This is a genomic window from Moraxella sp. K1664 (assembly GCF_039693965.1).
GTDB lineage: Bacteria > Pseudomonadota > Gammaproteobacteria > Pseudomonadales > Moraxellaceae > Moraxella.
On sequence record NZ_CP155576.1, the window covers coordinates 690022 to 920707 of the forward strand.

Annotated in this window: 221 protein-coding genes, 4 tRNA genes, 3 rRNA genes, 1 other RNA gene, 4 pseudogenes and 1 other annotated feature (2 of these 234 running past the window's edge); of the genes and pseudogenes, 109 read left to right on the forward strand and 124 right to left on the reverse strand. The window is 44.1% G+C overall.

Features of this window, described 5'->3' with window-relative positions; all coding sequences use genetic code 11:
* The 15 genes from AAHK14_RS03625 to AAHK14_RS03695 form a co-directional block, all read right to left on the reverse strand.
* A protein-coding gene (locus AAHK14_RS03625; RefSeq protein ID WP_065255192.1) for a site-specific DNA-methyltransferase crosses the window boundary here: on the reverse strand, window positions 1-923 show its 5' portion. The gene continues 628 nt to the left of window position 1, outside the view; only the first 923 of its 1551 coding nucleotides appear in the window; it begins with the start codon at window positions 921-923; its stop codon lies off the left edge, out of view.
* Window positions 924-1165: 242 nt separating this feature from the next.
* Window positions 1166-1600, reverse strand: coding sequence for a hypothetical protein (locus tag AAHK14_RS03630; RefSeq protein ID WP_065255190.1), 435 nt, complete (start codon window positions 1598-1600; stop codon window positions 1166-1168).
* 159 nt (window positions 1601-1759) lie between these two features.
* On the reverse strand, window positions 1760-2200 hold the full coding sequence (locus tag AAHK14_RS03635) for a regulatory protein GemA (RefSeq protein WP_065255189.1): 441 nt from the start codon (window positions 2198-2200) through the stop codon (window positions 1760-1762).
* A 3-nt stretch (window positions 2201-2203) separates the two neighbouring features.
* On the reverse strand, window positions 2204-2458 hold the full coding sequence (locus AAHK14_RS03640) for a hypothetical protein (protein WP_065255188.1): 255 nt from the start codon (window positions 2456-2458) through the stop codon (window positions 2204-2206).
* A gap of 85 nt (window positions 2459-2543) precedes the next feature.
* Window positions 2544-2819, reverse strand: coding sequence for an HU family DNA-binding protein (locus AAHK14_RS03645; RefSeq protein ID WP_065255187.1), 276 nt, complete (start codon window positions 2817-2819; stop codon window positions 2544-2546).
* A 28-nt stretch (window positions 2820-2847) separates the two neighbouring features.
* Window positions 2848-2925, reverse strand: an RNA gene (locus AAHK14_RS03650) — hammerhead ribozyme type II.
* Window positions 2924-3130, reverse strand: coding sequence for a hypothetical protein (locus tag AAHK14_RS03655; RefSeq protein WP_065255186.1), 207 nt, complete (start codon window positions 3128-3130; stop codon window positions 2924-2926). The genes AAHK14_RS03650 and AAHK14_RS03655 overlap by 2 nt, the downstream gene beginning before the upstream one ends.
* Entirely contained in the window at window positions 3117-3392 is a 276-nt protein-coding gene (locus AAHK14_RS03660; protein WP_065255185.1) for an ANR family transcriptional regulator, read from the reverse strand. The genes AAHK14_RS03655 and AAHK14_RS03660 overlap by 14 nt, the downstream gene beginning before the upstream one ends.
* Before the next feature lie 9 nt (window positions 3393-3401).
* Complete coding sequence (locus AAHK14_RS03665) at window positions 3402-3899, reverse strand: host-nuclease inhibitor Gam family protein (RefSeq protein ID WP_065255184.1); 498 nt, start codon at window positions 3897-3899, stop codon at window positions 3402-3404.
* A gap of 13 nt (window positions 3900-3912) precedes the next feature.
* Complete coding sequence (locus AAHK14_RS03670; RefSeq protein WP_065255183.1) at window positions 3913-4134, reverse strand: hypothetical protein; 222 nt, start codon at window positions 4132-4134, stop codon at window positions 3913-3915.
* 10 nt (window positions 4135-4144) lie between these two features.
* Window positions 4145-5287, reverse strand: coding sequence for an AAA family ATPase (locus AAHK14_RS03675; protein WP_065255182.1), 1143 nt, complete (start codon window positions 5285-5287; stop codon window positions 4145-4147).
* The gene (locus tag AAHK14_RS03680; RefSeq protein ID WP_065255181.1) at window positions 5262-7016 is read right to left on the reverse strand and encodes a DDE-type integrase/transposase/recombinase; all 1755 of its coding nucleotides are present in this window, start codon (window positions 7014-7016) and stop codon (window positions 5262-5264) included. Before AAHK14_RS03680 ends, AAHK14_RS03675 begins: the two co-directional genes overlap by 26 nt.
* An 11-nt stretch (window positions 7017-7027) precedes the next feature.
* Window positions 7028-7900: a hypothetical protein gene (locus AAHK14_RS03685; protein ID WP_065255215.1), complete on the reverse strand. Its 873-nt coding sequence runs from the start codon at window positions 7898-7900 to the stop codon at window positions 7028-7030.
* A 27-nt stretch (window positions 7901-7927) separates the two neighbouring features.
* Window positions 7928-8209, reverse strand: coding sequence for a helix-turn-helix domain-containing protein (locus AAHK14_RS03690; RefSeq protein ID WP_065255180.1), 282 nt, complete (start codon window positions 8207-8209; stop codon window positions 7928-7930).
* A 51-nt stretch (window positions 8210-8260) separates the two neighbouring features.
* The gene (locus AAHK14_RS03695; protein ID WP_065255179.1) at window positions 8261-8452 is read right to left on the reverse strand and encodes a DNA-binding protein; all 192 of its coding nucleotides are present in this window, start codon (window positions 8450-8452) and stop codon (window positions 8261-8263) included.
* 104 nt (window positions 8453-8556) lie between these two features.
* Between AAHK14_RS03695 and AAHK14_RS03700 the strand changes: the two genes are divergently transcribed.
* The 30 genes from AAHK14_RS03700 (at window position 8557) to AAHK14_RS03845 (ending at window position 35419) form a co-directional block, all read left to right on the forward strand.
* On the forward strand, window positions 8557-9348 hold the full coding sequence (locus AAHK14_RS03700; protein ID WP_065255178.1) for a transcriptional regulator: 792 nt from the start codon (window positions 8557-8559) through the stop codon (window positions 9346-9348).
* A 9-nt stretch (window positions 9349-9357) separates the two neighbouring features.
* Window positions 9358-9567, forward strand: coding sequence for a hypothetical protein (locus AAHK14_RS03705; protein WP_065255177.1), 210 nt, complete (start codon window positions 9358-9360; stop codon window positions 9565-9567).
* A 370-nt stretch (window positions 9568-9937) separates the two neighbouring features.
* Window positions 9938-10297, forward strand: a complete 360-nt coding sequence (locus AAHK14_RS03710) for a Mor transcription activator family protein (RefSeq protein WP_065255176.1) — start codon at window positions 9938-9940, stop codon at window positions 10295-10297.
* A 76-nt stretch (window positions 10298-10373) separates the two neighbouring features.
* Window positions 10374-10922, forward strand: coding sequence for a glycosyl hydrolase 108 family protein (locus AAHK14_RS03715; protein ID WP_065255175.1), 549 nt, complete (start codon window positions 10374-10376; stop codon window positions 10920-10922).
* An 8-nt stretch (window positions 10923-10930) separates the two neighbouring features.
* Window positions 10931-11179: a hypothetical protein gene (locus AAHK14_RS03720; RefSeq protein ID WP_065255174.1), complete on the forward strand. Its 249-nt coding sequence runs from the start codon at window positions 10931-10933 to the stop codon at window positions 11177-11179.
* Window positions 11163-11375, forward strand: a complete 213-nt coding sequence (locus AAHK14_RS03725; protein ID WP_065255173.1) for a TraR/DksA C4-type zinc finger protein — start codon at window positions 11163-11165, stop codon at window positions 11373-11375. The genes AAHK14_RS03720 and AAHK14_RS03725 overlap by 17 nt, the downstream gene beginning before the upstream one ends.
* Window positions 11372-11704 (forward strand): hypothetical protein, encoded by a 333-nt coding sequence (locus tag AAHK14_RS03730; protein WP_065255172.1) that lies wholly within the window; start codon window positions 11372-11374, stop codon window positions 11702-11704. Before AAHK14_RS03725 ends, AAHK14_RS03730 begins: the two co-directional genes overlap by 4 nt.
* Window positions 11704-12015 carry a hypothetical protein gene (locus tag AAHK14_RS03735; protein ID WP_065255171.1) on the forward strand — a complete coding sequence of 104 codons (312 nt, stop codon included), beginning with the start codon at window positions 11704-11706 and terminating at the stop codon, window positions 12013-12015. The genes AAHK14_RS03730 and AAHK14_RS03735 overlap by 1 nt, the downstream gene beginning before the upstream one ends.
* 8 nt (window positions 12016-12023) lie before the next feature.
* On the forward strand, window positions 12024-12572 hold the full coding sequence (locus AAHK14_RS03740; protein ID WP_065255170.1) for a DUF3486 family protein: 549 nt from the start codon (window positions 12024-12026) through the stop codon (window positions 12570-12572).
* Window positions 12569-14083: a hypothetical protein gene (locus AAHK14_RS03745; protein WP_065255169.1), complete on the forward strand. Its 1515-nt coding sequence runs from the start codon at window positions 12569-12571 to the stop codon at window positions 14081-14083. Before AAHK14_RS03740 ends, AAHK14_RS03745 begins: the two co-directional genes overlap by 4 nt.
* Entirely contained in the window at window positions 14080-15537 is a 1458-nt protein-coding gene (locus AAHK14_RS03750) for a DUF935 family protein (protein WP_065255168.1), read from the forward strand. Before AAHK14_RS03745 ends, AAHK14_RS03750 begins: the two co-directional genes overlap by 4 nt.
* Window positions 15538-15638: 101 nt before the next feature.
* Complete coding sequence (locus AAHK14_RS03755; protein WP_065255167.1) at window positions 15639-16865, forward strand: phage minor head protein; 1227 nt, start codon at window positions 15639-15641, stop codon at window positions 16863-16865.
* Between the two features lie 148 nt (window positions 16866-17013).
* The gene (locus AAHK14_RS03760; protein ID WP_065255166.1) at window positions 17014-17526 is read left to right on the forward strand and encodes a phage virion morphogenesis protein; all 513 of its coding nucleotides are present in this window, start codon (window positions 17014-17016) and stop codon (window positions 17524-17526) included.
* A gap of 246 nt (window positions 17527-17772) precedes the next feature.
* Complete coding sequence (locus AAHK14_RS03765) at window positions 17773-18729, forward strand: hypothetical protein (protein WP_065255165.1); 957 nt, start codon at window positions 17773-17775, stop codon at window positions 18727-18729.
* 27 nt (window positions 18730-18756) lie between these two features.
* Window positions 18757-19155 (forward strand): head decoration protein, encoded by a 399-nt coding sequence (locus AAHK14_RS03770; protein ID WP_065255164.1) that lies wholly within the window; start codon window positions 18757-18759, stop codon window positions 19153-19155.
* Window positions 19156-19189: 34 nt separating this feature from the next.
* Entirely contained in the window at window positions 19190-20191 is a 1002-nt protein-coding gene (locus AAHK14_RS03775; RefSeq protein WP_083108189.1) for a major capsid protein, read from the forward strand.
* A 9-nt stretch (window positions 20192-20200) separates the two neighbouring features.
* Window positions 20201-20614, forward strand: coding sequence for a DUF1320 domain-containing protein (locus tag AAHK14_RS03780; RefSeq protein ID WP_065255163.1), 414 nt, complete (start codon window positions 20201-20203; stop codon window positions 20612-20614).
* 7 nt (window positions 20615-20621) lie between these two features.
* Window positions 20622-21056 (forward strand): Gp37 family protein, encoded by a 435-nt coding sequence (locus tag AAHK14_RS03785; RefSeq protein ID WP_065255162.1) that lies wholly within the window; start codon window positions 20622-20624, stop codon window positions 21054-21056.
* A 1-nt stretch (window position 21057) separates the two neighbouring features.
* The gene (locus AAHK14_RS03790; protein WP_065255161.1) at window positions 21058-21306 is read left to right on the forward strand and encodes a hypothetical protein; all 249 of its coding nucleotides are present in this window, start codon (window positions 21058-21060) and stop codon (window positions 21304-21306) included.
* On the forward strand, window positions 21290-22042 hold the full coding sequence (locus AAHK14_RS03795; protein ID WP_065255160.1) for a hypothetical protein: 753 nt from the start codon (window positions 21290-21292) through the stop codon (window positions 22040-22042). The genes AAHK14_RS03790 and AAHK14_RS03795 overlap by 17 nt, the downstream gene beginning before the upstream one ends.
* Window positions 22043-22175: 133 nt before the next feature.
* Window positions 22176-22652, forward strand: a complete 477-nt coding sequence (locus AAHK14_RS03800) for a DUF6631 family protein (protein WP_065255159.1) — start codon at window positions 22176-22178, stop codon at window positions 22650-22652.
* Between the two features lie 14 nt (window positions 22653-22666).
* A complete protein-coding gene (locus AAHK14_RS03805) occupies window positions 22667-22855 on the forward strand; it encodes a hypothetical protein (protein ID WP_065255213.1) in 189 nt (62 codons plus the stop codon).
* Between the two features lie 24 nt (window positions 22856-22879).
* Window positions 22880-24124, forward strand: a complete 1245-nt coding sequence (locus AAHK14_RS03810) for a hypothetical protein (RefSeq protein ID WP_065255158.1) — start codon at window positions 22880-22882, stop codon at window positions 24122-24124.
* 26 nt (window positions 24125-24150) lie between these two features.
* On the forward strand, window positions 24151-27255 hold the full coding sequence (locus AAHK14_RS03815) for a transglycosylase SLT domain-containing protein (protein ID WP_065255157.1): 3105 nt from the start codon (window positions 24151-24153) through the stop codon (window positions 27253-27255).
* 215 nt (window positions 27256-27470) lie between these two features.
* Window positions 27471-28304 carry a hypothetical protein gene (locus AAHK14_RS03820; protein ID WP_065255156.1) on the forward strand — a complete coding sequence of 278 codons (834 nt, stop codon included), beginning with the start codon at window positions 27471-27473 and terminating at the stop codon, window positions 28302-28304.
* Window positions 28305-28313: 9 nt separating this feature from the next.
* Window positions 28314-29210 carry a hypothetical protein gene (locus AAHK14_RS03825; protein ID WP_065255155.1) on the forward strand — a complete coding sequence of 299 codons (897 nt, stop codon included), beginning with the start codon at window positions 28314-28316 and terminating at the stop codon, window positions 29208-29210.
* Window positions 29211-30932, forward strand: coding sequence for a hypothetical protein (locus AAHK14_RS03830; RefSeq protein WP_065255154.1), 1722 nt, complete (start codon window positions 29211-29213; stop codon window positions 30930-30932). It abuts the gene before it with no gap.
* 1 nt (window position 30933) lies between these two features.
* The gene (locus AAHK14_RS03835) at window positions 30934-31773 is read left to right on the forward strand and encodes a phage BR0599 family protein (protein WP_065255153.1); all 840 of its coding nucleotides are present in this window, start codon (window positions 30934-30936) and stop codon (window positions 31771-31773) included.
* A 10-nt stretch (window positions 31774-31783) separates the two neighbouring features.
* Window positions 31784-34192, forward strand: a complete 2409-nt coding sequence (locus AAHK14_RS03840; RefSeq protein WP_065255152.1) for a hypothetical protein — start codon at window positions 31784-31786, stop codon at window positions 34190-34192.
* 372 nt (window positions 34193-34564) lie between these two features.
* The gene (locus tag AAHK14_RS03845; RefSeq protein WP_197035874.1) at window positions 34565-35419 is read left to right on the forward strand and encodes a DNA adenine methylase; all 855 of its coding nucleotides are present in this window, start codon (window positions 34565-34567) and stop codon (window positions 35417-35419) included.
* Window positions 35420-35482: 63 nt separating this feature from the next.
* Here the strand turns inward: AAHK14_RS03845 and AAHK14_RS03850 are convergent, their stop codons facing one another.
* The 9 genes from AAHK14_RS03850 to rdgB form a co-directional block, all read right to left on the reverse strand.
* Window positions 35483-35869 carry a hypothetical protein gene (locus tag AAHK14_RS03850; RefSeq protein WP_065255150.1) on the reverse strand — a complete coding sequence of 129 codons (387 nt, stop codon included), beginning with the start codon at window positions 35867-35869 and terminating at the stop codon, window positions 35483-35485.
* 280 nt (window positions 35870-36149) lie between these two features.
* Window positions 36150-37322, reverse strand: a complete 1173-nt coding sequence (gene fadA, locus AAHK14_RS03855) for an acetyl-CoA C-acyltransferase FadA (protein WP_065255149.1) — start codon at window positions 37320-37322, stop codon at window positions 36150-36152.
* A gap of 25 nt (window positions 37323-37347) precedes the next feature.
* Window positions 37348-37737: a type II toxin-antitoxin system VapC family toxin gene (locus tag AAHK14_RS03860; RefSeq protein ID WP_065255148.1), complete on the reverse strand. Its 390-nt coding sequence runs from the start codon at window positions 37735-37737 to the stop codon at window positions 37348-37350.
* Window positions 37738-37968 carry a hypothetical protein gene (locus AAHK14_RS03865; protein WP_062498744.1) on the reverse strand — a complete coding sequence of 77 codons (231 nt, stop codon included), beginning with the start codon at window positions 37966-37968 and terminating at the stop codon, window positions 37738-37740.
* A 9-nt stretch (window positions 37969-37977) separates the two neighbouring features.
* Window positions 37978-40128 (reverse strand): fatty acid oxidation complex subunit alpha FadB, encoded by a 2151-nt coding sequence (gene fadB, locus AAHK14_RS03870; RefSeq protein WP_065255147.1) that lies wholly within the window; start codon window positions 40126-40128, stop codon window positions 37978-37980.
* Between the two features lie 239 nt (window positions 40129-40367).
* Window positions 40368-41651: an ATP-dependent protease ATP-binding subunit ClpX gene (gene clpX / locus AAHK14_RS03875; RefSeq protein ID WP_065255146.1), complete on the reverse strand. Its 1284-nt coding sequence runs from the start codon at window positions 41649-41651 to the stop codon at window positions 40368-40370.
* A gap of 59 nt (window positions 41652-41710) precedes the next feature.
* Entirely contained in the window at window positions 41711-42364 is a 654-nt protein-coding gene (gene clpP, locus AAHK14_RS03880) for an ATP-dependent Clp endopeptidase proteolytic subunit ClpP (RefSeq protein ID WP_065255145.1), read from the reverse strand.
* A gap of 373 nt (window positions 42365-42737) precedes the next feature.
* Entirely contained in the window at window positions 42738-44072 is a 1335-nt protein-coding gene (gene tig, locus AAHK14_RS03885; protein WP_065255144.1) for a trigger factor, read from the reverse strand.
* 132 nt (window positions 44073-44204) lie between these two features.
* Window positions 44205-44822 carry an RdgB/HAM1 family non-canonical purine NTP pyrophosphatase gene (gene rdgB / locus AAHK14_RS03890; RefSeq protein ID WP_065255143.1) on the reverse strand — a complete coding sequence of 206 codons (618 nt, stop codon included), beginning with the start codon at window positions 44820-44822 and terminating at the stop codon, window positions 44205-44207.
* Between the two features lie 150 nt (window positions 44823-44972).
* Between rdgB and AAHK14_RS03895 the strand changes: the two genes are divergently transcribed.
* Both AAHK14_RS03895 and AAHK14_RS03900 read left to right on the forward strand, forming a co-directional pair.
* Complete coding sequence (locus tag AAHK14_RS03895; protein ID WP_065255142.1) at window positions 44973-46145, forward strand: YjgN family protein; 1173 nt, start codon at window positions 44973-44975, stop codon at window positions 46143-46145.
* Between the two features lie 6 nt (window positions 46146-46151).
* Window positions 46152-47150, forward strand: coding sequence for a M48 family metallopeptidase (locus AAHK14_RS03900; RefSeq protein WP_065255141.1), 999 nt, complete (start codon window positions 46152-46154; stop codon window positions 47148-47150).
* 48 nt (window positions 47151-47198) lie between these two features.
* On the opposite strand, the gene galE is transcribed toward AAHK14_RS03900, so the two are convergent.
* The 14 genes from galE to AAHK14_RS03970 all read right to left on the reverse strand — a co-directional run bounded on the left by galE (window position 47199) and on the right by AAHK14_RS03970 (window position 64324).
* Window positions 47199-48233, reverse strand: coding sequence for a UDP-glucose 4-epimerase GalE (gene galE, locus AAHK14_RS03905; RefSeq protein ID WP_065255140.1), 1035 nt, complete (start codon window positions 48231-48233; stop codon window positions 47199-47201).
* Window positions 48234-48256: 23 nt separating this feature from the next.
* Window positions 48257-49537, reverse strand: a complete 1281-nt coding sequence (locus AAHK14_RS03910) for a UDP-glucose 6-dehydrogenase (protein ID WP_156064983.1) — start codon at window positions 49535-49537, stop codon at window positions 48257-48259.
* A gap of 34 nt (window positions 49538-49571) precedes the next feature.
* Window positions 49572-51194: a glucose-6-phosphate isomerase gene (pgi, locus tag AAHK14_RS03915; protein ID WP_194092515.1), complete on the reverse strand. Its 1623-nt coding sequence runs from the start codon at window positions 51192-51194 to the stop codon at window positions 49572-49574.
* A gap of 9 nt (window positions 51195-51203) precedes the next feature.
* Window positions 51204-52067: a UTP--glucose-1-phosphate uridylyltransferase gene (locus tag AAHK14_RS03920; protein ID WP_065255137.1), complete on the reverse strand. Its 864-nt coding sequence runs from the start codon at window positions 52065-52067 to the stop codon at window positions 51204-51206.
* A gap of 2 nt (window positions 52068-52069) precedes the next feature.
* The gene (locus AAHK14_RS03925; protein ID WP_065255136.1) at window positions 52070-53374 is read right to left on the reverse strand and encodes an alpha-2,8-polysialyltransferase family protein; all 1305 of its coding nucleotides are present in this window, start codon (window positions 53372-53374) and stop codon (window positions 52070-52072) included.
* 421 nt (window positions 53375-53795) lie between these two features.
* Window positions 53796-54869, reverse strand: coding sequence for a hypothetical protein (locus tag AAHK14_RS03930; RefSeq protein ID WP_065255135.1), 1074 nt, complete (start codon window positions 54867-54869; stop codon window positions 53796-53798).
* Window positions 54869-55909 (reverse strand): N-acetylneuraminate synthase family protein, encoded by a 1041-nt coding sequence (locus tag AAHK14_RS03935; protein ID WP_065255134.1) that lies wholly within the window; start codon window positions 55907-55909, stop codon window positions 54869-54871. The genes AAHK14_RS03930 and AAHK14_RS03935 overlap by 1 nt, the downstream gene beginning before the upstream one ends.
* A complete protein-coding gene (locus AAHK14_RS03940; RefSeq protein ID WP_065255133.1) occupies window positions 55906-56583 on the reverse strand; it encodes an acylneuraminate cytidylyltransferase family protein in 678 nt (225 codons plus the stop codon). The genes AAHK14_RS03935 and AAHK14_RS03940 overlap by 4 nt, the downstream gene beginning before the upstream one ends.
* Entirely contained in the window at window positions 56580-57704 is a 1125-nt protein-coding gene (neuC, locus tag AAHK14_RS03945) for a UDP-N-acetylglucosamine 2-epimerase (protein ID WP_065255132.1), read from the reverse strand. Before neuC ends, AAHK14_RS03940 begins: the two co-directional genes overlap by 4 nt.
* Before the next feature lie 131 nt (window positions 57705-57835).
* A complete protein-coding gene (gene lpdA / locus AAHK14_RS03950) occupies window positions 57836-59281 on the reverse strand; it encodes a dihydrolipoyl dehydrogenase (RefSeq protein WP_065255131.1) in 1446 nt (481 codons plus the stop codon).
* Window positions 59282-59313: 32 nt separating this feature from the next.
* A complete protein-coding gene (locus tag AAHK14_RS03955; RefSeq protein WP_172823630.1) occupies window positions 59314-59742 on the reverse strand; it encodes a PIN domain-containing protein in 429 nt (142 codons plus the stop codon).
* 3 nt (window positions 59743-59745) lie between these two features.
* Window positions 59746-59976 carry a hypothetical protein gene (locus tag AAHK14_RS03960; RefSeq protein ID WP_062499036.1) on the reverse strand — a complete coding sequence of 77 codons (231 nt, stop codon included), beginning with the start codon at window positions 59974-59976 and terminating at the stop codon, window positions 59746-59748.
* Window positions 59977-60036: 60 nt separating this feature from the next.
* The gene (gene odhB / locus AAHK14_RS03965; protein WP_065255129.1) at window positions 60037-61257 is read right to left on the reverse strand and encodes a 2-oxoglutarate dehydrogenase complex dihydrolipoyllysine-residue succinyltransferase; all 1221 of its coding nucleotides are present in this window, start codon (window positions 61255-61257) and stop codon (window positions 60037-60039) included.
* A gap of 220 nt (window positions 61258-61477) precedes the next feature.
* Window positions 61478-64324 (reverse strand): 2-oxoglutarate dehydrogenase E1 component, encoded by a 2847-nt coding sequence (locus AAHK14_RS03970; protein WP_065255128.1) that lies wholly within the window; start codon window positions 64322-64324, stop codon window positions 61478-61480.
* Window positions 64325-65411: 1087 nt separating this feature from the next.
* On the opposite strand from AAHK14_RS03970, the gene AAHK14_RS03975 reads away from it, so the two are divergent.
* Window positions 65412-65948 (forward strand): helix-turn-helix domain-containing protein, encoded by a 537-nt coding sequence (locus tag AAHK14_RS03975; protein ID WP_065256690.1) that lies wholly within the window; start codon window positions 65412-65414, stop codon window positions 65946-65948.
* A gap of 2 nt (window positions 65949-65950) precedes the next feature.
* A complete protein-coding gene (locus AAHK14_RS03980) occupies window positions 65951-66871 on the forward strand; it encodes an IS3 family transposase (RefSeq protein WP_346818244.1) in 921 nt (306 codons plus the stop codon).
* A gap of 63 nt (window positions 66872-66934) precedes the next feature.
* On the opposite strand, the gene AAHK14_RS03985 is transcribed toward AAHK14_RS03980, so the two are convergent.
* From AAHK14_RS03985 to sdhC, 17 genes are all read right to left on the reverse strand, one after another.
* On the reverse strand, window positions 66935-72145 hold the full coding sequence (locus AAHK14_RS03985) for a calcium-binding protein (RefSeq protein WP_346818225.1): 5211 nt from the start codon (window positions 72143-72145) through the stop codon (window positions 66935-66937).
* Window positions 72129-72470: a hypothetical protein gene (locus AAHK14_RS03990; RefSeq protein WP_194092768.1), complete on the reverse strand. Its 342-nt coding sequence runs from the start codon at window positions 72468-72470 to the stop codon at window positions 72129-72131. Before AAHK14_RS03990 ends, AAHK14_RS03985 begins: the two co-directional genes overlap by 17 nt.
* Before the next feature lie 216 nt (window positions 72471-72686).
* Window positions 72687-73754 (reverse strand): hypothetical protein, encoded by a 1068-nt coding sequence (locus AAHK14_RS03995; protein ID WP_194092769.1) that lies wholly within the window; start codon window positions 73752-73754, stop codon window positions 72687-72689.
* A gap of 3 nt (window positions 73755-73757) precedes the next feature.
* Window positions 73758-74291, reverse strand: coding sequence for a hypothetical protein (locus AAHK14_RS04000; protein ID WP_281133759.1), 534 nt, complete (start codon window positions 74289-74291; stop codon window positions 73758-73760).
* A 332-nt stretch (window positions 74292-74623) separates the two neighbouring features.
* The gene (locus AAHK14_RS04005; RefSeq protein WP_346818226.1) at window positions 74624-75784 is read right to left on the reverse strand and encodes a hypothetical protein; all 1161 of its coding nucleotides are present in this window, start codon (window positions 75782-75784) and stop codon (window positions 74624-74626) included.
* A gap of 2 nt (window positions 75785-75786) precedes the next feature.
* Entirely contained in the window at window positions 75787-76245 is a 459-nt protein-coding gene (locus tag AAHK14_RS04010; protein WP_065256981.1) for a hypothetical protein, read from the reverse strand.
* A 132-nt stretch (window positions 76246-76377) separates the two neighbouring features.
* Complete coding sequence (locus AAHK14_RS04015) at window positions 76378-76941, reverse strand: hypothetical protein (RefSeq protein WP_065256980.1); 564 nt, start codon at window positions 76939-76941, stop codon at window positions 76378-76380.
* Between the two features lie 300 nt (window positions 76942-77241).
* The gene (locus AAHK14_RS04020; RefSeq protein ID WP_065256979.1) at window positions 77242-77718 is read right to left on the reverse strand and encodes a hypothetical protein; all 477 of its coding nucleotides are present in this window, start codon (window positions 77716-77718) and stop codon (window positions 77242-77244) included.
* A gap of 124 nt (window positions 77719-77842) precedes the next feature.
* On the reverse strand, window positions 77843-78205 hold the full coding sequence (locus AAHK14_RS04025) for a hypothetical protein (RefSeq protein WP_065256978.1): 363 nt from the start codon (window positions 78203-78205) through the stop codon (window positions 77843-77845).
* 171 nt (window positions 78206-78376) lie between these two features.
* Entirely contained in the window at window positions 78377-79621 is a 1245-nt protein-coding gene (locus AAHK14_RS04030) for a hypothetical protein (RefSeq protein ID WP_346818227.1), read from the reverse strand.
* Between the two features lie 2 nt (window positions 79622-79623).
* Complete coding sequence (locus AAHK14_RS04035; protein ID WP_065256937.1) at window positions 79624-80049, reverse strand: hypothetical protein; 426 nt, start codon at window positions 80047-80049, stop codon at window positions 79624-79626.
* Between the two features lie 61 nt (window positions 80050-80110).
* Window positions 80111-80353, reverse strand: coding sequence for a hypothetical protein (locus AAHK14_RS04040; protein ID WP_065256938.1), 243 nt, complete (start codon window positions 80351-80353; stop codon window positions 80111-80113).
* Window positions 80350-80637 carry a hypothetical protein gene (locus AAHK14_RS04045; RefSeq protein ID WP_065256939.1) on the reverse strand — a complete coding sequence of 96 codons (288 nt, stop codon included), beginning with the start codon at window positions 80635-80637 and terminating at the stop codon, window positions 80350-80352. Before AAHK14_RS04045 ends, AAHK14_RS04040 begins: the two co-directional genes overlap by 4 nt.
* A gap of 347 nt (window positions 80638-80984) precedes the next feature.
* Complete coding sequence (locus tag AAHK14_RS04050) at window positions 80985-81695, reverse strand: succinate dehydrogenase iron-sulfur subunit (RefSeq protein WP_029103417.1); 711 nt, start codon at window positions 81693-81695, stop codon at window positions 80985-80987.
* A gap of 134 nt (window positions 81696-81829) precedes the next feature.
* Window positions 81830-83683: a succinate dehydrogenase flavoprotein subunit gene (gene sdhA, locus AAHK14_RS04055; protein ID WP_156065261.1), complete on the reverse strand. Its 1854-nt coding sequence runs from the start codon at window positions 83681-83683 to the stop codon at window positions 81830-81832.
* A 41-nt stretch (window positions 83684-83724) separates the two neighbouring features.
* Window positions 83725-84081 carry a succinate dehydrogenase, hydrophobic membrane anchor protein gene (gene sdhD / locus AAHK14_RS04060; protein WP_029103419.1) on the reverse strand — a complete coding sequence of 119 codons (357 nt, stop codon included), beginning with the start codon at window positions 84079-84081 and terminating at the stop codon, window positions 83725-83727.
* Window positions 84081-84461 (reverse strand): succinate dehydrogenase, cytochrome b556 subunit, encoded by a 381-nt coding sequence (gene sdhC / locus AAHK14_RS04065; RefSeq protein ID WP_029103420.1) that lies wholly within the window; start codon window positions 84459-84461, stop codon window positions 84081-84083. The genes sdhD and sdhC overlap by 1 nt, the downstream gene beginning before the upstream one ends.
* 896 nt (window positions 84462-85357) lie before the next feature.
* Here sdhC and AAHK14_RS04070 point away from each other — a divergent pair.
* From AAHK14_RS04070 to fabF, 15 genes are all read left to right on the forward strand, one after another.
* Window positions 85358-85528 (forward strand): hypothetical protein, encoded by a 171-nt coding sequence (locus AAHK14_RS04070; RefSeq protein ID WP_156065264.1) that lies wholly within the window; start codon window positions 85358-85360, stop codon window positions 85526-85528.
* 14 nt (window positions 85529-85542) lie between these two features.
* Window positions 85543-86820, forward strand: coding sequence for a citrate synthase (gene gltA, locus AAHK14_RS04075; RefSeq protein WP_065256941.1), 1278 nt, complete (start codon window positions 85543-85545; stop codon window positions 86818-86820).
* 69 nt (window positions 86821-86889) lie between these two features.
* Window positions 86890-87903 (forward strand): PTS sugar transporter subunit IIC, encoded by a 1014-nt coding sequence (locus AAHK14_RS04080; protein WP_194092751.1) that lies wholly within the window; start codon window positions 86890-86892, stop codon window positions 87901-87903.
* A gap of 149 nt (window positions 87904-88052) precedes the next feature.
* Window positions 88053-88175: a sequence feature (His leader region), on the forward strand.
* Between the two features lie 165 nt (window positions 88176-88340).
* Window positions 88341-89231, forward strand: a complete 891-nt coding sequence (gene hisG, locus AAHK14_RS04085; RefSeq protein WP_194092750.1) for an ATP phosphoribosyltransferase — start codon at window positions 88341-88343, stop codon at window positions 89229-89231.
* 179 nt (window positions 89232-89410) lie between these two features.
* Window positions 89411-90439 carry an IS110 family transposase gene (locus tag AAHK14_RS04090; RefSeq protein ID WP_346818200.1) on the forward strand — a complete coding sequence of 343 codons (1029 nt, stop codon included), beginning with the start codon at window positions 89411-89413 and terminating at the stop codon, window positions 90437-90439.
* A gap of 241 nt (window positions 90440-90680) precedes the next feature.
* Complete coding sequence (gene hisD / locus AAHK14_RS04095; protein WP_065256947.1) at window positions 90681-91964, forward strand: histidinol dehydrogenase; 1284 nt, start codon at window positions 90681-90683, stop codon at window positions 91962-91964.
* Between the two features lie 166 nt (window positions 91965-92130).
* The gene (gene hisC, locus AAHK14_RS04100; RefSeq protein ID WP_065256946.1) at window positions 92131-93189 is read left to right on the forward strand and encodes a histidinol-phosphate transaminase; all 1059 of its coding nucleotides are present in this window, start codon (window positions 92131-92133) and stop codon (window positions 93187-93189) included.
* A gap of 101 nt (window positions 93190-93290) precedes the next feature.
* Window positions 93291-94379, forward strand: coding sequence for a bifunctional histidinol-phosphatase/imidazoleglycerol-phosphate dehydratase HisB (hisB, locus tag AAHK14_RS04105; protein WP_065256945.1), 1089 nt, complete (start codon window positions 93291-93293; stop codon window positions 94377-94379).
* 162 nt (window positions 94380-94541) lie between these two features.
* Window positions 94542-95144, forward strand: a complete 603-nt coding sequence (gene hisH, locus AAHK14_RS04110; RefSeq protein ID WP_065256944.1) for an imidazole glycerol phosphate synthase subunit HisH — start codon at window positions 94542-94544, stop codon at window positions 95142-95144.
* A 208-nt stretch (window positions 95145-95352) separates the two neighbouring features.
* The gene (locus AAHK14_RS04115) at window positions 95353-96381 is read left to right on the forward strand and encodes an IS110 family transposase (protein WP_083108321.1); all 1029 of its coding nucleotides are present in this window, start codon (window positions 95353-95355) and stop codon (window positions 96379-96381) included.
* A 182-nt stretch (window positions 96382-96563) separates the two neighbouring features.
* Window positions 96564-97298, forward strand: coding sequence for a 1-(5-phosphoribosyl)-5-[(5-phosphoribosylamino)methylideneamino]imidazole-4-carboxamide isomerase (hisA, locus tag AAHK14_RS04120; RefSeq protein ID WP_065254938.1), 735 nt, complete (start codon window positions 96564-96566; stop codon window positions 97296-97298).
* Window positions 97292-98074, forward strand: coding sequence for an imidazole glycerol phosphate synthase subunit HisF (gene hisF, locus AAHK14_RS04125; protein WP_065254939.1), 783 nt, complete (start codon window positions 97292-97294; stop codon window positions 98072-98074). Before hisA ends, hisF begins: the two co-directional genes overlap by 7 nt.
* 70 nt (window positions 98075-98144) lie before the next feature.
* On the forward strand, window positions 98145-98681 hold the full coding sequence (locus AAHK14_RS04130) for a helix-turn-helix domain-containing protein (protein ID WP_065256690.1): 537 nt from the start codon (window positions 98145-98147) through the stop codon (window positions 98679-98681).
* A 2-nt stretch (window positions 98682-98683) separates the two neighbouring features.
* The gene (locus tag AAHK14_RS04135; RefSeq protein ID WP_346818244.1) at window positions 98684-99604 is read left to right on the forward strand and encodes an IS3 family transposase; all 921 of its coding nucleotides are present in this window, start codon (window positions 98684-98686) and stop codon (window positions 99602-99604) included.
* Window positions 99605-100019: 415 nt separating this feature from the next.
* A complete protein-coding gene (fabF, locus tag AAHK14_RS04140; protein ID WP_065256848.1) occupies window positions 100020-101333 on the forward strand; it encodes a beta-ketoacyl-ACP synthase II in 1314 nt (437 codons plus the stop codon).
* Between the two features lie 54 nt (window positions 101334-101387).
* Here fabF and AAHK14_RS04145 read toward each other — a convergent pair whose 3' ends face one another.
* On the reverse strand, window positions 101388-101744 hold the full coding sequence (locus AAHK14_RS04145) for a hypothetical protein (RefSeq protein WP_065256847.1): 357 nt from the start codon (window positions 101742-101744) through the stop codon (window positions 101388-101390).
* Window positions 101745-101913: 169 nt separating this feature from the next.
* On the opposite strand from AAHK14_RS04145, the gene AAHK14_RS04150 reads away from it, so the two are divergent.
* From AAHK14_RS04150 to AAHK14_RS04170, 5 genes are all read left to right on the forward strand, one after another.
* Window positions 101914-102297, forward strand: coding sequence for a helix-turn-helix transcriptional regulator (locus tag AAHK14_RS04150; RefSeq protein WP_064602132.1), 384 nt, complete (start codon window positions 101914-101916; stop codon window positions 102295-102297).
* 137 nt (window positions 102298-102434) lie between these two features.
* The gene (gene ykgO, locus AAHK14_RS04155) at window positions 102435-102575 is read left to right on the forward strand and encodes a type B 50S ribosomal protein L36 (protein WP_194092731.1); all 141 of its coding nucleotides are present in this window, start codon (window positions 102435-102437) and stop codon (window positions 102573-102575) included.
* Between the two features lie 167 nt (window positions 102576-102742).
* A complete protein-coding gene (locus tag AAHK14_RS04160; RefSeq protein ID WP_065256846.1) occupies window positions 102743-103201 on the forward strand; it encodes a hypothetical protein in 459 nt (152 codons plus the stop codon).
* A gap of 117 nt (window positions 103202-103318) precedes the next feature.
* Window positions 103319-103783 (forward strand): hemerythrin domain-containing protein, encoded by a 465-nt coding sequence (locus AAHK14_RS04165; RefSeq protein ID WP_065256845.1) that lies wholly within the window; start codon window positions 103319-103321, stop codon window positions 103781-103783.
* 414 nt (window positions 103784-104197) lie between these two features.
* Window positions 104198-104410, forward strand: coding sequence for a hypothetical protein (locus tag AAHK14_RS04170; RefSeq protein ID WP_065256844.1), 213 nt, complete (start codon window positions 104198-104200; stop codon window positions 104408-104410).
* Between the two features lie 39 nt (window positions 104411-104449).
* Here AAHK14_RS04170 and AAHK14_RS04175 read toward each other — a convergent pair whose 3' ends face one another.
* The 5 genes from AAHK14_RS04175 to ubiG all read right to left on the reverse strand — a co-directional run bounded on the left by AAHK14_RS04175 (window position 104450) and on the right by ubiG (window position 109309).
* Window positions 104450-105172: a nitroreductase family protein gene (locus tag AAHK14_RS04175; protein WP_065256843.1), complete on the reverse strand. Its 723-nt coding sequence runs from the start codon at window positions 105170-105172 to the stop codon at window positions 104450-104452.
* A gap of 133 nt (window positions 105173-105305) precedes the next feature.
* Window positions 105306-106631 carry a hemolysin family protein gene (locus AAHK14_RS04180; protein ID WP_065256842.1) on the reverse strand — a complete coding sequence of 442 codons (1326 nt, stop codon included), beginning with the start codon at window positions 106629-106631 and terminating at the stop codon, window positions 105306-105308.
* A 256-nt stretch (window positions 106632-106887) separates the two neighbouring features.
* The gene (locus tag AAHK14_RS04185; protein ID WP_065256841.1) at window positions 106888-107646 is read right to left on the reverse strand and encodes a YciK family oxidoreductase; all 759 of its coding nucleotides are present in this window, start codon (window positions 107644-107646) and stop codon (window positions 106888-106890) included.
* Window positions 107647-107856: 210 nt separating this feature from the next.
* On the reverse strand, window positions 107857-108537 hold the full coding sequence (locus AAHK14_RS04190; protein ID WP_065256840.1) for an HAD-IA family hydrolase: 681 nt from the start codon (window positions 108535-108537) through the stop codon (window positions 107857-107859).
* Window position 108538: 1 nt separating this feature from the next.
* Window positions 108539-109309, reverse strand: a complete 771-nt coding sequence (gene ubiG, locus AAHK14_RS04195; RefSeq protein WP_065256839.1) for a bifunctional 2-polyprenyl-6-hydroxyphenol methylase/3-demethylubiquinol 3-O-methyltransferase UbiG — start codon at window positions 109307-109309, stop codon at window positions 108539-108541.
* A gap of 282 nt (window positions 109310-109591) precedes the next feature.
* Between ubiG and AAHK14_RS04200 the strand changes: the two genes are divergently transcribed.
* Window positions 109592-110209: a thiol:disulfide interchange protein DsbA/DsbL gene (locus AAHK14_RS04200; protein ID WP_065256838.1), complete on the forward strand. Its 618-nt coding sequence runs from the start codon at window positions 109592-109594 to the stop codon at window positions 110207-110209.
* Between the two features lie 57 nt (window positions 110210-110266).
* Here the strand turns inward: AAHK14_RS04200 and AAHK14_RS04205 are convergent, their stop codons facing one another.
* Window positions 110267-110863 (reverse strand): YigZ family protein, encoded by a 597-nt coding sequence (locus AAHK14_RS04205; RefSeq protein ID WP_065256837.1) that lies wholly within the window; start codon window positions 110861-110863, stop codon window positions 110267-110269.
* A 79-nt stretch (window positions 110864-110942) separates the two neighbouring features.
* Between AAHK14_RS04205 and AAHK14_RS04210 the strand changes: the two genes are divergently transcribed.
* The 3 genes from AAHK14_RS04210 (at window position 110943) to rraA (ending at window position 113396) form a co-directional block, all read left to right on the forward strand.
* Complete coding sequence (locus AAHK14_RS04210; RefSeq protein ID WP_065256836.1) at window positions 110943-111644, forward strand: pseudouridine synthase; 702 nt, start codon at window positions 110943-110945, stop codon at window positions 111642-111644.
* A gap of 180 nt (window positions 111645-111824) precedes the next feature.
* Complete coding sequence (locus AAHK14_RS04215; RefSeq protein ID WP_065256835.1) at window positions 111825-112829, forward strand: DsbC family protein; 1005 nt, start codon at window positions 111825-111827, stop codon at window positions 112827-112829.
* 66 nt (window positions 112830-112895) lie between these two features.
* On the forward strand, window positions 112896-113396 hold the full coding sequence (gene rraA / locus AAHK14_RS04220; protein ID WP_065256834.1) for a ribonuclease E activity regulator RraA: 501 nt from the start codon (window positions 112896-112898) through the stop codon (window positions 113394-113396).
* 127 nt (window positions 113397-113523) lie between these two features.
* Here rraA and asd read toward each other — a convergent pair whose 3' ends face one another.
* On the reverse strand, window positions 113524-114372 hold the full coding sequence (asd, locus tag AAHK14_RS04225) for an archaetidylserine decarboxylase (protein WP_065256833.1): 849 nt from the start codon (window positions 114370-114372) through the stop codon (window positions 113524-113526).
* Between the two features lie 79 nt (window positions 114373-114451).
* On the opposite strand from asd, the gene AAHK14_RS04230 reads away from it, so the two are divergent.
* Together AAHK14_RS04230 and dtd are read left to right on the forward strand one after the other, a co-directional pair.
* Window positions 114452-114889, forward strand: coding sequence for a PACE efflux transporter (locus AAHK14_RS04230; RefSeq protein ID WP_197035917.1), 438 nt, complete (start codon window positions 114452-114454; stop codon window positions 114887-114889).
* A 155-nt stretch (window positions 114890-115044) separates the two neighbouring features.
* A complete protein-coding gene (gene dtd, locus AAHK14_RS04235) occupies window positions 115045-115497 on the forward strand; it encodes a D-aminoacyl-tRNA deacylase (RefSeq protein ID WP_065256832.1) in 453 nt (150 codons plus the stop codon).
* Window positions 115498-115638: 141 nt separating this feature from the next.
* Here dtd and AAHK14_RS04240 read toward each other — a convergent pair whose 3' ends face one another.
* Window positions 115639-116349 carry an aminomethyltransferase gene (locus tag AAHK14_RS04240; protein ID WP_065256831.1) on the reverse strand — a complete coding sequence of 237 codons (711 nt, stop codon included), beginning with the start codon at window positions 116347-116349 and terminating at the stop codon, window positions 115639-115641.
* A 117-nt stretch (window positions 116350-116466) separates the two neighbouring features.
* On the opposite strand from AAHK14_RS04240, the gene AAHK14_RS04245 reads away from it, so the two are divergent.
* A complete protein-coding gene (locus AAHK14_RS04245; protein ID WP_065256830.1) occupies window positions 116467-116805 on the forward strand; it encodes a zinc ribbon domain-containing protein YjdM in 339 nt (112 codons plus the stop codon).
* Between the two features lie 62 nt (window positions 116806-116867).
* Here the strand turns inward: AAHK14_RS04245 and AAHK14_RS04250 are convergent, their stop codons facing one another.
* From AAHK14_RS04250 to cysK, 15 genes are all read right to left on the reverse strand, one after another.
* Window positions 116868-117818: an IS3 family transposase gene (locus AAHK14_RS04250; protein ID WP_115246899.1), complete on the reverse strand. Its 951-nt coding sequence runs from the start codon at window positions 117816-117818 to the stop codon at window positions 116868-116870.
* Window positions 117791-118327 (reverse strand): helix-turn-helix domain-containing protein, encoded by a 537-nt coding sequence (locus tag AAHK14_RS04255; RefSeq protein WP_065256690.1) that lies wholly within the window; start codon window positions 118325-118327, stop codon window positions 117791-117793. The genes AAHK14_RS04250 and AAHK14_RS04255 overlap by 28 nt, the downstream gene beginning before the upstream one ends.
* Before the next feature lie 221 nt (window positions 118328-118548).
* A complete protein-coding gene (locus AAHK14_RS04260) occupies window positions 118549-119139 on the reverse strand; it encodes a hypothetical protein (RefSeq protein WP_065256492.1) in 591 nt (196 codons plus the stop codon).
* A gap of 166 nt (window positions 119140-119305) precedes the next feature.
* Window positions 119306-120865 (reverse strand): glutamine-hydrolyzing GMP synthase, encoded by a 1560-nt coding sequence (gene guaA / locus AAHK14_RS04265; protein WP_065256491.1) that lies wholly within the window; start codon window positions 120863-120865, stop codon window positions 119306-119308.
* Between the two features lie 45 nt (window positions 120866-120910).
* Window positions 120911-121417, reverse strand: coding sequence for a ribosome biogenesis factor YjgA (yjgA, locus tag AAHK14_RS04270; RefSeq protein WP_065256490.1), 507 nt, complete (start codon window positions 121415-121417; stop codon window positions 120911-120913).
* A 155-nt stretch (window positions 121418-121572) separates the two neighbouring features.
* A complete protein-coding gene (gene rapZ / locus AAHK14_RS04275) occupies window positions 121573-122442 on the reverse strand; it encodes an RNase adapter RapZ (RefSeq protein ID WP_065256489.1) in 870 nt (289 codons plus the stop codon).
* A gap of 137 nt (window positions 122443-122579) precedes the next feature.
* Window positions 122580-123437 (reverse strand): pantoate--beta-alanine ligase, encoded by an 858-nt coding sequence (gene panC, locus AAHK14_RS04280; protein ID WP_065256488.1) that lies wholly within the window; start codon window positions 123435-123437, stop codon window positions 122580-122582.
* Between the two features lie 15 nt (window positions 123438-123452).
* A complete protein-coding gene (panB, locus tag AAHK14_RS04285) occupies window positions 123453-124274 on the reverse strand; it encodes a 3-methyl-2-oxobutanoate hydroxymethyltransferase (RefSeq protein ID WP_065256487.1) in 822 nt (273 codons plus the stop codon).
* Between the two features lie 72 nt (window positions 124275-124346).
* Window positions 124347-124856 carry a 2-amino-4-hydroxy-6-hydroxymethyldihydropteridine diphosphokinase gene (gene folK / locus AAHK14_RS04290; RefSeq protein ID WP_065256486.1) on the reverse strand — a complete coding sequence of 170 codons (510 nt, stop codon included), beginning with the start codon at window positions 124854-124856 and terminating at the stop codon, window positions 124347-124349.
* Window positions 124846-126639, reverse strand: a complete 1794-nt coding sequence (pcnB, locus tag AAHK14_RS04295; protein ID WP_065256493.1) for a polynucleotide adenylyltransferase PcnB — start codon at window positions 126637-126639, stop codon at window positions 124846-124848. The genes folK and pcnB overlap by 11 nt, the downstream gene beginning before the upstream one ends.
* Window positions 126640-127301: 662 nt before the next feature.
* Window positions 127302-127655 carry a ComEA family DNA-binding protein gene (locus AAHK14_RS04300; protein ID WP_227514747.1) on the reverse strand — a complete coding sequence of 118 codons (354 nt, stop codon included), beginning with the start codon at window positions 127653-127655 and terminating at the stop codon, window positions 127302-127304.
* Window positions 127627-128469: a nucleoside triphosphate pyrophosphohydrolase gene (gene mazG, locus AAHK14_RS04305; protein ID WP_065256484.1), complete on the reverse strand. Its 843-nt coding sequence runs from the start codon at window positions 128467-128469 to the stop codon at window positions 127627-127629. The genes AAHK14_RS04300 and mazG overlap by 29 nt, the downstream gene beginning before the upstream one ends.
* A gap of 104 nt (window positions 128470-128573) precedes the next feature.
* Entirely contained in the window at window positions 128574-129524 is a 951-nt protein-coding gene (locus AAHK14_RS04310) for an IS3 family transposase (protein ID WP_115246899.1), read from the reverse strand.
* Window positions 129497-130033, reverse strand: coding sequence for a helix-turn-helix domain-containing protein (locus tag AAHK14_RS04315; protein WP_065256690.1), 537 nt, complete (start codon window positions 130031-130033; stop codon window positions 129497-129499). The genes AAHK14_RS04310 and AAHK14_RS04315 overlap by 28 nt, the downstream gene beginning before the upstream one ends.
* A gap of 85 nt (window positions 130034-130118) precedes the next feature.
* Entirely contained in the window at window positions 130119-131048 is a 930-nt protein-coding gene (gene cysK, locus AAHK14_RS04320) for a cysteine synthase A (RefSeq protein WP_065256483.1), read from the reverse strand.
* A 185-nt stretch (window positions 131049-131233) separates the two neighbouring features.
* Between cysK and AAHK14_RS04325 the strand changes: the two genes are divergently transcribed.
* The 3 genes from AAHK14_RS04325 (at window position 131234) to AAHK14_RS04335 (ending at window position 134202) form a co-directional block, all read left to right on the forward strand.
* Window positions 131234-132643 (forward strand): phosphomannomutase/phosphoglucomutase, encoded by a 1410-nt coding sequence (locus tag AAHK14_RS04325; RefSeq protein ID WP_065256482.1) that lies wholly within the window; start codon window positions 131234-131236, stop codon window positions 132641-132643.
* Between the two features lie 99 nt (window positions 132644-132742).
* On the forward strand, window positions 132743-133279 hold the full coding sequence (locus tag AAHK14_RS04330) for a helix-turn-helix domain-containing protein (RefSeq protein ID WP_065256690.1): 537 nt from the start codon (window positions 132743-132745) through the stop codon (window positions 133277-133279).
* A 2-nt stretch (window positions 133280-133281) separates the two neighbouring features.
* Entirely contained in the window at window positions 133282-134202 is a 921-nt protein-coding gene (locus AAHK14_RS04335; RefSeq protein WP_264753555.1) for an IS3 family transposase, read from the forward strand.
* A gap of 299 nt (window positions 134203-134501) precedes the next feature.
* On the opposite strand, the gene AAHK14_RS04340 is transcribed toward AAHK14_RS04335, so the two are convergent.
* The 7 genes from AAHK14_RS04340 to AAHK14_RS04370 form a co-directional block, all read right to left on the reverse strand.
* Window positions 134502-135029 carry a GspH/FimT family protein gene (locus AAHK14_RS04340; protein WP_281133761.1) on the reverse strand — a complete coding sequence of 176 codons (528 nt, stop codon included), beginning with the start codon at window positions 135027-135029 and terminating at the stop codon, window positions 134502-134504.
* 91 nt (window positions 135030-135120) lie between these two features.
* A 5S ribosomal RNA gene (gene rrf / locus AAHK14_RS04345) occupies window positions 135121-135234 on the reverse strand.
* Between the two features lie 179 nt (window positions 135235-135413).
* Window positions 135414-138571, reverse strand: a 23S ribosomal RNA gene (locus AAHK14_RS04350).
* Between the two features lie 315 nt (window positions 138572-138886).
* Window positions 138887-138962 (reverse strand) — tRNA-Ala (locus AAHK14_RS04355).
* A 5-nt stretch (window positions 138963-138967) separates the two neighbouring features.
* Window positions 138968-139044, reverse strand: a tRNA-Ile gene (locus AAHK14_RS04360).
* Between the two features lie 61 nt (window positions 139045-139105).
* Window positions 139106-140632, reverse strand: a 16S ribosomal RNA gene (locus tag AAHK14_RS04365).
* Together the 16S, 23S and 5S rRNA genes with 2 tRNA genes alongside form the textbook arrangement of a ribosomal RNA operon.
* Window positions 140633-141308: 676 nt before the next feature.
* On the reverse strand, window positions 141309-141728 hold the full coding sequence (locus AAHK14_RS04370) for an adhesin (RefSeq protein ID WP_227713187.1): 420 nt from the start codon (window positions 141726-141728) through the stop codon (window positions 141309-141311).
* A 357-nt stretch (window positions 141729-142085) separates the two neighbouring features.
* On the opposite strand from AAHK14_RS04370, the gene upp reads away from it, so the two are divergent.
* Window positions 142086-142715, forward strand: coding sequence for a uracil phosphoribosyltransferase (gene upp / locus AAHK14_RS04375; protein WP_194092660.1), 630 nt, complete (start codon window positions 142086-142088; stop codon window positions 142713-142715).
* A gap of 6 nt (window positions 142716-142721) precedes the next feature.
* Here upp and AAHK14_RS04380 read toward each other — a convergent pair whose 3' ends face one another.
* From AAHK14_RS04380 to AAHK14_RS04460, 17 genes are all read right to left on the reverse strand, one after another.
* Window positions 142722-143519 (reverse strand): metal ABC transporter permease, encoded by a 798-nt coding sequence (locus AAHK14_RS04380; protein WP_346818228.1) that lies wholly within the window; start codon window positions 143517-143519, stop codon window positions 142722-142724.
* 65 nt (window positions 143520-143584) lie between these two features.
* Window positions 143585-144721 (reverse strand): Fic family protein, encoded by a 1137-nt coding sequence (locus AAHK14_RS04385; RefSeq protein WP_065254902.1) that lies wholly within the window; start codon window positions 144719-144721, stop codon window positions 143585-143587.
* Between the two features lie 113 nt (window positions 144722-144834).
* Complete coding sequence (locus AAHK14_RS04390; RefSeq protein ID WP_281133654.1) at window positions 144835-145680, reverse strand: metal ABC transporter permease; 846 nt, start codon at window positions 145678-145680, stop codon at window positions 144835-144837.
* Window positions 145677-146696, reverse strand: coding sequence for an ATP-binding cassette domain-containing protein (locus tag AAHK14_RS04395; protein WP_083108317.1), 1020 nt, complete (start codon window positions 146694-146696; stop codon window positions 145677-145679). The genes AAHK14_RS04390 and AAHK14_RS04395 overlap by 4 nt, the downstream gene beginning before the upstream one ends.
* Before the next feature lie 189 nt (window positions 146697-146885).
* The gene (locus AAHK14_RS04400) at window positions 146886-147851 is read right to left on the reverse strand and encodes a metal ABC transporter substrate-binding protein (RefSeq protein ID WP_227514640.1); all 966 of its coding nucleotides are present in this window, start codon (window positions 147849-147851) and stop codon (window positions 146886-146888) included.
* Between the two features lie 259 nt (window positions 147852-148110).
* Complete coding sequence (locus AAHK14_RS04405; protein ID WP_065254903.1) at window positions 148111-148368, reverse strand: GlsB/YeaQ/YmgE family stress response membrane protein; 258 nt, start codon at window positions 148366-148368, stop codon at window positions 148111-148113.
* Window positions 148369-148666: 298 nt separating this feature from the next.
* Window positions 148667-150064 (reverse strand): UDP-N-acetylmuramate:L-alanyl-gamma-D-glutamyl-meso-diaminopimelate ligase, encoded by a 1398-nt coding sequence (gene mpl / locus AAHK14_RS04410; RefSeq protein WP_065254904.1) that lies wholly within the window; start codon window positions 150062-150064, stop codon window positions 148667-148669.
* 100 nt (window positions 150065-150164) lie between these two features.
* Entirely contained in the window at window positions 150165-150707 is a 543-nt protein-coding gene (locus AAHK14_RS04415; protein WP_346818229.1) for a disulfide bond formation protein B, read from the reverse strand.
* On the reverse strand, window positions 150682-152247 hold the full coding sequence (gene gshA / locus AAHK14_RS04420) for a glutamate--cysteine ligase (RefSeq protein ID WP_194092657.1): 1566 nt from the start codon (window positions 152245-152247) through the stop codon (window positions 150682-150684). Before gshA ends, AAHK14_RS04415 begins: the two co-directional genes overlap by 26 nt.
* Before the next feature lie 212 nt (window positions 152248-152459).
* Complete coding sequence (locus AAHK14_RS04425) at window positions 152460-152909, reverse strand: type IV pilin protein (protein ID WP_227712994.1); 450 nt, start codon at window positions 152907-152909, stop codon at window positions 152460-152462.
* Window positions 152909-153496, reverse strand: a complete 588-nt coding sequence (locus tag AAHK14_RS04430) for a prepilin-type N-terminal cleavage/methylation domain-containing protein (protein ID WP_194092656.1) — start codon at window positions 153494-153496, stop codon at window positions 152909-152911. The genes AAHK14_RS04425 and AAHK14_RS04430 overlap by 1 nt, the downstream gene beginning before the upstream one ends.
* Window position 153497: 1 nt before the next feature.
* Entirely contained in the window at window positions 153498-157229 is a 3732-nt protein-coding gene (locus tag AAHK14_RS04435; RefSeq protein WP_194092655.1) for a PilC/PilY family type IV pilus protein, read from the reverse strand.
* 36 nt (window positions 157230-157265) lie between these two features.
* Window positions 157266-157637 (reverse strand): hypothetical protein, encoded by a 372-nt coding sequence (locus AAHK14_RS04440; protein WP_194092654.1) that lies wholly within the window; start codon window positions 157635-157637, stop codon window positions 157266-157268.
* An 80-nt stretch (window positions 157638-157717) separates the two neighbouring features.
* On the reverse strand, window positions 157718-158491 hold the full coding sequence (locus tag AAHK14_RS04445; protein ID WP_227713186.1) for a hypothetical protein: 774 nt from the start codon (window positions 158489-158491) through the stop codon (window positions 157718-157720).
* A 134-nt stretch (window positions 158492-158625) separates the two neighbouring features.
* Window positions 158626-159588 carry a PilW family protein gene (locus tag AAHK14_RS04450; RefSeq protein WP_194092652.1) on the reverse strand — a complete coding sequence of 321 codons (963 nt, stop codon included), beginning with the start codon at window positions 159586-159588 and terminating at the stop codon, window positions 158626-158628.
* Entirely contained in the window at window positions 159588-160148 is a 561-nt protein-coding gene (gene pilV / locus AAHK14_RS04455; protein WP_194092651.1) for a type IV pilus modification protein PilV, read from the reverse strand. Before pilV ends, AAHK14_RS04450 begins: the two co-directional genes overlap by 1 nt.
* The gene (locus AAHK14_RS04460) at window positions 160142-160639 is read right to left on the reverse strand and encodes a GspH/FimT family pseudopilin (RefSeq protein WP_194092650.1); all 498 of its coding nucleotides are present in this window, start codon (window positions 160637-160639) and stop codon (window positions 160142-160144) included. The genes pilV and AAHK14_RS04460 overlap by 7 nt, the downstream gene beginning before the upstream one ends.
* Window positions 160640-161209: 570 nt before the next feature.
* On the opposite strand from AAHK14_RS04460, the gene AAHK14_RS04465 reads away from it, so the two are divergent.
* Window positions 161210-162376, forward strand: coding sequence for an RNA-guided endonuclease TnpB family protein (locus AAHK14_RS04465; protein WP_194092649.1), 1167 nt, complete (start codon window positions 161210-161212; stop codon window positions 162374-162376).
* Window positions 162377-162705: 329 nt separating this feature from the next.
* On the opposite strand, the gene AAHK14_RS04470 is transcribed toward AAHK14_RS04465, so the two are convergent.
* The 3 genes from AAHK14_RS04470 to dapB all read right to left on the reverse strand — a co-directional run bounded on the left by AAHK14_RS04470 (window position 162706) and on the right by dapB (window position 165138).
* Window positions 162706-163062, reverse strand: coding sequence for a hypothetical protein (locus AAHK14_RS04470; RefSeq protein WP_065254914.1), 357 nt, complete (start codon window positions 163060-163062; stop codon window positions 162706-162708).
* A gap of 423 nt (window positions 163063-163485) precedes the next feature.
* The gene (locus tag AAHK14_RS04475; protein ID WP_194092648.1) at window positions 163486-164163 is read right to left on the reverse strand and encodes a hypothetical protein; all 678 of its coding nucleotides are present in this window, start codon (window positions 164161-164163) and stop codon (window positions 163486-163488) included.
* 177 nt (window positions 164164-164340) lie between these two features.
* Window positions 164341-165138, reverse strand: coding sequence for a 4-hydroxy-tetrahydrodipicolinate reductase (gene dapB, locus AAHK14_RS04480; protein ID WP_194092661.1), 798 nt, complete (start codon window positions 165136-165138; stop codon window positions 164341-164343).
* 154 nt (window positions 165139-165292) lie between these two features.
* Here dapB and AAHK14_RS04485 point away from each other — a divergent pair, with 154 nt between their 5' ends.
* Window positions 165293-165907, forward strand: coding sequence for an IS607 family transposase (locus AAHK14_RS04485; protein WP_065254877.1), 615 nt, complete (start codon window positions 165293-165295; stop codon window positions 165905-165907).
* Between the two features lie 9 nt (window positions 165908-165916).
* On the forward strand, window positions 165917-167116 hold the full coding sequence (locus AAHK14_RS04490) for an RNA-guided endonuclease TnpB family protein (RefSeq protein ID WP_346818230.1): 1200 nt from the start codon (window positions 165917-165919) through the stop codon (window positions 167114-167116).
* Between the two features lie 300 nt (window positions 167117-167416).
* Here the strand turns inward: AAHK14_RS04490 and dnaJ are convergent, their stop codons facing one another.
* Window positions 167417-168607 carry a molecular chaperone DnaJ gene (gene dnaJ, locus AAHK14_RS04495; RefSeq protein ID WP_065254876.1) on the reverse strand — a complete coding sequence of 397 codons (1191 nt, stop codon included), beginning with the start codon at window positions 168605-168607 and terminating at the stop codon, window positions 167417-167419.
* Between the two features lie 186 nt (window positions 168608-168793).
* Here dnaJ and AAHK14_RS04500 point away from each other — a divergent pair, with 186 nt between their 5' ends.
* A complete protein-coding gene (locus tag AAHK14_RS04500; protein WP_194092647.1) occupies window positions 168794-169447 on the forward strand; it encodes a DUF2939 domain-containing protein in 654 nt (217 codons plus the stop codon).
* Window positions 169448-169549: 102 nt separating this feature from the next.
* Here the strand turns inward: AAHK14_RS04500 and erpA are convergent, their stop codons facing one another.
* Complete coding sequence (gene erpA, locus AAHK14_RS04505) at window positions 169550-169882, reverse strand: iron-sulfur cluster insertion protein ErpA (protein WP_062500809.1); 333 nt, start codon at window positions 169880-169882, stop codon at window positions 169550-169552.
* A gap of 120 nt (window positions 169883-170002) precedes the next feature.
* On the opposite strand from erpA, the gene AAHK14_RS04510 reads away from it, so the two are divergent.
* From AAHK14_RS04510 to AAHK14_RS04525, 4 genes are all read left to right on the forward strand, one after another.
* Window positions 170003-171928 (forward strand): ATP-binding cassette domain-containing protein, encoded by a 1926-nt coding sequence (locus AAHK14_RS04510; protein WP_065254874.1) that lies wholly within the window; start codon window positions 170003-170005, stop codon window positions 171926-171928.
* A 190-nt stretch (window positions 171929-172118) separates the two neighbouring features.
* Complete coding sequence (locus AAHK14_RS04515; protein WP_065254873.1) at window positions 172119-172784, forward strand: DnaJ domain-containing protein; 666 nt, start codon at window positions 172119-172121, stop codon at window positions 172782-172784.
* Window positions 172785-173075: 291 nt separating this feature from the next.
* Window positions 173076-173896, forward strand: a protein-coding gene (locus tag AAHK14_RS04520) for an IS5 family transposase (protein ID WP_115247578.1) whose coding sequence is annotated in 2 segments (ribosomal slippage) — window positions 173076-173460 and window positions 173460-173896 — 822 coding nt in all. Because the reading frame shifts where the segments join, the coding sequence is not laid out codon by codon here.
* A 35-nt stretch (window positions 173897-173931) separates the two neighbouring features.
* Complete coding sequence (locus AAHK14_RS04525) at window positions 173932-174906, forward strand: alpha/beta fold hydrolase (RefSeq protein ID WP_065256088.1); 975 nt, start codon at window positions 173932-173934, stop codon at window positions 174904-174906.
* A gap of 75 nt (window positions 174907-174981) precedes the next feature.
* Here AAHK14_RS04525 and AAHK14_RS04530 read toward each other — a convergent pair whose 3' ends face one another.
* Window positions 174982-175104, reverse strand: a complete 123-nt coding sequence (locus AAHK14_RS04530) for a hypothetical protein (protein WP_255518750.1) — start codon at window positions 175102-175104, stop codon at window positions 174982-174984.
* 81 nt (window positions 175105-175185) lie between these two features.
* Window positions 175186-177475, reverse strand: a pseudogene (locus AAHK14_RS04535) (FepA family TonB-dependent siderophore receptor).
* A gap of 357 nt (window positions 177476-177832) precedes the next feature.
* Here AAHK14_RS04535 and AAHK14_RS04540 point away from each other — a divergent pair.
* Complete coding sequence (locus AAHK14_RS04540) at window positions 177833-178942, forward strand: metallophosphoesterase (protein ID WP_065256089.1); 1110 nt, start codon at window positions 177833-177835, stop codon at window positions 178940-178942.
* A gap of 60 nt (window positions 178943-179002) precedes the next feature.
* Here AAHK14_RS04540 and secA read toward each other — a convergent pair whose 3' ends face one another.
* Both secA and hemL read right to left on the reverse strand, forming a co-directional pair.
* The gene (gene secA, locus AAHK14_RS04545) at window positions 179003-181882 is read right to left on the reverse strand and encodes a preprotein translocase subunit SecA (RefSeq protein ID WP_065256090.1); all 2880 of its coding nucleotides are present in this window, start codon (window positions 181880-181882) and stop codon (window positions 179003-179005) included.
* A gap of 93 nt (window positions 181883-181975) precedes the next feature.
* Window positions 181976-183268 carry a glutamate-1-semialdehyde 2,1-aminomutase gene (gene hemL / locus AAHK14_RS04550; protein ID WP_065256091.1) on the reverse strand — a complete coding sequence of 431 codons (1293 nt, stop codon included), beginning with the start codon at window positions 183266-183268 and terminating at the stop codon, window positions 181976-181978.
* Between the two features lie 319 nt (window positions 183269-183587).
* On the opposite strand from hemL, the gene AAHK14_RS04555 reads away from it, so the two are divergent.
* Window positions 183588-183809 carry a hypothetical protein gene (locus tag AAHK14_RS04555; protein WP_156065113.1) on the forward strand — a complete coding sequence of 74 codons (222 nt, stop codon included), beginning with the start codon at window positions 183588-183590 and terminating at the stop codon, window positions 183807-183809.
* A 46-nt stretch (window positions 183810-183855) separates the two neighbouring features.
* On the opposite strand, the gene AAHK14_RS04560 is transcribed toward AAHK14_RS04555, so the two are convergent.
* Window positions 183856-184797 (reverse strand): pseudouridine synthase, encoded by a 942-nt coding sequence (locus tag AAHK14_RS04560; RefSeq protein ID WP_227514706.1) that lies wholly within the window; start codon window positions 184795-184797, stop codon window positions 183856-183858.
* 134 nt (window positions 184798-184931) lie between these two features.
* Between AAHK14_RS04560 and AAHK14_RS04565 the strand changes: the two genes are divergently transcribed.
* The 4 genes from AAHK14_RS04565 (at window position 184932) to AAHK14_RS04580 (ending at window position 187948) form a co-directional block, all read left to right on the forward strand.
* Complete coding sequence (locus tag AAHK14_RS04565; protein WP_065256093.1) at window positions 184932-185258, forward strand: helix-turn-helix transcriptional regulator; 327 nt, start codon at window positions 184932-184934, stop codon at window positions 185256-185258.
* Window positions 185259-185393: 135 nt separating this feature from the next.
* Window positions 185394-186377, forward strand: a complete 984-nt coding sequence (locus AAHK14_RS04570; protein WP_065256094.1) for an LLM class flavin-dependent oxidoreductase — start codon at window positions 185394-185396, stop codon at window positions 186375-186377.
* A 206-nt stretch (window positions 186378-186583) separates the two neighbouring features.
* Window positions 186584-187717 (forward strand): NADH-dependent flavin oxidoreductase, encoded by a 1134-nt coding sequence (locus tag AAHK14_RS04575; RefSeq protein ID WP_065256095.1) that lies wholly within the window; start codon window positions 186584-186586, stop codon window positions 187715-187717.
* 78 nt (window positions 187718-187795) lie between these two features.
* On the forward strand, window positions 187796-187948 hold the full coding sequence (locus tag AAHK14_RS04580; RefSeq protein ID WP_156065115.1) for a hypothetical protein: 153 nt from the start codon (window positions 187796-187798) through the stop codon (window positions 187946-187948).
* A gap of 97 nt (window positions 187949-188045) precedes the next feature.
* On the opposite strand, the pseudogene AAHK14_RS04585 reads toward AAHK14_RS04580, so the two are convergent.
* Window positions 188046-188621, reverse strand: a pseudogene (locus AAHK14_RS04585) (ISAs1 family transposase); the annotation flags it as partial.
* A 36-nt stretch (window positions 188622-188657) separates the two neighbouring features.
* On the opposite strand from AAHK14_RS04585, the pseudogene AAHK14_RS04590 reads away from it, so the two are divergent.
* Window positions 188658-189334 (forward strand): annotated as a pseudogene (locus AAHK14_RS04590) (IS1 family transposase).
* A gap of 96 nt (window positions 189335-189430) precedes the next feature.
* Here AAHK14_RS04590 and AAHK14_RS04595 read toward each other — a convergent pair.
* Window positions 189431-193405 (reverse strand): S6 family peptidase, encoded by a 3975-nt coding sequence (locus tag AAHK14_RS04595; protein WP_083108335.1) that lies wholly within the window; start codon window positions 193403-193405, stop codon window positions 189431-189433.
* A 169-nt stretch (window positions 193406-193574) separates the two neighbouring features.
* Here AAHK14_RS04595 and AAHK14_RS04600 point away from each other — a divergent pair.
* Window positions 193575-194358, forward strand: a pseudogene (locus AAHK14_RS04600) (transposase family protein); the annotation flags it as partial.
* Here AAHK14_RS04600 and AAHK14_RS04605 read toward each other — a convergent pair.
* Window positions 194301-194777 carry an ISAs1 family transposase gene (locus AAHK14_RS04605; protein ID WP_065256099.1) on the reverse strand — a complete coding sequence of 159 codons (477 nt, stop codon included), beginning with the start codon at window positions 194775-194777 and terminating at the stop codon, window positions 194301-194303. The pseudogene AAHK14_RS04600 and the gene AAHK14_RS04605 sit on opposite strands and share 58 nt — an antisense overlap.
* Before the next feature lie 150 nt (window positions 194778-194927).
* Between AAHK14_RS04605 and AAHK14_RS04610 the strand changes: the two genes are divergently transcribed.
* A complete protein-coding gene (locus AAHK14_RS04610) occupies window positions 194928-195332 on the forward strand; it encodes a hypothetical protein (protein WP_065256100.1) in 405 nt (134 codons plus the stop codon).
* Window positions 195333-195464: 132 nt separating this feature from the next.
* Complete coding sequence (locus AAHK14_RS04615; RefSeq protein WP_062500800.1) at window positions 195465-195959, forward strand: Rrf2 family transcriptional regulator; 495 nt, start codon at window positions 195465-195467, stop codon at window positions 195957-195959.
* Between the two features lie 424 nt (window positions 195960-196383).
* On the opposite strand, the gene AAHK14_RS04620 is transcribed toward AAHK14_RS04615, so the two are convergent.
* Window positions 196384-198744, reverse strand: coding sequence for a Tex family protein (locus AAHK14_RS04620; protein WP_065256102.1), 2361 nt, complete (start codon window positions 198742-198744; stop codon window positions 196384-196386).
* A gap of 140 nt (window positions 198745-198884) precedes the next feature.
* Between AAHK14_RS04620 and AAHK14_RS04625 the strand changes: the two genes are divergently transcribed.
* Together AAHK14_RS04625 and AAHK14_RS04630 are read left to right on the forward strand one after the other, a co-directional pair.
* Complete coding sequence (locus AAHK14_RS04625) at window positions 198885-199454, forward strand: sulfite exporter TauE/SafE family protein (protein ID WP_156065117.1); 570 nt, start codon at window positions 198885-198887, stop codon at window positions 199452-199454.
* Between the two features lie 699 nt (window positions 199455-200153).
* The gene (locus AAHK14_RS04630) at window positions 200154-202082 is read left to right on the forward strand and encodes an NAD(P)-binding protein (protein WP_065256104.1); all 1929 of its coding nucleotides are present in this window, start codon (window positions 200154-200156) and stop codon (window positions 202080-202082) included.
* Window positions 202083-202162: 80 nt separating this feature from the next.
* On the opposite strand, the gene recF is transcribed toward AAHK14_RS04630, so the two are convergent.
* The 4 genes from recF to AAHK14_RS04650 all read right to left on the reverse strand — a co-directional run bounded on the left by recF (window position 202163) and on the right by AAHK14_RS04650 (window position 206889).
* Window positions 202163-203362 (reverse strand): DNA replication and repair protein RecF, encoded by a 1200-nt coding sequence (gene recF, locus AAHK14_RS04635; RefSeq protein ID WP_227514707.1) that lies wholly within the window; start codon window positions 203360-203362, stop codon window positions 202163-202165.
* Complete coding sequence (gene dnaN / locus AAHK14_RS04640) at window positions 203319-204461, reverse strand: DNA polymerase III subunit beta (RefSeq protein ID WP_065256106.1); 1143 nt, start codon at window positions 204459-204461, stop codon at window positions 203319-203321. The genes recF and dnaN overlap by 44 nt, the downstream gene beginning before the upstream one ends.
* A gap of 80 nt (window positions 204462-204541) precedes the next feature.
* Window positions 204542-206113, reverse strand: coding sequence for a chromosomal replication initiator protein DnaA (gene dnaA / locus AAHK14_RS04645; RefSeq protein WP_227514708.1), 1572 nt, complete (start codon window positions 206111-206113; stop codon window positions 204542-204544).
* Window positions 206114-206628: 515 nt separating this feature from the next.
* Entirely contained in the window at window positions 206629-206889 is a 261-nt protein-coding gene (locus tag AAHK14_RS04650) for a hypothetical protein (protein WP_065256107.1), read from the reverse strand.
* A gap of 58 nt (window positions 206890-206947) precedes the next feature.
* Here AAHK14_RS04650 and rpmH point away from each other — a divergent pair, with 58 nt between their 5' ends.
* The 19 genes from rpmH (at window position 206948) to AAHK14_RS04745 (ending at window position 224216) form a co-directional block, all read left to right on the forward strand.
* Window positions 206948-207082, forward strand: a complete 135-nt coding sequence (gene rpmH / locus AAHK14_RS04655) for a 50S ribosomal protein L34 (protein ID WP_062500206.1) — start codon at window positions 206948-206950, stop codon at window positions 207080-207082.
* 77 nt (window positions 207083-207159) lie between these two features.
* On the forward strand, window positions 207160-207696 hold the full coding sequence (locus AAHK14_RS04660; protein ID WP_065256690.1) for a helix-turn-helix domain-containing protein: 537 nt from the start codon (window positions 207160-207162) through the stop codon (window positions 207694-207696).
* 2 nt (window positions 207697-207698) lie between these two features.
* Window positions 207699-208619: an IS3 family transposase gene (locus tag AAHK14_RS04665; protein WP_264753555.1), complete on the forward strand. Its 921-nt coding sequence runs from the start codon at window positions 207699-207701 to the stop codon at window positions 208617-208619.
* A 162-nt stretch (window positions 208620-208781) separates the two neighbouring features.
* Window positions 208782-209195: a ribonuclease P protein component gene (gene rnpA, locus AAHK14_RS04670; RefSeq protein ID WP_065255921.1), complete on the forward strand. Its 414-nt coding sequence runs from the start codon at window positions 208782-208784 to the stop codon at window positions 209193-209195.
* Window positions 209189-209503: a membrane protein insertion efficiency factor YidD gene (yidD, locus tag AAHK14_RS04675; RefSeq protein WP_065255922.1), complete on the forward strand. Its 315-nt coding sequence runs from the start codon at window positions 209189-209191 to the stop codon at window positions 209501-209503. Before rnpA ends, yidD begins: the two co-directional genes overlap by 7 nt.
* A 159-nt stretch (window positions 209504-209662) precedes the next feature.
* The gene (yidC, locus tag AAHK14_RS04680) at window positions 209663-211321 is read left to right on the forward strand and encodes a membrane protein insertase YidC (RefSeq protein ID WP_065255923.1); all 1659 of its coding nucleotides are present in this window, start codon (window positions 209663-209665) and stop codon (window positions 211319-211321) included.
* 101 nt (window positions 211322-211422) lie between these two features.
* Window positions 211423-212928, forward strand: a complete 1506-nt coding sequence (gene mnmE / locus AAHK14_RS04685; RefSeq protein WP_065255941.1) for a tRNA uridine-5-carboxymethylaminomethyl(34) synthesis GTPase MnmE — start codon at window positions 211423-211425, stop codon at window positions 212926-212928.
* Between the two features lie 9 nt (window positions 212929-212937).
* Window positions 212938-213426, forward strand: a complete 489-nt coding sequence (gene nrdR, locus AAHK14_RS04690) for a transcriptional regulator NrdR (protein ID WP_065255924.1) — start codon at window positions 212938-212940, stop codon at window positions 213424-213426.
* Between the two features lie 28 nt (window positions 213427-213454).
* Window positions 213455-214549 (forward strand): bifunctional diaminohydroxyphosphoribosylaminopyrimidine deaminase/5-amino-6-(5-phosphoribosylamino)uracil reductase RibD, encoded by a 1095-nt coding sequence (gene ribD, locus AAHK14_RS04695; RefSeq protein ID WP_194092696.1) that lies wholly within the window; start codon window positions 213455-213457, stop codon window positions 214547-214549.
* Between the two features lie 681 nt (window positions 214550-215230).
* On the forward strand, window positions 215231-215893 hold the full coding sequence (locus AAHK14_RS04700) for a riboflavin synthase (protein ID WP_065255925.1): 663 nt from the start codon (window positions 215231-215233) through the stop codon (window positions 215891-215893).
* A gap of 90 nt (window positions 215894-215983) precedes the next feature.
* Window positions 215984-216985 carry a methionyl-tRNA formyltransferase gene (gene fmt, locus AAHK14_RS04705; RefSeq protein WP_065255926.1) on the forward strand — a complete coding sequence of 334 codons (1002 nt, stop codon included), beginning with the start codon at window positions 215984-215986 and terminating at the stop codon, window positions 216983-216985.
* Between the two features lies 1 nt (window position 216986).
* On the forward strand, window positions 216987-218315 hold the full coding sequence (gene rsmB / locus AAHK14_RS04710) for a 16S rRNA (cytosine(967)-C(5))-methyltransferase RsmB (protein ID WP_227514695.1): 1329 nt from the start codon (window positions 216987-216989) through the stop codon (window positions 218313-218315).
* A 152-nt stretch (window positions 218316-218467) separates the two neighbouring features.
* Window positions 218468-218698, forward strand: coding sequence for a hypothetical protein (locus tag AAHK14_RS04715; protein WP_065255928.1), 231 nt, complete (start codon window positions 218468-218470; stop codon window positions 218696-218698).
* A 1-nt stretch (window position 218699) separates the two neighbouring features.
* The gene (locus AAHK14_RS04720) at window positions 218700-219104 is read left to right on the forward strand and encodes a type II toxin-antitoxin system VapC family toxin (protein ID WP_065255929.1); all 405 of its coding nucleotides are present in this window, start codon (window positions 218700-218702) and stop codon (window positions 219102-219104) included.
* A gap of 24 nt (window positions 219105-219128) precedes the next feature.
* On the forward strand, window positions 219129-220541 hold the full coding sequence (gene thrC / locus AAHK14_RS04725; RefSeq protein ID WP_065255930.1) for a threonine synthase: 1413 nt from the start codon (window positions 219129-219131) through the stop codon (window positions 220539-220541).
* A 153-nt stretch (window positions 220542-220694) separates the two neighbouring features.
* The gene (locus AAHK14_RS04730) at window positions 220695-220931 is read left to right on the forward strand and encodes a hypothetical protein (protein ID WP_346818231.1); all 237 of its coding nucleotides are present in this window, start codon (window positions 220695-220697) and stop codon (window positions 220929-220931) included.
* Between the two features lie 322 nt (window positions 220932-221253).
* Window positions 221254-222345 (forward strand): LysM peptidoglycan-binding domain-containing protein, encoded by a 1092-nt coding sequence (locus tag AAHK14_RS04735; RefSeq protein ID WP_083108435.1) that lies wholly within the window; start codon window positions 221254-221256, stop codon window positions 222343-222345.
* A 115-nt stretch (window positions 222346-222460) separates the two neighbouring features.
* Window positions 222461-223618 (forward strand): DNA-processing protein DprA, encoded by a 1158-nt coding sequence (dprA, locus tag AAHK14_RS04740; RefSeq protein WP_065255933.1) that lies wholly within the window; start codon window positions 222461-222463, stop codon window positions 223616-223618.
* Window positions 223605-224216 (forward strand): Sua5/YciO/YrdC/YwlC family protein, encoded by a 612-nt coding sequence (locus tag AAHK14_RS04745; RefSeq protein ID WP_065255934.1) that lies wholly within the window; start codon window positions 223605-223607, stop codon window positions 224214-224216. Before dprA ends, AAHK14_RS04745 begins: the two co-directional genes overlap by 14 nt.
* A gap of 71 nt (window positions 224217-224287) precedes the next feature.
* Here AAHK14_RS04745 and AAHK14_RS04750 read toward each other — a convergent pair whose 3' ends face one another.
* Window positions 224288-224470 carry a hypothetical protein gene (locus AAHK14_RS04750; protein WP_065255935.1) on the reverse strand — a complete coding sequence of 61 codons (183 nt, stop codon included), beginning with the start codon at window positions 224468-224470 and terminating at the stop codon, window positions 224288-224290.
* Window positions 224471-225060: 590 nt separating this feature from the next.
* Here AAHK14_RS04750 and AAHK14_RS04755 point away from each other — a divergent pair.
* The 4 genes from AAHK14_RS04755 (at window position 225061) to AAHK14_RS04770 (ending at window position 228290) form a co-directional block, all read left to right on the forward strand.
* Complete coding sequence (locus AAHK14_RS04755; RefSeq protein WP_065255936.1) at window positions 225061-226632, forward strand: AbgT family antimetabolite efflux transporter; 1572 nt, start codon at window positions 225061-225063, stop codon at window positions 226630-226632.
* Between the two features lie 275 nt (window positions 226633-226907).
* Window positions 226908-226997: transfer RNA gene (locus AAHK14_RS04760), tRNA-Ser, on the forward strand.
* A 104-nt stretch (window positions 226998-227101) separates the two neighbouring features.
* Window positions 227102-227178: transfer RNA gene (locus AAHK14_RS04765), tRNA-Arg, on the forward strand.
* Between the two features lie 512 nt (window positions 227179-227690).
* A complete protein-coding gene (locus AAHK14_RS04770) occupies window positions 227691-228290 on the forward strand; it encodes an RDD family protein (protein ID WP_227713189.1) in 600 nt (199 codons plus the stop codon).
* Window positions 228291-228463: 173 nt separating this feature from the next.
* Here AAHK14_RS04770 and AAHK14_RS04775 read toward each other — a convergent pair whose 3' ends face one another.
* A complete protein-coding gene (locus AAHK14_RS04775) occupies window positions 228464-228871 on the reverse strand; it encodes a hypothetical protein (RefSeq protein WP_062498789.1) in 408 nt (135 codons plus the stop codon).
* Between the two features lie 192 nt (window positions 228872-229063).
* The gene (gene mutM / locus AAHK14_RS04780; protein WP_065255937.1) at window positions 229064-229918 is read right to left on the reverse strand and encodes a bifunctional DNA-formamidopyrimidine glycosylase/DNA-(apurinic or apyrimidinic site) lyase; all 855 of its coding nucleotides are present in this window, start codon (window positions 229916-229918) and stop codon (window positions 229064-229066) included.
* 223 nt (window positions 229919-230141) lie between these two features.
* On the opposite strand from mutM, the gene AAHK14_RS04785 reads away from it, so the two are divergent.
* On the forward strand, window positions 230142-230686 hold the start of the coding sequence (locus AAHK14_RS04785) for an ATP-binding protein (protein ID WP_065255939.1). The gene runs 637 nt beyond the window's last position; 545 of the gene's 1182 nt are visible here — the first part of the coding sequence; the start codon lies at window positions 230142-230144; the stop codon falls past the right edge of the window.

The following is a 230686-nucleotide window of genomic DNA, read 5'->3' on the forward strand; positions in this document are numbered from 1 at the left end:
GTACCCGAACCTGCAAAAAAGTCTAGGATTAAGGCATTTTTATCAAAGATAATTTGAGCAAAATAACTAATAAGATTGGTGGGTTTTGGAAAATCAAACAACTTACCATTAAAAAGTTCTGTAATTTCTTTTGTACCATTTAGCGACATACCAATATTATCAGGAAGTTTTGTACTAACAGCAATTCTTCCAAAATTATCTCCCGCCTTTGCCATGTCATCATCTTTAAAATAACGCATAACAGGGCGACTAATCTTTAAAAAATCATAATCATCAGGAAAGACAATTTTGCCTTTATCGTAGTATTCTTGAAGGGTATCTTTTGTAACTCGCCAAGTTGCATTAGGATTGGCTGGATATTCTTTTCCTGATTTTGGGTCTATCATTGTAAAAAAGCTGTTAGGACGCTCGCTTGCCGTTCGTTGTGTTGTGCAATCATGAATTCGCCAAGGTCTATTAGGAAAATCGTCTGTTTCGTAATATTTACGTTCTTTACCTTCTACACTTGCAACAAATTTATCACTTTTTGCATAAACCAAAATCCACTCGTAATCTTGCGACACACCAAATGGAACATCAGATTTAGCTGTTCTTTTTCGCCATGGGATTAATCCAACAAAATTCTCCTCCCCAAATATTTCATCACATAATAATTTTAATTGGGCTTGTTCATTATCATCGATACTAATAAATATCACGCCGTCATCTTTTAATAATTCACGGGCGATATAAAGACGGGGATACATAAAGGTTAGCCACGCACTGTGCGAATTGGATTTTTTGGCAGTAAAATCAAGCACTCGCTTAGCTTCGTCCAATGACATATCGGCAAGCTGTGCCAGTTGCTCGGGCGTGAATTTGCGGTCATCTTGATAAACAAAACCGTCCGACCCTGTATTATAGGGTGGGTCTATGTATATCATTTAATCCCTAATGATATAATTCAATCAGATTTTAGAGATAAATGGGAAGAATGGGGAATATGGTGGAGAAAGTGGGAAGGGGTTATTGCAATGATGTTGCAGAATATGCAATGAAATTTGAGCCAGTTGGCAAGATGAAAAATCATGGCAAAAGCGACTTCGTTGTCGCATTTTACCATAATATACCTAGCCCACACAATAAAGCCCCAGATTTTTGTCTGGGGCTTTTGCTTTGAGTTGAATTATTGTAAAAATTGAATGATTTCAGCCAGTTTGTTTTCAATATGTCTGACCACCAACCGCTCGGTAGGGCTTTGATTTTCAAAATCAAGGGCTATTTGTTGTTCGGCTAATTTTTCTTTGATGATGTTGATGTAAATATCAATCATGCTTGTGTCTTTTGTTTGGGTTTGAGTTTGGTTGTCGCTCGTAACTCTGGCGTGTTCGTCTAAATAAGCGTGCAGGGTTTCAATGCTGGGTAGGCTTGTACTGTCTAGTACTTCTTGGCAATCATCACCACCCCAAACGGTCAATACGGGTTTATTTTTCATCATTTTAATGATGATGTGCGTCCCAAATTCTTTGCCACGCACCCAAAGCTCATCATCATCTGTCATTTCGTATTCTGCTACACCAAAATTTTGTGTATATTGAAAAATTTGTTGAATGTCTAACATAAAAAACACCTTTAAAATCATTGGGTTAAATTGTTTGTGTGTGGACAGTATCGCTCTTGTCGGCACACATAGCAAGTCTTATTTGCCAAGATTTTAAAGATTTTTTTTGCAAAAACTGGCATAAAAAAACCACCCATATAGAGCGGTTTTTTTAAAGGCTTATTGCTGGGCTTGGCGAATACGAGCGAGCCATTGTTTTAGGCTTTCTATGAGTTGTGATTTTTCACGAGTGTTAAGATTGGGTAGGTTTGCTCCCAGTTGGTTTGTCGCATAGTTGTTCATGGCGGTTTCGCTCCTGTCATTGACCGCTCCCAAGCCGTTCAGGGTTAGCCACAAATGGCGAATAAGCCTGTCTTGGGGGCTGTTGGTGGTGGTTTTGGGTTTGGTGGATGTGGTGGTTTTAAAGCCTTTGCGTTTAAGCTCGGTTAAAACGATATTTAGTTCGGCAACACTCATCTCTTTGGTGGAATTTTTACCAATCGTATAAGCCAAAATGTCTCGGTAGGTCTCATCGTCAAGATGTAGCTCGGATTTGCCGACGTGAATAAGCTGGATAAGTTTTTTCTTTTTGTCGTAGGGTTTGGGTTGGTTTTGGGTCATTTTTTACTCCAAGCCTAGTAATTGGGCAGCTGATACCGCTAATTTTGGCGGTTCTGGCATTTCAGCCCAATGGGTTATTTTATCATTGCCAGTAACAAAACACTTTTTGTCAAAATCATAAAACTGTTTGTCTATGGTTTGGTAAACAAAGCCACCATCTTTATGTAGTGATACACATAAAAACTCACAAAACATTCTTGATTTGCGTTTTTTATTAAATCGTGGCTTGGTTTTTGGATATTCGTGCCAAGCTGTCATTTTTTACTCCAAATTTCTCTTATAAAAAAGCGTTTAAAGCGATTTTAAGCCCACCTTAAACGCTTTTGTTTTGCCTAAAAATGGGTTAATTGACGGCTTCTTTTAGCCCTTTACCAGCCTTAAAGGTCGGCACGTTTTTGGCAGGGACGTGAACGGTTTCGCCCGTGCGTGGGTTACGAGCAGTTTTGGCTTGGTGTGGCTTGACATAGAATGAGCCAAAGCCTACCAGATTGACTTCGCCACCCTTTGCCAGTTCGTCTGTGATGCTGTTTAGTACAGCATTGACAGCATTCTCGCATTGTTTGAGTGGTAAGCCGTCCATTTTGTCATAGACGGATTTGATAAGTTCTTTCTTGTTCATAAGATTTACCTTTTAAAGTTAAACTAAATTTGGTCAGCTCATCAGTGGTGGGCGACCAACCCCACCAGACCTTACCCCAATCTCTTGACTGGGGTAGGTTTCGCCTATACTTTATCGCCAGCAAAGACAATCGTAACAACCGCCAATACCGCCAAAAGCGTCATGATAATACAAGCCACGCACGCAAGAAAAACGCCGACAAGGCTTGAAAGCAATACGCCACCACTGGCAATGGCAAAGACAACCAAAGCAGTCAAAAATAACACGGCTGGTAGTAGCTGATGATTGGTTTTTTGTTTATGCTTTAACATGGTTTGCCTCCAAATTTTTAAGTTCTGGACGTTTGTAGTTGTGCATGACGGCTGACTGACAAAAGTTGTGGCGGATTTGGGCATACTTTTGTGTCAAACTGTCTTTTTCGGCAGACTTGGCAACCGTCTCCCATAGGCGTTTGGCTGTGCGATAGTCGCCCAACTTTTCGGCTTGGCTTGCCTTGATATCGGCTGGTAGTTCGGCATGAAGCAGTTCTTGACGAGCTTGTTCAAGTTCAAGCAAGGTTGTGATGTTGTTCATGATAGTTCCTTATTTGACACGGATTTCAAAGGGTGTGATTTTAAACTCTTCTACGCCCTGCATGACAGTAATACCTTCAATATCAGCAACCGCTGTTGGCTCTTCGCCAATGGCTTCTTTGTTCACTGTCTTTTTGACACGCACAAAACGGTCAAGCCCAAAACGTTCAAGACGTGCAATGACATCATCAGCCCCACGCACTCTGATAGACGGTGGGCATTGTCGCCACGACACTTCGCCAGTAATCAAATTGGCGGTTTTGCTACCGTCTTTGAGCAAGATGGCACGGTTAGCTTCACACCAAATTTGAATTTTGGCACTCAGCTCATCAATGGACAACTTTAAGGGGCTGATTTGGCTGGCATACTTCTCGGTAATCAGGGCAATCTCGTCATTCATTGCGGTAGAAAGACGTGTGATTTCACGCTCGTGTTCGCCAATCAAAGCAATTACGCTTTGGACTTCATCTAGGTTTTGGCAGGATTTGAGTTGGGGTTTGGTAGTCATGGATTTTCTCCGCTTAGTTGATGTTAAATTGCTGTCTTAGGCTCTGCTTGGTTATGGTAAAACCTGCCAGTATCCCAAGTTTGAATGATGACTTTTGCAAGTCATCGCTGATAACGACTTGCTCAGGGTCATCAGGATTGATGATGATTTCGTTTGGGCAGTCAAGCAGTTCGCTAAGTTCGCCAAACGTCTTATGCAAGGCGGTGTTGAGTTTGTGTTTTGTCATGGTTCTCATCGGTTATCTCCTACACTTCTTTAACCAAATCGCCTGTTACCACAGGCATTCCTAGTTCTGATGCGATGTTTAACGCCCCAGTCAGTAAGTTGCCAACTGCCAAAGGATAAAGCAGACTGTCTGCCCCTTTGTTTTTGTGTGAACCGCCAAGACGGTGGGCAATGGCATTTAATCCACTTTCATCAATAAACTCGTCAAGCTCACGCCCTGCCGACTGAGAGCGGTGTTGTAAGTATTCTTCTAAGCTGTTGCGGTCAAAAGGCATAAGCTCAAAAATCTCGCAACGCTGAACCACTTCTCGCACTTGTTCGTTGTTTTCGGACAACTTATTTTTAAGTTCGTTTTGACCGATTAACACGATAGACAAAAGCGGTGTAAAGCCATTTTCTAATTCCAAAAATCTTTTAAGATGTTTTAAGGTTGGAATGGGCAAGCTGTGGGCTTCTTCAATAATCAGTACATGATGATTGCCAGCCTTTGAGCTTTCTTTTAAAAGGTTATGTACTTGGCGGAAACGAGCTTCTGGACTGCGTTTGGCGTTTACACTTGGGGCAAGCGTGGCAAGAATGCTTTCGGCAATATGCACCGACTTTAAAGTTTTGCCTTTGATGTCGTTGTCTTCGGTGGCTAGGACATACGGCTCTATCACAATCACATTCTCTTTTTGACGCTCTAAGCGGTCAATCAGCTCACGGCGGAGCGTGCTTTTGCCAGCACCCGACTGTCCGATGACTGCTACAAAACTCATGTTGCCTTTGGCGGTTTGCCACAGAGCTTCACGCACGTCTTTAATGTCAGCATTTTGATAAACTTGATTGGCTTCACGCACATTGTCGGTAAAGATGTTGGTAAACAGCTTAAACTGGCGTTTTGCTGGGTGGCTTAGGGTTTGTTTTCTGAGTAGCATGGTCTGCTCCTGTTTGCTTGGTTTGTTTGATTTGTTTTGGGGTTTGTTGATTGTGTCAATGTCGGCTTGGGCGACTTTTTGACCGTTTAAATATTCACACAATCGCCTGTATAATTCGTTCGCCCCTGCTTTTGGGTATTTGCCATGATTAAAAATTAGGTTAATCGTGGCAGGGCTGACTTTTAATGCTTTGGCGATTTTGGCTTGGGTCAAGTCGTATTTATCCAGCCAATGCTTGTTGCTCATGGTGTTCTACCTTTGGTTCTAAGATGCCTTTGATAATCTCGCCGATGACTTCCTGAGGTACTTCGCCAGTTGGAAAGCTCTCTTGCAAGGCAAGGTAATGCTCCGCTGTCCACAAATCGCCAATCTCAGCTCGGATTGTTTTGGCGGTTTGCACCCAGTTAAGTGGGGCAAGTTTGCGAGTCTGTGGTGTGTTGTCAATGGCTGGCGTGCTAAGTTTCTCACCGCCCAACGGCATATAGTCTTTTTGTTCGTGGCTATCGATGTCTGCCATGATGTTGAGCTTGCCATCATACGCCACTGCTCGCTTGGCAATCGCTTGCTCGGCTTTTTCTAGTGTGTCCACACCATAGGCGGCTTTCATGACCTTGTTTCTTTGATTGTCAATCTCGCTGTTTGGCATGGCTCGCATTTCTTGTCCGATGACTGGGGCATTAACATCAAAGCCTACCCAGTCTGTCTGCATTGGTTCAACCGTATAAGTTACGCTCTCGCCTCCTGCGGTCGGCACAATCACATCAACGCACGGGGTGCGGTAAGGATTAACCACCACAGACACTTTGGCTTTGGGATAAATGCCGTCAATGTGGCGTAGGTCATAATCGTGCTGACCGTAACCTTTGACACTATGACTAATCGTCAAATTACCACGAACGGTACGCTCTACAGGCACGGTACTGACAAGCTCTTTGCATAGCTCCATTGGCGGGGCTTTCCTAAGTTGGTTAATAGCAATCGTCCGCCAAACTTCGTTTCGGGTGCGTTTGGTGCGAGAGTGTTTTTTGTGTTCATTCCAATCCACACGCCAGCGTTTTGCCAACGCATTCAAATGCTCAATGCTTTCAATGTTTAAAAACTTGAAGCGACCTTCAAACTGTGTTTCCACGATGTTGTTGGCGTTTTCCACCTGCCCCTTTGCACGACTGTTACCTGTGGCGTGGGCGATGAATGTGATGTCTAGTCGCTCCATCAAGTTTTTAAAAAGCCCAGATGTGTTGGCACAGCCTTTGTCAGCATAAAGAATAAACGGCACACCGTGCATTGGCTCTTCAAAGCCACGAATTTGTATGGCATTTAAAAACACTTGGGTTAAGTTCTCCGAGCTTTCGCTCCCCGCCACATATTCTACATACACCCAGCCCGAGTAGTGGTCGGTAATGACATAACGAATGACCCGTTCGTTCTCAATCTTTTTAAGGTTGTGCGGTTTATTTTTGTAAAACTTTTTCTCGTCCATTACTTGCATACCGCCTTTGGGCAAGTAAAAAATCACACAAACAGACGCATCAATCTGCCACACATGGTTGGGGTGTAAACTGCGTTGCTGAATATGAGCCGTTGGCGTAGCAAGCTGGCTTGGGTGGCAAAATTTTTGCTTCATTATTCGGCTAATGGTCGCAGGGCTAACTTTTGGAGCTTTACCGTCTGCCTGTAAAATTTCTAGGGCGGTACTGATTGGCAAGGTCTTTTTACCGTTGGCACGAGTGGCAAGGTGTACCATTGCCCCTACTTGTTCAGCGACTTCTGTTGGCACAACGGTTTTGCCTTTGTCTGAGCGTGTTTTTCGCTCGGTGGTAAAGCCAACCGCTTCAAGCTCACGATAAAGCTGTGGACGGCTGATTTGCAAGGTGTCGCACGCTTTGGCGATGATGTTGCCTTTCTCGCCATGCTTGGCATGAGTGAGCTTTTGGGCGGTCTCTCGCAAATAGTCGGTGCGTGCAATGTCTTTCATGACTTCGCTCCTTAGTTGCCCTGTTCGGCTTGAAGCCACGCTGGTGTTACCATATTTTCAAAATCAATCTGTACGCCAAGCGTGGTGCTAAGTTCGGCAATCTGCTGAAAACTTGCCACGATGCTCGTTTCATATTGTTCTTGTAAATGGTATAAGCCATGCTCTTCAATAGTTTCTGCAACTGCTTGGCAACGGTTGGTAAAGCGAGCAATGTCATTAAATAAAGTCAGTGTTGCAGACTGTATTTCTGATAACGCACTTTGTGATAGTTGCTGTTTTGCAGTTTCAGCTTTTTCTTTGACTTTGGCGGGGGCTTGCAGTTTGGTCAGCTCGGCATCCAGTTCGTTCAATTTTTCATCTTTTTTCTTGATGATGTTGTCTTTGGCGGTTTCGTTGGAGCGTGCGTCTCGTAGGGCTTTTCTAAGCTCACTGGCAGTCATGCGGTCAATGTCATCAAGATTGATGTCGCCGATACTACCGCCTTGTTCAAGGGCTTTTACTTCGTCATCATCAAGCACAAGCAATTCAAGCAGTTTTGATTGATTGCCCACTGCCTTTAAAAACGACAAATTGTCGGATTTGCTAAATTTTAAGGACGCAGACATAAAGCGTTGGGCGGTGCGTTCATGAATATTGAGCATTGCAATGCGTTGCTTAAACTCACCGTGTGGAGTCATTTCTTTAAGCAAAAGCAAACGTTTACCAAGCTCCAAACAGGCTTCTACGGTGCGTTGCTGATAAAAGCGTATTTCATCTTCCAATGCCCCAACGGTTAAAGTTCCGTCATAACCAAGTTGAGTGGCAAGCACCCCTAGCTTTTGGGCGTGTTGAGTTACATTCTTTTCAGAAATAACTGTAACACCGTCTTGTGTTACTTCTACCATTTGGCTCATAAGTTTCTCCAAATTACATTAAAGGGTTAATTGGCGGATTTCGTGAATACGAGCTTCGGCAAGCTCTATTTCTTTTTTGTGTGCGGTGGCAATCTGTACGAAAGCGACCGATAGATAATACAGCCCATTGTCATCTTGGCGAACAAAACCTTGACTAACCAACGTGGCAAGATAACGGCATACTTGCGAGGGTGTTTCGCCTGTTTGTTTGACAAGCTCAGAAACTGACACGCCTGTTAGCGTATGCCCACGCATGGCTTTTAGGGTGCTTAGGACTTTTTCGGCGGATTTTAGGGTCATTTGGGTGTTTCCTTGTGCATTGAAAACAGGGTAAAAATAGGGTAAAATTGCCTAAACATTTAAACCAAGTGCTTTGGCAATCTCACCTGCACGACCATACAAGCCTTTGCGTTCGCCATTTAGCACTTTGTAAACTTCTGGGACTGGGTATTGGTGTTTTTCAGCCCATTGTTTGACGGTCAGACCTTGCTCATAGATGCGTTTTTTGGCTTGGTCTTTGGGGGTTTGGGTTGGTTTGGTCATAAAAATACTCCGTAGTGGGTGGGGTAATTACAAGGTAAAAACCTTGTAATGGATTTTATTATATACCACCATTTGGTGGTATTCAATATTTTTTTGGGATTTTTATGGACACATTGCGTGAAGACATTGCGATACGCTTGATTGAAGAGCGGACTCGTTTGGGGTATAGCCAGTCAGATATGGCAAGGCTTTTGGACATAAGCACTGAGACTCTACGCCGTTATGAAGTGGGGGCAAGAGAGGCAGGCGTGGAATTTTTGGCAAAGTCGGCAGGGCTTGGTGTTGATGTGCAATATATTTTGACTGGGGTCAAATCCGCCAACGCACAAATGGCAGAAAAATCCAATCAGCCCCTTGTCCACATTGCCAGCGGTGGTTCAGCAAATGTCATCAATGAAGTTAGTGGAGGGGTGGTCAATATCGCCACACGCAATGTAACGCAGGTCAAAGCCGAAGTTAAGCCCAATGAGGAGCATATCAGTCAAGCCCAAGCATCTGTTTTGAAAAAACTCGTTGATGACATTGTCAAACTAGAACAAGCCGTCAAGCAAAAACCAAAATCACACCAAGCAGTCTGGTCGGCTTTGAATGCTCATTGCAAGGTAACTCGTTATTTGTTGATTCCATTTGGCGATTTTGAAAAAGCTGAAAAATACCTAAGAATGTGGATTGGTCGGTTAAATTCTGCCAAAAAAGCCAGCAAAACCGACAACAGTTCGTGGCGAAACCGCAAATATGCCTATATCAAAATCAACACCAAAGACACTCCAGAATGGCTTGATGAGTATATGAATAAGCATTTTGATACAGACAGCTTGACCGAACTGGATGATGAGCAATTAAGTAAGGTGTATTCAGCCGTTGCCAGTCGTAAAAAACGCACCAAACAATCTTAGGAAAATATGATGAAAAAGTTGTTACTTATCCCCCTAATGCTTGCCCTAAGCACCACCGCTTTTGCCCACAGCTACGATGTCAATAAAGCAGTCAATGCCGTTGTTCAAGCCGACCGACAAGCCAAACTGCACCAAGCGATATGCGATTTTCGGGAAAATTATCTACGCAATATGATAGAAGCACGCAGGGCAAACATATCAGAAGATGTGGTCAAATAGAGCTTTACTCCTTATTTGCAAAAGATGAGATAGACACAGAAACCCTAAAAGAAGCCAACAACATACGCAAAAAAGCCTATGAACTGCCCCAATTGGTCATTGACGACCCAGCAATGTCTGAGATTATGATTGAAAATACTTATTTATCGTGTTTCAAAGAATGAAAAAAGCCCCATAGAAATTATGGGGCTTTTGGTATTCTGATGCTCTAAGGCGTTCTGATACGGTTGGTACTCGTGGCACTTTGCTCATGTTAGCATACCTGCTTTGCCTGTCAAGAAAAATCTTGTAAAATAAGCGATTTTTTGGCATAATTTCATATAAATAACAGATTTTTTAGTGATTTTTACTACAAAATAGGTAAATTTGAGTGAAAAAACAAGGCAAAAGCAGTCAGCAAGGCAGGGCGTTGTTGCAAGATTTAAAGACGCATACCGAACACTTGCTAAGTGAAGTTAATCTAAGTCCAGACCAAGCTCGCCAAGTCGCCAATGAGCTGATGTTTCAAATTAGTCAGCAGTGGGGTGGTCAGCTTATCTATATCATCAAGGGCGAAAAGTATCTTGCTGACAAGCGAGATATAGAGATTTATCGTGCATTTAACGGACATAATCATGCCGAACTCGCCCAAAAATACGGCTTATCTCTGCCGTACATTTACCGAATTTTAAAAAGAATGAACGAATTAGAACGCACCCAAAATCAATTTGAGCTATTTGATGCCATATAAACTTTAAAACAGGTTAAAAGACAGCAAAGTACCATTTATCGCATAATCTCCCAAGTATTTTCTTGGGAGATTTTTTATGTCAAATTTTAAAGTCGCATTAAAGCGTGTGCTAAAACACGAAGGCGGTTATGTCAATGACCCCAAAGACAAAGGCGGTGAGACCAATTATGGTGTTACGATTGGCACGGCTCGCCAGTTTGGTTATACAGGGTCAATGCGACACATTCCAATGAGCGTGGTAGAAAAAATCTACAAGGCAAGATTTTGGGACGCATTAAACTGTGATGAATATGCCACAAAATATGGTTTTGCTTTTGCATTTCAATTATTTGATGCAGGGGTTAATCATGGTGTAGGTAACGCCAAACGTATACTCCAACGAGCCGTAGGCGTGGTTGATGATGGTGTTGTTGGCAAGATTACCAAGCAAGCGATGAATGATAAAGCTCATGCTCTGACCGACTTATTTAACGCCGAGCGTATTCATTTTTATACCAAAATTTCTAGCTTTAATCATTTTGGACGTGGCTGGATGAGACGAATGAGCGATAACCTTAAATTTGTCGCCCAAGATAGCCAACCCAACCTAACCAGTCAAGCTGACCAAGTTACTGAGCTAACCTAAGGGGCAACATGGCAAAGAAAAAGCAAATCACGATGGTGGATAACTGGCAGACTGGTTATAAGTGGTTTAGCACATGGGCGTTTGCAATCATTGTCTTTTTAGCGACTGTACCACTACCACCTGAAATCGTGCAATTATTACCACCTGTCATTCAAGACAAACTTACCGCCATTGTGGCGGTGTGTGGATTGATTTTGCGGTTTGTCAAACAAGCCAATTCTCATGCGGTTAGGGGGCATCATGACGGACATGATTGATAAAGCCAATGCCGACTACGAACGCTGGCTAAACAGCAAAATCAAACAAGCTCAAGTACCGCCAAATGACACTACCCTTTGCGTGGACTGTGGCAATCCGATTGGCGACAAACGCAAACAAGCCATCCCCCATGCGGTGCGGTGTGTTGGTTGTCAATGGCAGTTTGAACGCACGCACGACAGGAGCGGACGATGATTTTTAAATTGGAACTGTATCAGCTTATCACACTTGTGATAACCATTGGTGGTACGTTGTGGGGCGTGGGCAAGGCTTTTTTTAGCCGAGTGGAAAGCTCAATCAAAGAAAAAGATGAAACTCTTGCTAAGGCTTTATCTGGTCTGGGTAATAAGCTGGATAAAGAATCCGAAGCCATTCGCCAGCTTGACCGTGAGATTTTAAAATTAAAGGCAGAGTTGCCCCGTGAATATGTCTCAAAAGATGACTTTATTCGCTCGTTTACAGTCGCCCAAGCCAAGATTGATGCGGTGCAAACCACGCTTACCCATTTGAATAAGGAAAAATGATGAGTGTTGATGTTTTAAAAGTTCGCCGTGAGGGTATGCGGTGGTACTTGTTATTAGCCTTGCATAATGCTCGCCCATTGGGGGCGTTAGACGTGCTTTTGCTTGATGTGGTGCGTAGCATCTATGCAGACGGCACAAGCACAGAGTTACACGCTCAGCTTGATTATCTGCATAGTCATCACTTTGTGGAGCTGAATAAACGCCCAGACGGTCATTGGCACGCCAAGCTGACCCACATTGGCATTGATGTCGTGGAATATGTGGCGGATTGTCCTGTGGGCGTGGCTCGTCCGTCAAAATATTGGGTTTAGGGGGTGTTATGGCTCGTGCCAATGCAGTGAGTAAATTAAGCCCAGAGCATAAAAAACAGCTTGATGACCGTTTGTTTTCAAACGGTTTTAACGGCTATGTGGAGCTTGAAACATGGCTTAGAGAGTTGGGCTATGAAATCAGCAAATCGGCTATCCATAGATATGGGCAAAAGTTGGAGCGTAAATTATCAGCAATCCAAGCCAGCACCCAAGCGTCCTTGATGATTGCCGAAGCCGTGCCTGATGACGGCGATGCACGCTCGCAAGCCGTTTTGTCATTGGTTCAGACAGAGATTTTTAATGCGTTGGTTGCCCTACAAGACTTGGACGATGATGAAAGCATTGACCCTGTCAAGCGTTTGTCAATGATTACCAAAGCAGGGAAAGGCATTAGCGAGATTGTCAAAGCGTCTGTATTACAAAAACAGCACGCCCTAGATGTGAAAGAAAAAGCCGAAAAAACCGCCAAAGAAGTGCAAGAAATTGTGAAAACAGGCGGACTGTCTGACGAAACTGCTGACCTTATCCGTGCCAAAATTCTGGGGATTGCACCATGACCGCCCCTAGCGTGCTTTTGCCCTATCAACAAAAATGGGTTGCCGACCAATCCGAAGTGAAAATCTTTGTCAAATCACGGCGTATCGGTGGTTCGTGGGCAGAAGCTGGCGAGTCCGCCCTTGAAGCCAGTCGTACCAACGGACAGGATACTTGGTACATTGGCTATACCAAAGACATGGCGATTGAGTTTATCCGAGATGTGGCGGACTGGGCGAAGTTTTATAGCCTTGTGGCAAGCGAAGTAGAAGAGCATGAAGAGATTTTTGAAAATGGTGATGAGAAAAAGGCAATCCTTGCCTTTACCATTAAATTTGCCAGTGGCTACCGTGTTACCGCCTTATCGTCATCGCCCAGAAACTTGCGTGGTAAGCAGGGGCGTGTCGTTATTGACGAAGCAGGGTTTCACGATGACCTAGAAGAGCTGTTAAAGTCTGCCCTTGCCTTGCTGATTTGGGGTGGTTGCGTGCGAGTTATTTCAACGCACAATGGCGTGGATAACCCCTTTAATCAGCTTGTAGAAGAGGTCAAGGCAGGTAAATTACCATACAGTTTACACCATTGTACCTTTGATGAAGCCCTAGAACAAGGCTTGTATCAGCGTGTCTGTTTAAAGCGTGGTATTGAATGGACGGTGGACGGAGAAACCGAATGGGCAGACAAAATCCGTGCGATGTATGCTGACAATGTTGATGAAGAGTTAAATTGTATTCCTAAAAATAGCGGTGGGCGGTGGCTATCTCGCCCACTCATTGAGCAAGTCATGTCAGCTGATACACCGATTTTTGTCTATAAACGAGATAATGAGTTTAACTTGCAAGACGATTTTTATCGTGAAAATGACTGCGTGGACTGGTGCGATGAGCAGTTGGCGGACTTCTTGGCAGAAATCCCCAAAGGCAAAATCTTTATTGGGGGCGACTATGGACGAAATGGCGACTTAACCGATTATGCGATTGCGGTGCAAACGCCCGATTTAAACCTGCAATGCGTGGGCATGGTGGAGCTTGAAAATATCCCCTTTACCCAACAAGAACAGGTACTCAACTACATTTGCGACCGTGTAGAAAAACAGCTTGCAGGCGTGGCTTTGGATGCTCGTGGCATTGGGGCAAGCAATGCCGAAAAAGCCCAACATCGTTATGGCGTGGACACGGTGGAATGTGTCAAATTTAGCCAAAAATGGTATAGCCTAAATATGCCCCCATTCAAGGCAGGGCTTGAAGATAAGATGCTATTTAACCTACCCAAGCACGAAAATACGCTTTCGGATTTATTGGCATTTGAAATCATTGACGGCATTCCAAAATTGCCCAATCGTAAAAACAAAGGGGCAAATGAGCAAGCACGACATGGCGATATGGGTATTGCATTGGTGCTTGCCTATTATGCTTTTAAAAATATTGACAATGGTGGGGCGGACATACGCATTCACACCGCCAAACCACGAGTCTCTACCAAGCTATTAAAGGGCTTTGGGATTGGTGGCTTATTTAGGGGATTTAGACGATGAACGGCTTATATATCGGTAACGAATTTGTGTCATTTAGTGAGTTAAAAAGCAGTACACCGCACTTACGGCAAATCGCCAGTCGTGGCACGGTGTCGGGGTTTAGTTCGTTAAATAGCGTTCTGCCCAACCCCGACCCTATTTTAAAGAAAATGGGTAAAGACATTCAAGTCTATAAAGAAATTAAAGCCGAAGCAGGGGTGAAGGGCTGTTTAAGAAGACGAAAAAGTGCGGTTAAGTCTAAGGCGTGGCGGATTGTGCAAGACAAAGCAACGCCAGAGACAACCGAACGCATCAATACTATTTTTAAAAATTTGCCCCTATCTCGGATTATTGGGGCAATGGCGGACGCATCGTTTTATGGTTATCAGCCGTGCGAAATTTCTTGGGCGTATCAGGACGGTGCGTGGTTGCCTGTTGATGTACAAGCCATGCCCCCTGATTGGTTCTTTTTTGACAGTGATAACCGCCTACGCTTTAAAGATAAGGACGCAGGGCAGGACGGCTTAATCGTGCCTGAACGCAAATATCTGTTGCCACGCCAAGACCCCACTTATGAAAATCCTTATGGCGAGCCTGATGCGTCTAGTGTGTTTTGGGCGACAGTATTTAAACAAGGCGGTCTGGACTTTTGGGTACGGTTTACCGAAAAATACGGTTCGCCGTGGGTCATTGGCAAATACGGCAAAAACTATGACATTGAACAACAGCAAATCCTATTGGATAATTTGTCGTCAATGGTACAAGATGCGGTGGCGGTTATCCCTGATAATTCCACGGTTGAGATTATGGAAGCAGGTGGCAAAAGTGCGTCCAGCGATGCCTTTGAAAAGTTTTTGATGTTTTGCCGTAGTGAAGTTAATATCGCCTTGCTCGGTCAAAACCAATCCACCGAAAGCGATGCCACACGAGCAAGCAGTACCGCAGGGGCAGAAGTGGCGTTTGAGATTGCCCTTGCTGACTGCGAGATGATTGCCGAGCAGTTGCAAACACTCATCAACTGGATTGTGGATTATAACTGGGGTGGGGTCGCCCCACAGTTTGAATTTTTTGAAGACAGTAACGGTGGGCTAGAACAAGCCCAGCGAGATGTGGCACTGACCCAAGCAGGGGCAAGGTTAAGCCGTCAATATTTTATGCGTGAATATGGTTTGCAAGACGGCGATATTACTGATGTGGGCGTAGGCATGGCAGAACAACAATCTTTTGCCGAAGCCAGTCCCAAACCCCAAAGCGATTTTGTGGGTAAAACAGCTGATGAATTGGCAACCCACGCCAATCCCTATCTTGACGAAATGGTGGGGCGATTAAAGAAAATTGTCAATCAAGCCCAATCTTTTGCCGAATTGCAGGACAATATCGTCAATGCGTTTGATGAGTTAAATGCGGACGAGCTTGTCAAGGTAATGGAAATTGCGATGACTTTGGCAGAACTCAAAGGGCGGAGTGAGATATGAAATTACATCTAATTTTAACCGCATATTTGTTATGCAATGCGTTTTGCTCAATCTATAGCGAGCCTGCTCATCATGCGTTGATGTATCTCTAAGGTGGTAAAATGACTAAAATCTCAGGACAACGTCTGCCCTTTCAAGAGCAAATTGACTTTTTACGACAAAAGGTGCGTATCCCCACTGAACGTTATGACGAGCTGACATCACAACAGCACGATAAAGCCTTTACAGTCGCAGGGGCAATGAAAGCCGACCTGCTTGCCGACCTACACAATGCCGTACAAAAGGCGGTGGCGGACGGTCAAGCATTCCACGAATTTCAAGCCCAGTTTGATGACATTTTGGCAAAAAAAGGTTGGCTGAACGACAAAGACAAAGATTATAAGGCGTGGCGAGCCAAAGTCATCTACGCCACCAATCTTAGAACCAGTCATATGGCAGGACGGTATAAACAGATGAGAGACCCCGATGTATTAAAATCTCGTCCGTATTGGCGATACAGACACAACACGGTGGAAAATCCTCGTCATCAGCATAAAGCGTGGGACGGCTTGGTGTTACCTGCTGATAGCCCTTTTTGGCAGATCAATTATCCACCAAACGGCTGGGGTTGCTGTTGTACGGTGGAAGCGATTAACGAGCGACAGCTTAGGGCAATGGGCAAAACCAAGCCTGATGAATTGCCCAGTAATTATGTTGATAATTTAGGACATAGTTTTGATGGGGTGGCAGGGGCGAGCTGGTTTCCTGATTTGAATAAATACCCCTATGAAGTTGCCAAATCCTTTGTGGCGGATAATATGAAAGACGGTGTGTTTTTGCGTTGGCTTGGCAGGATTGAAACTCAGCTTGACGAATACAAAAAAGACACGCCTGATTATGACAAACTACCCAAGCAAGAACGCATTGACGGCTTTCGTAAGTTGGATAATGGCGAACGCTTTCCTGTGGCGGTGCTAAGCCCAGAGCAAAAGGAAATGTTGGGGGTCAGCACGCAGGTCATTGTGTTTAATGAAAATGATGCCCTAAAACAAGCCATTAGCCGAGACGGTAACACAGGCTTTGAGCCAACTGCCTATTATTATGTGCAACACTTGCTTGCCAATGCGGTGCTGGTGGTGCGTGAATACGATAAAAATGCAGGGAAATATCGTCAGCAGACGACTTGGATTGAAGGGTTGAACGAAGATGGTAAACGCTATTTGGCAATTATTCACCAAACAGGCGACAATAAAGAAGTGTATCTAAAATCTTACCGATTAGATAACACAAAAGTAGAGAAACTAAAAAGTAAAGGTATGGTGCTATTTGAACGACCAGAACCTGAGTAAAAATATAGCCAGAAGGACACTACCCAATCCTTTACCTAAAAGGCACTACTTGCAAGACGGTAAAACCGCCACAGGGGTGCGGTAGAATTCAACCCACCTCAGCTGGCTATGTCCTACTGTATCACAACCACACGAAAAGGTCAAGCAAATGCTCTTACAATTTGAACTGACAACCCCCAATAATGGCTTGCCCCAAATCATTGATGTGTTGGACGGCGGTGGACAGCAAGCCCTACTTAAAGACATCGGCGAACATCTTACCAACACCACCACCGACCGCTTTCGTACTTCCACCGACCCCAATGGCAACCGCTGGCAAGCCAACAGCTCAGTTACGCTATGGCGTGGGCTTGGTGATGCCCATTTTAATAAAAACGGCACGGTCAATAAAAAGGGCAAAAACCGCTTTAATAGCAAAAAGCCCCTTGTCGGCTTTGGGCAAACAGGTGGCACACTAAGAGACAGCATTCACTATCAGCTTGGTAATGGCGAAGTATTTGTCGGCTCAAATCTCATCTATGCCCCCATGATGCACTTTGGTGGGGCAAAATCCCAATTTCCACATTTGTGGGGCAACATTCCTGCTCGTCCGTTTTTGGGCGTGTCGGTCGCCGATGAGGCTGAAATTACGGAGATTGTCAAAGACCATTTAAACCTATAACCAAAAAACCGTCAAAACGGGGGTTTTAAGCGTTTTAAAATGCCAAATGGTACATTTGCCCCACTTTATCCCAAAACACGCCAAAAAGGGCTTTATAAATGCGTGTAAATCTATCGGCACACCCAACTCATCACACGCATTTTAAACCCAATCAAACCCCACCAAAAAACTTTAAAACAAGTTAAAAGACCGCCCCAAAAATCTTTGTCATACTATGCCCAACTTTTTCACTAAGTTGGGTTTTTTATGAAAAAAATCAAAATCTTTAAAGCTGGCAAGCACACCAGTATGGAAGGCGACACCATTGATTATACACCTCAAATGCTTGCCGAGTGCGTTGCCAGTTACTCTGAAAACCTACACCAAGCTCCCCTTGTGCTAGGACACCCCAAGCACGATGACCCAGCGTATGGCTGGGTAGAAAAGCTGGAACTGGACAAAGACAATGTGCTTTGGGCGTATGTCAAAGATGTCAATGCGTCCTTTGCCGAAAGTGTTAATCAAGGCAAACACAATAAAGTTTCCGCTAGTTTCTACCTGCCCGACAGCCCCCAAAACCCCAAAAAAGGCACGCTCTATCTACGCCATATCGGATTTTTGGGCGGTCAAGTCCCTGCGGTTAAGGGGCTTGGCAGTGTTCAATTTGCGGAGAATGAAAATGGCACAGCGTCTTTTAGTGAGCCTTTGGAAGGTAAGGCGAACGATGATAAATCAGGCAAGATTGATTTTGCAGGTGCTTTATCATTCTTACAATCCTATCTTAAAGACAATCCTTCCCAAGCCGAGAGCGTATTATCACAGCTTAATCCACCAAAAGATGACGGCAAAAATGATGAAAAAAGCGAGCGTGAAAAAGCCCTTGAAAAAGAGCTTGCAGACTTACAAAAGAAAATTGCTGATGACAAAGCAAAAGAACAGGCAAGCCAAATTCAAGATTTTGCAGAAGGCTTGGTTAAGTCAGGGCAACTGCCCCCAAAGCTAAAATCGCAGGTGGTGGAAGTAATGACGGCTGGCACGGCTCACACGGCAAGTTTTTCAGAAGGTGGCGAGCAGTCTTTGACCGATGCGTTAAAAAAACTGTTTAGCGAGTTACCAAAAAATGCCAGTTTTGCTGAGTTAAACAAAGACAATCGTAGCACCGATAGCAAAGAAAGTCCGCTTATGCGTGATGCTAAACGCCGTGCAGAACAGGCAAAACCGTAAGCCAAATCTTAATTATAGGAGTTAATTATGGCAACTTATCACGAACCAATGTATCTGTCCGATGTGCTACTGGTTGAAGTGGCTCGGGGCTGGACAACCCAAAATGTCAAGGTCAAGACCGACACCGCCCTTGCCATTGGCACGGTGCTGTATCAAGTGTCAGGTCAAGAATACCTGACCGCAGAACCCACCGACTATAACGCTGTGGCTGGCGTGTTGGCGGATAATGTCGGTGCGTCTGATAGCGTGCAGACCAGTCTTGCGATTGTGCGTGGTGCGGTGGTTGCCACCGAAAATCTAGTTTTCCCTACTGATGCCAATGACGAACGCAAAAAGCAGTCAATCGGTGCGTTAAATAAACTGGGCATTGCCACGCAGGGCGAGATTTTGCCAATCACGCATGAAGATGATGAAGATAGCGTGTAGCAATCCCTAATCCATTTATCCAAAAGGAATATTTATGAGTACCATGAACTTATCAGACCTATTTACCCTTGCCGAGCTGACAAAGGCAATCAATACCCTACCTAAACCACCAACACTATTGGGCGACAGCAAGCTGTTTAAAGTGGAATCCACCAAGCATTTGTTTGTTGTGGTAGAAAACCAAAATGGCAAATTGGTCTTGGTAGAAAATACTTCTCGCAATGGCGAACCTACCAAAAAGGTACACGGCAAACGAGTCCGCCGTGTCTTTGAAATTCCCCACCTGCCAAAAGCAACCACGCTAATGCCTGACGATATTACTGTGGCAGGGTTTGGCGAAAGCTCTGAAAGTGATGAACAATCCAAAGTCATCAACAACAAACTGCAAGAGCTAAAAGACGACATCATCGCCACCCAAGAATACCACCGCATTGGGGCGATTAACGGTGTGATTTATGATGCGGACGGCACAACCGTCATTTATGACTTGTACAAAGAATTTGGTGTCAAACAACTCACTCAGTCGCTTGGGCTTGATGACCCCAATGCCGATGTACGGGGCAATATCATCAAAGCCAAGCGAAATGCCCAGAAAAAACTGGGCGGAGCGATTGTCAAAGACTGGAAATGCTATTGCTCTGCCGAGATGTTTGACAAGCTGACCGCCCACCCCAATGTCCAAAAAGCCTATGCCAACTATGCCGAAGCATCGGACAAATTAGGGGGCGATAAACGAGATGGCTTTGAGTTCGGTGGGGTCAAATTCATTGAGTACGAAGTGGAAGTGATGGGGACAAACGGTAAGCTCATTCGCTATATTAAAGAAGGTGTGGGGCGACTTGTACCTGTGGTGGACGGACTATTCAAAACCGTGTACGCCCCTGCAAATTACAACGAAACGGTGGGTACGCTGGGCAAAGAAATGTACGCCAAGATTGAGCCACGCAGTATGGGCAAAGGCTATGACATTGAAGCCCAGTCCAATCCATTGTCAATCTGTACTCAGCCCGATGCCTTGATTGAGCTGACAGCGTAAGGGGTTTGTATGTACTGCACCGTAGCACAGGTTAAGGGTTTAATCCCGAGCGATACGCTCGTTGCCCTAACCCAAGACGACCCAACCAAGCAAACCGTCAATAATGATGTGATTAAAAAGGCGATTGCCAACGCAGGAGAGCGTATCAATGCTCATTTGCGTGGGCGATACCCTTTGCCGTTGAGCCAAAAGTCGGATTTATTGGAAGGGATTGCATTGGACTTGGTGCGGTACGCCCTATATTTACGCCGTCCAGATGGGGGTGATTTGCCAAGTGCGGTAACGCAAGCCTACAAAACCGCCAACAGCGATTTGGAAAAGTTGCAAAATGGCGAGCTAAGTCTTGGCATTCAGGCAACACAAAAGCCACAACCCAATCAGGTGTGGTTAGTCAAAGTGCCTAAAAGACGATTTAATCAATAGGTGCAAAATGTCAAAAACCCAAGCCATTATTGATGATTATATTGCACGGCTTAAAGAGCATATCACAGATTTGGCAATCAGTGAAATGCCCGACAGCCCAAGCAGTTACGCCTTAAAGCACCCACAAGGCGAGATTTTGGTGCAGTACATTGGCAGTGAGTTTGCCGAGCCTGATTTGTCTGGTGGTAATTACCCCAATGCCCCACTACTTGACCGTCCGCAAAGACGGCGGATTAACATTCAATTAACCCTTGTCATTCGGTCGCTTAGGGGTGCAAAAAGCACCACCGCACGCCTTGATGACATTAGAAACGCCCTTAAAAAGTTTCGCCCTGCCGACTGTTTGACGCAAGTCTATTTTGTGGCAGAAAGTTTTATCAGCGAAACACAAGGTATCTGGCAATACGGCATTAAAACCGCCGTTGAACTTTGGGAGATTTAATATGAGCCAAACCAATGAAACCAAAGCAACTGAAATCACAGTAACGCTTTTAAAAACACATACACACGCAGGTCAGTCTTATCAAGCCAATGACAAATTAACTGTGTCAAAAACAACGGCTGATTGGCTGATTAAAAACGACATTGCCGAGCTTAAAGCTGATGATAAAGCCGAACCTGCCAAACCAAAATCCAAACCAACTGCTGATGAGCAACTTAAAACAGGAGTAGCAAATGACCCAAGTGCGTAAAGATTTTAGCCGACAAGGGGCGATTTATCTTGCCGAAACACTCGGAGATGGCAAGCGTGGCGATGCTCGCTGGATTGGTGATACTGGCACGGTATCGCTATCTATCAATGAAGAGCAAGAAGTGCGTAAAGAAAACCACACAGGTCAGCGAGCTACTTCGGTGGTGGTGCGAACAGGGCTTGAAATCTCCATTGAGATGAATATCCGCTATGCCGATGCCGAAAACCTAGCACTCGGACTACACGGCAAAACCAGCACGGTGGTGGGTGGTTCGGTTACAGACGAAGTGTTTCCCGAAACCAAAGCAGGTCGCACCATTATCCTAGACAAAGGCGGTATCTCCAACCTTGTCATTACTGACAATGGCGGTCAAACGCTCGACAAAGACACCCATTATCACATTCGCTCGGACAAGGGCGGTGTGATTGAAATCTTGGACTTGGCATCGTTCGCCCAGCCCTTAAAAGCCAACTACAACTACGGTGGTAGCCAAAAACTCGCCATTTTGACCCAAAAGCCCAAACCTGTCTATTTGATGATGGACAGTATCAATACGGTGGACAACAGCCGAGAACGCTTGCACCTGTACAAAGTGGAGTTTCAACCGCTTGCCAATCTTGGTTTGATTGACGAAAGTCTGGGCGAAATTACCTTGCAAGGCAAATGCTTGCTTGATAGTGTCTATCAGCTTGACCCTGAGCTTGGGGGCTATGGCAAGATTGAACTCTTAGATTGATAGCCCAACGCCAAAAGCGAATTCGAGTTCGCTTTTGGCACTTCAAGTCAAATCCGACAATTTGTCGTTTTTGACTTAAATTTAATCAAAAATCCCAATTTGGGATATTTACCCAAAAAAATGGAGCAATAAAATGGCAAAAACCCTAAGCCCTGATGAACTTGCCGAACTTGAACACCAAGAACAAGAACAGGCACAAAGCCAAGCCCAAAATGACGAGTTCGCCCAAGACCTGAGTATTTTATTTCCCAACCAGTCTCTACTGCTTGGTGGCAAAACCGTCAAACTCAAAGAATACGCCTTTGTAGAATGGCTTTCACTTCGCCAAACTTACGCCCCTTTTATTGCCAAATTTACCACGCTTATGACCGCCAATGATGATGTGCTGGTGGACGATGTGCTTGAATTTTTTGAAAATGAATTTGCCGATTTAAAGGGCTTATTGTTGGCAAGCATTGACGAGTCTGCCGACTTCTTGGACGGCTTGACCCTAACTGAAATGGAAAGTCTCATGCTTGGTTGGTGGCAGGTCAATAAGCATTTTTTTATGAAAAGCGTGGTGCGAGCCGTCCGAAAAAATCAAACACAAAGCCCGTCAGTTGGGGTGTGATTATCCAAACCCTTGTGGCAAATGGACACAATTTTGGGGCGATTGGTGGCTACACAGAGCGACAAATTGAGTTGTTTTATCACACCATTATCAAGCACCAAAACGCCCAAAAAGCCGACACCATTGAAGCGGTTAATCTTGGCTTTAATGGCGGTAAAGAAACCACGCAGTATCTAAAAGAATTGAGAAATGGGGCTTTTTAGCCCTATTTTTATAGGAAAATAATTATGGCAAATAACAACCTAGAACTGGCGTTACGCATTCGTGCTGATGGCGCCCAAGCGGTCAGTCAATTAAACAGCTTGCAAAGCAACATCACGCAAACAGGACAGGCGACCACCACCACCCAAAATCAATCCGCCCAAGCGACAAGCCAAACTACCCAAGCAATCAATCGCCAAGCCCAAGCCCTAGAAAATGCGTCTGACAGTCTTGATTTAAGCCAAGAAATACGCCAAACCCAAAGGCTTGGGCAAGCAATGGACGACACCGCCCAAGCAACCCAAAACACGGTCAATATCAACGAGCGAATGGAGCAATCCTTACGCTCGCTCACGCCCCATTTTATGAGTTTGATTGGTCTATCAGGTGGGCTTTTGACCGCCAGCCTAAACGCTCTTGAAAAGTCAGCACAGCTTAAAAATCTCTCCACCATTTCAGGCATGAATGTGGAGCAGTTTCAGTATTTTGCCGTTGGTGCAAAGTCGGTTGGCATTGAAATGGACAAATTGTCCGATATTTTCAAAGACACTCGGGATAAAGTGGGCGACTTTTTGACAACGGGCGGTGGCGAACTCCAAGACTTTTTTGAACAAATCGCCCCACAGGTGGGTGTAACCGCCGAGCAGTTTCGCCATCTAAGTGGTGCGGATGCATTACAGCTGTATGTAAACAGTTTAAGAGAAGCCAATGTCTCTGAGAATGAAATGATTTTCTATATGGAAAGCATTGCCGATGAAGCATCGGCACTTTTGCCCCTTTTGAATGAAGGGGGCGAAGGATTTAGACGCTATGGCGAACAAGCACAAAGAGCAGGAGCGATTTTAAGCCAAACAGCAGTCAATGATGCCCTAAAAGCCAAATCTGCCATTAGTGAATTTAGCAATGAAATGCAGGGTGTGGGCAATCGGATTGTGGTTAATCTGATTCCTGCTTTGCAATTTGTCAGCCAGCACCTTGACGCACTTGTTAAGGCAGGGATTGTGGTGGCAAGCGTATTTGCAGGGCGAATGACGGCGACTTTTGTTGCAACTACTGTTGAGATGATTAAATTGCAAGCCCAAACGATGATGACTGCCGTGGCTCAGGCACGGCTTGGCGAAGTGTCGTTATTGACCGCAACTCGGCTCAACGCCCTAACAATGGCATCACGAATGCTGACGGCAAGCGGTGGCTTGATTGGGCTTGGGGTGGCGGTGGCAAGCATTGTCGCTGGCTTTCTGCTCATGAAAAATCGTCAGACGATGTGGTAATAAGCCTTGATGACCAAAGAAAATCGGTGGCTGAGTTAAAAGCGGAATACAGTCAGCTTTCTGAAATCCAAAAACGGGTTAAATATGGCGAACAACTGGATAAAATCAATGAACTCACAAAGGCATACCACAAACAAGCCGATGCCCTAGAAGGGGTTATTTTGGACAGTAAGGGGTTTTATCGTGCCAGCATTGAGCAACAAGACCAGATATATGCTCTCGTTCAAGCCTATAAAAATGGCACGCTGTCAGCCGAACAACTTGCCAACGAAATGAATAAATTGGGCTTTGTCAGCGATGAGTTAAAGCGTAGAATTGATAAACAAGCCACCGCCACCCAGCTTGCCAAAAACGAGCTGGACAATGCCAATGATGTATTATCCGCCTATCAAGGTAAAACTATTTCAGCTACATCTGCCACCAACGGGCTGTCTAGTGGGCTTGACAATGTCGGCAGATCCGCCGAAAAAACCACCGCCAAGATTGGCGAATTGTCCAAGCAGTATAAGGATTTGATGGAGCAGACCAAAAAAGATATTTTTGAGCTTGAAATGACCAATGCTCTTATTCAAAAACACGGGTTTGAGCCAGAAAGAGCGAGTGCCATTGCCAAAGCAAGAAGTGCCAAAGGGTCGGACTTAACCAAAGACGACATTACCTTGATTGACAGACATTTGTCCGCCCAAAACAAACATGCCGAATTAACCAAAAAAGACGAACCCAGCACTACAAGTGCCAAAAAATCTACCACCCCACGAGTGGTGGGCATTGTGGGCGATACAGGCATTGGGGCGACTCACTTGGACATTCGCCGTGCAGACGGCAAAAAGCCCACTCAGTCCGACCTTGACCGTTTTCGGGCAGGGGGCAAAAAGCTGACCGATTACCGAATGACATCAGGCTACGGCTGGCGAAATATCAATGTGGCAGGTGCGTCCAAATTTCATAAAGGCTTGGACTTTGCCATTGCCACAGGCACAGAAATTACCACCACCGTCCCTGTCAAAGATGTTAAAAAATGGTATGATAAAAAAGGTGGCGGTTATGTGAGTGATGTTATTTTTGAAGACGGCTTGGTAATAAAACTACTCCACCAAGACCCGTCTATGCAACGAAAAGTAAGCACAGGGGCAAGCGGTGGCAGTAGTTCTCCCACCAAATCCACCGCCAAAGCCGACAAACCTGCCTATTCATATAGCCCTGCCGACATCAAGGCAATGCAAAAAGTTCAATCGCTGGTGCGTGGCTCAGAACTTGCCAACATCGCCCAAAAACACGGCGTGCCTGTTGAGTTATTGGAAGGCTTGATGATGCAAGAGTCTCGTGGGCAACAATACGCCAAAAGCCATACAGGGGCGTTGGGTTATTTTCAGACCACAAGCGGATTTCGTCAGCAATGGGGACTTAGCCGTGATGACAGCTTTGATTTAATCAAATCAGGCACGGCAACGGTCAAATCGCTTGCCCAAGCCTTTAAGCATTTTGGTAACTGGGAAGATGCCATTCGCTCACACAATGCAGGTGTGGCAGGTACAGAGAAATTTAACAAAACAGGCAAAGTTGGCAATAGCAAGGCTCGCAATGATGAAGTGCGTGAGTATGTGCCAAAAATCGCCAAATGGTCAGCGTGGTTTGGTGATGACCGCCTAAATAATCCAAAAATCCAAGATGACGGCAAAGACCACCGTGCCTTTGTTGACGCTCAATTTCAAGCCGAACAAGAAGCCAAACGCCAAGCCGAAGAGCGAGCCAAAGAGCAAGCAGAACTGGCACGCCAGCAAGCCGAAAAACGAGCTGAGCTGTTGTATGAATTTGCCAGCGACCCAGTTAAGCTAAAAACCGATTATGAGAAAAAAGTGTCCGAAATCAAGTCGGCAGGGTTTGAGCCAGCCCAAGAAACCGAGCTTTTACAAAAGGCGGAGCAAGAATACCAAGATAAGCTGACCCGTCGCCCAGAGATTTTGGAGCGAGCGTTGGGGGCGGTTAAACAGCTTGAACAGGACTTTTTGGGGGCGACAGTCAGTGAGCATGAAAAAACCATGCACGACATAGAGCATAAATATGATGACTTACTTGCCGACATCAACGCCTTAAAAGAGCTTGCCATTGACCCTGTACATTTGGCAGAGCTGACCGATGCCGAGCGTAAAATTCGGCTTATCATTGACAAAGAGAAGCTAAAAGCCGAATATGACAATGCAATGGCGGAGCTGGATAAAATGCAAGCAAGCAAACAACAACAGCTTGATATTTTACAACAACGCTATGATAACACCAACATGACCGCCCACGAATTTCACACCCAAAAACAGGCGATTGACACAGAAATAAACCCCCAATTACAAACAATGGCGACTTATGCCCAACTACTCGCCCAAAGTCTAGGCGATGCCTTTTCGGTGGAAAAATTAGGGCTATTTATTGACGGCTTAAACCAAGCTCAAAGCAGTTTTCAGCAGTTTTTACCAACCGCCGAACAGTTAAATGACCGCATTACCAATGGGCTAACAGACGCATTTTTTGCGTTTGCAGACGGCACAAAGTCGGCAGAAACCGCCTTTCGTGAATTTGCGTCCGCTTTCTTTCGTGAGATTGCTCAGATGATTTTAAAGCAGATGATTTTTAACGCCATTTCAACCGCAGGTAAAGCAGGTGGTGGCGGTTGGGGCGGAGCGGTGGCTGGCGTGATTGGTTCGGCTTTTGGTGGCAAAGGCTATGCAACAGGTGGCTATACAGGCAAAGGCGGAAAATACGAGCCAGCAGGTATTGTTCATAGAGATGAATTTGTTATCAGAAAAGAGATGACCAACCAAGTGGGGGCAAAAGAATTTTTGGCACAATTTAACCGCTACGGCATGAATGCCATTAAAGGCTTGCAAGGCTATTCAAGTGGTGGTTTGGTAGGGGCAAGTGTGCCACAAATATCCGCTCCAAGCATTCAAGCCCCAAAATTGTCTAGCCCTAGCGAAAAAATCGCCCAATCCACCAGTTTTAATGCCAATCAAAACTTTTACCTTGTGGACGACCCCAGTCGGATTTTAGACACGCTTAATTCATCACAAGGGCAAGAAAACTTAGTGGTAATGATGAGCCGAGACCCTGAGAAGTTTAAGACGGCTCTGCGGTTGTAAATGTTTAAAACAGGTTAAAAGACGGTTTAAAAAACTTAGGTTATGATAGCCTAAGTTTTTTATTTTACAGCTAGCAAAATTAAATTTTACTACACAAACCACTCGCCCTAAGCTTGTCAAAAATTCGGTTTCTTCTATGGTTTGACAGGCTTTTCATGAGTGGAAAGCGTAGCACTTTTTCATTTTGCAGAGTGTACTTAAATTTTGGAATAAAAATGCCACATGACATCGGTTTTGTAACTGCCCAAGACGGCAAACCTGCCCATTATCAAATGCTCCAAAAAATCAAGGAATTAGCCGTCCGCTCGGGCGACTGGGAGCTTTTGCGTGAAGATACTAGCACCAAAAACCACGAGATTATCTTAAAGGGGCGTGGATATAGCAAACAAGAAGAGATTTTTGTTGGTGTGCGTACTTATCAAAACCCACAAGCCGATTATTATAATTTGGCGGTGGCGACTTTTACAGGCTATGTGCCGTCCAACCCTTTTGACAATCAGCCGTCTGCCGTGTTAAGCGGTGTGCCAGCCCATAACCAACGCATTGATTATTGGCTGACGGTAAACCCACAACGCATTGCGTGTTGTATGAAAGTTGGTACGCCTGTTTATGAGCATTTCTACATTGGCAAGTTTTTGCCCTATGCTCGCCCCAGTCAATGCCCTTATCCTGTGGTGTGTGCAGGTATGTTGCACGGCGTGCCAGCCACTCGTTTTTCGGACACCAACCACAGTTTCCCTTATAAAGGCAACCGCAAAAATTTGGCAATGCGGTTTAACACAGGGGTTTATCTAAATGTAGAGTGCCATCCGTATAACTCATCACCCCTAACGAGTTCACGCCAGTTAAGAGATACCAATGGCGTGTATCCACTTATGCCGATTATTTTAACGGACAATAATGGCATTTATGGCGAGTTTGACGGTGTGCGGTTTGTCAGTGGCTTTGATAACGTAACCGAAAATATGTGTGGCGATGACTGGGTGGTACTACAAGACGTGGGGCGGACGGGCTTTAACGACTACATCGCATTGAGGTTAGATAAATAAGGGGCAAAAATGGCGTATTGTACAGGTCAAGCAAATAGCCATCGGCAACTGGCAAATATCTTGGTGGAAAAATGCCAAGTTCATGGGTGGGTATGGCAACAGGGTATTTTGAGTAAAAATAACTGGTTTATCAAAATTTCAGTGCAAGAAAATCCCATGTCAAATCAAGGTATTATTATAACAGGTGGTACGGGTCAGCAGGGTGCGACACTGGTCAATGCGAGTGCAACATCGGTAAGAATGGGTAGTCCGCACACGTCTGAGCTTTTGATTAAATTCCCTGTGTTGTTTCATTTATTCATCTTTGAAAATGAGGTGTATTTAATTGCAAAATCCGACCATGACAAATATTATTATCTGGCATTTGGTGGCTCTGAACTGGTCAATCAAGCTCAGGCGAATGGGCTGTGGCTATCGGCAACAGCATGTTATCACGGATACTGGAGTCAATCCATAAGTATTTATGAAACAAATGGCGGTGCTGGCGGTGGTGGCAATCCTTCTGCGGTTGCTCCGTTTTGGAATAGGAGTGGGTTTAGTGAAAATTGGTCAAATGCCGTGATTTGTCATGGGCTAAACGATACACTTTGGTCATCTGGCAGTAGTATCGCTTATGCGACGTTTGAGCCACTCATCAGCCGTCTGCCCACCGCTCATTTTGCTGACAGTCCGCTATTGCCTTACAACGTCTATCTGCAACGCCCCCAAAACAAACTTAGTCTTATCGCCCAGTTTGACAACGCTCGTTTTTTACGCATTGACAATCACGAACCCGAGCAAATCATCACATTGGGGCATGAACGCTGGATGATTTTTCCGTTTTTTAGAAAAAATATCGCCAGTAGAAGTCGTGGTTATGGAAATCACACAGGCACATTTGGCTGGGCAATCCGCTACGAGGGCTAAATGGCAATCATACAATACAGCGTAACGCAATCAGGATTTTTGCTTGATAATCAGTATCTAAGCCAAGACTTAAATGGCTTGACTGGCGAGTCGTGGTATCCATTTTCTAATGCTCAAAACAGCCGTGTTTCTGACGGTTTGGCATATCGTTTAACCAATCATCTGCCCATTACCACCGACCCACGCACGATAAAGCACATCATCGCAAAAAGCTATGTGGACGATTTTTATCATCGTATCCACATTGACAACTTGCAAGCGGATTTGGGCGTGGTGGCAAGTAAGCAGGTCATCAATTTTGCCCTTTGGAATGCCTATTTTGAGCCGTTGGACTTTACACGCATTGACGGCTTGGCGGTGGGAGCGTATTTTGAACCACACGATTTGCCACCACTGATTTTTGAAGCATTGCAGGAGCGGACTTGGCAACTGCATATTTTACCAGACGGCGATGCCCGTTTAAGCCTTGATTTGGCATGGCGATTTATCGGCAAACACACCAAAAACGCTTATCAAGTAGCAAGTCAGTTAAGCGGTCAGCGTGTCATTGGTTTTGCGTGGCTGATTGACTGGGATAAGGGCGTAGCCGAGAGCCTTGCTTGGCACACCGACATTTTGCAATCCCAAACAGGACACGAGCAACGCCGTAGTTTACGCCTTGCCCCACGCCAAACACTTGATGTGAATTTGCTTTTACACGGTCAAGAACGCACGCTGTTTGACTTAGCAGTGACCGCTTGGGCGAGCAAAAATTTTGTTGTGCCTGTGTGGTTTTATCAAGCCTATTTGACGACAAAAATTAACAGTCAAAGCCGTGTCATTCTTTGCGATACCACCCAAATCCCTTATGCTAATTTTCAATACGTCATGCTGATTAAAGACGCATTTAACTACGAAGTGAGCGAAGTGGGGGCGGTCAATGATGGTCAAATTGTCCTAAAACGCCCCTTGCAAAACGCTTGGGAGCGTGGCACGCAAATTTTTCCTGCTCTGTCTGCCCAATTAAACGGCTTGCCAAGATTGACTAAGCACAGCAGTCAAGTAATGCGAACCGCTGTCAGCCTACAAGCGGTGGACGGTGTGAACCTGCCAGACCCTGTCAAGCCTGACACATTTAGGGGTTATCCAGTCCTATCCATTGCCCCCAATGAAGTGGATAATTTGACCCACAGTTATGAACGCTTGCAACAACAACTGGACAATTTGTCAGGTCGCCCCCTTTTGGTGGACAGTGCCAATGCCAGTTTTTCCTTATTCCAGTATCGTTGGTTTTTGGCAGGAGCTGAACAGCACCAAGAATTTTATGCGTGGCTCCATCTATTGAACGGACGGCAAAAAGCGGTGTGGCTACCGACTTTTAGCGGTGATTTACAACTTGTCAATGCCATATCGTCAGGCACACGTTTTGACGTGGCAAACTGTGGCTATACCAAGTTTGGGCAAGGACAAAACGGGCGACAATACATTTATATTGAGTTGCACGGTGGCGAGCGGTTGTATCGCAAAATCATATCATCGCAGGAGCTTGGGGCGACAGAGCGTTTGACTGTTGATGAGTCATTTTTAAATAATATTGCCACAAACCAAGTCAAACGCATGAGTTTTATGAGCCTTTGCCGTCTTAACAGCGACACTGTTAATATCGTTCATCACAATGACATTCAAGGGCTATCAACGGCAGAGATGACTTTTCGGGGCATTAAAGAACAGGAGAATAGTTAGAGTGAGTTTTGCCGACTTTGAGACATCATTACAAAACGCCCAACCAATCCGCCTGTATCAGTTTAGTCGTGGGGCATGGCGGTGGGGCTACACGTCAGCCGACCGTGATGTCAGATTTCAAAACATGAATTTTGTGTCGCTTTTGGGTGGGATTAAAGATGACGGCATTCGCCAAACGCAGGACAGTGGGGGTGATTTATTGACCTTAACCGTGCCGTCATCGTGCGATTTGGCTCAAATGTATCGGCATTTTGCCCCTGCCCAAACGGTCAATTTGACCATTTTTGATTTACATTATCCCGAGCTTGCCAGTACCGAGCAAGGGGCATATTTGGCGGTATGGAAAGGCTTTGTGGTTGGTGTCAAATTTGTGGGTGACCACACTGCCCAAGTGCAATGCCAAAATTTATCCGTATCGCTTGAACGCACAGGACTTAGAAAAACTTGGAGCAAGCTGTGTTGTCATCAGCTCTATGGCAAGGGGTGCAACCTAGACAGACAGGCATTTATGAGCGAGATGACTGTTGTGGCGGTGGACAGCTCATTTGTAGATGTGGTTTTGCCAAGCGATAAATCATCGGACGATTATTTTACAGGCGGTTATGTACAATGGTCGTCCGAGTACGGCATTGAACAGCGTGGCATTGAACGGCAACTTGGCAACCGCTTGCAACTGTTTGGCGGTGTACAAGGCTTGACGGTAGGGCAAAATATCAAGGTTTTTGCAGGGTGCAACCGCACCTTTACCGCTTGCCAGAGCAAATTTAATAATACTGATAATTATGGCGGTAGTCCACACATGCCCCACAAATCGCCTTTTGACGGCACACCAATTTTTTAGGAGATAAAATATGTGGGTACAAGTCGCCTTATTTGTTGCATCACTGGTCATCAGCTATCTTTTACAGCCCAAGCCACCCCAAGCTAAACCGTCCGCTTTTGATGATTTTAAATTTCCAACGATTGATGACGGCACGCCACGCATTGTCGTGTTCGGCGATGTGTGGATAACTGATTGGTGTGTGATTGGGGCAGGTAATTATCGCACCAGTCCTATTGTCAAAAAACAAAAAGGGCTGTTCGGCTCAAAACGCCAAACGGTGGGGCATCGCTATTTGATGTCGCTTCACATGGGGCTGTGCATGGCAATGGATGAGCTTTTGCAAATCAAGGTTGGCGACCGTGTGGCATGGCAAGGAGTTGGTGGCAGTGCCAACCAAAGCCATGTCCGCATTCACAAGCCTGATTTGTTTGGCGGAGATGATAAAGAAGGGGGTATTGACGGCACGCTTATCATCATGAAAGGGGCAAGCGACCAACAGCCATTACCGCAATTACAACGTATGTATAACAGCCCAGTCCCTGCCTATCGTGGGGTGGTAACGTTCTTTTTTGACGGCATGGTGTGTTCAGGTTCGCCCTATCCAAAGGCGTGGTCGTTTCGTGTTTGTCGTACGACTTGCGATTGGTATAATGAAAAAGCAACGATTTGGCTGAACGATGACAACGGTAATCAGATTAAGGCAATGAACCCTGCCCACATTATTTTTGAAGCCCAAACCAACGAAGATTGGGGGCGTGGTACAGACTTAGGACAGCTTGACCTTGACAGCTTTAAACAATGTGCTGATATTTTGCATAATGAGCGGTTTGGTATGTGCATCGCTTGGAAACGCCAAGATACTTTAAAGCAGTTTATTCAGCAAATCCTTGACCACATTGGCGGTGCGTTGATGATTGACCGCACCACAGGCTTGTGGAAACTTGTGCTTATTCGTGAAAGTGATAGTCCTGACAGCTTGCCAAGTTTTGACTACGGCACGGGCATTTTACGCATTGAAGAAGACAACAACTCGTCCAATGATTTAGTAACCAATCAGCTTGTTGTCAGTTATACAGACCCTGTGAGTAATGAAACTCGCACTGTCCGTACCGAAAATCTCGCCAGCATTCAACGAGACGGCATTATTTTGCAAAATAAAACTTATGTCGGACTACCAACAGCCGATTTGGCAGGACGTGTCGCTAGCCGTGATATGAAAATTATCCAATCTCATCTAAAAAAGTTTAAAATCGTGTTAGACAGACGAGCCTATGCCCTGCAACCTGCATCTGATTTTGTGCTAAAAATCCCCCAAAGGGGCATAGAAAGCATCATCATGCGAGCGGTGCGTGTGGAGCATAATGAGATGACAAATGGCGAAATCATGGTAACGGCGGTGCAAGATGTATTTGGCTTGCCCCGTACGACTTATCAGCAAGTTCAGCCAAGCCTATGGATACAGCCCAATCTTAATCCAGAGCCGATTGTGCATTCACGGCTTTGGCAGTTGCCTTATACGCATTTGCTGGACAATTTTAGTCATGAACAGCTCAAAAATGCCGATGATTATGTCCTTGTGTTGGCAGAACGCCCAAACAGTCTGCAACAGTCTTTTGAAATTTGGGCTAAAACCACCGATGAACAAAACGAACACTATGCAGGGCAAGGGCAATTTGTCGCTCGTGCAGTAGTGCAAGAGGCTGTTTTACCAACCAGTCAAGTTACCATATTGACACTTGATGCAGTGGATATGGCAAGCATCGGTCAGTGTGCATTGCTGAATGATGAGATTGTGCAGATTGTACACATTGAGCAATCTCAATATCAAATTCATGTCAAACGTGGCTGTATAGATACTGTGCCGACTGCTCATGCCCAAAATTCGGTCATTTGGCTGTATGGCGACATGGCGACCGTTGCCGAGCGAGCTTTTATGGCTAATAAAACCGCTCAAATCAAACTACTTTCGCAAACTTCGCAAGGTACGTTGGATGCGTCAAAAGCGACAGTAAATTCGCTTTTAATAACCAACCGCCACGTTCGCCCCTTTGCCCCTGCTAATGTGCAAATCAATGAATTGTCTTACCCCAATCAAATCCAAACCCTAAACAAAATCTCGTGGGTAGGACGCAATAAAATCAGCCAAGATGTCGCCATTTTAGACCAAACTGCTCCACACCAAGAGCCTGAAACAGGGGCAACGGTTAGCCTAATTATCTCAAAGAAAACAAGTGCTAACGGCTCATATCAACGAGTGGTGCAAAAAGACGGCATCACAGGCTTTTTTATTGACATTGTCAAAGAAAATCCCAACAATGACGAAACAAAACTCGTTGCTAATCTTGAAAATGCAGTAATGATAAAAGTAGAGCTGTGGGCAATCAAAGACGGCTTGGAGAGCTGGCAACGGCACAGTATAGAAATGGCGGTGGTGTAGTTTTTAAAATAGGTTAAAAGACCACTAATCAGATGGGCGATAAAATGCACGACTTAAAACTGGGGACGACAACTTGTTGGAGCAAGTTGCCGACCTTCTGACAGACAAGTGTCAAAAGCCAAGCCCAGCCGTTGTGTACACAACACGGCTATTTTAGCAAAAATGCAATACCATTGCAAAATTTAAATAGGTTATTTATGAACTTTATCACTTGTCAATCTTGCCATAAAAAATTACTTAAAATCGCAAACTTTGACCGTTTGCAGGTCAAATGTCCACGTTGCAAGGCAATCAACAACTATCAAGCTAATCTGAACGCTGTAAGCATCCTATCCGAAGTCCACGAGACTCCAAACAACAATGGAGAGTCTCATGGAGCAACCCCAAAAGCCCAATAAACCCCACAGCCAATCGCCTTTGCCCTTCATCGGACAAAAACGGCAAATTATCCAAGCCTTTCGCAATACCCTTAACCGCATTATTCCAAATGACGGTCAAGGGTGGACGGTGGTGGATGTGTTTGGTGGCAGTGGCTTACTTGCCCACAACGCCAAACACCTAAAACAGAAGGCAAGGGTCATCTATAATGACTTTGACAATTTTAGCCAAAGACTTTATCATATCCACGACACCAATCGCCTACGCCAACAGCTTTATGCCATTTTAGAGCCGTTACCACGAGCCAAACGCATTGATAATGATGTCAAGGCACAATTATTGGAGGTTATCCAAGCCTTTGATGGCTTTGTGGACTGCCATAGCGTTTCCACTTGGCTACTGTTTAGTGGTAAGCAAATCAGCCACATTGACGAACTGCCTAAGCACGAGTTTTACAACACCATTCGTAGGAGTGATTATCCAACGGTGGGCGGTTATTTGGACGGCTTAGAAATCGTGTCGGAGAGCTTTGAAGTCTTGATGCCTAAATTTTATCATCAAGATAAAACGCTGTTTATCCTAGACCCACCTTACCTACGCACCAAGCAAGAAGCCTATGGTTTGGGTGAGTATTTTGGTATGATACAGTTTTTAAAGCTGATGAAGTGGGTAAGACCGCCGTATTTGTTTTTTAGCAGTACAAAAAGCGAATTTATGTCGTATATGGATTATGTCAAGGCACATGAGCCTGAAACATGGGAGCGTGTGGGGGATTTTGAAAAATTATCTTTTATCGCTCATGTCAATAACAGCTCAAAATATGAAGATAATATGGTGTTTAAAATTTAAGACCACAAGTAGAAACCGTATTGCGTAATTTGCAATAAAAAACCGCTTAATTTATCTCAAAAATTAGGCGGTTTTATTTCGCTCGGCATCAATCATTTTTACCGCTCTTTGATAGGCGTTTTTTAAGTGTTTTAATACTTCTAAATTATCGCCTTTGATAAGCAGGTTTTGGCTATTGATATTTTGGGGAGCTTGATTGTGCGATTGATTTTCGCCAAATAAGGTAATGGGCGGACAATCACGCAAATAACAGGCATAGGATTTGCCAAGCCAGTTTAATTGATAAAATTCACGACTGCTAACAATGTCTGATGATTGCAATTCGCTTGCCATTTTTTCAGGTAAAAAATGACCGTCTTTATCAAAACAGTTGGGGAAATGCTCTTTTAAAAGGGTAAGTTTTTCGTTTTGGACGGGGCTATTTTGGTCAAAAAGTTTTTGGATAATCATGACAAATCCCCTTTGATGAATTGGGGATTTTGGGCGTGGTTATGGCTTAATTGCGAATTGCGAATTGCGAATTGCGAATTGCGAATTGCGAATTGCGAATTGCGAATTGCGAATTGCGAATTGCGAATTGCGAATTATTGTAATGGCGGTTTTGATAATGTCAAGGGGCATGACGTTTTTTTCCAAAAATTTTTTTAACCTTTTATTTTAGCACAGTTTGACAGTATTGCAACACACCCAAAAAATAAGAGCGTATCGCTACGCCCTTATTGTGTTTGGATTACACCCTTTCAATCACAGTCGCAATCCCCTGCCCCAGTCCGATACACATGGTGGCAAGCCCGATTTGGGTGTCTTGTTGCTCCATGACGTTCAAAAGCGTGGTGGTAATTCTCGCACCAGAACAGCCTAATGGGTGTCCTAGGGCAATCGCCCCGCCATTGTGATTGACAATGTCTTGCTTATCATACAGCCCCAAGCCTTTTAGCACCGACAAGCCTTGGGCGGCGAATGCTTCGTTTAGCTCCACCGTTTGAATGTCATTGATAGACAGCCCTGCTCGTTTTAGTGCCTTTTGGGTGGCAGGGACAGGACCATAGCCCATAATCGCCGCATCGCACCCTGCCACCGCCATGGAGCGGATGACTGCTCGTGGGGTCAGCCCAAGCTCCTTAGCTTTGCCTGCCGACATGATGAGCATGGCGGACGCACCGTCTGATAGGGCGGACGATGAACCTGCCGTTACCGTGCCGTTTACAGGGTCAAATACGGGTCTGAGCTTTTGTAGGCTCTCAATATTAGCATCAAAACGAATGACTTCGTCCACCGTGCATAACTGCAAATTGCCCTGCTCGTCATGCCCTTCCACGCCCACGATTTCTTTATCAAACCGTCCTTCTTGGGTGGCTTTGGTCGCCTTGACGTGTGAGTCTAGGGCAAATTCGTCCTGCTCGGCTCGGCTGATGTCATTCATACGCCCAAGCATTTCGGCGGTTAGCCCCATCATGTTGGACGCTTTGGCGATGTGCTTTGAGCTACTGGGGTTGATGTCCACGCCGTGCATCATGGCAACGTGTCCCATATGCTCCACGCCCCCGATGATAAAAATGTCGCCTTGGTGGGTCATGATTTGGGCGGCGGCGGTGTGTAGGGCTTGCATGGACGAGCCACACAGGCGGTTTACCGTTTGTCCTGCGACGTGCTTTGGAATGCCTGCCAACAGGCTTGCGTGGCGAGCGATGTTCCAGCCTTGCTCCAAGGTTTGATTGACACAGCCCCAAATCACGTCTTCGATGTCATTAGGGTCAAAATCATTTCGCTTGATTAGGGCTTTCATCAGCTCTGCCGACAAGGTCTCGGCTCGCACGTTGCGGAACATACCGTTTTTGGATTTGCCCATGGCGGTGCGTACGCCATCTATAATCACTACGTCTGTTGGGGATAGGATTGTCATGGTTTTTTTCCTTAAAATTTGTGATTTAAAAAATACACTTTACGTCATATTTTACAATATGCTCATCAAGGGTAATCAATGTCAAATCGTGGTTTATCGCTTGGGATATCAGCAATCTATCAAAAGGGTCTTTGTGATGAAATGGCAATCTTTGCAAGCCCAAAATATCACGCTCTTTTATGGGCAAAATAATGTACAAGTTATTTGCCTTAATATGCTCAATCGCTTGGGCTAGGGGCGTGTTTAGGGTTAATTTTCCCAGTTGCATTTTTATCTGCAACTCCCACAGGCTTGCCATACTAAGATAAATATGATGATTGGGATTGTCCAAAATCGCTCGGACTTGCGGACTTAATCGGCAAGGCTCGCTGTCCGCCCAAATATAAATGTGCGTGTCAATCAAAAACGCACTCATTTAAGCATGCTCCCCAAGCCAAAACTCATCGCCAAGCTCATCATCAAAATCATCACTGATTGCCACCACCCCCAAACTCATCGCCCCAAGACGGCTCATTTTGGGTTTGCCGTCATCGTGATTGGCAAGCAAAAACTGAGCAATGGACGCCCGTTTTTGCAAATCCAAATTCGCCATGATAGGTAACACAGCTTGCACTTCTTGGGGTAAGTTTGGGGGCAACTCAATCATCAAAACTCCTTACTGATAAAACGTCTCGCCACGCTCTGCCATGTCTCGTAGCATTTGCGGAGCTTCGTACGCCTTGCCCAGATGAGCGTATTTATCACACAAAGCAACAAATTCTTTTACGCCCACTTGGTCAATGTAGCGACACGCCCCACCACGAAACGGCGGGAAGCCAAGCCCCATAAGCATCGCCATGTCCGCCTCGCCTGCACTTGCCACGATATTATCTTCTAGGCAACGCACCGTCTCGGTACAAAACGCCACCATTAAGCGGTCAATGATCTCTTGCTCGTCAAAGTCGGCACTACCATCCTGCACCGCTTTTAGTAGCTCATAAGTGGTCGTATCCACGCTCTTTTTGGGCTTGCCTTTTTTGTCAAGCTCATATTTATAAAAGCCCACGCCATTTTTTTGACCCAGACGGTTATTTTCAAACATGACAGTCGTGGCAGTCTTGTAGTCAGGGTTCATACGCTCGGGAAATGCGTCCGCCATGACCGCACTGGCATGAACGCCTGTATCAATACCCACCACGTCAAGCAAATAGGCAGGCCCCATGGGCATACCAAACTTTTCCATGACTTTATCAATCTTGACAAAATCCGCCCCGTGTTTGATAAGTAAATCAAACGCTCCAAAATAAGGGAACAGCACACGGTTCACCAAAAATCCTGCACAGTCATTGACCACAATTGGCGTTTTGCCCATTTTTTGAGCAAGGGCAACCGTGGTCGCCACCGCTTCATCGCTTGTCCGCTCGCCACGGATAATCTCCACAAGGGGCATACGATGAACAGGGTTAAAAAAGTGCATACCCACAAAATTCTCGGGGCGTTTTAGCGACTTGGCAAGCTCGGTAATGCTAATCGTGGACGTGTTGGACGCAAGAATAGCCGTGTCTTTAATCAAGCTTTCGGTCTCGGCAAGCACCGCTTTTTTGATTTTTTCGTTCTCTACCACCGCTTCAATGACGATATCAGGCGTGCCAAAATCGCCATAGTTTAGGGTTGGGCGGATTTTGGATAGGGTTTCGCCCATTTTGGCAGTGCTGATTTTGCCACGTTCCACTTCTTTGCTAAGGAGCTTGCTCGCTTCATTCATGCCTAGGTCAAGTTGCTCTGCCTTGATGTCTTTCATGATGATGGGCAAGCCCTTGACTGCCGACTGATAAGCGATACCACCGCCCATAATCCCTGCCCCAAGCACCGCCATTTCATTGATGTCATGGGCGGTTTTGGCGTGGTCTTTGGCACGTTTTTTGACAAGTTGGTCATTTAAAAACACACCGACAAGGGCGGTTGCCTGTGGGGTTTTGGCAGATTTGGCAAAATTGGTCGCTTCAATCTTAATCGCTTCATCACGCCCCAAATTAACGTGGTTTTCTATCGCATCTAGGGCAAGGGCAACGGCAGGATAATGCTTGGGGTTTGCCTTGGCAAAAATCACGCCTTTGGCAGAGTTAAACGCCATTGCCTGCTCGGTTTTGTTAAGTTTGACAGGTTCTAACTTCTCGGCACGTTTGGCTTGCCAATCTAGCTCGCCATTTATGCACTTTTTGACCAAATCCAGAGCCGACTGCTCCACGCTCTCGTCCGCCACGACAGCGTCCACCAAACCCACTTTTAAGGCATCATTAGGTTTTAGGGGATTGCCTGTGGCGATAAGTTCTAGGGCGTTGTCAATGCCGATAATGCGTGGCGTACGCACACTGCCACCAAACCCTGGGAAAATACCAAGCTTGGTCTCGGGCAAGCCAATCTGAGCCGACTGCCCCATGACACGGTATTCACAGACAAGGGTCATCTCACACCCACCACCCAACGCCGCGCCATTGATAGCCGATACCTTGGGAAATGGCAAATCTTCAAAACGGTTAAACACGCTGTTGATGTCAAGTAGCCAGTTTTCTAGCTCTGCTTGGGGTTTTTTGAAATAACCGACAAACTCGGTGATGTCCGCCCCTGCGATAAAGACCTTTTTGCCTGAGGTTACAATCAAGCCTTTAATGCTCGTATCCTGCTCCAAGGCGGTTACGGCTTCTTTGAACTCGGCATTGGCGGCTTGGTCAAATTTATTGACCGACTCGCTTTCATTATTAAAATGAAATTTGACAATGTCGCCGTCTAGTCGGCTAACTTGTATGGATTTTCCACTATAAATCATGATTACTCCTGTTATGTCCCCCGATGGGGTTTGGTTAAATATCACTCATGATACGACCGATATGGGCAAAATAACAAATCACATTTGTCATCTCCATCTCGCCCACGATCCATCACTGGCAGTGCCTACTTACTATATCACAATCATTTAGGCAAAATCACGACCATTTTGTAACATTGACTTGTTGGTCATTTTCCAATAAAAAAGCGAACCATCGTCCGCTTTTTGTTTCATGCACCTTATTTAATCACAGGCTCTTTACCGTCTTCTATCACCGCACGAGTTACCACCACTTCTTTGGCACTCTCCATGCTCGGCAATTCGTACATGGTGTCAAGCAGGGCATTTTCGATGATAGAACGCAAGCCCCTTGCCCCTGTCTTACGCTTCATCGCCTGCTTGGCGACTGCCGTTAGGGCTTCATCTTCAAAGGTCAGCTTCGCCCCTTCCATGTCAAATAGGTATTCGTACTGTTTGGTCAAGGCGTTTTTGGGTTCGGTGAGAATCTGAATCAGAGCATCTTCATCTAACTCATCAAGCGTGGCAATCACAGGCAGACGTCCGATAAGCTCAGGGATGAGACCAAACTTAATCAAGTCCTCAGGCTCGACTTCTTTGAACAGCTCGCTGATTTTGGTCTCTTCTTGGGCTTTGACATCGGCATTAAAACCAATGCCCGTCTTCTCCGTGCGTTGCTGGATGATACGGTCAAGCCCTGCAAACGCCCCACCGACAATCATCAAAATGTTGCTGGTGTCCACCTGAATCATCTCTTGATTGGGGTGCTTACGACCACCTTGGGGCGGAATATTGGCAACCGTCCCTTCGATGAGTTTTAACAGAGCCTGCTGAACGCCCTCGCCCGACACGTCCCGAGTGATAGAGACGTTTTCGCCTTTTTTGCTGATTTTGTCAATCTCATCAATGTAGATAATCCCACGCTGGGTGCGTTCCACATCGTAGTCGGCAGATTGGAGCAGTTTTTGGACGATATTTTCCACGTCTTCGCCCACATAGCCCGCCTCGGTGAGTGTGGTCGCGTCCGCCATGGCAAATGGCACATCTAGCATCTTAGCAAGGGTCTGAGCAAGCAGGGTTTTGCCCGAACCTGTGGAACCGATGAGCAGGATGTTACTTTTGGCAAGCTCCACGGGCGAGATTTTGTTATCGGCACGCACTTTTAGGCGTTTGTAGTGGTTATAGACCGCCACGGACAACGCTTTTTTGGCGGTGTCTTGACCGATGACGTATTCGTCCAAATGCTCACGAATCTCTTTGGGCTTGGGTAGCACCGCACTCGCCCAGTCTTTATCATCGGCTTTGGCTTTTTTGGCTTTGGCGTGGCTTGGCTTTTTGCCTTGCTCATTTTTGGTGTCCAAATCCATACCGCCCAACATGTCGCCACACAGCTCCACGCACTCGTTACAGATGTTGGTATTCTCATCAATGCCGGCGATGAGCTTTTTGACTTCATTTTTTTTCTTGCCACAAAAGGCACAGCACGGCTCTTTGGTCTTAGTCATCAGTTTTCCTTTATTACATCTTTGCTAGGCAGGATAAGCCTGCCGTTATCGGTTATTTGCTATACAGGGCGTTTTTCAAGCACGGCATCCACCAAGCCATACTCTTTGGCTTCAAAGGCATCTAACCAATAATCACGCTCGACGTCTCGCTCGATTTTTTCAAGCGGCTGACCGGTACGCTCGGCAAGAATGGCATTTAGGCGTTCACGGATTTTTAGGATTTGTTTGGCACTAATCTCAATGTCCGTTGCCTGACCCTGAGCCCCGCCCGATGGCTGATGAATCATCACACGGCTATTGGCAAGGGCATAACGCTTACCCTTGGCACCTGCCGCCAACAGGAACGACCCCATACTACACGCCTGCCCTAGGCAGATGGTAGAAACGTCAGGCTTGATAAAGTTCATGGTATCAAACATCGCCATGCCTGCGGTAACCACACCACCGGGGGAGTTGATGTATAGATGAATGTCTTTTTCAGGGTTGTCCGCTTCCAAAAATAGGAGCTGGGCGACAATCAAGTTTGCCATGTGGTCTTCGACTTGACCAGTCAAAAAAATCACACGCTCACGCAAAAGACGTGAGAAAATGTCAAACGAACGCTCGCCACGACCTGACTGCTCAATCACCACAGGCACAAGGGCAGACTGGGGGGTAGCGTGAAAGGTGTCGGCGAGTTGGTCATAAAAAGGGTTTTTGCGAAAATCACTCATACAATGTCCTGTTAAGTCTTGGGCGCGCCTGCCCTTTATAACACAATTTAAAATTTAGAAATATTTTAGAAATAAACTACCTGTTTTTGCATGAAAAATGGCTATCCGACCACTTAATTTACAAAGTTAAGTAAAAATCTTAAAAATTTAGCCAGTTAAGTGGTCGGATTGTTTTCCATCGTCAAAAGCTCGTTTGATAGAACGACTATCAGACTTCGCTTTTTCCTTGAAAAACGGGCGATTTCCCCTATTTTTCATTGCAAATACAAAAGGCAGGCACGCCCTTAAAAATTCAAATGAAATCAAGCTATTTTACCACAAAATAAAAATACCCCAACACTTTTTGTTAGGGTATTTGTGTCATTTTGGCAAATTACATTTGGGCTTGCTGAGCTGCCGCCAATAGGTCTTGGTATTTGACTTCTTTGTCGGTCACTTTACCTTGTGATAGGATGTATTCTACCACTTGATCTTCTAGTACGACCGCTTCGATGCCAGCACGCTCTTGTTTGTCGTTGGTGTAGTACTCGATGACTTCATCTGGGTCTTCGTAGTTTTCGGCAGCTTCTGCGATAAAGGCAGTCACACGCTCTTGGTCAACTTCTAGCTTTTGCTTGTCGATGATTTGACCGACCAACACGCCTAGACGTACCGCACGCAACGCTTGGTCTTCAAACAGCTCATCAGGGAGCATGTTTTTGTCAAAGGTATTTGGGTTGGCACCAAACTGCTGAGCAAAGCGTTGTAGCATTAGGTTACGCTGACGGTCAATCTCCCCAGCAAGCATGGCATTTGGCACGTCAAATTCGTTTTTCTCAACCAACGCATCAAAGGCAGCTTGCTTGACTTGGTTGCGAGCGGCACTCTTAATCTCACGCTCCATGTTTTTACGAACGTCTGCTTTTAGCTTGTCAAGACCGCCTTCACTCACGCCGAACAGCTCAAAGAATTCATCGTTTAGCTCAGGTAGTTTGGCTTCTTTGACTTCTTTAACGGTGATTTTAAAGTCTGCTTCTTTACCTTTTAGGTTCTCGGCTTGATAATCTTCTGGGAAAGTCACCTTGATGGTTTTTTCTTCGCCCGCTTTCATGCCTTTCATCCCGTCTTCAAAGCCTGGAATCATCTGACCTGAACCGATGATAAGACGGAAATTCTCGGCACTGCCACCTTCAAACTTCTCGCCATCGATTGAGCCTTCAAAATCAAACGTCGCTTCATCGCCGTCTGCCAGCTCGCCATCTTTGGCTTCAAAGGTTTGGCGTTGTTTTTGTAGGTTTTCAATCATGGTGTCCACGTCTTCATCAGACACGGTGGCAACTTGACGCTCTACTTCAATCTCGCTCAGACCTTTAACTTCCACTTCTGGCATGGTCTCAACAGACGCTTGGTATACCAAAAAGTCGTTTTCTAGCTTGACATCATCAATGCTAGGCACGCCCACGGCACGCACTTTTTTGTCAGCCAATACTTCAAAAACGGTGTCACGAATGACGTCATTGATGACTTCTTGTTGAATGCCGGCACCATACTGAGCACGGATGTGGCTCACAGGCACTTTACCTTTACGAAAGCCATCAATCTTGGCAGTTTTGGCAAGGCTACGAATACGGCTCTCTACTTTGCTCTGGATGGTACCAACAGGCACTTTAACGGTCAATTGGGTTTCTTTGTCTGAGATGACATTTACAGCAACGTCTAAGTTACTCATGGGGAATCTACCTTAAAACTTGTTAAAATTCAATCACTTATCAGTGAAATTCTCAAAAATCTGGGCAGGCACTTAATTACAACGCCCACAAAAATCCTAAAAGATGAGTAGTATAGCTTTTTTTTGGCAAAATTACAACCTATCAAATTCGCCCTGTTTTAAATGGGCGATGAGCTTATCCAAGGCTTGCCCACGGTGGCTTAGGGCGTTTTTGGTGGTTTTATCAAGCTCGGCAGATGAGCTGTCAAGGCTTGGCACATAAAAAAGCGGGTCATAGCCAAAGCCATTTTCGCCCCGTGGTGCGTCCAATATCTCGCCTACCCACTGCCCCTGTGCAATCATCGGCAAGGGATCATCGGCATGGCGAACTAGGGCAAGCACGCAGATAAATTTACCGACAATGGGTGTACCGTTTCTAAAAGGGGCAAGCTCTGTCAAGAGTTTGGCGTTATTGGCATTGTCATCGCCGTGATTGCCCGAAAATCTCGCCGAATAAATCCCTGGCATATTGCCAAGCACAGGCACACACAGTCCGCTATCGTCCGCTAGGGCAGGCAGTCCGCTTGCAGAACTTGCGTGCCGTGCCTTAATAATGGCGTTTTCTATAAAGGACAATCCTATCTCATCAGCGTCCGTAATGCCAAGCTCGCCTTGGGGGATGATACTAATGCCTAGATTTGCCTTGTCAAATAGGGATTGAAATTCGGTAAGTTTGCCTTGGTTGTTGCTTGCTAGGATAAGTTTTTTCATAAAAATTAAATCTTAGTTTAGATGTCTTATTTTACCATAAAATTAATCAAATCTTAACTTTTGTATTTTTGGTTTGACTTTGGTATAATTTGTGTAAAAAAATAAGTCTTATTCTCATGACTTTTATTCAACACCATATAAGGACACAACATGTCACTGCCCCCAAATGAGTCTTTTGCCAACGATATTTATCACACCCCTTTTGATACACCCCCTACCCTACCCCCTGCCCAACCTGATGAGCCGTATCAATATGACTTTCATTTTTATGGGACAGGGTCAGAGTATTTTAGGATTTGGATTGTTAATTTGCTTTTGACAATCATCACCCTCGGGATTTATTCGCCGTGGGCAAAGGTTCGTCGTCTGCGGTATTTTTATGGCAACACCGAGCTAAACGATGAGTCGTTTGACTTCACCGCCAACCCTAAGCGGATTTTGATTGGGCGTCTCATCGCAATTGGTGTCTATCTTGTCATCAGTGTGTTGGGGGAATTCTCGCCTGTCATCACGATGGTAGGGGGTGTTTTGATGATGGCAGTATTTCCATGGCTTGTGCGTTCTACATTACGCTTTCGGGCAAGGAACAGCCAATACAAAAACGTCCGCTTTGCCTTTGTGGGCAGTCTGCTTGGTGCTTATATGCTGTTTGGCTTGATTGTTTTTGCCAATATTCTCATCATTGGGGCAGGTTATTTGAGCATGAACTTGCAGATACATGATGTCATTGGCATGATGGTGATGGTGATTGGTTTTGTCTTACTTGCCCCATTTGCATGGCGACTATTTAAGAGTTATCAGTTTAACAACACCCAATTTGGCAAGATGGCGTTTACCTGGCACGCCAGCATGCTTGATGTGTATAAGGCGGTTGTGATGCCAATTGCAATTGCTGTGGCGGTGTGTGGACTGTTCATCATAGGTTTTGGTGGTGTTGAAAGCACAGGGACTATGCTCATTGTCATTATTGGCATGTACCTGATTGGCATGTACCTGATGGCACTGCTTATCTTACCGCTTATTCAAGCCTGTCTGCACAAGGTCGTGTGGGACAACTTGACCATTGGCGAGAGTGAGTTTGTGCTAAATGAGTTTAGCATTTTTAGATTTGCTTTTATTCAATTTACCAACTTTTTGCTGATTGGCTTGACACTTGGGCTATTTACCCCGTGGGCGGCAGTGCGACTGCATCGCTACAAGACCGAGACGCTGTCTTTGCTCAGTTATGAGAATTTTGATGAACTTATCACACCCCAAATGGTAGAAGAATCCGCTTTGGGCGAAGAGATTGCCGATGTGTTTGACATTGATGTGTCGTGGTAGGTTGTCATGAGTACACGCCCAATCACCGTACGCTATTTTGATGGCAAAACAAGCAAAGCCCATACCGCCCATATCCGCCCAAGCACCAGTCCCGATAGCTTTGTGCTAGAAGGCGATGACGTTGGCGGGGTATATCGGATTGCCGACTGTGAATTTATGCCAAGCGTGGGGCGGTCGGCAGGGGTGCTTGCCTTTGGTAGCGGTGAGCGGATTGAGCTGATTGGCGGTGTGCCTGATTGGCTTGAACTACACCACAAACGCCTATTTCACAAAATCTCCATCATGGAGAGCAGTTTTGGGTGGATTTTGGTCAGTTTGGTCGCTGTTGTTATTTTTATGACGGGCGTACTCAAATTTGGCGTGCCATTGGCATCGCACCACATCGCCCAGTCCCTACCCCCTGATGTTTTGATGGAAGTCGGACAAAAGGCAGAAGAACAAGTCATGGAGCTGACCGAGCCAAGCAAGCTATCACAGGCTCGCCAAGATGCGATAATCGCTCTGTACGACAAGCTAGATGGCAACCCCAAAGCCAAAGTGCTGGTGCGTGGGGGTGGGGTCATCGGAGCAAACGCCCTTGCCATCCCCAACAACACCATCGTCATCACAGACGAGCTTATCGAGCTTAGCGGAGATGACAACGAAATCCTAGCCGTGCTTGCCCATGAGCAGGGGCATTTGGTACATCGTCATAGCTTGGAGCGGGCGATTAGCAGTATTGGTGTGGGGGTACTGGTCATCGTCATCACAGGCGATGCGTCTGATTTGATACTTGCCCTACCAACCATGCTCGCCGCCGCCCAATACTCCCAAGATGCGGAGATGGAAGCGGATAAATTTGCCATCGATGAGCTAAAACGCCTTGGCATATCGCCCATGCACCTTGCCAACTTCTTTGAAAAGCTAAAAAAAGAACATGGCGATGGTCAAGGGCATTGGTCGGTGCTGTCCACGCACCCTGAGACGGATAAGCGGATTGAGCAGGTTAAGAAGCATAGTGAGTAGGGCATGACTGTCCTAATGTCGCAAAAACCGCCTTTGGGCGGTTTTGTTTTAGGGGCGGTAGCCTTTGGGATTTTGACTTTGCCAACGCCATGTATCCACGCACATACGCTGGGTGTCATATTCTGCCGTCCAGCCAAGCAGGTTTTTGGCTTTATCGCTACTGGCATAGCAAGTGGCAATGTCCCCTGCTCGTCTTGGGGCGATGACGTATGGCACGTTTTGCCCTGTGGCGTGGATAAAGGCATTGACCAGTTGTAGTACGCTTGTGCCGTTGCCTGTGCCTAGGTTAATCGGCTCAAAACCAAAAGCTCTCTCACGCCCTGCGATATAGTCCAGTGCCGACACATGACCTTTTGCCAAATCCACCACATGAATATAATCACGCACGCCTGTGCCGTCCACCGTGTCATAATCATCGCCAAACACGGATAGTTTTTCTAATTTACCCACCGCCACTTGTGAGATATAAGGCATAAGGTTGTTGGGAATGTCGCTTGGGTCTTCGCCAATCGCCCCTGACACGTCCGCCCCAATGGGGTTAAAGTAGCGTAGGGCGATGATGTTCCACACTTGGCTGTCCTGCACGGATTTTGCCAAATCTTCTAGGATATATTCTACCGTGAGTTTGGACTGCCCATAAGGGTTGGTGCAAGAGCGTTTGGCGGCCTCAGTAATGGGCAAGACTTCTGGGTCGCCATAGACGGTCGCCGATGATGAAAAGATAAAGTTAGTTACGCCTTTGTCTTTCATGACCTCCAAAAGATTTAGCGTGCCTGTTACGTTATTTTGGTAGTATTTAAGCGGTTTTGCCACGCTCTCGCCCACCGCTTTTAGCCCTGCAAAATGAATCACGCCAAAAAAGTCATATTCATCAAACACACGCTCCAAATGAGCCTTATCCAGTACATCGCCTTTGATAAAGGTTATCTCTGTACCGACAATCTTTTCTACACGCTCAATCGCCACAGGGCTAGAATTGGACAAATTGTCATATACCACAGGCGTATAACCTGCCTTGATGAGTTCAATCAAGGTATGCGAGCCAATATAGCCTGCTCCGCCTGTTACTAGGATTTTTTTCATGTCATACTCTCTTAAAAATGGGCTTAGTGATTTTTGCGACCAATACCAATATAATCACTGGTTAATAATTTAATCTCATCATCACTTAAAATATTTTTGGCATCAAATATCGGTACATTGTATTTATTTAATTCATAAACATCAGGCGGTGTTAATCCCGACCAATTAATGATAAATAAACTGTCTATTTCATTCAACTCATAAGGGTTGTTTGTGATTGAAAATAACCGCTCATTTTCATACATCGTTTGTAATTCAATCGTGGTATTATTGGTATAAACCACCGTTTTTATGTCATACGACCACAACAATTTTAATAATGGATGAATGGCACTGTTGGTACTAAGCCCTGCCCCAATGCGATAGCCTGCCCCCCATATCATCACGGTTTTATTTTCTATAAAGCCATTAAAATATCGCCAAAATTTTCTAAAAATCAGCTCTTTTTGGTCAGCATTAACATCAATCACGGCATTTAATACCTCTGATTTGACGTTTTGATTGTCAAATTGATTTTTTAATAAAGTCAATTCATTGGGCAAGGTCTTTCCGCCAAAGCCCCAACCTGCTCCCAAATATGCCGAACCGATACGGCTGTCCGACCCCATAATCCGCTCAATGTGCTTGATATTAATATTTTCTTTATCAGCAAGGCGTGTCATTTCGTTCATAAACGACAAGCGAGTGGCAAGCATTGCCATAATCGCACTGCGAGCAAATTCTATGGTTTTAATATTATCAATTTGGCATTGTTTGGCTTGGGATTTGATAAAAGAGATGATTTCACAATTTACCACGCTATTTGCTGTTTTTTCGCCAATCAATACCAAATCCGATTGATAAAAACTACCAAAATTCGCCCCGTCTTTCATAAAAATAAATGGCAAATAATACACCCATTTGCTAATCATCTCATTGGCAATTTGCTCCATTTTGCCAATATTATCTATACCGCTTAGGATAATTTGACTGTGCGGATTATCTTGGGTTTTGGTAAATAATGCCAATTCGTCATCGCTCATGTCATCAACAAATAGCCAGATTAAACTGCCTTGGGATTGTTTAATAAAATCAAGTGTATCATCACGGCTTTTTTTATGATGATGAGTGATTTTATGTTCATTGACATACAGCGACCATAAGGCATTAATTTGACGGTCAAAATGATAATGAAACAATGTCTCATCAATGGCATTTTTAATACTTAATAAATGCACTTTTTTATTTAAACTGGCAAGCAAAATCCCTGCATTAATCGCTTCATGATTTGCTCCGATGATATAGACCGTGTCGTGTGTTTTCATTATCATTTACCGTAATTTTTATTAAAAATACTTTTTAAAATTTGTCCTTAATTTTATTTAATAGCGTATTGGTTGATGAATCAAACGCCCCCACGCTTTGTTTATCACACAACACGTCATAGACCTGATTTGCCATGACTTTACCCACTTCCACGCCCCATTGGTCAAACGGGTTGATGCCCCAAATCACGCTCATCACATAGACTTTATGCTCATACAGAGCGATGAGCGAACCGAGCGTTTTTGGCGTTAGGCTGTCAAGTAAAAGCGTTGTGGACGGCTGATTGCCACGATATTGTTTAAATTTGGCAAAATCATCGTCATTTTTTTGTAATTCATCAGGCAAGGCATGATTGCCAAATGCCAACACCTGCGACTGAGCAAGGCAATTTGACAAGGAAAGCTCATGCTGTTCGGACAAATGGGCATTGGCGGTTTGATGCTGATGATAGCGATGAATGGGCGTGATAAAGTCGCAAGAGACTCTTTGCGTGCCTTGATGCAGGAGCTGATAAAAAGCGTGCTGAGCATTTGAACCAATGTCGCCCCACAAAATCGGACAAGTATCATAGCCGACCTGCTGACCGTCTCTGGCGACTGATTTGCCGTTGGATTCCATTTCAAGCTGGGTCAGATAGTTGGGAAAATGCGACAATCTGCCGTCATAAGGTAGCACGGTGTGGGCGTTAATCCTCAAAAAAGTGCTGTTCCACACACCCAAAAGCCCAAGCAAAACGGGCATATTTTGGGCAAAATCGGCTGTGGCAAAATGCCTGTCCATGTCGTTCGCCCCTGCCAGTAGCTCATAAAAGCCGTCCATGCCGATTTTTATGGCAATGGCAAGTCCGATGACCGACCACATACTAAACCGACCGCCGACCCAGTCCCACAGTAGCAACTGATTATTTTCATGAATGCCCCACTCGCTCATCTTGTCAGGGCGTGTGGAAATGCCGATAAAATGACGGCGTAAAATCGTGGGTTTGTTATCGTGGGCGGACAATAGCCAGCCTAAGGCGGTTTTGGCGTTGGAGAGCGTGTCTATCGTGCCAAATGATTTTGATGAAATAATAAACAGCGTGGTTTGGGGGTTTAGCACCTTTAACAGGCTGTCAAGTTGGGTGCCGTCCATGTTGGAGACGAAATGCACCCGAATGGACGTGTCCGCCCACTCGGACAGGGCAGTCGTTGCCATTAGAGGCCCCAAATCCGAACCGCCCACACCGATATTAACCACGTCCGTCATGGCGTGTCCTGCATAGCCACGCCACACGCCTGTGCGGATACGGCTGACAATGGTTTCGGCTTTGGCAAGGCTGTCGTGGACTTGGGCGTTTACGTCCGTGCCGTCCACGATGAGCGACCTGCCCTTTGGCAGACGTAAAGCGGTATGTAAGGCAGGGCGGTTTTCGGTGTCGTTTACTTTTTTACCTGTTAATAAGTCATTGATTTTATTGGATAATTGACAATCATCCGCCAAGGTCAATAACGCCGATAAAATCTCATCGTCAATCGCTTGTTTGCTAAAATCCATGTACATATCGCAAGCCGACACGCCAAACCGCTCGCCACGTTTGTCATCTTTGAACAGCTCGGTCAAGGTGCGGTTAGTTTGGGCAAGGGATTGCAGAGTTTGCCAAGTAGGGCTTTGGTTCATGACAAATCCTTAGAATGATTCGCCTATATGCTCGGCAAAATAACCAAACGCCTGTATATAGGTTTTCATGTCGCCTGCGTCAAAGCTCTCACCCTTTAAGGTCACCACGTCCATGCCCTGCTTACTGATAAGTGCATCAATGGCATCGGTCAGCTGAATCTCACCGCCCACAGACGGCTTGGTCTCCGCCAAAAAGTCAAAAATCTTTGGGTCAAACACATAGCGTCCTACCACCGCAAGGTTGGACGGAGCATCTTTTAAGAGGGGCTTTTCTACAAAACCCTTAACATCAAAAGATTGGTTAATGTTAGATTTGGCAATGGTTTGTTTATCACTAAGACAAGCAATGCCATATTTGTGTATATCATCGTCCGCCACAGGGTCAACGAGAATCTGCGAGCGACCCGTTTTGGCAAACATATCCAACATATACGCCAAATTATCCGCCTTAAAATCGGTCTTAAAGGGATCTAGCACCACATCAGGCAGCAGCACGGCAAAGGGGTTATCGCCCACGACTGCATGACCCTGTAATACCGCATGACCTAGACCTAGCGGACGACCTTGACGTACACTGATGATACGCACGTCATCAGGCAAAAAGTTTAGACTGTCCGCCAGCTCATTTTTGCCCTTTAAGCGAAGTTGGGTATCTAGTTCGCTGTTAATGTCAAAATAATTTTCTATCGCACTTTTTTGGGTGTGATTGACCAGTACGATATTTTTGATACCCGCACGCACCGCTTCTGTAACGACATAGTGAATGGCGGGCTTGTCGCCAAGTGGCAGAAGCTCTTTTGGCACGGCTTTGGAGAGTGGCAACATACGAGTGCCGAAACCTGCGGTGGGGATAATGGCGTGATTTATCCACATATTTACGATCCTAAAAACACAATATTGTTGAATTGTCTCAATATTTGAGCATGTTGTTCTAACATCTTTATCCCTTTACTGTTATTCTTGTTTTTTTGGTCTAATTCTCTTAATAAAAGATCCACGACAGAATATGCCTGAATATCAGGAGACATAATACAACTATAAACCAAAGCAGAAGACGTAATACCTATCACACTTTTAATCTGAGATTGCCTAATCACTTCTTCTATTAAAAATCCCGATTCACGAATAATTCTAATTCTTCCATCAGATTTTTTCTCCATAGATAAGAATCCCTCAAATACTTCTTTTTTCTCGTTCTTCGGATGAAGCTTTACATATATTCTACCGCAGGAAGAATTTAAAAGATTAGAAAAGATATTGTATATAATATCAAGGTATTCCTGGCTGTCAATTTGATAGTGCTGACTTAAATATAAGATATCATTATTTGAAATTCCATAGAAATTAATAATATTTTTTGCATAAGAAATTTGTTTTTCGTCCTGCTCTTCATATGTTGAATAGAAATAATGATGTGCAGAACTAAATATTTTCTGTGTTTTTTCGGGAAAAGTCGTATAAGAAAAATCAAAATCTAAAAAGGGAGCCAAAAAAGCCTTGATATTTTTATTGGGAAAATTACCAATTAAAAATTTTTGAGTTTCTGGATGTAGATATAGTTGTGATGCAAAAATTTTAGATTGCTTAATCAAGATATTAACATCTTCAACAATTTTGGAGCTTCTATTAAAAATTTCTGATTTTTGCAATGTATTTTTTGATATTTTTTTAATCAAATTTACATCTAATTTACCATGCTGATTATTCTGAATTTCTTTTGGGCTTAAAGCTCCTAGACGATAAGTTCCTAGACCCTCCTCTACTAAAAATAGTTGAATATTTTTCTTTTTTGCAATTGATGCAAAAACAGCATAATGGTGTTGAAAGCTATTTAAAAATATTTTTTTAGGTCTAACTTTTAATATAACCCTACGATAAGATTTATAAATTTTCACAAGATTATTAAAATTATAACTATTAGGGCTCTTTGGTAGTTTCAAAAAAATAACATTACTAAATTCATCACTAAATTGATCATGTATTAATTGGGGAACATGGTAATTAGCTTCTGTATAAACTACAATTAACACATTATTTTTATAGCAAAATTTTCTAATAAGACCTTCAATATGATTTAATTGCCCTAAATTAGATATGACAAATAAGTTGCTATCTTTTTTTACTTTTTTTTTGATAATATTATCCAAAGTGTAAGCTTTAGATCTATTGATATGTAGCATTATATACCCTCATTATTTGATTGAGTTGAAATTTACAATAACCTCACCTATTGATATAAATAGATAAAATTACTATACCTTATGTTGTGATAAAATTCTTTCATAATATACACAGGATAATCGCACTATATTTAATTTTTAGCAAATAAAATTATGTTTTTAAAGAAATTGGTAATTTTAAACATAAAATTATATAAAAATTCACCAAGCCAATTATGCCCTAAATAGTTTGTTAGAAATAAACTTAGATAAAATTACAGCTAACGAATTTGAGTTTTACTACGGAAACCGTTAACCCTAAGCTATGCCTAAGGGCAGGTTTCCGTCATGGTTCGACAGGTTCACCATGAACGGTTTTCTTTAATTTAGAGTTTTGCAGGAAATCTAATATAAAAATAACAGTAAATTCATAGTTAGGAGTTTAGAGGTATTCCAAGGCTTTCTGAATAGATTTTAACCTAGTTTTGTTTGTAAAAATCAACCAAATCTTTGGGTGATATAACAACACTCCTAACAGTTGACACATTATCTTTGATAGATGTCTATTGGAAAAGTGGGTTGATTGATTTTTACTGACACTCTCCAAATCCACAATATATTTAGGAGAATAAATTCTGTGTTTAAACCAGTTAACATTTAAAGAGTTCAACTCATCCAAAAACATACCACACCAACCGAAAATTTCTGCGGCATCTTTATCTAGGTAAGATCTACTTAGCAAGTAACAATTTTTACCCTGTAGCAAGCCTTCTACTATAGCAGATGAAGATATAGAAATATAACTATCTGCTTGACAGATATCAATATCTGACAGCTCATCAACCAATCTTACATTCGAAAAAGAGGCAAGATTTTGGCGAATTATTTCCAAATATTGATTATTTATATTATTACGAGTTTTATACAAAAATACTCTATTGGGGTAATTTTCTACCAATGAGACCAATTGAGCCAGAATCTTCTTGGTCAAATAATCATTCAGTTCTAGTTGGGTTTGCTCAAAGAAAATAACCTTATCTTGATGATAACTCTTATGGCATTCTGTGGCGATGAACCATGAAGCTCCATATAGCAATCCGTTATTTTTTACCTTAAAAGTTTGACAAAGTCTAGTATAGAACTCATAATCATCCAAGCAGTTCAGCCACACCTGATCAGCATTAAACCGAGTGATAAAAGCATCGACCTGGTAGTGACTGACAACCCCCGGAAATATGGAAATAATCTTTGTATTTGTAGATTGAAATCTCCCAATCAACTTATTTAACAGGAATCCACCCAAACAGCACACCAAATAGTCACAATGACCAAGTTGTTCCACTTCAGCCAAGGATAATTTTACTCCATCAAATGAGCTTGGTATATATACATCTGCACTTGCTTCAATGCCAAAAAATTTTATATCTGCTTTTCTGTATTGAGTAACTAATCTCAAAGCGGTGGCATAAACCGCTTTGAGATGAGAATCCCTTTGAAAAACAAAACCTATTTTCACTATTTTACATGCTCTTTTTTAATCTGTTCTCCGCATTTAATATCGGTGGCAGCAACTTTACCGATAAGATCATCATATTCATGAACAAGAAAATCACCTGTGCCAGGGCGACGCACCCATAAATTATCTTCCGTAAAGCTTTCACCTGCTTTAATATCAGTATACGCAACTACAGATGCAAAGGCAAAATCAATCGTAACCTGCTCTTCAGCAATAGCACCTTTTTCACCGCCTCGAGCTTTGGCAATTTGCTTGCTCGCTTCAATCAACTCTGCCATGCCTTTACCATCCATTGAGCAATTAATGTCAGGACCCAAACGATCGTAGGTATCTGTAAAATGACGTTCTAAGATACTTGCACCTATAGCGACAGCACCCATGCATACATAGTTATCCACACAGTGATCCGAAAGACCTACAACAGCATTCGGAAATTCTTTCTCAAGTTGATTGATGCCGCCTAGACGTACAAGTTCAGGTGGAGTTGGATAGACATTGGTACAATGCAACAATGCATAAGGTACACCTGCTCGCTCCATAATCTCAACTGATTTACGAATACTTTTAATATCATTCATACCTGTGGAGAGAATAATAGGCTTGCCAAATGATGCAACCAATTTAATCAACGGGTAGTTATTACACTCGCCCGAACCAATCTTATATGCTACAACACCCATACGCTCTAGGCGATAAACAGCTTCACGTGAAAATGGCGTGCTAATGAATATCATGCCCTTGGATTCTATATATTCCTTTAGAGCCGTTTCATCTTTTTCATTTAGAGCACAGCGCTCCATAATCTCATAAATAGAGACATCAGCATTGCCTGGAGTAACCTTCTTTGCCTCATCAGACATCTCATCTTCAACAACATGCGTCTGATGTTTAACTATCTCTGCACCAGCCTCATAAGCTGCATCCACCATTTGTTTTGCAATATCAAGAGAGCCTTCATGGTTGATGCCGATTTCAGCGATTACTAGAGGCTCGTAGTCATAACCAATATTACGATTACCAATTTTAAAGCTAGGTTTCATAAATTTTTACCTTTAATTAGTTCATTTGCTTTTTGCAGGTCTGCATAGGTATCAATATCAATGGATTTACATTCACTCATTTCCACAAAGCCCTGCGGTTGTACAAAAAAAGACATATTATCCAAGAGCTCCTTAAATCCAATCACATAGACCGCCCCATTAATACGAAATGCTTGAGGTAGTTGTTGTCTAGGCTGTTCCAAATCTGATAATTGTGTCACAGGATGATAACCATCATTGTTTTTTACAATCATTTTAAAAGGATGATGTTCAGATGCAGTAACAGTAACACAGGAACCCATATTATTACTCTTATACACATCAATAGCCAGTTGAATATCCTCTGATGTTCTTAGCGGACTTGTAGGTTGTAGTAGAACACAAACTTCCAAGCTCAATCCAAAGTCTCTGACAAGCTCAGCTACAGCATCAATAGTTTTAGCGGAGTCATTGGACGTTTCTGGACTACGCTTATGCACTTCCGCTTGATATTTTTCTGCTTCTTTTGCAATATTATCATCATCAGTTGATACGATAATACGCTTAATATCTGCAACCTCTTGAGCGGCTAAAATTGCTCTTGCAAGCAATGAATGCTCACCTACCAATTGCAAATTCTTACCTTTAATACCCTTAGACCCACCTCTGGCAGGAATGACCGCAACATAACTCATGGCTTAATATCCACAAAGACTTTTTGTACAGGAATACTCCACAACTCTTGACCATTTAAAAATTTCTCAAATAATTCCGTACTATTACCCTCACCAAAATGGGTAGATCTTTCAAGTCGTTCTCGAGAGATGGATTTAATTGCATTAATGATAGAAACCTCTTCATAATCACAATTAATAACAGTCTCACCTTTAAATCTTGCATTCTGACGAGTGCCAATATTAATACTAGGCAAACCGTAAAAAGGTGCTTCACGTATACCGGCACTAGAGTTGCCAATAATGAATTGTGCATTTTTTAATATAACTAGGAATGACTCAAAGCTCAGAGATGGGAATATTTTAAACTTAGGGTTATTCTCATAACGTTTAATGACTGTTAGAATTTTTGCACTACCAAAATCATTATTTGGATAAATAACTATATAATTTTTATCAAAACTATCCAATGCCTTAAATAAATTTTCGGCATATACATCAATCTCATTCTCTTCACTGGTTACAGGATGAAACATAACTACCCCATATTCATCAAAATTGATTTCGTATCTGGCTTTTACGTCAGATAAAGCGGGCAGTTTTGACGAGGTCATCACATCCAAGTCTGGCGAGCCGGCAATAAAAATACTATCAACCGCCTCTCCTAATTGAATAAGACGACGTTTTGCCTCTTCGTTAGCAACCATATGAATGTGCGATAATTTTGTAATAGAATGACGGATAGAGTCATCAATCGTACCTGAAAGCTCCCCACCTTCAATATGACATACACGAATGTGATTCAACGCACCAACTGTGGCACCTGCCAAAGCTTCTATACGATCTCCGTGAACTACAATCATATCTGGTTCTACCGCACCTGTCAGTCTTGATAAGATCATAATTGTATTGGCAAGTACTGCATCCATAGGCTCACTTGTATGCTGGTTCGGCATAAAATATGCATTAGTATAATTTTGCTTTTTTACCTCTTTATAAGTAGAACCATAAAGACGCATCATATGCATGCCAGTAACCAAAACATGCAACTCAAAATCTTCAGAATTTTCCACGATACCCATGAGATTTTTAATTTTGCCAAAGTCAGCTCTTGTTCCAGTAACAAACAATATTTTTTTCATCTCTTCTCTTAACCCAAAAAATAAAATAACATTGTAAACTTATAAAAGTAATTAACAGTTAATATCATACAAAATCTGCGAATATTCATAAAACAAGTCCCAATGTCCAAACACTGGGACTTGTTTTTGACTCAACGCTTCTTACGCTGAATCGCATGAATGGCTCGACCGTCCGCAGAAAGTACCGCTTCATGAACCGCTTCTGATACGGTTGGGTGAGCGAATGTCATGAGTTGTAAGTCTTCTACACTTGATACAAACTCTAAGGCAATCATGCCTTGATGAACAATGTCGCCAGCTCCGACGCCCACCATGTGTAGACCCAGTAAGCGGTCAGTCTTGGCATCAGCCACAACCTTAATCACGCCCACGCCCTCACCTTGTGCTAAGGCACGACCGTTGGCAGATAGGTTGAATGAACCCGTTTTGACTTCATATCCACGGGCTTTTGCCTGCTCTTCGGTCAAGCCCACCCACGCAATCTCAGGGTGCGTATAAATCACGCTGATGATGGTGTCGTAGTTTACCTGAGCTTTTTCGCCATGAATGCGTTCTACCGCCATCATGCCTTCTTCCATCGCTTTGTGGGCAAGCATCGGGCCACGCACCAAGTCGCCAATGGCATACACGCCATCTAGGTTGGTTTTGCATTGGTCGTCCACCGCCACAAGTCCACGCTCGGTAAGCTCAATGCCACAGCCGTCCGCAAGCAAGCCTTCACTGTACGCACGGCGACCCACGCACACGATAAGTTTGTCAAAGGTTTCGGCTTTGGTTTCGCCTTTGACATCCGTGGTTACAACCACTTCGCCACCCACCACCTCAGCACCTGTCACTTTGGTATCCACACGAATGTCAAGACCTTGTTTTTTAAGCAGTTTGCCTGCTTCTTTGGCAATGTCTTTGTCGGCAACTGCCAAAAACTCTGGCATGGCTTCATACACTACCACTTCTGAGCCGAGTCTTCGCCATACCGAGCCAAGCTCCAATCCAATCACGCCCGCACCAATCACGCCAAGACGTTTTGGGGCTTCCTTAAATTCTAAGGCACCAGTGCTGTCTACGATAAATTCGCCGTCAGTTTTGGCAACGGGGATTTCAATTGGCACAGAACCTGCCGCCAAAATCACATATTTGGCAGTAATGGTGGTCTCGGTGCCGTCATGAGCGGTAAATTTAACTTGCTTTTCGGCTGATTTACCGTCAAGCAAGGTACCCACGCCTTGTAGCCAGTCCACGCCATTGCCTTTTAATAGACCTGCCACACCTGCGGTCAAGCCTTTGACAATGCTGTCTTTGCGTTCTAGCATTTTTGATACGTCAATCGCCACATCGCCTGTCGTGATACCGTGTTCGGCAAGCTCATGGCGGGTTGCTTCGTAGCGGTGTGAGCTGTCAAGCAAGGCTTTTGACGGGATACAGCCCACGTTTAGGCAAGTACCGCCAAGGGCAGGTTCGCCTTTATGAATGCGTTTTTCGATACAAGCGGTGCTAAAGCCAAGCTGGCCTGCACGAATGGCAGCTTCATAGCCACCAGGCCCGCCACCGATAACCACTAAATCATATGAATTTTTCATAGTTATTACCTATATTTTTAAAGGATAAATTGTTAAGATTGGTTTGTTTTTGGCTTAAAAGGCAATACCAATTGCTTGATGTCATGAGCAATCGCCTGATACTCAGGGTCTTTATGCACCAAAATTGCACCCAAATGCTTGGCTGTACCTGCAATACACGCATCAGCAAACGACATTTTGGCGGTAGATTTATAAATGGCAGACTGTTCAATCAATGCCTGATTAAAATCCACCACTATTATTGGCATATCATAAAGCTCATTCATCTTTTTGTCCACAAATGCGTGTTCATGATGTTGGCGAATGAGTCGATACCGAAATTCCACCATGCTAATGGCACTCACAAAAATCGTGATACGCTCATGGATTGCCAAGTGTAGTAGCTCGGCAACTGTATCCGCCCCTTCTTCATTATCAAATAACGTCAAAATGGCAGATGTATCAAAGACATACGATTTCACCACCTATACTCGCTTGTCTTGCTGTCGGTCAAGAAGCAGCTCATCAACACCACCGCCCATGCCCGACCCACGAAATGCGTTAATGGCGTTGAGCATTTGCTGTTTACGCAGTGCGTGATACAACTCGCTGGCACTCTCATCAAACGACAACGTTACTTTTTTGTCCGTCAAAAGCGGATTGGTTTGGCAAAATCGTTTGATTTCATCAAAATTCATGTGTAATTGCATTGTCATTGTTAAGCCTTTTAATTGATACAAAGACGGATCAGATTTCCAATCCGTCTTTTTGACAAATTACAAATCCAAAATCAGACGTGCTGGGTCTTCGATAAGCTCTTTAATCGTTACCAAGAATTGTACCGCATCTTTACCGTCAATCAAACGGTGGTCATAAGACAGAGCCAAATACATCATCGGCAGGATAACCACTTGCCCATCGACCGCCATAGGACGCTCGTTAATGGCGTGCATACCTAGGATGGCAGTTTGTGGTGGGTTGATGATTGGGGTAGATAGGAGCGAGCCGAACACACCGCCGTTAGTGATGGTGAACGTACCGCCAGTCATCTCTTCGATGGCAAGCTTGCCTTCACGGGCTTTGGTGGCATAATCACGGATACCGCCTTCGATGTCGGCAAGACCCATGCTGTCGGTATCACGAAGTACAGGCACAACCAAACCACGGTCGCTTGACACCGCCACGCCCACGTCATAATAGCCGTGATACACAATGTCATCACCGTCAATAGAGGCATTGACCGCAGGGAAACGCTTCAACGCTTCGGTAGCCGCTTTTACAAATAGCGACATAAAGCCCAATTTTACGCCATGACGTTTTTCAAATTGGTCTTTGTATTTGGCACGCAAGTCCATCAGTGGCTTCATGTTCACTTCATTGAAAGTAGTAAGCATGGCGGTTTCTTGGGTGGCAGACAATAGACGCTCGGCGATACGCTTACGCAGACGAGTCATTGGCTCACGTTTTTCAATACGCTGACCGATAGCAGTAGCGATAACTTGACCGTTGTCGCCTTTTAGGGTGGGGTTAACCATGTCTGATTTGGTAACACGACCGCCACGACCTGAACCTTGTACGTCTGCTGGGTTTACGCCTGTTTCTTTGGCAGCTTTACGCACGGCAGGGCTTTGGTCTTTAAAGTCGCCTTCTGCTTCGGCTTTTGGCTGTACAGGGGCGGCAACGCTGGCTGGGTCAATGGTTGTGCCTTTGTCAGCTTCGTCTTTGGATAGCTCTTCGCTCTCAGCCTTTGGAGCAGCAGTAGCACCTGCTTCAAAGGTAGCGATGACTTCAGCAGACACCACGGTGCTGTCCACGCCTTTGGTAATGCTACTAATCACGCCATCATCAGGGGCAACCACTTCTAACACAACTTTGTCGGTCTCAATCTCGGCAAGCAGTTGGTCGCGGACAACTTGGTCGCCCTCGCTAACGTGCCATTCTACGATGGTGCCGTCTTGTACCGATTCTGGGAATACTGGGGCTTTGATTTCAGCCATGATAAACTCCGAGTTTACTTAAATTTAAAAAATAGGGTATTGTTAATTAACCATACCTTTGGGTAAATTTGTAGGGGCAAATGACATTTGCCCTTTGACAAAGTGTTGATTTTTGGGCGAATATGATTCGCCCCTACACGTCCAAATTTGAAAATGTACCTTTAATTGAACAATGCCAAAAATAGAAATAAGCACACAAGTCGTCCTGTGTGCTGTCAAATTACAACTGTTCCACGCTCACGTTCAATGCCTGTGCAATCAAGGCTTTTTGCTGTGCCGCATGGATTTTTGGCGAACCTGTCGCAGGAGCTGCTGCCGCAGGACGACCCGATGCAGGGAGCAGTTTGGCTTTGCCTTCTGTCAAGCGGTGTAGCTCTGGCAACAGATAGTACCACGCACCTTGGTTAAGTGGCTCTTCTTGCGTCCAGATGATTTCGCTAAGATTTGGGTATTTGGCAAGCTCCGCCAAAATACGCGCTTCTGGTAGTGGGTAGAGCTGTTCGATACGCACGATGGCAATGTGGTCAAGCCCTAGCTTACGGCGAGCTTCAAGCAGTTCATAATACACTTTACCGCCACACAGTACCACACGAGTTACCTTGCTGTTGTCAATCGCATCAATCTCAGGTAATACTGTCTCAAATTTGCCATTTGATAAGTCATCAAGCGTTGATGTGGCAAGCGGATGACGAAGTAGCGATTTGGGCGACATGACAATCAGTGGCTTACGAGCCTTTTGCACCACTTGACGGCGTAGAGCGTGGAAAATCTGAGCAGGCGTTGTTGGAGTGATGACCTGCATATTATCCTCAGCACATAGCTGTAAGAAACGCTCCAAACGAGCCGATGAATGCTCAGGACCTTGACCCTCAAAGCCGTGTGGCAGCAGCATAACAAGACCTGATAGGCGTTGCCATTTGGTCTCGCCCGATGAGATGAACTGGTCAATGACCACCTGAGCTCCATTAGCAAAGTCGCCAAACTGAGCCTCCCAAATGATAAGGGCATTTGGCACGGTGGTAGAATAGCCGTATTCAAAGGCAAGTACCGCTTCTTCTGATAGTAGTGAGTTATAGGTGGCAAAACGGGCTTGCCCCTCACGAATGTGCTGTAATGGGATATATAGACTGGCATCTTTTTGGCTGTACAGCTCGCTATGACGGTGTGAGAATGTCCCACGACCCACGTCCTCGCCTGTGATACGCACAAGCGAACCCTCGTCCACAAGCGACGCGTATGCCAATGTCTCGGCAGCACCCCAGTTCATGGGCTCTTGCCCTGTTTGCATGGCAAGGCGTTGCTCTAATACCTTGGCAACTTGGCGTTGTAATTCAAAGCCTTCTGGTACTTTTGCCATCGCTTGTGCGTAGGATTTGAGCTTCTCAACAGGTACGCCAGTTTGGACGTCATCGGTCAAGCCATGACCCACATAAGGCGACCAATCCACAAACAGACTGGTATCAGGCTCTTTGGCAAGTCCGTGAGCCACATCCTCGCCATTGTCTAGGGCGATGCGATAGTCGTCTTCAATTTGGGCAGATTCTTCTTTGGTCAATACACCCTCGGCAACCAACTTGTCAGCATATTGGGTGCGAGTGGTGGGCAGTTTTTTGATGACTTGATACATGAGTGGCTGAGTCGCTGACGGCTCGTCCGATTCGTTGTGTCCGTTACGGCGATAGCAGACAATGTCAAGCACGACATCACGACCGAACTCGGTGCGATAGTCTAGCACAAGCTGGCTTGCGAACACCACCGCTTCTGGGTCATCGCCATTGACGTGCAAGACAGGGGCGTGTACCATTTTAGCAACGTCCGTGCAGTACTCGGTAGAGCGTGCATCATCAGGGCGAGATGTGGTAAAGCCCACTTGGTTGTTGATGACGACATGCACCGTACCGCCTGTCTTGTAGGCACGGGTTTGCGACATCTGGAAAGTCTCTTGGTTGACGCCTTGACCTGCAAACGCCGCATCACCATGCACCACGATAGGTAGTACCGTGCTGTTGTCAATGTCATAACCATACGCTTCGCTACGGCGGGCTTGTCTGGCACGCACCGAGCCTAGCATGACAGGAGAGACGATTTCTAAGTGAGACGGGTTAAACGCCAACGCAAGGTGCATCTCTCCGCCTTTGGTGATGACGTTTGAGCTAAACCCATTGTGGTATTTCACATCGCCTGAGCCGACCGTTGGCTGAACTTTACCATCAAATTCATCAAACAGGGCAGATGGGTTTTTACCCATGATATTAACCAGTAGGTTCAAGCGACCACGGTGAGCCATGCCGATGACGACTTCTTTGGTGCCATACGTTCCCACACGCTGAATCATCTCATGCACCGCAGGGATAAAGCTCTCGCCCCCTTCTAGACCAAAACGCTTAACGCCCGTATATTTACGAGCCAGATATTTTTCTAGACCCTCAGCAGCGGTCAAACGGTCAAGGATTTCTAATTTTTTGTCTTTGTCAAATCTGATAAAGCCTTGATTTTGCTCAATGTATTTTTCAATCCATTTTTTCTCGGTGGCGGTAAAGACATGCATGTACTCATAGCCAATGCTACCGCAGTAGATACGCTCACAAATCTCGATAATCTCACGCAGTGTCGCTGACTCTTTGCCGATGTGCATGAGTGTGGTTGGGAAAGTCGTGTCAAGGTCAGCCTCGGACAGACCATGATAAGCCAAGGTCAAATCCTCAATACCGTCACGCTTTTGTAGTCCCAACGGGTCAATCTTAGCGACACGATGTCCGCGACGACGATAGGCACTGATAAGCTGTTGCACTGCCATCTGTTTGGGGTCGCAGTCGCCTGTCCCAACGGTCTGCACAGTAGGGCGAGCGTTGGTTTGGTTGCGGGCTAGGAGCAAGAACTGCTCTTTGATGGCATTGTGCGGGGCATCGCCTGCTTGCTCATAATCGGCAAAGTATTTTTGCCACTCGATGCTTACACTTGCCTTATCCGCCAAATAGTCCTCGTACAACGCCTCAATATACGCTGCACCATCTGCGGTGAGTTCGGTGCTTTGATAAGCCACCGTATCTTTACTACTTTTTGTCATAATATTCGCCATATTATTTTTGAGAAAAATTTGATACATTTGTTGCATTAGGTCAGCGAATGATGAGCATGGCAAAACCTTCTGTCGGCAAAATCATCTCGCTCACTCTAAAATCTATCCATGAATCTGTCCCAAATAAGCCAAAGACAGTTTCATCAAATAAATACTGTATAGTTTACGCCATTTGACAAAATATAACAAGTTACAAAGGGTTTTAAAATGTGAATAGAGTTTAATTTTTGAAAAAAAAACATATGCTTTTACATTTATTTCAATCTAAAATTTCAATAGATTTATATTTTAAAAAACATTATTTTAAATTTTTAATCGAAACTGGTCATTTGCCCATTCTAGTACCAAGGAGAGTACCGCTACCATCAAATCACCTTAACGTCCATGCCACTAACCTGTCTGTCGATACCAATGCCATACGCAAAAATAAAAATGTCGGTTAAAACATCCATTACCAGCACAGAGACAAATAGTTTTGACACAAACACCTCTAATGTTAAAAAATTAACAATAGCGACAATCTCAGACGTTGCACCTTTTAATTTTTCTGATGAAAAAGGAGTCATTACAGGTTTTGATTCTGATGTATTGCATTGCCAAAAACAAAAAGCTTAACATCCAATTTAAACCAACAACATTTGAAAGCTTATTTTGCCGAAATTAGATTCTAGAATCAGCGATATGGTACCACTGCCATTTTCCAAACCGAAAAGTGCACATCAAAATACGGTACACCCAATGCCTATTATGCCAAAATACCTGTATTCTTCTATCTTGCTGATAACCCAAAACTAGCAAGTATCACCCTAACCCCTTATCAGACATAAACAGGGATGCAAGCAAAAAAAATCACATCCTACTCCGACAAAGCCAACTGCACTTTTTAGCCAATAAAAATAACACCAAACTACCACAAACACTCAATAAAGGCATTGATGAGTTAGTCAAAAATGGCGAGATAAAAACCATTGCTCAAAAATATGGCATGGAATAATTCGCTTTAATCATAAAAAATAAGGCATTTGATTGAACCGCACCCCAAAAGTTAGACACACTAACCTTTGGGGTGCTTTTTATGGCAAAATACACAACCGACTTTAAACTGTCTGTGATTGGGTATTATCTTAATCATCATGGCTACAAACAAACCGCCAAACACTTTAATCTAAACCACACAACCGTAGAGCTATGGGTTAAACTCTATCAAGCACATGGCATTGATGGCATAAAAAGACGACACACAAAGGCTGTCTATGACACAGATTTTAAGCTTAATGCCGTTCAAGCCATACAACAGGGCAAATCGCTTACACAACTTGCCATAGAGCTTAATCTGCCACAACCTTCTTTACTGTCAACTTGGTTAAAGTCCTACCAAGCCTTTGGTATAATGGGACTAATACCCAAACCCAAAGGCAAAAAAGCAATGTCAAACAAACACAACGCTAATAAAACCAAATCAACTTGGAAAACCAAACAAGACCACGAAAAAAGTGTGGATGATTTGCTTGATGAACTTGCCTATCTTAGAGCAGAGAATGACTATCTAAAAAAGCTAGATGCCTTAATTCGTCAAAAGGAACAATCAGTACAAACAAAGAACAAGTCCTGATCATCCAAGAATTAAGGCATAAGCACAAACTTGCTGACTTATTGGCAGTGTCAAACTTGCCAAGAAGTGTGTTTTATTACCACATTCGTCAAAGTACAAAGCCTGACAAAGACCTTGACTTAAAAGAACACATTAACCACATCTACCACCAACACAAGGGCAGGTATGGTTATCGTAGAATCACATCAGAGCTTAACAATCAGCTTGCCCAAAAAGGCATGGTCATTAATCATAAACGAGTGCAACGACTGATGGCTAAACTTGGACTCAAAGCATTGGTTCGTCGTCAACGTAAGTTTAATACTTACAAAGGCACAATGGGCAAAGATACCATTCAGGACAATATACTCAAAAGAGACTTTAAAGCAGACAAACCCAATCAAAAGTGGGCAACAGACATCACAGAGTTTAAAGTACAAGACAAGGCAAATGATGGCAGTGTCATTCAAAGAAAACTCTACCTATCGCCCATCATCGACTTGTTTAATGGTGAGATTGTCAGTTATACGATGAAGGACAGACCAACGTATGAGTTGGACAAAGAGATGTTAAATGATGCCCTATCCAAGCTAAGCCAAGAAAAGATGGATGACAAACCCATCATTCATTCAGACCAAGGCTGGCACTATCAAATGCACCAGTATCAACAAACCCTAAAAGAACAAGGCTTAACCCAAAGCATGTCAAGAAAAGGCAATTGTTTGGATAATGCTGTGATAGAGAGCTTCTTTGGTACGCTAAAACAAGAGATATTTTATGAGACAACCACATTTACATCAACAGATGAACTTAAACAAGTGATTGATGAGTACATACACTACTACAATCATGATAGAATAAAGAGCAAATTAAAAGGACTAAGTCCTGTTAAGTACAGAAACTTAGTCCAATTAGGGTTAATACAACCACTTGCAACAACCTAACCTTTAATCTTATGTCTAAGATTTGGGGGTCGGTTCAGATGATGCCTTATTTTTATGATTACTTTACAAAATCAAACCTTCACCCTGATTGAGTTGGTTCAACACACCATCGATGTTATTTGAATATATATCAGCGATTGCTATTTTTTCAAACATCTCATCCTTACCATCAATATCAATCATCATCGTAATATTTTTGGTACCTGATTTCTCAAAATGAATATAATCACCAAAATTGTCCATGATTGATTTGTCAGCAAAAAGTCCTGTTAGATCAATCTTATCTCCTTGCTTTAGATCAAAATCAGCAATTTTATCAAATCCAATCTGGCTAACATCTACCACCAAACCCACATCCAAAGAGAACACAAAAGTGTCCGCTCCTGCACCTCCTTGCAAATAATCATCGCCAGCACCACCATTTAAGATGTCATCGCCGTTACCGCCATTTAGGGTGTCGTTACCATCTTGACCAAATAGGAGGTCATCGCCGTTACCGCCATTTAGGGTGTCACTGCCATTACCGCCATCTAAAACATCGTTGCCAGCACCTGTCGTAACACGATCATTGCCATCTTGCCCATAGACTTCAGTTTTGCCGCCAGTAGCGTTGAAAACGTCGTTGCCAGCACCCAGATGGGCGATGCTCTGAGATTTCCATTGCGCTATATTATGATTATCGTTATTATCTGTGCCGTGATAGGTGGCAACTTTTGTTGCCATCAGTTCGGCAAGACTGACTGTTTGGTCAGCAAATTCGAAGTTTTCAATATGATAAGAGTCACCGTACTCGAAGTTTTGAATGGTAACACTATTTGAGTCTGATGTTTTAAGGATTAAATCTTGACCTTTTAACAAGACTTGAACTGCAGACAGATTAACATCTGTAAAACGGATGGTGTCTTGATGGCGATTCTCAGTATTCCAATCATATTCATAAATCACATCATTGCCGTAATCACCACTAAAGATGTAAGTGTCATTGCCATTTTTATGACCTGAATTGCTTAAATAATCATCGCCAGCACCACCATTTAAGATGTCATCGCCGTTACCGCCATTTAGGGTGTCACTGCCATTACCGCCATCTAAAACATCGTTGCCAGCACCTGTCGTAACACGATCATTGCCATCTTGCCCATAGACTTCAGTTTTGCCGCCAGTAGCGTTGAAAACGTCGTTGCCAGCACCCAGATGGGCGATGCTCTGAGATTTCCATTGCGCTATATTATGATTATCGTTATTATCTGTGCCGTGATAGGTGGCAACTTTTGTTGCCATCAGTTCGGCAAGACTGACTGTTTGGTCAGCAAATTCGAAGTTTTCAATATGATAAGAGTCACCGTACTCGAAGTTTTGAATGGTAACACTATTTGAGTCTGATGTTTTAAGGATTAAATCTTGACCTTTTAACAAGACTTGAACTGCAGACAGATTAACATCTGTAAAACGGATGGTGTCTTGATGGCGATTCTCAGTATTCCAATCATATTCATAAATCACATCATTGCCGTAATCACCACTAAAGATGTAAGTGTCATTGCCATTTTTATGACCTGAATTGCTTAAATAATCATCGCCAGCACCACCATTTAAGATGTCATCGCCGTTACCGCCATTTAGGGTGTCACTGCCATTACCGCCATCTAAAACATCGTTGCCAGCACCTGTCGTAACACGATCATTGCCATCTTGCCCATAGACTTCAGTTTTGCCGCCAGTAGCGTTGAAAACGTCGTTGCCAGCACCCAGATGGGCGATGCTCTGAGATTTCCATTGCGCTATATTATGATTATCGTTATTATCTGTGCCGTGATAGGTGGCAACTTTTGTTGCCATCAGTTCGGCAAGACTGACTGTTTGGTCAGCAAATTCGAAGTTTTCAATATGATAAGAGTCACCGTACTCGAAGTTTTGAATGGTAACACTATTTGAGTCTGATGTTTTAAGGATTAAATCTTGACCTTTTAACAAGACTTGAACTGCAGACAGATTAACATCTGTAAAACGGATGGTGTCTTGATGGCGATTCTCAGTATTCCAATCATATTCATAAATCACATCATTGCCGTAATCACCACTAAAGATGTAAGTGTCATTGCCATTTTTATGACCTGAATTGCTTAAATAATCATCGCCAGCACCACCATTTAAGATGTCATCGCCGTTACCGCCATTTAGGGTGTCACTGCCATTACCGCCATCTAAAACATCGTTGCCAGCACCTGTCGTAACACGATCATTGCCATCTTGCCCATAGACTTCAGTTTTGCCGCCAGTAGCGTTGAAAACGTCGTTGCCAGCACCCAGATGGGCGATGCTCTGAGATTTCCATTGCGCTATATTATGATTATCGTTATTATCTGTGCCGTGATAGGTGGCAACTTTTGTTGCCATCAGTTCGGCAAGACTGACTGTTTGGTCAGCAAATTCGAAGTTTTCAATATGATAAGAGTCACCGTACTCGAAGTTTTGAATGGTAACACTATTTGAGTCTGATGTTTTAAGGATTAAATCTTGACCTTTTAACAAGACTTGAACTGCAGACAGATTAACATCTGTAAAACGGATGGTGTCTTGATGGCGATTCTCAGTATTCCAATCATATTCATAAATCACATCATTGCCGTAATCACCACTAAAGATGTAAGTGTCATTGCCATTTTTATGACCTGAATTGCTTAAATAATCATCGCCAGCACCACCATTTAAGATGTCATCGCCGTTACCGCCATTTAGGGTGTCGTTACCATCTTGACCAAATAGGAGGTCAGAATTTTTAGTTCCAGTCAACCGATCATTACCAGCACCTGCAAACACAGCACCGCCATTTAAATGATTATCTTGTGCATCGCCCATCTTAATTGGTAATTCTCTATCAATCTTAAAATCAATACCATTTATCCAACCATCCAATTCATGTTTTGGCATGCTAGATACAACATGCTCTATCAAATTAACCAACTTATCTCTACCAACAATGTTAGGTTGTGTTTGCACTTGAAGATAAGCAAAATACTCCATGATATCGCCAAAGGCAGACATTGCGGTTTGACCACCTACATCTAACCTTGCCTTAAAGTCGCTCACCAGTCGGTTAATGTCCAAACCAAACAGAAGATTACCATCTTTGACATCCACCACAATATCTATCAAATCGCCATAACGATTCTGAACAGTTTGCGGATAGAGTCCACTATAAACAGACTTAATCAGCCTATCATAAGTATCATTGATAATTTTGGTTGTTTTTTCAAAGTCTTTGACGTTAGCATAAAACATGTTATCTGTTTTTGTGCTCATGAAACTATCGATAACACCAATTTTATATTTGATTTTATCAAACTCTGCCATGCCCATTGTATCAATTATTGTAGCACCGCCACTGCCTGCAATGCCCACCGCACCTTTTTGGGAACTAGAGCTTCTTATCGACAAGAAAATCGGCTTTTCATAATCTTGATAATCAGGATCGGTTTTTGCCCACGCTTTGAGCAAGCCGTCCATCATTGACAGCTGTTCATCTTTGCTTTTGGCATTTAGGTAATTGACGACGATATTTCTAAGCTCAGAAGATAGTGTCATTGCCTCGCTTAGACTTCTGACACGCCCAGAGCCTTGTAGATTTGGCAATCTGTCATCTGTATTTTTTACACCATCGAGATGTTTGGTGTACACACCATGAAAGTTAAAATTCACATCGCCCATGACACCTGTTTTGCCATCATGTTTCTCATAACTGCCAAGCTGAGTCAGTTTATTGCCTCCTGTCAGGTTTTTGTCTACATCTTGATAATCAAGGTTTAAGGCACCAATGCCAAGCTCATGAAGTCCAAATAACTCCCCAACATCACTCACGCCATCACTGTCCAAATCACGCCATACTCTAAGCTCATCAAACTTGGTATCATCGGCATTAATCTTGCCATTACCATCGCTGTCTAGGTCGGCAAGTGCCTCATAGCCGTGCTTGGCGGTCTCACCTGTGCTCAAAATCGTGCTGTCACCAAACACCTCTCGCCCATCATTAATAACACCATCGCCATTGCGGTCTAATACAAGGATACCATCATCTTTTTTCACCCAGCCTGTCGCATGAGCAATGCCATCACCGTCATGATCAAAAACAGCTTTCTTTAATTTATCATAAGCAATCGTCTCTATGCCATCACCATCTAAGTCGAGTACGATTGGATCATAGAAATAATGAAACCCTGAGCGGTTGATACCTGTCCATTTGGCAAAGGCTTCGGCGAGGTCATCAGGGAGGTCATCAAAGGGGTTGGGAAGTTTAAAGTCATCAAAAAAGTCTTCGGCTTGCTGTTTCCATTTATTAAAAGCATCTTCGGCGGCTTGTCTATATTTATCAAAAGCATCAGCAAGGTTATCGGAGACTTCTTTGAAAGTGTCGGAAACCTCTTTGGCTAACTCTTTGGCGATTTGTTCAGCCTTTTGAGTAGCTTCCTTAACTGCCTCCTCAGCACTTTTTACACCATCTTTAAGGGCTTGTTCGGCGGTTTTGTAGGCATCTGCGATTTTTTGTTCGGCGGTCTTATAGGCATCGGTAGCTTTTTGGATGGCATTATTAACTTTCTCAGCACCATTTGCCATTGCCTCATTGATGGCTTTATCCATATTGATGGCAGCCTCGCCAACTTTGGGGGCGAGTTTATCCATAGAATCTCTAAATGCTTTGCCAGAGGCGATGTCATTTAAAGTGTTTTTGGTGTTATTTATGCCATTGGTGATGGCGTTGTGGGTGTTAATGGCAGTTTCGCCAACATTATTAGCAATTTGGTCTGCTAGACCGGATGTCATTCCATTTATAGAGTTAGCTAGCTTTTGCACATCATCTAAATCGGGCAATGTAATTGCACCCCTGCTTGTAGCAATGGCAGTGCCGGTAACGGTAAGACTTATCAATGTGGCAACCCCCAAGGTTGCTGGGTTTGCAAGAACGGCAACACCTCCAATTACAGCGAGTATATTTCCTGTGATTGCCAATATATCTGCTGGGTTTATAGGTTTGCCATTTTTAATGTCATCATTAATCTTTGCCGTTGTAATAACTGCCGCCATTGGAGAAAAGGCAAAAGCCCCTGGGGGAGATACAGACATGGTTCCAGCGAGTATCTGAGCCACACTATTTAATGTACCGATACTTGTTCCAGACTCTTTCGATGATGCAACATTATCGTAGGTTCCAGCAGCTCCCGATACGACAGAGCCAGTGTTTATAATACTCATAGTAATCCCTCTATCTAAAAAAATCATTAACTATTATCACAGTAACCAGTATTAGTGGATACAAAATGGCAAAGACATTAAATAGCTTTTTGGTTTTTTCCATCTGAGAGCTAAAATAATCATTTTCACCAAAATCTTTCTGCCATTTTTTTATATAACCTTTAAAGCCGTTAAAATAAACAAACCCAAAGATTAAATGAGCTTCACTTTTTTTCATCATGTAATCAAAATCTACTTTAAGATAATAATAACATGTTAATAAAAAACTAGAAATGATGACAACAATGCCAAAATAACGAAGTAGCATTAAATATCTATCAATTTTTTCTATATCTATGTTATCTTTCATCATGTTTTCTCCAAATGAATTTTCCAAAAATTAGTCCACAGCCTAGATAAAGCAATAGCAACACCAACATTTTAAGCCTTAATACACTAAGCTTTATTGTCAAAACCTAGCCCACCAAAGCCCACAACCAACTGATTATAAACCCATTCATTCACAAACACAACATTTGCTCTCTATGTATGGGTTTTCTTAACTGTAGAGCGAATTATTTTATAACAATCAAGCTACCCATCTTTCTTCTTCATTGATTGCAGGTATGTTGAGATTATCATGAATAAATAACGCCCTTTTATAACCATCTATCCCTAAGATGTCAATCAGACCATTACCATTTAAGTCCAAGGTAAGTGGGTCATAGAAATAATGAAACCCTGAGCGGTTGATACCTGCCCATTTGGCAAAGGCTTCGGCAAGGTCATCAGGGAGGTCATCAAAGGGGTTGGGGAGATTGAGATCAGCAATCTTATCCAAAATGTCTTTTAAAGTATCCTTGATTTTTTCCGCCAGATCCTCCATTTCTTTGCTAAGCTCATCACCTTCTTTTGAAAGATTAATACCAAACTCCATGATTGGTGTTAGCAGTTTTTCAAGTAATTTGGTTGGGCTGTGGTTTTCGCTCTTTCTAGCCTCATCAATAGCTTCGGAAACAAATTTACCCAACCTAGAATCAGAGATATAGCTCCCCATATTGTCCAACAGTTGTCCAATGGTCAAATTTTCATCAACCGAATTAGCAGCGACCCCCAAACCAACACTCATTGAACCTGCACCCACCGCCACTACTGTTGATAAGCCCGCCACTGGTGCACCAACAGGAGCCCCAACCCCTGTCGCAGTAGCAGCTGCACCGCCCATTGCCGCAATAGAGGCAGAACTTGAAACCGTCCCTGTTAGATTAGATAATAAACTTAACACTTCTTTGGCTTTAACTTGCGACCAGTCGCCTCTGTTAGCCTTTAATTCTCCAGAAATATCAATACCATCTTTTACGGTTCCCGCCAAATTAAACCCAAAACCAGTCCAGCCCAATTTTCTCGCTGTCTTTGTGGCTAAAAATCCGTTTTCTTTTCCCGGCAGTGTAGCCACCATATCTGCTGTCTGCACCGCACCGACCGCCAGCTGACCTGTACCAATAACAACATCAGTTCCAGTAGAAACAGTCGGATTTGGTACAAATGAGCCAGTATTACCAGCGTTATTAAGCCCATTAGTACCATTAGCCATGACAGTAACCGCTCCTGATACCGCATCGGCATTTTCTTTTGAAATCTTAGGTAGGGTTGCCATTATTTATTCCTCATTAAAGTGTGGTTGAGAGCCAATATATTTATAACCAAACAAAAACATCAAAGAAAACATCGCCCAAGTTCCAAATATGAAAAGGGGAATACCTTTGTGGTCAACTCGCATTCTTTTAATGCTTACTTCTTTACTTCTTATAGGGATAAGTTTACCATCTTGCCAGATGGTTAAGGAGATTAGCTGAGGGTATGGGTTGTTTAACCACAGTAGTGGTTTCTGGGTGTACCAACCTATCTCTCCGTATTTGCCATGCACCAAGCGAATATCACCATACACGGTTTCAAGCAATTCAGGATTAACCCAACAACCACTATACTCTATATAATCATAAGCAGAATAGCCACATTTAAAATACATGGTCCGACCATCATCAGTATGCATTTGTATGTGTTTAACACTACTGCGACCTCGTTGTGTCTGAAAATGCTCAGTAACCACAAACATCTTACCCTTAGTATAGTGTATCTCATCATCAGTAGGAATGTGCCAACCCTTACATATCAACAATAAAAAGATTGTCATACATATAGCAAAACCCAAACACAGCCAGAATGAAAATCGATTGAATGAGTTTAGGTTTTTATAGCTTTTAATCAAAAAATTTATCATTAGAATATTTGTTTACAAAAGTACCGTTTATTGTATAAAATATTTGAATAAATAGCAAGCATATGATGATAAAAGCTACTTCACCCTATCAAACAGCTCGTAGGTTGGGTTGAACGACAGTGAAACCCAACATTTTAAGCCTTAATACACTAAGTTTTATTATCAAGACCTAGTCCACCAAAACCAACAAATTATGCACCCATTCATTCACTCACAAACATAACATCTATCTTCTTTTATAACAATCAAGCCGCCCATCTTTCTTCTTCATTGATTGCAAGTATACTTATATTATTATGATTAAATAATGCTCTTTGTGTGGTAATCACACCATCACCATCTAAGTCGAGTACAATGGGATCATAGAAATAATGAAACCCTGAGCGGTTGATACCTGTCCATTTGGCAAAGGCTTCGGCGAGGTCATCAGGGAGGTCATCAAAGGGGTTGGGAAGTTTAAAGTCATCAAAAAAGTCTTCGGCTTGCTGTTTCCATTTATTAAAAGCATCTTCGGCGGCTTGTCTATATTTATCAAAAGCATCAGCAAGGTTATCGGAGACTTCTTTGAAAGTGTCGGAAACCTCTTTGGCTAACTCTTTGGCGATTTGTTCAGCCTTTTGAGTAGCTTCCTTAACTGCCTCCTCAGCACTTTTTACACCATCTTTAAGGGCTTGTTCGGCGGTTTTGTAGGCATCTGCGATTTTTTGTTCGGCGGTCTTATAGGCATCGGTAGCTTTTTGGATGGCATTATTAACTTTCTCAGCACCATTTGCCATTGCCTCATTGATGGCTTTATCCATATTGATGGCAGCCTCGCCAACTTTGGGGGCGAGTTTGTCTATGGAATCTCTAAATGCTTTACCAGAGGTGATGTCATTAAATGTGTTTTTGGTATTGTTGATACCGTTAGTGATGGCATTGTGGGTATTTATGGCGGTGTTGCCGACAGATTTTGATAGCTCATTTAAGTTGTGATTCACTTTTTGATCAACCACTGTGGCGACATCATTATAAAAGTCAATAATTACATCTTTATTGTTTGCCAAAGCCCCCAATGCAGTAACTGTAAACCCTATCCCAACAACCACAGGTGCACTTACTGTTGCTCCTGCTAGTAACCCCATAGTACCAACAAATGTTAGCACATTGCCTGTTACTGCCATGACATCGCCTGTGGATACAGTATTGCCATTTTTTAAGTCAGACATAATCTTTGCAGTCGTGATTGTTGCCGCCATAGGGGCAGTCATTAATGCAGTAACTGGATTTAGAGAACCAAAAGCAGCGACAGTTTGAGCTGAATTGCTAACGGTATTCATTTGATTGTTTGGATCTTTTGCTATACCACTAGCAGAATCTGCACTCACTATTGCGACTGAACCTTTTTCAAGTAGTTTAACAACCATGACTATTCTCCTACTGAGTTAATTTTAATAAGATAAGGTATTTTCTTATCTCGTACTTTTTTACCAAAATCTTCGTAATATTCTGTGCTGTATGTTAAACATACCAAATCACCTTGTTTGGCATTTTTTAACATTTTTTTATTTTCTTGATAGAGATCAGATTTTGATTTTGCAAGATTTGCATTTCTGACAAAATGCAACTCCTTACCATGATTATTTTTAATTGAAAAATAATCAATGTTTCTATTTCTAGGGTCATCAGAATCAGGGGAGGAATACAAATCAATCAAATGTCCACACTCATCTTTTGACGCTGATTGGAGTTTTTTTGTTTCATTGGGTTTTAAGTAGAAATAATAAACAGCAGAGAAAAATAAAGCCATCACAACAATAAAAATGATTTGCTCTTTAAAAGACCGCACAAGATGTTCTGTTGAGCCGTATTCTGGTTCTTTTGACATATAGTTTATTCCCAATAATTGGCAGTAACACCAAACTTTAACTTAGCGTAATTAAATGCTGTCATTTTGCTTGCTCCTTATCTTTGCTAAAAATTAAATCAATTTTGAAATCTTAGGTAGAGTTGCCATTATTTATTCCTCATTAAAGTGTGGTTGAGAGCCAATATATTTATAACCAAACAAAAACATCAAAGAAAATATTACCCAAACTCCAAGAATAAAAAAAGAGACTTCACTAGGATGACTCTGCATGCTTTGAATGGTTACTTCTTTGTTTCTTATAGGGATAAGTTTACCATCTTGCCAGATGGTTAAGGAGATTAGCTGAGGGTATGGGTTGTTTAACCACAGTAGTGGTTTCTGGGTGTACCAACCTATCTCTCCGTATTTGCCATGCACCAAGCGAATGTTATTTCTGGCAGAGTCGTTATGCCCAATACTGCCATAAGCTGATTTAATTAAATCAGGATCAGCCCAACAACCACTATACTCTATATAATCATAAGCAGAATAGCCACATTTAAAATACATGGTCTGACCATCATCAGTATGCATTTGTATGTGTTTAACACTACTGCGACCTCGTTGTGTCTGAAAATGCTCAGTAACCACAAACATCTTACCCTTAGTATAGTGTATCTCATCATCAGTAGGAATGTGCCAACCCTCACATATCAACAATAAAAAGATTGTCATACATATAGCAAAAACCAAACACAGCCAGAATGAAAATCGATTGAATGAGTTTAGGTTTTTATAGCTTTTAATCAAAAAATTTATCATTAGAATATTTGTTTACAAAAGTACCGTTTATTGTTTGTATAGAATATTTGAATAAATAGCAAGCATATGATGATAAAAGCTACTCCACCTTATCGAACAGCTCGTAGGTTGGGTTGAACGACAGCAACACCCGACATGTTAAGCCTTAATGCACTAAGTTTTATTATCAAAACCTAACCCACCAAAGCCGACAACCAACACATTTTACACCCACTAAACCTCTCTTATTTTAAAGTAAATATAAACACGTTCATGCTTGGTTTTTTCAAATACGATGTTACGACCACCATAACATTGGGAAATTTTAAAATCTGGTACAGCCTTTCCAGTAACTTTATACATTCTTGGGTTTCCCTTATCATGTGAATTAAACACTATAATCCACCTATACGAATCACTCTTACCAAAAAAACCATTAATTCTTTGCTCAATAAAATTTTTCGAACGCTCACCAATTACAATTTCGTTAAATGACAACGATTGATAAGATGGCACAACACACAACACATCATTTTTACCATATTCAATATAATCACCAATATGAAATTGATTGTGTTTTGTGAGTTCACTGGCAATGGTATCAGACAAAAATCCATCAAATTTTCTAGGGAAAATATGATAATAATATCCTAAACCATATATCGCCATACAAAAAAATATTAGCACAATACATTTTATTTTAAAAGTCATAGCAATTCCTTAATATTTTATCATCATTTAATGATAAAATATTTAATAATATTTTATCACGCTTAAAAATATGCCATAACAAATTTTTGTATTTTTGACCATCGCCTATGATTAACCACAAAATCTATTTTGAATATATCAGCAGAAATGATAAAAATAATGCTGTTATACATGTTGATTTTAAAAACTCATATAATGCATATAAAATGACCATGTATGATGGATATAAATTTTTGTAAGCATATTTATCATCAGATTGAATATTTATTTCATTATTCACTCTTTTTTTGAAATCACCGTCAATCTTATTAAATAATACCATATAACCAATTGATAAAGATGTATGATACTTATTGTAAGAACTTAAACCTAATTCTGTATATCCATAATGATTAGTCATTAATAAAGCAAACATAACCACTGGATAACCAATAAAACCAAGCCACCCTGCTGGCTCTGAAAATTTTTGATAATTGGTATCACTCATCATAAATCCCATGATTTAGTCCGTAGGTTGGGCAAAGCGATAGCAACACCCAACATGTTAAGCCTTAATGCACTAAGTTTTATTATCAAAACCTAACCCACCAAAACCTACAACCAACAAATTATGCACCCATTCACTCACAAACATAACATCTATCTTCTTTTATAACAATCAAGCCGCCCATCTTTCTTCTTCATTGATTGCAAGTATACTTATGTTATTATGATTAAATAACGCTCTTTGTGTGGTAACCATACCGTCATGATCAAAAACAGCTTTCTTTAATTTATCATAAGCAATCGTCTCTATGCCATCACCATCTAAGTCGAGTACGATTGGATCATAGAAATAATGAAACCCTGAGCGGTTGATACCTGTCCATTTGGCAAAGGCTTCGGCGAGGTCATCAGGGAGGTCATCAAAGGGGTTGGGAAGTTTAAAGTCATCAAAAAAGTCTTCGGCTTGCTGTTTCCATTTATTAAAAGCATCTTCGGCGGCTTGTCTATATTTATCAAAAGCATCAGCAAGGTTATCGGAGACTTCTTTGAAAGTGTCGGAAACCTCTTTGGCTAACTCTTTGGCGATTTGTTCAGCCTTTTGAGTAGCTTCCTTAACTGCCTCCTCAGCACTTTTTACACCATCTTTAAGGGCTTGTTCGGCGGTTTTGTAGGCATCTGCGATTTTTTGTTCGGCGGTCTTATAGGCATCGGTAGCTTTTTGGATGGCATTATTAACTTTCTCAGCACCATTTGCCATTGCCTCATTGATGGCTTTATCCATATTGATGGCAGCCTCGCCAACTTTGGGGGCGAGTTTGTCTATGGAATCTCTAAATGCTTTACCAGAGGTGATGTCATTAAATGTGTTTTTGGTATTGTTGATACCGTTAGTGATGGCATTGTGGGTATTTATGGCGGTGTTGCCGACAGATTTTGATAGCTCATTTAAGTTGTGATTCACTTTTTGATCAACCACTGTGGCGACATCATTATAAAAGTCAATAATTACATCTTTATTGTTTGCCAAAGCCCCCAATGCAGTAACTGTAAACCCTATCCCAACAACCACAGGTGCACTTACTGTTGCTCCTGCTAGTAACCCCATAGTACCAACAAATGTTAGCACATTGCCTGTTACTGCCATGACATCGCCTGTGGATACAGTATTGCCATTTTTTAAGTCAGACATAATCTTTGCAGTCGTGATTGTTGCCGCCATAGGGGCAGTCATTAATGCAGTAACTGGATTTAGAGAACCAAAAGCAGCGACAGTTTGAGCTGAATTGCTAGCGGTATTCAAATCATTTCTGCTTTCTGGTTCTTTATCAATTTCTTGTTTTGCACCATTAATGGAATCTGCACCTGCTATTGTTGCTGAACCATAGGACAAACCTTTTTCAATTAATTTAGCATTCATATTTACTCTCCTACTGAGTTAATTTTAATAAGATAAGGTATTTTCTTATCTCGTACTTTTTTACCAAAATCTTCGTAATATTCTGTGCTGTATGTTAAACATACCAAATCACCTTGTTTGGCATTTTTAGCACCCAAATCAGATCTTCTACTTCTCACAAAATGCAAATCTTCACCCTGCTTGTTTTTAATTGAAAAATAATCAATGTTTCTATTTCTAGGGTCATCAGAATCAGGGGAGGAATAAAACTCAATAAGATGTCCACACTCATCTTTTGACGCTGATTGGAGTTTTTTTGTTTCATTGGGTTTTAAGTAGAAATAATAAACAGCAGAGAAAAATAAAGCCATCACAACAATAAAAATGATTTGCTCTTTAAAAGACTGCACAAGATGTTCTGTTGAGCCGTATTCTGGTTCTTTTGACATATAGTTTATTCCCAGTAATTGGCAGTAACACCAAACTTTAACTTAGCGTAATTAAATGCTGTCATTTTGCTTGCTCCTTATTTTTACCAAAAATTAATTCAATGTATATAATAACAATAATTAAAATCAAAAACCACTTTGTATATCCAGTTTTCTCAAAATAACTTTGCACTCTACCTATATCACTCTTTGGCGTAGAAACATAGATAATTTCTTGGGTCGTTTGGTTGACAAACTTACCTCTAAGGATAATAACATCATTAATATTATTATTCTTTCTATCTGTAAACGAGACAATACTCACACCATAACCAGTAAAATCATAGCCAAAATTTTTTTATCAGAGCAAAGGGCATTTTCTGTGCCAACAAACTCGCCACATTTTGCACTATATGCCCTACCATGATTATCCCTGACGTAGACACTTGTGCCTTTTTTATTATTGACATTATAAGACAACCCATCAAGAAGGTCTATTGAGATATACCTATCCTCTTCTATAATTGCAATAATGGGCTTTATAGATAAAATGATTGGTATAGGTAAAAAAATAAAGAAAAATAGGATTTTTCTTTTGATTGCACTCATATTTGCCTCCCTACTGATATATAAAAATTATATAAATATTTATAACATCTTTCAAAACCTAATTTTTGGAAAAACCCATGCCAAACAAAAAATTAAATTACCAGTCAAAAAATTTAAACCATTGTAGACCTATTCATCAAATAATGCAAAGGAAATAAGCGTATACTCAGATAAATTTAAAATCGCCCCAATTCATAATCACAAAGTGCGTATGACACACCCACGCTCAAAATGGCGTTTGTGGTACTTTTGTGGTTTGGACATCATTCACAACACAAAAAGCAAACCCAATTTACAATAAAAAACCGCACTTGAATAAGCACGGTTTTAAAAAGCACCAAACTAATTTAGCCACCAGCGTCAAGTAGCATATTACGAATATGACCGATAGCCTTAGTGGGGTTTAGACCCTTAGGACACACAGACACGCAGTTCATGATACCACGGCAACGGAACAAGCTAAATGGGTCATCAAGCCTGGCCAGACGAGCTTGAGTGTCGGTATCACGGCTGTCGATGATAAAGCGGTAGCCGTTAAGTAGGGCTGACGGCCCCAAGAACTTATCTGGGTTCCACCAAAATGACGGGCAAGAAGTCGAACAGCACGCACACAAGATGCACTCATAAAGTCCGTTCATCTTCTCACGGTCTTCTGGCGACTGCAAACGCTCTTTTGGCGGAGCGGGTTGTGAATTGATTAAAAATGGATGAACTTTCTCGTACTGGGCGTAGAATTGGTTCATGTCCACCACCAAGTCTTTGATGACTGGCAAACCTGGTAGGGGACGAACGATGATTTTCTCGGGCAAGGTGTTCATGTTGATAAGACACGCCAAGCCGTTTTTGCCATTGATGTTCATACCGTCCGAGCCACAGATACCCTCACGGCATGAACGGCGGAATGTCAAGGTTTCGTCCATCTTTTTAAGACGCAATAATACGTCAAGCAACATACGGTCGGTATCTAGTAGCTCAATCTCATATGTTTGCATATAAGGGGCTTTGTCTTTGTCTGGGTCGTAGCGATAAATCTCTACAATGCGTTTGCCTCGACTCATGGGTTTCTCCATTGGGAATTTGGGATTTTTAACTGTTTTGTTAAAAAAGACCTAATTTAAATTTGAAATGACACATTTTGCAAATTCATCTGTATAAGTTGGGCTTTTACACCCAACTTATCAATTTGTCAAAATTAGAACGTACGCACTCGTGGCTCACAATACTCCACAGTCAAAGGCTGTTTGCGTACAGGCTTATAAATCACACGGTTATCCTCAGAGTACCATAGCGTATGCTTCATCCACTCATGGTCGTTACGTCCTAGTGGGGCGTAGCTGTCATCTTCTGGCTTTTCATAGTCTAGCACGCTGTGAGCCCCACGGCATTCATGACGCAAGGATGCTGATAGCATGGTCGCTTTTGCCACTTCATATAGGTTGGCAACTTCGAGTGCCTCAATGCGAGCGGTGTTAAAGACGGCTGATTTGTCTTTTAGGTGGATTTGGGCAACTTTTGGAGCCAATGCCATGATTTTTTCTACGCCTTCGTCCATGAGTGCTTGCGTACGGAACACGCCAGCATGAGCCTGCATGGTATTACGAATCTCATCGGCAACTTCTTGGGCGTTGTAGCCTTCGGTAGAGTTTTGTAGCTTATCAAGACGAGATTGGGTAAAGTCTAGCACTCGCGGGTCAAGTGGCTTATAACTGCGGTCTGATTTGGCAAATTCGTCTAGGATATGCTGACCTGCCGCACGACCAAACACCACTAGGTCAAGCAGTGAGTTCGTGCCTAGACGGTTTGCACCGTGTACTGACACACACGCACATTCGCCAATGGCGTACAAGCCTTTAACCACACGACCTTCGGTATATAGACCTTGTTCGTCCACATGACCGTCTAGCACAGGCACGGTTACTTGACCGTGAATGTTGGTTGGGATACCGCCCATCATATAGTGAATGGTAGGCACGACAGGCACGGCTTCTTTGGCGATGTCCACGTTGGCAAAGTTGTGGCTAATCTCAAACACAGACGGCAAACGCTTCATCAAGGTGTCCAGACCCAAATGCGTCATGTCCATCAAAATGTAGTCGCCATTAGGACCACAGCCACGCCCTTCTTTAATCTCTTGGTCCATAGAACGAGAGACGAAATCACGGGGGGCTAAGTCTTTTAGTGTCGGTGCATAACGCTCCATGAACGGCTCACCATGCTTGTTACGCAAAATCGCACCTTCACCACGACAGCCTTCGGTCAAAAGCACGCCCGCTCCTGCCACGCCTGTGGGGTGAAATTGCCAAAATTCCATGTCTTGCAAAGGAATGCCTGCACGCACCGCCATGCCAAGACCGTCCCCTGTGTTGATGTAGGCGTTGGTTGAGGCACGGAAAATACGTCCTGCACCGCCTGTTGCTAGGATTGTGGTCTGAGCTTGGAATACTGAGATGTTGCCTGTTTCTTGGTCAAGGGCAATCACGCCATTGATATTGCCGTCTGCGTCCTTGATAAGGTCAAGGGCAATCCACTCCACAAAAAACTGCGTGCCTTTTTCTAGGTTCTTTTGGTACAGAGTGTGCAAAAGAGCGTGTCCTGTACGGTCGGCTGCCGCACACGCACGGGGAACAGGTTTTGCTCCGTATTCGGCAGAGTGTCCACCAAACGGACGCTGATAAATCGTGCCGTCTGCGTTACGGTCAAAAGGCATACCCATATGCTCAAGCTCGTACACGACTTTTGGGGCTTCACGGCACATATATTCAATGGCGTCTTGGTCGCCCAGCCAGTCAGAGCCTTTAACGGTGTCATAAAAGTGAAAATGCCAGTTGTCAGGACTCATGTTACCCAATGACGCACCGATACCCCCTTGGGCGGCAACAGTGTGGCTACGGGTTGGGAATACTTTGGTCAAAACGGCAACTTTCATACCGCCTTCAACGAGCTGTAAAGACGCTCTCATGCCTGAACCGCCACCGCCAACGATGACCGCGTCAAAGTTTAGGGTGGGGATATTTTCAATGGGTTTTTCTGGTGCTAATGCCATAATTATTTTTCCTATGAATATTTAAAAAGGACGATTTTGGAAAATTACCAAAAAATCATCACACCCCAAAACAGATACGCCAAAATGGCAACGATGACCACGCCTTGTAGAGCAATACGCAGTCCTGACGATTTGACATAGTCGGTAAATACCGTCCACATACCCACCCATGCGTGAAACACGAGCGACAAAATCGCCACAAGGCTAAATAACTTCATGGGCAAGCTCATCATAAAGCCATGCCATGCTTGATAATCCACTTGATTAAATAGGAAAAATCCTACCAACACCACAGAATAAAGGGCAAGCACCACCGCACTGATACGTTGTAGCACCCAATCACGAGAGCCTGAACCTGTCAGACCTGTGGCACTTTTAATGCCTGAATTGTTTCTTTTCATTAGAACATCACCCACACAAAGGACGCAATAATCAAGACAAATGCGATAACAAAGCTCACAATCGCCGCCGTCTTACCTGATTTGAACTCTTCGTTCATGCCAAGGTCAGCAAGTAAGTGCTTAACTCCCATGACAAAATGGTAAGCGGTCGCCGCCACAAAAATCCACGCCACAAACCTAAGGGCGATATTATTTAGCACCGTCTCAAACCCTTCTGGCGATGACAGTGATGTCTGTAAAATACACAGCATGACAGGCACAAGCAAAAACAGCACAATGCCTGATACACGGTGCAAAATAGAAGCCATAGCGATTGGGGACTTTGAGTTCACCGCAATCACTTGGCTTAGGGGTAAGTTAATCGGTCGGTTATCTTTCACGAGCGGGCGTCCTTATCAAAATGAGCCGTACAAAACGAACAAGACGGCAAGGAGAGCTGGCTTTTTGGGTGATTTTTGCCACAATTAAAATACAAAACGGCCTTTCAATTGTAAAATTAAAAACTTAAAATATCGGTTTTGGTTTTATCCGCCAAATCTGATGAGTTACCCTACATAAGTCGGCATGAGCATCATGAATATTATATAGAAAGATATTTTAAATTTTTAAACGCAAAAAATCACACCGTCAGGCTGTCTTTAAAAATAAGAAGTCTGAACACAGCGTTAAATCAATGTCGCTTGTATCACACAGTATCAGCGTGCCAAGCAACCATGCAAAAGCCATCAGGCTTAAACACTTCGCTATTTTTACTTTTACAAATCATTAAAAATCTTTAATCTTTTAAAAACCTTGTCCAAACAGCACATTTGAGAGCATTTATCGGTAAAATTTCACAGGCTTTTACCAAACTTTTTGTTAAATTTTTTGTGAAATTATCACAAAACTTATCACAAAATTTATCAAATGTCGTGTTACCCTATTGACAATGAAATTGATTATCGTTTTTTAAAATGACCTGCCAAGTTAAACAGATAAATTATAAAACGCTTGAACAAATTTTACAAACAAAATTACAACTTTTATGTAACCGACGTCAAATTTTTTGCTAAAATTTTAACCACTTTGACGATAATATTGTTACAAAATATGTCAAAAAATCCGTATGATGGCTAAGGTTTTTACGATTTGGACGGTCGGAACAAGATAAGCTTAGGCAAAAAAGTGAATGAGTGTAAGGACTTGGAGATTAATTACAATTTTTTAAGGAATTTATCGTGCTAGGGCTTGTAAGTTTGGCAAAGTTTTTGTATCATCATGATACTTGATGGTGATGATGAGCAACATGCCTTTGCTTTGGCAAACGGACGCACGTTGCAAGGAATTCAGCGACCAACAAGACCAAGGACATCATGCTCGGTTACCTGCCAGCATGCAAATTCACAATGCCAAATTAGCCCAAACCAAGCAGGATAAGGCTTTTGGGTCAGGATTTAGGCACCATTAAATAAGGTTATTATTATGACACAACAAGTGAAATTAGTCGTGGACGGCACGGAATATGAAATGCCAGTCCTAGAAAGCACATTAGGTCGCCCTGTATTGGACGTAAGTGCGGTGGCAAAAGCAGGTCTTTGGACATATGACCCAGGATTCATGGCGACCGCCCCCGTAGAATCCAAAATCACTTATATTGACGGCGACAAAGGCGAGCTTTTGCACCGTGGCTATGCCATTGACGATTTGGCGGACAATGCCGACTACCTAGAAGTCTGCTATGCCCTACTCTATGGCGACTTGCCAAACGCCGAAGAAAAAGACAAATTCTACGCACGCATCACAAGCCACATGGCAGTACATGACCAGTTGCGTAAATTCTTTGAAGGTTTTCGCCGTGATGCCCACCCAATGGCGATTATGCTTGGCGTGGTCGGTGCGTTGTCAGCGTTTTATCACAACCACCTAGACATCTCAGACCCACAACATCGTGATGACACTTGTGTGGACTTGATTGCAAAAGCCCCAACGCTTGCTGCCATGAGCTACAAATACTCAATTGGCGAGCCGTTCATGTATCCACGCAAGGATTTTAGCTACGCCGAAAACTTCCTATATATGATGTTTGCCACCCCTGGCGACAAAGATTACAAGCCAGACCCTGTATTGGTCAAAGCGATGGACAAAATCTTTACCCTACACGCTGACCACGAGCAAAACGCATCAACATCAAGCGTACGTTTGGTAGGCTCAACAGGTGCCAACCCTTATGCCTGTATCGCAGCAGGTATCGCTGCCCTATGGGGGCCATCACACGGTGGTGCCAACGAAGCGGTATTGACCATGCTTGATGAGATTGGCTCTATCGAAAATGTTGCTCCATTCATGGAAAAAGTTAAGACCAAAGAAGCCAAGCTCATGGGCTTTGGACACCGTGTCTATAAGAACTTTGACCCCCGTGCCAAAGTCATGAAAGAGACTTGCGATGAAGTGTTAGGTGCCTTGGGCGTAAATGACCCCAAGCTTGCCCTTGCTATGGAGCTAGAAAAAATCGCACTAAACGACCCCTACTTCATTGAGCGTAAGCTCTATCCAAACGTAGACTTCTACTCTGGCATCATCCTAAAAGCGATTGGCATTCCAACGTCTATGTTCACTGTTATCTTTGCCCTAGCTCGCACGGCAGGCTGGATTGCTCACTGGACAGAAATGCACTCAGAAGCATTCAAAATCGGTCGTCCACGTCAGCGTTATGTGGGTGAAAAACACCGTGCTTTTGTCAAAGTGGAAGACCGCAAATAATGCCTGTCTTTTAACAAATGACCATAAAATCCCCCAAGCGATTGGGGGATTTTTTACAAGACCATCATCATGAACAACCGCTTATCTGCTCATCTTGCCAAGCAAAACATCGTTTTTTCATTCCAGCGTTATGGCATAGACGCTCTAAACTTTATGGCGTTAGGGCTGTTTGGCACGCTGATTTTGGGGCTTATTTTAAAAAACATGGGTACATGGCTGTCCATGCCGTGGCTTGTTGATGTCGGCAGTCAAGCCCAAAGCATGATGGGCGTTGCCATTGGCGTGGGCGTGGCATATGGCATCAAGGCACCGCCTTTGGTTATGCTTGCTTGTACCACGGTCGGACTCATGGGGGCAAGCCCGATAGGGGCATTGGTCGCTGTCATCATAGCGGCAGAGTGTGGCAAATTCGTCCATCGCACCACGCCACTTGACATCATCGTCACGCCCCTGACCACGCTACTGACAGGGGCAGTCGTCGCCCACACCCTAAGCCCACTCATCTCATCTGCTCTCATGGGTATCTCTGATGTCATCACATGGGCGATGGGACTTAGCCCCATCATCATGAGCATGATGGTGGCGGTCGTCATGGGCGTGCTACTAACCTTACCTGTGTCCAGTGCCGCCATCGCCATCAGTTTGGGACTAAGCGGTCTTGGGGCAGGGGCTGCCACCGTGGGCTGTGCCGCCCAAATGATAGGCTTTGCGGTCATGAGCCACAAGGACAACGGCATAGGCACGGCACTCGCCTGCGGTCTGGGGACAAGCATGATACAACTGCCCAATCTCGTCAAAAATCCCAAACTGTGGCTACCGCCCATCTTGACAGGGGCAATCCTAGCTCCCTTTGCCACGGTCATGTTTGGCATGCAAAACATCCCAAGCGGGGCAGGCATGGGGACAAGCGGACTGGTCGGGCAGATTGGCACGCTTGATGTCATGGGAACATCCGCCCATGTTTGGGTGCTGATTGGGGCGTTTCATTTTGTCCTGCCTGCACTACTGTGCTGGCTGATTTATCGGTTTTTTATCAAAATGGCGTGGATAAAAGATGGTGATTTGCGACTTGATAAATCGTAAGTGCTACTCCCATCATCAATTTAAAAAATATCAAACATTTTGCAAAAATAACGCTTGCCATTTAGCAAAAAATACCTTATGATAATGTCCGTATTCAAAACTTTTTATATGTTATTTACCATGAATTACCCTGTTATCGCCACTCGTCATCATCACCATCACTCCTAAAATTCTTTTGGGCGTGTGGTTTTGCTTGAAAGAAAAAAGACTTTCAAGGCGATGGCACAAAAGACGGTATCAACCCTTGAAAGCAATTTCAAGGGTTTTTTGTTTTGGTTCTGGTTCAAAAGTATGTTACAAGAAAACCGTTCGTGGTGAGCTTGTCGAACCATGAAAAGGTTTTCTTTCACCCTTCGACAAGCTCAGGGCGAACGGAAAACCAGTTCAGTATATTTTTTAAGCTACTACCATGCTTTTTTAATCTTAAAGGAAAAATTATGAATCGCCTAAAAATCGCCATTCAAAAATCAGGCAGATTAAGCACCGACTGCCAAGACTTATTAAAGGCGTGCGGTATCAAGTTTCATTACAACAAAGACCGCCTAATCGTCTATGCCAAAAACGAAGCCATTGAGCTGTTGCGTGTGCGAGATGATGACATTCCTGCTTTGGTGTTTGATGGCGTGGCGGATTTGGGCTTTGTGGGCGAAAACGTGCTAGAAGAATGCGAGCTTGACCGTGCCAGTCGTGGACAAACGGTGGATTTTAAAAAATTAAAAGTCCTAGACTTTGGCGAATGCCGTCTGTCGCTTGCCGTACCAAAAGATACCGAATATCAAGGACTTAGTAGTCTTGCCAATCAGCGTATCGCCACAAGTTACCCCAATCTTTTAAAACGCTACATGGACAATCAAGGCGTACCGTTCAAAAACTGCCTGCTCACAGGCTCGGTAGAAGTTGCCCCAAGTGCAGGGATTGCGTCCGCCATTTGTGATTTGGTGTCAAGCGGGGCAACCTTGGAAGCCAACGGGCTAAAAGAAGTGGACGTGATTTTTCGCTCAAAAGCCTGCCTTATCCAAAAAAGCGACCCCCTACCTGCCGACAAACAAGCCCTAGTGGACAAACTACTCACTCGTATGACAGGCGTGGAACAGGCTCGTGAAAGCAAATACATCATGCTACACGCCCCAAAAGACAAACTTGACGACATCATCAAGCTCTTACCCGGCGTGGAAAACCCCACCATTTTACCGCTTGCCAGCGATGATGGTAAAGTGGCGGTGCATATCGTCAGTCAAGAGACCCTATTTTGGGAGACGATGGAAGCCCTAAAAACAGTCGGTGCCAGCTCTATTTTGGTATTGCCGATTGAAAAAATGATGATTTGATTTTTTGGTTTTTTGGTTTTCCGTTCGCCCTTGTATCAACCCAACACCAAACCTAGATTATCTGCTAGAATGTTGTTGGGTTATACAAGCAAAGAGAACACGGGTTCGCCCTTAGTGTCTTAACACTGGTGCTCAGATGGTGTCCTTTGCTTGTCATCTTAACTCTGAATGGTATCTAAGTGCGTTTATTAAAACAGACACTGCATAAACAAGGCAAGAGACAGATGATACACTATATTGGCATAGACATCAGCAAAGCAAAGTTTGATGTTGCATTTATAAACCCAAGCACAAATAAAGTAAAAACCAAGGTTTTTAACAACAACAAAGCAGGCTTTGATTTACTGCTTGCTTGGTTAAAAACCAATGTCAGCAATCATCTTGATGAGCTACACATCATCCTAGAAGCAACAGGGGTTTATCATGAACACCTAAGTGAGTTTCTTGATGATAATAATATCAAGCAAAGCATTGTCAATCCTAACTATGTCCGCAAATTTGCAGACAGTTTGGGGGTAATCCATAAAACTGATAAAAAAGACAGCATTATTTTATCAAGGTATGGTTATAGCCACAAGCCTGAGGTTTGGGTAGCACCTAGCATTGAAGCCAAACAGCTAAAAGCTCTATTGGCTCGCTTAGAAGCACTCAAAGAAGATTTGCAACGAGAGCAAAACCGACAAGAGTTGCTCTTATCACCCAATCTGCCCGATTTGGTTAAAGCATCCATGCAAACAGTCATCAATGTCCTTCAAGAGGAAATTGCCAAACTCACCAAAGACATTGATGACTTTGTTGACAAACACCCAAGTTTAAAGCAAGACAAAACCTTACTTGAAACCATTGACGGTATTGGTTCTGTTATTGCCAAAGAAGTGGTATGCTTAATACATACCAAACAATTTAAAAAAGCCTCACAGATGGCTTCGTTTTTAGGCTTAATACCCAAACAAAGACAGTCAGGTGTCTTTAAGGGAGCAACCAAACTGTCCAAACAAGGGCAAGTCTCTTTGCGTGCTAAGCTGTATATGTCTGCAATGAGTGCCATTCGTTATAATAGCACCATTAAGGCATTTTATGAACGATTACAACAAAACGGTAAAACCAAAATGCAAGCCTTATGTGCTTGTATGCGTAAATTGGTACATATCTGTTTTGGTGTTATCAAAACCCAAACATCCTTTGAGCAACAAGTATCTTTAAGTTAGTTTGTAAGATACTAGATACCAGATACTTAAAAAACCATTGACTTAGGTGGGGTATCATGGTATCTGAGCTATGCCTGCGGGTGGCGGAAAACCATCATGGGCAGGCATAGCTCACCACGAACGGTTTTCTTTATAATATAGCATATTTTTAAACCAAAATTGATTTTTAATTTAACATTTATTGATTAACAAAAAGGCGTATTTCCCACGCCCAAACAGCCCCAAACAAAAGAGACAAGCCATGCAAACCCTACTTTGGAACAGCCTAGACCCAAGCGAGCAACAAAACGCCCTAGCTCGCCCCACCCAAACCGTCCAAGACAGCCTAACCGAGCAAGTACGAGCCATTAAAAAGGCAGTGCTCACCGATGGCGATAAGGCGTTATTTGACTTTGCCAAACGCTTTGACAACACCGAACTTACCGCCCTACAAGTCGCCCAAGCCGACATTGACAAGGCAAGCGAGCAGGTGAGCGACACCCTAAAATCCGCCATACAAACCGCTTATAACAACATTCACGCCTTTCACACCGCCCAAATCCCCACCCCCATTGACACCCAGACGATGACAGGCGTGCGTTGTCAGGTCATCACTCGCCCCATTGACAGCGTGGGATTATACATACCAGGGGGTACTGCCCCACTATTTTCAACGGTGCTGATGCTTGCCATACCTGCCAAAATCGCAGGGTGTCGCCAAATCGTCCTTTGCTCGCCTGCCCCAATCAGCAACGAAACACTCTACACCGCCAAACTGTGTGGCATTGATACGGTGTACGCCATTGGCGGAGCAGGGGCGGTATTTGCGATGGCGTACGGCACGGACAGCGTAACCAAAGTGGATAAAATCTTCGGGCCGGGCAACGCCTATGTTACCGAAGCCAAACGCCAAGTATTAGCAGACGGTGTTGCCATTGATATGCCAGCAGGCCCGTCCGAAGTACTCGTGATTGCCGATGAATTTGCCAATCCTGCCTTTGTGGCAAGCGACCTGTTATCCCAAGCCGAACACGGAGCGGACAGCCAAGTCATTTTGGTAACGCCAAGCCAAGCCCTTGCCGATAAGGTATCAGGCGAGATTGACCGCCAATTGGCATTATTATCCCGAGCCGACACCGCACGCCTTGCTCTTGCCAAAAGCCGTATCATCATCGCGGACGATTTGGCACAATGTATTGACATTTCAAACATTTACGCCCCAGAACATCTTATCATCAACACCCAAAACCCTAGGGCGTGGCTAGATGACATCACGCACGCAGGGTCGGTATTTTTGGGAGCATATAGCCCTGAGAGCATGGGCGACTATGCCAGTGGCACAAACCATGTTTTGCCAACCTATGGCTTTGCTCGCACGCAGTCATCGCTTGGGCTTGCTGATTTTTATAAGCGTATGACGGTGCAAGAGCTTGATAAATCAGGATTTTTGGCACTTGCCCCCACCGTTGAAACCATGGCACAAGCCGAGCAATTGGACGCACATAAATTGGCGGTAACGGTGCGTGTTGATGAGATAAATTCGTAAAATTTATTGATAATTTAATAACGGTAAAATTGGCACACAACCCAACCATAATCCGTAGGGGCGAATTGCAATTCGCCCTTGCAAAACCTTTTAAATTTTAGGTTTTTTATTGATAACAAGTGTCAGGGCGATTGTCCGCCCAACCCAAAACACACAAGGAAACCCTATGATTACCCACCTAATCAAATCGTCCGTCCAAGAGCTAACCCCTTACCAGTCCGCTCGCAAAATTGGCGGAAACGGCACCATTTGGCTAAACGCCAACGAATACCCCACATCGCCCAACATTCTCGGGCTTGACACCCTAAACCGCTACCCCGAGCCACAGCCTGACGAGCTTATCCACCGTTATGCCCGCTATGCAGGGGTTCGCCCTGAGCAGGTGCTTACCACTCGTGGGGGCGATGAAGCCATTGAGCTTATCATTCGCATCTTTTGCGAGCCTGCCGACTCTGTGCTGTACTGTCCGCCCACCTATGGCATGTATGCCGTTAGTAGCACCGCCTTTGACATTCGTGCCAAAACCGTGCCTTTGACGGACGATTTTAACCTTGATTTGCCCCAAATTCAGGCGAACCTTGACGGCACAAAAGTCGTGTTTGTGTGCAGTCCCAACAATCCCACAGGCAACCTGCTCGCCCATGATGACATTCTTGCCCTGCTTGCCATGACAAAAGATAGGGCGATTGTGGCGTTGGACGAAGCGTATATTGATTTTTGTGTGGATAAGTCATTTGCCCGTGAGCTTGATAATTTTGACAATCTTATCATCGTTCGCACGCTCTCAAAAGCCTTTGGGCTGGCAGGGATTCGCTGTGGTTTTGCCCTAGCTAATAGCCAAATCATCAGTGCCATGCAAAAAATCATCGCCCCCTACCCCATTGCTACCCCCACCGCCCTTATCGCCACCACTGCTCTTAGCGATGACGGTATCGGACAAATGCAAACCCACGTCAAAACCACCCTTGACAATAAAGCGTGGCTTGTGCGTGAATTAGAATCCTTACCGATTGTCAAAGCGATTTATCCAAGTTCTGCCAATTTTATTTTGGTCAAATTTGACAATCAACTCCAATCAGGGCAAGCGGTATTTGATAAGCTCTGGGAGATGGGCATTATTCTACGCAATCAAACCACCGCCTTAAATCTTGCCGATTGTATTCGTATCAGTATCGGCACGCAAGACGAAAATCAAGCGGTGATTGACGCATTAAAGAATTTGTAATTTTTTAATTTGTTGTTAATTAAAATATTTACAAATTTAAATAACCAATTTTAATAAAGGCAAACATATCATTTTAACCCCCATTTTATAAAAGGTAATTTATGAAACCCACATTATTTATTGACCGAGACGGCACGCTCATTGACGAACCAAAAACCGATTTTCAAATTGACAGCCTAGAAAAATTAAAATTAGAAAAAGGCGTAATTGTTGCCCTATTGGCATTACAAAAAAAATACCGCCTTGTCATGGTTTCCAATCAAGACGGCTTAGGTACGGAGAGTTTCCCCCAAGAGACTTTTGACAAACCGCATAACGCCATGCTGGATATTTTTAATTCACAAGGCATTGTCTTTCATGATATTTTAATTTGTCCGCATTTTAAAGAAGATAATTGCGATTGCCGAAAGCCCAATACCGCACTTTTAACTGAATATATCAATAACAATTTATTTGATAAAAATGACAGTTTTGTCATTGGCGACAGAGACACCGATATTGAACTTGCCAAAAATTTGGGTATTGTCGGATTAAAATACAGCCCTGATAATCTAAATTGGGAACTAATTACCGAAAAGCTCTTAAAAGAGCCTGTTACCAATATTGGCGAGCGTGAAAAACGCATTGGCGAGATTAAAAGAAAAACCAAAGAGACCGATATATCTGTCAAGGTATGTTTGGACGAGACAGGGGTTAATGAAATTAGCACGGGCATTGGCTTTTTTGACCATATGCTAGACCAAATTGCCACGCATGGCGGATTTAAAATGAGCGTAAATTGCCAAGGCGATTTGTGGATAGACGAACACCACTCGGTAGAAGACGTTGCCATTGCCTTAGGGCAAGCTCTAAAACAAGCCATTGGCGACAAAAAAGGCATTGCCCGCTTTGGTTTTGTGCTACCGATGGACGAATGCCGAGCCGAATGCACAATGGATTTATCTAATAGACCTTTTTTAAAATTTAAAGGCAAATTTAAACGAGAAAAAGTGGGTGATTTTAGCACCGAATTGACCGAACATTTCTTTTTTTCATTAGCCGTGGCGATGGGGGCGACTTTGCATTTAAAAGTCAAGGGCGATAATGACCACCACAAAATAGAAAGTCTGTTTAAAGTATTTGGCAGAACCTTGCGTCAATGTATTAGAATTGAAGGTAATGAATTGCCAAGCTCTAAGGGTTTATTATAAAGTTTATAATACTGACTTAAAAAGTATGCTGAACTAGGTTTTCCGTTCGCCCTGAGCTTGTCGAAGGGTGAAAGAAAACCGTCATGGTTCGACAGGCTCACCACGAACGGTTTTCTTAACGGCATACTTTTTGAATTAAAACCAAATTTATAAGGATTTTTTATGAAATTAGTCATCATTGATACAGGGTGTGCCAATTTAACGTCAGTCAAATTCGCCATTGAACGGCTGGGTATCACGCCTACTATCTCGGACAGTGCCGATGAGATATTATCCGCCGATAAACTTATCTTACCAGGTGTGGGGACGGCAGAATTTGCCATAAATGAGATGAATAAAAAAGGATTAATTCCTATCATTCGCCAAATCAACAAACCCCTGCTTGGTATTTGCTTAGGAATGCAGTTATTGGGCGAATATTCTGCCGAAAGCCAAACGCATAATATCAGCACCCTAAATCTTATCCCCAATCATACCCAAAAATTAGACGTGGGTAATTTACCCTTACCGCACATGGGCTGGAATAAAATTTATTTTGATGACATATCGCACCCCTTATTTGATGGTATTAAAAATGGCGATTTTGTTTATTTTGTTCACAGTTATGCGATGGCAGTAAATGACTATACCATTGCCACTTGTGATTATGGCACGCCATTTAGTGCGATGGTACAAAAAGATAATTTTTATGGCATGCAATTTCACCCCGAAAAATCAGGTAAAATTGGGGCAAGATTATTGCAAAATTTTATTGAAAATATTTAAAGCCACTTAAATTAGACAGTAGCCCAAAAAGTATGCTGAACTAGGTTTTCCGTTCGCCCTTGTATCAACCCAACACCAAACCTAGATTATCTGCTAGAATGTTGTTGGGTTATACAAGCAAAGAGAACACGGGTTCGCCCTTAGTGTCTTAACACTGGTGCTCAGATGGTGTCCTTTGCTTGTCATCTTAACTCTGAATGGTATCTAAGTGCGTTTATTAAAACAGACACTGCATAAACAAGGCAAGAGACAGATGATACACTATATTGGCATAGACATCAGCAAAGCAAAGTTTGATGTTGCATTTATAAACCCAAGCACAAATAAAGTAAAAACCAAGGTTTTTAACAACAACAAAGCAGGCTTTGATTTACTGCTTGCTTGGTTAAAAACCAATGTCAGCAATCATCTTGATGAGCTACACATCATCCTAGAAGCAACAGGGGTTTATCATGAACACCTAAGTGAGTTTCTTGATGATAATAATATCAAGCAAAGCATTGTCAATCCTAACTATGTCCGCAAATTTGCAGACAGTTTGGGGGTAATCCATAAAACTGATAAAAAAGACAGCATTATTTTATCAAGGTATGGTTATAGCCACAAGCCTGAGGTTTGGGTAGCACCTAGCATTGAAGCCAAACAGCTAAAAGCTCTATTGGCTCGCTTAGAAGCACTCAAAGAAGATTTGCAACGAGAGCAAAACCGACAAGAGTTGCTCTTATCACCCAATCTGCCCGATTTGGTTAAAGCATCCATGCAAACAGTCATCAGTGTCCTTCAAGAGGAAATTGCCAAACTCACCAAAGACATTGATGACTTTGTTGACAAACAACCAAGTTTAAAGCAAGACAAAACCTTACTTGAAACCATTGACGGTATTGGTTCTGTTATTGCCAAAGAAGTGGTATGCTTAATACATACCAAACAATTTAAAAAAGCCTCACAGATGGCTTCGTTTTTAGGCTTAATACCCAAACAAAGACAGTCAGGTGTCTTTAAGGGAGCAACCAAACTGTCCAAACAAGGGCAAGTCTCTTTGCGTGCTAAGCTGTATATGTCTGCAATGAGTGCCATTCGTTATAATAGCACCATTAAGGCATTTTATGAACGATTACAACAAAACGGTAAAACCAAAATGCAAGCCTTATGTGCTTGTATGCGTAAATTGGTACATATCTGTTTTGGTGTTATCAAAACCCAAACATCCTTTGAGCAACAAGTATCTTTAAGTTAGTTTGTAAGATACTAGATACCAGATACTTAAAAAACCATTGACTTAGGTGGGGTATCATGGTATCTGAGCTATGCCTGCGGGTGGCGGAAAACCATCATGGGCAGGCATAGCTCACCACGAACGGTTTTCCTTATAGCATACTTTTTAAAACAAACTAATATTTCAAAAATTAGGAAAATTTTATGACAACACCAATCATTATCCCTGCCCTTGATTTAATTGATGGGCAAGTGGTGCGCTTACACCAAGGCGATTATGGCAAACAAACCACTTATACATATAATCCCATTGATAAATTTGCCGAATATGTGAGTGATGGGGCAAGTTATTTGCACCTTGTGGATTTGACAGGGGCAAAAGACCCGAACAAACGCCAAATTACCCTTATTGAACAAATCATCAAATCCACCAATGCCGAAGTGCAAGTGGGGGGCGGTATTAGAAGCGAAGATGAAATAAAAGCCTTATTTGATATTGGGGCAAAACGAGTGGTAATTGGCTCAATGGCAATCAAACAAAAAGACACCGTAAAAGATTGGTTTAAAAAATACGGTGCTGATAAATTCGTTTTGGCACTTGATGTGAATATCATTGATAATCAAAATTTTATTGCCATTAGCGGTTGGCAAGAAAATAGCGGTGTATTATTAGAAGCGATTATTGATGAATATCTAGAAGTCAGTCTTAGCCATATTCTTTGCACCGATATTAGTAAAGACGGCACATTATCAGGCAGTAATGTGGCATTATATCAAAACCTAACCGAGCAATATCCCACGCTGAATATCCAATCATCAGGCGGAATTGGCAGTCTTGATGACATTAAAGCCATAAAACAAACCAACGTTTTTGGCATTATCGTGGGGCGTGCGTTATTAGAAGGCAAGGTGGATTTGAAAGGGGCGACACAATGCTAACGAGCCTAACCAAAAGAATCATCGCTTGCCTTGATGTCAAGGACGGGCAAGTGGTCAAGGGCGTGCAATTTCGCAATCATGAGACCATTGGCGATATTGTAGAGCTTGCCAAACGCTATGCCGATGTGGGCGTGGACGAGCTCGTGTTTTATGACATTACTGCTTCATCGGACGGTCGCACGGTGGACAAATCGTGGGTGGAGCGGGTGGCACAGGTCATTGACATTCCTTTTTGTGTGGCGGGGGGCATTCGCACGCTCACGGACGCTGAGACGCTGTTTAATTATGGGGCGGACAAGGTGTCAATCAACTCGCCTGCCCTTGAAAATCCTGACTTTATCAGTCGCCTTGCTGAGCGGTTTGGCGTGCAAGCGGTGGTGGTGGGCATTGACAGTTGGTACGATGACAGCACCGACACCTACTGGGTCAATCAATACACAGGCGATGAAACCAAAACTCGCAAAACCCAATGGCAAGTCATCGATTGGGTTAAAGAAGTGCAAGCCCGTGGGGCAGGAGAGATTGTGCTGAACATGATGAACCAAGATGGCGTACGACAAGGTTATGATTTGACTCAGCTTGCCCTTGTCAAAGCCCACTGCACCGTGCCACTCATCGCCTCAGGCGGAGCAGGGCAGATGAGCCATTTTTATGACGTGTTTAACATTGACATTGATGGGGCATTGGCGGCAAGCGTGTTCCATAAGGGCATGATTGACGTGGGTGAGTTAAAGGCGTATTTGAAAGATAAGGGCATTGCGGTGCGTCCTGTTTGATGGCAATAAAAGGGGCGTATTTTGAACCGCACCCCAAAAGTTAGACACACTAACCTTTGGGGTGCTTTTTATGGCAAAATACACAACCGACTTTAAACTGTCTGTGATTGGGTATTATCTTAATCATCATGGCTACAAACAAACCGCCAAACACTTTAATCTAAACCACACAACCGTAGAGCTATGGGTTAAACTCTATCAAGCACATGGCATTGATGGCATAAAAAGACGACACACAAAGGCTGTCTATGACACAGATTTTAAGCTTAATGCCGTTCAAGCCATACAACAGGGCAAATCGCTTACACAACTTGCCATAGAGCTTAATCTGCCACAACCTTCTTTACTGTCAACTTGGTTAAAGTCCTACCAAGCCTTTGGTATAATGGGACTAATACCCAAACCCAAAGGCAAAAAAGCAATGTCAAACAAACACAACGCTAATAAAACCAAATCAACTTGGAAAACCAAACAAGACCACGAAAAAAGTGTGGATGATTTGCTTGATGAACTTGCCTATCTTAGAGCAGAGAATGACTATCTAAAAAAGCTAGATGCCTTAATTCGTCAAAAGGAACAATCAGTACAAACAAAGAACAAGTCCTGATCATCCAAGAATTAAGGCATAAGCACAAACTTGCTGACTTATTGGCAGTGTCAAACTTGCCAAGAAGTGTGTTTTATTACCACATTCGTCAAAGTACAAAGCCTGACAAAGACCTTGACTTAAAAGAACACATTAACCACATCTACCACCAACACAAGGGCAGGTATGGTTATCGTAGAATCACATCAGAGCTTAACAATCAGCTTGCCCAAAAAGGCATGGTCATTAATCATAAACGAGTGCAACGACTGATGGCTAAACTTGGACTCAAAGCATTGGTTCGTCGTCAACGTAAGTTTAATACTTACAAAGGCACAATGGGCAAAGATACCATTCAGGACAATATACTCAAAAGAGACTTTAAAGCAGACAAACCCAATCAAAAGTGGGCAACAGACATCACAGAGTTTAAAGTACAAGACAAGGCAAATGATGGCAGTGTCATTCAAAGAAAACTCTACCTATCGCCCATCATCGACTTGTTTAATGGTGAGATTGTCAGTTATACGATGAAGGACAGACCAACGTATGAGTTGGACAAAGAGATGTTAAATGATGCCCTATCCAAGCTAAGCCAAGAAAAGATGGATGACAAACCCATCATTCATTCAGACCAAGGCTGGCACTATCAAATGCACCAGTATCAACAAACCCTAAAAGAACAAGGCTTAACCCAAAGCATGTCAAGAAAAGGCAATTGTTTGGATAATGCTGTGATAGAGAGCTTCTTTGGTACGCTAAAACAAGAGATATTTTATGAGACAACCACATTTACATCAACAGATGAACTTAAACAAGTGATTGATGAGTACATACACTACTACAATCATGATAGAATAAAGAGCAAATTAAAAGGACTAAGTCCTGTTAAGTACAGAAACTTAGTCCAATTAGGGTTAATACAACCACTTGCAACAACCTAACCTTTAATCTTATGTCTAAGATTTGGGGGTCGGTTCAATTTTTTCGCCCTTTTTTATCAATTTTTAAAAATATACAAATGTAAACTTTAAATTTTGTAAAAACGTGCTAGAATAGGGCGTGTTGAACATTGATAACATTTTTATAAAAATAAGATGAAAATTTGACAATTTTAATCAATTTTTGCATGAAAAATGGCTATCCGACCACTTAATTTAAAAAGTTAAGTTAAAATCTTAAAAACTTATATGGTTAAGTGGTCGGATTGTTTTTCTGCGTCAAAAACTTGTCTGATAGAATGACTATCAGCCTACGTTTTTTCCTTGAAAAACGGGCGATTTTTCCTATTTTTCATTGCAAATACCAATATTCAACACGCCCTAAGCCAATTTGTAACAAAATTTTTAGGAAGATGCCATGACTTCATTAGCACGCCCTGCCAAAACCCCACACCACGCACGCCCCGACCACGAACGGGTGGTCGTTACAGGCATGGGGGCGATTACCCCTGTGGGCAATGATTTGGACACCATTTGGGCAAACTTGACAAACGGCGTGAGCGGTATTCGTGCCATACCTGATTTTGATGGCTGTGAGATGAGTGAATTTCGCTCTCGCATTGCAGGATTGGTTAAGGATTTTAATGCCAAAGAATTTTTGAACCCAAAAGAGATTCGCCGATTTGATGAATTCATACACTACGCCCAAATTGCCTCCGCTCAGGCCTTATACCATGCTGGCCTGATAACATGTGTCAAGGGTGACAGCTTGCCTGTCAATGTAGATGGCGAGCGTTTTGGTGTGGTCATGGGGTCAGGGATTGGCGGTGTACAAACCATTGAAAACAGCCGTGATACCTTGCGTGAACATGGAGCAAAAAAAGTCTCGCCCTTTATTATCCCAGGTTCCATCGTCAATATGCCTGCAGGACTCATCGCCATTCGCCACAACCTAAAAGGAGCGAACCTTGCCACATCGACCGCTTGCACCACGTCCACGCACGCCATCGGGCTTGGGGCAAGGCTCATCGCCTATGGCGACTTGGATGCAGTATTGGTGGGCGGTAGCGAGAAGGCAAGCACACCGCTTGGCATGTCAGGCTTTGGGGCGATGCACGCCCTATCCACTCGCAACGATGAACCCATCCGAGCCTCTCGCCCCTTTGATAAGGACAGAGACGGCTTTGTGCTTGGGGACGGTGCAGGGGCATTGGTACTAGAAAGCCTCGCTCATGCCAAGGCTCGTGGGGCAACGATTTTGGCGGAAGTGGTCGGCTTTGGCATGAGCGATGACGCAAGCCACATCACCGCTCCCCCAACAGACGGTAATGGTGCTAAACGTGCCATGCAAAACGCCTTGACCGATGGCGGTATCTGTGCAGATAACATTGGCTATATCAACGCCCACGGCACAAGCACGCCCGCAGGGGACGTGGCGGAGAGCAGTGCCATCGAGAGCCTGTTTGGCAAGGATATTCTAGTCAGCTCCACCAAGTCCATGACAGGGCATTTGCTTGGGGCGGCAGGGGCGGTAGAAGCCATCTTTACCGTGCTTGCCTTACAACACCAAACCCTGCCCCCCACCATCAACCTAGACAACCCCGACCCTGCTTGTACGCTTGACTACATTCCCCACACGGCAAGGGCAGTAAATGGCGTGGATTATGCCATCTCTAACAGCTTTGGCTTTGGCGGGACGAATGGCAGTTTGGTATTTGGGCGTTGGGCTTAGCGGGTTTTTATTTTCAAAAAAATACCAAAATATTAAATTTTGGTATTTTTGATATCAGGAATTTTTGGAATGGTAATAATACAAATACGCCAATCCAATCGGTGCGATAAAAACAGCAAACACCCAACACAACATCATGGTCATGAGTTTGAAAAATAAGTATATCGGAGCAGGAAACATGAATAGGTTGTCGCCCAATACATAATCCACCACACTTTCATAAACAAATCTTGAATAAGGATACAGAAACTGCATGACCGTAAAAATAATCACAGTCATGATATCGCCAGCTTGAAAGCCTTTGCTAAACAGCATATAAAGTATCAAGCCATAAAAAATACAACCAAATAAGAAATGGCGGATATAATACTGCAACGACAATCCGCCAAAGGTTTTTGCGATAAAGTTCATTTTTAACTTCCTATTTTGCCCCAACTAATAATTTTAAACAGCTAGCAACAGCCACAAGCCCCTTGCTAAATGTTAGCAATCTTATTATAATCTATCCCTAATATTACACAACCAACCCCAAGTAACACCAAAAACCCACTTTTAGGGATACATACAGGACAAGTAAGCCATGCCATTACATGACAACATTCGTAAATTTAGAGAGCAAAAACAGTGGTCGCAAGAATACATGGCAGAACAGCTCGGACTGTCCAAAAACGGCTATGCCAAGATAGAGCGTGGCGAGAGTCGCCCAAGCCTTGATAGGTTGGAGCAGATTACGGCGGTGTTTGGGATTGGCATGACCGATTTATTCAGTGATGAACGCCAAAGCATTTGCTTAATTAGTGAAAATAGCCAACACAGCTCCAATTATTATCATAGCGACAATGCCCTAATTTTGGAAAATGAGAAATTAAAATTAGCCCTTACCCACAAAGATGAACTACTCACCCAAAAGGACGAACAAATTACCCTATTAAAAAATATGGTTGCGGTGTTACAGTCATCTTAATTTACCATTTAACTCCCCTTTAATACGGATAATTTACAAGAATTATTCTCAATTCTCTTGTTTTTTGCTTATTTTTGGTATATTATAACATTTTATTTATCCTAGGTTATTTATTCCAGCTCTGACAGGAGAGTATCATGCAAGTACTATCATCACTCAAATCCGCCAAAACTCGCCACGAAGATTGCCAAGTGGTTCGCTGTCGTGGTCGCACCTTTGTCATTTGTAAATCCAATCCCCGTTTTAAAGCCGTACAAGGCGGTAAAAAACGCAAATAATTGGGTGTTATGTCTCCCGAACCGCTCTTTATGGGGCGGTTTTTTTGTAATTACTTATGTTAAAATGTCGCTGTTTTGTACAGATGGGCGGGCTTGCGTTGTCAAGGGCGGGTTATTTTGTTATGATAATCGTGTTTATACTACACTCCCTTTATTAGGAAAATATTATGAAAATCAAAGCCTTATCTTTGTTAGCTCTAACTACCTTTGCCCTAAGTGCCTGCGTGAGCACCACCGGCACCAACAACGCAACGCCCAACGTATATAGCACCACACAAGGCGGACAAACGGTCAATATTGACGTCTCTGAGCTTGGCGGCTTGCAAGGGGCATTTAACAACGCTCTATCCCAAGCCGTTGGCGAACTCAAAAAGCCGACCGTACTAACCAACATCACCAATTTCACCACCGAGCGCAAGACAGTGCAAGGCAAAGAATACGCCATGCTCTACTTTCACACCGCCGATGGTAAGGTGTATATCGGGCGTGCCAATCCTGCCGACCTAACCCAAGAGAAAATTGACCGCTTTAAAAAGGTCAAAGGGGCAACGGTCATCGGGGCTATCCCTGCACAAGGTCAGCCGAACCACTTTGTCATTCGTGATATTAAGGATTTTGTGTATTAATAGATGGATTAAAGGCATGGGGCAACTCATGCCTTTTTAACATTAAATTTAATTTTCAAATTGGACTTTAACACCAACTAAAATAACCAACACACCAACCACAAGGAGCGACAAGCCATGAGCCAGTCAGACATTTTTAGCACACTCATTCATCATCACGACATTCAGCGTAAACTGTGCCAAGATTTTCAACGTGCCATTAGCCAACAAGACCGCCCCAAAGCCGAAAGTGCTTTTATTCCCCTAAAAAATGAGCTAGAAGCCCACGCCGCCGCCGAAGAGCGTCATCTGTATGTGCCTGTGATGGCATTTGATGACGGGTTAGAACTCTCTCGCCACGCCATTGCTGAACATCATGAGATGGACGAGATGATGGCGGTGCTGTCCGATGGACGAACAGGGGACGAGCGGTTTTTTAAGACAGCACAAGAGCTTATTGATGAGACCTTGCACCATTTAAAAGAAGAAGAAAATGAGTTTTTTAAAGAAGCCAGAAAACTGCTTGACAAACCCACCCAAGAGCGACTGGGCAAGTTATATCAAGCCGAACATCAGGCATTTGAAGATAAGCATGGGGAGTGATTGTTTTACAATGCAGACCCAAACCGCTTTAAAAATGGTAAAATAACCCATGAATTTTGACATCATACCACCCATTACTGGTAAAGATTGCTTTGCCAAAATGGGTGCTATCAGAGACATTAACCGCCTAAAACGACCTATGGCGGAACTAATTGGAAAAAATGCAAGGGCTTTTGCCTTGTCAAAATAAACAACGAAGTCTATGAAGCCGAAATCCATTGGTACGAATATCATGGCATTGGTGCGGTTGAGTATATACTCAATTCATATCAAAACCATACAAAAAACCGTTCGCCCTGAGCTTGTCGAAGGGTAACGGTTTTTCCTTATCATGGTTCGACAAGCTCACCACGAACGAAAAAACCTTTGTTGTGTTTTGAATAGAATTCACTATAAAATCAAAAGGTTACTATCATGAAATGGTTGTTGTGCATTAATAATAAAGACTACCCTGCCAGTTTGGAAGCCATGAAACTTTACAAACAGCTAGACGACCCAACCGCAGAGCAGTTGGGCATGGTGCGAATCATCGATGAAAGTGGGGAAGATTATCTGTATGCCAATTCCCTATTTATCCAAGTGCCTGCCGTCTTTGGCAATCACATAGACATGGCTTTATCCGTCTAGTGCTGGACTTATTGAGTTGCCAAACAACCTTGCAAAGCGTTAAATCTGCCGATACACTTCATTAAACGGCACACGAAACCGCTCGCCCCATACACCCTGCTCGCTACGCAGACCGCACGACACCACCATGTTAATCTCGGCGGTGGCAGGCAGTCTAAGCAGGGTCTTTATCATCGCCCCGTCAAAGCCCTCCATGGGACAAGTATCAAGCCCACGCTCACTCATGGCAAGCATGAACGTCTGAGCGACCAGCCCGCAACTTTTGTGCATGACGATGCGAATGTCATCTTTTGAGACGTCCTTTTGCATGGGGCGAACCTTTGAGATGGCACACGCCACGCCCTTTCTTGCCGTCCCCACCAGTGGCACATCTTGGGTGTAGAGCAGGGGCATGAGCCGATTATAATAATGGTCAAACTTCTTAATGCGTCTGTCCACCTTATGAGCAGGGCTATATGTACGCACGTTTTCACGCTCAAAGGCAAATACCGATGTGGCACGCTGTCTGTGCAAATCAGGGCGTATCACGAACACCACCATTTGGTCGGCGGTCGTGGCAGAGCTTTGGGATAGGCAGGCTTTGGCGAGTGTGGCGAGTGTGGCTTTATCGGTGATGTGATAGCACTCGTACAGTTGCATATTAGAGCTGGTCGGGGCAAGTGTGGCAAGGGCTAGGCAGTCCTTGACGATGTTGGGGTCAATCGGCGTGGGTAAGTACTCACGCACGGCACGGCGATGGTGCAAGATGTCAGATAGGCTCATAATCTAAGTCTGTTGGATGTGAAATAAATATTATAGCATGGTTGATGCGGTGATGATTTGGCATTTTTGCATAAAAAAGGGCGAATTATTCCGCCCTAATACTTTTTAAACATCTTCAAAAATGCATATCGCCCTACATCCAGTCCCTATCCGCCACTTCTTCGACATCACTTGGCAGACGAGTTACCAGCACTTGGTCAATCTTATAATGGTCAATGTCCACCACTTCAAATTTTAGATTTTCATGCACCACAAAATCGGCAGGGCGTGGAATCTTTCGCAAGCGATACATGATAAAGCCCGCCAACGTCTCATAATGATCCCAATCTTCAAACTCCACCACATCAAGGGCGTGCTTGACATCATCAATGGGCGTGCTACCGTCAATAAGCCAAGAATTTTCATCACGGCGGATAATCTGCTGTTCTTCTTCAATGGGCGACCCCCAGTCTCCCATGACCGTCATCATGATGTCGGACAATGTGATGACCCCGACCACCCACGCATATTCGTTGATGACGACCGCAAATTTTTCTTTACTGGCACGAAATTTATCCAAAAGCTCAGAAAGGGTTAGCGTATCAGGGATAATCAGCACGTTACGAATGGTAGATTCGTTAAGCTGTACAAAAGATTGGTTGTTGAGCAGTCTTACCAAAATGTCCTTGGTGTCGACATAGCCGATGACTTGGTCAATGGTCTCATTGCACACCAAAAATTTGGAATACGGAAACTCGGCTATCTTTTGTCGCATGGACTCTTCGGACTCGCCCAAGGTAAAATACACCACATCTTCACGCACGGTCATCGATGACGGCACAGTACGCTCTTCTAGCTCAAAGACATTTTCAATAAAATGCTGTTCTTGTTGCAGCACCACACCTGCTTCTGCCCCTGCATCCATAATGGCGGAAACGTCATCAAAGGTAATGCTCTCTTCTCGCACGGTATTGATTTTGAACAGGCGAAACGTGGCGTTGGCAATGCCATTGATAACCCACACAAGCGGTTTGACCACCTTGATGACCACGAGCATGGGATTGATGACCGCTAGGGCGACCTTTTCGGGGTTTATCATCGCAATGCGTTTGGGAATCAAATCAGCATATAGGATAAAAATCAGCGTTACCACCGCAAAGCTCGTAAAAAAGGCGATGCTCTCTGTCCATTGCCCTTGATAAAACTGTCCGATAAACTGGGCAAAATAAGGACGCAACGCCCCTTCCCCCACCGAACCGCCAAGAATAGCAACGGCGTTTAGACCGATTTGACTTGTCGCAAAAAAGTCCGCCGAATTTTCTTGCAAATCCATGATTTTGTCGGCACGATTGTCGCCCCCTTCGGAGATGAGTTTTAATTTCAATTTTCTTGCCCCTGCCAAGGCAATTTCAGAAATTGAAAAAAAACTTGACACCAATATCAATATGGCGATTAAAAATAAATGTTGTAATAAATCCATGTGAATGCTCAAAATGTTTTGTCATAATTTACCCTGCTCTCAACCTTATAAGTCGTATGGTAGGGTGCGTACCACGCACCTTTTGAGTAGAAAATCTTATTGGTGCGTGATACGCACCTTACTGCCAATGGGTGTATTTTAAAGCTAAATGATTATAAGATTAGGATTTGGGTATTTTTATAGTTTATCAATTTTCGTTTAAATTTCAAGTACAAAGACGTACGCCCACAAAAAAGGGCGAACGCTCGCCCTGATGTTATTTGGGTTGGCAATGTATTACTTGCCCTTTTATTCCGCTTGCCATGTCGGTCATGAGATACACATAGGCAGGCATGATGTCTTCGGGTGTTTTTAGGGTCAAAGGATTCTCCCCTGGAAAGGCGTGGGCTCTCATGTTGGTGCGAGTCGCCCCTGGGTTGATACAGTTAAACCGCAAAGCAGTGTGGTTTTTGGTCTCTTCGGTAAAAATGGTACTCATGCCTTCTATCATCTGTTTGGATAAGGCATACGCCCCCCAAAAGGGTCGTACTTTTGCCACGCCAGAGCTTGTAAACACCACCGAACCACTGGGGGCGGACATCAGTAGTGGAAACAGAGCTTGGGTGAGCATAAACACGGCTGTGGCATTGACGTGTATGACCTGCTCAAAGGTAATGGGGTCATACATCTCCAAAGGTGTCAATGCCCCAAGCACGCCTGCATTATGTAGCACGCCGTCTAGTCGCCCAAACTCTTTTTGAATCAGGGTCGCAAGCTCATTCATCTGGGCAAAGCTCGCCTTTTCTAAGTCCATGGGCAAAATGGCGGGCGTGGCAAGTCCCAAGCTCTCTATCTCATCATAGACCGCTTCTAGCTTGGACTGCGTTTTGCCAAGCAGAAGTACAGTCGCCCCACATTTGGCATAGGTTAGGCTTGCTACCTTGCCAATGCCGTCTCCTGCCCCTGTTACTAGAATAATCTTGTCGGCTAGGCTGTTGGCGGTTGGGGTGTAATTTAAAATGTCTGGTGTCGTCATGGTTGGGTACTGATTTGTTTTGTTAAGAGAAAATTAAAATATGGTTAAATTTAAATAATTTTATGCTTGCTTAACGGCAGTAAAGTGCGTATGACGCACCAATCAGATTTTTCATTTAAAAGGTGTGTGGTACGCATATTTTAAATGAAAAATTAAAAAGCGGTTAAATTTTCATCATTTTAAAATTGGCATTGTCAAATTGGCAACGGCTTAAACCATTCCCAACACCAACCGCCCCAATTCATCAGGCGTATCCACCACCTTATCCGCCCCCCACTCATGGGGGTTTTCATCGGGGACGATATAGCCAAACCCCACCGCCACCGTCATCATGCCAGACGCTCGCCCTGCCTGTATGTCTCTGATATGGTCGCCCACATAAATGCAGTTTTTGGGGTCTGTGTCTAGCTTTTTGCACGCCAAAAACATCGGCTCTGGGTCAGGCTTGGTATTTACCACATCATCAGGGCAAACCAGCACCGCACAGCGTTTGGTAAGGTCTAATTTATCCAAAAGCTGTTCTGCCAAATATCTAGGCTTATTGGTAACAATGCCCCACGCCACGCCTTTATTTTCTAGGGTGTTAAGCAAATCATCTAAGCCATCAAACAGTCGGCTATCCACACAAATGTCCTGCTCGTACAAATCCAAAAACTCTTGGCGATAGGCAAGCATTCGCTCATCGGTGTCCGCCACGTCCGCCAGCTCATCACCAAACATCAAACGCACCATTGCCCTAGCCCCTGCCGAGACCTGCTCACGAATGGCGGTATCAGTGGGGCAAGGGTGATTGTGCTTGGCACACATGAGTTTGATGATGCGGATAAAATCAGGGGCGGTGTCAATGAGCGTGCCATCTAAGTCAAATAAAACCGCTTTTAGCTTTGTCATATCAGCCCACCGCCTTTGGGCTTTGACCCTTGCCACTGCCTTTGGTAAAAGACATCATGTAGTTGACGTCCACATTGCTATCGGATAGCCAAAACCGCTTGGTTAGAGGGTTATAATGTAGCCCCGTCATGTTATCACGAGCAAATCCTGCCTTGATAGCCATGTCATCAAGCTCGGCAGGCGTGATGAATTTGTTAAAATCGTGCGTGCCTTTATCCACAAGGCGTAGGACATATTCTGCCCCCACGATGGCAAACAGGTAGGATTTAGGGTTACGGTTAATGGTGGACGTTACAAACACGCCATCGGGCTTTAACAAGGCAAAGCACGCACGCACAATCGCAGACGGGTCAGGGACGTGTTCTAGCATTTCCATGCACGTTACCACGTCATACGTTCCTGCCTGCTCTTTGGCAAGCTCTTCTATCGCCACACAGCGAAAGGCGAGCGTGTCGGTCATGCCTGTCCGCTCAGCATGAATCTGCCCTGCTTGCAGGTTTTGCTCCCCCAAATCCACGCCCAACACGTCCGCCCCACGCACCGCCATAGAATGCGACAAAATACCGCCGCCACAGCCCACGTCCAGCACCTTTTTGCCATTTAATTTTGAACCAAAAAAGGTACACGTTTGGTCTTCTATCCAGTCAAGGCGTAAGGGATTGATGTCGTGCAAGGACTTAAATGCCCCTTGTCTGTCCCACCACTCATCAGCAAGGCGGGTAAATTTGCCAATTTCGTCAAAGTCGGCATTGTGGGTGGTGTGTGCAGTCATGAGCTATCCCAAATGATAAATTGACTTATCTTACCATTTTTGGCGGTTTTTAACCACTTTTTCCCTTGCTTTTCGTGCAGATTTTGGCAAATTTTGTATTGTCTATTTAAGAATGCTTAAATTTTAGGCAGATTTCATAAAAATTTACATAATACAACGCTTGATTAAGAATTCTATTACCCAATTTTGGCAAAAATAAGTTAAACTATGCGATATTTTTATTTACCCATATTTGGTTTTACCAAAACGATTTGTTGGCACTGTGCCAATCTAGGATTTCTTATGAAAAACGCCCTTAAATTCACCGCCCTTGCATTGGCGGTCGGTCTATCTGGCATGGCTCATGCCAATTTTGTTGAAGGTCAAGACTACAAAGTCCTGCCCAACCCTGAGAAAATCGCTGGTGATGTCATCGTGGTGCGTGAGTTCTTTTGGTATGGTTGCCCCCACTGTTATACCTTAGAGCCACACATGCAAAAATGGGCAAAAACCCGTGCCAAAGACGTGGCGTTTTTCCGCACGCCTGCCGCCATGAACCCTGTGTGGGAAGTGCCTGCCCGTGGTTTTTATGCCGCCCAAATTATGGGTTATGAAGAAAAAACCCACCAAGCTCTATTTGACGCCATCCACAAAGACGGCAAACGTGTGGACAGATCTAAAGAAACCCTTGCCGACTGGTATGCCACCCAAGGCGTGGACAAAACCAAGTTTAACACCACTTACGACTCATTTGCCGTTACCACCAAACTAGAACGCTCAAAAGCAGGGGCGAAAAACTATCAGCTCACGGGCGTGCCTGCCGTTGTCGTACATGGCAAATATGTGGTTGCAGGCGATGGTGCCAAGGTTACCCAAGTGGTTGATTTTCTTATCAATAAAGTGCGTGAAGAGAAAAAATAATCAGCTCACTCATGCAGTCCGTGCCATGATTGGTACGGACTTTTTTGTGTCTTTTTATCACTCTTGCCTTAACAACTCTCCAAAAACCCCCAGACTCTCCCCAAACTCGTCCACCTTTTCGCTGTCTAGCTCTACGGTCATCACGACATTGTGAGCATAGTCCGCCTCCAAAATCTCACCACCAGCTTGCCCGACCAGATAGCGGATTTGGGCTTCGTGGGCGAAAGTGGTGGCGACTTTAACCACCGATTTTGGCACAAATAACACAAGGGTCATCTCATCCACGACTAGCTGTGTGGCGGTGGCGTAAGCTCGTGTCAGTCCACCCGCCCCAAGTTTGATACCGCCAAAATACCGCACGACCACCACCAGCACATTGCCAATCGCCTTATGCTGTAAGACATTTAAAATCGGTCTGCCTGCCGTGCCGTTAGGTTCGCCGTCATCGTCAAAACCTGCGTGCGTGGTGTTGTGTGGGTCGCCTAGGATATAGGCAACACAATGATGACGAGCGTCAGGGTATCTCTCACGCAAGTGTTCCACGTGAAACATCACTTCGTCTTTTTGGCTGATGGGATAAGCAAAGGCGAGAAATTCGCTTTTTTTGATTTCATAAACCGCTTGGCAAGGGGCAGATAAGGTATGGTAGGTCATGCGAAAATTTTTCTAAAAATACATAAGTATGATACACTAAACACCGTTATTTTTAAACCAAAACACCTGAGACCACACAATGAGACTAGACAAATTTTTAAGCAAAGCCACTGAACTCTCCCGCAGTGAATGCAAAAAAATCCTGCACCGTGGCGAGATTACGGTAAACGATGAAGTCGTCAAAGACGGTAGCGTACATATCAACGCCGATGATGACGTGCTATGGGCAGGCGAGCCGTTGTCGGTGGCGGACGGTAGCCGTTATATTTTGCTCTATAAGCCAGACGGCTTTGAATGCACGCTAAAAGCCAAAGAATACCCTATCGTTACCGAGCTGATTGCCGTACCCGAAGTGGCAAGTTTGCGTATCGCAGGACGGCTTGATGTGGATACCACAGGGGCGTTATTACTCTCCGATGACGGAGCGTGGCTACACCGAGTTACCAGTCCCAAGCGTCATCAGCCCAAACGCTATGAAATCACGCTTGCCGACCCCATGACCATTGACGAGCAAGCATACGCCATAAAACAAGTCGCCAACGGTATCTTGCTAGAAGGCGATACTGAAAAAACTCGCCCTGCCGAGCTGTCGTTTACAGACGAGACTCACGCCACGCTTATTTTGACCGAAGGCAAATATCATCAGGTCAAACGCATGATGGCGTATTTTGGCAATAAAGTGATAGAGCTACACCGAGCAAGCATTGGCACGATTACGCTAGACGGGCTTGACATGGGCGAATGTCGCTTTTTGAGTGATGATGAGATTGGGCAGTTTTGATTAATTTGGGCGGATTGACGTGTTTATTTAAACAATAAATACGCCACCGCCCCAATTTTTATGAGCTTCTATCCATCGTGTTTACTGCCCAACCTTGTCAAATTGTGGGGAAGTTGTAAAAGGCTCTCGTTAGCTTAGATTTTGGGGTATAATCTATGCCAAATCATTTTGGGATAAACCATGAAAACATTTAGCACACTACTCGCCCTAAGTCTTGCCATCACAACTACCACCGTCAGTCTGCCAAGCACCGCCCAGGTACCTGCCCCCATTACCGCAAGCGACGACCAACTCATCAAACAAACCCTACACCAAATCGGACTTGCCACGCCCGTTCGCACCATCACCCCGACAGGCATTGGCGAGCTTTTGATGGTAACGCTGACCACAGGCGAGAGTCTGCTTATCACGCCTGATGCTCGCTATGTGATTAACGCCACCGCCGAGCCAAATCCTAGCACCATTCACGCCATCGACCCTGCCATCATGAGCGATAAGCCCACAGGCACCCCGATAGACGAAGACCACAAAATCGCCCTGCTTGCCAACATGAACGCCCTACCCCTAGTTACGCCTGACACCGTGTTTTTTCACACGAGTATCAAAGGGTTGCTTTGGGCGGTTGCCCAAAATGGTACGCCATTTTTGGTTAGTGCAGACGCTCGTTATGTCATCGGGGGCGATATCAGCGTGATTGCCAACGGCAAACTTGGCGGACTTGACACCGCCTTTGAGACCGCCAAAAACCGCCACACGCTTGCCACCTTAGACCCTACCAATCTTACCATCTATCCTGCCAAAGACGAGCGAGCGGTCGTCTATGTCGCCACCGACATCAACTGCCCCTACTGCAAGATACTTCACAAAAACATCCCCAATCTTACCGCCAAAGGCATTACCGTCAAAGTCATCGGCTACCCTGTCTATGACGAGTCACCCGAGCCCATGCGACAAATCTGGTGCGAGCGTGATAATGCCAAACGTGCCAAGCTCCTAGACCTTGCCATGAAAGGGGTCAAGGCAGGCAACCAATGCGGTAATGACGACAACCACCTGTCATCCAACATCGCCAAAGTCCGCCCCCTTGCCATCATCGCCACGCCTGCCGTCTATGGCGAAAATGGCGAACTGTTTGAAGGCAACGTGGCAAATGATGAATTGGTCAAGTTTTTGATGGCAAAGTAGCATTGTCTTGACAAATATTTTTAAAATCGCTATATTAAAAATCATTTCGTTTTTAAGGACAAAATCATGACCCACTTCATCACCTGCGACCTATTGGACGACAACGAAGACAAAACCATTCACGTCATACCGCCCATGATAGACGGCAAATCGTTCAAGCACTATGGCGGAATCACAACCTTTGGCGGGCAAGCCGTTACGGTTAAATGCTTTGAAGACAACTCCCGTGTCAAAGAACTGCTTGCCACAGACGGACAAGGCAAAATCCTAGTCGTGGACGGCGGTGCGTCCATGCGATGTGCGTTAATGGGCGATATGATTGCCCAATCAGCGGTGGACAACGGCTGGGCAGGGGTCATCATCTGTGGCTGTGTGCGAGATGTGGACGAGATTGCCAAGATGAGCCTTGGTGTGCTAGCCTTGGCAAGCATTCCCAAAAAGAGCGTAAGAAAAGGCGTGGGCGAGACAGGTCTGCCGATTGTGATTGGTGGGGTGGTTATTCATGACGGCGATTGGGTCTATGCCGATAATAATGGCGTGATTGTCAGTGGGGAGAGATTGGTTTAATTCATCACGCCAAAAAGAAGTTTTACGGGCTAGATTGGTAATATCTAGCCCATATTTTTTGATTGTTAAAAAAGCTAGGCGAACAATTGCTACCCAACGTCATCATAATGATGTAATGGCGTTTAGTTTAAGGCATGGTTTGAGATTTTGCAAATTGCCCAATTCTCCCCCCCATTACAACCGTCTTACCATGTACAAACTCATCGCCCCATATGGCATTTGCCGATTTTGGTAACACGATAATGGCGGTAGAACCCAGATAGAACCGCCCAAGCTCATCGCCTTTTTTGAGCGTGATGTCATGCGTGCGGTGCTGAATGTAGGGTGTGCGTTTGATAGCCCCTGTCGCCACAGACTCAATCCCCGCCACAATCATCGCCCCAACCAGCACCACGCACGCACGCCCAAAAGCGGTGTCAAATTCGCACACCAACCGCTCGTTACGGGCGAACAGGTCAGGGACGTTCTCGGCAGTGGTGTTATTGACCGAAAACAGCGTCCCTGGCACATAGCGTGTGGCAACCAACGTGCCGTCAAAGGGCATATGCACACGGTGGTAATTGGTCGGGGCAAGATAAATCGTGGCAAATGAGCCGTCCACAAACGCCTTACCCAGCTCAAAATCCGCCAAAAGTTGCCCTACGTCATAATCCCGTCCTTTGGCTTGGAGAAGTTGCCCGTTTGTGATTGCTCCGATTTGGCTGATTTTGCCGTCAGCAGGGCAGGCAATGCCGTCTGTCGTCTCGTCAATCGGACGGGCATTTGCTTTTAATTCACGGGTAAAAAAGTCGTTGAAGCTGTCATAATCGTCCAAATTACCACGTTCATATTCTGCCAAATCAATGTTGTAGGCTTTGGCAAAAGTATGGACGAAGGCTTTTTTGATATACGGATTTTGGCTTTTGGCAAGGTAGCCTGCCACTTCTGATAGGGTTTGCTGTGGGGCTAAGTTTTGGGCTAGGGTAAATAGGTTCATGATTTTTCCAAAATAAAAACGGATTTGGGCTATTTTAACCGATATTTGCTATAATAACCGTTTTATTTTGCTAAATTTTATGTCAAACACCCCAACCAATCCCATGACTGCCAAAGAACGCCTATTTCATGCCGTGCTGTTTGAGATTGGGGCGATTGGGCTGACGGTGGCTGTTTTTGCCCTGCTTGGCGACAACCATAGCCCGACCCACGCCACAGGTTTGGCGGTGGCAATCTCGGTGCTGGCGGTGGTGTGGAACATGGTGTTTAACTTTTTGTTTGACAAAGTGGTGACGGGCGAACGCCTTGACCGCTCGCTTGGCACTCGCCTGATTCATATGGGATTGTTTGAAGGTGGGCTATTTTTGGCAACCGTGCCGATGATTGCCCATGCCCTAGATGTCTCGCTGTGGACGGCGTTTGTTATGGATATTGGCGTGGTGGCGGTGATTGGGGTTTATACGTTACTTTTTAATTGGGGTTATGATTGGGTGCGATATAAGATACGGGCAAGGTAATTTATCGGCATTGTTTATATAAGCCACTTTTTGCAATTATAAACGCATAGGGGGTAATTTATTCGCCCAAAAATCATACCACACATAGGATAAATTCTACCAAAAAAATAAATCACCCCAACAACTCCATTTAAAACCAACCCAAAGGAAAACCCATGAAAGCCCTAATCCAACGAGTCCACTGTGCCCATGTTGCTGTGGACGGTCAAATCATCGGACAAATCCAATCAGGTGTGCTTGCCTATATCGGCATTGGCAAAGATGATGATTTTGATAAAGCGTGCAAATTGGTGGATAAAATCATTACCTACCGCATTTTTGAAAACACCACTGACCCTGACAAATTGGGCAAAATGGACAAATCGGTGTCCGATGTGGGCGGTGGCTTGCTACTGGTGTCGCAATTTACCCTAATGGCAAAAACCGACAAGGGTCGCCGTCCCGACTTCGCCCCTGCCATGCCCCCAGATGATGCCAAAGCGTTGTTTGATAAGCTGGTAAATTATGCCAAACAAGTCTATCCCAATGTCGCCACAGGCGAATTTGGGGCGAATATGGCGGTCATGGCAGTCAATGACGGCCCGATTAATTTTTTGCTTGACGTGTGATTTTTGCAATTTACCATTAAAATTGACATGATAAAATTTGGGCGTATCGAAACAAATGATATTCGCCCAAAAATCAAGGTTTTATAAAAGGGTGAATGTGGTTTGCCCCACAACCCCCCCCCTTTAAATATCATCAGCCCCTTATTTCACACGCCCCACATCGCCCATTAGGTTATCAGGCAGGGGCAGGATTTCCCCAATTTCTGCCACATTTTCAGGCGAACCGATGACGAGTGCATCAAAGCCGTCATCATGTGCCACGCCATTGACGATTTGCACTTTGCCGACCTTATCGCCGTCTTGGACAGGCTCGGGCAGTCGCACACGGTGCAGGTAGGCTTTGGGGCTTGCCTTAAAATAGAGCCGTGCAATAATCTCCTGCCCCAGATAGCACCCCTTATCATAATCCACACCCCCACGCTGGTGCAGGCGTAGCTCTTGGGGCTGAAACAGTCCCGCTGTGGCTTGGGTTATCCAAAAATTGCCCGTCTCAATGCTCGCTCTCGCCCACGCCCCAAAATCAGCAAGGCTTTCATCATCGCCAAAAGTCGGCACGCCATTTGCCACAACAGGATAAATGGGCGTGGGAGCGGACTGGGTAAATTTAGAAAATGCCCCGTATTTTTTGATATGGGCGGTAAGGCTATCCATACAGTCTGCCGATGTTATAAGTGCAAAGGTCTCATCATCGGTGCGAGATACCCACAACCCAAAGGCAACACGCCCCTTTAAATCGCTGATGGCACAGGGCAAAAAGTCGTGGGTGAGTTTATCGACATTGACAGTTAATTGACCTTGTAAAAATTTGGCGGTGTCTTTGCCGGTTAGGGTGATTTGTGAAAATTGACTCATGGTGTTCTCGATTGGTATTTGTCATTTGTTATTTTCATGTCAATAAGGGGGCTTGGCTTTATTTTCAAGCCAAAATGTGTCAAAAATGATATAATGCTTTTATTTTAGGTAAAATTTATGACTTACCCTGCTTGCCCCAAATGCGATGAAGACTACACCTATGCCGATGGCAACCTGCTCATCTGCCCCATGTGTACCCACGAGTGGTCAGCCGATGGCGACACGGACGACACGCCCGTCATCAAGGATGCCGTTGGCAATGTGCTAAATGATGGCGACAGCGTAACGGTCATCAAAGACTTAAAGGTCAAAGGCTCGTCCACGCCTATCAAGGTCGGCACCAAAGTCAAGTCCATTCGCCTAATCCACGATGCCCCTGATGACCATGACATTGATTGTAAAATTGATGGCTTTGGGTCGATGAAATTAAAATCCAGCGTGGTTAAAAAGGCGTGATGAAAGGATAAAAAGGGCGAAAAATTGAACCGACCCCCAAATCTTAGACATAAGATTAAAGGTTAGGTTGTTGCAAGTGGTTGTATTAACCCTAATTGGACTAAGTTTCTGTACTTAACAGGACTTAGTCCTTTTAATTTGCTCTTTATTCTATCATGATTGTAGTAGTGTATGTACTCATCAATCACTTGTTTAAGTTCATCTGTTGATGTAAATGTGGTTGTCTCATAAAATATCTCTTGTTTTAGCGTACCAAAGAAGCTCTCTATCACAGCATTATCCAAACAATTGCCTTTTCTTGACATGCTTTGGGTTAAGCCTTGTTCTTTTAGGGTTTGTTGATACTGGTGCATTTGATAGTGCCAGCCTTGGTCTGAATGAATGATGGGTTTGTCATCCATCTTTTCTTGGCTTAGCTTGGATAGGGCATCATTTAACATCTCTTTGACCAACTCATACGTTGGTCTGTCCTTCATCGTATAACTGACAATCTCACCATTAAACAAGTCGATGATGGGCGATAGGTAGAGTTTTCTTTGAATGACACTGCCATCATTTGCCTTGTCTTGTACTTTAAACTCTGTGATGTCTGTTGCCCACTTTTGATTGGGTTTGTCTGCTTTAAAGTCTCTTTTGAGTATATTGTCCTGAATGGTATCTTTGCCCATTGTGCCTTTGTAAGTATTAAACTTACGTTGACGACGAACCAATGCTTTGAGTCCAAGTTTAGCCATCAGTCGTTGCACTCGTTTATGATTAATGACCATGCCTTTTTGGGCAAGCTGATTGTTAAGCTCTGATGTGATTCTACGATAACCATACCTGCCCTTGTGTTGGTGGTAGATGTGGTTAATGTGTTCTTTTAAGTCAAGGTCTTTGTCAGGCTTTGTACTTTGACGAATGTGGTAATAAAACACACTTCTTGGCAAGTTTGACACTGCCAATAAGTCAGCAAGTTTGTGCTTATGCCTTAATTCTTGGATGATCAGGACTTGTTCTTTGTTTGTACTGATTGTTCCTTTTGACGAATTAAGGCATCTAGCTTTTTTAGATAGTCATTCTCTGCTCTAAGATAGGCAAGTTCATCAAGCAAATCATCCACACTTTTTTCGTGGTCTTGTTTGGTTTTCCAAGTTGATTTGGTTTTATTAGCGTTGTGTTTGTTTGACATTGCTTTTTTGCCTTTGGGTTTGGGTATTAGTCCCATTATACCAAAGGCTTGGTAGGACTTTAACCAAGTTGACAGTAAAGAAGGTTGTGGCAGATTAAGCTCTATGGCAAGTTGTGTAAGCGATTTGCCCTGTTGTATGGCTTGAACGGCATTAAGCTTAAAATCTGTGTCATAGACAGCCTTTGTGTGTCGTCTTTTTATGCCATCAATGCCATGTGCTTGATAGAGTTTAACCCATAGCTCTACGGTTGTGTGGTTTAGATTAAAGTGTTTGGCGGTTTGTTTGTAGCCATGATGATTAAGATAATACCCAATCACAGACAGTTTAAAGTCGGTTGTGTATTTTGCCATAAAAAGCACCCCAAAGGTTAGTGTGTCTAACTTTTGGGGTGCGGTTCAGATTTGCCCTTTTTTGATGGTTGATGGTTTTGATGATTGCCTGTCAAAAGCCAAAGTGAAAAACATATACCATGCAAAGAATGGCTTAGTCATTGATTTAATCAAACACTTCGTCATTCATGATACTACCACTTAAAACATCAGCTCAATCATCTCTAAACAAAGACCTAAAATTATAAAAGTAAAAAATGCAAAATAATTATTAAAAAGAATAAGGCTAATGTAACACATTTAAGAAAAAAACTTGGCTCTCTTGATTTAAAAATACTATTATCATACCCATAGATATCACAAATAATACGATACTTTCTTGCTTCAAAAAAGTACATAAAGGCAGTCAAAGCAGATACAATAAATGCTATTAATGCTGATTGCATCAACTCAATATGATTTATAAGAAACTTAATAAACATGAATGAGCAACAAAACACCACAATTGAAAACGTGGCAAGCATGATAAAAACCCATTTTGATAAAAACAAAAAGCACCATTCTATACTTGTAATATCAATCTCCACCTGACCCCGTTTTATAACAAAATATTTATAAACATAATTTATTTGTCGTTCATCAAAAGACAGATTTTTGATTAAATCTATTGCAAAAGGTCTGATTTCGGGGCTAGCTTTTAATTTTGTTGCTTGTTGATATAATTCATTTATCATTAATTCATTTAAACGAGACTTTTCTAACGTTGGCATTTCTTGAAAATCAAGTGCTTTCTGAATATTTTCTATCTTTTTATTTTTAATATGATAATACATATCTAAATATTTTCAAAATTCAAAATAATATGAAAGATCGGAAAAATTAGCAAAACGATTGCAATATGAATGCCTTTATCCAATAAAATATTTATTATCTCAACATTCATCTCGTCTCCTTATAACAAGAAACAAAACCGCCAATTTCTTGACGGTTTTTATCAGTTTATTCCCACTCAATCGTCGCAGGCGGTTTGCTACTGACATCATAGACAACACGAGACACATCGGCAATCTCATTCATGATACGAGTTGAGATTTTATCCACAAGCTCATAGGGCAAATGGGCAAAACGAGCGGTCATAAAATCCACCGTCTCCACCGCACGCAGTGAAATCACCCACGCATAACGGCGTGCGTCCCCCACCACACCCACCGATTTGACAGGGCAAAACACAGCAAAGGCTTGGGCGGTCTTGTCATACCAGCCAGACGCACGAAGCTCCTGCATAAAAATATCGTCCGCCACTCGCAAAATGTCGGCATACTCTTTTTTAATCTCGCCCAAAATCCGCACGCCAAGACCCGGCCCGGGGAAAGGGTGTCTGTAAATCATCTCATGGGGCAAGCCAAGCGTTGTGCCAAGTTTACGCACTTCGTCTTTAAATAAATCACGCAGTGGCTCCACCAATTCAAACTGCAAATCATCAGGCAGACCGCCAACGTTGTGGTGCGATTTGATGACGTGAGCCTTGCCGTTTTTGGTTTTGGCGGACTCGATGACATCAGGGTAAATCGTGCCTTGTGCCAAAAACTTCACACCGTCCAATTTACGAGCTTCTTCGGAGAATACTTCAATAAACTCTCGTCCGATGATTTTGCGTTTATCTTCGGGGTCGGTCGCTCCTGCCAATGCGTCCAAAAAGCGATTTTCAGCGTCCGCACGAATCACCCGAATGCCCATGTTATCGGCAAACATTTTCATGACTTGGTCGCCTTCGTTTAGGCGAAGTAGCCCATTATCCACAAACACGCAGGTTAATTGGTCGCCAATGGCTTTATGGAGCAGTGCCGCCACCACCGAGCTGTCCACACCGCCTGATAAGCCAAGTAGCACCTCTTCATCGCCAATTTGCTCTTTTAACTGTGCCACTCGCATTTCAATGATGTTCTCAGGATTCCACAGATTGCCACAACCACAAATGCCATGCACGAAGTTGCTAATCACTTCCACGCCTTTGGCGGTGTGGGTTACTTCTGGGTGAAACTGCACGCCATAGAGCTGACGGCTTTCATCGCTGGCGGAGGCAAAGGCACAGCTTGGCGTGCTTGATGTGGTGATGAAGCCGTCTGGCAGGCTTGCCACTTTGTCGCCATGACTCATCCAAACTTGGATTTGGGCGTTGTCGTCTTTTAAGCCGTTTAGCAGTTTGTCGTCCACCGCCACGTCAATTTGGGCATAGCCAAACTCTTTAACCGCCCCTGCCACCACCGAACCGCCAAGCTGGGCGGACATGGTTTGAAAGCCGTAGCAAATGCCAAGCACAGGTACGCCAAGCTCAAAGACGATTTGCGGGGCTCGTGGCGAGCCTGCTTCGTACACGCTTTCAGGCCCACCTGATAGGATAATGCCCTTGGGGTTAAAGGCTTTGATGTCGTCATCGCTCATGTCAAAGGGGTGCATCTCAGAGTACACGCCTGCTTCACGCACACGGCGAGCGATGAGCTGGCTGTATTGCGAGCCAAAATCTAGGATTAGGATACGGTCGGAGGTGATGTTGGTCATGGGTCTTCCTACAGGTCAAATGATAAAGGTGCTATTATACCAAAACTAAGCCGACAATATCGCCACTTCTTTGACATAACTTTCAAAATCCGCCACACTCTCCGCCAAAAGTTCATCATCGCCCAAGTGCTTGGCGTATTCTATCCACAAAAGTAGCTGATAAATACTGTTATATTCTGCTTTTTTAAATTGCTTGACAAACTGCTTTATCGTGCTTTCATCGCTTAGGTTCAAACGGTTAAACCACGTTTCAATCTTAGTGCATTGCTCAGGCGTAAACACAAGCTCAAACAACGCCCCCGTCAAAACATGACGGTCTTCTTCAATGATGAGCTTACCCACCCGTTTGATTTGGCGGTTTTTGGCGGCATGGCTGTCAATCTCAGTCAAATGCTTTAATTCGTCCAAAAAATACTCACTTACTGGCAAGTTGGCAAGTTGTTTTTTGGAAAGTTTGGCAAGCGGTTCGGACAATTCTTGTAAGCGTTCGTGGGCTTTTTTGATTTCGGTGCGAGACACTCTCATGTCTTGTTTTGACCAGTCAATATTCATAGATTTCTCTTTTTAAATTTCATATTAAAGTGTGTTTTGTAAAAATTTGGGATAAATCACTATTTTTGATAACAGGGCGAATTGCAATTCGCCCCTACCTTTTAATATTGAAATACAAACTAATTTAATTCATTAACCAATTTATATTTTTAACATTACCAATAGCGTTTTTCACGGTGTTTGACAATAATAGGCATATTATCAGGCAACTGATTTTTTAATAACTCACCCACCTTTTGGGTAATATATACCGAACGGTGTTTACCGCCTGTACAACCAATAGCAACTGTTACCGAATAACGGTTATTATTTAAAAAATTAGGAAGCCATTTTATCAAAAACTTGCCAATATCATCCGCCATGTCGTCCACTTCTGGATAATTAGCAAAAAAGGCTTTTACATCGTCATCAAGCCCTGTTTGCGGACGCAAGTTTTCTTGCCAATGTGGATTGGGCAATATCCGCACATCAAAAACAAAATCGGCATCAATGGGCGTACCATGTTTAAACCCAAAAGACAACACATTGACCGATACCACATTATCCATGCCAATATGTTGGCGGACTTTTTCTTTTAATTCGTGAATGTTGAGCGTACTGGTATCAATTTTAATATCAGCATTGGTTGCAATCGGCTTTAACAGCTCAATCTCTTGGGCTAGGGCGTTGGGCAAATTATTGGCGGTCGGCATGAGTGGGTGGACTCGCCGTGTCGCCCCAAAACGTGCCACCAGTACGCTCTCTTGGGCGGTAACGTATAGGATTTTGACCGCTTCATGGTATTTGTCGGTCAAGTTCTGATACACGCCCCCAAAGGCGGACAAGTCGGCTTTTGGCGTTCTGACATCTATACCTAACGCCACTTTTTTGACATCATTGCCAATCAAATCGTCCACCGCCTGCCCCACAAGCGACAAGGGCAGATTGTCAATGACATAAAAACCAAAATCTTCTAAAATATTTAACACAGACGTTTTGCCAGAGCCTGACCGCCCTGATACGATGATGATTTGGGTGTTTGACATTTATTTTCCTTATAATAATTTAAACAGATTTCTTAAAAACTCCGCATCTAAAGAAAACCGTTCGTGGTGAGCTTGTCGAACCATGAAAAGGTTTTCTTTCACCCTTCGACAAGCTCAGGGTGAACGGAAAACCAGTTTTACAGGAAATCCGATAAATCAATTTCTATATTATCCAAAAGCCGTGCCTTACCGACATATACCGCCGTTAATACCACTAATTTTTTATCAGTCCCTTTAACGGGTTCTAATTTATCATTATAAAGCTCCAAATAATCCACGTTTAATCCCATATTGGTTAATTCATCGTGGTATTTTTGTATAATGGTTGGATAATTGTTTATATCCGATTTTATCACATCGGCTTTAATCTTTTGCAAGGTTTTTTGGATAATGGGAGCGGTGTTTAATTCATCATCATTTAAATAGCCATTTCGTGATGACAATGCCAAACCGTCTGTATTACGGATAATCTCGCCACCGATGATTTTTATGCCAAAATTTAATTCATCATTAAGCCTACGGATAATCGCAAGCTGTTGATAATCTTTTTTGCCAAATACCGCCACATCAGGGCGGACGATATTAAAGAGCTTGCCCACCACAAGCCCCACACCGTCAAAATGCGTGGGGCGAGATTTGCCACATAATATCTTAGTAATCTCGCCACTTAGCACCTGCACATGGGGCGGATAAGTGGGGTACATCTCATCAACGCTCGGGGCGAACACCATGTCCGCTTGTACGCTTTGCAATTTTTCACAATCAGCATCAAGCGTGCGTGGATAGCTGTCAAAATCTTCGCCCGCCCCAAACTGCGTGGGATTGACAAAAATACTGACCACGACAATATCGGCATGACGTTTGGCGATATTCACCAGCGACAAATGCCCGTCATGCAGATTCCCCATGGTCGGCACAAAACCAATGGTTTTGCCGTCTTTGCGATGCTTGTTTAGAGCGGTTTGTAAGTCGTTGATATGATGAAAGATTTTCATAATTTTTGCCATTGATTAGTGAAAGATATGCTCAACACTAGGAAAAGTCTTATTTTTAACCGCTTGATGAAAATTCACAAATGCCCCCAAAATATCGCCTGTTTCATTGCCAGTATCTTTTAAAAAGTCTTTGACAAATTTGGCAGGTTTTTGGGTATAAACGCCGAGCATATCGTGCATGACCAAGACTTGCCCGTCCGTCTCCACGCCCGCCCCAATGCCAATGACAGGCACGGCAAACCGCTCGCTCACGGCTTTAGCAAGCGATGACGGTACGCATTCCAGCACAATCATGCTCGCCCCTGCGTTTACCAAAACTTCACAATCTTTTAATAATTTATCGGCTTGGGTGTCCGTTTTGCCCTGCACCTTATAACCGCCCAGCACATTGACCGATTGAGGCGTTAATCCCAAATGCACGCATACAGGCACGCCATTATCCGTCAAAACCTTGACCGTATCAGCAAGCTCGCTACCACCTTCAATCTTCACCACATTCGCCCCTGCTTGCATGACCGCACGGCTATTTGCAATGGCATCAGGCAACGTGGCATAGCTCATAAACGGCAAATCGGTCATAATCAAGGCGTGGCGGTTAGCACGGACAACATTGGCGGTATGATACACCATGTCGGCAACCGTAACAGGTAGCGTGGACGCTTGCCCCTGCACCACCATGCCAAGACTGTCGCCCACCAAAATCACGTCAATGCCCGCCTGCCCCATAAGATAAGCAAAACTGGCATCATAGCAGGTCAGACAGCTAAATTTTTCGCCTTGCTTTTTGTATTTGGCAAGCGTGGATAGGGTTATGGGGGCGTGGGTTAGGTAGGTCATTCATCTTCCTAATTCATTGTGTACAAACAGTTTGATAAACAACATTTTTACCAATCATGGCACTATGTTTATTTAGTTTGAATTATTTGCCAATTTGGTTAATCCGTCCATCTCATGTGCCAATGCCAACTCACGGATTTTTTGCCCGCTTATCATCAATTTATCATTTAATTCCAAAAGTGGCACCAGCACAAAATTCCGCTCAAAAATCCCACTGTGTGGCACGGTCAGCCTGTCATTATGGATAACGTCATCGCCATACAACAAAATATCCACATCAAGCGAACGCTCGCCCCACCGCCGTAACCGCACACGCCCTGCCCCCTGCTCCAAATCTTGACAAAAATTAAGTAAGCTCATAGGGTCAAGGGCAGTCTTGGCGGACAACACCGCATTGACAAAATCAGGCTGGTCGGTTACGCCAAAGGGCTTGGAGGCATACAAAGACGACAGCACCACATCACAAAACCGCTCATCAGTATTCAGCGTATCACGCACCGCCAAAATGTGGCTGGTCGGGTCGCCAAGCTCGTTGGCGATATTGCCCCCCAGTCCTAAGTAGATTTGCACCTTATTGGTCATCGTGTTTGGCTCGTGGTTTGGCGTTGGATTTTTTGCGTTTTTTGGGTTTTGGCGTGTCCGTATCTTGGGCGGTTTCTCGTGGCTTCGCTTGTTGTCTTGTCTGCTGTCCTGTTGTTTGGCGTTTGCTCGCCTGCGTTTTGGGCTTGGCAGAGCTTGGCACAGATGGCTGTAAGTCGCTCTCGGTCAGCCCCTGCTCACGCTCTTTGATGGACAGCGTTGATGACGGCTGACGTTTGCGATAACGCACCGATGGGATGTAAGGCTCATCATTGTCCAGCAGTTTGGCAAAATCACTCTCGCTGTACGTGCGACGCTCAAAGGTCGGCACATCCACCTGCCGTACTCTTGGCGTGGGGCGAGTACTCTTGGGTGTGTTGGCATTATCCACCACCAGTAGCGGTTGTGGCACATCGTCCGCCTTGTCATCATCACGCCCTGAGAGCTGTTGTAGTTGCAGAAGTTCGGCATCTTTATCAATGTCAATGCCTGTATCCGTTCCACGCCGTCTGCGAGTGCGAGTCACACCACCTCCTAACGCACTTAGCATCTGGCTTTGACTGGTCGCATCGACCGCCAAATAACGTTGCCACCACGCCCCCATGCCATTGGTCGGCTCGGACAGCGGGCTATCATCATGGCTCTCACGCATGATAAGAAAATCAAGCCCTGCCCGAAATTTACCCTGCGAGCTTAGCCTGTCCACATCTTTGGGCTTGGGACTGACGAGCTTGGGTTGCATGAACCAAATATCGCTGATAAAATCTTCGGCAAACTTAGGGATGGCGGTCTTGATACGCTGAGCATCAAACACCTTGCGAGACGCTTTGAGTTGGGCTTCGTGAAATGGCAGACCCTTTTTCTTAAATTTTACCAAAGCGTGCAGATAATTCTCCCACAACAGCACCGCATAAAAAAACGCAGGATTGGCAGTTTTGCCTGACGCAATCCGTTCATCGGTGTTTTTGGCAACTTGCAGGGCAAGGCGAGTGGGCTTGGGCTGAGCGTAGGTCATCAGACTGCTCATCGCCCCGTATTGATACAGCAGGGGCAACAGCGGAGCCAGATAACCGCCCGTGAACATCTTTTGGGTCTCATCATAGAGCCGATGAGCCGAGACCTGCTCCAAAAGCGTCCAGCTTGTGTCATTAAACTGTTTGGCAAGGGCTTTGTCAAATTCAAAACCCAATTTTGCTTTAAATCGCAACGCACGAAGCAGGCGAACAGGGTCTTCTTCTATACGAACCTTTGCATCCCCAAGCAGACGTAATGTGCCGTTTTTGATGTCATCGACCGCCCCACAAAAATCAAGCACTTCACCCTTAATCGGCTGATAATACAAGGCGTTAATGGAAAAATCACGGCGAGCAAAATCCTGCGTAATGTCGCCCCACACATTATCACGGGTAATCATGCCGTCATCGGTGGTGTGCGTGTCGTCCTTGGGCGGGGCTCTAAAAGTCGCCACTTCAATGAGTTCACGCCCCGAATAAACGTGAGCGAGCTGAAATCGCTTGCCAATGATACGGCAACGCCCGCCAAAAATCGCCTTAATCTCATGGGGGCGAGCGTTGGTTACGGCATCAAAATCCTTGGGAGCCAGCCCCAAAAGACTATCACGCACGCCACCGCCCACGATATAGGCGTCAAAACCTGCTTTATTAAGCGTACTGATGACTTCCACGATACTGTGTGGCAAAGTGCGTTTGTCAAGCCCCAACTTCTGTGCCGACAGCACGGTCGCTGATGACTTGGGGGTTTTGTGTTTGGTTGTTTTTTTTTGCATAAGGTGTTTAGACTGCTTTTTTGATGTTTGGTCAATGACATGCTTTGCCATTGGTTTGTCTGTTTGGCGGTGCTTGGGCTGTTTAGACCGCTTGGCTTTTTTGGTTTTCTTAACTTTTTTGGGGCTAGCATGGAACTGCCCGAACTTTGTGTCCGCTTTTGTCTTTGTCATGACTTGTGTCACTCATTTTTTACTGGGGCGTGTTAAACATTGATAACATTGACTTCATTCTCAACTTAAAATGGTAACTTATTGATTTTTCAATTATTATTTTCGGGTTGTAGGGGCGAATTGCAATTCGCCCTTTATAAATTAATCACTCATACAAAGTTGAGAATGGGGTAACATTTATTTGCATTTAAAAGATTAAAAGATAAGTAAAAATCTTACACATTTACCTAATTACACCCAACTAACTTCATATTTACCACGGGTTTGTAGGGGTGTACCGAACACACCCTTTGATGGTGTTGTTTTTTACTCAGGCGTGCTCAGCACGCCCCTACATCCACACATCATTGTGCTTGTAGTAATTTTAAAGTTTATTGGCTATGAGTGGCTAATTTTTTCACAACAAAAACTTGCCTGATAAAATGACCATCAAATGCCCTTTAACAACCACCCGTCATAAGCTTCATTGTACCTTGTTTTTGCCAAAAAAGCTAATGCACCGTGAGTCTATGACGGTTTTTTTCTAAGGTTTTGACCCCAATACCCTTAACCTTTGTCAAATCATCCACGCTATCAAACCGCCCCATCAGCTCCCGATAATCCACAATCGCCTGAGCGGTCTTTGCCCCCACGCCATTTAAAGTCGCAAGCTCGCCCATGCTGGCGGTGTTGATATTGACCCGCTCACTCATCGCTTTTTGGGCGGATTGCTTGGCGATAAGGGCTTGATACGCCTGTTTAGGGTCGGCGTAGCACTGGTTTGCCCATACAGGACTGACTGATAAGGCAAGTAACGCCCATGCCCATCGCTTTAATTTATGGTGTTTCATTTGTGCTGTTTTCATGGGCTTTTACCATGTCCCAGTATTTATCCATTTCTGTCAAATCGCTTTCTTCTAGCGTTTTGCCCTGCTCCATCAGCGACTGCTCTACAAAGGCAAATCGTCGTTTAAATTTGGCATTGGTATTTTGTAGTGCCATTTCGGCATCAATGCCCAAATGTCGTGCCAAATTCGTCAATGCAAACAGCACATCACCAAGCTCGTTTGCGATGTTGTCTTTTTGGGTGTTATCTAGTTTATCCGTTTTATAACTAAAATCAGGTGTGGGTAATTCTGCTTGTAATTCACCTATCTCTTCTTGGAGCTTGTCCAGCACACCGCTCAAATTATCCCAATCAAAGCCTACTTTACCCGCCTGTTTTTGCAAATTTTGGGCGGTCATCAGAGCCGTGCCTGCCTTGACGTCAGATAATAGGCGTTTTGGGCGGTCTTGATTTTCAATCTGTTTAATCTCGTCCCAACGGCGTTTGACGTCTTCGTCCGTTTTTAGATTTTCTTTGTCAAAGACATGGGGGTGTCTGCGTATCAATTTTTCTTGCAATGTATAAATCACGTCCGCCATGTCAAACCGCCCCTGCTCGGCATACAGATGAGCATGAAAGACGATTTGCAAAAGCACATCACCAAGCTCGCCTTTAATGTCATCGGTGGCAAGGGGGCTTTTGTCATCGCTTGCAATGGCTTCTACAAGTTCAAAAACTTCTTCTATGGCGTATTTTTGCAGGCTGTCGTTGGTTTGTTTGGCGTCCCACGGGCAATCGGTGCGAAGGCATGCCATGAGTGCCAACAGGTCGGAGAATTGGTTGGTTGGGGTCATGATGTTTACTTTTTCATTTTAAGGATTGTTTTAATTTTACCACAAAAACAAAAAAGCCCAAGCAAACTGAACCGACCCCCAAATCTTAGACATAAGATTAAAGGTTAGGTTGTTGCAAGTGGTTGTATTAACCCTAATTGGACTAAGTTTCTGTACTTAACAGGACTTAGTCCTTTTAATTTGCTCTTTATTCTATCATGATTGTAGTAGTGTATGTACTCATCAATCACTTGTTTAAGTTCATCTGTTGATGTAAATGTGGTTGTCTCATAAAATATCTCTTGTTTTAGCGTACCAAAGAAGCTCTCTATCACAGCATTATCCAAACAATTGCCTTTTCTTGACATGCTTTGGGTTAAGCCTTGTTCTTTTAGGGTTTGTTGATACTGGTGCATTTGATAGTGCCAGCCTTGGTCTGAATGAATGATGGGTTTGTCATCCATCTTTTCTTGGCTTAGCTTGGATAGGGCATCATTTAACATCTCTTTGACCAACTCATACGTTGGTCTGTCCTTCATCGTATAACTGACAATCTCACCATTAAACAAGTCGATGATGGGCGATAGGTAGAGTTTTCTTTGAATGACACTGCCATCATTTGCCTTGTCTTGTACTTTAAACTCTGTGATGTCTGTTGCCCACTTTTGATTGGGTTTGTCTGCTTTAAAGTCTCTTTTGAGTATATTGTCCTGAATGGTATCTTTGCCCATTGTGCCTTTGTAAGTATTAAACTTACGTTGACGACGAACCAATGCTTTGAGTCCAAGTTTAGCCATCAGTCGTTGCACTCGTTTATGATTAATGACCATGCCTTTTTGGGCAAGCTGATTGTTAAGCTCTGATGTGATTCTACGATAACCATACCTGCCCTTGTGTTGGTGGTAGATGTGGTTAATGTGTTCTTTTAAGTCAAGGTCTTTGTCAGGCTTTGTACTTTGACGAATGTGGTAATAAAACACACTTCTTGGCAAGTTTGACACTGCCAATAAGTCAGCAAGTTTGTGCTTATGCCTTAATTCTTGGATGATCAGGACTTGTTCTTTGTTTGTACTGATTGTTCCTTTTGACGAATTAAGGCATCTAGCTTTTTTAGATAGTCATTCTCTGCTCTAAGATAGGCAAGTTCATCAAGCAAATCATCCACACTTTTTTCGTGGTCTTGTTTGGTTTTCCAAGTTGATTTGGTTTTATTAGCGTTGTGTTTGTTTGACATTGCTTTTTTGCCTTTGGGTTTGGGTATTAGTCCCATTATACCAAAGGCTTGGTAGGACTTTAACCAAGTTGACAGTAAAGAAGGTTGTGGCAGATTAAGCTCTATGGCAAGTTGTGTAAGCGATTTGCCCTGTTGTATGGCTTGAACGGCATTAAGCTTAAAATCTGTGTCATAGACAGCCTTTGTGTGTCGTCTTTTTATGCCATCAATGCCATGTGCTTGATAGAGTTTAACCCATAGCTCTACGGTTGTGTGGTTTAGATTAAAGTGTTTGGCGGTTTGTTTGTAGCCATGATGATTAAGATAATACCCAATCACAGACAGTTTAAAGTCGGTTGTGTATTTTGCCATAAAAAGCACCCCAAAGGTTAGTGTGTCTAACTTTTGGGGTGCGGTTCAAAACTTGGACTTTTTATTATGTTCACCTTTATGACTTCTACTGAGCCAAATCTTCAAACAAGGCGGTAGATAAATAACGCTCGCCCGATGACGGAATCACCACCACGATGAGTTTACCGGCGTTTTCAGGACGGCTTGCCACTTGTAGGGCAGACCGCACCGCCGCCCCTGCACTGATGCCCACAAGCAGACCTTCTTTTTCTGCCATTTGGCGAGCGGTGGCAAAGGCGGACTCGGTGGTAACGGTGATGACTTCGTTATAAACACCTGTGTTTAAAATGCTTGGCACAAAACCGGGGGCAAGTCCTTGCAATTTATGAGCCCCTTTTTCACCACCGCTAAACACCGGCGAATCAGACGGTTCTACTGCCACGATTTGTACGCTGTCCTTTTTGGCTTTTAGTACTTCGCCCACGCCTGTAATCGTACCGCCCGTGCCAATGCCTGCCACCACGATATCCACTTGTCCGTCTGTGTCGTTCCAGATTTCTAGGGCGGTGGTTTCACGGTGGATTTTTGGGTTGGCTAGGTTGTCAAATTGGCGTGGCATAAAATAGCCGTCTTGACTGGCAAGCTCGTTCGCCTTGGCAATCGCTCCGCCCATACCGTCTGACGCAGGCGTTAGCACAAGCTCCGCTCCATAAGCACGCAATAACGCACGGCGTTCAAGGCTCATGCTCTCGGGCATGGTGATGACAAGTTTATAACCCTTGGACGCACACACCATGGCAAGCCCAATGCCCGTGTTGCCCGATGTCGCTTCTACGATGGTGGTGTCTTGGTTGATAAGTCCGTCTTTTTCGGCTTCATTTATCATCGATAGGGCAATGCGGTCTTTGACCGAGCTGGCGGGGTTAAAGTATTCTAGCTTGGCGACAACGCGAGCAGGCAAACCTTCTGTTAAGCGGTTAAGCTCTACTAAGGGCGTGTTGCCGATAAGGTCGGTGATGTTTTTGGCGATGTTCATAAAATTTTCCTTTTTAAAGGTTGTTGGTTTAAAATATTGCACAGTTAGCATACCAAATTTTTATAAAAATTTATAGGCGAAAAATGTTAAGTATTATTCCATTTTGGCATTTAAATAATTTCACAATATCCACGACTAAATCATGATAAAATTAAACTGTTTTATTTTCATACTTAGGATAATTTATGACTACTTTTAACCCCATCACCATCTCCTGCTTTAAAGCCTATGACGTGCGTGGCGAGCTTGATGTTAATCTAGACAATGCCATCGCTTACCGCATCGGACGAGCGTTCGCCCAATATCTCAATGACGGCAAAGAAAACCCTGTCATCGTGGTCGGCTCGGACATCCGCCCGTCCAGCGAGAGCCTAAAACAATCCGCCATTGACGGCATCGCGGACGCAGGCGTGGACGTGATAGATTTGGGCATGGTCGGCACCGAAGAAGTGTATTTTGCCACAAGCCATTACAATGCCATCGGTGGGATTGAAGTTACCGCAAGCCACAACCCCATCAACTACAACGGCTTAAAAATGGTGCGTGAAAACTCTCGCCCCATCAGTGGCGATACGGGCTTGGCGGACATTCGTGCCATTGCCGAGCGTGGCGAATTTGTGGTGGCGGACAAAGGCAAAGTTACCCTAAACACCGACAAAACCGCCTACATTGACAAGCTCATGAGCTTTACCGACACCGCCAAATTTACCCCCAAAAAAATCGTGGTCAACAGTGGCAACGGCTCGGCAGGGCCTGTGGTTGATGAACTTGAAAAACGCCTTGGCGATAAAATTGAGCTTATCAAAGTCCACCACACCCCAGACAGCTCATTCCCCAACGGCATTCCCAACCCCATGATTATCGCCAATCAAAAGACGACTTCGGACGCGGTCATCGCTCATGGGGCGGATTTTGGCGTGGCGTTTGACGGCGATTTTGACAGATGTTTTTTGTTTGATGAAAAAGGGAGATTTATTGAAGGCTCATACATCGTGGGCATGCTTGCCGAAGTATTTTTGAAAAAACATCAAGGCGAGAGCATTGTCTATGACCCCCGAGTGATTTATAACACCGAGAACGTCATCGCCCAAAATGGCGGTAAACCTGCCATCAGCAAGTCAGGGCATTCGTTCATCAAGCAGGTCATGCGTGAGACAGGGGCGATTTATGGGGGCGAGATGTCAGCTCATCATTATTTCCGTGATTTTGCCTATTGTGATAGTGGCATGATAGTGTGGCTACTGGTGATTGAACTTCTGTCAGTAACAGGTAAAACTTTATCCGAGCTGGTTAATGGTTATATCAATGATTTTCCAAGTTCGGGGGAGCTTAATTTTCGCTTGGGGCAAAAAACCGCCACCGAAATCGGCGAGCTGTTAGAACAAAAATACCACGCATTAAATCCTACCAAAAATACCCTAGACGGACTCAGCCTAGATTTTGGCAACTGGCGATTTAATCTCCGCTCGTCCAACACCGAGCCACTCATTCGCCTAAATATTGAAACCAAAGGCGACAAAGAGCTGTTAAAAGAGCGAACCGATGAGATTTTAGCGGTGTTAGATGAATGCGGTGCGGTGAGTGCCAACCACTAAACGTTAAACCAACAAAAAAGAGTTGATAAAAAAACAGGGTAGCGAAAAATTTGAACCGCACCCCAAAAGTTAGACACACTAACCTTTGGGGTGCTTTTTATGGCAAAATACACAACCGACTTTAAACTGTCTGTGATTGGGTATTATCTTAATCATCATGGCTACAAACAAACCGCCAAACACTTTAATCTAAACCACACAACCGTAGAGCTATGGGTTAAACTCTATCAAGCACATGGCATTGATGGCATAAAAAGACGACACACAAAGGCTGTCTATGACACAGATTTTAAGCTTAATGCCGTTCAAGCCATACAACAGGGCAAATCGCTTACACAACTTGCCATAGAGCTTAATCTGCCACAACCTTCTTTACTGTCAACTTGGTTAAAGTCCTACCAAGCCTTTGGTATAATGGGACTAATACCCAAACCCAAAGGCAAAAAAGCAATGTCAAACAAACACAACGCTAATAAAACCAAATCAACTTGGAAAACCAAACAAGACCACGAAAAAAGTGTGGATGATTTGCTTGATGAACTTGCCTATCTTAGAGCAGAGAATGACTATCTAAAAAAGCTAGATGCCTTAATTCGTCAAAAGGAACAATCAGTACAAACAAAGAACAAGTCCTGATCATCCAAGAATTAAGGCATAAGCACAAACTTGCTGACTTATTGGCAGTGTCAAACTTGCCAAGAAGTGTGTTTTATTACCACATTCGTCAAAGTACAAAGCCTGACAAAGACCTTGACTTAAAAGAACACATTAACCACATCTACCACCAACACAAGGGCAGGTATGGTTATCGTAGAATCACATCAGAGCTTAACAATCAGCTTGCCCAAAAAGGCATGGTCATTAATCATAAACGAGTGCAACGACTGATGGCTAAACTTGGACTCAAAGCATTGGTTCGTCGTCAACGTAAGTTTAATACTTACAAAGGCACAATGGGCAAAGATACCATTCAGGACAATATACTCAAAAGAGACTTTAAAGCAGACAAACCCAATCAAAAGTGGGCAACAGACATCACAGAGTTTAAAGTACAAGACAAGGCAAATGATGGCAGTGTCATTCAAAGAAAACTCTACCTATCGCCCATCATCGACTTGTTTAATGGTGAGATTGTCAGTTATACGATGAAGGACAGACCAACGTATGAGTTGGTCAAAGAGATGTTAAATGATGCCCTATCCAAGCTAAGCCAAGAAAAGATGGATGACAAACCCATCATTCATTCAGACCAAGGCTGGCACTATCAAATGCACCAGTATCAACAAACCCTAAAAGAACAAGGCTTAACCCAAAGCATGTCAAGAAAAGGCAATTGTTTGGATAATGCTGTGATAGAGAGCTTCTTTGGTACGCTAAAACAAGAGATATTTTATGAGACAACCACATTTACATCAACAGATGAACTTAAACAAGTGATTGATGAGTACATACACTACTACAATCATGATAGAATAAAGAGCAAATTAAAAGGACTAAGTCCTGTTAAGTACAGAAACTTAGTCCAATTAGGGTTAATACAACCACTTGCAACAACCTAACCTTTAATCTTATGTCTAAGATTTGGGGGTCGGTTCATTTCTATCCTGTTTTTTAGATATTTTGGTCTAATAGACAAAATCCCTGCTTCTGTTGTATTTAAAGTTTGGCAAAGAATTTTAAAATTAACAAAATTTATGATGAATGAGCATGGGGGCTGGCTCTGTAGGTCCTTTATTTGATAGTACTGATTTTTATAGACGTGTTCAATACATTCCTACAAATCCGTGGTAAATATTGAGTTTTTAGGCATAGATATTTATGGCAATATCCCACAAGAATATGGTTGCAAATACACCCCCTAACACCCCACATCATCAACACGCCTTCTAACCACCCCCGTGTGCGTTAGCACAATTCTATAAGACAACTCATCAGACACCGAACAATATTTAATGTGCCCAAAATGCCCACGTGGACTGGCACTGGCACCAAAGTATTTAACATGATGTCTGGATGCCGACACTCTCATGTCAATTCTGCCATGCTTTAAGTTAAGATCATACTCTTTAATCAGCTCACCATCATCAAGGCGAGCATTACCATCTAAATCCCTAAACACGATAATCTTTACCCCTGCCTGTCTATGACAGCGATTTGATTCATCAGCAGGACACATGATGATATTTTGCTTGGTGATGTGACTTTGACTGCGGGCTTCTTTTAATGCATCGGTAATGACAGATGCAACATTGTTTGCTTCCATTCCCCGTAAAGCCCGCATCACACTAGGATAAGCAATCATACAAATCACACCCATCACAATAACCACCACCATCAATTCAATCAACGTAAATGCTCTTTGCCCACCCATAACCATCAACTCCATAAAAACCCATCCATCTATCATCATTTATGAACCCACCCCAACTCAACCAAAACCCCCCACATCTTCCAATGTAGGGGGGCTTTAAATAAGGTGCTGACGATGACCTACTCTCACATGGGCGAACCACACTACCATCGGCGCTAAGACGTTTCACTTCTGAGTTCGGGAAGGGATCAGGTGGTTCCATCTTGCTATTGTCGTCAGCGTAAAAGGATTAACAACGCTGTTTATGAGTCTGTTGTTTTGTTTTTACTTTAAATTTTAATTTTTTAAAGTTTTAACTTTTTAAGTTAAGTTATTCAAGATTGATTCAAGCTTGTTAGGTAAAATCTTTAAACTTACTTATACAGCACATGAAGTAGTTTTAAACCACTTGGGTGTTGTATGGTCAAGCCAAACGAGCAATTAGTATTGGTTAGCTACACACATCGCTGTGCTTCCACACCCAACCTATCAACGTCGTAGTCTACAACGGCTCTTTAGGGAAATCTTATCTTGAGGTGGGCTTCCCGCTTAGATGCTTTCAGCGGTTATCCCATCCGAACGTAGCTACCCGGCGATGCTTCTGGCGAAACAACCGGAACACCAGAGGTTCGTCCACTCTGGTCCTCTCGTACTAGGAGCAGATCCTCTCAAATTTCCAACGCCCACGGTAGATAGGGACCGAACTGTCTCACGACGTTCTAAACCCAGCTCGCGTACCTCTTTAAATGGCGAACAGCCATACCCTTGGGACCTGCTTCAGCCCCAGGATGAGATGAGCCGACATCGAGGTGCCAAACACCGCCGTCGATATGAACTCTTGGGCGGTATCAGCCTGTTATCCCCAGAGTACCTTTTATCCGTTGAGCGATGGCCCTTCCATACAGAACCACCGGATCACTAAGACCTACTTTCGTACCTGCTCGACTTGTGGGTCTCGCAGTTAAGCGCGCTTTTGCCTTTATACTCTTTGAACGATTTCCGACCGTTCTGAGCGCACCTTCGTACTCCTCCGTTACTCTTTAGGAGGAGACCGCCCCAGTCAAACTACCCACCATACATTGTCCTTGATACTGTTATATCTAAGTTAGAACCCCAACATAACCAGGGTGGTATTTCAAGGTTGGCTCCATGGCAACTGGCGTCGCCACTTCAAAGCCTCCCACCTATCCTACACAAGTTAGGTCAAAGTTCAATGTAAAGCTGTAGTAAAGGTTCACGGGGTCTTTCCGTCTAGCCGCGGGTACACAGCATCTTCACTGCGATTTCGATTTCACTGAGTCTCTGCTGGAGACAGCGCTGCCATCATTATGCCATTCGTGCAGGTCGGAACTTACCCGACAAGGAATTTCGCTACCTTAGGACCGTTATAGTTACGGCCGCCGTTTACTGGGGCTTCGATCAAGAGCTTCGCTTACGCTAACCCCATCAATTAACCTTCCAGCACCGGGCAGGCATCACACCCTATACGTCCACTTTCGTGTTTGCAGAGTGCTGTGTTTTTAATAAACAGTTGCAGCAGCCTGGTATCTGCGACTGCCAACAGCTCAGGAAGCAAGTTCCATCACCATCGGCAGCGTACCTTCTCCCGAAGTTACGGTACCATTTTGCCTAGTTCCTTCAGCAGAGTTCTCTCAAGCGCCTTGGTATTCTCTACCTGACCACCTGTGTCGGTTTCGGGTACGATTTCTTTATGACTATCGCTTAGAAGCTTTTCCTGGAAGCAGGGTATTTGCCACTTCGCCAGTAAACTGGCTTGCTATCAGATCTCATTAATAGTCTGGCGGATTTGCCTACCAAACCTAACTACATCCTTCCACCTGGACAACCAACGCCAGGCTGACATAACCTTCTCCGTCCCTCCATCGCATCATAAACAAGTATCGGAATATTAACCGATTTCCCATCGACTACGCCTTTCGGCCTCGCCTTAGGGGTCGACTCACCCAGCCCCGATTAACGTTGGACTGGAACCCTTGGTCTTCCGGCGAACGGGCTTTTCACCCGTTTTGTCGTTACTCACGTCAGCATTCGCTCTTGTGATACCTCCAGCATACCTTACGATACACCTTCACAGGCTTACACAACGCTCCCCTACCACTTAATTGAAACAATTAAATCCGCAGCTTCGGCTCCTAGTTTGAGCCCCGTTACATCTTCCGCGCAGGCCGACTCGACTAGTGAGCTATTACGCTTTCTTTAAAGGGTGGCTGCTTCTAAGCCAACCTCCTAGCTGTCTGTGCCTTCCCACATCGTTTCCCACTTAACTAGGAATTTGGGGCCTTAGCTGGCGGTCTGGGTTGTTTCCCTCTTGACGACGGACGTTAGCACCCGCCGTCTGTCTCCCGGATATTACTCATCGGTATTCGGAGTTTGCATCGGTTTGGTAAGTCGGGATGACCCCCTAGCCGAAACAGTGCTCTACCCCCAATGGTATTCGTCCGAGGCGCTACCTAAATAGCTTTCGGGGAGAACCAGCTATCACCGAGTTTGATTAGCCTTTCACCCCTATCCACAAGTCATCCCCTGGCTTTTCAACGACAGTGGGTTCGGTCCTCCGGTGCCTGTTACGGCACTTTCAACCTGCTCATGGATAGATCACTCGGTTTCGGGTCTATACCCTGCAACTAATTCGCCCTATTAAGACTCGGTTTCCCTACGGCTCCCCTAAACGGTTAACCTTGCTACAGAATATAAGTCGCTGACCCATTATACAAAAGGTACGCCGTCACCCGACCACTTAATCGTTCTGATTGTCAAATTGTGATTTGACACGATTCATCAAGAAAGTTCTCATACGACCATTATTTTTTATGGTTCGTTCTCGCTTTCTTGCTACTTGTTCGTTAATGTAGGCTTCACAATAAACAATACGCCATGTTCTTGCTCTGGTTGAGTAAGTTGTGCCATTGTTATGGTCATCAATTCTTTGTTTTAAATTGGTGGTAAAACCAACATAAAACTCATCATGATTATCCACGTTTTGTATGACATAGACGTAGTAAAAATTCATTGTTATCCTCAAAACGATTAAGTGGTCGGGCTCCGACTGCTTGTATGCACACGGTTTCAGGTTCTATTTCACTCCCCTAACAGGGGTTCTTTTCGCCTTTCCCTCACGGTACTGGTTCACTATCGGTCAGTCAGGAGTATTTAGCCTTGGAGGATGGCCCCCCCATCTTCAGACAAGATTTCACGTGTCTCGCCCTACTTAATATGTCTCATAAACAGTTTCGCATACAGGACTATCACCTACTATGGTTGGCTTTCCCACGCCATTTTGCTACTGTAAATTCGATCGGCTCCTCCCCGTTCGCTCGCCGCTACTTGGGGAATCTCAATTGATGTCTTTTCCTCGGGATACTGAGATGTTTCACTTCTCCCGGTTTGCCTTACACAGTAAACTGTGTAATAGCCAACTTATGTTGGCTGGGTTTCCCCATTCAGAAATCGCCGGGTCACAGGATATTGCCACCTCACCGACGCTTATCGCAGGCTATCACGTCTTTCATCGCCTCTGACTGCCAAGGCATCCACCATGTGCACTTCATTACTTGACCATACAACCCCAAGTAGTCTTGGTGTCATAAGGGTAATGTGTAACGATTCACCTATGTTTACGCTTGATTCAGTTCTCTTTACTTTATCCGATCATCATCAATACTAAAAGTTTTAACTTTATATGCTTGATGTGGAGTATGATCGGAATGGTTAATTATTTGTTGGAATTAAATAATTAACCCAGACTCATAGTTACGTTGTTAAATAATGTAATTAACTTCATCAGTTAATTGTAAGTTATCTACATAAAGTAGAAGTAAGAAATCTAATTTACTGGTGTTTAATTTGATTGCTTAGTTCTAATTTATTGTAAGTGGTGGAGTTAAGGAGAGTCGAACTCCTGACCTCCTGCGTGCAAGGCAGGCGCTCTACCAACTGAGCTATAACCCCATAAATGGTGGGTCTAATAAGACTTGAACTTATGACCCCCGCCTTATCAAGGCGGTGCTCTAACCAACTGAGCTATAGACCCAATTTAACTTACTTTACTAAGAACAACTTGTTGTGAATTCTTGCCAATCAGATAATCTCGTTAAGGAGGTGATCCAGCCGCAGGTTCCCCTACGGCTACCTTGTTACGACTTCACCCCAGTCATCGACCCCACCGTGGTGATCGCCCTCTTGCGTTAGGCTAACCACTTCTGGTGAGATCAACTCCCATGGTGTGACGGGCGGTGTGTACAAGGCCCGGGAACGTATTCACCGCAGCATTCTGATCTGCGATTACTAGCGATTCCGACTTCATGGAGTCGAGTTGCAGACTCCAATCCGGACTACGATTGGCTTTTTGAGATTAGCATCACATCGCTGTGTAGCAACCCTTTGTACCAACCATTGTAGCACGTGTGTAGCCCTGGTCGTAAGGGCCATGATGACTTGACGTCGTCCCCGCCTTCCTCCAGTTTGTCACTGGCAGTATCCTTAGAGTTCCCACCCGAAGTGCTGGTAACTAAGGAAAAGGGTTGCGCTCGTTGCGGGACTTAACCCAACATCTCACGACACGAGCTGACGACAGCCATGCAGCACCTGTATGTAGATTCCCGAAGGCACTCTCGCATCTCTGCAAGATTCCTACTATGTCAAGACCAGGTAAGGTTCTTCGCGTTGCATCGAATTAAACCACATGCTCCACCGCTTGTGCTGCCCCGTCAATTCATTTGAGTTTTAACCTTGCGGCCGTACTCCCCAGGCGGTCTACTTATTGCGTTAACTGCGTCACTAAGTCTTCAAGAGACCCAACGACTGGTAGACATCGTTTACGGCGTGGACTACCAGGGTATCTAATCCTGTTTGCTACCCACGCTTTCGAACCTCAGTGTCAGTATGATGCCAGGAAGCTGCCTTCGCCATCGGTATTCCTCCAGATCTCTACGCATTTCACCGCTACACCTGGAATTCTACTTCCCTCTCACCTACTCTAGTCACCCAGTATCAGATGCAGTTCCCAGGTTAAGCCCGGGGCTTTCACATCTGACTTAAATGACCACCTACGCTCGCTTTACGCCCAGTAATTCCGATTAACGCTTGCACCCTCTGTATTACCGCGGCTGCTGGCACAGAGTTAGCCGGTGCTTATTCTGTGGGTAACGTCAGGGCTTGTGGGTATTAACCACAAGCTTTTCCTCCCCACTTAAAGTGCTTTACAACCAAAAGGCCTTCTTCACACACGCGGCATGGCTGGATCAGGCTTTCGCCCATTGTCCAATATTCCCCACTGCTGCCTCCCGTAGGAGTCTGGGCCGTGTCTCAGTCCCAGTGTGGCTGATCATCCTCTCAGACCAGCTACAGATCGTCGCCTTGGTAGGCCTTTACCCCACCAACTAGCTAATCCGACTTAGGCTCATCTATTAGCGAGAGCTAAAAGCCCCCTTTCTCTCGTAAGACGTATGCGGTATTAGCGTAAGTTTCCCTACGTTATCCCCCACTAATAGGCAGATTCCTAAGCATTACTCACCCGTTCGCCACTAATCCGTCTAGCAAGCTAGACTTCATCGTTCGACTTGCATGTGTTAAGCCTGCCGCCAGCGTTCAATCTGAGCCATGATCAAACTCTTCAGTTTAATCTGTTTTTTGCCTATTAACTTATTAAGATGATAAACATTTTAATTAGAAGTTAGGGCTTTTTGTTTTTGGCTCATTTATCGTGTACGTTATGTACTTACTAGCAATATTTGATATTTTAAAAATATCAGCTCATCGTGTAAATGAATTAACTTTGAGTATTTTTGCTTGATAAATGATAATTTTTGTATTATCTTGTATTAGCAAAAATCCACACAAGTTGTTCTTAGTATGTTTTTAAATAGTTTGTGATACATCGTCTGTATCATCAATCAAGGCTGACTATTTTATCACAATGGATTTTGATGTCAAGCACTTTTTTTAATTTTTTTGAAAGTTTTTATTTTTGAAGTTTTTAAATTTATTTTAGTTAAGATGTTAAGGTAAACTCTTTATTAAACTAAATTTTGAAACTTTAACTTTCAAAACCATTCAAACTTTAACAAACTTCATTCTTAAATTATTTTAGCTTGAAGTTGTTTTGTTGGTGTTTTGTAACCAACCATTGCTTGAATGAGTGCGTATTATACAGGGTTTTTGGTGGGGGTCAAGGGGTAAAATTAAAATTTTTAATATTTTTTGTAAGTGTTTGATTTTTAAGGGGATTTTATAAACAAAAAAGACAGCCTTGCGTCTGTCTTTTTATAGATGGTTATGGCATGGCTTAAAATAAGATTAACCTTTTACTTTTTTGGTGTGAACCACACGGCAATCTTTATAAGAGATTTGTGATTCTGGGTCTTGGATGATGATGTCTGATCTGTGGTAATTACCCAAGGTCAGTGCATCAGTACCCAGCATCCAGCTGTTTTCATCACCAAAGAATGTACCTGCAATGTCAGAGCGGTTTAGGTTGATTGGCAAAAAGCGAGTTTTGCCCCCTAAATGAGCTTCGGCATAGGTTGGTAGTTTTTGCTTATTAAAGCCATAAGTAATCTTGACTGCACCGCCTGTGCCACAGCTGTATGATACCTGTCTTACTTTCGTGGCGGTATTGTCAGCTTTTGCAGCATCCATGGTCGCTTCTGCATGAGCCACACCTGTAAAGGCAACGCCAAGAACGAAGATTGGGGCGATAAATTTAACCGCTTTCATAAGAACTCCTTAAAATAAGGTAAATAAAACAAAATATGATCATCAAATTAAACAGTCCCAGTTATCAAATAAGACTGTTTTATCTTGATTGGCATTATATAAGAAGAAAACTAAACTTGCTACTGTATAACGGTAAAGAATTATTGCTGATTTGGCGTTTGTGGTGACATAAGGGCTATTTTGAAATGATTTGTTACATTTTGGAAAAACTTAGGTTTATCAATGGTTTATAAGTACAACCGTATTTACATTTGTACTTTATTCTCATTAAAAAATTATCGAAAGCACTTCATGCCACCCCACTTAAATGGTAAAATACGCCAAATTTCCCATTTTGTCCTTTTATTGAGAATCATCATGCAAATTACCGTCATCAATCATCCCCTTGTCCGCCACAAATTGTCGCTCATGCGAGAAAAAAACTGCTCCACCTATAAGTTTCGCACGCTCACCAACGAGCTTGGACGACTGATGGCATATGAAGCGAGCCGTGATTTCGAGACCGAAGATTTTGACATGGACGGCTGGGACGGTAGCACCATTAAAGGCACGCAAGTCAAGGGCAAGACGGTAACGCTTGTGCCGATTTTGCGAGCGGGGCTTGGTATGTTAGATGGCGTGCTTGACCTACTTCCCACCGCCAAAATCTCCTTTGTCGGCTTACAACGTGATGAAGAAACGCTTGAACCTGTGCCATTTTTTGAAAAGTTTGTCAAAGATATCGACAAACGCCCTGCCCTAATCCTAGACCCCATGCTTGCTACGGGCGGTAGTATGGTTGCCACCATTGATATGCTAAAAAAACATGGCTGTAAAAGCATCAAAGCCCTTGTACTGGTCGCCGCCCCCGAAGGCGTGAAACTTGTCAATGACGCTCACCCTGATGTTGAGATTTTTACCGCATCGCTTGACAGTCATCTCAACGAAGACGGCTATATCATCCCTGGTCTTGGGGACGCTGGCGATAAGATTTTTGGCACTCGCTAAACCACCCTACGCCAGTCTTAATGATTGGCGTTTTTCTTTTATTTTTGAGATGATAATTGCCAAAACAAACACCACCGCCTGCAAAAGCACAATCGTCGCCCCCGTTGCCGAATCCAGATGATAACTTAAAATCACGCCTAAAAAACTGGTCAAACACGAACTTGCCACCGCCACAGCCAGCATGGTATGAAATCGCCGACACAAGACAAATGCCGTAATGCCAGGGGAGATGAGCATCGCCACCACCAAAATCACGCCAACGGCTTGCATGGCAACCACAATTGTGGCGGACAATAAAATAAGCAACCCATAATGCAAAACTTTGGGCGACAGTCCTGCCACACGAGCATGACTTGGGTCAAAGCAGTACAAAAGCAAATCCTTGCCCTTTAACAATACCGCCCCCAAAATCGCCCCACAAATTATCATGGTTTGGATAAGCATTTCACGGCTAATACCAAGCAGATTGCCAAACAAAATATGCTTTAAATGCTGGTCGGTATCTATCTTGGTAAACATGACAAGCCCCACGGCAAACATTCCTGCAAAGACAATGCCCATGAGCGTATCTTCCTTGATACGGGTGTTATTTTTTAAAAAACCCACCGATATGGCACAAAACAGCCCTGCCACAAACGCTCCAAGCGACATCGGCAGTCCTGCCCACACCGCCACAATCACCCCGGGGAACACCGCGTGACTAATCGCATCGCCCATGAGCGACCAGCCCTTTAACACCACATAGCACGACAGCACCGCACACACCGCCCCAACAACGACCGATGATAATAGAGCGTGTTGCATAAAAGTGTGGGATAAGGGTTCGGTGAGAAAGTTTAAAAAGCTCATAAAATCACGGTCTTTATTTTTTAAAATATATCAATATAACGAGACATGGCATACACTCTATCTCTTTTCCCACCTGTGATTTCTTGTAAAATACCACTACTTTCAAAGTCTTTTAACAAAGAATTGGCGGTGGCAGGCGAAATATCCAGTAACTGCTGAACGGACTTAGGGGTTTGCACTGGATTAGAGTACAATATTTTTAAAAAAGCACCTGCCAATTCAGCACGCTTACCCATGCCCATGGCAATACCTTGCAGCTCTTGTTGCAATTTCAATATTTGCCTAAATACCAAACATCCTTTTTTGGCTGTTTCTTCAACACCATTTAAAAAGAACAAAATCCAATGCAATAAATCATGACGCAAACGCACCGCCATCAAAGCATCATAATAACTGGCACGATTGCGTTCAAAAAAATCCGAAATATAAAAAGAAGGCTTTTCTAATACGCCATGCCCGATTAAATACAAAGGTATCAACAGTCGCCCCACCCGTCCATTACCATCCAAAAAAGGATGAATGGTCTCAAATTGATAATGACTAATGGCAATGCGAATCAGATGGGGAACGGCGACATTTTCATTATGCCAAAATAATTCCAAATCACTCATGAGCTCTACCACATTTTCATGATGTGGCGGAATAAAGGCTGCATCTGACAGATTAGAGCCACCTATCCAATTTTGACTGGTGCGAAACTCGCCAGGCAATTTCCCTTCGCCCCTTGCCCCTTTAATCAAAGCATGGTGCGTATCTTTTAGCAAACGATTGGACAAAGGGATACGTTTTAAGTCATTCACCGCTTGATTCATGGCTTTGATGTAGTTTTGTACTTCACGCCAATCATCTCTTTTTTCGGGCTGTATCTGCTCTTCTGGCATCAAAGCTTCATCAAGTTGGGTTTGTGTTCCTTCAATCTTGCTTGATGTTTGGGCTTCTTTAGTAATATGCATTTGAATAAACAAATCAATATCAGGCACAATAAGCGAAAAAGCATTCAACTCTCCAAGTGCTTTGGTGGCACGTTCAAGGTGCAAATTAATGGCAGGCTCTTCCCAAATCCACAAGGCATTAACCTTAGTTGGTTCAAAACTCTTGTATTGATAGCGTTCACGCCAAACACCTGCCTGAAAATTTTCTATTTTTTGGATATTCATCGCTGTTCCAATCAAAAAAGCATTTGCTTAAAATAACAAATCTTTTTATTTTAAGCAAATGCTTTTTCTTAAAATAAGCTCTGATTTTATTTTAAGAAAAAGCCATTTTGCAATTATGCCAACTTCTTTCGTCTTAAAAGTCCAAACTTCGGCGAAAACAAAAACGCCAATACAAACAACATCGTCTGCAAGGACACAATCACGCCCCCTGTCGCTCCGTCCAGATAGTAGCTTAGATACACGCCAAGTCCGCTTGTGGTTACACCCAAAAATCCTGCGATTAGGATAAGCGGACGAAATCTATCGGTAAGCTGATATGCCGTTGCCCCTGGGGTAATGACCATCGCAATCACCAAAATCGCCCCCACCGTTTGTAGTGCCGACACCACGCACGCTGACAATAAACTAAAAAACAGTACTTGATACACTTTTGGCGACAGCCCCACCGACTTGGCATGAATCTCATCAAAAAAGACAAGCAGCAAATCTTTCCAAAAGACGAGCAAAAAACCAAGCGACACCGCCATGACAATACCCACTTGTATCATGTCGCCATCGCTAATACCCAAAATATTACCAAAAATAATCTCTTGAACATTGACAGACGTAGGATTGATAGAGATGATAAACAGTCCCAACGCAAAAAACGTGGTAAAAATAAAGCCAATCACCGCATCTTCTTTTAGGTTGGTCAAGGATTTTACCCACAAAATCGCCAAAGACGCCAATATCCCCGAAAAAAACGCCCCAATCGCATAAGGCAAGCCGAGTGCATACGCAATCGCCACGCCGGGGACGACCGCATGAGACAAGGCATCGCCAATAAGCGACCAACCCTTTAACATCAAATACGCCGACAAAAACGCACACACGCCACCAACCACGGACGACAGCACCATCGCTTTTACCATATATTCATAAGCGAACGGCTCGGCAAGCAGGGCAAACAGCTCACTCATGACATGTCCTTACTTAGATTTGAGTTTGGCGTTGGGCTGGGCGTTGCGGTGTCGCTTTTTGGGTTGTACAGTTGCACGCCGTCATTTTTTATCCGCTTTTGGTTCATATTGACCTGCCCCACACGGCTTGCCTGTGCGATCTTGTCACAGTGGCTACGTTCGGGCGTGCCGTCATGCACCCCATAAAACACCGCAGGCACTTCATCGTCCGCCAAAATCGTAACGGCACGACTGTCATCATCATCGTGCAAGTCCTTGCCTGCCAAGCGAATTTGCCGTAACACACCACCAAACACCCTCTCCAAATTCTCTTGGGTAAAGGTCTCTTTGGTCGTACCACTTGCCAGCACGGTGCGATTTATCATCACCACTTGGTCGCAAAATTCTGGAATCGTCCCTAGATTGTGCGTGGAGATTAAAATCAAATGCCCTTCGCTTCGCAAATCGTCAAGCAACGCCATAATCGCCTTTTCGGTCTTGACATCAACGCCTGTAAACGGCTCATCAAGCAGGATAATTTTGCTTTCTTGGGCGAGCGAGCGAGCCAAAAACACTCGTTTTTTTTGACCACCTGACAATTCGCTGATTTGTCTATCTTTTAGATGAGAAATATCCACCCGAGCCATGGCGTCCGCTACCTTTTGGCGGTCGGTTGCCTTAGGCAGTCGCAAAAAATTCATATAGCCATACCGCCCCATCATCACGACATCATAGACCGACACGGGAAATTGCCAGTCCACTTCTTCGGCTTGGGGAACGTAGGCGACTAGGTTTTGTTTTAGGGCGGTGTTAATGGGTAGACCAGAGAGCAAAATCCGCCCTGATTGGGGCTTAATCAGTCCCATAATGGACTTAAACAGCGTGGATTTGCCAGAGCCATTTACCCCAACCAAGGCACAAGTCGTCCCACCTGTTAGGGCAAAATTCATGTCAAAAAGGGCGTGATGACCGTTGGCATAACGCACGGACAACTCCTGAACGCTTATGCTGGCGGTTAAGTCGTGAATGTGTGTCATAACTGTTGAAAACTGATTTAAAAAAGATAGAAATTTTTGAAATTGGTATGATAAATCAATGGTATTTTGGGGATTTAGGTGAATGTAATTCGCCCCTACCGTTTAATGTAAAACGCTCATATTCCCATATTTTTTAAATCAAAAATTTGGCAAGATACCGTATTTTATCTTGCCAAATCGCCTTGTCAATTATTTTTGAACTTTTGCGTCTTCAAATCCTTTAACCACCGTACTTACCGTTACGTTAAGTAGATCAAGATAGGTTGGCACCGCCCCGTCTTTTTCGCTTAGGCTGTCCACATACAGCACACCGCCATAATACGCCCCTGCTTCTTTGGCGACTTGTTTGGCAGGTTTGTCCGAAATGGTGCTTTCGCTAAATACCACAGGGATTTTGTTGGTTTTGACCGTGTCAATCAGTGCCTTGACCTGTTGGGGCGTGCCTTGTTGCTCGGCGTTGATATCCCACAGATAGGCTTCTTTTAGCCCATAATCTTTGGCAAGGTAACTAAACGCCCCTTCTGACGTAACGAGCCAACGCTCATTTTCAGGAATTTGGGCAAGTTTGGCACGCAGTGGCTCGTCCATGGCTTTGATTTTTTGGGCGTACTCCTCGGCATTTTTGATGTACACTTCTTTATTTTTAGGGTCGTGGGCAATGAATGCGTTTTTGATATTTTCCACATAAATCAGGGCGTTAGACGTGGACATCCAAGCGTGCGGATTTGGCAAATCCTTATATGAGCCTGCCTTAATCGGTATGGGCGTGATACCGTCCGTTACCACCACCGCAGGAATGTCTTTGGCATCTTGATAGAATTTTTCAAACCAACGCTCCAAATTCATGCCATTCCACAAAATCAAATCAGCTTCTTTGACCTTGGCAATGTCCTTTGGGGTCGGCTCATAGTCATGAATCTCTGCCCCTGCCTTGGTAATGGACTCAACATCTGCTGCGTCTCCTGCGACATTTTGGGCAATGTCTTCAATAATGGTAAAGGTCGTTACCACCGTCATTTTGTCGGTTTGGGCGGTGGGCGTGGGGGCTTGTTCGGTTTTTTGTTCGGCAGGCTTGTCGTTGCCACAGCCGATGAGAGCAAGGCTAAGTCCCAAGCAGGTCGCCCATTTTTTTAACTCAAAAGAAGGTATCATCATAAAATTTCCAACCACATCAATAAATTGAAATTACCCTTATTAACTATATAACTGGTTTAAGATACGCCTTAAACATACATCAAAAAAAACATGTTATAAATAAGGAATTTTGATGATAATAATACTCATTAATCGTTAAAAAATCAAGGGGTTTGACAAAAAATATACAAAAAACCCTGCCAATATCATAGCAAGGTTTTTGTCAAATCAACATTTAACATTTTAAAATGTCAATATTCTTTGATTAAATTATTTTTAATTATTTCAAACGTTTTTTACCCGTGGCAAACTCATAGATGAACAGTACGATGATGGCGCCAATGACTGACAGCACCAAGCCACCAAAACCGCCATTGGCTGACAAATTCAAGGCACTCGCCAAGAATCCACCGACGACCGCCCCGACAATACCCAAAATGATGGTCATGACCCAACCCATTGGGTTCGCCCCTGGTTTGATGGCACGAGCCAACAGCCCAACGATAAAGCCTGCGATAATCGTTGAAATAATACCCATGATGTCTCTCCTATAACTACCTAGCTCATAAATGCTTTGGCAAATCAATTAACCGTGGTTACAAGATGGTCTTAGAATTATCCCGACCAATTTGCTTTATCCACTTTTTACTTGATGTAAAAGTTAAATGAATTGTAAGCCAATCTTACCGCCCACACCACCCCAAAAACGTTAATAACGTAGGATGAATGTCAAATTTTAGGCAGATTTTTGATGATTTGGTTAAAATCTTAGCAAATATGCAAGGTTGTGAGTGGTTTTTGTAAAAAAGACCTGTCTAAGCAAGTCTTTGTGATGGCTAAGCCAGTATTTCCAAAATCCGCCCATGTATCCCCTCAAACGCCCCATTACTCATGACCACAATGGCATCATCTGAGCGTACATTTGCCTTGATGAATGCCAATACCTCATCAATGGTATCAAGCACAACCTGTCCATTTGTATGACCAATGGCTTCTTTTAGTCCCCATGACAGACCCTTTGGCTCGTACCAAATAACACCATCTGCCAAAGACGCAGATAAGGCAAGCTGTTCCTTATAAATACCCAGCTTCATGGTGTTAGAGCGTGGCTCAATAACCGCCCAAATCTTACGACCCATCAGCTTCTTTTTAGCACCGTCTAAGGTGGTGGTGATGGCGGTTGGGTGATGGGCAAAATCATCATACACCTGCACACCCCCAACATCACCAATGAGTTCCATACGGCGTTTTATCCCTGCAAAGTCCGACAGAGCTTTACATGCCATCGCCACACTCACGCCCACGCTGTACGCCGCTGCAATTGCCGCCAAAGCATTATTGACATTATGCACACCACTCATGCCCCAGTTCACCACACCCATTTCATCGCCTGCTTTATTGACATGTTTCACGTGAAACACCGAACCATCCTCTTCTGCCAAAGTCGCTTGCCAATCACTCTCATCACTCTCATCGCCCACCTCTGTTCGCCATACTGGTGTCCATACGCCCATATCTAGGGTATCTTCTAGGCTTTTTATGTCTTTTGGCATGATGATTTGACCACTTGGGGGTATCATGCGAATCATGTGGTGAAATTGGGTTTGGATTGCTTTTAAATTGGGGAAAATATCGGCGTGATCGTATTCTAAGTTGTTTAAAATGACGGTTGTGGGGCGATAATGCACAAATTTTGAACGTTTATCAAAAAAAGCACTGTCATACTCATCCGCTTCAATCACAAAATAGTCCTGCCCCAAATACGAACTGTGGGCAAAGACTGACTGCAATCGCTCATCATCAGTATTGACAAGGGGCACACCACCGATTAAAAAACCTGTGTCAATCCCTGCATACTGCAAAATCCAAGCCAGCATGGTTGTGGTTGTGGTCTTGCCGTGCGTGCCTGCCACTGCCAAAACATGGCGTTCTTGTAGGAGATGCTCTGATAAAAACTGTGGGGCGGATGTGTAGCGAATCCCCTTATCAAGCATATACTCTACCGCCTCCATGCCACGTTTACAAACGTTGCCAACCACCACCAAATCAGGGGCAGGATCTAAATGAGCGGATTTGTACCCCTCTAATATCTCAACGCCTGCTTGCTGTAACTGTGTACTCATGGGCGGATAAATGGCACTGTCCGAACCTGTAACAGTATGCCCAAGCGAACGTGCCAACAGGGCAAGCGACCCCATAAATGTGCCACAAATACCCAAAAAATGAATGTGCATGATGTTGCCTTAATGATGATATAACTGAGATGATTTGGCAGATTATAGCAAATTTTGGCAAATGACGGTTTTATTTACACAAAAATTTATTCGCTGTTGCTCATATCTGTTTTTTTAATATCCCAAAAAGCCCAAAACTCAACATCACCAAAAACACCACAAACATCGCCAAAGTCAGATGAGGTATGCCAAATCCTGCCATTTGCCAGTCCATCAGAGCACATTCACCCGAACCTTTTAGCACTTCTTGAAATACCTGTAAAATCGGTAAAGTATCCACCCAATAGTTTAGCCCAGGGCCGCAGGCAGGCACTTCATCAGCAGGTAAGTGCTGTAACCACACATGACGAGCCGCCACCCCAAGCCCCCACAGTGCACCAAATACCATGCCAACCCACAGAACGAGTTTACCCCACAGCTGTTTGGGATTTATGAGCATGCCAATAAAGGCAAATGCCCCCATTATCCACACGCCCATCCGCTGAAAAATACACAAAGGGCATGGGTCAAGCCCCAAATGCTTTTGAAAATAAAAAATCGCCACAAGGGTCGCCACAACCGACAAGGCAAATAAGCACGCACACAGCGTGCGAAAAGTTAGGTGTTTTAACATGGTGTTACCTGTATTGTTGTAAATATTCATAAAAATCTTGGGTCTCTTCTCGCTCTAATTGCTGTTGGTCAGCAAAGGAGCGGATGGCAATATTGGCATAATAGAACGCATCTTCGTTGCTAAGAGCATGGGTGAGTAAGGATTTATGGTGTTTTTGGGCAAGCATTTGCCCCAATTGCCATGTACTGCCCAATCTTTGGCTGTCAGATATGATCTGAGCGGATGGTGTAAAGTTGGGATTGATTGCCATGCCTTGCATGAGTGAGAGTGCCAAACGGTAGTCGTTACCACCGTGATACTCATCAAAAGCATCAGCGATGGATTGCATCTGTTCAAGAGTCTGCATTATCCATACCCTCAAAGGTTGCTTACCATCGGAGGTGATGATGGTTGTGTGAGTATCTCGCCCATCATTGACCACTTTATCAATATTTACCGACAGCTGTTTTTCTTCATCAGGCAACAGTTTGGGTGAGTCCGACAGCAAGCAATATAACGCCAAAATCTCCAAAAAGCATGCCGTGGCAGTTGTAATACTAATATCACTGTATGGGTCTAGGTCAATGGCACGAAATTCAACATAAGCGATGCCCCGAGATGCTAAGGCTTGGGTCGGTGTCTCACCAAAGTGCGTCACTTGCTTGGGGCGGATGGGGCTATAAAATTCATTTTCAATCTGTAAAATGTGGTCATTAATCTGTATGGGATTGCCATCTTTGTCATCCACACCGATGCCACTAAAATCAGCAAAAGACGTACCAATCGCTCGGCGTAGCCCTTTGATGTATTCGTCTAGGTCATTATAGCGAATGTCCAAATCCTCTTGTACGCTATTGGTATAGCCCAATTTGCCCATCCTTAGGCTTGTTGCATGTGGTTTATAATAGGTGCAAGCCTCATCACACTCACCCAAAGGAATCAAATCATGTATGCGACCTGTCAAAAAGCACTCGCACACGCTTGGGCTTGCCCCCAGAAGATACAAAACAAGTGGGGTTAGGCGTTTAAAATTGCGAATAAGCCCCAGATATTTTTCATTTTTAAAGGCTTGTAAATCATCACGCTTTTCATCATCCGCCCACACTTTGAACAAATCATCGCCAAAAGATAAGTTATAATGCAATCCTGCAATGGTCTGCATTTTACGACCATATCGCACTCCAAGCCCTGAACGGTACAAGGTTTTAAGCCGTCCAATATTAGATGTGCCATAATTGGCAAGAGGAATGTCTTTGTCATCATCTGATAACATGCACGGCATGGACAATGGCCACATCATCTCATCATTTTCTAGTGAGCGGTGCACCAAAACATGTAAGGTACGTAGCATGTCTAGGGCATCTTTGATGGTTGCTTTGGGTGCGGTGATGAGTTCAAGCAAATTCTCAGAATAGTCGGTGGTAATATAAGGATGGGTAAGTTTTGAACCCAAATGGGCAGGATGAAAAGTCTTAGCAGAATAGCCATCGGGCTGCATGCGTAGACCTTCTTTTTCAATACCCCGTTTCATACCCGCCACAAGAGCTGAGTTAAACCATATGGGCAACATAAAATGTTGAGATGCGTTCATTGTATTATCCAAATAAATATTTAAGTAGCTAACTTGACCATTATAATAGAGATGGGCACATGACTGCAAAATTTTTTTGGAAGAGAGTTTTGGGAGAAGTACTCAGCAACGTACTTGGTTGACATTATCATAAAAAATCACCCAATTCAATATCGGGTGATTTCAAGCATGACGTCAGTGATTGCAAATATGACACCAAAGCGTGGTAGCGGTCATTGTCGCCATTCATCACCGACACCACAGCGAGTACCACGGCATTTTCTGCCATTGACACTTAGGGTAAGGTTACCATCCTTTGACTGAGTACTGGCAGCATTTGGGGTAGCTGTCAGCTCCCAGTTGCCAGAATCTAAATTTCTGATGGTAATTTGATATGATACATTACCTGAACGAGGGTAGTTCCCAAGCAAATCTTGAATGGCTTGGTTATTGTTTTCTGCCAAGATGCGATAACCGCCTCGCCCTACTGCCAGCTTCCTTGACTCTAACTGTCTGCCGATGTTTTGTAGCTCAACCATCATGTCTGCACGTTTGGTACGCACAACATAATCTTGATAACTGGGGATGGCGATGGCTGCCAAAATGCCAATTATCGCCACCACGATGAGCATCTCTACCAACGTAAAGCCCTGCTGTCTATTTGTCATTGGGCATTTTACCATCACCACCCCTCCTGTCCTGGTGCACCACAGGTTGTTGTGTCCAGACCAACAATGTTTTGCTTGGCACCAAAACTGGATTTACATTTAAAACCTGTGCTACGCAAAACAAAAGCACTGGCGTCATTGATGCTGCTATTATTGGGGTTTGGTGTGGCATACATCACCCAAGCGCGCCCCAAACTCATGATCTTATTGTTATTGGCAGGATTTAGACCCACTGTTGGGTTATCGCCATCTCTTAGCTCAATACGATAACGAAAGTTATTTTCGGTGCTGCCTAGTGGCACAAATATGACCGTACCATTGGTAGTATTGTCACCATAACTATAAGTCAATCTTGCATTTCTGTCTACATTATTGACAGGTACAAAACCACGATAGGTCAAGGCAGATGCCCGCCATCTGTCCAAATCTATCTGAATTGTACCCATGGCAGACTGCACCTCTGCCTCTGCGTTACGAATGACCATTCTACGATAAGAGGGGACGGCAATGCTGGCAAGTATGGCGATTATTATCAACACAGCCATCAACTCCAACAACGTAAAGCCCCTCTCACCACGCCCAACGAAAGCCCTTTGGGTCATATCATCTCTCCACATTTTGGAAATCGTACCAGCGATTTACTTTGAGATTGTATTGCTCTCTGTCAATCTGAGGTTGGGAGAATCTGTCAACACCAGCACCTGTCTTAACCGTACCTGCTGTATCCACAAAGCGACCATCTGCACCGCCAACACCATGAGAGGGGGTCTTGGTTTTGTTTGCCATTTCAGCTCTTTCTTGTACTGTTTGGATGCTAAGGAATGTACGCAAGTTCGTGGTTTTGTCCGCCTGTGAGGTATAAGGGACCGTTGTAAGCTCTTGGATGCCAATGCCAGCAGGTGCATATCCTAATGTACCATTTTTAGATGGCTTGTTCGGAGCATCTGTTGGGCAGACACCCCAAGGCATGCAGTACATTTGACGTTCTGTTGCACCTACGGTACGAGCTTCACACTGTCCGGCGTTGCCATACTGAAAATCAGGACTGTACACGCTGTTATAGTACACGCCACCTGTTACCATGCCAGGCCCGACCGCTTTTAGGTTCTTAACATCAATGCGACCATCATAACGAATCATGTCATAATACCAGCCCATTTTGTCATATACTGGCAGTGTGATGGTGCTGTTTCCAACCCTGACCTCTTTTTCTGCATTGGGCTTTTTATCTCTCATGGACTTGATGAGAGTTTCGCGGTATGTTTGATCGTTTCTCTCTATCTCTTTGGTGTCCATTTTTTGTAAATGGCTGTTATTTAGGTTTCTGCTCATCAGAGCTTCTGCACTGATGAGTGCATTGGTAACACGGGCACTGGTGATGTCACGGTCAATGATGCCATAGACACGGTTAGCATCACCAAGATCACGGCGACGGCTCAGCGGTGAGCTTCTGTCGCCTGAGGCTAGGTTTATCACCGCAAAACGCTGTGCATCATCAGGGTTGGTATAAAAACTGACCACTGGTGCTTCATAGAAGCGATAGGGGACATGAGAATTTGCCATGTTGGCATTGGCATCAAACACCCTGACCACACCTCGGGTAATGTCATTGGTGATGTCTTTCTTGTCATCTTTTTTATTATCCTGACCTGATAACTCAATGAGGTCGATACGGAACAGCTGACCGCCCAAATCAGCGAAATACAGATGATCAACATAACCGTTGTTGTTGCGATCCAGTGCTGTGATGCCACCGACCACACTGTGCTTCATGTGGGTTAGACCATCGATAGTCGTCTTAGTATTACTATTTATGGTTTTGCCTTGTGTCCAGCTTGCCACCAAATCGCCAGTTTCTGAGTCGACCATATACACCGCATTGCCTTTGGTCATATCCTTGTTGGCACATGCATCAGCAGCCTTGTTGCCATCTTTTAGCTTAAACAGGGTACTCTCATAGCACATGTCATAGCCACCGCCAAAGATGAGCACCTCACGATCCACGCTCCGACCCTTGTCGGTGCCGATTTTGATTTTTGCTACGACAGGCTTGGCCCAGATCTGACCTATGCGTTCAAAGCCTTTTATTTGGTCATCTATACTAAAGAGCATCTCAGGATTTTCTTTATTGGTCAGATCCAGACCATACAGACCCTTGCCGCCCATACGCAGACCGCCATAGGCATAGATATGACCTGCTGTCTGTTCTTCTGATGATGTGCCTGATTTTTTGATCGCTTTGGTGGTGATCTTTGCAGGCTGAGTTGAGAAATCGTAGTTGTATTTGGCGTTAATCGTCCAAGGAGCATCCACCCCAAAGACAGGCTCGCCTGAGATGCCTGTGCCTGATGGGCTTAGGGCTGCACGCTGCTTCTTATCCTTAAACATCTTATAAGGGATGAAGCTGAACTTCTCAACGCCTGTTTTGGCATCTGCCATGAGCAGTGCACCACTCATGGAGCCGTACAGCACATAGTCCTCACGACCCTCTGTTGATGAGATGTTGCCTGTGTTATCAAACTGACCCTTATATGCTACCAACGCTGGCACAGAGTGATGTATGCCACCCATCACCGGCCGTCCTGTGGGGTCTTTGTCCAGCTCTCTTTGTAGTGCGGCATGCTGTTGTGTACTATCGCCATTATAGATCGACTCTGTGGTAGAGACACTGCCAAAGCCCAGATAATGCAGGATATACGCCTTATCAACTCCGCTATATTGAGATGATAGCTGGTCAAAGCCATCCAGTTTACCATCCTTGACACCGACCTTTTTCATCTGGTTGCCATCTTCTACATAGACGGTACGTACTTGGCTCTTGTTGGATTTTGTGGGTGCTATCAGACGTGCATAGGTACCCCCTGTGGTGATGGCGCCATCAGTGCTGGTAGTCGTTTGCCATAGGTCTTGTGCCTTGGGATTGGTGGCGTATGGGAGGGTAGAGCCACCTGTCTTTTGGTAGAGTCTGGTTGTCTTATCTTTGCCATATAGGCTGCCGTTGATGGTGTGGTATTTTTTAAGGTTACCCGGCCAGGTTGCAGGGGCTTCTGCGACGTCTGCCTGTAACATGGGCAGATAGGCATAAGGCTGTAAGCTGGTGATGGACAGCGGATCGGTCGGTACTGCCACGGTGCCAGCAGGAGAGGCTGAGATGTTGCCTGAGACATTGGTTACAAAGTCAATGACACTCTTAGCGACGTCATCAGAGGATTCAGCATAATAAAAGCCCCCCTCACCATAGCCATGACCACGCTCACCCAGATAGCATAAGTTTCTGGCATCGCGGTGACTGTCTGGGATCCTAGAACAGTCATGCACCTGTTTGACAGATTGCTCTCCTGTGATGATGTTCGTTACCGTCTGTTCTCTCTTATATTGGCTTGCACTCTCAAAGACCTTACCAAAGCCCACCGTCGCTGTGGGGATGGGTTTGCCCACTTTGTTATGATTACTGGCCAGCGCCTTGGCAAACTCTCCGATACACTCCCACTGGGGATGACCGCTATTGGACCCAGTAGCAGAATAAGTAGTACCATGACTACTGATAGTCGATGCACCATTTGTCACTGTACACACCCTATTGCCATACCCATACCCAGACATGGATACAAAACCTGCCGAACCTTGTAGGGCGTTATTCATCACTGTGGTCGTGGTGCTGGAATTAACACCATTATAACTGCCGCCATTGGGCTGACCATCGGTGAGGAAATAGATGCCATGACCATCACACTGGCTGCTCGTTACGGGGGAGACATAAGCACCGTCTCTCACCGCCAAGGGATGTGCCAACGAAAAGCCACTGCCTGCAGTAGTGTTTTTATATTCTGTCTCTTTACGGTAATAATGAGTATAATCTCTTTTGTTTTCTCGATGATTCACTCCCAGTTGACTAAGCAAGGATTCACTAAGAGAATGGAAAGTTACAGGTCCCAAACAATCAGTACTCTTATAATTTTCCCATTTAGGAGGGTAGGTACATTTAGTAAAATAAGCACCGTTACCGCCATTATAATGACGGTAACCCATTAGGGTATAATTGGTTGCCTGCTTTAACGCACCAGTTTTGGTACCGAGCATATAAGCACCTGACTCTGCATAGGCATGGGCGGTTGGTGTGAGGGTATTTGCCTGCAAGCTGGCTATCTTTTTTGCCATTGCAAGGCGGTTGGCATAGGTCAGTGTCGAGATGGGGTAGGCAATCTGACCACCAGAATCCTGTTTTGTTGTAAGATAAAAATTACCCAGTCCGATCTTATATTTCATATAATCAGCACCCAACTCTTTGGCTGGGTCAGCGAGCAGGGTGATGATGGCATCTTTGACACGAGTCATGCGGTCATGATATGTTTTTTGATCACCGCAAGATGGTCAATAATGCCCATTAAAAGTAACAGTTTCTCCTGTTGTGCCGTCATCTTTTTTTATGTTAAAAGAAAAGTTTTTTTGTCGAAGTGCAGGGTAAGTATATCCAACCCACGGATTTGCTTTATCCTTACAGTTATAATAATGACTAAGCTGATAATCTTCTTCGATGCTACGATAATCCATCGACCCTGAGTTGTCCAACATAAGCAGAACCGATGCACCGCCCCCTGTGGCCGCTTCATAGATCTCCAGATCGCCGATGCGTTTTTCGACATGATTGGCATGGGTGGGCAGTGTCGCTGCTTGGGCGGGCAGTGTCGCTGCTGTTGTGAGAGCGATGGCGTGGCTGAGCTTTTTTAGTGAGAATGTTTTCATGATGTGTGCCTTGTGTTAGTTGAGTGTCAATGTGCTGGGTGAGTGTCGTCTGTCTTTGTCTCATGATGACATGAGGTGTATTAGGGTGGTGTCAGCTTTGCTTGGCAGGTACCATCTCTGGCAAGCTGGGCGTTATCACAGACATCTGCCTCTCTTTCAAAACGAATTGTACCTTCTTCGACGATGGCTTTGGCGGGTATGCCGTGCTCTTGGAGGCAGTTGGTTAGATTGGTTCTGCCATGGATGATGCCATAATCGGTGTCTGTGATGTTACCGACTGCCTTATCCAGACAGTCTGTGATGTCGGCAGGTCTGACACTGGACATGCCAGGCAGCATAGACACACTGTGCATGGCAATGCGAGCACCAGGTGGTGTAAAACCTGTGCCTGCCTGCTCTGCTTCTAGGGCTGATTTGAAGTTGTCGCTGTCGGCGGTCTCACTGGTCAGTCCACGAGTTACCACCTGTGTCATGACGGTGTTACGCCCTGATACATAGTGATGGGTGTTGGCAGGGTTGCAAACACCAGCACTGCTGCGCACCATACCGCCACCTGGCAGCAGCACACGAGAGCTGTTAATATCAAAGAATGTTGATGATTCTGGCATGTAGCAAAAACGCACCTGATGCCCCACCTTTTCGTTAGGGTCTGCATTAACACCGCCGATGGGGATGAAATAACCGAGCACCCCTTGGGTCTGGGACATGAGTTTGGGGCGTAACTCGCTATCTTTATCCGCTGCCACCGTCTCAATGTGAGCCAGTACGGCATCCGATGAGTTGAGCATGAGCAGATCAGCCTGCTCATTGGTAGCAACACGTAAATCCAGACTGCCCTGGCGCACCGCCATCATGCCAGCGATCGCGATCAACAGCAAAAATAAGAGTACAGCGATCAGTGCCACACCAGATTCAGAGCGAGTTAGCATAGTACCACCTTTGTTATGTTGTTATGTTGTTGGTTTGTCATACATACACCCAGCGATGATTAGGAACGACCACGAGAGTTGCGTAGCATGATGTTGGTTTCATAGACACGGCGAATAAATTGACCCTGATCACTTTTCATGCCCACATCATTACCCAAGATGGTATAGACCTGAGACTCTGGGGCATCGCTGGACGGAACGCTGCCTTTGGTCAAAAGACCAAGTTGGACGGTAATGATCGCTGTATTAGGATTTTGTGTCTGATACTCTGTTGGTGTTACATAGCGAATACCATTAGCACCGCTGGCGATACCAAATCTCACCTGAAAGTCATCGATGCCTGAGACGATCAGTGCTCCATCATCACCCAAATCATGGATATTATGACGCTCGCCAACACCTGTCAAGATGGTGGCGTTGGGTGTACCCTGTCCGTCATCTCGGATGATGTGGTTTGAGACATACAGACCAGCATCACAACGAAGCTCCAAGGTGCCGTTATTGTCTTTGACAAAATAGCGTTCAACGATGATCTGACCATCAATAGAGACCACAGGGTTACCCGGCAGATCCAAGATCCCTGTTCTGGGCCCTAATACCAGACGACCCTCACAGTCGCGCATGTTGGCAGGGGCTCTGTACTGGATGGTGAGTTGGTCGCTGACAACGCTGGTGGTATTGGTAGGACCCGAGTCATCACGGCTGATAAGTTTGGGGTCAAGATTGGCACCATTGGCACGCAACGTACTGATGGCGGCAGCACCATTACCACTTACCAGTATGCCACTGTCGGCAGCACCTGCTTTGGCGACATCAGACAGACCCAATCCTGCCATGCGAATATTATTCTCAATCTGCTGTAAGCCGAATACGTTGGCATCCAATATACTAGAACCTGCTTGCTGGACGGTGGCTGTACGTAAACTGATCACATACACCTGAGATGCCGCTGCGATGATGAGCAAACCTAGCACAAGCGAGATCATGAGTTCTATCAGGGTAAAGCCTTGTTGTTTATTCATCAGTAGGTCTCCAAGACGACACAACTAGAACCACGATTATAAGCACCCGACTCGGAAATACAGTCTGTGTCTCCACTACCAGCGGTTGGTTTTGTCTGCCCCCAACTGGCAATCAGACAGACGCGCATTAGCTCGGAGCTATTGCCAGGGCATTGCATGGCATTTAACATCATTTGGTTGTCCGCTGCCAGTTTCATGGCTTGATGGGCGGTGTATTCCGCCTGCTGCACCTCGGTGCAGGCTGACTTTGCACAGTCTACACGAGGTTTATTTGGTATGGCAGAAGCATAAGCGTCAGGGCTGGCAGCAGTGCCGTATTTGGAAATGGCCGTAAGATATTTAATTTTCATCGTTTGGGTGGGGTGTAATCGCATGTTCTCTGCGATGTTACGCACTGCCACCATGGCATCACTGCGAATCAGCGTCTCATCCGTCGCCTTTACCGCCCTCATCTGCATGGCACTAAACCCAAGGATGGCAACAGCAAGTAGCAGTAATGACACAACCACCTCTACCATACCCATACCATGCTGACCAGCACGAGTATCTTGTCTTAACATTGGCTGCCCTCCGAACGTAAGCTGACATTACCATTAACATCCACTGTCACCACACGTCCTGCACGAGTGCCTTGGCTGTCGCAAGCGACCGTAAAGGATGATGCTGGATTAACCCTACGATTTGCCAAAAATACAATGGAAGCAGCACCGCCAGATGGCGTGATCGGTGTCGTGCTACTGATATTAAAGTTCTTTAATGTGGTTGTCTTTTTATTATTGCCTGTTACTGTCAATATTGCATTGGTAGCACTCAACGTCAAGGTGACATCCTGTCGGCGTATCATGCTCTCTGCACGTGCTTCTTTCATGGCAGTAGCGATGGTCTGGGCGGTATTTTTATTACGCTGGCTTTCTAATGTACTACTGACATTTGGGGCGGCGATGGCGGCGATAATACCTATGATTGTGGTAACAACAATCAGCTCAATCAAGGTGAACCCTGACTGATTGGGTGGCATCAGATAACCATATCTGGATGATGAAAAGGACACGGTGCATTCCTTAATGATTTTTGCTGACTTATCATCAGCCTTTTTGGTAAATTTTTGGTAAAAATGTATATAAAAAATATTGCAAAAAATATTCCACATATGACCAATCTTGGGCAAAAAGGTTTTTATTTTCATTTTTTATACAAAAATACACAAACACAAAAACACAATCCAATGAAGCCAAGATGAATGCCATACCACAATCTATTGATTGCCTGTGTTTCACTTGCCGTCAAAATGATCATTAACAATCAGTAAGTTACCACGCTAAGTCAAAATGGTAATTTATATTTTACTTGTTTGGTATTTTATACAAAGTCTTAGTTGCTGTTGATATTGATATTGATATTGATATTGTAACATTATTTATATGAATTGTCTATGATGATGTCCTAATTTAGATGGGGCAAAAAACAGCTACTTGAAATCTACCCAAATCTACTCTACTCTATAATGTGTAATTATGAATAGATTGATTGGTATTAACGAAGCTGCAAAACGGCTGGGTGTCTCTATCTCAACATTACGCAGATGGGAACAAATAGGTGTGCTTGTTAAGGCAGTACTACAATGACAACCATTCGTGGACACATCATCCGACTTGACCCAACCAATAAACAAGCCACACATTTTGGCAAGACTTGCGGTGTCGCACGTCTTGCCTATAACTGGGCATTAGCCGAGTGGCAAAAACAATACCAAGCGGATAAAAACTACCGTGATGAATGTCAAGCAAAAGGCATAACCATTGACGAAAACCGACTTAACAAACCATCACAAGGTAAACTAAGAAAACAGCTTAACGCCATAAAACGTGAACAATTCCCCTTTATGCTAGAAGTTACCAAATGCTCTCCCCAACTTGCCATTATGCAGCTAGGCGATGCCTTTAAACGCTTTTTTAAAGGCGAAAGCAAATACCCCCAATTTCGCAAAAAAGGCGTCAATGACCGTTTTAGCCTATCCAACGACCAATTTAAGCTAAAACTCAAAAAAGACAAACCTTTCATTCAAATTCCCAATTTGGGCTTGGTTAGAATGACCGAACATCTAAGATACAATGGCAAAATCCTATCCGCCAAAGTTTTTACCAAGGGCGGTAAATGGTTTGTATCAGTTGCCGTTGAATTGTCAGAAACAACCAAGCCTTTACCCAAAACAAATAAATCCGTTGGCATTGATTTGGGCATTACAAGCCTTGCCATGCTTTCAGATGGTACAAAAATCCAAGCCCCAAAACCACTTAAAAACAAACTTAAAAAACTAAGACGATTGAATAAATCGTTAAGCCGTAAACAAAAAGGCTCTAACAACCGTGCCAAAGCGAAAACCAAGCTCTCACGGTTGCATTATCAAATCAGCTGTATCAGAAAAGACTTTTTACACAAATTAACAACCAACTTGGTTAAAAAGTTTGATGTGATTTGCATTGAAAACCTTAACACCAAAGGTATGGTTAAAAACCGTCAATTAAGCCGTGCTATCAATGATTTAGGGTTTTACGAACTTAAAAGGCAACTCATCTACAAAGCAAATCAATGGGGCAAGAGCATCAAAGAATTGGATAGATTTTATCCATCAAGCAAAACCTGCTCTTGTTGTGGTGTTAAGTTAGATGAATTACCTTTATCTGTTAGAAACTGGACTTGCCCCAACTGCAACACAAACCACGATAGGGACATCAACGCCAGTATCAATATTTTAAATCAGGCAGATAAGGTTTTAACCTTATCTTAACAAAAACCTTGGCGGGTGAGTTCTATCCCCAATTTTAAAATGCCTATGGAGCTTATGTAAGACCTACGCCAAATAGCAAGGGCAACAAGCGATGAAGTAGGAAGAAAACGCTAAATTTGCCTTTGGGTAGATTTGGGTAGGTTTTTTGGAACGGCGTTGTTCCAACCGAATTCTTAAACTCAGAGCATGCCCATCTTTAAACCCAAAACCAAGTCCAGCACTGGGACTGACACAAAATACTCTTAAACAGTAACCAACTGATGTAGAAGTACTATCTAAAATAAAAAACACCTCCCACAAGGAAGGTGTTTTTAAATGGCTGTCTAGAATTAAGAGAAATCTAGTTCAGTTTCAAAACCTTTTAGGCTGTGACGAGCCATTGCTAGGTTTGATTTTTGACGGTCAAGTACTAGGTACAAGAATAGGTTCTCGTTACGAACCAATGGACGAAGTAAATGGTATTGACCGCTTAGCGTGATTAAGATGTCTTCAATAGAGTCGTTAAGGCTCAACGCTTTTGCAGTTTTACGCTTGGCACGTACCACCTCAGTGTTACCAGCAGATGCCAATTCTAGGTCAAGACCGCTACCCAAAGTCGCCAAAGCAAGACCTGATTCGCTGTCAACCAATGCCGCTGCGATGAAACCGTCGATGTCGCCTAGACCGTCAAGAGATAATTTAGCCATGATGCTATTCCTTAAAAAGTAAATTAATATTGAAATTAATGACGATTTAAGTAATAGTTATCAATAATTAAAGATTTTAAAATTAACAAGTTAATTTAAAACTTTAATGACTATTAACAAATTTCTAAAAATCGTCATATCATAACAAAATCATGTATTAGCATTTTGTTATGTGTGTATTAAACCACACCAAGAAATAAAATGCAAGCATTATTTTGAAATTTTGTGCGGAAAAATTTGTGCGGAAAAAATAGAAAAATCAATTTTTTAATAAAAATTTATATAAAAATCAATTACTTTTATAATGTATAGTTTTTTAAAAGATTATTTTTAATTTTTAAAACTATTGATTTAAGCAAACACCCAATATGGCTCAAGACATGCCTAATATAATAAATGATAATCATATACAATATCTTACCATCAATCCACCCTAACCCAAATCGGCATGGTCTGTGAATATTGGCTCGTGCCATAGCTCCCACTTGTGATGTTGTCGGTGCGAATGTCGCCGATTTTTGTCCATTGTCCACGGTGTAGCATGATGTCGCTTGATAGATTTTGGGTGCTAAGCGTGCCTGTGCGTGCCGACTGGTGCAGACTTAGGCGGATTTGACCGTTTGGCGAGACGGTCGCTTTGGCAGAAAAACCATCTGTGAGTGCCACCCAAGACGCACCAAAACTCACCCACACCTTGCCACATCGCTGATGAGCTTGCCAGCCTACAAGCCCGATGAGCGTACTTTGAGTGATAGACACAGGCGAGCCTGATAGGGTTTGCACGGTGTAGTGCTGATTTGTGGTGCTTTGGCTTTGGGTGTTGTGATATTGCCCGTTTATCCACACCTGCCGAGAGATGCCGACATTGACATGACCGCCTTGACTGCTTTGGGAGGTTTGGTTGTTTAGGGCAAGCGAGATGTTAAGCTGGGTGGGGGCAACATCCACTTGACGGACAAGGGCGGAGATACGCTCATAGTCGGCAGGGGTCGCCTTGATGATGAGCTTGTCTTGGTATAGCCGTGCCGTGCCACGATTGCCAAGCTCATCTTGGACGATGTCAAGCAGGGCAGGGTCGCCATAGGTGTGAATGACGTACATTTAGGTGTTGGCGTGGGCGAGCGTGGCAAGAAAGCTTAAAATGATGAGTGGTTTTTTCATGATGATATAAAGGTTAAAATGGCTTTTTAAACATTCGGCTATTTTAACCTTTTTTAGAAAGGAGCTTGTAGGTTTATTGTGTGCAAAAATTACCAGTTAAACCATTTAATAAGCCATTTATTTTAACCCAAGCACGTCCTGCATGTCATACAGCTGTGCAGGTTGCTCATGTAGCCACAAGCCAGCTCGTACTGCCCCATTGGCAAAGGCCATACGGCTTTGGGCTTTGTGGGTAATCTCGATAATCTCGCCATTCATGATAAATTCCACGGTATGTTCACCGACAATCTCACCTCCACGCACCGCATGAATGCCAATCTCGCCATCGGCGCGTTTGGCTTGCCCTTGTCTGCCATAGATGGCGGATGTTTTAATCGTTTGCCCACGGGCATCTGCCACCGCATTTGCCATCATCAGAGCCGTGCCAGACGGTGCGTCTAACTTATGTTTGTGATGATGTTCGATGATTTCGACATCCGCATCCATGCCCAGTACTTTGGCGGTGATGGCAAGTAGGTTGAGCGACAAATTCACCCCTGTGGAGTAGTTGCCAGCATAGACGATAGGGATGTGTTTGCTTACCTCATGCAGTTTGGCTTCTTGGGCTTCGTCAAGCCCTGTTACTCCCATGACAAGGGCGACTTTGTTGGCGATACACGCCTCTAACACCTCATCTAAGGCATCGGGCAAACTAAAATCGATGAGCACGTCCACCCCTGACAAATCTAGCGTGGAGAGTGTAACCCCACATTTACCCATGCCCACAAACTCGCCTGCGTCCACGCCGATAAGGCTAGATATAGAACGGACAAATGCTCCTGCTAGGTTGGCTTTGGGGTTGTCTAGTGTGGACTGGATGAGCATACGCCCCATGCGACCTGACGCACCCATGATTGCGATGTTTAGTGCCATGATAGTTTCCTTAGGATTAAGTTTAAGATGATTTGATGATAACCAAAAATTTGCCAAAAGTAAATTTAAAAAATAAGATTTTGGCTCAAAAAGCATGCTACAAGGGCAAAAAACAGCTACTTGAAATCTACCTAAATCTACTCTATAATGTGTAATTATGAATAGATTGATTGGTATTAACGAAGCTGCAAAACGGCTGGGTGTCTCTATCTCAACATTAAGAAGGTGGGACGAAACTGGCGTGCTTGTCGCAGAACGCACCCCCAAAGGTCATCGCAGGTATGATATCAATAAGTTACACCCTAATTTTTACCATAATCTACCCATACCAAACCGCAAAACGGTTGGCTACGCACGAGTATCCAGCCACGACCAAAAGGACGATTTAGAGCGTCAAATCCAAGTTTTAGAACTCTACTGTGCCAAACAAGGCTGGACTTATGAGGTCGTGGGTGATTTAGGTTCTGGCATGAACTACCATAAAAAAGGACTTAAACAACTGCTTGACGGCATATTAAACAATGAAATCGGCAGATTGGTTTTAACCCATAAAGACCGCCTATTACGCTTTGGTGCAGAACTTATCTTCGCTCTATGCGAAAGAAAGAATGTGGAAGTTGTCATTATCAATCAAGGCGAAAACCTATCCTTTGAAGAAGAGCTTGCTCAAGATGTGCTAGAAATCATTACGGTATTTTCAGCAAGACTATATGGCTCACGAAGTAAAAAGAATAAAAAACTGCTTGAAGCCGTTAAGGCAGCATTGCAATGACGGTTATTCGTGGACACATCATCCGACTTGACCCAACCAATAAACAAGCCACACATTAAACAAGCCACACATTTTAGCAAGGCTTGCGGTGTCGCACGTCTAGCCTATAATTGGGCGTTGGGGCAATGGAAAAAGCAATATGAACAAGACAAAAACTACCGTGATGACTGTCAAGCAAAAGGCATAACCATTGACGAAAACCGACTTAACAAACCATCACAAGGTAAACTAAGAAGACAACTTAACGCCATAAAACGTGAAAAATACCCATTCATGCTAGAAGTAACCAAATGCTCTCCCCAACTTGCCATTATGCAACTAGGAGACGCATTCAAACGCTTTTTTAAGGGCGAAAGTGGTTATCCGACATTTAGAAAAAAAGGTGTAAACGACAGATTTAGCCTATCTAATGACCAATTTAAGCTAAAACTCAAAAAAGACAAACCTTTCATTCAAATTCCCAATTTGGGACTTGTTAAAATGCGTGAAAACTTACGCTTTGATGGCAAAATCCTCTGTGCCAAAGTCTTTACCAAAGGTGGTCAATGGTTTGTGTCTATTGCGGTTGAATTGGACAATAACACACAAGTCAGACAACTTAAAACCAATCAAACTCTTAAAACTCTTAAAACAGGTAATGCTGTTGGCATTGATTTAGGCATTACCGACCTTGCCACACTTTCAACAGGAGAAAAGATACAAGCACCAAAACCTTTAAAGAATAAACTTAAAAAACTTCAAAGATTATCAAAACAACTTAGCCGTAAACAAAAAGGCTCTAACAATCGTGAAAAGGCGAAAACCAAGCTCTCACGGTTGCATTATCAAATCAGCTGTATCAGAAAAGACTTTTTACACAAATTAACAACCAACTTGGTTAAAAAGTTTGATGTGATTTGCATTGAAAACCTTAACACCAAAGGTATGGTTAAAAACCGTCAATTAAGCCGTGCTATCAATGATTTAGGGTTTTACGAACTTAAAAGGCAACTCATCTACAAAGCAAATCAATGGGGCAAGAGCATCAAAGAATTGGATAGATTTTATCCATCAAGCAAAACCTGCTCTTGTTGTGGTGTTAAGTTAGATGAATTACCTTTATCTGTTAGAAACTGGACTTGCCCCAACTGCAACACAAACCACGATAGGGACATCAACGCCAGTATCAACATTTTAAACAAAGCGGATAAGATTTTAAACTTATCTTAACAAAAACCTTGGCGGGTGAGTTCTATCCCCAATTTTAAAATGCCTATGGAGCTTATGTAAGACCTACGCCAAATAGCAAGGGCAACAAGCGATGAAGTAGGAAGAAAACGCTAAATTTGCCTTTGGGTAGATTTGGGTAGGTTTTTTGGAACGGAAAACTATTGCCTGCTCATAACGGTTTTCCGACTCGCAGGCATGGCTCAGAGCGAACGGAAAACCTAGTTTGGCATACTTTTTAGGCTGCCACCAAAAATAAAAAACACGGTAAAATTTTACCGTGTTTTGTTTGAAAAGTTAGGTTTAATCAAAAATGTCTTTAACTTCATCTTTGATTTTGTCAAAAAACCCCTTTTTTTTGGCACTTGCTCCGTTGTCGCTATTTAGGGTTTTGGCAAATTGCTCAAGCAAGGATTTTTGTTCGCTAGTCAAATTGGTGGGTGTCTCAACGATGATTTTGCACAGCAAGTCGCCCTGCATGCCACCACGCACGGTCATTACACCCTTGCCACGCACACGCAACACTTTGCCACTTTGGGTGCCTTCGGCAACTTTGATTTTTAGGCGACCACCGCCCAACGTGGGGATTTCTACTTCATCGCCAAGTGTGGCGGTGGCGATATTGACAGGAATATCAAGGTGCAAATCCGCCCCATTTCTGGTAAAGATGTCGTGCGGTTTGACATGAATCTCAACATACAAGTCACCATTTGGCATGCCATTGTCGCCCGCTTCGCCCTTGCCTGATAGGCGGACACGGTCGCCATTGTCCACGCCAGCAGGGATGGAGACTTCTAGGGTCTGAGATTTGTGCTGTTTGCCTTTGCCATGACAATCAGGGCAGGGGTTTTTGATTTTTTTGCCAGTGCCGCGGCAGTCAGGGCAGGTTTGTTGCATGACAAAAAAGCCCTGTTGGACACGCACCTGACCATGTCCGCCACAGGTAGGACAGCTGACGACATCGCTGGCAGACTTTACCCCTTTACCATCGCAGGTCTCACAGTGAACGCTCGTGCTGTATGTGATTTCTTTTTTACAGCCAGCTACCGCTTCTTCTAGGGTGAGACTGATTTGGTAGAGCAAATCCGCTCCTTTGCTAGCACGAGAAGAGCCACGAGAGTTGCCGAACATATCACCAAAGATGTCGCCAAAACCGCCACCGCCACTAAAGCCACCACGAGCCCCACCGCCAAAGAAACTACCAAAGATGTCGTTTAGGTCGTCAGCACTAAATCCGCCAGCATTGCCAAAACCACCGTTGTTCATGCCCTGCTCAAAGGCACTGTGTCCCATACGGTCATAAGTGGCACGTTTTTGGGCGTCCGACAGTACTTCATACGCCATCGTTGCTTCTTTGAATTTTTCTTCGGCACTTGGGTCGTCTGGGTTTTTGTCGGGGTGATATTTCATCGCAAGACGGCGGTAGGCTTTTTTAATCTCTTTATCGTCTGCCGACTTGTCCACGCCCAAAATGGTATAAAAATCTTTACTCATGTGTTGTCCTGATTGGCTTTTGGCTACTTAGGCGACCCAAAAAGGTCACGATTCGCAAAAATAAAAAATTTGCCTATTTATGGTGCTTTTATGCCATTTATCAAGCGTGATTGGTGTGATTTTTTACCAATTTTCAAAAATTTATGGCAAAATACCCCGCATTATCCCTATTATCATCCTGTGTTTATGAAAGTCACCAAACTGCTCTTGGCACTTGCCATCATCGCCCTTATCATCGTGGCAGGCTCGCCTTATTATAAGCTCTACACCCTAAAAAACGCTTATGACAATGGCGACTATACTCCCATCATCAACAGCATAGACTTTGAGACACTACGCCCAAACCTAAAACATCAGCTCATCACCAAAACGGATAACTGGCTTGGCTCTAACGACGTGGTGCAGGGCTTGTCACTCTTTGGCGGACTGCTTGGACTAGATGGTGCCAAACTTAACACCATCGCCCACAGCTTTATCAATACTGCCGTGGATAAGGGCGTTACCCCTGAGAATCTAACTCGGCTTGCCCAAGGCGACGTTCAGCCCGAGAGTGAGCCCATGCTTGTGGGCATTGCCTTGTTTGGCGGTTATGTCGATACTGAACGCCTACTCACCGACTACATCAGCACAGGCGACATGAACATCGCCATCGATAACCAAAAAACCGCCATCGCCGCCAAGGCAAGCGACAACATCGGACAGCCGACCCAGCCCAAGCTGTCCTACTGTGGTATCAACTGCTTTGAAGTCGCCACCACCATCAAAGATAAGCCCTATACCATCGTCATGCACCGTCATCAGGTACTAGACTGGCAGATAGTTAATGTTGTTCTGCCTTGATTAACACAAAACAAAACCGCCATTAAGACGGTTTGGTTACAACAAGATTAGCACACCCCAATCTTAATCAATCTTAATCAATCTTAATCAATCTTAATCAACCTAAATCGAAAAAGACGACCCACAACCACAGGTGGTCGTGGCGTTAGGGTTATCCACGACAAAGCGAGAGCCTTCAAGCCCTTCGATGTAATCAATGGTTGAACCGTGTAGATACTGGTAGCTTAGACTGTCCACCACAAGCGTGGCATCACCATTGTCAAAGGTGGCATCGTCATCGTCTAGCTCATCGGCAAAATCAAAGCCGTAGGAGAAGCCCGAACAGCCCCCGCCTGTTACATAGACCCGAAGCATGAGCTCGTGATTGCCTTCGGCGTCTTTTAGTTTTTGTAATTTTTTGGCGGCGTTGTCGGTTAGGGTCATGACGTTTTGCATGGTTTTTCTCTTGTTAAAATTTTTACAATTCTTAGGGATAATTATACCATAATAAGCCCAAATTTTAGCGATACAAGGTATAATAGAGAATTTTTAACTTATTTTGCACATTGAATTATCATGATAGAATTTAAAAATGTCGCTGTCCGCCGAGACGGACGCTTGCTGTTTAGTGAATTTGATGCCCAGCTCCACAAAGGGCAACGCATCGGCTTAACAGGCAACAACGGCACCGGCAAATCCACACTGTTCGCCACGATATTGGGCGAGCATGGCACGGACGTGGGGCAGATTGACGTACCAAAGGATTGGCAAATTGCTCACATGAAACAAGAAGTTCATGCCAGCGAGCAGACTGCCCTTGATTATGTGTTATCTGGCGATGATGAGTGGTATCATCTTAACAACAAAATCCAAAACCAATCTGCCCTATCCGAGCATGACATCGCCCCCATTTACCAAAGGTTTGATGAGATAGACGGCTATCGTACCCCGTCTAAGGCAGGGCTGATTTTGTCAGGGCTAGGATTTGGCGAGCATGAACATACTCGCATGGTGCGTGAATTTTCGGGCGGTTGGCGTATGCGTCTAAACCTTGCTCGCACGCTCATGCACCGAGCGGACGTACTGCTCCTAGATGAGCCGACCAACCATTTGGATTTGGACGCGATTTTGTGGTTAGAAGAGTGGCTACTCAAATTTGACGGCTTGATTTTGCTCATCAGCCATGACCAAGAATTTTTGGACGGCGTGTGCGGACACATCTTGCACATAGAGCAGGGCAAAATTAGCCTATATACGGGCAATTATAGCCAGTTCGTTCGCACCCGAGCCGAGCGACTAGAACAACAGCAGTCTGCCTTTGCCAAACAACAAGCGACCAAAGCCCACCTAGAAGACTTCATTCGCCGTTTTCGTGCCAAAGCCAGCAAAGCCAAACAAGCCCAAAGCCGTCTCAAACAGCTTGACCGCATGACCGACATCGCCCCTGTCATGGCAGACAGTGGGTTTGATTTTCGCTTTTATCCGCCCACACACATGGCAAGTCCACTCATCACGCTAGATAACGCATCTATCGGCTATGATAAGCCTTTGATAACTAAGATAAACTTACAAATCACGCCCGACACACGGCTGGGCGTATTGGGGGCAAATGGGGCAGGCAAAAGTACGCTCATTAAGGCACTGGTGGGCGATTTGCCGTTGCTCGGTGGCACTCACAAATGCTCCGAAACCCTAACGCTGGGCTATTTTAATCAGCACCAAATGGACGCCCTAGACGAGTTTGCCACACCCATTATCCTACTTCGGCGACTGGCAGGGACGACATCGGACGCCGATTTGCGGGCGTTTTTGGGGAGCTTTGATTTTCGTGGCGACAAGATTGATACCGAAGTACGCCTGTTCTCTGGGGGCGAAAAGGCACGGCTGACCCTTGCTCTCATCGTCTGGCAACGCCCCAACGTGCTGGTGCTGGACGAGCCGACCAACCACCTAGACCTATCCATGCGAAACGCACTCATGCTCGCCTTGCAAGACTTTGACGGTGCGTTAATCTTGGTATCGCACGACCGTGGTCTCATCACATCTGTGTGCGACAGCTTGATATTGGTCGCAAACGGGCGGGCGGACGAGTTCACAGGAGACATGGCGGACTATGCTGAGCACCTAAGACAAGCTCGCCTTGCCAAACTCGCCCAAAACAAAGCGAACAATCCGCCCCCAACGGCAGACGACACATCGGACAAACCTGCCCTAACCAAAGAAGAAATCCGTAAAAAAAATGCCGAAAACCGCCAAAAAACCGCTCCCTTGCGTAAGCAAATTGACAAACTAGAAAAAGAGCTGGACACGCTAGGGGCGAAACTTGCCGAGATAGAAACCGCCCTATCGGATACCGCCCTGTATGATGACGACCAAAAAGATAGGCTCATGACCCTACTTACCGACCAAAGCCAAACACAAAAACAGCTAAGCGACACCGAAGAGAGCCTACTTATGGCAATGGACGAGTTAGAGACGTTAGAGCGAGCGTTGGAAGAATGATTTTAATACTGGTATTGTTAATCAACCATACCTTTGGGTGGATTTGTAGGGGCAAATCACATTTGCCCTGTGATAAAGTGTTGATTTTTGGGCGAATGTCATTCGCCCCTACACGTCCAAATTTTAAAATATATCTTTATTGAACAATACCATAAATTCGCCCCACAACCTATCAAACTACGATGAAAAAATGAAACAACCCCCCAAACACGACTATTACGCCATTTTGGGCATCTCAAAATCGGCAGACATCGGACAAATCAAAAAAGCCTACCGCCAACTTGCCCAAACCCACCACCCCGACCGAGTGGGCGAGAGTGGACACATCGTGCTGATTAACGAAGCCTACGCCACCTTAAAAGACCCCAAAAAACGTGCCGAGTATGACGTGTATCACGCCGTTTATTTTAGCACCACAGGCAAAATCGCCCAAAAAGTCGCCACCACCGTCAGCCACAACCTACAAAAATCCCCCACTGTCATGGCAAATTTAAAAAAGCTAGAACGCCAAGCGACCGCTTTTGCCCAGTTTGCCGAGCATGAATTAAAGCCTGTCTTTATCAAAAACGCCAAAACTTTATTTGGCAAATTTAATGACCTTATGGCGACCCATACTCCCAATGCTAATGCTAATTCCAAGCCCAATTTTAATCCCAATGCTAATCACAGCACCGCCCAAACCACGCCCACCCTTGTCATCACGCCAGAGCTTGCCATACATGGCGGACAGATAACCTTTACCCACAACGGTCAGACCATTCGCACCACCTTGCCACAGGGCTTGACAGACGGCTCACAAATCAAGCTGACTATGGGCGGGGTGGCGGTGTGGTTTGTGGTGCGGGTGCAAGGGTAATTTATTGACATAAAATCGCACATATAGAAAATAAAATTGCCCGCCTGCAATAAACGATTTTTTTAAAAGGGTAGCAACCATTAAAATCATTAGACTTCTTTTCAAACCTAGATTTTTATGGATTTTTTAAAAACTTCAACCCCAGTATTTATAAGGGTTTATTTTTAGTTTGGAAAGAGATCTATTGAAATTCTACCCAAACCACCCATTTATAACAAATTATAATAGACCCCTTTCCAAACCAACAACACATCATGTTATAATACCCATTTAACCTTAAAAAACCAAGACATGACACCCAAGCAAGCTGAAAAACTAAACGACAGTGAGTTTAAACGATACTTTGGTATAAAAAGAACTACTTATCAACACATGCTTACAATACTACAAGAAGCCTACAATGAACAACATAAAAAAGGCGGTAGAAAAGCCAAAATTAGCCCAGAGAGTAAACTTGTCATAACCTTAAACTACTACAGAGAATACCGCAGTCAATTTCACATAGCCCAAGACTTTGGTATTACTAAAAGTGCTGTGTGCAAGGCAATTAAATGGGTGGAAGGTATACTCATCAATCACAAAGACTTTGCCTTGCCAGGTAAAAAAGCCTTATGGCAAGACAACAACCTTGAAACTGTACTCATTGATGCCACAGAAATCCCCATAGAGAGACCTAAAAAAAGCAAAGGCGACAGTACTCAGGCAAAAAGAAACGTCATACCTTAAAAGCACAAATTGTTGTTGATAAAAAGAGTAAGAGAATACTATGCACCCATGTTGGTAGAGGAGGCATGCATGACTTTAAACTCTACCAATCATCAAAAATAACCATCAAACAAAGTATTTTGATTCAAGTAGATTCAGGCTATCAAGGCATACAACAAACTCATGCAAATAGCCAACTACCAAAGAAAAAGACAAAACTTAAACCTTTAACCAAAGCAGATAAAAAAGCAAATCGCAAGTTATCATCCAAGCGAGTAACCAATGAACATGTCATTGGGAAACTCAAGTGTTTTAAAATCTTATCATGTCGCTACCGCAATCGCAGAAAAAGATTTGGATTAAGGGTGAATCTAATTTCTGCGATTTATAATTTTGAGCTGGGGTAGTTTGGAAAGAGGTCTAATTTAAAAAAGAGAACACCATGACTGCCCTTGCCACTGATTTTCGTCCGCCCCTTTGGCTAAAAAATCCGCACCTGCAAACCATTTTGCCCCGTTATGTGGTCAAATACACCCCCGACTACACCCGTCATCTTATCAAGGACTCGCTTGATGAAAGCCAAGTGGCGTTTGACTATCTACTCACTGATGACACCAAAGTGGACGGCAAATACCAAAAACCGCTCATCGTGCTGTTTCACGGCATGGAAGGGTCAAGCCAAAGCCACTACGCCAAGTCGCTTGCTCGGGCGGTACATGGGGCGGATTGTCATTTTGTGGTGGCTCATTTTCGCTCGTGTGGCGGTGTGGCGGTCTCGGGCAAGGTCTTTTATAACGCAGGGGATACGGCAGAAGTTCATCATAACTTGACCCATTTACAAAACGAATTTGCCCACATCTATGCCGTGGGCGTGTCGCTTGGCGGTAATGCCCTTGCCAAATACATGGGCGAGTACGGCTCGGACGCTATCCCTGCTCGTGCGGTGGTGGTGTCCGCCCCTGTGGATTTGGCGAGCAGTTCGGTGGCGATGGAACGACTGCTTGGACGGCACATTTATACGCCGTATCTACTAAATCCCATTGTCAAAAAAGCCCTAGAAAACCGCCTAACGCCTGATGAATTAAAAGCGTTAAAATCCGCCAAACGCATTGGCGACTTTGACAACGTCTTTACCGCTCCCCGTCATGGCTTTCGCTCAAAAAACGACTACTACCGCCAGTCGTCCGCCTTGCCATATTTGGCGGACATCACTAAGCCCACGCTCATCATCACCGCCAAAGATGACCCATTTTTGGGCGTAACTGCCGAACGCTCGGACGTGTCGGCGGATGTGGAGCTACTAGATACCACCTATGGCGGGCATATCGGTTTTATGAATTATGATTATCGCACTCGCTCGTTTGATACAGGCTTTATCGGTCGGCAGGTGGTGGGGTTTTTGGGCGTGTCGTCATGATACCCGCCTATCAATGATGTAGGGCGTGCCTACCATTGATAGCATTCTTATAAAATATGGCAAAATTTGACAATTTCAGCCAATTTTTGCATGAAAAATGGCTAAATCTTGTTTTTCATCGTCAAAAACTTGTCTGATAGAACAACAATTAGCCTGCATTTTTTCCTTGAAAAACGTGCGATTTTTCTCATTTTTCATTGCAAATACCAATATTTAACACACCCTAATAAAAACACCCAAACCATTGATGGCTTGGGTGTTTTGGTTTGGAAAAAGTATTTAAAACTCATACCTTAAACTGGCAAAGTACGAGCGACCTGCTTCATTATAACTTTGGCTTATCGTGTTATCACGCAGTCGTTGTTTATCAAAGACGTTGTTTATCAAAGACGTTGTTTATCCCGATACGTCCGCTGACATGGTCATTAAAATAATAGCCCGTATTGACTGAAAATATGCCATAGCCTTTGACATCTTGGTTGTTTAACAGACCATTGCCGTTTAGGTTTTCGATGTTGCTTTGGGCAAATTGGCGTACCTTTTGGCGACCGTATTGGGTATAGGTGGCATTCACGTCCCACTTGTCATTGATGTCATAACCCACGCTGGTGTTCCATGTATAAGTCGGCACCAGCGACAAGGGGTTGCCCGTTTGCTTGTCTTTGGAATTTATCATGTAAGTTAGGTTGTTATTGATGCGCCAGTCGCCTCTTTGCCACGTCAAGTTACCTTCAATGCCTTCAACGACCGCTTTTGGGGTACTTTCCCATTTTAATAAATTATAGGTATAATCCACGCCCCTTAATGAGACGATGTCACTGCTTAGGCTCGTTGTACCAGCGACGATTTTGTTTTTGTAATCACTGTGAAAATAGGTGGCACTGGCGTTGATGTCGCCATGTTGGTATTGTACGCCAAATTCGGTGTTTATAGATGTTTCGGGTTTTAGGTCGCTATTGCCTTGTAGAACACAGCGATTGTTATCGGCAGTACTTAGATGAATGGGGCAACCCTGCCCACGAGTGTACAACAGATAACCTTCGGCATTTTGATAAAGGTTGGGGGCTTTATAGGCACGAGCCACGCCTGCTTTTAGCGTCCATGCATCAGTCAGGTGGTGAGTTAGATTGATGGCAGGGCTAAAATTACCGCCTGATTTGTTGTGGTGGTCATAGCGGGCAGACAACACCAAATCCGTGTTCTTGGTAACTGCCAAATTGTTTTCGGCATAGGCAGACATAATGCGGGATGTCATGGTGGAGCGGTCGCCTGTTGTGTATTTTTGGGCATCGAGTTCGGTGACAGATACCGTGCCTGTGGCTGTCCCTTCATCGGTATTGGCATTATCAATGAGCTTATCATGGACATATTCCACGCCCAATGTCACGGTCTGTGGCACACCAAGATAAAAAGGCTTGACAATCTCGCCATGCAAGCGTTGGGCAGTCAGCTCGGTGGTCTCAAAACGCAGTGGATTGGCAGCATTCTCAAAAATCACCCCTTCGGGCCCGCCTGACAACCCTTCGTTTAGGCGGGTATTTTTGGTTTGGTCGTGTTGCAGGGTAAGTTTACCATCACCCCAATCATACGCCCCATCATAGGTGAGTGAGTAGCTGTCTCGTCTCATGCGGTTGGTTTGGCTACCGATAAGACTGTTTAGTAGGGCGTTGCTTTGGGTTTGACTGTCGGATATGGCGGTGGCATCACGGTTGGAGTTTTGGGTGTCGCCTGCGTACTTATTGCCTTGCTGACCATAAGTGGCGTCAAATGTCAGACTGTGGTCGGGGCTAATTTGGTAAGTCAAACGCAAACCCACATCTTTGTTTTCCACGCCTTCACGCCCTGCTGAGCGGGTCAGATAGGTGCCGTTCGGAGTCGTATAAGGCACCAAAGGGTTAATGTCCACGGCATCCATGTCTGTTTTGTTAAGACCGCCATAGAGCCTAAATCCTAATTTATCAGCAATGATAGCCCCGCTTAGGCTTGCCCCCACACGCCAGCTGTCACCTTCTTTGGAATTTTGGGGTTGATTGATGTAAATTTCTGCGGTGCCTGCCAGCTCATCACTCACAGGTTTGGTGATGATATTGACCACGCCACCCATCGCCCCACTGCCATAACGAGTGGCGGATGGCCCCCTTAGGACTTCTATTTTTTCGATGGCATTGGCGGGTATCCACTGTGAATCACCCCGAGTATCACGTTCACCCTGCCAGCCATAACGCACCGAGTTTCTGGACGTGATGGGCTTGCCATCCACCAGTACCAAGGTGTTCTCAGGTCCCATGCCCCGAATGTCTATTTGGCGGTTGTTGCCACGCTGACCTGTGGCAGAGTTGCCTGTTAGGTTTACCCCTGGCATTTTGCGGACGATGTCAGAGATGTCGCTTTTGACGGGGGTACGGTCTAGGTCGGCTTGATTGATATTGGACACACCGAGCGACTGCTTGACCTGAGCTTCGGCGGTAATGGTTTCATCAGGTAGCACGACATGTGGCTGAGCAAAGTTGGCTTGACTGCTTTGGTCGGCATGACCATCTTTGGCAAAAGCGACAGCACTCATTATCATAACAAGGCATAAGGATAAGGGCTTATGCTTAAAGATAGGGCTTAACTAGGCAGGCATAATCACTCCATACTCTATGATAAAAGTAATTTACAAAACAGCAATAAATCTCTTTCCAAACTAAAAATAAACCCTTATAAGTATTGGGGTTGAGGTTTTTAAAAATCCACAAAAATCAGGGTTTGGAAAGAAGTCTAATATTATAAAATCATCGTATGGCTATGTAAATAGGAATTATTAATAAAATGAGAGTATTTTTTAAATGCTAGTATTTTATTTTTTAAATAATTACGGTTGGGATTTATGACTTGTGTTTTGGGGTGGGTCGGGGTAATATGAATAATTTTTTAAAAATCCACCATGAGACGACTTTTCTTTTTAGCCACGACCATTTTACTCATTGAGCTGTTTACTTACATCGGAGCGAAGGGCATTTTTTGGCTTATCAAACCTTATCTGCCCAATGCCAAAACGGCGGTGTTTGCGGGCATGTTTGTCATCACGCATTTGTTTTTGGTTACGCTGTTTGTGGGCATGTTTCGCTTTGGTATGGGTTATATGGCGGTGTTATGGCTTGGCGTGCTAAGTATCATCATGACCACACTGCTTGTGTTTGCCATAAAGCACATCCCATCTTTTGGTGCCATCATGGGTGGGGTAGATGGTGTGATGGTGCGTGTGTTTGGTGTGGCAAGCTTTCTTGGATTGGTTGGCTTGTCCGTTTATAATGCTTATACGCCTGTGGTGCGACATTTATCCATACAAATTGACAAACCGATGAACCCTGTGAGAGTGGCTGTGGCGAGCGACACCCATTTGGGCTACTTGGTCGGCAGTCGCCAGCTCAATCGTTTGGCGGATATTTTAAGACGTGAAAAAGCGGACATGCTACTCATGCCGGGGGACATCATGGACGATGACACGCACGTTTATCATGGCGAAAAGATGCACACCGCTTTTGACAACCTAGTCGCTTCGGTCAATGGCAATCTCATCGCCAGCCTTGGCAATCATGACCTATACAACGCCAAAGAACGCCACGCCATCGTACAAGCGGTGCGTGATAGTGGAGCGATACTGCTTGATGACACCGCCCAAACGTTTGTCATCAATGGCACGCCGATGACGATTATCGGGCGGTATGATGACCATTATGCCGACCGCTTGCCCACGCACGAGCTGATGCATGGCGTGGATACTCGCCACCCTGTGATACTGCTTGACCACCGACCAAGCCAGATTGACCAAAATACAGAGCTGCCCATTGACCTGCAAGTGTCGGGGCATACCCATAACGGGCAAGTTTTCCCTGCCAATTTTATCGTCAAAGCCATTAACCGCGTGGCATACGGACACGAAAAAATCAACGGCACGCATGTGGTGGTGTCATCAGGCTATGGCTTTTGGGGCGTGCCGTTTCGCTTGGGTTCACAAGCAGAAGTGTGGGTGATTGATATGCGTGGTAAATGAGAGTTTAAAACAAAAAGGGCATGACGCCCTTTTTTAATGATTGCCTTTAAGTGTTAAATGCTAAATCTTACCATGACATTGTTTATACTTTAAGCCACTGCCACAGGGGCAGGGGGCGTTACGGTTGATGTTGGCAGGGATAAAGACATCATCGGTGTTTTGGGTTTCTGCGGTGTCGCCCACATCTGTCATGCTTTGGTTGGTGTCCATGCTGGTATTAGTGTTGGTATTGGCATGACCGTTTGGCATAAGATTTGGCATGGACGGTACGGCACCGCCTAGACTGACCGTGATACGCTGGACATTTTGGGTGGCTCGTGGGCGACTCTCATCGGTGGCAATCCCACCTTCTAACCCCATGTCATTATGCTCAAAATGCAGTCGCATCATCTCGGCTTGACGGCGACGCTCTTCTTCCATTTGGGCAATCTCTTCTGGGGTGGCGATATGCACCCGTGCCAAGTCCTGCACCACGTCTGATTTAATTGCCCCAAGCATGGACTGGAACAAATCAAAAGATTCACGCTTATACTCTTGCTCGGGATTCTTTTGGGCGTAGCTACGCAAATGAATGCCTTTACGCAGCTGATCCATTTGGGTCAAATGCTCTTTCCAGTGGCGGTCAAGGTTGCGGAGCATAAAATCACGCTCCAATCGGGCAGCGTTTTGTTCGCCCATGGACTCACGTTTTTTCTGATAATGAGCAATGGCAAACTCAATAATCTTAGCACGCAAACCCTCTTCATCGAGACGGCGGTCAGCGTCCAGCCAGTCATTAATCGGCATATAATAGCCAAAGGCGTCCTCAATCTCATCTTCTAGCCCGTCAATGTTCCACTGGTCATCGACCGAACCTACTGGCACGAACTGCGTGATAAGGGCGTTATACACCTCATGGTGCATGGCTTTGATAGACTCTTGTAAATCAATCTCTTCTAGCAAATCATCACGCTGTCCATAGATGACCTTACGCTGTTCGTTGGCGACATCATCGTATTTTAGCAGGCTTTTGCGAGCATCAAAATCACGAGCTTCTACCTTGCCCTGTGCGTTCTCAATCGAGCGAGACACCATTTTATGCTCAATAGCTTCATCCTCTTTTAGCCCCATGGCACGCATCATTGACACCACACGGTCGCCTGCAAAAATCCGCATCAAGTCATCTTCTAGTGATAAGAAAAAGCGAGACTGACCGGGGTCTCCTTGTCGTCCTGCACGTCCACGTAATTGGTTGTCAATACGGCGTGATTCGTGGCGTTCAGAGCCGATGATGTGTAGTCCACCTGCTGCTTTGACCGCCTCGTTACGAGCTTGCCATTGGCTTTGTAACTCGCTCTTTTGGGCATCGGTGAGTGCGTCCAAATCCTCTATCTCTGCCTGCCAGTTACCGCCTAGGATAATATCCGTACCACGACCTGCCATGTTGGTGGCAATGGTTACCGCAGATGGTCTGCCTGCTTGGGCGATGATTTCGGCTTCTCGTTCGTGCTGTTTGGCGTTTAGGACGTTATGTTTAATGCCAGCTTGGTCAAGCAAATACGACAGCTCCTCACTTGCCTCAATGGTTGCCGTACCGACCAGTACAGGGGCTCCTTTGGCGGTGATTTGGCGAATCTCACGGATAATGCCTTGATATTTACCCAATTTGGATAAGAAAATTTGGTCGTTCAAATCCACACGAGCAATCGGACGGTGCGTGGGAATGATGACCACATCAATGTCATAAGTGGACTTAAACTCCGCCGCTTCGGTGTCTGCCGTCCCTGTCATGCCAGAGAGCTTGTCATACAGACGAAAATAGTTTTGGAACGTGGTGGTTGCCATGGTTTGGTTTTCGGCTTGAATCTCCACACCCTCTTTGGCTTCTACCGCTTGATGTAGCCCCTCACTCCACCGTCTACCGGGCATGGTACGCCCCGTGTTTTCGTCCACGATGACGATTTCATTATCATCAGAGATGATATAATGCACGTTTTTGATGAACAGATGATGAGCCCTAATCGCCGCCTGCACATGAGCAAGTAGGGGCAGACGAGCAGGGCTGTACAGGCTTTCTTTTTCGCCAAGCTCGCCCACTTCTATCAAGAATTTCTCAATTTTCTCATAGCCTTTTTCGCTAATCTCAATGGCTCGGTTTTTCTCATCAATCCAAAAATCCTCCGCCACATTGTTTTTATTATCCTCTTCGTTGTCGGATTTTTTTAGGCGGGGAATGATGTTATTAATCAAGGCATACAGATGAGCCGAGTCTTCGGCTTGCCCCGAGATGATGAGTGGTGTTCGAGCCTCGTCAATCAAAATACTGTCAATCTCATCGATGATACAGTAGTTTAAGGGACGCTGTTTTTTCTCATCTTTGCTAAACACCATGTTATCACGCAGATAATCAAAACCGTATTCGTTGTTGGTGCCATAAGTGATGTCGGCACGGTAGGCATCAAATTTCTCGTGGGGCGGCTGTTGGCTATAAATCACGCCCACCGTCAGCCCCAAGAAGCTAAACAGTCCACGGTTTAGCTCGGCATCACGCCCTGCCAGATAGTCGTTCACCGTTACAACGTGTACGCCCTTGCCACTGATGGCATTTAGGTACATGGCAAGGGTTGCCATTAAGGTCTTACCCTCGCCCGTTTTCATCTCGGCAATCTTACCCTCGTGCAAGGTCATGCCACCGATGAGCTGAACGTCATAGTGTCTCATGCCGTTCACACGTTTGGACGCTTCACGGCACACGGCAAACGCTTCGGGCAAGAGCCTATCAAGGCTCTCGCCATTGGCATGACGGCTTTTAAACTCATCGGTTTTTTGGCGTAGCTCATCATCAGACAGTGCCGAGATTGTGGGTTCAAGGGCGTTAATCTTGTCCACCTGCCTTTGCATACGCTTTAATTCACGTTCGTTTTTGGTGCCGAATACAGCACTGATGGCTTTTGTTAGCATGGTTTTTTCCAAATTGCACAGGGCAAAAATATTTTATAACAGCAATTTTAATTAGCAATACAATCAAATTATATGGTAGTCAATTTTAAAAAATCAACCAATCAGCTCACCAAATGCCTTATCTGCACAAACAAGTGTCCGCTCAATGTCATCATCGGTGTGGGCAATAGACATAAAGGCAGCTTCAAAGGCAGATGGGGCAAGATAGACACCCTGTTCTAGCATGGCATGAAAAAACTGATTAAAACGCTTGGTGTCGGCGTGTGCCACATCATCAAAGTTTTTGGGTAACTCTTTGCTAAAAAACAGCCCAAACATACCGCCCACATAACAACTTGAAAAGTCTATGCCATGTTTATCCGCCAGTTTTTGTAAGCCATTGACCAATTTGGCGGTTTTGGCGGTTAATTGTTCATAAAAATCCGGACGGGTTAATTCATCAAACATTGCCTTACCTGCACGCATGGCCAAAGGGTTGCCTGAGAGCGTTCCTGCTTGATACACACCACCTAAGGGGGCGATACACTCCATAATCTCACGCTTACCGCCAAACGCCCCCACAGGCAAGCCAGCTCCGATGATTTTGCCAAAGGTGCTAAGGTCGGGGGTAATGCCAAAATGATGACTTGCCCCTTTTAGTCCCACACGAAAACCTGTCATCACCTCATCAAAAATCAACACCGCCCCGTGCTTGGTGCAAAGCTCACGCAGGGTGTTATGAAATTCTTGGCTTGGGATAACCATGTTCATGTTGCCCGCTATCGGCTCTAAAATCACGCATGCAAATTCATCACCAAATTTGTCAAAGGCAGATTGTAGTGCTTGGGTGTCATTATAAGGTAGAGTAATGGTATGTTTGGCAAAGTCGGCAGGCACGCCCTTGGATGTCGGCTCACCAATATCTAGCATGCCAGAGCCTGCCTTAACAAGCAAGCTGTCTGAATGCCCATGATAGCACCCCTCAAATTTGACAATCTTGTCTCGCCCTGTGTAGCCACGAGCCAGACGAATGGCACTCATGGTAGCTTCTGTGCCTGATGACACCATGCGAATGAGCTCAATGTGTGGCATGATATCGGCAATCAAATCCGCCATGGTCGTCTCAAATGGCGTGGGAGCCCCAAAAGACAAGCCGTCATCACAGGCGAGCTTTACCGCATCGACGACCTTGGGGTGAGCATGACCCAAAATCATCGGCCCCCACGAACCCACATAATCAATGTACTCACGCCCTTGGGTATCATACATATATGCACCCTTGGCACGGCTTATAAAAACAGGCGTACCACCCACACCTGCAAAGGCACGGACAGGCGAGTTTACACCCCCTGGGATACGGCGTTTGGCTTTTTCAAATAAGACTTGGTCGGCGGTAAGTGTCGTCATGGGAGTTCCTATGTTATCAATAAAAGAGAATGGATAAATCAGCCTATTTTATCATTTTTTGGCGTGGCTGTCTGATTTGATTTTGCTCGATAAATATTTGACATGAGATTGGAATCATTCCTTGATTTCACCCAAGACAGATGTTTACTACTGATGAATTTTACACAAAAATGCTATTTTTTATTTAAATTTTTCAAAAAAACCGATATAATAGTACAACAAATAACACAAAAAATATTTATCGTAATATTTGATTACATAAAATTACAATAAATTGAGCAAAAAGCAAACATCAGTACCACGGAGATTTGACATGGTCATGAGTATGAACCCCAATGATTTTGTCAATGAGAAATCAGTTGCCCCCATGAACGATAACAAACACCCAGCCAAGCAAGAGCTTGACACGCTGACCGTCCACAATATGGACGACAAAGAGCAAGGCTCGCCCCTTGTGGCGTTTTTAAAAAAACACCAAACCTTTTTAATACTCCAATGTGTGCTACTCATTTTACTTGGGGTAAGTTTTTTGTTTTGGTGATTTAACGCCAACAAATTTATCCGACCCTGCCCAGTCGCAGGGTTTTTTATAAATCCAGCTCCTGCCTTGATGTAAATTCCCACCGCTCGCCTGTGATAGGGTCGTCAAATACAAGGTGTTTGGCAAGTAATTGTAAGGGACTAGTAAAGTCATCTTTGGGCTTATGACGGACAGATGGATAATACGGGTCATGGCAGATGGGTGTGCCAAGATGGTTTAGATGAACTCTAAGCTGATGAAGTTTGCCGGTCGTGGGGCGAAGTTCGTACTTGGCAAGGTCGCCTTTGACCGCCAAAATATCAATGTGCGTGTGCGTATTGGCAGACTTGTCGGCATTGACACGCATGACATAAAACGGCTCGCCACGTTCCAAATGCAGGCGAATATCTGTCGGCATTGTTAAGTTATGATTAACAGTGGCGATGGCATGATACACTTTGGTGATGGCATGATGAGCAAATAAGGCTTGATACTGATGGCGAGTGGCGACATTTTTACTGACGAGAATGAGCCCTGCCGTCTCTCTGTCTAGCCTGTGAATGGGGGATAAATCAGCGTTGCCCGTATCGGCTTTTAGGCGAGCAAGCAGGGTCTGTTTGACATAACTGCCCGATGGCGTTACCGCCAAAAAATGGGGTTTATCCACCACCATAAACTCATCATTTTCAAACAAAATTTGATAATCAAATGGCACAACAACCTCACACGCTAAGCTACGGTAATAATAAATCGTCCGCCCATGTAGATAGGGTGCATCTGACATCAATGGCACAAACCCACCCTCTGTTGTATCGCTCCACACATCACCATTCTCAAAACGTGCCCACCATTCATCAAAGCTGACATGGGGGAATTTTTGGCATAAAAATACCAACAAATTCTTGGGTGTATTGTTTAATTTTTCTAAATAAATACGGCTTGGAGATACGCCGTCTTTCATGGGTGGTGCAGTTTGGAGCATGGTGTGGTTTTTATAAGATGTCAACATGGTTTTATGTCATTTTATCACATTTATCATCTCATTTATCATCTCATGATTTTTGTGATATCACAATCATCTTGACATATCTAAATTTATAGATATAATGATATATTGTTTATAAAATCACCTGCATTCAATTCATGAAATCTACCGACATTTTTAAAGTGCTGGGCAACGATGTTCGCTACCAAATTTTACTGTGGCTAAAAGACCCTGCCACACATTTTGGGGTGGATGCCTTGCGTTGTACAGAAACAGGATTTGATGGTGGGATTTGTGTGGGTGTGATTGCCGACAAATCAGGACTTGCCCAATCGGTAATTTCAAGCTATCTAAACAGTCTGCAACAAACAGGGCTAATAGAGAGCAAACGCCTTGGCAAATGGACGTATTACCGCTACTGCCCAAGCGGTGTGGACGGCTTTATCCGCCAAGTGCGTGATGAGATTGGCGGGTTGTCTGATTAACATAATTTGCCCTTTGTGGTGCGTTGATAATCGAGCAAATGCAATTCGCCCCCGCCTATCCATTTAATCAAATAACACCCAAAAATTTTGCCAAAACATATCTAAATTTTTATAAATGTAAAAGCGAGAAAACCCATGACCGACTTATCTATTTTAAACCTTGCTCCCTTACGAGACGGCGAGACGTTCAATGATGCCATTGACAACCTTGTGGGCTTGGCACAGCTTGCCGAACGCACAGGCTACGCTCGCTACTGGATTGCCGAACATCACAATATGCCCTATCTGGCAAGCTCCGCCACAAGCCTTTTAATCCAACGTGTGCTTGACAAAACAAGCACAATCCGAGTCGGCTCGGGTGGTGTCATGCTCCCCAACCATTCGCCCTTTGTCGTTGCCGAGCAGTACGGCACACTGGCAAGCCTATACCCCAACCGTGTGGATTTAGGGCTTGGGCGAGCCCCTGGTACAGACCCTGCCACCGCACGAGCCATTCGCCGTCATCGGGACGATTTTGCGATGAGTTTTCCAAGCGACATTAAAGAGTTGCAGTTTTATTTTGGCAATGACGACAGCGACAAAGTGCGAGCCTACCCTGCCAAAGGGTTAAATGTGCCACTTTATATCTTAGGTTCTAGTCCTGAGAGTGCTTATTTGGCGGCGGAATTGGGTTTGCCTTATGCTTTTGCATCTCACTTTGCACCACGCTTTTTAACACAGGCGGTTGAGATTTATCGCAAAGAATTTAAGCCCTCTGATGTGCTTGACAAACCCAAGGTCATCGTTGGGCTAAATGCCATCGTTGCTGATACCGACAGCGAAGCGAAACTTTTGGCGACCACCAGTTTACAGTTTTTCCTAAATGTGGTAACGGGCGAACGCTCAGGCATGAAACCGCCAGTACCAGACATTGAAAGTCGTATCCCACCGCACATCTTATCCATGGCAAAGAGCATGACGGCGTGTAGCGTGATTGGTTCACCAAAGACGGTCAAAGCCCAATTAGAGCAACTACAAAGCCAAGTCAATGCCGATGAATTTATGGCGGTAAGCTACATTTATGACAAAGACAAGCAGGCTCGCTCGTATGAGCTACTTGCTGATGTGGCAAAAGGTTGACTTGATGTTTTAATGGCGTATTGGAAATCATATTTACCCAAAAACCTGCCCAAAAGTAGGATAGATTAACAATAGCATATTGTTTTACTATGGTTAAAGAGCCTAAAACTTGATGCGTTTACAAGGGCGAATGTGATTCGTCCCTACCGTCCAATTTAACAATACCAATTTAGCAATCAACCCTTTTTATTTTAAAGAGAAAATTTATGACTGATACAACCCCACTTTTTACTCCGTTTACCCTAAATAATGGCGTGGAGATAAAAAACCGCCTTGTCGTTGCCCCAATGACCCACTATGCGTCCAATCCTGACGGCACGTTGTCCGATGAAGAGCGGGCGTTTTTGACAGGGCGGTCGGACGATTTTGGCTTATTTATCACGGCGGCGACTTTGGTACACCCAAGCGGTAAAGCCTTTGTCGGGCAACCGTCCGCTTATGATGAGAGCCATTTGGAAAGCCTAACCGAAATTGCAGGTATCATCAAGCAAGGCGGTGCAAAAGCGATTTTGCAAATTCATCATGGCGGTTATCAGTCGCTTGCCCAGTTTGGCGAAGTCATCGCTCCGTCTAATATGGACAACGGCAAGCAGTCTGCCCGAGCCATGAGCGTGGACGAGATACAGGCAGTCATCACAGGCTTTGGCGTGGCAACCGACCTAGCGATAAGAGCAGGGTTTGATGGCGTGGAGATTCATGGGGCGAATAATTATCTTATTCAGCAGTTTTTCTCGCCCCAAGCCAACAAACGAGATGATGAGTGGGGCGGAAGCCTACAAAACCGCTTGCGTTTCCCCAAAGCCGTCATCAAAACGGTCAATGATGTTAAAGCCAAGCACGACAAGGCGGAATTTATCGTGGGCTATCGCTTTTCGCCAGAAGAAGCAGGCGATGATGGCTTGACGATGGCGGATGCGTTTGATTTGATTGACGCTTTGGTGGATGAGCCACTGCAATACCTGCACGTCTCGTTGTGGGATTTTTATAAAAAGGCAAGACGTGGGGCGAACACCAATTTGACTCGCATAGAACAGCTCCATGCCCGCATTGGTGGGAAACTGCCACTCATTGGCGTGGGCTGCCTTTTGTCTGCTGATGATGTGGTGCGTGCGTATGGCACAGGCTGGGCGGATTTTGTGGCGGTGGGTAAGGCGGTCATGATGAACCCCAATTTTGCCACGCTATTAAAGACAGGCGACACCGACAAAATCGCCACGCACATCGACCCTGAGCGTAACGACATCTACAAAATCCCAAGCCAGCTTTGGGCGTATCAGCAAAAAGGGCTTGCCTATCTACCGCCATTAAAGGGCAAAGAATGGCAACCTTTGGATATGTGATGAGTATATTTCAAAAAGGGCGAAATGATTCACCCAATCTAATTTTTTAATTTTATAAACCCCAACTAGGAGATACCCATGACAAACCCACAAGCGATTGATTTGGACGATTTAAACCTTGATGAGCTGGATTTTGATACCATGCTTGGCGATTTGGCGGACGTGAGCGTGGTCGGCGGATTTGATGGCGACAATGATGACGGCTGTGAAGGCGGTGCGTGTAAGATTTAGATTACCCAAATCTTTTGACGATTTAATCAGGTCTTGGAATACAAGAGCTGATTAAATCACTTTAAAATCAACAATCATTACTTCCAGAGCAATCGCACTACCCCTTACCAAACAACAACTGTTCAAGATAAGACTTATTCTGTGAAACTCTCATTTTACTGCGTTTCACAGAGAGTTTAGCATCCCCATTGGCTCGAATTAAGTTTAATGCGGTACGAGTCAGTAATGCTTTATTTGCTTTTTCATGACGTTCAAGACTTTTTTGGTCATCTTCACCAAAGATAACATCTAACACCCAATGCTGACTGTTTTCAATAGACCAATGGTTACAAATGGCATCAGCAATCATATTAACATCTGTCAGGGAGCTTAGGTAATAACGGCGTTCAGTGGTCACCTTATCTTTAACATCACGAATGGATTCTACCATGACCACTGCATGAAGGTTAGTCCAATCATCTTTACCTGATAACCAATCAGGTTGTGTTGATGTCGCATAACGTCTTGTCTTAATACGACCGTGGTCTTTTTCGACAGTCTGTATGCTGGTCATGTTGTTATTATTAAGCTTGCTGTTTAACCACAGTACGATGTCTTCATACAAAGTTTTGTGGTTTTGCTTTAAGGCAAAGATGTACTTGGCTTTTGCTTTAATGATTTGTTTGCTGATGTCTTTTTGACAGTAAAATGTCCTTTTTGCTCACATTTTATGATTTATTGTGGGTTTGTCGATGGTTGTGGTGCGATTGCTCTAAATGGCAGACAACGCTATAAGTGCAAAGGTTGTAGTCATTACTTCTCTGTCAAAAAGCCTATTCGCCATAAAAGTAATGAGACCAAACAAATGGCAATCAAGATGTACTTAGAAGGCTTAGGGTTTCGTACCATTGGTAGATTGCTGAATATTTCTCATCAAACAGTCTATAAATGGGTCAAACAGCTTGGAGAAGAACATCAAATCAGATTTGATGATAAGCAAGAAATTGACCTTGTAGAACTTGATGAAATTCACAGTTATACCAAACACAAAAAAACTACTGTTGGGCTTGGATTGCCATCAGCCGACACACAAAACGCATCTTAGGCTTTGTTTGCGGTAAGCAAGACACCAACACTTTTATGAAACTGTACAACCCAACTAAACCCATACAACATCAAACTGTTTTGTTCTGACGGAAATCCTATCAAGAAATTATCCCAAGTCATCAACATTTACAAAGCAAAAAAGAGACTTTTACCATAGAAGGTTATAACAGCTTGATTCGACATTACCTAGCAAGGTTCAAAAGAAGAACTAAATGCTATTCTAAATGTCAACATATGATAGAATGTTCTCTTAACCTACTCTTTGCTAAGTGGAATGGGTGTTTGAAGTTTGCGTTTTGAGTTTACAATGCCAAAAATAAATAGCCACACAAGTTAAAATCCCCTTGCCAAACAAGGGGATTTTGATTAACTATCACAATATCACAAAAAACCAAATTACCAAGTATAGGACAATTTGACCCCTGCTTTGGTATGGTCAGCATCTTTGCCGTCAGTACGCATAAGCGACAACTGTGCCATAACTTGCCCTGTGCGTGCTGTCAGCCCAAACTCATTTGTCCACACAACAGGCGTATCTTGATCAAAAGCGTATCCATTGACAGACATAGGTTTGTTGCCACCGCCTTGGCGTAAACTGCTGTTTAAGCTCGACTCAATGGTAACCGCCCCTACTTGCATGGCTTTACCAAGGCGTACGCCAACAAAACGGTCGTAGCGATTAGTCGTGGGATGATAGATTTTGGCATTGTCAAGCGTATAGCTAAGACTTGGCGTATGATACACTCTTGCCCCAATATAAGGCTTAACAAAAACATCACTTAACACCAAATCCGCCCCCACAGTCGCCCCAAGTTGGGTGCTGGTGCGTTTTAGTGTTTGGCTTTGCCCATTAAAATCAAGTTCGCTATTGCTATGAGCAATCGCCGTATCCACCGCCACAAAGCCTTGTGGTAAATGATATTTGGCATAGGCGGACAAGGCGTTTAGATCAGCTTTGTTTGTGCCACGCTCAAAATCAGCTTGTGCATTGGCGTGCGACAACGCCACACCAAAAATCGCATTTGGACTAATCGGTGTATCTATACCCACTTGCACAAGCGTGCTTTTGGCATCATAACCACGATGTAAATCACTGTGGTGCTTACCAAGCTCATGCTCACTGGTCGCCCATACACGGCGGATGGATGTATCAGTCAAATGACGAGTCAAGGCATCAGCATTTTGCGATAATAGCGTTTGGTGTAAAGTATTTTCAATCAAGCCAGCATTGCTATGACGGCTGATAATATCCGCTTGTCTATATTTTTGGCGTTCGGCTTCAATTCTTGCTTGTTCTGCTTTTTCAGCTTCGGCTTTTTGCTTAGCAATTTCAGCTTGTTTTTGTTTTTCGGCTTCTGCTTTTTGGCGTTCGGCTTCAATTCTTGCTTGTTCTGCTTTTTCAGCTTCGGCTTTAATTTTTTCTTCCATTTTGGGATTGTATAAACGATAATCGCCGTCATCATCAATCAATCTATACTGATATGCTCCTTTGTCCACCACTTGTCCGTCATTGGCTAAGCGAACTTGCAAATTATCTGCTTTTTTTACTGTCAAAAGCGACAAGCGGTCGGCGTGTGTTGGTTCTGCACCTGTATCTTTAACATTTAACAAAAAATCGCCTGTGGCATTATCAGCACTAACATGGTCTGCTTTTTTGCCTGCAATATCAGTCAAATAATAAAAAGTTCCACGCCCTAATAAATTACTGACAGTCAATTCATGATAATTGTCATTTTTGCCTGCATCATAGCCGTCATTTAGCACGATGTTGGCATTATCCAGATTCAAACTGGGTATTTGGCTGTCTTCTATCAAAGTCCAAAAACTACCCGTATCCATGGTCATATGGCTTTGGTCACTAGCCTTAACACTGCCCGTCAAATGAGCTTTACTGCCAAGCTGTAAATGGGCGTTGTCGGTCATGGCGACATTGCCTGTAATTGAAGTGGTAGGCAATGTATCAAATATTGAATTATCAAGATTTTTGATAGCACAAGTGGTCAATCCTGTGCGGTCAGAACGCACGCACTCGCTGTCATTTTGGCTAAATCCTAATTTTGCGGTCGCTTGGTTAGACAGTTCAAAATCACCTGTTACGCCAGACACATTGCGACTGACGATAAGTTTACTGTTGTCTTGTGCCTTAAAGGTTTTTGCGTTAAATTGGCGGTTTTGCCAATCGTTGTCTTTGATGACTTCTTGGCGATTTTGATGGTCATAAGCGTGCGGTGTGGGGCGACCTGACAAAACAAGCGTGCCGTTTTTGTGTGCTGATAGCGTACCATCTAAATCGCTACCACCTGACAACAACAAATACGCATTATCAATATGCGGATTAAATGCCACATCTAACTTGCTATTTTTGCCGTGCGTTTGGTCATTTTCACCCAAAAAGCCATTAAAAGCGGTATGTTGGTTTTGAGCGTTTTTCTTGGCAAGCACTCGTGCTATCGCTTTTTGTTTGCCTTCTTCGCCTGAACCAATAAATTCCCAGTGATCATTTGAATTTTGATCTACTGGATAAAATGCCCCTGCTCGACCCTTTAACAAAAAATAATCTTTGCGATTATCACGCCAGTTATTGACATACTCATAAATGTCGCCACCTGCTTGACTCCATTTACCCCATTTAATCTCATCTGGGGTCATCGCCCGATTGCCTGCAATAGATACGGTCGCTTTGTTGTCATGATGATTGACAATTTGAGCACCTTCATCCATATTGGCAATACGGTTAAAGGCAATATCTTGCCCATTGACATCTAATCTACCGCCCCTAAAACCAAAATACAACTTATCCCAGTCCATTTGAGCATTATCGCCCACGACAACTGTGCCACGCCCTGAAACAATACCAACACTATTAAAGGCTTGTTTTTGGTTTTTGTTGTCGGCTTTTTGGTTTAACACAACCGTACCATCGCCAACACTAATATCGCCTTGGTTTATGCCTGTACCACCAACAACAAGCGTGCCTTTACCCAATTTGGATAAACGGTCATTTTTGGGATTTTTAATCTGCCAATCTACGCTTTTATCTTTGGCAACAACCACACCTGCTCCCACCCAAGTATGGTCAGGATTATCAGCGGTAACGGTCGCATTTTGAGCAAAACGCAACGCTCCTGCACCTTGATTTAAATTATCCGTCAAACGCAAAGTATTGTTATTACCGTTAATAACTAAGGTCTTACCATGATTTAATTGAGCGTCAATTTGTTTTATGCGTGCTGGCGATTCACTGTTGAATACATCAAGCTCTTGATTTACTGTTTTGCCATTTTCTTGATAGCTAAGCTGTGCTTTACCTGCTTGTTTTGGACTAATAACAATGGCTTGGTTGTTTACATCAAGTGTTACACCAATATCATCATTCATCATTTGTTTGTTATAGTCAGAACGAGCTATTGACCAAGTGTTAGAATAGATGCCTTTGCCACGATCGGCTAAAAAATTTAAAGTCCCAGCTATTTTCCAAACTTTTTGCTCTTTATCATAAACCAAAATACCTGAACCGCTATCCCCCGGTAGTCCAAGCGTTACCAAAGCACCATGACGATTACCAAACAGATGTCCGCCTGCATCAAGCCAATCTTTGCGGTCGCCTGTGATTTCAACTGGCACACCCCCTGTCAAATACGCATATGCACTTGAAATAGACTGTACATCACTGCCTTTAACACTCTCAGCACGCTGTGTACCTGACCCTGCCCTAGCAAAAGTATAGCGGTCAGGATTTTTGACCAACTCGCTAGTACTCACACCTTCTAGCGTAGGTATTGGTGCAACTTCGGTAACCATTTTATTCAGGCGTGGTAAATGATAATCCCAATTACCTGGATACTGTTTTTGAAATTCAGCAAGTTTTTGTTTGTCATTTTTGATATCATCGCTAGGCTTTGGATAGTTATTATTATCCACCAACTTATAATCATAATAGGGGTTATCGGTGTGATTATCAGTACCACTTGCCCCAAAACGCATTGAAGCATAACCGCCATTATGTGCCACGCTTAACAAATACTGCTCATCAACCAAAGTCGCCACGCCATTAGCACCCACAACCGCCAAATCAGGCATTGGGATATCTTCAAGCATCTTGCCAACTTTTTCGCCTTGCTTATTATAAATATCTACATTAGTCTCACCGATAACAAATTGTCCTTTGTTTTCGGCAAAATCACGAAAGTACTGGTAATCCACATCGTTACGCACGCTTGACGCATAGGCAGTAGAAGCATACATAAGCCACGCTGTGAGCCACGCCAAAGTTTTCATGGGCGACAGCACGCTTTTAATAGGCGACAATATCGCAGGCAACGGATAAAAAGTTTTGGTAGATAAGCAATCTATGGATGGACGATTTGACATAATTAGTTTTACAATTGATTAAAAGTCCGCTAGTATAATACAAAAAAACCAATAAATCACTATACTTGTGATTATTTTTTAGTATCATTTCTTTGGTATAAATGATATAAATTTTTAAAAATTCTTTATTAGACTTCCTGCAAAACCCTTCCTATGCTAAAATACCCCAATGAACTATGAAGCATCCACACACCTATCCGACACCAAATTCAAACGCTTAGTTGGCATTGAACGCAGGGTTTTAATGAAATGCTTGCTTGTTTAGAGCAAGCACAAGCGACTGTACATCAAAGAGGCGGTAGAAAACTTAAAATCAGCATGCCCAATTTGTTAATGACAACCTTGCAGTATTTTAAAGAATATCGCACCTATGAGCAGATAGCCGCTGACTTTGGCATCCATGAAAGCACACTTATCCGTAAAAGCCATTGGATTGAAGACATACTAAGCAAGCAAGGCTTTGTCATTGCCACACAAACACCCACCAAAGATGACATTGTCATTGTAGATGTGAGCGAAGTGCGTGTTAATCGTCCCAAAAAAAGCAAGAATTAAGTTATTCTGGCAAGAAAAAGTGTCATACCGCAAAGGTGCAATGTATCATCAATCACCACAAGGTCATCTTACAAGTAGATACCAGCATCATTCAAATGCATGACTTTAAGCTCTTTAAGCGAACAAACCCAAATTTAACAAATGCTAAGTTTATCCTAGCAGACAGTGGCTATCAAGGCATACAGCATTTATACAAGCAAGCCTTTACGCCACTAAAACAAACTAAGAAATATCCACTTGTGCAAGAAGCCAAAGATTATAACGCATTATTGTCTAAAACACGGGTGAGAGTAGAACACATCTTTGCCAAGTTTAAGGCCTTTAAGATGTTTTCTACCACTTACCGAAAGTCATTAACAAGGTTTGAACTTAGAGTGAAATTGGTGTTTGGGTGGATTGGGTGGTTTTGCAGGATGTCAATGAGTTTTAACAGTTGGGGTAATGTGCTAATTTCGTTGTTTTTATCAGCAATGTCAACTTGAGCAAGAATGAGCTTGGTTTGACTGGCAAAGGCGGTAACAAGCTGTAATGCGTTGTCATTTTTGTAGCCACCTTGGATGAATTTACCATCAATGGCGATGTGTGGATGATTGGCTTGGGTTTGATTCATCCACTCACTAAAGTATCGACTAAGTTCATCTTTGTTAAGGCGTTTAAAGACATTGCCAAAGTCTTCTATGTCTACCCAGTCATGATAACCACAGATAACTGCGGTTAAGGCAATGGTTAGAATGTTTTTAAGTGGGTGTAGCAGGTTTTTGTTTTGACGCCTTGGGTCATGAACCTGTGATAAATAGTCAATGGGGTTTGTGAGCATAAAGAATGTCCTTTTTGCTCACATTTTAATGATTTATTGTGGGTTTGTCGATGGTTGTGGTGCGATTGCTCTGCATTACTTCCAAATACGCTACCCAAATGATAAAAACCTTGCTATACTAACCTTATGGCAATTATCATAACGTAAATCATGAGCGACAACACCAATAATCAAAACTGGCAAGAATTTCAAGAACTTAGCAATCAACGCATCTTATCAGAACAGCCTGATAATACAGTCACCACTAGCACAATCAAAACACACCAACTCACACCTTCGGAACAAAATACCGCAGTTTTTGATACGCAAGGCATGGCACTCATCTTTGGCATTGGGGCTTTTATCATTTCGCTTATCTGTCTTTATACTGTTCTTAAAAACTCCAAAAACAACCAACAAGACAAACCTAATAAACTAAGAATAAAACGCAAAAGCTCAGCTCCGTTTGGCATTCGCCCAGAATTTTTGGAAGAAGCCAAAAGTGAAAGACAACACCGAATTACACAGCGTAAAAAATACGGAATATTTGACAAAGACGGCAAACGCTTAAAATAAATGCCTATTGTCACTTTTGATTGATTTTTCATTGATTATTTCCGTCATAACCCACACAAACAGCAACAAGCAAAAAACAGTAAAACCCCCATAAATTTGTTATAATATTCTTTTAACTTGAAGAATAACAACATGAAACTGACCAATTATAGCGATTATGCTCTACGTTCTTTGATTTATCTGGCGGTAACACCCAAAGATGGCGAGCTTGCCAACATTGACGACATCGCCCAAGCCTATGACATCTCAAAAAGTCATCTCACCAAAATCATTCATCAACTGGGTAAATTGGGCTACATCGAGAGCGTGCGTGGCAAAGGCGGGGGCATTCGCCTAGCCAAAGACCCAAGCGAGATTAACATCGGGCGACTCATTCGCCACACCGAGAGCGATTTTGGCATATTAGAATGCTTAGATGATAACTCTAAAAACACAGACGGTAAAATCAGCTTGGTCAATATCGGCGATGACACCAACAGCTGTGTCATCTCGCCTGCCTGCCGTTTAAAGGGGGTGTTTTATAAAGCCATGCTTGCCTTTGTGGCGGTGCTAGATGGCTATACCCTTGCTGACGTGTTGGTCAATGACAAAGAGCTATTGACACTTTTGGATAAAAACGCCGAATAAGCATTTGTAAGCAAATGCTGACAAAACTTTGCGATTTTTGCGTATTTTCTTATGGGTGCTATTTTGGCATAATACACACATCAGCAAGGAGATGGCAAATGGATAAGCCAACATGGATGAACGCTGATATTATGGACAACCCAATGGAACACCGCAGGTAGCAAAACCCCATGACAAAAGCCACAAATGACCCCCATTTGTGGCTTTGTTTTTACTGTTACACCTAAAAAACTTTAAAATTACTACAAATACCATGATGTGTGGACGTAGGGGCGTGCTGAGCACGCCTTGCACAATAATATCATCAAAAGGTGTGCTCAGCACACCCCTACAAACCCGTGGTAAATATCGAGTTTGTTAGGTGTAGATTTATACACGACAAAACAAAGGCAGGCAACCCCACCTTCATTCTCAATAACCCAAACTATTTAAGCCCCGCCTGTTTCAACAACGCCCCAAAACTCCCCACTTTGGCAGGTTCGTTTTTGGCTTTGTTAAATTCACGTTTTGGCTTATTATTGGGCTTATTGCTTGGCTTGGCGTTTGTTTTGTCTTTAAATGCTTTATCCGATTTGTCAGACTTTGGCACTTCTTTTTTGTCAGGCGATTTCATAGAAAGCCCAATCCGCTTTCTTGGCTCGTCCACCGATAGCACACGCACTTTGACAATGTCTTGGGGCTTGACCACGTCCGCAGGGTCAGCCACAAAACTGTCGGACAGCTCAGAGATATGCACCAATCCGTCTTGGTGTACGCCAATGTCCACAAAACAACCAAACGCAGTTACGTTCGTTACCACGCCTTCTAGCTCCATGCCGATTTGTAAGTGTTTGATTTCACTCACATCATCACGGAATTTGGCGGTTTTAAATTCGCCACGGGGGTCGTGAGCAGGTTTGGCAAGCTCGGCAAGCACCGTGGCAAGCTGACTAAAATTGTCCGTGCTGTCGTTTAGCGATTTGGCAAGGGTTTCATTGCCCAGTACGTCCGACAACGACTTGTCCGCCTTACGCAAAATCTCATACACCAGCCCATAGCTTTCGGGGTGTACGCCTGTTGCGTCCAGTGGCTCGGTGCCGTCTTTGATACGCAAAAATCCTGCCGACTGCTCAAAGGTCTTTACGCCCAAACGTGGCACGGCTTTTAGCTCTTCACGGTTTTTAAATGCTCCATTGGTACGGCGGTAGTTCACGATTTGTTGGGCGACATTTTTGTTGAGTCCTGCAATGTGAGCCAAAATGGCAGGGCTTGCCGTGTTCACGTCCACACCCACCGCATTCACGCAGTCTTCGGTAACTTTGTCAAGGCTTGATTCTAGCTCGGCTTGATTGACATCATGCTGATATTGTCCCACACCGATTGCTTTTGGTTCAACCTTGACAAGCTCGGACAAGGGGTCTTGCAATCGTCTGGCGATAGACACCGCCCCACGCACCGACACATCAAGCTCAGGTAGCTCGCTACTGGCAATCTCACTTGCCGAATACACGCTCGCTCCCGCTTCCGATACCACCACCGCTTTGGCGGATAGGCTGTTCTCGCTAATGACCGCCTTGACAAGCTCATCCGATTCACGGCTTGCTGTGCCGTTGCCAATGGCGACAAGCTCCACACCATAATCAGCGATAAGCTTGGCAATCACCGCCTTTGCCTTGTCGGTCGTGGGGTCGGTAAAGGGGTACACGGTGTCAGTCGCCACGACATCGCCTGTGCTGTCAATCACCGCCATTTTTACGCCATGACGGATACCAGGGTCCACGCCTAGGATAACCTTGCGTCCAGCAGGGGCGGTCATGAGTAGGTGTTTTAGATTTTGGGCAAATACGCCAATGGCGTGCGTTTCAGCGTCCAGTCGTCTCTCGGTCAATAGGCGATGCTCAATCTGTGGTCGCCATTTGGCACTCCATAATCTATCTGCCGTCTCGCTCAAAAACTGCCCACGCTCGTCCGTATCGCTTGCCCCAAAAGTGGTTTTAATTTGAGCGACAAACGGCTCATCTTCGCCAAGCACGGATAGGACAAGCACATTTGCCTGTCTGCCACGAAGCATGGCAAGTAGGCGATGATTGGAGAGCTTGGCAAAGGTTTCGGTATGGTCAAAATAGTCTTTGAATTTCTCGCCTGTCTCTCGTTTTTCTTCGCCCACAAGCTTAGCGTGAATGCTTGCTGTGGCGTTAAAGCCTGTCCGCACCTTGTCAAACAAATCTAAATTCAACGCCCATTCATCAAGGATAATCGCTTGCACGCCTGCTAGTTGTAAATCACGAGTGCTATAATCCACATCAAAGCTCTCGCCTTGCTCATCCGTTACCGTGCTAACAGGCGTGTAGTCCGATAGTGCCGTATCCAAGCTTTCCCCTGCCAAAATCCGCTCGGCAATCGGGCGAAGCCCTGCCAAAGTCGCCTTAGCCGACAAGGTACGGCGTTTTGGGCGGTAGGGCTCATAAATCGCTTCAAGCTCCAACTTGCTCATGGCGTTTTTGACACGCAGGGTAAGTTCGTCCGTTAGGGCGTTTTGGGCGGTCAAAAGCTCAAGCACCTTGTTACGGCGAACCGCCAAATCCCGTTCGTGCGTTAGGGCTTTTTCTAGGGTACGAAGCATGCCATCATCAAGTCCGCCTGTTTTGTCCTTACGATAACGGGCGATGAATGGCACGCTCGCCCCTTCGTCCAGCAAATCAGCAAAGGCTTGAACCTGCTCGGCACGCACGGCATGGTCTGTGGCAAGTTTTTGGTAGATGGCGGTGTGGTTGATGGGATTAGGGCTTGTGGCTTGGGTATCCATAATATCCTACTTATATGAGAATGATAAATGTGCTATTATAACAAGTTTTAGGGGTGTTTGATAGGCACAAATCTACACCTGCATTTACCCGTTTTACCTATTTTACTTTTACCTATTTTACCCATTTTGTCAGAAGTGCCATGACCGCCTTTACCCTTATCATCTTAACCTTTATCATCGCCAGTATCTTTCATGGGCTGACAGGCATTGGCGTAACACTCATCGCTACCACCGCTTTGGCAAGTAGCTATCCGATGTCGCACGTTTTGGTGCTGACGGTCATTCCTTGTTTGCTTATCAATTTGGTCGTGTTTTTGGACGGTGGACGGATTGTTTATTATCTTAAAAAGTACTGGCTCCTTGTGCTGACAAGTTTTGTTGGCAGTTTTATTGGCACAAAACTTGTTTTTATCATCGCATCTCATCATCTACTGATTGCGTTAGGGCTACTCATTGTTGGCTATGTCGCCATGCAGTTTGTGGCGATGAGCGTGGGCAAAAATTTTAAACTGCCCAACACCACTCCAAGCCTTGTGATAAGCGGTACGATTGCAGGGGTGTTGGGCGGAGCCACCAACGCCATGTCGCCCCTGCTCGTGATGTATTTGCTCTCCGCCACCGAATACACCGATGACCCAAAAACCGAGCTTATCAAGGCAAGTAACCTATGCTATGTCGTTGGCAAAATCGCCCAGCTTATCGTCTTGTGACAAGCTCTGACTGCCTTGCCCAAAAATGACTGGCTGATGATTGGTGTGGCGAGTGTGATGTTTTTACAGCTAATAAAATTGAATTTTACTACGGAAACCGTTCGCCCTAAACTTGTCGAAGGGTCGGTTTCCGTTATGGTTCGACAGGCTCACCACGAACGGGAACCGTAGTACTTTTTCATTTTGTAGAGTGTATATTTGGGGTTTTATTTTCGGGATAAAATATCCCAAGCAATGTTTAAAAAAATCGTGCTTGTCATTTTGCTGATATTGGGCGTGCGGGCGTTAATAAAGGGATTTGGGGCGTGATTTGCGTTTGTAAGCATATGCTTACAAAACTTTGCGATTTTTGCGTATTTTCTTACAGGCCAACTTTTGACATAATACACCCATCAGCAAGGAAGACGGCACATGGTTATACCACCACGGATGACCGCTGATACATGAACCATGGATGATGGACGGACTACAAAACCCATACGGTAAGCCCTAACGCAAGTTGGGGCTTTATCGTTTTTGAAACTTACCATTTTTCACTCATCATTAAATCTCTTTCCAAACTAAAAATAAACCTTTATAAGTATTGGGGTTGAAGTTTTTAAAAATCCACAAAAATCGGGGTTTGGAAAGAAGTCTATTTTTTCATTGATTTTTACAAATTTTACGTTAAAATTTGCCTTTTAGACATTTGATATACTCATGACACGACACATCACTCGCCGTGATTTTTTAAACGGCTCAGCCCTACTCATCACTTCCCTTGCCACAGGCACACTAACCGCTTGCAGTGATGATACTCCCACGCCACAGACAGATACACCCAAAGCCAGTGGCAACACCCCACCACCCACCGCCAAGACCAGCTCCAACTATCCGCCCGAACTGACAGGCTTGCGTGGCGACCATGCAGGCAGTTATGATGTCGCTCATGAGATGGCATGGAAAAAAGTACAGTTTGATGTCTCAGGCGAGAGTGTATCAGAGACGGTGGATTTGGTCGTGGTCGGGGCAGGCATTAGCGGGCTTGCCAGTGCCTATTTTTACCAAAAAAAGTTCCCTAGTGCCAAAATTTTGGTGCTAGACAACCACGATGACTTTGGCGGTCATGCCAAACGCAATGAGTTTAGTGAGAGTGTTGACGGCAAAGACATTTTTCGCATCAGCTATGGCGGTAGTGAATCCATCGATACCCCAAGCGATTATAGCGATGAAGCCATGGGACTGCTTAATGAGCTTGGCATTGATGTTCAAAAATTCTACACCTATTATGACCAAGATTATTTTAAAAATCTAGGCATGAACAAGCAGGGCGTGTTTTTTAACAAAGCCACCTTTGGACAAAGCGTGGTACTGCCCGATGAGCCGAATGCTGACAACGCTGCAGAGTTGTTTGCCAAAGCCCCCTTAGCGGATACAGACAAAAACGCCCTGATAGAGCTATACACCACCCCCAAAGACTATTTGGGCGACATGGCACCGAGCGAGCGAGAAGACTACCTGCAATCCATCAGTTATGACAAATTTTTAAAAGACCACGTCAAACTCCCCCAAGGAGCGATGGCGTACATGGAAGAGATTTGTTTGGAATACTGGGGATTTAACATTGATGGTTTGTCAGCTTATGACGCCTTTTATGAAGGCCATGCAGGACTTGAATTATCGGGGCTAGAAGCTGATGACGATGGCGAGAGCGAGCCTTATATTTTTCACTTTCCTGACGGCAACGCCTCCATCGCTCGCCTACTGGTCAAAAAGATGATACCCGCAGTTGTCGCCAACCCCGACCACGCCAACGGCAAAAGCGAGATGGAAGCCATCGTACTAGATAAATTTGACTACACCAAACTTGACATGCCCGAGCAGTCTGTCAATATCCGCCTAAATACCACCGCCGTCCAAGTCAAAAACATCGAAATCGACGGCAAAAAGGGCGTGATGATAGGCTACAAAAAGGACGGTAAGCTCTACCGTGTGAACGCTCATCACTGTATTCTAGCATGTCAGCATGGCATGATACCACTCATCGATAGCGACCTGCCCCAAACCCAAAAGGATGACCATCTACAAAACATCCGTGTACCCATGATTTATACCAAAATCTTGGTCAAAGACTGGCAAGCCTTTAAAAAGCTCGGTGCATGGCAGTTTTACGCCCCCAAAGCCCCTTACTGCTTTATCATGACCGACTATCCTGTAAGCATGGGCGGTTATCACTGCCCCAAAGACCCGAGCGAGCCTATGGTCATTCACATGGTGCGTATCGCTGTGCCTTATGGCACAGGTAAAGATGTGCGTGAAGCCTGTAAAATCGGACGCTCCGAGCTGTACCGAGCCAGTTATCATGACTTAGAAAAACAAGCCCTTGACCAACTGCGTGAGATGTACGACGTGGCAGGGGAGTCTCTTGATGATAAAATTCTTGCCATCACCATCAACCGTTGGGGTCACGGGTATAGTTATGAACAGAATACACTGTTTGATGACGATGATGTTGCTGGCAAAACACTGGACAGTGTCAAACAAGCTCATGACAATATCCACATGGCAAACTCTGACTCCGACTGGATGCCTTATGCCGATGGGGCAATAGACCAAGCATGGCGAGCCGTCCAAGAGATTAAGGCGTAATAAACAGGAAAGCCCAAATAAAACAAAAGAGCTTGAATATCAAGCTCTTTTTATCGCTTATGTTATCACACCCTTTTGTTTCACGTGAAACACTCATCTGGTGTGATACCACCCTGTTTCACGTGAAACTTTTTAAAATTCTTTGGCTCATGCAGGGCTGATATTTTTTGGGCGACTATCCTTGCCGTCTCGTCTTGCAAACTGGTTATCATAAGCTGACAAGGCAGTGACAGTAGTGTATCAAGTAGCATATCCATCGCTCCCACATCAAGCTCCGCATCAATGTCATCAACAAGCACCACAGGCTGTATCTGCTGATACGCACACATCACTTGTAGTTGCGAGAGTCTTAGGGCGATGATGAGCAGTTTTTTCTCGCCCCGAGAGAGCACATCCACCGCCTGACTTTTGACTTGTCCGCCATCGCCAGACTGCTTTAACATCACCATCACATCGGCACGGTGAGCCCCCACACGAGTATAGCCCAGCTCCATGTCAGAGTCCAAGCGAGACGCCAGTACACAGAGCAGTCCTGCCTTATCATCAAAACCTGCCTGATAGGACAGATAAATATCGCCCTGATAATGTGGTAGCAGTCGCCCCATCATCTCATCAAAGCACACCTGCCACCGCTCAAAGACCGCCTGCCGACATTGGTGTAGCTTGTCTGCATGATACGCCAGCTGACTGTCCCATGCCCGCACTTCACCGCCTCGCTCACGCACACGGGGCGATTTTAGTAATAGATTTCGCTGTTTGAGCAGTCGCTGATAGGCAAGCCATTCTCCATAAAACTCCTGTTTCACGTGAAACGTCAGCCAATCCAACATCTGCCGTCTGGCATGACTGCCCTCTTCTAGCACCGCCATGCCGCTAGGGTCAATGGGTAACACTGGTAAGGCATAAGTCAGTGGACTTTGAGTGGCTACGGTTTGCCCATTGAGTTTTAACACCGTCGTTGCCAGCTGTCGCTCATCCAGATTTTTTTGCACTGCTAGCATGTCAGACTCTGTCATCGCCCACACCGTGCAGGATTTTTGATGATGACTGATGTAGCGTTTGGGCTCGTGATGACGAAAAGTTTTACCCCGAGACAACAAAAACACCGCCTCTAAAAGCGATGTTTTGCCACTGCCATTACGCCCCACGAACACATTACAGTCAGCGAGTGTCAGACTTATCTGAGCTAGGTTGCGTACATGGGTGATTTGAAGCTGTGTGATCATGCCCTGCCCATCACACACGCATGGGCATGACGACATATTGATAATTGTGGTCATCACCCACTTGATAAATGCGTGTCGGACTGGTCGGGTGTACCATTTCTAGGCGGATGTCGCCCTCTAACACATTTAGCACAGCACGCAAATAGGACTCATTAAATGAAATCTCAATCGGCTCACCTGTGTAATTGACCGCCACCTCTTCTCTGGCTTCGTCTTGCTCACGGTTGGTGGAGATGACATCCACCGTCTCGCTTTTGGCAAAGTGCAGTAGCACGCCAGGGGAGTCTTTGGTGTTCACCACCGCCACCCGACGCAAGACCTCAACCATGCTGTCTTTATTAAAAATGGCGATTTTATCGTTATTGGTTGGCATGACACGGCGGTAGTCGGGGAATTTACCCTCAATTAAACGGGCGGTCAAAGATATCATCATCTGCCCACCAAAGTTTAAACTGACGGTCAAAAAGTCGCTATCTAATCCCAAAGTTACCATGTCGCCATTTTCTTCGGCGGTTTTTAGTAGGTCGGTCAAGAGCTTTTCTAGACCACTGACCGCCTTACCGGGGATAATAACTTTGGTTTCATCATGACTGTCCGCCAAGGTTTGATACGCCACTGCCAAACGATGTCCATCGGTTGCCACCGCGGTCAGTTTGTCGCCCTCAATCTCAAAGAGCAGTCCCGTCAAGTAGTGGCGTACGTCTTGGGTCGCCATGGCAAAGCGGGTGTGCTTGATGAGATTAAATAGGGTATCACGCCCGATTTTGACCAGCTTTTCTGAACGTGGCTCGCCAATGCTTGGATAATCCTGAGCAGGTAGCGTGCTAAGCATGTATTTACCCTTGCCACTGGTGATGTGACAGCGACTGCCTGCCACTTCAATGCTGACCATATTATCAGGCAGAGCCTTGCAAATGCCAAAAAACTTATCCGCAGGAATGGTTACCGCCCCTGCTGTCACGCACGCCCCCTCGGGCAGACTGATGACATTGGTTAGTTCCACCTCCAAATCGGACGCGGTCATCGTCAGGCTTTGTGGTTCTAGCACCAGTTTTAGGTTGCCCAAAATCGCCATTTGGTGATGATTATCCACCGCCTCAATGATGAGCGTCATGGCTTTGATGAGTAGGGCTTTATCAATGACTAACTTCATAAAAATCCTTAATGTTTACAAAAATTTAACATGGCCTATTATAACAAACTTCACACCGCATTTCATGATGGCTGTTACCATCAAGCAAATTCAAGCGTGGCAAGCAAAGCCTGATAGTCTTTTTCTACCGATGAATCTTCGGCTCGCAGTTCACTAATTTTCTCACAAGCATGCATGACCGTGGTATGGTCTCGTCCGCCAAACACTTGTCCTATCTCAGGAAAGCTATCTTGGGTCAGCTCACGCACCAATGCCATCGCCATCTGACGGGGACGAGCGATGTTGCGAGCCCGCTTTTTACCAATCAAATCTTTGACCGACACACCATAATACTCCGCCACTAGGTCACGGATATTCTCTGCATTGACCGCCCTTGCTCGTGCCTCAATACGGTCTTTGATGGCATGACGCACCAGCGAGAGTGTTACCTCACCGCCCACCAACAGGGCATTGGCACGCACTTGGTTTAACGCCCCTTCTAATCGGCGAACATCTGGGGGCATGTTTTGTGCCATAAAAATCGCACAGTCTTTGGGTAGTTCCATGCCAAGCAACGTCGCCTTTTTTTGCAAAATTTGCATACGCATTTCAATGTCAGGCGGTTCGATGGCAAGCGACAACCCACCCTCAAAGCGAGACAAAAAGCGTGTGTCAAAATCCTGCATTTGTGACGGTGGTCTGTCAGACGCCAAAATCAGCCGTTTGTCGCCTTTGGTAAATTCGCCAAATAGCGTCATCAAAAACTGCGAGACTTTCGGGCCGTTTTTGTTGTTAATCATGTGCACGTCATCAACAATGAGCAAATCCGCCTGACAAATCCGCCGAAGCAAAGAATCCGCCCCACCCTCGCCCCCACGCAGGGCATTAATGGTCACCTTAAAAAACTGGTCTTTGCTAAAATAACACACCAAAAGCCCAGCACGTTCATAGCGGTGAGCCACCGCATGCATGAGATGGGTCTTGCCCAGCCCTGATGAGCCGTAGATAAAATACAAATGCGTGTCATGCTTGGCGGTTTTATCGGTCAGGTTTTTGGTCAGCTCTTGGCAGGCGTTATATGCCAGTGCATTGGACTTACCCTTGACAAAATTTTCAAAGGTAAACCGCTCTTCTAAGGGCTGGCTCTCTTCAATGCTCGTCGGCTTTTTGGGTGATTTGGGCTTTTGCTTTTTGGGAGTTTTGTCTACCTTGTCGCTTTTTGGCACAAGGGGCATGACCCGCAGGGCAACACTTGACACATGCCGACCACCACCATCTGCCAGACGTGTCACCACCGCACAGATTTTGTCATAATAATGCGTCTCAATGCGGCGGATAAACACATCATTAATGGCGAACAATACCAGCGTCTCATCCGCAAATACAGGCTTCAAAGAGCGTAGCCATTGGTTCAGCTCGCTCTCTTTTAACTCATGTTTTAGTTCAGACAGGCACGACTGCCAAAACAGCTCAGCATCGGCATCATGTTTTTGAACATCGCCAATCACACCATCATCGCCCACTCCAACACCTGCCGAGTCTTTATCGCCGACGACAGGGGCATCACCCTTATAATTAGCATCATAACTGACATTTGTATCCATGCCCACATCCGTCTTATCAGACGGTAGGTGTTCCGGCATGGTTTCATCAAACAGCGATATGTTTTGCATGATAAATTAACTCAAATAACAAACTTGGATAAATAATAAATTTAACTTAAAACAAACTTAGGCGACCAACCAACATCGAACCTGCCCACCTTTTCATGTTTGCATGTTGTGCTTGCACCCACTTAAAACATCATTAAAAACCAAAAGTTATAATTAAAAATAATCATAACCATAAGTTTTTAATAAAAAATAAAAATAACTAAAACACAAATCGGGCAAAAATCCTGCAATTCTTGGTATTTGACTAATTTTTAATCAAATACCAACTTGCCCACCCTTAAATTTTTGCCTATAATACCACAAATTTGACATTTTTCAACGATAATTTTTCTGTGGATAAGTTTGTGGATAAGTTTGTGGATAACTAAAACAAAGAACTTATTCACATTTTACCCACAGGTTATATACAGGTTTATCAACAATATAAATACATGATTTTAATAAATTTTTATTACTTATCCACAGAAATACCAATCCTTTATTATTATTATTTTTATATTTAAATAAAAAATAAGTCAGCGGTAAATCTGTGGATAACTTTTTAAAAATATTTTTAAAAATATATTAAAAACCAACTCATTTTCAATGATAACACTTAATCCATGCGACATAACAACGACAAACACAAACACCATAGAAAAAACAATATTGTAAAAAACCTTGACTTGGGAATGTTTTTTTAGTAAAATCCGTAGGTTTTTCGCCAAACATCCATCATGACCACATTGGCTGATAGCTAAATATAAGTCTGATGGCTTAACTGTTTGGTTAAACATAATCCATCACAAGAAATGGCTTCTGCAGAGCCTGTGATACAACCTTAAGGTAATTATCATGAAACGTACATTCCAACCATCTAACCTAAAACGCAAACGCACCCACGGTTTCCGTGCTCGTATGGCAACCAAAAACGGTCGTCAAGTCCTAGCTCGCCGTCGTGCCAAAGGTCGTCATCGTTTGACCGTATAATCTGATAGATTATAAAACTAAGCACTCTTTGAACCGCACCCCAAAAGTTAGACACACTAACCTTTGGGGTGCTTTTTATGGCAAAATACACAACCGACTTTAAACTGTCTGTGATTGGGTATTATCTTAATCATCATGGCTACAAACAAACCGCCAAACACTTTAATCTAAACCACACAACCGTAGAGCTATGGGTTAAACTCTATCAAGCACATGGCATTGATGGCATAAAAAGACGACACACAAAGGCTGTCTATGACACAGATTTTAAGCTTAATGCCGTTCAAGCCATACAACAGGGCAAATCGCTTACACAACTTGCCATAGAGCTTAATCTGCCACAACCTTCTTTACTGTCAACTTGGTTAAAGTCCTACCAAGCCTTTGGTATAATGGGACTAATACCCAAACCCAAAGGCAAAAAAGCAATGTCAAACAAACACAACGCTAATAAAACCAAATCAACTTGGAAAACCAAACAAGACCACGAAAAAAGTGTGGATGATTTGCTTGATGAACTTGCCTATCTTAGAGCAGAGAATGACTATCTAAAAAAGCTAGATGCCTTAATTCGTCAAAAGGAACAATCAGTACAAACAAAGAACAAGTCCTGATCATCCAAGAATTAAGGCATAAGCACAAACTTGCTGACTTATTGGCAGTGTCAAACTTGCCAAGAAGTGTGTTTTATTACCACATTCGTCAAAGTACAAAGCCTGACAAAGACCTTGACTTAAAAGAACACATTAACCACATCTACCACCAACACAAGGGCAGGTATGGTTATCGTAGAATCACATCAGAGCTTAACAATCAGCTTGCCCAAAAAGGCATGGTCATTAATCATAAACGAGTGCAACGACTGATGGCTAAACTTGGACTCAAAGCATTGGTTCGTCGTCAACGTAAGTTTAATACTTACAAAGGCACAATGGGCAAAGATACCATTCAGGACAATATACTCAAAAGAGACTTTAAAGCAGACAAACCCAATCAAAAGTGGGCAACAGACATCACAGAGTTTAAAGTACAAGACAAGGCAAATGATGGCAGTGTCATTCAAAGAAAACTCTACCTATCGCCCATCATCGACTTGTTTAATGGTGAGATTGTCAGTTATACGATGAAGGACAGACCAACGTATGAGTTGGTCAAAGAGATGTTAAATGATGCCCTATCCAAGCTAAGCCAAGAAAAGATGGATGACAAACCCATCATTCATTCAGACCAAGGCTGGCACTATCAAATGCACCAGTATCAACAAACCCTAAAAGAACAAGGCTTAACCCAAAGCATGTCAAGAAAAGGCAATTGTTTGGATAATGCTGTGATAGAGAGCTTCTTTGGTACGCTAAAACAAGAGATATTTTATGAGACAACCACATTTACATCAACAGATGAACTTAAACAAGTGATTGATGAGTACATACACTACTACAATCATGATAGAATAAAGAGCAAATTAAAAGGACTAAGTCCTGTTAAGTACAGAAACTTAGTCCAATTAGGGTTAATACAACCACTTGCAACAACCTAACCTTTAATCTTATGTCTAAGATTTGGGGGTCGGTTCAATTTTGGGGTGCTTTTTATTTGCTCAAATTTTGGCTTATGTTTTGGCTTATGATTGTAAGTCGGATAAGCCATTGACGAAACACGCCAAGCCTTGTATGATAGCCTGATTTAATATAGCTTTATCATGACAAATCCACAATCTGCTACTCCTGCCCCGCCATTTTGTTTTACCAAAGCCCAGCGTCTGCTTAGCCCCAATGACTTTAAACGGGTGTTTGATAATCCTATCAAAAAAATTCACTCAGAGCATCTGCTCCTATTTGTCCAAACAGGCATGCCAGAGCAAACGCACGCCCGCTTAGGGCTTGCCATTACCAAAAAAAAGGTCAAACTGGCGGTCATGCGTAACCGCCTAAAACAACTTACCCGTGAATACTTTCGCCATACTGCCCCCACGCTTGGGGCGGTGGACGTGGTGCTGATTGTTAAGAAAAACTACACAAAAGAGACTGACCTGCATGATGAGCTGATTCATATTTTTGAAAAATTAGCCATGCTGTTTCCTAGCGATTTATCTAAAATTAATCAGTCATGCTAACCAAACTTTTACTACGGCTTGTCAGATTTTATCAAAAAGCAATCAGCCCGCTTGTCCCTGCTCGCTGTCGCTATTACCCCACTTGCTCGGCGTATGCCCATACCGCCTTAACAACCCACACCACGCCAAAGGCTCTGATACTTGTTATTAAAAGAGTGTTGTCTTGTCAGCCTTTTGGTGGTTCGGGCATTGATTTTGTGCCGGTGCCGTTATACCGCTACGCCTTTGTGCCAGCGATGATTCTGCACCGCTACCCCTTAAAAGACCGCCATTCTTATCAAGCTCGTCAAAACCATTTGGTAAAATAATTGTTTACCAATGATTTTACAGTGTTTTAAGTAAATTGATATTCCAAAATTGGTGATAATCCTTGGGTTTATTTACAAAAAAATGGGGTAATTTTTGTTATTTTATTGTAAAATAGCCTATTTTGTTTTCTATTTTAAACATTGCAAAGGCTAAAACTTATGCAAAAGATTTTACGGACCCTAATTATTATTGCCATGCTCATCACGTCTTATCTGCTCGTGTTGGCGTGGCGAGATGATTATGCCAATAAGCCTGTAACAGCGACACAGCCTGTGGCAGTGCAAGGGGCAAGTGATGTGCCAAGTGCCGGCGGTGGCGATGTGCCAGTGGTGGGCGGAGCCACGCCTGTGATGACACCAAATGTCAGCAGTGGCTTGATTAGCGTCTCAACCGACCGCTATGACATCAAGATTAACCCTGTGGGTGGGGACATCGTTTATGCAGGGTTGAAGCAATATGATGCCACGCTTGGCAGTAGCGAGCGTTTTGTGCTGTTAGAGAGTGAGCAGGGTCGCACCTATGTCGCTCAGTCGGGACTGGCAGGGCAAGACGGCATTGACACCAATGCAGGGCGTGCCATTTATCAAAGCCCCAGAACCAGCTATGACATGGCAGGCACGGCGGTGCTAACCGTGCCACTCATTCATGAAAAAGACGGCGTAACCATTACCAAAACCTACACCTTTAACGCCGGCGAGTATCCCATTAACGTGGCGTATAACATCAATAACGCGTCCGACAAGGTGTGGCAGGGCAATATGTACGCCCAGCTAAAACGTGATGGCTCTGCCGACCCTGGTCTTGATGATAAGGGCATGATGGGCATGGCAACCTATCTGGGCGGTGCGTGGGGCGTGCCAAGTGAGCCTTATAATAAGTTAAAATTCAAAGACTTCAACAGTGGCGAGCTTAACGCCGTCAGCAGTGATGGCTGGGTGGGCGTGGTTCAGCACTACTTTGTCTCGGCATGGACACCAGGTAATTTTGATGGGCAATTTTATGCCCGTGAAAGCGGTGGCGAGCATTTTATCGGCTTTAATAGCCCTGCCGTTGTTGTCCCTGCCGGCAAACAAATGACCATAGATGCCACACTCTATGCTGGCCCTAAGGTGCAAGATGAGATGGCAGGGGTGGCAACAGGGCTTGAAAAAGCGGTAGATTATGGCATATTTTGGCCAATCTCAAAGCCAATGTTCCTAATCCTTGAAGCCTTGCACAAAATCTTGGGCAACTGGGGCTGGGCGATTGTCGGCTTGACTTTGATTGTCAAAATTGCTCTGTTTTGGCTATCCAACAAAAGCTATGTGTCGATGGCAAAAATGCGTGCCATTGCCCCCAAATTAGAAGCCCTAAAAGAAAAACACGGTGATGACCGCATGGCGATGAGTCAGGCGATGATGCAGTTGTATCGTGATGAAAAAGTCAATCCGATGGCGGGCTGTTTGCCGATTTTGCTACAAATGCCGATTTTCTTGGGATTATACTGGTGTTTGGTGGAGAGTGTGGAGCTACGCCACGCCCCTTGGATTTTGTGGATTAAAGACTTGTCCGCCATGGATCCGTGGTTTATTTTGCCGATTATCATGATGGCGACCATGTATTTTCAACAACTTCTAAACCCACAGCCCACCGACCCCATGCAGGCTAAGATGATGAAAATCATGCCACTCATTTTCGGGGTGTTTATGCTGTTTTTCCCCGCAGGTTTGGTGCTATACTGGACGGTAAACAACCTATTTAGCATGGCTCATCAGCAGTTTGTCAATAAACGAGTTGAAAAAGCCTACAACAAACCTGTCAAAGTGTTGTCCGACTGATGATGATTAGTCCCAAGCCAATCCGCCTATCTGGGCGGATTTTTTGTGGGCAAAGTTGGCTAAATAATGGTAAAATGACAAAAATTTTATCAACTACCACTATGCCAACTCTATCTCAACAACCCACCATTGTCGCCATAGCAAGCCCTATCGGTCAAGGCGGTGTGGGCGTGATTCGCTTATCAGGTCGCACCGCCCACGCTATTGGCTGTGCCATATCGGGCAAATCGACTCTCACCCCACGCCACGCCCATTTTGCCAAATTTAAGGACAATACGGGGGCGGTTATCGATGAAGGGGTCATCATCTACTTTAACGCCCCACATTCGTTCACAGGCGAAGACGTGGTGGAACTCCAAGGGCATGGCGGTATGGTCTTGCAAAACTTGCTCCTTGCTCGCTGTTTTGAGCTTGGGGCAAAGCAGGCAACCGCAGGGGAATTTTCAATGCGTGCCTTTGAAAATGACAAAATTGACCTTGTGCAAGCCGAAGCGATAGCGGATGCAATTTCTGCTACGAGTGTCGCTCAGGCAAGCAGTGCCATGCGTTCGCTGTCAGGGGAATTTTCCAAAAAAATCAATGAGTTATCTGAGAAAATCGCCAATATCCGCCTGTATGTGGAAGCGAGCATTGATTTTCCTGATGAAGATGACGTGGAATTTTTGTCGGACGGGGTGATTGAGTCAAAAATTGATGAGATTTTGCGTGCCATTGATGACATTTTGGTAACCGCCAAACAAGGTCAGCTCTTGCGAGACGGGGTGCAGGTGGTGCTGGCAGGTAAGCCTAACGCTGGCAAATCAAGTCTGCTAAACCGCCTAGCAGGGGTGGAGCGTGCCATTGTTACCGACATTGCAGGGACGACACGAGATACGCTGTCCGAGACGCTCGTGCTGGACGGCTTGACCGTGCATTTGACCGACACCGCAGGGCTTCGAGATACGTCCGATAAGGTGGAGAAAATCGGCATTGACCGTGCCAAATCTGCCGTCAAACAAGCCGATATTTTGCTGTTTGTCTATGATGTGAGTAGTGAGAGCGAGCCATTTATCCTTGCCAAAGAGCTGTTTGCCGATATCATTGATGAGATTGGCATGGAGAATTTTGAGCGTAAGCTCGTCATGATTGCCAATAAAGCCGATTTATTGGGCAATGTTTCACGTGAAACAATGGCTGATTTTAACCCTAATAATAACCACAATGATAACCAAAATGGCGAAAATGTTCCACGTGAAACCATACAAAATAGTTTAAACAACTTAAACAACCAAGATGATTCTAATGTTCCACGTGAAACAATCAGCCAAATCCGAGTTTCTTGCACCACAGGGCAAGGGCTTGATGACTTGGTGGGTTTATTAAAAGACAAAGTGGGCTTTCATCCGCCAGAGAACAGTCTCATCGCTCGTACTCGCCACATTGATGCCCTAAAACGTGCCAAATCACACGTCACAGACGCTCACACTCAGCTTGTCGTCTATCAGGCAGGGGAGCTGGTGGCGGAGAGTTTGAGGCTGTCGCAAACGGCATTGGGCGAGATTACGGGGCAGATGACGGCAGATGAACTGCTTGGGCGGATTTTTTCAAGTTTTTGTATCGGAAAATAGGAGAGCGATGTGCATTGTCCGTTTTGTAGTGCCATAGACACCAAAGTGATTGACTCACGCCTTGCTGCTGAAGGGTCGCAGGTTCGCCGTCGTCGCCAATGTACCGAGTGTGGCGAGCGGTTTACCACCTTTGAAGTTATGGAAGTGGTCATGCCCCGTATCATCAAAAGCAATGGCTTGCGTGAGCCTTATGATTATAATAAACTTCGCCGTTCTATGGCATTGCCCCTGCAAAAACGCCCTGTGAGCATTGACGAGATAGATACAATCGTACACCGAATAGAGCAACGCCTACGCCAAACAGGCGAACGTGAAGTATCCAGCAAGGTGCTTGGCGAGATTGTCATGGCGGAGTTAAAGGCGATTGACGATGTGGCGTATGTGCGTTTTGCCAGCGTATATCGGGATTTTCAGGACATAGAAGCCTTTAAAGCCGAGCTTGAAAACTTCGCTCCCAAAGTGTGTCATGATAACCTACAAGGACAAGGTCATGAGTGATAGTTTTGCTGATATTTGGTCTGACAATATGTTGTCTGATAGTGTCAAGTCTCGCCTAAGCCCTGCCCTGCCTGATGATGAAACATTCATGCTTATGGCATTAAATGAAGCCAAAAAAGGCGAATTTACCACTCGCCCCAATCCTGCGGTGGGCTGTGTCATTGTTAAGAATAACTTAATAATAGGCAAGGGTTTTCACCCCAAAGCAGGCTATCCCCATGCCGAAGTATTCGCCTTAACTGATGTCAAAAATAGCGGTCAAGACACAAAGGGGGCAACCGCCTATGTTACCCTAGAACCGTGCAGTCATACAGGCAAAACACCACCTTGTGCGGACGCTCTGATTCGCTCAGGGGTGGCTCGGGTGGTGGTGGCGTGTGCCGACCCCAATCCACAGGTGGCAGGGCGTGGCTTACAAAAGCTCCTAGATGCTGGCATATCGGTATCGCTTGGGGTGTGCCAAAAACAGGCGTATGAGCTAAATGCAGGCTTTTTAAAGGCAATGGCGACAGGTTTGCCCTTTGTCCGCCTAAAAATGGGTATCAGTTTGGACGGTCGCATTGCCATGCAAAATGGGCAGTCTAAATGGATAACGGGCGAATTATCTCGCAAAGACGTGCAAAACTTGCGTGCCAAAAGTGGGGCGATTATTACAGGCTCAAATACGATTATCGCTGACAACCCTGCCCTAAATGTGCGTTTGCCCGATGTGGAGCTTGATAATATCGGCACAACCGCCATACCACAGCCCAAAATCGTGGTGGTGGATAGACGGGGCAAGTTGTCGCTTGATGATGATTTTACGGTGTTTAAAAACCCTAATACGCTAATTTGGCAAGATGATTTACCTACGCTTTTAAAAACGCTTGTGGTACAGTATCAATGCCACGATGTACTGGTGGAGACAGGGGCAACGCTTGCCACGAGTTTTTTAAGTCAAAATTTGGTGGATGAGCTTATTATTTATCAAGCCCCTTGCCTTTTGGGAGCGACTGCTCGTCCGATGTTTGGGGGGCAGTTTGAGCGATTGCAGGATAAGCTAGATTTTACGCTTGTGGATGTAGAACGACTTGGCGATGATGTTAAGATGATTTTTCGCCCAAAAAACTTATCCACAGCTTGATTACTTAAATAGTTGAGCAAAAATTTGGCAAAAAATGTTCCACGTGAAACTGTGGAAAACTTTTTAAAAATTGACGATTTTAATTCAAAATGGGGTTTGATAGCACGCCATAAGCCTTGATTTTAAAGTGTTCCACGTGAAACCAAAAACGACTAACCGTGTTCCACATGAAACATATTTAGGTTGTGGATAAGTTAATCGGATTATTTGTAAAGGGTTAATGATTAAAAAGTTATCCACAGTCGATTATCAAGGCTAATTGGTGTTAATTGGCGATGTTTTGGGTGGATTGTAGGGGTGAATTACATTCGCCTATTAAGAATTAAGAACGGTGTTTTGTTAAAGGTTTGCGATGATTGTATTTAGCTAAGTTAAATGGCAAGCCAACGGCACATAAGATTAAATATTGGTGGTAGTCTAAAAAAGTATGCTGAACTAGGTTTTCCGTTCACCCTGAGCTTGTCGAAGGGTAGGAAAACCGTTATGGTTCGACAAGCTCACCACGAACGGTTTTCCTTGTAGCATACTTTTTGAACCAAAGCCTAAATATTAAATAAAATTCAACTTAACAAATAAAGGTTTATGATAAGTAATTGATTTTTATAAAATTATCATAGATTAGTTTTTTAAATCATTAAGAAATTTTAAATCATTTAAAAAACCAATCATAAAAGGTAAGCCATGTTTACAGGTATCATAGAGGCGACAGGCACGCTGACCGCCATTACGCCCACGGGGGGCGATGTGCGATTGACCATTTCTGCTCCTGATTTGGATTTTGGCGATGTCAAATTGGGCGATTCCATTGCGTCCAACGGCATTTGCCTGACGGTGGTGGCGATAGACGGCAACAGCTATGCGGTAGATGTTTCACGTGAAACATTAGCCATTTCCGCCCTAAATGTTTGGAAAGTGGGCGACACGCTCAACCTAGAAAAAGCCATGCTTCCAACCACACGTTTTGGCGGGCATATCGTGGCAGGTCATGTGGACGGCGTGGGCAAAATCGCCAAAATTGCCAAAGACGCTCGCTCGGTCTATATCGAAGTCGCCCTACCGTCCGAGCTGATGAAATACACCGCCGACAAAGGCTCAATCACGGTGGACGGCATCAGTCTGACGACCAACCGCATAAAACCGTCTGAAAATATCGTCTGCCTAAATATCATTCCGCACACTGCCGAGATGACCAACATCGCACGGCATTGGACGGTGGGGCGAGCGGTAAACATTGAAGTGGATTTGGTGGCACGGTATTTGGAACGGCTTATCGGGGCAAAAACCGACACGCCACAAAGCAGGATTACCGAAGAGTTGTTGATAAAAAGTGGGTTTTTTAAGTAGATTTAATGAACTCAATATTTAACGCACGTCCCTACGTTTACGTTATTAAATTGGATTGCGGTAATTTAAAAATATATATAAAGGTAAAAAATGAACCAAAAATTACGCCTAATTTTCGCAGGCACACCAGAATTTGCCAAAGTCGCCTTACAAGCCCTAATTGACCGCCAAGACGGGCTAAATCTTGACATTGTGGCGGTTTATACTCAGCCTGACCGCAAGGCAGGACGTGGGCAAAAATTGACCGCAAGCCCCGTTAAAGAGCTTGCCCTTGCTCATAATATCCCTGTGGAACAGCCGATAAGTTTTAGCTTAAAGCATGAAAACGGACAGGTTTCACGTGAAACACTTGCCAATTATCGCCCTGATGTGATGATTGTGTGTGCGTATGGCTTGATTTTACCGCTTGGCGTGCTAAATACTCCGACTTATGGTTGCCTAAACATTCACGGCTCGCTACTGCCTAGGTGGCGTGGCGCGGCTCCTATTCATCGGGCGATTTTGGCAGGCGATACGACCACAGGCATTACGATAATGCAGATGAATCAAGGGCTTGACACGGGCGATATGCTTTACAAACTTCCTTGCGACATTACCGACACCGACACGACCCAAACGCTTCACGACAAACTTGCCGAGCTTGGTGGTGTGGCGATGATAACCGTGCTAAAAGATTTGGCAACTTATCAGGCTAATGCCGAGCCACAAGATGACCGCCTTGCCAATTATGCCGAAAAAATCAGCACCGATGAAGGGCAAATCAACTGGCAAAATTCCGCTCATCAAATCAATCGCCAAATCCGTGCGTTAAATGCGTTTGCTTTTTTAAATGGCGAGCGTATCAAGGTGCTAGAATGTACGCCCATAAAGCCTGACCAAACCACGACCGAGACGGCAGGTAAGATTGTGAGTGTGGGGCGAAAGGCGGTGCTGGTGGCGTGCGGTGCTGATGAAAATGGCGATAAGCATTTGATAAATATCACAAAAATGCAATGGGCGGGGGGTAAGCCTTTGACTGCTGAACAAATTGCGGTGGGCGATAAATTAAAAGACGGACAAGTTTTTGATAATTACGCTGACAATGGGCAATAATATGCAAATCAATCCACAATTACCCGTCCGAGCCAATATTATTTTAACCCTTGAAAAAATCAATCAAGGGCAATCCTTAGCATTATTATTGGACGATTTATTAAACGCCGTCAAAGATAATGAAAAAGGCTTCGCCCACGAATTATTATTAGGCACGCTTCGCCATTGGCACGCCATTAGTCGCATTGGTGAGAGTTTGATAAAACAGCCCCCAACCGATATTGGTATTACCTGTGCTTTAAATATGGGCTTGTATGAACTTTTATATATGAACACGCCTGATTATGCCATTATCAACGAAACATTAAATGCGGTCAAATCTTTAAATAAAAATTATGGCGTAGGGCTAATTAACGCCATATTGCGAAAAGTGGCAGACAAAAAAGAAAAATTCGCCAAAAAGGTAAATAAAAATCACAGTCTGCCTAATTGGCTTGCCAAAGAATTCAAGCAAGATTGGGGCGAATATTATGAAAATTTGGGGCAAAATTTGCGAAAGTCTGCTCCGATATTTTTGCGTGTCAATGGTAAATTTAGCACGCTTACATATTATGCCGATTTGTTAAATTCTGCCGATATTGCCCATGAAATTCTACCACTTGGCGTGGCGGATGAGTGTGTGATTAAGCTGACCACTTCGCAAAAAGTGCAATCTTTACCGCATTTTCAAGACGGTTTTGTGAGTGTGCAAGACCGCCATGCCCAGCTTTGTGGGCATATTTTAAAGGCGTTAAACCTATCCAAAAATCTAAGATTATTGGACGCTTGCACCGCCCCTGGGGGGAAACTCGCCCAACTGCTTGAACTGTCAAACGATGTGTTTCACGTGGAACATATCACGGCACTGGATAATGACGAAAAACGCCTAAATCATGTGCATGACAACTTGGCTCGCTTGGGGTTGGCGGGCAAGGCGGACGTGATTTGGGCGGACGGCACGAGCTATCGCACGGATACGCCCTTTGATGTCATTGTGCTTGACGCTCCGTGTACTGCCACAGGGGTCATCAGGCGACACCCTGACATTGCCCTACTTCGCACCGAGCAAGATGTCGCCCAAACGGTCGCCTTGCAAGCGGAAATTTTACAAAATCTGTGGCAAAATCTGGCGGTGGGCGGGTATTTGCTGTATATTACTTGCTCCTTGTTAAAGGTGGAAAACGAACATCAAATGACAAATTTCCTTGCCAGTACGCCAAACGCCAAAGCGGTGGAATTTAAATTGACCTTACCCAATCAAATCAAGCAAACGGTGGGTTATCAATGTTTGCCGTTAAATGACGATGACGGAGACGGGTTTTATTATGCGTTGCTACAAAAAGTGGATTAAAGGCAAAATAAATGATAATATGAACATTATTTGTTTAATGAAATAGATAACCAACCGCCAAAATCATTTGTCAAGATTATATCAATTTAGACAGATAGGTGTTTGAAGAAAAATATCAGATGTATTATGATTGATAAATAATAGGAGTTGTTATGGATATTAAGCCAATACAAACCATTGAACAAGCTGTTCAATATATACAATCCATTCCAGTCCAAAGACAGCAAGGTATTTTTGATTATTTGTATGCGGATATGATTGATTATCAAAACAGGTCAAAAACAAATCAAGAAAAACGCCAATTTGGATTATATCAAGGTAAAGGCAGTTTTAAGTTGTCTGATGATTGGGAGATGAGCGAAGAAGAACTATTGGGATTATAACATGAAAAATCGGTACGTTATAGATACGCATATTTTTCTATGGTTGGTTTTTAATCCTAATAAAATCAATGATAAAATCAGACGTTTATTGGAAGATAAAAATAATCAAGTTTTTATCTGTAATACCAGTTTTTGGGAAATTTCCATTAAATATAATCTGGGTAAATTGGATTTAAATGGCGTATCGCCCAAAGAATTGCCTAATATTGCCATAAAAATGAGTATTGAAATTATACAAGTTAATCATGATATTATGGCAAATTTTTATCAATTACCAAAAGTAGAAAAACACAAAGACCCATTTGATAGAATTATGATTTATTATTGTATTTATCATAAATTAACATTGGTTTCTATTGATGATAAGTGCAATGAATATCAAAAGTTTGGTTTGGATTTAATATAATTTTTTAATTTAAAAGGTACTTTTATGAACTATATCAGCACTCGTGGCAATACCGCCCCCATGCAATTTAGCGATGTTTTGCTTATGGGGCTTGCCCCTGACGGCGGTTTGATGCTCCCTGAAACCTACCCACAGATTGACCGTGCGACTTTGGATAAATGGCGTTCGCTGTCTTATACCGAGCTTGCTTTTGAGATTATGTCGCTATTTGCCACCGATATTCCAAGCGATGATTTAAAGGTACTCATTGACAAAACCTACACCAAAACCGCCTTTGGCACGGACGAGATTACCCCTGTTCGCACGCTAAAAGACGGCATTAAAATTTTGGAATTATCCAATGGTGTAACGCTTGCTTTTAAAGATATGGCAATGCAATTTTTGGGCAATGCCTTTGAATATGTCCTAAAACAAAAAAACAAACGCCTAACCATTATCGGAGCAACGTCTGGCGATACAGGCAGTGCTGCTGAATATGCCTTGCGTGGTAAAGATAATATTGATGTCTTTATGATGTCGCCACACGGCAAAATGAGCGAATTTCAGCGAGCTCAAATGTATAGCCTTATGGACGATAATATCCACAATATCGCCATTGACGGTATGTTTGATGATTGCCAAGACATTGTTAAAGCCATTCAGCAGGATAAAGCATTTAAAGACAAATATCAAATTGGCACGGTTAATTCTATTAACTGGGGTCGTATTTTGGCTCAAATTGTTTATTATTTTAAAGGCTATTTTAATGCCACCAATAATAATGACGAGTGGGTAAGTTTTTGCGTGCCGTCTGGTAATTTTGGTAATGTCTGTGCAGGTCATATTGCCCGTGAAATGGGATTGCCAATTCATCGCTTAATTGTGGCGACCAATGAAAATGATGTATTAAATGAATTTTTTAAAACAGGCAAATACATTCCAAGAAAAGCAAGCGAGACTTATGTAACGTCAAGCCCTTCTATGGACATTTCAAAAGCGTCTAATTTTGAGCGGTTTATTTATTTGCTCATTGGCAAAAATGGTAATGAATTAAATAATCTGTGGCAAGATGTCAATAGCGGTAAGGGATTTGATTTGTCGCATTTATTAAATGATGCCAATGACAAATACGGCTTTGTGTCGGGTAAATCCACGCACGCTGACCGCATTGCCACGATTAAGGCGGTGTGGCAGAGCGATAAGGATTTGCTAGACCCGCACACGGCAGACGGTGTTAAGGTCGCCCGTGAAGTGCGTCTGGCTGATGAAGTGATTGTCGTTGCCGAGACTGCCTTGCCTGCCAAATTTGCCGAGACCATTATAGAGGCGGTTGGGCAGATTGACATTCCACGTCCTGATCATACCAAAGACATTGAAAGCCTACCGCAAAAAGTCGTGGTGCTTGATAATAAAGCGGAGCTGGTTAAAGAGCAGATTGAGAAGTTTGTGAAGTTGTAAAATAAAAAAGCCATTTTAGAAATGAAATGGCTTTTGATTATTTAAAGTTATATTTGAAAAACTATGTCTGCTACGTCTTATTTAATTAACCATACAAAGAAACAGGTATTAAGCTTTTGTCATCTACCTGTTTCAACAATTGGCGAGATAATGATGAATCATGTCGCCAGTGCAATGGTTGTCTGTTATGTTAATGACAATAAAAGTGATGAAATTTGTTTTGTCAATGATTACGATGACGATATGTCCTTATATCAAGATTATCAAGAAATCACCAATGCTCTCATTGATAAAATGATAGCTCAAGATATTTTGATGTATCACAACCCAAAACAAACTTGGATAGATGATGAGATATGGTTTTGGAGTTTGGCGGTAAAATCAGATTAAATTAAAACCCATTAAACGCCGTGATGTTCACTGTTTGTCATGAGATGTGTGATAAAGCTTGCCTAAGTGCGACAATGGTAAGGTGTGAGCAGTCTTTGTAAGGTGTGCCAGTCTAGATTTTTAAAGTTTGTTCGAGATGGGCTTGCTGCCAGATTGGCTAAATTTTTTTAGAAGTTGTATTTTTGTCGGAAAGTTGCCGCCAAATAATGATAAAATAGTTAATATTTTTTTACATTTTGTGGTATGCTAAGCAAGATTTTAGCAAGTTCGTGTTTTGATGTCTAAAAAGACACACTTGTTGCCTTTAATAATGGATAATGATATGAAGCTAACAGCCCTAAAAAGCCTGATGACTGCTTGCCTGATCGGTGGTGTGATGATGTCATCAGCCCATGCAAATAACCCTGCTCCAACCATCAAAGCAGATGCCCCTAACCGCTACACCGTCAAAAAAGGCGACACGTTGTGGGACATCTCTGGCAGATACCTAAATGCACCGCACAGATGGCGTGAGATTTGGGCGACCAACAAACAAGTCAAAAACCCACACCTTATCTATCCCGGCGATATCCTTATCATGTGTATCATCAAGGGTCAGACTTTGGTTGGTGTGGATACAGGCGAAGGCTGTGCAGGCATTGAACGTCAGATGCAAGAGACACCGGCCAATGATGCCCCTGTACAGCTTAACTCATCAGAAGGTAGTGTGCCTACCATCCCATTATCAAACATCCGTCATTGGCTTGACCGTTCGGTGATTGTCAACCCTGATGATTTTGAGACGACCCCTTATGTACTGGCATCTAAAAAAGGCAATCTCATCACCGCAACAGGCGATAAGATTTATGTCAAAGGTGCACTACTCACCCTAGGTCAGACTTATGGTGTTTATCGCAAATCTGAGCCTTATGTGGACGTAAGAACTGGTGCGGTCATGGGGTTAGAAGCCATCCAAGTGGCTCGTGGTATCGTGACTGATGTGGCAGGTAATGGCGTATCAAGCATTCAGATTACCCAATCATTTGATACTGAGATTCGTGAAGGCGACCGTGTATTCTCTGAGATTCACACCCAGTTGCCTTTGGTGTTCTATCCTGCTCCTGCTGAAGTGACCCGTGGTGGTGGTATTGCTCGCGTGATGGGCAGTATTGGTAGTGCCGCCAAAGGTAGCGTGGTTGCCATTAATATCGGTGCTGCTCAAGGGGCAAGAGCGGGTCACGTTCTTGATGTCTATCGCAAAGGGGCATTAGTGCGTGATGTTCATGACAACGACACGCCGGTTCGTCTGCCCAGCGAAAAAGCAGGTCAAGTCATGGTATTTAAAGTATTTGACCACATCAGCTATGCTTATGTTCTCTCGTCAGAGTTGCCACTTAACAAAGGTGACCAGTTGGTGCCACCTGACTATCTGTAAGTTTTTATTTTCAAATTGCCAGTACACTGTATTGGCAATTTTATTTTGTCAATGAAATTTTACAAAAAAGGCGGTGGTGGTATAATGCCATCTAAGATAAAAACAAGTAATGATTATGAGATACCAATCACTAAATGAGACATCCGCCACACTTGCCTTGTGGTATGTGGTAAACACATCTTTGACTGCCTTTTATAAATTGACCGAACAATTTGGTGATGCAAAACAGGCGCTGTTAGCAGAGCTTGGGGCGTGGCAAGAGCTTGGTGTGCATAATGCCCACATCAAAAGATGGCAGGATGCTGATGATGTTATGGCGATGGTGGATAGACTGCATGACGAAGCAGGGCGTGGGACGTACGGGATGCTTTTGATGGATGATGAGCGTTATCCTGAGATGCTAAGACAGATGTATGACCCGCCACCAGTGCTGTTTTATCGTGGAGATTTGGCACGCTTGTCAGATAGGCAGGTGGCAATCGTCGGCAGTCGTCAGCCCACCGAATTTGCCTATCAGATGACTTTTAATATGGCAGAATATCTGGCTTATCAGGGGCTGACTGTGACCAGCGGATTGGCAGGCGGTGTTGATAAGGCGGCACATTTGGGTGGGTTGTCAGGTGGGCGTGGGCAGACAGTTGGGGTAATGGGAACAGGCATTGATGTGTGCTATCCTAAGAACCACAACGCTCTGTATGCTCAGATTGTCAATGATGGCGGTTGTCTCATCAGCGAGCTATTGCCTGCCACACCTGCCACCAAGCACAACTTTCCACGCCGTAACCGTCTGGTGGCAGGATTGTCATTTGCCACACTGGTCACCGAAGCTGCCATTGCCAGTGGTTCACTCATCACTGCACGCCTGACCGCCGAACAAGGCAAGCAAGTCTTTGCCGTGCCCAGCTCCATTGATAATGTTAATGCCGAAGGTTGTCATCATCTCATTCGTGAAGGGGCGACCCTTATCTACCACCCCAGTCAGATTATCGATGAGCTAAGTGAGAGCGTGACAGGTTATAATGCCCTGCCCAAAACCTTCTCTCGGGGTGTCTTAGCACTTGATAATACTCATGAAAAACCCCCTGTACCCGCACCAGTTGTTATCCCATCTCATCTACAAGGCGTGTTTGATAAGCTCTCTGGTCAGCCCGCAGACTTAGATACGCTTGTTATGGCGACGGCACTAGATGTTGGGACGTTGCTGGCGTCTTTGTTGGAGCTTGAAATGCTTGGCGTGGTAAAGGTGGTTGGGGGTCGTTATGAGCGGGCGTGAGTATGTCACCGATAGCGTTGATGTGGCGTATGAATGGGTCAAGCAGGGTAGGATTTTGGCTTATCCCACAGAGAGTGTATGGGGGCTAGGCTGTCATGCTTTTGATGTGCAGGCGGTAAACAGACTGCTTGCTCTAAAACAACGCCCTGCCGAAAAAGGCGTGATTGTACTGACTTCTGACAAATCATACATTGATGTATTTTTAAAAAATCTACCAAAGGCTCGCCAAGATGACATCATCAAAAGCTGGGCGTGTGTCGATGACAGACAGCAGGCGAGTACATGGCTGTTTGATATTCCCGATGGGGTTTATATCCCCCCGTGTGTGCGTGGCAAGCATGAGAACCTTGCCATTCGGGTGATACATCACGCCAAAATCGCCAAGTTGTGTGATTTGTTTGCCACCGCTGATAATCACAATCCTTTTGGTTTTTTGGTGTCCACCAGTTGTAATATTGGCGGGCAAGCCCCCGCCCCTGATTTTGACACGGCATGGGAATATTTTGGTGATGGTATCTGTTATCTGCTTGGCGATACCCTAGGTTATGACAAGCCCAGCCAAATCATTAACGCCAATACAGGGCAAGTGGTGCGGTAGTTTTGATGATAGTCATAAAAAAACCCTTTGTATGACACAAAGGGTTTTGACTTTAAAAATAGTCAGACTGCTTAGATGCCAGCAGCGGCTTTAAAGGCAGCTTCATCAAAGTCATCACCGTGAGTGACAACCACAGTGCCTTTTTCAACGTTGATATTGACAAACTTAACACCAGCGATATTTTCGGTTTTGGCAACCAAAGCATCAGCGGCAGCTTGGTCAGCAACAGTTAGGTTAAATTGAGATTGAGACATAAGATACTCCATGGATTAAATGATGGGTGGATGGTAATGATATAGATTAAGCATGGTATGAGTGTGTTTAAATTAAGATTTAAATCAACTCATCGTTTATTTAAAACCAAAACAAATTGATATTAGACTTCTTTCCAAACCCCGATTTTTGTGGATTTTTAAAAACCTCAACCCCAATACTTATAAGGGTTTATTTTTAGTTTGGAAAGAGATTTACTAAACTTATTCTAGCTGATATCAGGTCTTATGCAATAAAATACAGATGAAATGTCATAAACTAAGCATCAACAGCATTGATTTTACAAGTCATTACAATGTAAGCTAATGTAATCCAAAAGTTAAGTATTCATCGCAGATTTGGGATTGTGATGACATGATTCATCAGCATGTTTAAAAGTATGAATTTTTCTGTGATTTTATCTTAGATTTTAAAAACTTGAAACAAACATTTTGATACAATATGTACCAAAATGTTTGTTTTTATTACTAAATTGTGATTTAACAATCGTGCTAAATGATGGTACTTTTTATTTATTATCTAACTACTTGATAAGATTGCATTTTATTGGGTTTTTTAAAAAGGAAAGGTTATGCAAGAAAAAGCAATATCTTCTCAAATGCAGAGATTTTTAAGAGGTGTGGAATGGCTTGGCAATCTGTTGCCACACCCTGCCATTTTATTTGTATGGATGTCGGTCATTCTGCTTGTAGCGTCTGCCATTTTGTCAATGATGGGCGTGTCGGTGGTTGATCCACGTCCAGAGGGTGCTAAGGGGCGTGGCGAAGATGGCATGATTTATGTTGTCAATCTCTTAAATGGTGATGGACTTGCTAAGATTGTTGAAAATCTGGTATCCAACTTTACAGGATTTATACCACTTGGGACGGTGCTTGTCGCCTTGCTGGGGGTGGGAATTGCTGAGCGTTCAGGCATGATTTCGGCGGCTCTTCGGGGGCTTGTCATGAACGCCCCGCCAAAGATGGTAACTTTTGTCATTGTTTTTGCAGGTATCATGTCAAACACCGCATCAGAGCTTGGCTATGTGGTGCTGATTCCGCTGGCGGCGATGATTTTTCATTCATTGGGCAGACACCCATTGGCAGGACTTGCCGCTGCTTTTGCAGGCGTGTCGGGCGGTTATAGTGCTAACTTATTGCTTGGCACGGTGGATCCGCTACTGTCGGGCATCAGCCAAGAAGCGGCACGCATTATTGACCCTGATTATGTCGTGGGGGCAGAAGCCAACTGGTATTTTATGGCGATTAGCACGTTTTTGGTGAGTGGCATTGGCTACTTTGTTACCGAAAAAATCGTGGAGCCATCTTTGGGTAAATACAACCCCGATGATGCCGATGACCCAAGCGTGCTTGATAGCAAGGTGGAGCGACTGACTGCCCTAGAAAAGAAGGGACTGATTTGGTCGGGCGTGTCCATGCTGATTTTTTGTTTGCTACTGGCGTGGACTGTTGTGCCTGCGGACGGGATTTTAAGACATCCTGAGACAGGACTTGTGGCAGGCTCGCCATTTTTGCATGGGATTGTGGTGTTTATCTTTGTGTTCTTTGCCATTCCAGGGATTGTGTATGGTAAGATTACAGGCACCATCAAGACCAATGATGACGTGGTGGATGCCATGAGTGCTGCCATGAGTTCGCTTAGTATGTACATCGTGCTGGTGTTCTTTGCCGCTCAGTTTACCGCCTTTTTTAATTGGTCAAACATCGGCTCGGTCATGGCGGTATCAGGAGCGAACTTCCTAAACGGCATTGGGCTGACAGGACCTTTGTTGCTCGTGGGCTTTATTTTGATTTGTGCTTTTGTCAATCTTATGCTCGGCTCGGCATCGGCTCAGTGGGCAATTACCGCACCGATTTTTGTGCCAATGCTCATGCTGACAGGCTATGCGCCAGAGATGATTCAGGCGGCATATCGTATCGGCGATAGCAGTACTAACATCATCACGCCGATGATGAGCTACTTTGGGCTTATCATGGCGGTGGCGATTCGTTACAAAAAAGACACAGGGGTTGGCACGCTCATGTCGCTTATGATTCCGTACTCGCTCTTGTTCTTGGTGGGGTGGACGGTGCTGTTTTGTATTTGGGTGTTTGCCTTGGGCTTGCCTGTTGGTCCTGGGGCTGCAACCTATTATACTCCCTAATCTTATCTTATGATAATCTTAAATCTCTTGTTTTATAACAAGGGATTTTTTGATATTCTAAGCTAAAACTGTCTGATAATCCTCCGTTTTGATTTGTCAATATGGGTTTTATCAAGGTGGCATTTGGTGATATTTGATGGCAATTGATGAATTTAATGGGGTGATTTTGATATTTTTTAAAAAATTTATCATAAAAAAATAAAAAACCCTTGCATTTTTGCCAAACTTTGCTATAATCATCGCCCACAGCTTTTGACAAATTTGTCAATCAAAACGGTGACGTGGGTGAGTGGCTGAAACCACATCCCTGCTAAGGATGCATACGGGAAACTGTATCGAGGGTTCGAATCCCTCCGTCACCGCCATTTATTTTAAAAAATAAATAAAAAAGGCTTGACATCCTAAATTTTTGATGTATAATAGCCCACCACAACGAGTGGTAAAGATTGACAATCACATCAGTTGTACTGCACCCGTAGCTCAGTTGGATAGAGCACTTGGCTACGAACTAAGGGGTCGGGAGTTCGAATCTCTCCGGGTGCGCCATATACCGAACACCAAAACTTGATTAAGTTTTGGTGTTTTTGTTTGTGTGGATTTATCAAATGGATTAGTGTGGATTTATCAAATGGATTTATAAAAATAATTTGATGGTTTAGCGTGGCATGAATTTAGGGCTTGGCTTAGCTTTTGAGATTAAGTATGCCATTCTCAACTTTGTATAAATGATTGGTTTATCAAGGGCGAATTGCAATTCACTCCTACGACCCAAAAAATAATTATCAAATAATCAATAAGTTACCATTTTAAGTAATGAAGTATCAAGTATCAAATAGTCATTTATGTAAGACGGATGAAAGCGTGACATTTTGTCAAACGCCAATAAAATGGTATTAATGACAATCGCACCCTAAAACTTTAACACATAAAAGTGTCATAAAGGTTCAACACACCCCAAAAGTCATGGTAAAATAAAGCCTATTTTGACTCTATTTATCATCATGGCTAAAAAAAATAAAATCCCAAAACCCCGCCCATCACAGACACACAGCGAAGATATGCCCATGCAGGTGAACCCTGATGAGCTACCTGTCATCGCCAAGCCCTTGGTGCGAGTGACGGCACTGTTGTATGACGGTATGTTGATATTGGCGATGTTGTTTTTGGTGGGGACGATTGGGGCGGTGGTCGGCACGCTGTTATTTATGGAAGTGGGGACAGACTCGGCACATGCCCAAAGATTGCCAACTTGGTATCAAAATGGGGTCATGACACCGCTGTTTGTGCTGACCTTGATAGGTTTTTATGGACTGTTTTGGCGAAAATCAGGGCAGACGCTCGGCATGCAGACATGGCGATTAAAGACAGTGGATAGTTCAGGACATCTGCTGACGTGGGTACAAAGCACTCGCCGTATCATCAGTGCCTGCCTACTGCCCATACTCTGTGCGACCATCGGTGGGGTGCTACACGGCTCACGACTGGCGGTGCTGATGAGTGCCATGCTGGGGTTTTTGTTTAATTATCTGTTTTGTGCGTTCAATACTCGGGGGCTTGCGGTGCATGACATGCTATCTAACACCATCACCTTAAAAGTTCCCAAAATCCAACATGAAAGCCTATGGCAATCATGGCGTAAAAAACAAGAAACTCCCTAATAAACAAGAAATCTAAAAATCGCCCAGTCTGTATGGATTGGGCAATTTTATATAAGGGCTTTGATTTGTAAAGTTTGCCATATTATCACTTTGATATCCAAATAAAAAACCTATTTACCAAAGGGTGGTAAATAGGTTGGAGAAACAAAAACAAGTAAAAAATCAGCCATCAATCAACGTGGGTTTACAACCACATTTTGGTCGGTATTGATGATAATCTCAGAAGGTCTGTCCACAACGATACGTACTTCGTTAGGGTTTACTTCGTTGGCGTTACGATAGTTGTCATAGGCTTCGGTACAGCCCACACAGCGAGAGAGTGCCGACCAAGGCTTGACAACCAAAGTCTCATAAGAACTCTCCACGCTACCTGATGCCATAGAAAATGGTAAGCCTACCGCATGAAGTGCTGTGCCTGCAACCGCACCAACCAACTGTAATGGTTTGGCAACGGTAATATCAAGTACCGCAGAACCATAGGTAGGACCAAAATGCTCTTCATCAATCTCGATGGCAGCGTGAGCGGTGGTGCTGATAAGGGCGGTGGCAGTCAGTGCCAATAGTGTGTGTTTGATTTTCATGAGAGTATCCTAATGGGGGCGATTTGCCCAAGATAGATTTATGCTATTATTAAAACAAGTTCCGCCCATATTATCAAGCCTATTTTGCCAGAAAGTGGGTGGACGGTAAAATTTTCCGACAAGGGGTAAACAAATCGGTAACATTTGGCGATGCCCAATGATTGCTAAAAACTAATGAATTAAACAGTTGAATTAAACAGTGGGGTTAACAGCTGGGTCAAGTGGCTGACAGCTCGGGCAGTACACACTGGCTCGCCCACCGATTTTAATGTTTTCCAAAATCTCTTGGCATGCCGTACATGGCTCACCTGCTCGTCCATAAGCCAGTAGGATTTGTTGAAAATAGCCCGTTTTGCCCGCCCCTACGGTAAAGTCCCGAAGACTTGACCCGCCTTGTTCGATGGAGCGAGCGAGTATCGCCTTGATGTTATCGACCAGTACAGCCATCTTGTCTTTATCTATCTGATGGGCAGGCGTGGCAGGGTGTACGCCTGACATGAACAGGCTCTCCACGGCGTAGATGTTACCCACACCAACCACGATGGACTGCTCCATGATGACGGATTTGATGGGGCGGGCGATGGGGCGTTTGGGGTTTTTATGAATCAGCCCGTGCAGATAGTCAGCATCAAAGGCATCATCCAAAGGCTCTACCCCGAGTTTGTCAAGATAACGCTCGGCATCATCTGCCCACATCACCATGCCAAAACGCCTGGGGTCATGATAATGCAGACGCACCGATGAGTCATCAAAGCCAAAGATGACGTGGTCATGCTTGCGTGAGGCAAGGGAGTCATGTTGTTGCAGACTGCCTGACATGCCCAAATGAATGAGCAGACGCAGGGGCGAGCCGTTTTTGTTAAAATCAAGCAGTAGATATTTGGCACGGCGAACCACACGCACAAGTTTCGCCCCGACAAGCTCGTCTAGGTCGTCTGGTATCACTTCACGCAAGCGATGGGCGGACGTGTAAATGTCGCTGACACGCTGACCGATGAGTGGGGCAAGGCTGGCTTTGGTTGTTTCAACTTCGGGTAATTCGGGCATGACTGTATTTCTGATAAATCTGGCAGGAGTGATAAGTGGTTATTTGCTTTTGTAGCTAGGTTTGTTATTATAGCTAATTTTGGGGTCTAAAACAGCTATTTTTGCATTCTTAAATTTGTAAGTAATTGAAAATTTAAAATTTAATTTTATTATGTGATTGCATACAAAGCGTGAAATTTGTATAATAACTTCATTATTTTTTCCAAAAATTGGATTTATTAGCATGATAATTACTCGCCTGTATGTGGATAATTTATATGGATTTCAAGATTTTGAGCTTGACTTGACTTACCCAAGAAAGCATTCGCAACCCTTATTAGACTTTGAATATTTAGAAGATGTGCCAGCATTCAAATTTAAACGAGTGTGCATTTTAATGGGAACAAATGCCAGCGGTAAAACGTCGCTAGGGAAAATTTTATTGGGTATTCAATGGATGTTAAATGGAAATTCTATTATTGTTCCTAGTATCTTGTATGATGCGGTTTGTAACATTGATAAGTCTGCACGGATTGAAATTGAATTTGTTTTTTCTAAAAGCAATCAATTTATCTCACTTTCTTTGGAGTTTTTGAAAAATGGTAAAATTGTCACCATTGAACATACCGCTATCACTTTAAATAAAAGTGATAGCAATATTACAGCAAAAAATCGCTTAGAAAATCAAAAAGAACAGGATAAACTTAGTAGGGATTTGCTCAATCCAATTGATAGCGAAAGTGATAAAATAGCTGAATATTATCAAGATAAAGAATTTTCATTTTATTA

Excerpts from the sequence above, each read along its gene's own strand:
- AAHK14_RS03630 (WP_065255190.1), bottom strand. The coding sequence starts at position 1,600 with ATGTTAGACATTCAACAAATTTTTCAATATACACAAAATTTTGGTGTA.
- AAHK14_RS03635 (WP_065255189.1), bottom strand. The coding sequence starts at position 2,200 with ATGACCCAAAACCAACCCAAACCCTACGACAAAAAGAAAAAACTTATC.
- AAHK14_RS03640 (WP_065255188.1), bottom strand. The coding sequence starts at position 2,458 with ATGACAGCTTGGCACGAATATCCAAAAACCAAGCCACGATTTAATAAA.
- AAHK14_RS03645 (WP_065255187.1), bottom strand. The coding sequence starts at position 2,819 with ATGAACAAGAAAGAACTTATCAAATCCGTCTATGACAAAATGGACGGC.
- AAHK14_RS03655 (WP_065255186.1), bottom strand. The coding sequence starts at position 3,130 with ATGTTAAAGCATAAACAAAAAACCAATCATCAGCTACTACCAGCCGTG.
- AAHK14_RS03660 (WP_065255185.1), bottom strand. The coding sequence starts at position 3,392 with ATGAACAACATCACAACCTTGCTTGAACTTGAACAAGCTCGTCAAGAA.
- AAHK14_RS03665 (WP_065255184.1), bottom strand. The coding sequence starts at position 3,899 with ATGACTACCAAACCCCAACTCAAATCCTGCCAAAACCTAGATGAAGTC.
- AAHK14_RS03670 (WP_065255183.1), bottom strand. The coding sequence starts at position 4,134 with ATGAGAACCATGACAAAACACAAACTCAACACCGCCTTGCATAAGACG.
- AAHK14_RS03675 (WP_065255182.1), bottom strand. The coding sequence starts at position 5,287 with ATGAGCAACAAGCATTGGCTGGATAAATACGACTTGACCCAAGCCAAA.
- AAHK14_RS03680 (WP_065255181.1), bottom strand. The coding sequence starts at position 7,016 with ATGAAAGACATTGCACGCACCGACTATTTGCGAGAGACCGCCCAAAAG.
- AAHK14_RS03685 (WP_065255215.1), bottom strand. The coding sequence starts at position 7,900 with ATGGTAGAAGTAACACAAGACGGTGTTACAGTTATTTCTGAAAAGAAT.
- AAHK14_RS03690 (WP_065255180.1), bottom strand. The coding sequence starts at position 8,209 with ATGACCCTAAAATCCGCCGAAAAAGTCCTAAGCACCCTAAAAGCCATG.
- AAHK14_RS03695 (WP_065255179.1), bottom strand. The coding sequence starts at position 8,452 with ATGACCAAACCAACCCAAACCCCCAAAGACCAAGCCAAAAAACGCATC.
- AAHK14_RS03700 (WP_065255178.1), top strand. The coding sequence starts at position 8,557 with ATGGACACATTGCGTGAAGACATTGCGATACGCTTGATTGAAGAGCGG.
- AAHK14_RS03705 (WP_065255177.1), top strand. The coding sequence starts at position 9,358 with ATGAAAAAGTTGTTACTTATCCCCCTAATGCTTGCCCTAAGCACCACC.
- AAHK14_RS03715 (WP_065255175.1), top strand. The coding sequence starts at position 10,374 with ATGTCAAATTTTAAAGTCGCATTAAAGCGTGTGCTAAAACACGAAGGC.
- AAHK14_RS03720 (WP_065255174.1), top strand. The coding sequence starts at position 10,931 with ATGGCAAAGAAAAAGCAAATCACGATGGTGGATAACTGGCAGACTGGT.
- AAHK14_RS03725 (WP_065255173.1), top strand. The coding sequence starts at position 11,163 with ATGACGGACATGATTGATAAAGCCAATGCCGACTACGAACGCTGGCTA.
- AAHK14_RS03730 (WP_065255172.1), top strand. The coding sequence starts at position 11,372 with ATGATTTTTAAATTGGAACTGTATCAGCTTATCACACTTGTGATAACC.
- AAHK14_RS03735 (WP_065255171.1), top strand. The coding sequence starts at position 11,704 with ATGAGTGTTGATGTTTTAAAAGTTCGCCGTGAGGGTATGCGGTGGTAC.
- AAHK14_RS03740 (WP_065255170.1), top strand. The coding sequence starts at position 12,024 with ATGGCTCGTGCCAATGCAGTGAGTAAATTAAGCCCAGAGCATAAAAAA.
- AAHK14_RS03745 (WP_065255169.1), top strand. The coding sequence starts at position 12,569 with ATGACCGCCCCTAGCGTGCTTTTGCCCTATCAACAAAAATGGGTTGCC.
- AAHK14_RS03750 (WP_065255168.1), top strand. The coding sequence starts at position 14,080 with ATGAACGGCTTATATATCGGTAACGAATTTGTGTCATTTAGTGAGTTA.
- AAHK14_RS03755 (WP_065255167.1), top strand. The coding sequence starts at position 15,639 with ATGACTAAAATCTCAGGACAACGTCTGCCCTTTCAAGAGCAAATTGAC.
- AAHK14_RS03760 (WP_065255166.1), top strand. The coding sequence starts at position 17,014 with ATGCTCTTACAATTTGAACTGACAACCCCCAATAATGGCTTGCCCCAA.
- AAHK14_RS03765 (WP_065255165.1), top strand. The coding sequence starts at position 17,773 with ATGAAAAAAATCAAAATCTTTAAAGCTGGCAAGCACACCAGTATGGAA.
- AAHK14_RS03770 (WP_065255164.1), top strand. The coding sequence starts at position 18,757 with ATGGCAACTTATCACGAACCAATGTATCTGTCCGATGTGCTACTGGTT.
- AAHK14_RS03775 (WP_083108189.1), top strand. The coding sequence starts at position 19,190 with ATGAGTACCATGAACTTATCAGACCTATTTACCCTTGCCGAGCTGACA.
- AAHK14_RS03780 (WP_065255163.1), top strand. The coding sequence starts at position 20,201 with ATGTACTGCACCGTAGCACAGGTTAAGGGTTTAATCCCGAGCGATACG.
- AAHK14_RS03785 (WP_065255162.1), top strand. The coding sequence starts at position 20,622 with ATGTCAAAAACCCAAGCCATTATTGATGATTATATTGCACGGCTTAAA.
- AAHK14_RS03790 (WP_065255161.1), top strand. The coding sequence starts at position 21,058 with ATGAGCCAAACCAATGAAACCAAAGCAACTGAAATCACAGTAACGCTT.
- AAHK14_RS03795 (WP_065255160.1), top strand. The coding sequence starts at position 21,290 with ATGACCCAAGTGCGTAAAGATTTTAGCCGACAAGGGGCGATTTATCTT.
- AAHK14_RS03800 (WP_065255159.1), top strand. The coding sequence starts at position 22,176 with ATGGCAAAAACCCTAAGCCCTGATGAACTTGCCGAACTTGAACACCAA.
- AAHK14_RS03810 (WP_065255158.1), top strand. The coding sequence starts at position 22,880 with ATGGCAAATAACAACCTAGAACTGGCGTTACGCATTCGTGCTGATGGC.
- AAHK14_RS03820 (WP_065255156.1), top strand. The coding sequence starts at position 27,471 with ATGCCACATGACATCGGTTTTGTAACTGCCCAAGACGGCAAACCTGCC.
- AAHK14_RS03825 (WP_065255155.1), top strand. The coding sequence starts at position 28,314 with ATGGCGTATTGTACAGGTCAAGCAAATAGCCATCGGCAACTGGCAAAT.
- AAHK14_RS03830 (WP_065255154.1), top strand. The coding sequence starts at position 29,211 with ATGGCAATCATACAATACAGCGTAACGCAATCAGGATTTTTGCTTGAT.
- AAHK14_RS03840 (WP_065255152.1), top strand. The coding sequence starts at position 31,784 with ATGTGGGTACAAGTCGCCTTATTTGTTGCATCACTGGTCATCAGCTAT.
- AAHK14_RS03845 (WP_197035874.1), top strand. The coding sequence starts at position 34,565 with ATGGAGCAACCCCAAAAGCCCAATAAACCCCACAGCCAATCGCCTTTG.
- AAHK14_RS03850 (WP_065255150.1), bottom strand. The coding sequence starts at position 35,869 with ATGATTATCCAAAAACTTTTTGACCAAAATAGCCCCGTCCAAAACGAA.
- fadA (WP_065255149.1), bottom strand. The coding sequence starts at position 37,322 with ATGACAATCCTATCCCCAACAGACGTAGTGATTATAGATGGCGTACGC.
- AAHK14_RS03860 (WP_065255148.1), bottom strand. The coding sequence starts at position 37,737 with ATGAGTGCGTTTTTGATTGACACGCACATTTATATTTGGGCGGACAGC.
- AAHK14_RS03865 (WP_062498744.1), bottom strand. The coding sequence starts at position 37,968 with ATGATTGAGTTGCCCCCAAACTTACCCCAAGAAGTGCAAGCTGTGTTA.
- fadB (WP_065255147.1), bottom strand. The coding sequence starts at position 40,128 with ATGATTTATAGTGGAAAATCCATACAAGTTAGCCGACTAGACGGCGAC.
- clpX (WP_065255146.1), bottom strand. The coding sequence starts at position 41,651 with ATGACTAAGACCAAAGAGCCGTGCTGTGCCTTTTGTGGCAAGAAAAAA.
- clpP (WP_065255145.1), bottom strand. The coding sequence starts at position 42,364 with ATGAGTGATTTTCGCAAAAACCCTTTTTATGACCAACTCGCCGACACC.
- tig (WP_065255144.1), bottom strand. The coding sequence starts at position 44,072 with ATGAGTAACTTAGACGTTGCTGTAAATGTCATCTCAGACAAAGAAACC.
- rdgB (WP_065255143.1), bottom strand. The coding sequence starts at position 44,822 with ATGAAAAAACTTATCCTAGCAAGCAACAACCAAGGCAAACTTACCGAA.
- AAHK14_RS03895 (WP_065255142.1), top strand. The coding sequence starts at position 44,973 with ATGTCACTGCCCCCAAATGAGTCTTTTGCCAACGATATTTATCACACC.
- AAHK14_RS03900 (WP_065255141.1), top strand. The coding sequence starts at position 46,152 with ATGAGTACACGCCCAATCACCGTACGCTATTTTGATGGCAAAACAAGC.
- galE (WP_065255140.1), bottom strand. The coding sequence starts at position 48,233 with ATGAAAAAAATCCTAGTAACAGGCGGAGCAGGCTATATTGGCTCGCAT.
- AAHK14_RS03910 (WP_156064983.1), bottom strand. The coding sequence starts at position 49,537 with ATGAAAACACACGACACGGTCTATATCATCGGAGCAAATCATGAAGCG.
- pgi (WP_194092515.1), bottom strand. The coding sequence starts at position 51,194 with ATGAACCAAAGCCCTACTTGGCAAACTCTGCAATCCCTTGCCCAAACT.
- AAHK14_RS03920 (WP_065255137.1), bottom strand. The coding sequence starts at position 52,067 with ATGTGGATAAATCACGCCATTATCCCCACCGCAGGTTTCGGCACTCGT.
- AAHK14_RS03925 (WP_065255136.1), bottom strand. The coding sequence starts at position 53,374 with ATGCTACATATCAATAGATCTAAAGCTTACACTTTGGATAATATTATC.
- AAHK14_RS03935 (WP_065255134.1), bottom strand. The coding sequence starts at position 55,909 with ATGAAACCTAGCTTTAAAATTGGTAATCGTAATATTGGTTATGACTAC.
- AAHK14_RS03940 (WP_065255133.1), bottom strand. The coding sequence starts at position 56,583 with ATGAGTTATGTTGCGGTCATTCCTGCCAGAGGTGGGTCTAAGGGTATT.
- neuC (WP_065255132.1), bottom strand. The coding sequence starts at position 57,704 with ATGAAAAAAATATTGTTTGTTACTGGAACAAGAGCTGACTTTGGCAAA.
- lpdA (WP_065255131.1), bottom strand. The coding sequence starts at position 59,281 with ATGAAAAATTCATATGATTTAGTGGTTATCGGTGGCGGGCCTGGTGGC.
- AAHK14_RS03960 (WP_062499036.1), bottom strand. The coding sequence starts at position 59,976 with ATGACAATGCAATTACACATGAATTTTGATGAAATCAAACGATTTTGC.
- odhB (WP_065255129.1), bottom strand. The coding sequence starts at position 61,257 with ATGGCTGAAATCAAAGCCCCAGTATTCCCAGAATCGGTACAAGACGGC.
- AAHK14_RS03970 (WP_065255128.1), bottom strand. The coding sequence starts at position 64,324 with ATGACAAAAAGTAGTAAAGATACGGTGGCTTATCAAAGCACCGAACTC.
- AAHK14_RS03975 (WP_065256690.1), top strand. The coding sequence starts at position 65,412 with ATGGCAAAATACACAACCGACTTTAAACTGTCTGTGATTGGGTATTAT.
- AAHK14_RS03985 (WP_346818225.1), bottom strand. The coding sequence starts at position 72,145 with ATGATTTTTTTAGATAGAGGGATTACTATGAGTATTATAAACACTGGC.
- AAHK14_RS03990 (WP_194092768.1), bottom strand. The coding sequence starts at position 72,470 with ATGATGAAAGATAACATAGATATAGAAAAAATTGATAGATATTTAATG.
- AAHK14_RS03995 (WP_194092769.1), bottom strand. The coding sequence starts at position 73,754 with ATGGCAACCCTACCTAAGATTTCAAAAGAAAATGCCGATGCGGTATCA.
- AAHK14_RS04000 (WP_281133759.1), bottom strand. The coding sequence starts at position 74,291 with ATGACAATCTTTTTATTGTTGATATGTAAGGGTTGGCACATTCCTACT.
- AAHK14_RS04005 (WP_346818226.1), bottom strand. The coding sequence starts at position 75,784 with ATGGTTGTTAAACTACTTGAAAAAGGTTCAGTCGCAATAGTGAGTGCA.
- AAHK14_RS04010 (WP_065256981.1), bottom strand. The coding sequence starts at position 76,245 with ATGTCAAAAGAACCAGAATACGGCTCAACAGAACATCTTGTGCGGTCT.
- AAHK14_RS04015 (WP_065256980.1), bottom strand. The coding sequence starts at position 76,941 with ATGACAATCTTTTTATTGTTGATATGTGAGGGTTGGCACATTCCTACT.
- AAHK14_RS04020 (WP_065256979.1), bottom strand. The coding sequence starts at position 77,718 with ATGACTTTTAAAATAAAATGTATTGTGCTAATATTTTTTTGTATGGCG.
- AAHK14_RS04025 (WP_065256978.1), bottom strand. The coding sequence starts at position 78,205 with ATGAGTGATACCAATTATCAAAAATTTTCAGAGCCAGCAGGGTGGCTT.
- AAHK14_RS04030 (WP_346818227.1), bottom strand. The coding sequence starts at position 79,621 with ATGAATGCTAAATTAATTGAAAAAGGTTTGTCCTATGGTTCAGCAACA.
- AAHK14_RS04035 (WP_065256937.1), bottom strand. The coding sequence starts at position 80,049 with ATGTCAAAAGAACCAGAATACGGCTCAACAGAACATCTTGTGCAGTCT.
- AAHK14_RS04045 (WP_065256939.1), bottom strand. The coding sequence starts at position 80,637 with ATGAGTGCAATCAAAAGAAAAATCCTATTTTTCTTTATTTTTTTACCT.
- AAHK14_RS04050 (WP_029103417.1), bottom strand. The coding sequence starts at position 81,695 with ATGAGTCGAGGCAAACGCATTGTAGAGATTTATCGCTACGACCCAGAC.
- sdhD (WP_029103419.1), bottom strand. The coding sequence starts at position 84,081 with ATGAAAAGAAACAATTCAGGCATTAAAAGTGCCACAGGTCTGACAGGT.
- AAHK14_RS04070 (WP_156065264.1), top strand. The coding sequence starts at position 85,358 with ATGAGCAACATGCCTTTGCTTTGGCAAACGGACGCACGTTGCAAGGAA.
- gltA (WP_065256941.1), top strand. The coding sequence starts at position 85,543 with ATGACACAACAAGTGAAATTAGTCGTGGACGGCACGGAATATGAAATG.
- AAHK14_RS04080 (WP_194092751.1), top strand. The coding sequence starts at position 86,890 with ATGAACAACCGCTTATCTGCTCATCTTGCCAAGCAAAACATCGTTTTT.
- hisG (WP_194092750.1), top strand. The coding sequence starts at position 88,341 with ATGAATCGCCTAAAAATCGCCATTCAAAAATCAGGCAGATTAAGCACC.
- hisD (WP_065256947.1), top strand. The coding sequence starts at position 90,681 with ATGCAAACCCTACTTTGGAACAGCCTAGACCCAAGCGAGCAACAAAAC.
- hisC (WP_065256946.1), top strand. The coding sequence starts at position 92,131 with ATGATTACCCACCTAATCAAATCGTCCGTCCAAGAGCTAACCCCTTAC.
- hisB (WP_065256945.1), top strand. The coding sequence starts at position 93,291 with ATGAAACCCACATTATTTATTGACCGAGACGGCACGCTCATTGACGAA.
- hisH (WP_065256944.1), top strand. The coding sequence starts at position 94,542 with ATGAAATTAGTCATCATTGATACAGGGTGTGCCAATTTAACGTCAGTC.
- hisA (WP_065254938.1), top strand. The coding sequence starts at position 96,564 with ATGACAACACCAATCATTATCCCTGCCCTTGATTTAATTGATGGGCAA.
- hisF (WP_065254939.1), top strand. The coding sequence starts at position 97,292 with ATGCTAACGAGCCTAACCAAAAGAATCATCGCTTGCCTTGATGTCAAG.
- AAHK14_RS04130 (WP_065256690.1), top strand. The coding sequence starts at position 98,145 with ATGGCAAAATACACAACCGACTTTAAACTGTCTGTGATTGGGTATTAT.
- fabF (WP_065256848.1), top strand. The coding sequence starts at position 100,020 with ATGACTTCATTAGCACGCCCTGCCAAAACCCCACACCACGCACGCCCC.
- AAHK14_RS04145 (WP_065256847.1), bottom strand. The coding sequence starts at position 101,744 with ATGAACTTTATCGCAAAAACCTTTGGCGGATTGTCGTTGCAGTATTAT.
- AAHK14_RS04150 (WP_064602132.1), top strand. The coding sequence starts at position 101,914 with ATGCCATTACATGACAACATTCGTAAATTTAGAGAGCAAAAACAGTGG.
- ykgO (WP_194092731.1), top strand. The coding sequence starts at position 102,435 with ATGCAAGTACTATCATCACTCAAATCCGCCAAAACTCGCCACGAAGAT.
- AAHK14_RS04160 (WP_065256846.1), top strand. The coding sequence starts at position 102,743 with ATGAAAATCAAAGCCTTATCTTTGTTAGCTCTAACTACCTTTGCCCTA.
- AAHK14_RS04165 (WP_065256845.1), top strand. The coding sequence starts at position 103,319 with ATGAGCCAGTCAGACATTTTTAGCACACTCATTCATCATCACGACATT.
- AAHK14_RS04170 (WP_065256844.1), top strand. The coding sequence starts at position 104,198 with ATGAAATGGTTGTTGTGCATTAATAATAAAGACTACCCTGCCAGTTTG.
- AAHK14_RS04175 (WP_065256843.1), bottom strand. The coding sequence starts at position 105,172 with ATGAGCCTATCTGACATCTTGCACCATCGCCGTGCCGTGCGTGAGTAC.
- AAHK14_RS04180 (WP_065256842.1), bottom strand. The coding sequence starts at position 106,631 with ATGGATTTATTACAACATTTATTTTTAATCGCCATATTGATATTGGTG.
- AAHK14_RS04185 (WP_065256841.1), bottom strand. The coding sequence starts at position 107,646 with ATGACGACACCAGACATTTTAAATTACACCCCAACCGCCAACAGCCTA.
- AAHK14_RS04190 (WP_065256840.1), bottom strand. The coding sequence starts at position 108,537 with ATGACAAAGCTAAAAGCGGTTTTATTTGACTTAGATGGCACGCTCATT.
- ubiG (WP_065256839.1), bottom strand. The coding sequence starts at position 109,309 with ATGACTGCACACACCACCCACAATGCCGACTTTGACGAAATTGGCAAA.
- AAHK14_RS04200 (WP_065256838.1), top strand. The coding sequence starts at position 109,592 with ATGAAAAACGCCCTTAAATTCACCGCCCTTGCATTGGCGGTCGGTCTA.
- AAHK14_RS04205 (WP_065256837.1), bottom strand. The coding sequence starts at position 110,863 with ATGACCTACCATACCTTATCTGCCCCTTGCCAAGCGGTTTATGAAATC.
- AAHK14_RS04210 (WP_065256836.1), top strand. The coding sequence starts at position 110,943 with ATGAGACTAGACAAATTTTTAAGCAAAGCCACTGAACTCTCCCGCAGT.
- AAHK14_RS04215 (WP_065256835.1), top strand. The coding sequence starts at position 111,825 with ATGAAAACATTTAGCACACTACTCGCCCTAAGTCTTGCCATCACAACT.
- rraA (WP_065256834.1), top strand. The coding sequence starts at position 112,896 with ATGACCCACTTCATCACCTGCGACCTATTGGACGACAACGAAGACAAA.
- asd (WP_065256833.1), bottom strand. The coding sequence starts at position 114,372 with ATGAACCTATTTACCCTAGCCCAAAACTTAGCCCCACAGCAAACCCTA.
- AAHK14_RS04230 (WP_197035917.1), top strand. The coding sequence starts at position 114,452 with ATGTCAAACACCCCAACCAATCCCATGACTGCCAAAGAACGCCTATTT.
- dtd (WP_065256832.1), top strand. The coding sequence starts at position 115,045 with ATGAAAGCCCTAATCCAACGAGTCCACTGTGCCCATGTTGCTGTGGAC.
- AAHK14_RS04240 (WP_065256831.1), bottom strand. The coding sequence starts at position 116,349 with ATGAGTCAATTTTCACAAATCACCCTAACCGGCAAAGACACCGCCAAA.
- AAHK14_RS04245 (WP_065256830.1), top strand. The coding sequence starts at position 116,467 with ATGACTTACCCTGCTTGCCCCAAATGCGATGAAGACTACACCTATGCC.
- AAHK14_RS04255 (WP_065256690.1), bottom strand. The coding sequence starts at position 118,327 with ATGGCAAAATACACAACCGACTTTAAACTGTCTGTGATTGGGTATTAT.
- AAHK14_RS04260 (WP_065256492.1), bottom strand. The coding sequence starts at position 119,139 with ATGTATTATCATATTAAAAATAAAAAGATAGAAAATATTCAGAAAGCA.
- guaA (WP_065256491.1), bottom strand. The coding sequence starts at position 120,865 with ATGACCAACATCACCTCCGACCGTATCCTAATCCTAGATTTTGGCTCG.
- yjgA (WP_065256490.1), bottom strand. The coding sequence starts at position 121,417 with ATGAATATTGACTGGTCAAAACAAGACATGAGAGTGTCTCGCACCGAA.
- rapZ (WP_065256489.1), bottom strand. The coding sequence starts at position 122,442 with ATGTCAAACACCCAAATCATCATCGTATCAGGGCGGTCAGGCTCTGGC.
- panC (WP_065256488.1), bottom strand. The coding sequence starts at position 123,437 with ATGAAAATCTTTCATCATATCAACGACTTACAAACCGCTCTAAACAAG.
- panB (WP_065256487.1), bottom strand. The coding sequence starts at position 124,274 with ATGACCTACCTAACCCACGCCCCCATAACCCTATCCACGCTTGCCAAA.
- folK (WP_065256486.1), bottom strand. The coding sequence starts at position 124,856 with ATGACCAATAAGGTGCAAATCTACTTAGGACTGGGGGGCAATATCGCC.
- pcnB (WP_065256493.1), bottom strand. The coding sequence starts at position 126,639 with ATGCAAAAAAAAACAACCAAACACAAAACCCCCAAGTCATCAGCGACC.
- AAHK14_RS04300 (WP_227514747.1), bottom strand. The coding sequence starts at position 127,655 with ATGAAAACAGCACAAATGAAACACCATAAATTAAAGCGATGGGCATGG.
- mazG (WP_065256484.1), bottom strand. The coding sequence starts at position 128,469 with ATGACCCCAACCAACCAATTCTCCGACCTGTTGGCACTCATGGCATGC.
- AAHK14_RS04315 (WP_065256690.1), bottom strand. The coding sequence starts at position 130,033 with ATGGCAAAATACACAACCGACTTTAAACTGTCTGTGATTGGGTATTAT.
- cysK (WP_065256483.1), bottom strand. The coding sequence starts at position 131,048 with ATGAACATCGCCAAAAACATCACCGACCTTATCGGCAACACGCCCTTA.
- AAHK14_RS04325 (WP_065256482.1), top strand. The coding sequence starts at position 131,234 with ATGACTACTTTTAACCCCATCACCATCTCCTGCTTTAAAGCCTATGAC.
- AAHK14_RS04330 (WP_065256690.1), top strand. The coding sequence starts at position 132,743 with ATGGCAAAATACACAACCGACTTTAAACTGTCTGTGATTGGGTATTAT.
- AAHK14_RS04340 (WP_281133761.1), bottom strand. The coding sequence starts at position 135,029 with ATGGAGTTGATGGTTATGGGTGGGCAAAGAGCATTTACGTTGATTGAA.
- AAHK14_RS04370 (WP_227713187.1), bottom strand. The coding sequence starts at position 141,728 with ATGAAAGCGGTTAAATTTATCGCCCCAATCTTCGTTCTTGGCGTTGCC.
- upp (WP_194092660.1), top strand. The coding sequence starts at position 142,086 with ATGCAAATTACCGTCATCAATCATCCCCTTGTCCGCCACAAATTGTCG.
- AAHK14_RS04380 (WP_346818228.1), bottom strand. The coding sequence starts at position 143,519 with ATGCAACACGCTCTATTATCATCGGTCGTTGTTGGGGCGGTGTGTGCG.
- AAHK14_RS04385 (WP_065254902.1), bottom strand. The coding sequence starts at position 144,721 with ATGAATATCCAAAAAATAGAAAATTTTCAGGCAGGTGTTTGGCGTGAA.
- AAHK14_RS04390 (WP_281133654.1), bottom strand. The coding sequence starts at position 145,680 with ATGAGTGAGCTGTTTGCCCTGCTTGCCGAGCCGTTCGCTTATGAATAT.
- AAHK14_RS04395 (WP_083108317.1), bottom strand. The coding sequence starts at position 146,696 with ATGACACACATTCACGACTTAACCGCCAGCATAAGCGTTCAGGAGTTG.
- AAHK14_RS04400 (WP_227514640.1), bottom strand. The coding sequence starts at position 147,851 with ATGATGATACCTTCTTTTGAGTTAAAAAAATGGGCGACCTGCTTGGGA.
- AAHK14_RS04405 (WP_065254903.1), bottom strand. The coding sequence starts at position 148,368 with ATGGGTATTATTTCAACGATTATCGCAGGCTTTATCGTTGGGCTGTTG.
- mpl (WP_065254904.1), bottom strand. The coding sequence starts at position 150,064 with ATGCACATTCATTTTTTGGGTATTTGTGGCACATTTATGGGGTCGCTT.
- AAHK14_RS04415 (WP_346818229.1), bottom strand. The coding sequence starts at position 150,707 with ATGAATATTTACAACAATACAGGTAACACCATGTTAAAACACCTAACT.
- gshA (WP_194092657.1), bottom strand. The coding sequence starts at position 152,247 with ATGAACGCATCTCAACATTTTATGTTGCCCATATGGTTTAACTCAGCT.
- AAHK14_RS04425 (WP_227712994.1), bottom strand. The coding sequence starts at position 152,909 with ATGGTAAAATGCCCAATGACAAATAGACAGCAGGGCTTTACGTTGGTA.
- AAHK14_RS04430 (WP_194092656.1), bottom strand. The coding sequence starts at position 153,496 with ATGACCCAAAGGGCTTTCGTTGGGCGTGGTGAGAGGGGCTTTACGTTG.
- AAHK14_RS04435 (WP_194092655.1), bottom strand. The coding sequence starts at position 157,229 with ATGACTCGTGTCAAAGATGCCATCATCACCCTGCTCGCTGACCCAGCC.
- AAHK14_RS04440 (WP_194092654.1), bottom strand. The coding sequence starts at position 157,637 with ATGAAAACATTCTCACTAAAAAAGCTCAGCCACGCCATCGCTCTCACA.
- AAHK14_RS04445 (WP_227713186.1), bottom strand. The coding sequence starts at position 158,491 with ATGATGGCGGTGCGCCAGGGCAGTCTGGATTTACGTGTTGCTACCAAT.
- AAHK14_RS04450 (WP_194092652.1), bottom strand. The coding sequence starts at position 159,588 with ATGAATAAACAACAAGGCTTTACCCTGATAGAACTCATGATCTCGCTT.
- pilV (WP_194092651.1), bottom strand. The coding sequence starts at position 160,148 with ATGTTAAGACAAGATACTCGTGCTGGTCAGCATGGTATGGGTATGGTA.
- AAHK14_RS04465 (WP_194092649.1), top strand. The coding sequence starts at position 161,210 with ATGACAACCATTCGTGGACACATCATCCGACTTGACCCAACCAATAAA.
- AAHK14_RS04470 (WP_065254914.1), bottom strand. The coding sequence starts at position 163,062 with ATGGCTAAATTATCTCTTGACGGTCTAGGCGACATCGACGGTTTCATC.
- AAHK14_RS04475 (WP_194092648.1), bottom strand. The coding sequence starts at position 164,163 with ATGTACGTCATTCACACCTATGGCGACCCTGCCCTGCTTGACATCGTC.
- AAHK14_RS04485 (WP_065254877.1), top strand. The coding sequence starts at position 165,293 with ATGAATAGATTGATTGGTATTAACGAAGCTGCAAAACGGCTGGGTGTC.
- dnaJ (WP_065254876.1), bottom strand. The coding sequence starts at position 168,607 with ATGAGTAAAGATTTTTATACCATTTTGGGCGTGGACAAGTCGGCAGAC.
- AAHK14_RS04500 (WP_194092647.1), top strand. The coding sequence starts at position 168,794 with ATGAAAGTCACCAAACTGCTCTTGGCACTTGCCATCATCGCCCTTATC.
- erpA (WP_062500809.1), bottom strand. The coding sequence starts at position 169,882 with ATGCAAAACGTCATGACCCTAACCGACAACGCCGCCAAAAAATTACAA.
- AAHK14_RS04510 (WP_065254874.1), top strand. The coding sequence starts at position 170,003 with ATGATAGAATTTAAAAATGTCGCTGTCCGCCGAGACGGACGCTTGCTG.
- AAHK14_RS04515 (WP_065254873.1), top strand. The coding sequence starts at position 172,119 with ATGAAACAACCCCCCAAACACGACTATTACGCCATTTTGGGCATCTCA.
- AAHK14_RS04525 (WP_065256088.1), top strand. The coding sequence starts at position 173,932 with ATGACTGCCCTTGCCACTGATTTTCGTCCGCCCCTTTGGCTAAAAAAT.
- AAHK14_RS04530 (WP_255518750.1), bottom strand. The coding sequence starts at position 175,104 with ATGAAAAATGAGAAAAATCGCACGTTTTTCAAGGAAAAAATGCAGGCT.
- AAHK14_RS04540 (WP_065256089.1), top strand. The coding sequence starts at position 177,833 with ATGAGACGACTTTTCTTTTTAGCCACGACCATTTTACTCATTGAGCTG.
- secA (WP_065256090.1), bottom strand. The coding sequence starts at position 181,882 with ATGCTAACAAAAGCCATCAGTGCTGTATTCGGCACCAAAAACGAACGT.
- hemL (WP_065256091.1), bottom strand. The coding sequence starts at position 183,268 with ATGACGACACTTACCGCCGACCAAGTCTTATTTGAAAAAGCCAAACGC.
- AAHK14_RS04555 (WP_156065113.1), top strand. The coding sequence starts at position 183,588 with ATGAGTATGAACCCCAATGATTTTGTCAATGAGAAATCAGTTGCCCCC.
- AAHK14_RS04560 (WP_227514706.1), bottom strand. The coding sequence starts at position 184,797 with ATGTTGACATCTTATAAAAACCACACCATGCTCCAAACTGCACCACCC.
- AAHK14_RS04565 (WP_065256093.1), top strand. The coding sequence starts at position 184,932 with ATGAAATCTACCGACATTTTTAAAGTGCTGGGCAACGATGTTCGCTAC.
- AAHK14_RS04570 (WP_065256094.1), top strand. The coding sequence starts at position 185,394 with ATGACCGACTTATCTATTTTAAACCTTGCTCCCTTACGAGACGGCGAG.
- AAHK14_RS04575 (WP_065256095.1), top strand. The coding sequence starts at position 186,584 with ATGACTGATACAACCCCACTTTTTACTCCGTTTACCCTAAATAATGGC.
- AAHK14_RS04580 (WP_156065115.1), top strand. The coding sequence starts at position 187,796 with ATGACAAACCCACAAGCGATTGATTTGGACGATTTAAACCTTGATGAG.
- AAHK14_RS04595 (WP_083108335.1), bottom strand. The coding sequence starts at position 193,405 with ATGTCAAATCGTCCATCCATAGATTGCTTATCTACCAAAACTTTTTAT.
- AAHK14_RS04605 (WP_065256099.1), bottom strand. The coding sequence starts at position 194,777 with ATGCTCACAAACCCCATTGACTATTTATCACAGGTTCATGACCCAAGG.
- AAHK14_RS04610 (WP_065256100.1), top strand. The coding sequence starts at position 194,928 with ATGAGCGACAACACCAATAATCAAAACTGGCAAGAATTTCAAGAACTT.
- AAHK14_RS04615 (WP_062500800.1), top strand. The coding sequence starts at position 195,465 with ATGAAACTGACCAATTATAGCGATTATGCTCTACGTTCTTTGATTTAT.
- AAHK14_RS04620 (WP_065256102.1), bottom strand. The coding sequence starts at position 198,744 with ATGGATACCCAAGCCACAAGCCCTAATCCCATCAACCACACCGCCATC.
- AAHK14_RS04625 (WP_156065117.1), top strand. The coding sequence starts at position 198,885 with ATGACCGCCTTTACCCTTATCATCTTAACCTTTATCATCGCCAGTATC.
- AAHK14_RS04630 (WP_065256104.1), top strand. The coding sequence starts at position 200,154 with ATGACACGACACATCACTCGCCGTGATTTTTTAAACGGCTCAGCCCTA.
- recF (WP_227514707.1), bottom strand. The coding sequence starts at position 203,362 with ATGACCACAATTATCAATATGTCGTCATGCCCATGCGTGTGTGATGGG.
- dnaN (WP_065256106.1), bottom strand. The coding sequence starts at position 204,461 with ATGAAGTTAGTCATTGATAAAGCCCTACTCATCAAAGCCATGACGCTC.
- dnaA (WP_227514708.1), bottom strand. The coding sequence starts at position 206,113 with ATGCAAAACATATCGCTGTTTGATGAAACCATGCCGGAACACCTACCG.
- AAHK14_RS04650 (WP_065256107.1), bottom strand. The coding sequence starts at position 206,889 with ATGTTTAACCAAACAGTTAAGCCATCAGACTTATATTTAGCTATCAGC.
- rpmH (WP_062500206.1), top strand. The coding sequence starts at position 206,948 with ATGAAACGTACATTCCAACCATCTAACCTAAAACGCAAACGCACCCAC.
- AAHK14_RS04660 (WP_065256690.1), top strand. The coding sequence starts at position 207,160 with ATGGCAAAATACACAACCGACTTTAAACTGTCTGTGATTGGGTATTAT.
- rnpA (WP_065255921.1), top strand. The coding sequence starts at position 208,782 with ATGACAAATCCACAATCTGCTACTCCTGCCCCGCCATTTTGTTTTACC.
- yidD (WP_065255922.1), top strand. The coding sequence starts at position 209,189 with ATGCTAACCAAACTTTTACTACGGCTTGTCAGATTTTATCAAAAAGCA.
- yidC (WP_065255923.1), top strand. The coding sequence starts at position 209,663 with ATGCAAAAGATTTTACGGACCCTAATTATTATTGCCATGCTCATCACG.
- mnmE (WP_065255941.1), top strand. The coding sequence starts at position 211,423 with ATGCCAACTCTATCTCAACAACCCACCATTGTCGCCATAGCAAGCCCT.
- ribD (WP_194092696.1), top strand. The coding sequence starts at position 213,455 with ATGTTGTCTGATAGTGTCAAGTCTCGCCTAAGCCCTGCCCTGCCTGAT.
- AAHK14_RS04700 (WP_065255925.1), top strand. The coding sequence starts at position 215,231 with ATGTTTACAGGTATCATAGAGGCGACAGGCACGCTGACCGCCATTACG.
- fmt (WP_065255926.1), top strand. The coding sequence starts at position 215,984 with ATGAACCAAAAATTACGCCTAATTTTCGCAGGCACACCAGAATTTGCC.
- rsmB (WP_227514695.1), top strand. The coding sequence starts at position 216,987 with ATGCAAATCAATCCACAATTACCCGTCCGAGCCAATATTATTTTAACC.
- AAHK14_RS04715 (WP_065255928.1), top strand. The coding sequence starts at position 218,468 with ATGGATATTAAGCCAATACAAACCATTGAACAAGCTGTTCAATATATA.
- AAHK14_RS04720 (WP_065255929.1), top strand. The coding sequence starts at position 218,700 with ATGAAAAATCGGTACGTTATAGATACGCATATTTTTCTATGGTTGGTT.
- thrC (WP_065255930.1), top strand. The coding sequence starts at position 219,129 with ATGAACTATATCAGCACTCGTGGCAATACCGCCCCCATGCAATTTAGC.
- AAHK14_RS04730 (WP_346818231.1), top strand. The coding sequence starts at position 220,695 with ATGAATCATGTCGCCAGTGCAATGGTTGTCTGTTATGTTAATGACAAT.
- AAHK14_RS04735 (WP_083108435.1), top strand. The coding sequence starts at position 221,254 with ATGAAGCTAACAGCCCTAAAAAGCCTGATGACTGCTTGCCTGATCGGT.
- dprA (WP_065255933.1), top strand. The coding sequence starts at position 222,461 with ATGAGATACCAATCACTAAATGAGACATCCGCCACACTTGCCTTGTGG.
- AAHK14_RS04745 (WP_065255934.1), top strand. The coding sequence starts at position 223,605 with ATGAGCGGGCGTGAGTATGTCACCGATAGCGTTGATGTGGCGTATGAA.
- AAHK14_RS04750 (WP_065255935.1), bottom strand. The coding sequence starts at position 224,470 with ATGTCTCAATCTCAATTTAACCTAACTGTTGCTGACCAAGCTGCCGCT.
- AAHK14_RS04755 (WP_065255936.1), top strand. The coding sequence starts at position 225,061 with ATGCAAGAAAAAGCAATATCTTCTCAAATGCAGAGATTTTTAAGAGGT.
- AAHK14_RS04770 (WP_227713189.1), top strand. The coding sequence starts at position 227,691 with ATGCCCATGCAGGTGAACCCTGATGAGCTACCTGTCATCGCCAAGCCC.
- AAHK14_RS04775 (WP_062498789.1), bottom strand. The coding sequence starts at position 228,871 with ATGAAAATCAAACACACACTATTGGCACTGACTGCCACCGCCCTTATC.
- mutM (WP_065255937.1), bottom strand. The coding sequence starts at position 229,918 with ATGCCCGAATTACCCGAAGTTGAAACAACCAAAGCCAGCCTTGCCCCA.